The 222106-nt window shown below is 59.3% G+C and carries 210 protein-coding genes and 13 pseudogenes (1 of these 223 only partly in view); 118 read left to right on the top strand and 105 right to left on the bottom strand.

Annotated elements, in window-relative coordinates; translation table 11 throughout:
* Positions 1-354: 354 nt before the first annotated feature.
* Both FHT71_RS02105 and FHT71_RS02100 read right to left on the bottom strand, forming a co-directional pair.
* On the bottom strand, positions 355-1665 hold the full coding sequence (locus FHT71_RS02105) for a hemolysin family protein (RefSeq protein WP_132587953.1): 1311 nt from the start codon (positions 1663-1665) through the stop codon (positions 355-357).
* A gap of 293 nt (positions 1666-1958) precedes the next feature.
* Positions 1959-2537, bottom strand: coding sequence for a VTT domain-containing protein (locus tag FHT71_RS02100; RefSeq protein ID WP_183718767.1), 579 nt, complete (start codon positions 2535-2537; stop codon positions 1959-1961).
* Positions 2538-2951: 414 nt separating this feature from the next.
* Here FHT71_RS02100 and FHT71_RS02095 point away from each other — a divergent pair.
* A pseudogene (locus FHT71_RS02095) lies at positions 2952-3730 on the top strand (pyrroline-5-carboxylate reductase).
* A gap of 2 nt (positions 3731-3732) precedes the next feature.
* Here the strand turns inward: FHT71_RS02095 and FHT71_RS02090 are convergent.
* Positions 3733-4281, bottom strand: coding sequence for a cupin domain-containing protein (locus FHT71_RS02090; protein WP_007795916.1), 549 nt, complete (start codon positions 4279-4281; stop codon positions 3733-3735).
* Positions 4282-4420: 139 nt separating this feature from the next.
* On the opposite strand from FHT71_RS02090, the gene FHT71_RS02085 reads away from it, so the two are divergent.
* The 3 genes from FHT71_RS02085 (at position 4421) to FHT71_RS02075 (ending at position 8549) form a co-directional block, all read left to right on the top strand.
* The gene (locus tag FHT71_RS02085; protein WP_132587956.1) at positions 4421-5755 is read left to right on the top strand and encodes an aspartate aminotransferase family protein; all 1335 of its coding nucleotides are present in this window, start codon (positions 4421-4423) and stop codon (positions 5753-5755) included.
* Positions 5756-5949: 194 nt separating this feature from the next.
* Positions 5950-6627: a dimethylsulfonioproprionate lyase family protein gene (locus FHT71_RS02080; protein ID WP_132587957.1), complete on the top strand. Its 678-nt coding sequence runs from the start codon at positions 5950-5952 to the stop codon at positions 6625-6627.
* Positions 6628-6746: 119 nt separating this feature from the next.
* On the top strand, positions 6747-8549 hold the full coding sequence (locus FHT71_RS02075; RefSeq protein ID WP_132587958.1) for a PAS domain S-box protein: 1803 nt from the start codon (positions 6747-6749) through the stop codon (positions 8547-8549).
* 28 nt (positions 8550-8577) lie between these two features.
* On the opposite strand, the gene FHT71_RS02070 is transcribed toward FHT71_RS02075, so the two are convergent.
* The gene (locus FHT71_RS02070) at positions 8578-9285 is read right to left on the bottom strand and encodes a L,D-transpeptidase (RefSeq protein ID WP_183718790.1); all 708 of its coding nucleotides are present in this window, start codon (positions 9283-9285) and stop codon (positions 8578-8580) included.
* Between the two features lie 245 nt (positions 9286-9530).
* Positions 9531-9815, bottom strand: a complete 285-nt coding sequence (locus tag FHT71_RS02065) for an acylphosphatase (protein WP_183718765.1) — start codon at positions 9813-9815, stop codon at positions 9531-9533.
* 577 nt (positions 9816-10392) lie between these two features.
* Here FHT71_RS02065 and FHT71_RS02060 point away from each other — a divergent pair.
* Positions 10393-11064: a hypothetical protein gene (locus FHT71_RS02060; protein WP_183718763.1), complete on the top strand. Its 672-nt coding sequence runs from the start codon at positions 10393-10395 to the stop codon at positions 11062-11064.
* A gap of 1 nt (position 11065) precedes the next feature.
* On the opposite strand, the gene FHT71_RS02055 is transcribed toward FHT71_RS02060, so the two are convergent.
* From FHT71_RS02055 to FHT71_RS02045, 3 genes are read right to left on the bottom strand one after another with little or no spacing between them, the layout of a single operon-like run.
* Positions 11066-11860 carry an aldolase/citrate lyase family protein gene (locus tag FHT71_RS02055; RefSeq protein ID WP_132587961.1) on the bottom strand — a complete coding sequence of 265 codons (795 nt, stop codon included), beginning with the start codon at positions 11858-11860 and terminating at the stop codon, positions 11066-11068.
* A 19-nt stretch (positions 11861-11879) separates the two neighbouring features.
* On the bottom strand, positions 11880-12743 hold the full coding sequence (locus FHT71_RS02050; protein ID WP_183718761.1) for a TIM barrel protein: 864 nt from the start codon (positions 12741-12743) through the stop codon (positions 11880-11882).
* 39 nt (positions 12744-12782) lie between these two features.
* A complete protein-coding gene (locus tag FHT71_RS02045; protein WP_132587963.1) occupies positions 12783-14144 on the bottom strand; it encodes an amidase in 1362 nt (453 codons plus the stop codon).
* 224 nt (positions 14145-14368) lie between these two features.
* Here FHT71_RS02045 and FHT71_RS02040 point away from each other — a divergent pair, with 224 nt between their 5' ends.
* Positions 14369-14677: a hypothetical protein gene (locus FHT71_RS02040; RefSeq protein WP_132587964.1), complete on the top strand. Its 309-nt coding sequence runs from the start codon at positions 14369-14371 to the stop codon at positions 14675-14677.
* A gap of 70 nt (positions 14678-14747) precedes the next feature.
* Positions 14748-15185 carry a DUF1810 domain-containing protein gene (locus FHT71_RS02035; protein ID WP_132587965.1) on the top strand — a complete coding sequence of 146 codons (438 nt, stop codon included), beginning with the start codon at positions 14748-14750 and terminating at the stop codon, positions 15183-15185.
* Here FHT71_RS02035 and FHT71_RS02030 read toward each other — a convergent pair.
* Entirely contained in the window at positions 15182-15370 is a 189-nt protein-coding gene (locus FHT71_RS02030; protein ID WP_132587966.1) for a hypothetical protein, read from the bottom strand. The genes FHT71_RS02035 and FHT71_RS02030 overlap by 4 nt on opposite strands.
* Before the next feature lie 68 nt (positions 15371-15438).
* Positions 15439-16062, bottom strand: coding sequence for a TetR/AcrR family transcriptional regulator (locus tag FHT71_RS02025; protein WP_132587967.1), 624 nt, complete (start codon positions 16060-16062; stop codon positions 15439-15441).
* Between the two features lie 127 nt (positions 16063-16189).
* On the opposite strand from FHT71_RS02025, the gene FHT71_RS02020 reads away from it, so the two are divergent.
* On the top strand, positions 16190-16399 hold the full coding sequence (locus tag FHT71_RS02020) for a hypothetical protein (RefSeq protein ID WP_132587968.1): 210 nt from the start codon (positions 16190-16192) through the stop codon (positions 16397-16399).
* Positions 16400-16493: 94 nt separating this feature from the next.
* Here the strand turns inward: FHT71_RS02020 and FHT71_RS02015 are convergent, their stop codons facing one another.
* Positions 16494-17372, bottom strand: a complete 879-nt coding sequence (locus FHT71_RS02015) for a sigma-70 family RNA polymerase sigma factor (RefSeq protein WP_132587969.1) — start codon at positions 17370-17372, stop codon at positions 16494-16496.
* Positions 17373-17483: 111 nt separating this feature from the next.
* On the opposite strand from FHT71_RS02015, the gene FHT71_RS02010 reads away from it, so the two are divergent.
* Entirely contained in the window at positions 17484-17942 is a 459-nt protein-coding gene (locus tag FHT71_RS02010; RefSeq protein ID WP_007795868.1) for a carboxymuconolactone decarboxylase family protein, read from the top strand.
* Positions 17943-18006: 64 nt separating this feature from the next.
* Here the strand turns inward: FHT71_RS02010 and rhaI are convergent, their stop codons facing one another.
* On the bottom strand, positions 18007-19299 hold the full coding sequence (gene rhaI / locus FHT71_RS02005; protein ID WP_132587970.1) for an L-rhamnose catabolism isomerase: 1293 nt from the start codon (positions 19297-19299) through the stop codon (positions 18007-18009).
* A gap of 63 nt (positions 19300-19362) precedes the next feature.
* Positions 19363-21459 (bottom strand): bifunctional rhamnulose-1-phosphate aldolase/short-chain dehydrogenase, encoded by a 2097-nt coding sequence (locus FHT71_RS02000; protein WP_132587971.1) that lies wholly within the window; start codon positions 21457-21459, stop codon positions 19363-19365.
* Positions 21460-21659: 200 nt separating this feature from the next.
* Between FHT71_RS02000 and FHT71_RS01995 the strand changes: the two genes are divergently transcribed.
* The 8 genes from FHT71_RS01995 to FHT71_RS01960 all read left to right on the top strand — a co-directional run bounded on the left by FHT71_RS01995 (position 21660) and on the right by FHT71_RS01960 (position 29687).
* Positions 21660-22469, top strand: coding sequence for a DeoR/GlpR family DNA-binding transcription regulator (locus tag FHT71_RS01995; RefSeq protein ID WP_132587972.1), 810 nt, complete (start codon positions 21660-21662; stop codon positions 22467-22469).
* A gap of 51 nt (positions 22470-22520) precedes the next feature.
* Entirely contained in the window at positions 22521-23516 is a 996-nt protein-coding gene (gene rhaS / locus FHT71_RS01990; RefSeq protein ID WP_007795856.1) for a rhamnose ABC transporter substrate-binding protein, read from the top strand.
* A 76-nt stretch (positions 23517-23592) separates the two neighbouring features.
* Positions 23593-25128, top strand: coding sequence for a sugar ABC transporter ATP-binding protein (locus FHT71_RS01985; RefSeq protein WP_132587973.1), 1536 nt, complete (start codon positions 23593-23595; stop codon positions 25126-25128).
* Positions 25129-25138: 10 nt separating this feature from the next.
* Entirely contained in the window at positions 25139-26140 is a 1002-nt protein-coding gene (locus tag FHT71_RS01980) for an ABC transporter permease (protein ID WP_132587974.1), read from the top strand.
* Complete coding sequence (locus tag FHT71_RS01975) at positions 26137-27150, top strand: ABC transporter permease (RefSeq protein WP_132587975.1); 1014 nt, start codon at positions 26137-26139, stop codon at positions 27148-27150. Before FHT71_RS01980 ends, FHT71_RS01975 begins: the two co-directional genes overlap by 4 nt.
* Positions 27147-27467, top strand: a complete 321-nt coding sequence (rhaM, locus tag FHT71_RS01970; RefSeq protein WP_007795842.1) for an L-rhamnose mutarotase — start codon at positions 27147-27149, stop codon at positions 27465-27467. Before FHT71_RS01975 ends, rhaM begins: the two co-directional genes overlap by 4 nt.
* Positions 27464-28840: an FGGY-family carbohydrate kinase gene (locus FHT71_RS01965; protein ID WP_132587976.1), complete on the top strand. Its 1377-nt coding sequence runs from the start codon at positions 27464-27466 to the stop codon at positions 28838-28840. The genes rhaM and FHT71_RS01965 overlap by 4 nt, the downstream gene beginning before the upstream one ends.
* Positions 28841-28919: 79 nt before the next feature.
* Complete coding sequence (locus FHT71_RS01960) at positions 28920-29687, top strand: fumarylacetoacetate hydrolase family protein (protein WP_132587977.1); 768 nt, start codon at positions 28920-28922, stop codon at positions 29685-29687.
* 260 nt (positions 29688-29947) lie between these two features.
* Here FHT71_RS01960 and FHT71_RS01955 read toward each other — a convergent pair.
* From FHT71_RS01955 to FHT71_RS01945, 3 genes and pseudogenes are all read right to left on the bottom strand, one after another.
* Positions 29948-30097: pseudogene (locus tag FHT71_RS01955) on the bottom strand (IS630 family transposase); the annotation flags it as partial.
* A 92-nt stretch (positions 30098-30189) separates the two neighbouring features.
* On the bottom strand, positions 30190-31053 hold the full coding sequence (locus tag FHT71_RS01950; RefSeq protein ID WP_183718759.1) for a class I SAM-dependent methyltransferase: 864 nt from the start codon (positions 31051-31053) through the stop codon (positions 30190-30192).
* Positions 31054-31087: 34 nt separating this feature from the next.
* Positions 31088-31735: a TetR/AcrR family transcriptional regulator gene (locus FHT71_RS01945; RefSeq protein ID WP_132587978.1), complete on the bottom strand. Its 648-nt coding sequence runs from the start codon at positions 31733-31735 to the stop codon at positions 31088-31090.
* Between the two features lie 208 nt (positions 31736-31943).
* Here FHT71_RS01945 and FHT71_RS01940 point away from each other — a divergent pair, with 208 nt between their 5' ends.
* The 3 genes and pseudogenes from FHT71_RS01940 to FHT71_RS01925 all read left to right on the top strand — a co-directional run.
* Complete coding sequence (locus tag FHT71_RS01940) at positions 31944-32837, top strand: NAD(P)/FAD-dependent oxidoreductase (RefSeq protein WP_132587979.1); 894 nt, start codon at positions 31944-31946, stop codon at positions 32835-32837.
* Positions 32838-32958: 121 nt separating this feature from the next.
* Entirely contained in the window at positions 32959-33354 is a 396-nt protein-coding gene (locus tag FHT71_RS31315; protein WP_245505387.1) for a hypothetical protein, read from the top strand.
* Positions 33300-34030, top strand: a pseudogene (locus FHT71_RS01925) (IS630 family transposase); the annotation flags it as partial. The gene FHT71_RS31315 and the pseudogene FHT71_RS01925, both read left to right, overlap by 55 nt.
* Positions 34031-34337: 307 nt before the next feature.
* On the opposite strand, the gene FHT71_RS01920 reads toward FHT71_RS01925, so the two are convergent.
* Complete coding sequence (locus FHT71_RS01920) at positions 34338-35165, bottom strand: SDR family NAD(P)-dependent oxidoreductase (protein WP_132587981.1); 828 nt, start codon at positions 35163-35165, stop codon at positions 34338-34340.
* Between the two features lie 98 nt (positions 35166-35263).
* On the opposite strand from FHT71_RS01920, the gene FHT71_RS01915 reads away from it, so the two are divergent.
* Entirely contained in the window at positions 35264-36229 is a 966-nt protein-coding gene (locus tag FHT71_RS01915) for a LysR family transcriptional regulator (RefSeq protein WP_132587982.1), read from the top strand.
* Positions 36216-36527, top strand: a complete 312-nt coding sequence (locus tag FHT71_RS01910) for a hypothetical protein (RefSeq protein WP_132587983.1) — start codon at positions 36216-36218, stop codon at positions 36525-36527. The genes FHT71_RS01915 and FHT71_RS01910 overlap by 14 nt, the downstream gene beginning before the upstream one ends.
* 142 nt (positions 36528-36669) lie before the next feature.
* On the opposite strand, the gene FHT71_RS01905 is transcribed toward FHT71_RS01910, so the two are convergent.
* Together FHT71_RS01905 and FHT71_RS01900 are read right to left on the bottom strand one after the other, a co-directional pair.
* Positions 36670-37911: an endonuclease/exonuclease/phosphatase family protein gene (locus tag FHT71_RS01905; protein WP_132587984.1), complete on the bottom strand. Its 1242-nt coding sequence runs from the start codon at positions 37909-37911 to the stop codon at positions 36670-36672.
* Between the two features lie 98 nt (positions 37912-38009).
* The gene (locus tag FHT71_RS01900; protein ID WP_132587985.1) at positions 38010-38567 is read right to left on the bottom strand and encodes a DUF308 domain-containing protein; all 558 of its coding nucleotides are present in this window, start codon (positions 38565-38567) and stop codon (positions 38010-38012) included.
* 118 nt (positions 38568-38685) lie between these two features.
* On the opposite strand from FHT71_RS01900, the gene FHT71_RS01895 reads away from it, so the two are divergent.
* From FHT71_RS01895 to FHT71_RS01870, 6 genes are all read left to right on the top strand, one after another.
* Positions 38686-39285 carry a TetR/AcrR family transcriptional regulator gene (locus FHT71_RS01895; protein WP_132587986.1) on the top strand — a complete coding sequence of 200 codons (600 nt, stop codon included), beginning with the start codon at positions 38686-38688 and terminating at the stop codon, positions 39283-39285.
* Positions 39286-39501: 216 nt separating this feature from the next.
* Positions 39502-40530 (top strand): Fic family protein, encoded by a 1029-nt coding sequence (locus tag FHT71_RS01890; RefSeq protein WP_132587987.1) that lies wholly within the window; start codon positions 39502-39504, stop codon positions 40528-40530.
* Positions 40531-41013: 483 nt separating this feature from the next.
* On the top strand, positions 41014-41520 hold the full coding sequence (locus tag FHT71_RS01885; RefSeq protein WP_132587988.1) for a hypothetical protein: 507 nt from the start codon (positions 41014-41016) through the stop codon (positions 41518-41520).
* 98 nt (positions 41521-41618) lie between these two features.
* Positions 41619-42533 (top strand): DnaJ C-terminal domain-containing protein, encoded by a 915-nt coding sequence (locus FHT71_RS01880; RefSeq protein ID WP_132587989.1) that lies wholly within the window; start codon positions 41619-41621, stop codon positions 42531-42533.
* A gap of 2 nt (positions 42534-42535) precedes the next feature.
* A complete protein-coding gene (locus FHT71_RS01875; protein ID WP_132587990.1) occupies positions 42536-42868 on the top strand; it encodes a chaperone modulator CbpM in 333 nt (110 codons plus the stop codon).
* Positions 42869-42944: 76 nt separating this feature from the next.
* Positions 42945-43421, top strand: a complete 477-nt coding sequence (locus tag FHT71_RS01870; RefSeq protein ID WP_132587991.1) for a cupin domain-containing protein — start codon at positions 42945-42947, stop codon at positions 43419-43421.
* Positions 43422-43426: 5 nt separating this feature from the next.
* Here FHT71_RS01870 and FHT71_RS01865 read toward each other — a convergent pair whose 3' ends face one another.
* Positions 43427-44632, bottom strand: coding sequence for an ROK family transcriptional regulator (locus FHT71_RS01865; protein WP_132587992.1), 1206 nt, complete (start codon positions 44630-44632; stop codon positions 43427-43429).
* A 221-nt stretch (positions 44633-44853) separates the two neighbouring features.
* Between FHT71_RS01865 and FHT71_RS01860 the strand changes: the two genes are divergently transcribed.
* The 8 genes from FHT71_RS01860 to FHT71_RS01825 all read left to right on the top strand — a co-directional run bounded on the left by FHT71_RS01860 (position 44854) and on the right by FHT71_RS01825 (position 52449).
* Positions 44854-46092 (top strand): extracellular solute-binding protein, encoded by a 1239-nt coding sequence (locus FHT71_RS01860; protein WP_007795761.1) that lies wholly within the window; start codon positions 44854-44856, stop codon positions 46090-46092.
* Between the two features lie 74 nt (positions 46093-46166).
* On the top strand, positions 46167-47051 hold the full coding sequence (locus tag FHT71_RS01855; RefSeq protein WP_132587993.1) for a sugar ABC transporter permease: 885 nt from the start codon (positions 46167-46169) through the stop codon (positions 47049-47051).
* The gene (locus FHT71_RS01850) at positions 47051-47896 is read left to right on the top strand and encodes a carbohydrate ABC transporter permease (RefSeq protein WP_007795753.1); all 846 of its coding nucleotides are present in this window, start codon (positions 47051-47053) and stop codon (positions 47894-47896) included. The genes FHT71_RS01855 and FHT71_RS01850 overlap by 1 nt, the downstream gene beginning before the upstream one ends.
* An 8-nt stretch (positions 47897-47904) precedes the next feature.
* On the top strand, positions 47905-48915 hold the full coding sequence (locus tag FHT71_RS01845; RefSeq protein WP_245505388.1) for an aminotransferase: 1011 nt from the start codon (positions 47905-47907) through the stop codon (positions 48913-48915).
* Positions 48915-49844 (top strand): PfkB family carbohydrate kinase, encoded by a 930-nt coding sequence (locus FHT71_RS01840; RefSeq protein WP_132588271.1) that lies wholly within the window; start codon positions 48915-48917, stop codon positions 49842-49844. Before FHT71_RS01845 ends, FHT71_RS01840 begins: the two co-directional genes overlap by 1 nt.
* Positions 49841-50908, top strand: coding sequence for a sn-glycerol-3-phosphate ABC transporter ATP-binding protein UgpC (ugpC, locus tag FHT71_RS01835; protein WP_132587995.1), 1068 nt, complete (start codon positions 49841-49843; stop codon positions 50906-50908). Before FHT71_RS01840 ends, ugpC (FHT71_RS01835) begins: the two co-directional genes overlap by 4 nt.
* Positions 50909-51878: 970 nt before the next feature.
* Entirely contained in the window at positions 51879-52154 is a 276-nt protein-coding gene (locus tag FHT71_RS01830; RefSeq protein WP_132587996.1) for a type II toxin-antitoxin system ParD family antitoxin, read from the top strand.
* Entirely contained in the window at positions 52144-52449 is a 306-nt protein-coding gene (locus FHT71_RS01825) for a type II toxin-antitoxin system RelE/ParE family toxin (protein ID WP_132587997.1), read from the top strand. The genes FHT71_RS01830 and FHT71_RS01825 overlap by 11 nt, the downstream gene beginning before the upstream one ends.
* 529 nt (positions 52450-52978) lie before the next feature.
* Here the strand turns inward: FHT71_RS01825 and FHT71_RS01820 are convergent.
* The 6 genes from FHT71_RS01820 to FHT71_RS01795 all read right to left on the bottom strand — a co-directional run bounded on the left by FHT71_RS01820 (position 52979) and on the right by FHT71_RS01795 (position 61412).
* Entirely contained in the window at positions 52979-55489 is a 2511-nt protein-coding gene (locus FHT71_RS01820) for a glycogen/starch/alpha-glucan phosphorylase (protein ID WP_132587998.1), read from the bottom strand.
* 119 nt (positions 55490-55608) lie between these two features.
* Positions 55609-56040 (bottom strand): hypothetical protein, encoded by a 432-nt coding sequence (locus FHT71_RS31310; RefSeq protein ID WP_245505389.1) that lies wholly within the window; start codon positions 56038-56040, stop codon positions 55609-55611.
* A 96-nt stretch (positions 56041-56136) separates the two neighbouring features.
* Entirely contained in the window at positions 56137-56433 is a 297-nt protein-coding gene (locus FHT71_RS01810) for an aldo/keto reductase (protein WP_165933024.1), read from the bottom strand.
* On the bottom strand, positions 56394-57047 hold the full coding sequence (locus FHT71_RS01805) for a TetR/AcrR family transcriptional regulator (protein ID WP_132588272.1): 654 nt from the start codon (positions 57045-57047) through the stop codon (positions 56394-56396). The genes FHT71_RS01810 and FHT71_RS01805 overlap by 40 nt, the downstream gene beginning before the upstream one ends.
* Positions 57048-57183: 136 nt before the next feature.
* A complete protein-coding gene (locus FHT71_RS01800; RefSeq protein ID WP_132587999.1) occupies positions 57184-60294 on the bottom strand; it encodes an efflux RND transporter permease subunit in 3111 nt (1036 codons plus the stop codon).
* Positions 60294-61412 (bottom strand): efflux RND transporter periplasmic adaptor subunit, encoded by a 1119-nt coding sequence (locus tag FHT71_RS01795; protein WP_132588000.1) that lies wholly within the window; start codon positions 61410-61412, stop codon positions 60294-60296. Before FHT71_RS01795 ends, FHT71_RS01800 begins: the two co-directional genes overlap by 1 nt.
* A 98-nt stretch (positions 61413-61510) precedes the next feature.
* Between FHT71_RS01795 and FHT71_RS01790 the strand changes: the two genes are divergently transcribed.
* Together FHT71_RS01790 and fabF are read left to right on the top strand one after the other, a co-directional pair.
* Entirely contained in the window at positions 61511-62098 is a 588-nt protein-coding gene (locus tag FHT71_RS01790; RefSeq protein ID WP_132588001.1) for a TetR/AcrR family transcriptional regulator, read from the top strand.
* Positions 62099-62222: 124 nt separating this feature from the next.
* Entirely contained in the window at positions 62223-63506 is a 1284-nt protein-coding gene (gene fabF, locus FHT71_RS01785; RefSeq protein WP_132588002.1) for a beta-ketoacyl-ACP synthase II, read from the top strand.
* A 343-nt stretch (positions 63507-63849) separates the two neighbouring features.
* Here the strand turns inward: fabF and FHT71_RS01780 are convergent, their stop codons facing one another.
* The 4 genes from FHT71_RS01780 to FHT71_RS01765 all read right to left on the bottom strand — a co-directional run bounded on the left by FHT71_RS01780 (position 63850) and on the right by FHT71_RS01765 (position 69279).
* Positions 63850-65697: an ABC transporter ATP-binding protein gene (locus FHT71_RS01780; RefSeq protein WP_132588003.1), complete on the bottom strand. Its 1848-nt coding sequence runs from the start codon at positions 65695-65697 to the stop codon at positions 63850-63852.
* Entirely contained in the window at positions 65694-66491 is a 798-nt protein-coding gene (locus FHT71_RS01775) for an ABC transporter permease (protein WP_132588004.1), read from the bottom strand. Before FHT71_RS01775 ends, FHT71_RS01780 begins: the two co-directional genes overlap by 4 nt.
* A 41-nt stretch (positions 66492-66532) precedes the next feature.
* Positions 66533-67498 (bottom strand): ABC transporter permease, encoded by a 966-nt coding sequence (locus FHT71_RS01770; protein WP_132588005.1) that lies wholly within the window; start codon positions 67496-67498, stop codon positions 66533-66535.
* Positions 67499-67680: 182 nt separating this feature from the next.
* Positions 67681-69279 carry an ABC transporter substrate-binding protein gene (locus FHT71_RS01765; protein ID WP_132588006.1) on the bottom strand — a complete coding sequence of 533 codons (1599 nt, stop codon included), beginning with the start codon at positions 69277-69279 and terminating at the stop codon, positions 67681-67683.
* Positions 69280-69694: 415 nt separating this feature from the next.
* Here FHT71_RS01765 and FHT71_RS01760 point away from each other — a divergent pair, with 415 nt between their 5' ends.
* Positions 69695-72826 (top strand): AAA family ATPase, encoded by a 3132-nt coding sequence (locus FHT71_RS01760; RefSeq protein ID WP_132588007.1) that lies wholly within the window; start codon positions 69695-69697, stop codon positions 72824-72826.
* A 153-nt stretch (positions 72827-72979) separates the two neighbouring features.
* Here FHT71_RS01760 and FHT71_RS01755 read toward each other — a convergent pair whose 3' ends face one another.
* Both FHT71_RS01755 and FHT71_RS01750 read right to left on the bottom strand, forming a co-directional pair.
* On the bottom strand, positions 72980-73162 hold the full coding sequence (locus FHT71_RS01755; protein ID WP_132588008.1) for a hypothetical protein: 183 nt from the start codon (positions 73160-73162) through the stop codon (positions 72980-72982).
* A 125-nt stretch (positions 73163-73287) separates the two neighbouring features.
* Entirely contained in the window at positions 73288-73617 is a 330-nt protein-coding gene (locus FHT71_RS01750) for a hypothetical protein (RefSeq protein WP_132588009.1), read from the bottom strand.
* A 666-nt stretch (positions 73618-74283) separates the two neighbouring features.
* On the opposite strand from FHT71_RS01750, the pseudogene FHT71_RS01745 reads away from it, so the two are divergent.
* Positions 74284-74543: pseudogene (locus FHT71_RS01745) on the top strand (Curdlan synthase); the annotation flags it as partial.
* 102 nt (positions 74544-74645) lie between these two features.
* Here FHT71_RS01745 and FHT71_RS01740 read toward each other — a convergent pair.
* The 7 genes from FHT71_RS01740 to FHT71_RS01710 form a co-directional block, all read right to left on the bottom strand.
* Positions 74646-74897, bottom strand: coding sequence for a hypothetical protein (locus FHT71_RS01740; RefSeq protein ID WP_165933022.1), 252 nt, complete (start codon positions 74895-74897; stop codon positions 74646-74648).
* 104 nt (positions 74898-75001) lie between these two features.
* Entirely contained in the window at positions 75002-76162 is a 1161-nt protein-coding gene (gene solA / locus FHT71_RS01735) for an N-methyl-L-tryptophan oxidase (RefSeq protein ID WP_132588010.1), read from the bottom strand.
* Between the two features lie 9 nt (positions 76163-76171).
* Positions 76172-77665: a histidine ammonia-lyase gene (hutH, locus tag FHT71_RS01730; protein WP_132588011.1), complete on the bottom strand. Its 1494-nt coding sequence runs from the start codon at positions 77663-77665 to the stop codon at positions 76172-76174.
* Entirely contained in the window at positions 77662-78438 is a 777-nt protein-coding gene (locus tag FHT71_RS01725) for an ATP-binding cassette domain-containing protein (RefSeq protein WP_007795667.1), read from the bottom strand. The genes hutH and FHT71_RS01725 overlap by 4 nt, the downstream gene beginning before the upstream one ends.
* A 29-nt stretch (positions 78439-78467) precedes the next feature.
* The gene (locus tag FHT71_RS01720) at positions 78468-79172 is read right to left on the bottom strand and encodes an ABC transporter permease subunit (RefSeq protein WP_007795665.1); all 705 of its coding nucleotides are present in this window, start codon (positions 79170-79172) and stop codon (positions 78468-78470) included.
* A 9-nt stretch (positions 79173-79181) separates the two neighbouring features.
* Positions 79182-79907 (bottom strand): ABC transporter permease subunit, encoded by a 726-nt coding sequence (locus FHT71_RS01715; protein ID WP_007795662.1) that lies wholly within the window; start codon positions 79905-79907, stop codon positions 79182-79184.
* Between the two features lie 100 nt (positions 79908-80007).
* Entirely contained in the window at positions 80008-80850 is an 843-nt protein-coding gene (locus FHT71_RS01710; RefSeq protein WP_007795659.1) for a transporter substrate-binding domain-containing protein, read from the bottom strand.
* A gap of 189 nt (positions 80851-81039) precedes the next feature.
* On the opposite strand from FHT71_RS01710, the gene hutC reads away from it, so the two are divergent.
* Positions 81040-81786: a histidine utilization repressor gene (gene hutC / locus FHT71_RS01705; RefSeq protein WP_132588012.1), complete on the top strand. Its 747-nt coding sequence runs from the start codon at positions 81040-81042 to the stop codon at positions 81784-81786.
* Positions 81787-81827: 41 nt separating this feature from the next.
* Here hutC and FHT71_RS01700 read toward each other — a convergent pair whose 3' ends face one another.
* From FHT71_RS01700 to FHT71_RS01680, 5 genes are all read right to left on the bottom strand, one after another.
* Positions 81828-82640 (bottom strand): PhnD/SsuA/transferrin family substrate-binding protein, encoded by an 813-nt coding sequence (locus FHT71_RS01700; protein ID WP_132588013.1) that lies wholly within the window; start codon positions 82638-82640, stop codon positions 81828-81830.
* A gap of 67 nt (positions 82641-82707) precedes the next feature.
* The gene (gene nadC / locus FHT71_RS01695; protein WP_183718755.1) at positions 82708-83559 is read right to left on the bottom strand and encodes a carboxylating nicotinate-nucleotide diphosphorylase; all 852 of its coding nucleotides are present in this window, start codon (positions 83557-83559) and stop codon (positions 82708-82710) included.
* A gap of 1 nt (position 83560) precedes the next feature.
* Complete coding sequence (locus tag FHT71_RS01690; protein ID WP_132588014.1) at positions 83561-85099, bottom strand: L-aspartate oxidase; 1539 nt, start codon at positions 85097-85099, stop codon at positions 83561-83563.
* Positions 85096-86067, bottom strand: a complete 972-nt coding sequence (gene nadA / locus FHT71_RS01685; protein ID WP_132588015.1) for a quinolinate synthase NadA — start codon at positions 86065-86067, stop codon at positions 85096-85098. The genes FHT71_RS01690 and nadA overlap by 4 nt, the downstream gene beginning before the upstream one ends.
* Before the next feature lie 605 nt (positions 86068-86672).
* Complete coding sequence (locus tag FHT71_RS01680) at positions 86673-88352, bottom strand: glycoside hydrolase family 3 N-terminal domain-containing protein (RefSeq protein ID WP_132588016.1); 1680 nt, start codon at positions 88350-88352, stop codon at positions 86673-86675.
* Positions 88353-88900: 548 nt separating this feature from the next.
* On the opposite strand from FHT71_RS01680, the gene FHT71_RS01675 reads away from it, so the two are divergent.
* Positions 88901-89257, top strand: a complete 357-nt coding sequence (locus FHT71_RS01675; RefSeq protein WP_132588017.1) for a hypothetical protein — start codon at positions 88901-88903, stop codon at positions 89255-89257.
* A gap of 159 nt (positions 89258-89416) precedes the next feature.
* Here the strand turns inward: FHT71_RS01675 and FHT71_RS01670 are convergent, their stop codons facing one another.
* The 4 genes and pseudogenes from FHT71_RS01670 to FHT71_RS01655 form a co-directional block, all read right to left on the bottom strand.
* The gene (locus FHT71_RS01670) at positions 89417-90292 is read right to left on the bottom strand and encodes a hypothetical protein (protein ID WP_132588018.1); all 876 of its coding nucleotides are present in this window, start codon (positions 90290-90292) and stop codon (positions 89417-89419) included.
* 107 nt (positions 90293-90399) lie between these two features.
* Positions 90400-91513 (bottom strand): annotated as a pseudogene (locus FHT71_RS01665) (ABC transporter permease).
* Between the two features lie 94 nt (positions 91514-91607).
* Entirely contained in the window at positions 91608-91955 is a 348-nt protein-coding gene (locus tag FHT71_RS01660; protein ID WP_132588019.1) for an ABC transporter permease, read from the bottom strand.
* 37 nt (positions 91956-91992) lie between these two features.
* Entirely contained in the window at positions 91993-92631 is a 639-nt protein-coding gene (locus FHT71_RS01655) for an ABC transporter permease (RefSeq protein WP_132588020.1), read from the bottom strand.
* 337 nt (positions 92632-92968) lie between these two features.
* Between FHT71_RS01655 and FHT71_RS01650 the strand changes: the two genes are divergently transcribed.
* The gene (locus tag FHT71_RS01650; RefSeq protein WP_007795623.1) at positions 92969-93361 is read left to right on the top strand and encodes a helix-turn-helix transcriptional regulator; all 393 of its coding nucleotides are present in this window, start codon (positions 92969-92971) and stop codon (positions 93359-93361) included.
* 30 nt (positions 93362-93391) lie between these two features.
* On the opposite strand, the gene FHT71_RS01645 is transcribed toward FHT71_RS01650, so the two are convergent.
* The 6 genes from FHT71_RS01645 to FHT71_RS01625 form a co-directional block, all read right to left on the bottom strand.
* A complete protein-coding gene (locus tag FHT71_RS01645; protein WP_007795619.1) occupies positions 93392-93661 on the bottom strand; it encodes a hypothetical protein in 270 nt (89 codons plus the stop codon).
* Positions 93662-93732: 71 nt separating this feature from the next.
* Positions 93733-94479, bottom strand: coding sequence for a TfuA-like protein (locus FHT71_RS01640; protein WP_132588021.1), 747 nt, complete (start codon positions 94477-94479; stop codon positions 93733-93735).
* A complete protein-coding gene (locus FHT71_RS01635; RefSeq protein ID WP_132588022.1) occupies positions 94476-95735 on the bottom strand; it encodes a YcaO-like family protein in 1260 nt (419 codons plus the stop codon). Before FHT71_RS01635 ends, FHT71_RS01640 begins: the two co-directional genes overlap by 4 nt.
* An 11-nt stretch (positions 95736-95746) precedes the next feature.
* On the bottom strand, positions 95747-95878 hold the full coding sequence (locus FHT71_RS32115; RefSeq protein WP_007795609.1) for a hypothetical protein: 132 nt from the start codon (positions 95876-95878) through the stop codon (positions 95747-95749).
* 125 nt (positions 95879-96003) lie between these two features.
* Positions 96004-97950, bottom strand: coding sequence for a tetratricopeptide repeat protein (locus FHT71_RS01630; RefSeq protein WP_132588023.1), 1947 nt, complete (start codon positions 97948-97950; stop codon positions 96004-96006).
* 239 nt (positions 97951-98189) lie between these two features.
* Positions 98190-99230 carry a glutamine synthetase beta-grasp domain-containing protein gene (locus FHT71_RS01625; RefSeq protein ID WP_007795602.1) on the bottom strand — a complete coding sequence of 347 codons (1041 nt, stop codon included), beginning with the start codon at positions 99228-99230 and terminating at the stop codon, positions 98190-98192.
* Between the two features lie 486 nt (positions 99231-99716).
* Here FHT71_RS01625 and FHT71_RS01620 point away from each other — a divergent pair, with 486 nt between their 5' ends.
* Positions 99717-99920: a DUF2735 domain-containing protein gene (locus FHT71_RS01620; protein ID WP_132588024.1), complete on the top strand. Its 204-nt coding sequence runs from the start codon at positions 99717-99719 to the stop codon at positions 99918-99920.
* Positions 99921-100203: 283 nt separating this feature from the next.
* Here FHT71_RS01620 and FHT71_RS01615 read toward each other — a convergent pair.
* Positions 100204-100353, bottom strand: a pseudogene (locus tag FHT71_RS01615) (IS630 family transposase); the annotation flags it as partial.
* Positions 100354-100552: 199 nt separating this feature from the next.
* On the opposite strand from FHT71_RS01615, the gene FHT71_RS01610 reads away from it, so the two are divergent.
* Positions 100553-101764, top strand: coding sequence for a TIGR03862 family flavoprotein (locus FHT71_RS01610; protein WP_132588025.1), 1212 nt, complete (start codon positions 100553-100555; stop codon positions 101762-101764).
* A gap of 36 nt (positions 101765-101800) precedes the next feature.
* Here the strand turns inward: FHT71_RS01610 and panB are convergent, their stop codons facing one another.
* Together panB and panC are read right to left on the bottom strand one after the other, a co-directional pair.
* Complete coding sequence (gene panB, locus FHT71_RS01605) at positions 101801-102622, bottom strand: 3-methyl-2-oxobutanoate hydroxymethyltransferase (protein WP_132588026.1); 822 nt, start codon at positions 102620-102622, stop codon at positions 101801-101803.
* Positions 102622-103497, bottom strand: a complete 876-nt coding sequence (gene panC / locus FHT71_RS01600) for a pantoate--beta-alanine ligase (protein ID WP_132588027.1) — start codon at positions 103495-103497, stop codon at positions 102622-102624. The genes panB and panC overlap by 1 nt, the downstream gene beginning before the upstream one ends.
* A 446-nt stretch (positions 103498-103943) precedes the next feature.
* On the opposite strand from panC, the gene FHT71_RS01595 reads away from it, so the two are divergent.
* The gene (locus FHT71_RS01595) at positions 103944-104609 is read left to right on the top strand and encodes a J domain-containing protein (RefSeq protein WP_132588274.1); all 666 of its coding nucleotides are present in this window, start codon (positions 103944-103946) and stop codon (positions 104607-104609) included.
* Between the two features lie 19 nt (positions 104610-104628).
* Here FHT71_RS01595 and FHT71_RS01590 read toward each other — a convergent pair whose 3' ends face one another.
* From FHT71_RS01590 to FHT71_RS01580, 3 genes are all read right to left on the bottom strand, one after another.
* Positions 104629-105624: a Tim44 domain-containing protein gene (locus FHT71_RS01590; RefSeq protein ID WP_132588028.1), complete on the bottom strand. Its 996-nt coding sequence runs from the start codon at positions 105622-105624 to the stop codon at positions 104629-104631.
* Between the two features lie 90 nt (positions 105625-105714).
* Positions 105715-106173, bottom strand: a complete 459-nt coding sequence (locus FHT71_RS01585) for a YbaK/EbsC family protein (protein ID WP_132588029.1) — start codon at positions 106171-106173, stop codon at positions 105715-105717.
* 52 nt (positions 106174-106225) lie between these two features.
* A complete protein-coding gene (locus FHT71_RS01580) occupies positions 106226-106999 on the bottom strand; it encodes a DeoR/GlpR family DNA-binding transcription regulator (protein ID WP_007801638.1) in 774 nt (257 codons plus the stop codon).
* A gap of 490 nt (positions 107000-107489) precedes the next feature.
* Here FHT71_RS01580 and FHT71_RS01575 point away from each other — a divergent pair, with 490 nt between their 5' ends.
* From FHT71_RS01575 to FHT71_RS01550, 6 genes are all read left to right on the top strand, one after another.
* Positions 107490-108269, top strand: a complete 780-nt coding sequence (locus FHT71_RS01575; protein WP_165933026.1) for a glycosyltransferase family 25 protein — start codon at positions 107490-107492, stop codon at positions 108267-108269.
* 185 nt (positions 108270-108454) lie between these two features.
* Positions 108455-109636, top strand: a complete 1182-nt coding sequence (locus tag FHT71_RS01570; RefSeq protein WP_245505392.1) for an O-antigen ligase family protein — start codon at positions 108455-108457, stop codon at positions 109634-109636.
* 6 nt (positions 109637-109642) lie between these two features.
* Positions 109643-111568 (top strand): nucleoside-diphosphate sugar epimerase/dehydratase, encoded by a 1926-nt coding sequence (locus FHT71_RS01565; protein WP_132588031.1) that lies wholly within the window; start codon positions 109643-109645, stop codon positions 111566-111568.
* A 52-nt stretch (positions 111569-111620) separates the two neighbouring features.
* The gene (locus FHT71_RS01560; protein WP_132588032.1) at positions 111621-112532 is read left to right on the top strand and encodes an NAD-dependent epimerase/dehydratase family protein; all 912 of its coding nucleotides are present in this window, start codon (positions 111621-111623) and stop codon (positions 112530-112532) included.
* A gap of 43 nt (positions 112533-112575) precedes the next feature.
* Complete coding sequence (locus FHT71_RS01555; RefSeq protein ID WP_132588033.1) at positions 112576-113154, top strand: sugar transferase; 579 nt, start codon at positions 112576-112578, stop codon at positions 113152-113154.
* A gap of 127 nt (positions 113155-113281) precedes the next feature.
* Positions 113282-113719 carry a GFA family protein gene (locus FHT71_RS01550; RefSeq protein WP_132588034.1) on the top strand — a complete coding sequence of 146 codons (438 nt, stop codon included), beginning with the start codon at positions 113282-113284 and terminating at the stop codon, positions 113717-113719.
* A gap of 12 nt (positions 113720-113731) precedes the next feature.
* Here FHT71_RS01550 and FHT71_RS01545 read toward each other — a convergent pair whose 3' ends face one another.
* Positions 113732-114790, bottom strand: coding sequence for an adenylate/guanylate cyclase domain-containing protein (locus FHT71_RS01545; RefSeq protein WP_132588035.1), 1059 nt, complete (start codon positions 114788-114790; stop codon positions 113732-113734).
* A 76-nt stretch (positions 114791-114866) separates the two neighbouring features.
* A complete protein-coding gene (locus FHT71_RS01540; protein WP_007801623.1) occupies positions 114867-115313 on the bottom strand; it encodes an SRPBCC family protein in 447 nt (148 codons plus the stop codon).
* A gap of 296 nt (positions 115314-115609) precedes the next feature.
* On the opposite strand from FHT71_RS01540, the gene FHT71_RS01535 reads away from it, so the two are divergent.
* The 5 genes from FHT71_RS01535 to FHT71_RS01515 are packed head-to-tail and all read left to right on the top strand — an operon-like array spanning position 115610 to position 120649.
* Positions 115610-116437, top strand: coding sequence for a metallophosphoesterase (locus FHT71_RS01535; RefSeq protein WP_132588036.1), 828 nt, complete (start codon positions 115610-115612; stop codon positions 116435-116437).
* Complete coding sequence (locus tag FHT71_RS01530) at positions 116434-117603, top strand: ABC transporter ATP-binding protein (RefSeq protein ID WP_132588037.1); 1170 nt, start codon at positions 116434-116436, stop codon at positions 117601-117603. Before FHT71_RS01535 ends, FHT71_RS01530 begins: the two co-directional genes overlap by 4 nt.
* Positions 117596-118525 (top strand): sugar ABC transporter permease, encoded by a 930-nt coding sequence (locus FHT71_RS01525; RefSeq protein WP_132588038.1) that lies wholly within the window; start codon positions 117596-117598, stop codon positions 118523-118525. The genes FHT71_RS01530 and FHT71_RS01525 overlap by 8 nt, the downstream gene beginning before the upstream one ends.
* Positions 118522-119358: a carbohydrate ABC transporter permease gene (locus tag FHT71_RS01520; RefSeq protein WP_132588039.1), complete on the top strand. Its 837-nt coding sequence runs from the start codon at positions 118522-118524 to the stop codon at positions 119356-119358. Before FHT71_RS01525 ends, FHT71_RS01520 begins: the two co-directional genes overlap by 4 nt.
* Positions 119359-119383: 25 nt before the next feature.
* Positions 119384-120649, top strand: a complete 1266-nt coding sequence (locus FHT71_RS01515) for an ABC transporter substrate-binding protein (RefSeq protein ID WP_132588040.1) — start codon at positions 119384-119386, stop codon at positions 120647-120649.
* A gap of 55 nt (positions 120650-120704) precedes the next feature.
* Here the strand turns inward: FHT71_RS01515 and FHT71_RS01510 are convergent, their stop codons facing one another.
* The gene (locus FHT71_RS01510) at positions 120705-121682 is read right to left on the bottom strand and encodes a substrate-binding domain-containing protein (protein WP_132588041.1); all 978 of its coding nucleotides are present in this window, start codon (positions 121680-121682) and stop codon (positions 120705-120707) included.
* Between the two features lie 114 nt (positions 121683-121796).
* Between FHT71_RS01510 and FHT71_RS01505 the strand changes: the two genes are divergently transcribed.
* A complete protein-coding gene (locus FHT71_RS01505) occupies positions 121797-121967 on the top strand; it encodes a hypothetical protein (protein WP_165933027.1) in 171 nt (56 codons plus the stop codon).
* Positions 121933-123063, top strand: a complete 1131-nt coding sequence (locus FHT71_RS01500; protein ID WP_132588042.1) for a calcium:proton antiporter — start codon at positions 121933-121935, stop codon at positions 123061-123063. Before FHT71_RS01505 ends, FHT71_RS01500 begins: the two co-directional genes overlap by 35 nt.
* Before the next feature lie 162 nt (positions 123064-123225).
* Here FHT71_RS01500 and FHT71_RS01495 read toward each other — a convergent pair whose 3' ends face one another.
* From FHT71_RS01495 to FHT71_RS01480, 4 genes are all read right to left on the bottom strand, one after another.
* The gene (locus FHT71_RS01495; protein WP_132588043.1) at positions 123226-123585 is read right to left on the bottom strand and encodes an SPW repeat protein; all 360 of its coding nucleotides are present in this window, start codon (positions 123583-123585) and stop codon (positions 123226-123228) included.
* Positions 123586-123883: 298 nt separating this feature from the next.
* Positions 123884-125677 (bottom strand): alpha/beta fold hydrolase, encoded by a 1794-nt coding sequence (locus FHT71_RS01490; protein WP_132588044.1) that lies wholly within the window; start codon positions 125675-125677, stop codon positions 123884-123886.
* A gap of 147 nt (positions 125678-125824) precedes the next feature.
* Positions 125825-127243 carry an oligosaccharide flippase family protein gene (locus tag FHT71_RS01485; protein ID WP_132588045.1) on the bottom strand — a complete coding sequence of 473 codons (1419 nt, stop codon included), beginning with the start codon at positions 127241-127243 and terminating at the stop codon, positions 125825-125827.
* Positions 127240-128322, bottom strand: a complete 1083-nt coding sequence (locus FHT71_RS01480; RefSeq protein ID WP_132588046.1) for an endo-1,4-beta-xylanase — start codon at positions 128320-128322, stop codon at positions 127240-127242. Before FHT71_RS01480 ends, FHT71_RS01485 begins: the two co-directional genes overlap by 4 nt.
* Before the next feature lie 202 nt (positions 128323-128524).
* Here FHT71_RS01480 and FHT71_RS01475 point away from each other — a divergent pair, with 202 nt between their 5' ends.
* The 4 genes from FHT71_RS01475 (at position 128525) to FHT71_RS01460 (ending at position 133263) form a co-directional block, all read left to right on the top strand.
* Entirely contained in the window at positions 128525-130009 is a 1485-nt protein-coding gene (locus tag FHT71_RS01475; protein ID WP_132588047.1) for a GumC family protein, read from the top strand.
* Complete coding sequence (locus tag FHT71_RS01470) at positions 130002-131327, top strand: O-antigen ligase (protein WP_132588048.1); 1326 nt, start codon at positions 130002-130004, stop codon at positions 131325-131327. Before FHT71_RS01475 ends, FHT71_RS01470 begins: the two co-directional genes overlap by 8 nt.
* A 171-nt stretch (positions 131328-131498) precedes the next feature.
* A complete protein-coding gene (locus FHT71_RS01465; RefSeq protein WP_132588049.1) occupies positions 131499-131891 on the top strand; it encodes a type II toxin-antitoxin system VapC family toxin in 393 nt (130 codons plus the stop codon).
* 439 nt (positions 131892-132330) lie between these two features.
* A complete protein-coding gene (locus FHT71_RS01460; protein WP_132588050.1) occupies positions 132331-133263 on the top strand; it encodes a glycosyltransferase family 2 protein in 933 nt (310 codons plus the stop codon).
* Between the two features lie 6 nt (positions 133264-133269).
* Here the strand turns inward: FHT71_RS01460 and FHT71_RS01455 are convergent, their stop codons facing one another.
* Together FHT71_RS01455 and FHT71_RS01450 are read right to left on the bottom strand one after the other, a co-directional pair.
* Complete coding sequence (locus FHT71_RS01455; RefSeq protein WP_132588051.1) at positions 133270-134130, bottom strand: DUF6492 family protein; 861 nt, start codon at positions 134128-134130, stop codon at positions 133270-133272.
* Between the two features lie 17 nt (positions 134131-134147).
* Entirely contained in the window at positions 134148-134927 is a 780-nt protein-coding gene (locus FHT71_RS01450) for a WecB/TagA/CpsF family glycosyltransferase (RefSeq protein ID WP_007801588.1), read from the bottom strand.
* A gap of 266 nt (positions 134928-135193) precedes the next feature.
* Here FHT71_RS01450 and FHT71_RS01445 point away from each other — a divergent pair, with 266 nt between their 5' ends.
* Both FHT71_RS01445 and FHT71_RS01440 read left to right on the top strand, forming a co-directional pair.
* Positions 135194-136276 (top strand): glycosyltransferase, encoded by a 1083-nt coding sequence (locus tag FHT71_RS01445; protein WP_132588052.1) that lies wholly within the window; start codon positions 135194-135196, stop codon positions 136274-136276.
* A 109-nt stretch (positions 136277-136385) separates the two neighbouring features.
* Entirely contained in the window at positions 136386-136598 is a 213-nt protein-coding gene (locus FHT71_RS01440) for a hypothetical protein (protein WP_037084232.1), read from the top strand.
* 189 nt (positions 136599-136787) lie between these two features.
* Here FHT71_RS01440 and FHT71_RS01435 read toward each other — a convergent pair whose 3' ends face one another.
* The 3 genes from FHT71_RS01435 to FHT71_RS01425 form a co-directional block, all read right to left on the bottom strand.
* On the bottom strand, positions 136788-138572 hold the full coding sequence (locus FHT71_RS01435) for an ABC transporter ATP-binding protein (protein ID WP_132588053.1): 1785 nt from the start codon (positions 138570-138572) through the stop codon (positions 136788-136790).
* 64 nt (positions 138573-138636) lie between these two features.
* Positions 138637-139740 (bottom strand): glycosyltransferase, encoded by a 1104-nt coding sequence (locus tag FHT71_RS01430; protein WP_132588054.1) that lies wholly within the window; start codon positions 139738-139740, stop codon positions 138637-138639.
* Between the two features lie 3 nt (positions 139741-139743).
* Entirely contained in the window at positions 139744-140910 is a 1167-nt protein-coding gene (locus FHT71_RS01425; RefSeq protein ID WP_183718751.1) for an acyltransferase, read from the bottom strand.
* A 598-nt stretch (positions 140911-141508) separates the two neighbouring features.
* Between FHT71_RS01425 and FHT71_RS01420 the strand changes: the two genes are divergently transcribed.
* Both FHT71_RS01420 and FHT71_RS01415 read left to right on the top strand, forming a co-directional pair.
* Positions 141509-142738 (top strand): HlyD family efflux transporter periplasmic adaptor subunit, encoded by a 1230-nt coding sequence (locus tag FHT71_RS01420; RefSeq protein WP_132588055.1) that lies wholly within the window; start codon positions 141509-141511, stop codon positions 142736-142738.
* On the top strand, positions 142720-144714 hold the full coding sequence (locus FHT71_RS01415) for a glycosyltransferase (RefSeq protein WP_183718749.1): 1995 nt from the start codon (positions 142720-142722) through the stop codon (positions 144712-144714). The genes FHT71_RS01420 and FHT71_RS01415 overlap by 19 nt, the downstream gene beginning before the upstream one ends.
* Before the next feature lie 51 nt (positions 144715-144765).
* Here FHT71_RS01415 and FHT71_RS31305 read toward each other — a convergent pair.
* Positions 144766-145085, bottom strand: a pseudogene (locus tag FHT71_RS31305) (RES domain-containing protein); the annotation flags it as partial.
* Between the two features lie 246 nt (positions 145086-145331).
* Here FHT71_RS31305 and FHT71_RS01410 point away from each other — a divergent pair.
* Positions 145332-146486 (top strand): MFS transporter, encoded by a 1155-nt coding sequence (locus FHT71_RS01410; RefSeq protein ID WP_183718747.1) that lies wholly within the window; start codon positions 145332-145334, stop codon positions 146484-146486.
* A gap of 454 nt (positions 146487-146940) precedes the next feature.
* Here the strand turns inward: FHT71_RS01410 and FHT71_RS01405 are convergent, their stop codons facing one another.
* The 5 genes from FHT71_RS01405 to FHT71_RS01385 all read right to left on the bottom strand — a co-directional run bounded on the left by FHT71_RS01405 (position 146941) and on the right by FHT71_RS01385 (position 150415).
* Complete coding sequence (locus FHT71_RS01405; RefSeq protein ID WP_007801566.1) at positions 146941-147087, bottom strand: DUF1127 domain-containing protein; 147 nt, start codon at positions 147085-147087, stop codon at positions 146941-146943.
* 313 nt (positions 147088-147400) lie between these two features.
* Complete coding sequence (locus FHT71_RS01400) at positions 147401-148192, bottom strand: amino acid ABC transporter ATP-binding protein (RefSeq protein ID WP_007801564.1); 792 nt, start codon at positions 148190-148192, stop codon at positions 147401-147403.
* Positions 148189-148857 carry an amino acid ABC transporter permease gene (locus FHT71_RS01395; protein ID WP_007801562.1) on the bottom strand — a complete coding sequence of 223 codons (669 nt, stop codon included), beginning with the start codon at positions 148855-148857 and terminating at the stop codon, positions 148189-148191. Before FHT71_RS01395 ends, FHT71_RS01400 begins: the two co-directional genes overlap by 4 nt.
* Complete coding sequence (locus FHT71_RS01390) at positions 148854-149495, bottom strand: amino acid ABC transporter permease (RefSeq protein ID WP_132588060.1); 642 nt, start codon at positions 149493-149495, stop codon at positions 148854-148856. Before FHT71_RS01390 ends, FHT71_RS01395 begins: the two co-directional genes overlap by 4 nt.
* A gap of 92 nt (positions 149496-149587) precedes the next feature.
* Positions 149588-150415, bottom strand: coding sequence for a transporter substrate-binding domain-containing protein (locus FHT71_RS01385; protein WP_132588061.1), 828 nt, complete (start codon positions 150413-150415; stop codon positions 149588-149590).
* 226 nt (positions 150416-150641) lie between these two features.
* Between FHT71_RS01385 and FHT71_RS01380 the strand changes: the two genes are divergently transcribed.
* From FHT71_RS01380 to FHT71_RS01365, 4 genes are all read left to right on the top strand, one after another.
* Positions 150642-151370: a UTRA domain-containing protein gene (locus FHT71_RS01380; RefSeq protein ID WP_183718745.1), complete on the top strand. Its 729-nt coding sequence runs from the start codon at positions 150642-150644 to the stop codon at positions 151368-151370.
* An 11-nt stretch (positions 151371-151381) separates the two neighbouring features.
* The gene (locus FHT71_RS01375) at positions 151382-152320 is read left to right on the top strand and encodes a LysR family transcriptional regulator (protein ID WP_183718743.1); all 939 of its coding nucleotides are present in this window, start codon (positions 151382-151384) and stop codon (positions 152318-152320) included.
* A 96-nt stretch (positions 152321-152416) separates the two neighbouring features.
* Entirely contained in the window at positions 152417-153769 is a 1353-nt protein-coding gene (locus FHT71_RS01370) for an LLM class flavin-dependent oxidoreductase (RefSeq protein ID WP_183718741.1), read from the top strand.
* Between the two features lie 15 nt (positions 153770-153784).
* Positions 153785-154312, top strand: a complete 528-nt coding sequence (locus FHT71_RS01365) for a flavin reductase family protein (protein ID WP_183718739.1) — start codon at positions 153785-153787, stop codon at positions 154310-154312.
* Here the strand turns inward: FHT71_RS01365 and speB (FHT71_RS01360) are convergent.
* Positions 154273-155277: an agmatinase gene (speB, locus tag FHT71_RS01360; protein ID WP_132588066.1), complete on the bottom strand. Its 1005-nt coding sequence runs from the start codon at positions 155275-155277 to the stop codon at positions 154273-154275. The two genes, FHT71_RS01365 and speB (FHT71_RS01360), sit on opposite strands and share 40 nt — an antisense overlap.
* 737 nt (positions 155278-156014) lie before the next feature.
* Between speB (FHT71_RS01360) and FHT71_RS32110 the strand changes: the two genes are divergently transcribed.
* The 6 genes and pseudogenes from FHT71_RS32110 to FHT71_RS01330 all read left to right on the top strand — a co-directional run bounded on the left by FHT71_RS32110 (position 156015) and on the right by FHT71_RS01330 (position 157980).
* Complete coding sequence (locus FHT71_RS32110; RefSeq protein ID WP_281412114.1) at positions 156015-156380, top strand: DUF982 domain-containing protein; 366 nt, start codon at positions 156015-156017, stop codon at positions 156378-156380.
* 28 nt (positions 156381-156408) lie between these two features.
* Positions 156409-156639, top strand: a complete 231-nt coding sequence (locus tag FHT71_RS01350) for a hypothetical protein (RefSeq protein ID WP_132588069.1) — start codon at positions 156409-156411, stop codon at positions 156637-156639.
* Positions 156636-156891 (top strand): annotated as a pseudogene (locus FHT71_RS01345) (isocitrate lyase/phosphoenolpyruvate mutase family protein); the annotation flags it as partial. The gene FHT71_RS01350 and the pseudogene FHT71_RS01345, both read left to right, overlap by 4 nt.
* A gap of 103 nt (positions 156892-156994) precedes the next feature.
* Positions 156995-157102 (top strand): annotated as a pseudogene (locus tag FHT71_RS31295) (hypothetical protein); the annotation flags it as partial.
* A 192-nt stretch (positions 157103-157294) separates the two neighbouring features.
* Positions 157295-157561 carry a type II toxin-antitoxin system Phd/YefM family antitoxin gene (locus tag FHT71_RS01335; protein ID WP_183718787.1) on the top strand — a complete coding sequence of 89 codons (267 nt, stop codon included), beginning with the start codon at positions 157295-157297 and terminating at the stop codon, positions 157559-157561.
* Entirely contained in the window at positions 157558-157980 is a 423-nt protein-coding gene (locus FHT71_RS01330; protein ID WP_132588070.1) for a type II toxin-antitoxin system VapC family toxin, read from the top strand. The genes FHT71_RS01335 and FHT71_RS01330 overlap by 4 nt, the downstream gene beginning before the upstream one ends.
* A 300-nt stretch (positions 157981-158280) precedes the next feature.
* On the opposite strand, the pseudogene FHT71_RS01325 reads toward FHT71_RS01330, so the two are convergent.
* The 7 genes and pseudogenes from FHT71_RS01325 to FHT71_RS01295 all read right to left on the bottom strand — a co-directional run.
* Positions 158281-158685 (bottom strand): annotated as a pseudogene (locus FHT71_RS01325) (ABC transporter permease); the annotation flags it as partial.
* 3 nt (positions 158686-158688) lie between these two features.
* A complete protein-coding gene (locus FHT71_RS01320; protein WP_183718738.1) occupies positions 158689-160122 on the bottom strand; it encodes an aldehyde dehydrogenase family protein in 1434 nt (477 codons plus the stop codon).
* Between the two features lie 13 nt (positions 160123-160135).
* Entirely contained in the window at positions 160136-160870 is a 735-nt protein-coding gene (locus tag FHT71_RS01315) for an MBL fold metallo-hydrolase (protein ID WP_183718736.1), read from the bottom strand.
* 9 nt (positions 160871-160879) lie between these two features.
* A complete protein-coding gene (locus tag FHT71_RS32230; RefSeq protein WP_183718734.1) occupies positions 160880-161974 on the bottom strand; it encodes an ABC transporter ATP-binding protein in 1095 nt (364 codons plus the stop codon).
* Positions 161971-162762 carry an ABC transporter permease gene (locus FHT71_RS01305; RefSeq protein WP_007801520.1) on the bottom strand — a complete coding sequence of 264 codons (792 nt, stop codon included), beginning with the start codon at positions 162760-162762 and terminating at the stop codon, positions 161971-161973. Before FHT71_RS01305 ends, FHT71_RS32230 begins: the two co-directional genes overlap by 4 nt.
* Positions 162762-163625, bottom strand: a complete 864-nt coding sequence (locus FHT71_RS01300; protein WP_183718732.1) for an ABC transporter permease — start codon at positions 163623-163625, stop codon at positions 162762-162764. Before FHT71_RS01300 ends, FHT71_RS01305 begins: the two co-directional genes overlap by 1 nt.
* Before the next feature lie 77 nt (positions 163626-163702).
* Positions 163703-164797 (bottom strand): spermidine/putrescine ABC transporter substrate-binding protein, encoded by a 1095-nt coding sequence (locus tag FHT71_RS01295; RefSeq protein ID WP_183718730.1) that lies wholly within the window; start codon positions 164795-164797, stop codon positions 163703-163705.
* A 117-nt stretch (positions 164798-164914) separates the two neighbouring features.
* Here FHT71_RS01295 and FHT71_RS01290 point away from each other — a divergent pair, with 117 nt between their 5' ends.
* The 5 genes from FHT71_RS01290 (at position 164915) to FHT71_RS01270 (ending at position 167655) form a co-directional block, all read left to right on the top strand.
* On the top strand, positions 164915-165541 hold the full coding sequence (locus tag FHT71_RS01290; protein WP_007801513.1) for a TetR/AcrR family transcriptional regulator: 627 nt from the start codon (positions 164915-164917) through the stop codon (positions 165539-165541).
* Positions 165542-165556: 15 nt separating this feature from the next.
* Positions 165557-165949: a nuclear transport factor 2 family protein gene (locus FHT71_RS01285; RefSeq protein WP_132588076.1), complete on the top strand. Its 393-nt coding sequence runs from the start codon at positions 165557-165559 to the stop codon at positions 165947-165949.
* Positions 165950-166036: 87 nt separating this feature from the next.
* Positions 166037-167086: an agmatinase gene (speB, locus tag FHT71_RS01280; protein WP_132588077.1), complete on the top strand. Its 1050-nt coding sequence runs from the start codon at positions 166037-166039 to the stop codon at positions 167084-167086.
* A gap of 9 nt (positions 167087-167095) precedes the next feature.
* Positions 167096-167269, top strand: coding sequence for a hypothetical protein (locus FHT71_RS01275; protein WP_183718728.1), 174 nt, complete (start codon positions 167096-167098; stop codon positions 167267-167269).
* Between the two features lie 128 nt (positions 167270-167397).
* Complete coding sequence (locus tag FHT71_RS01270; protein WP_007801507.1) at positions 167398-167655, top strand: glycine zipper domain-containing protein; 258 nt, start codon at positions 167398-167400, stop codon at positions 167653-167655.
* 184 nt (positions 167656-167839) lie between these two features.
* On the opposite strand, the gene FHT71_RS01265 is transcribed toward FHT71_RS01270, so the two are convergent.
* Positions 167840-168589, bottom strand: a complete 750-nt coding sequence (locus FHT71_RS01265) for an alpha/beta hydrolase (RefSeq protein WP_348649284.1) — start codon at positions 168587-168589, stop codon at positions 167840-167842.
* A gap of 424 nt (positions 168590-169013) precedes the next feature.
* Here FHT71_RS01265 and FHT71_RS01260 point away from each other — a divergent pair, with 424 nt between their 5' ends.
* The 4 genes from FHT71_RS01260 to FHT71_RS01245 all read left to right on the top strand — a co-directional run bounded on the left by FHT71_RS01260 (position 169014) and on the right by FHT71_RS01245 (position 172420).
* Positions 169014-169511, top strand: coding sequence for a DUF1269 domain-containing protein (locus tag FHT71_RS01260; RefSeq protein ID WP_007801503.1), 498 nt, complete (start codon positions 169014-169016; stop codon positions 169509-169511).
* Positions 169512-169700: 189 nt separating this feature from the next.
* On the top strand, positions 169701-170720 hold the full coding sequence (locus FHT71_RS01255; RefSeq protein ID WP_245505395.1) for an AI-2E family transporter: 1020 nt from the start codon (positions 169701-169703) through the stop codon (positions 170718-170720).
* A 297-nt stretch (positions 170721-171017) separates the two neighbouring features.
* Positions 171018-171281 carry a hypothetical protein gene (locus FHT71_RS01250; protein WP_183718726.1) on the top strand — a complete coding sequence of 88 codons (264 nt, stop codon included), beginning with the start codon at positions 171018-171020 and terminating at the stop codon, positions 171279-171281.
* A gap of 122 nt (positions 171282-171403) precedes the next feature.
* Positions 171404-172420 carry a helix-turn-helix domain-containing protein gene (locus tag FHT71_RS01245; protein WP_246717933.1) on the top strand — a complete coding sequence of 339 codons (1017 nt, stop codon included), beginning with the start codon at positions 171404-171406 and terminating at the stop codon, positions 172418-172420.
* A 57-nt stretch (positions 172421-172477) separates the two neighbouring features.
* Here FHT71_RS01245 and gltS read toward each other — a convergent pair whose 3' ends face one another.
* Complete coding sequence (gene gltS / locus FHT71_RS01240) at positions 172478-173683, bottom strand: sodium/glutamate symporter (RefSeq protein ID WP_183718722.1); 1206 nt, start codon at positions 173681-173683, stop codon at positions 172478-172480.
* 544 nt (positions 173684-174227) lie between these two features.
* Here gltS and FHT71_RS01235 point away from each other — a divergent pair.
* On the top strand, positions 174228-174527 hold the full coding sequence (locus FHT71_RS01235; protein WP_132588080.1) for a hypothetical protein: 300 nt from the start codon (positions 174228-174230) through the stop codon (positions 174525-174527).
* Positions 174528-174651: 124 nt separating this feature from the next.
* Here the strand turns inward: FHT71_RS01235 and FHT71_RS32105 are convergent, their stop codons facing one another.
* The gene (locus FHT71_RS32105) at positions 174652-174777 is read right to left on the bottom strand and encodes a hypothetical protein (RefSeq protein ID WP_281412112.1); all 126 of its coding nucleotides are present in this window, start codon (positions 174775-174777) and stop codon (positions 174652-174654) included.
* Here FHT71_RS32105 and FHT71_RS01230 point away from each other — a divergent pair.
* On the top strand, positions 174776-175537 hold the full coding sequence (locus FHT71_RS01230; RefSeq protein WP_183718720.1) for a DUF4239 domain-containing protein: 762 nt from the start codon (positions 174776-174778) through the stop codon (positions 175535-175537). The genes FHT71_RS32105 and FHT71_RS01230 overlap by 2 nt on opposite strands.
* Positions 175538-175579: 42 nt before the next feature.
* Here the strand turns inward: FHT71_RS01230 and FHT71_RS01225 are convergent, their stop codons facing one another.
* The gene (locus FHT71_RS01225; protein WP_132588082.1) at positions 175580-175777 is read right to left on the bottom strand and encodes a hypothetical protein; all 198 of its coding nucleotides are present in this window, start codon (positions 175775-175777) and stop codon (positions 175580-175582) included.
* 485 nt (positions 175778-176262) lie between these two features.
* On the opposite strand from FHT71_RS01225, the gene FHT71_RS01220 reads away from it, so the two are divergent.
* The 6 genes from FHT71_RS01220 (at position 176263) to FHT71_RS01195 (ending at position 181025) form a co-directional block, all read left to right on the top strand.
* The gene (locus FHT71_RS01220; RefSeq protein WP_183718718.1) at positions 176263-176703 is read left to right on the top strand and encodes a helix-turn-helix transcriptional regulator; all 441 of its coding nucleotides are present in this window, start codon (positions 176263-176265) and stop codon (positions 176701-176703) included.
* 3 nt (positions 176704-176706) lie between these two features.
* The gene (locus FHT71_RS01215; RefSeq protein WP_183718716.1) at positions 176707-178542 is read left to right on the top strand and encodes a peptide antibiotic resistance protein; all 1836 of its coding nucleotides are present in this window, start codon (positions 176707-176709) and stop codon (positions 178540-178542) included.
* A gap of 20 nt (positions 178543-178562) precedes the next feature.
* A complete protein-coding gene (locus FHT71_RS01210; protein ID WP_132588085.1) occupies positions 178563-178781 on the top strand; it encodes a hypothetical protein in 219 nt (72 codons plus the stop codon).
* A 35-nt stretch (positions 178782-178816) separates the two neighbouring features.
* A complete protein-coding gene (locus FHT71_RS01205) occupies positions 178817-179968 on the top strand; it encodes a YcaO-like family protein (protein WP_183718785.1) in 1152 nt (383 codons plus the stop codon).
* The gene (locus tag FHT71_RS01200; protein ID WP_132588087.1) at positions 179965-180666 is read left to right on the top strand and encodes a TfuA-like protein; all 702 of its coding nucleotides are present in this window, start codon (positions 179965-179967) and stop codon (positions 180664-180666) included. The genes FHT71_RS01205 and FHT71_RS01200 overlap by 4 nt, the downstream gene beginning before the upstream one ends.
* A 107-nt stretch (positions 180667-180773) precedes the next feature.
* The gene (locus tag FHT71_RS01195; RefSeq protein ID WP_007801476.1) at positions 180774-181025 is read left to right on the top strand and encodes a hypothetical protein; all 252 of its coding nucleotides are present in this window, start codon (positions 180774-180776) and stop codon (positions 181023-181025) included.
* Positions 181026-181069: 44 nt separating this feature from the next.
* On the opposite strand, the gene FHT71_RS01190 is transcribed toward FHT71_RS01195, so the two are convergent.
* The gene (locus FHT71_RS01190) at positions 181070-181516 is read right to left on the bottom strand and encodes a GNAT family N-acetyltransferase (protein ID WP_183718714.1); all 447 of its coding nucleotides are present in this window, start codon (positions 181514-181516) and stop codon (positions 181070-181072) included.
* Between the two features lie 336 nt (positions 181517-181852).
* Between FHT71_RS01190 and FHT71_RS01185 the strand changes: the two genes are divergently transcribed.
* The 5 genes from FHT71_RS01185 to FHT71_RS01165 all read left to right on the top strand — a co-directional run bounded on the left by FHT71_RS01185 (position 181853) and on the right by FHT71_RS01165 (position 189397).
* On the top strand, positions 181853-183154 hold the full coding sequence (locus FHT71_RS01185) for an extracellular solute-binding protein (protein ID WP_348649283.1): 1302 nt from the start codon (positions 181853-181855) through the stop codon (positions 183152-183154).
* Positions 183155-183245: 91 nt separating this feature from the next.
* Positions 183246-184175, top strand: a complete 930-nt coding sequence (locus tag FHT71_RS01180; RefSeq protein ID WP_183718781.1) for a sugar ABC transporter permease — start codon at positions 183246-183248, stop codon at positions 184173-184175.
* Positions 184172-185014 carry a carbohydrate ABC transporter permease gene (locus tag FHT71_RS01175; RefSeq protein WP_183718712.1) on the top strand — a complete coding sequence of 281 codons (843 nt, stop codon included), beginning with the start codon at positions 184172-184174 and terminating at the stop codon, positions 185012-185014. The genes FHT71_RS01180 and FHT71_RS01175 overlap by 4 nt, the downstream gene beginning before the upstream one ends.
* Before the next feature lie 28 nt (positions 185015-185042).
* Complete coding sequence (locus FHT71_RS01170) at positions 185043-188066, top strand: glycoside hydrolase family 38 C-terminal domain-containing protein (RefSeq protein ID WP_183718710.1); 3024 nt, start codon at positions 185043-185045, stop codon at positions 188064-188066.
* A 158-nt stretch (positions 188067-188224) separates the two neighbouring features.
* The gene (locus FHT71_RS01165; RefSeq protein WP_245505403.1) at positions 188225-189397 is read left to right on the top strand and encodes an ROK family transcriptional regulator; all 1173 of its coding nucleotides are present in this window, start codon (positions 188225-188227) and stop codon (positions 189395-189397) included.
* A 23-nt stretch (positions 189398-189420) separates the two neighbouring features.
* On the opposite strand, the gene FHT71_RS01160 is transcribed toward FHT71_RS01165, so the two are convergent.
* Complete coding sequence (locus FHT71_RS01160; protein WP_183718708.1) at positions 189421-190494, bottom strand: ROK family transcriptional regulator; 1074 nt, start codon at positions 190492-190494, stop codon at positions 189421-189423.
* Between the two features lie 288 nt (positions 190495-190782).
* Here FHT71_RS01160 and FHT71_RS01155 point away from each other — a divergent pair, with 288 nt between their 5' ends.
* The 6 genes from FHT71_RS01155 (at position 190783) to FHT71_RS01130 (ending at position 195669) form a co-directional block, all read left to right on the top strand.
* Positions 190783-191742: a helix-turn-helix domain-containing protein gene (locus FHT71_RS01155; protein ID WP_183718706.1), complete on the top strand. Its 960-nt coding sequence runs from the start codon at positions 190783-190785 to the stop codon at positions 191740-191742.
* Between the two features lie 142 nt (positions 191743-191884).
* Positions 191885-193393, top strand: coding sequence for an aldehyde dehydrogenase (gene adh / locus FHT71_RS01150; RefSeq protein ID WP_132588093.1), 1509 nt, complete (start codon positions 191885-191887; stop codon positions 193391-193393).
* A 70-nt stretch (positions 193394-193463) separates the two neighbouring features.
* Positions 193464-193844, top strand: coding sequence for a DUF779 domain-containing protein (locus tag FHT71_RS01145; protein WP_183718704.1), 381 nt, complete (start codon positions 193464-193466; stop codon positions 193842-193844).
* 285 nt (positions 193845-194129) lie between these two features.
* Positions 194130-194267 carry a hypothetical protein gene (locus tag FHT71_RS01140; protein WP_183718702.1) on the top strand — a complete coding sequence of 46 codons (138 nt, stop codon included), beginning with the start codon at positions 194130-194132 and terminating at the stop codon, positions 194265-194267.
* Between the two features lie 204 nt (positions 194268-194471).
* Positions 194472-194939 carry an Lrp/AsnC family transcriptional regulator gene (locus FHT71_RS01135; RefSeq protein ID WP_007800464.1) on the top strand — a complete coding sequence of 156 codons (468 nt, stop codon included), beginning with the start codon at positions 194472-194474 and terminating at the stop codon, positions 194937-194939.
* Positions 194940-195144: 205 nt separating this feature from the next.
* Complete coding sequence (locus tag FHT71_RS01130) at positions 195145-195669, top strand: hypothetical protein (RefSeq protein ID WP_183718779.1); 525 nt, start codon at positions 195145-195147, stop codon at positions 195667-195669.
* Here the strand turns inward: FHT71_RS01130 and FHT71_RS01125 are convergent.
* Both FHT71_RS01125 and FHT71_RS01120 read right to left on the bottom strand, forming a co-directional pair.
* On the bottom strand, positions 195663-196316 hold the full coding sequence (locus tag FHT71_RS01125; RefSeq protein WP_183718700.1) for a response regulator transcription factor: 654 nt from the start codon (positions 196314-196316) through the stop codon (positions 195663-195665). The two genes, FHT71_RS01130 and FHT71_RS01125, sit on opposite strands and share 7 nt — an antisense overlap.
* Positions 196313-197713: a sensor histidine kinase gene (locus tag FHT71_RS01120; protein WP_183718698.1), complete on the bottom strand. Its 1401-nt coding sequence runs from the start codon at positions 197711-197713 to the stop codon at positions 196313-196315. Before FHT71_RS01120 ends, FHT71_RS01125 begins: the two co-directional genes overlap by 4 nt.
* A gap of 335 nt (positions 197714-198048) precedes the next feature.
* Between FHT71_RS01120 and FHT71_RS01115 the strand changes: the two genes are divergently transcribed.
* The 4 genes from FHT71_RS01115 (at position 198049) to repC (ending at position 202863) form a co-directional block, all read left to right on the top strand.
* The gene (locus FHT71_RS01115; RefSeq protein WP_183718696.1) at positions 198049-198783 is read left to right on the top strand and encodes a hypothetical protein; all 735 of its coding nucleotides are present in this window, start codon (positions 198049-198051) and stop codon (positions 198781-198783) included.
* Between the two features lie 465 nt (positions 198784-199248).
* The gene (gene repA / locus FHT71_RS01110; RefSeq protein WP_183718694.1) at positions 199249-200427 is read left to right on the top strand and encodes a plasmid partitioning protein RepA; all 1179 of its coding nucleotides are present in this window, start codon (positions 199249-199251) and stop codon (positions 200425-200427) included.
* Positions 200424-201422 carry a plasmid partitioning protein RepB gene (repB, locus tag FHT71_RS01105; protein WP_183718692.1) on the top strand — a complete coding sequence of 333 codons (999 nt, stop codon included), beginning with the start codon at positions 200424-200426 and terminating at the stop codon, positions 201420-201422. The genes repA and repB overlap by 4 nt, the downstream gene beginning before the upstream one ends.
* 151 nt (positions 201423-201573) lie before the next feature.
* Entirely contained in the window at positions 201574-202863 is a 1290-nt protein-coding gene (gene repC / locus FHT71_RS01100; protein WP_183718690.1) for a plasmid replication protein RepC, read from the top strand.
* Between the two features lie 197 nt (positions 202864-203060).
* Here the strand turns inward: repC and FHT71_RS01095 are convergent.
* The 3 pseudogenes from FHT71_RS01095 to FHT71_RS01085 form a co-directional block, all read right to left on the bottom strand.
* A pseudogene (locus FHT71_RS01095) lies at positions 203061-203313 on the bottom strand (Tn3 family transposase); the annotation flags it as partial.
* A gap of 72 nt (positions 203314-203385) precedes the next feature.
* Positions 203386-203892: pseudogene (locus FHT71_RS01090) on the bottom strand (transposase); the annotation flags it as partial.
* Between the two features lie 114 nt (positions 203893-204006).
* Positions 204007-204115, bottom strand: a pseudogene (locus tag FHT71_RS01085) (IS630 family transposase); the annotation flags it as partial.
* 86 nt (positions 204116-204201) lie between these two features.
* Between FHT71_RS01085 and FHT71_RS01080 the strand changes: the two are divergent.
* The 3 genes from FHT71_RS01080 (at position 204202) to FHT71_RS01070 (ending at position 207829) form a co-directional block, all read left to right on the top strand.
* On the top strand, positions 204202-206526 hold the full coding sequence (locus tag FHT71_RS01080; RefSeq protein WP_183718688.1) for a multicopper oxidase domain-containing protein: 2325 nt from the start codon (positions 204202-204204) through the stop codon (positions 206524-206526).
* A gap of 360 nt (positions 206527-206886) precedes the next feature.
* On the top strand, positions 206887-207099 hold the full coding sequence (locus FHT71_RS31280; RefSeq protein ID WP_246717931.1) for a hypothetical protein: 213 nt from the start codon (positions 206887-206889) through the stop codon (positions 207097-207099).
* A 262-nt stretch (positions 207100-207361) separates the two neighbouring features.
* Positions 207362-207829, top strand: coding sequence for an Rrf2 family transcriptional regulator (locus FHT71_RS01070; RefSeq protein ID WP_132588103.1), 468 nt, complete (start codon positions 207362-207364; stop codon positions 207827-207829).
* A 20-nt stretch (positions 207830-207849) separates the two neighbouring features.
* Here FHT71_RS01070 and FHT71_RS01065 read toward each other — a convergent pair whose 3' ends face one another.
* The 5 genes from FHT71_RS01065 to FHT71_RS01045 all read right to left on the bottom strand — a co-directional run bounded on the left by FHT71_RS01065 (position 207850) and on the right by FHT71_RS01045 (position 212882).
* Positions 207850-208587, bottom strand: coding sequence for a ThuA domain-containing protein (locus tag FHT71_RS01065; RefSeq protein WP_132588104.1), 738 nt, complete (start codon positions 208585-208587; stop codon positions 207850-207852).
* Positions 208588-208600: 13 nt separating this feature from the next.
* Entirely contained in the window at positions 208601-209686 is a 1086-nt protein-coding gene (gene ugpC, locus FHT71_RS01060) for a sn-glycerol-3-phosphate ABC transporter ATP-binding protein UgpC (RefSeq protein WP_132588105.1), read from the bottom strand.
* Positions 209687-209705: 19 nt separating this feature from the next.
* Positions 209706-210617 carry a carbohydrate ABC transporter permease gene (locus FHT71_RS01055; RefSeq protein WP_007800492.1) on the bottom strand — a complete coding sequence of 304 codons (912 nt, stop codon included), beginning with the start codon at positions 210615-210617 and terminating at the stop codon, positions 209706-209708.
* A 1-nt stretch (position 210618) separates the two neighbouring features.
* Complete coding sequence (locus FHT71_RS01050; protein ID WP_007800494.1) at positions 210619-211506, bottom strand: sugar ABC transporter permease; 888 nt, start codon at positions 211504-211506, stop codon at positions 210619-210621.
* Between the two features lie 83 nt (positions 211507-211589).
* Positions 211590-212882, bottom strand: coding sequence for an extracellular solute-binding protein (locus FHT71_RS01045; protein WP_132588106.1), 1293 nt, complete (start codon positions 212880-212882; stop codon positions 211590-211592).
* Positions 212883-213082: 200 nt separating this feature from the next.
* Between FHT71_RS01045 and FHT71_RS01040 the strand changes: the two genes are divergently transcribed.
* Entirely contained in the window at positions 213083-214090 is a 1008-nt protein-coding gene (locus tag FHT71_RS01040; RefSeq protein ID WP_183718686.1) for a Gfo/Idh/MocA family oxidoreductase, read from the top strand.
* A gap of 19 nt (positions 214091-214109) precedes the next feature.
* Complete coding sequence (locus FHT71_RS01035; protein WP_132588108.1) at positions 214110-215099, top strand: LacI family DNA-binding transcriptional regulator; 990 nt, start codon at positions 214110-214112, stop codon at positions 215097-215099.
* 21 nt (positions 215100-215120) lie between these two features.
* Here the strand turns inward: FHT71_RS01035 and recX are convergent, their stop codons facing one another.
* Positions 215121-215672 (bottom strand): recombination regulator RecX, encoded by a 552-nt coding sequence (gene recX / locus FHT71_RS01030; protein ID WP_132588109.1) that lies wholly within the window; start codon positions 215670-215672, stop codon positions 215121-215123.
* Positions 215669-216583: a LysR family transcriptional regulator gene (locus FHT71_RS01025; RefSeq protein ID WP_183718684.1), complete on the bottom strand. Its 915-nt coding sequence runs from the start codon at positions 216581-216583 to the stop codon at positions 215669-215671. The genes recX and FHT71_RS01025 overlap by 4 nt, the downstream gene beginning before the upstream one ends.
* 105 nt (positions 216584-216688) lie before the next feature.
* On the opposite strand from FHT71_RS01025, the gene FHT71_RS01020 reads away from it, so the two are divergent.
* Genes FHT71_RS01020 through FHT71_RS01010 form a run of 3 tightly spaced genes read left to right on the top strand, consistent with a single transcriptional unit; the run spans position 216689 to position 220910 of the window.
* Positions 216689-218089 (top strand): VOC family protein, encoded by a 1401-nt coding sequence (locus FHT71_RS01020; RefSeq protein ID WP_183718682.1) that lies wholly within the window; start codon positions 216689-216691, stop codon positions 218087-218089.
* Positions 218090-218136: 47 nt separating this feature from the next.
* A complete protein-coding gene (locus FHT71_RS01015) occupies positions 218137-219669 on the top strand; it encodes an aldehyde dehydrogenase family protein (RefSeq protein ID WP_132588112.1) in 1533 nt (510 codons plus the stop codon).
* 8 nt (positions 219670-219677) lie between these two features.
* Positions 219678-220910 carry a pyridoxal phosphate-dependent aminotransferase gene (locus tag FHT71_RS01010; RefSeq protein ID WP_183718679.1) on the top strand — a complete coding sequence of 411 codons (1233 nt, stop codon included), beginning with the start codon at positions 219678-219680 and terminating at the stop codon, positions 220908-220910.
* Between the two features lie 123 nt (positions 220911-221033).
* Here FHT71_RS01010 and FHT71_RS01005 read toward each other — a convergent pair whose 3' ends face one another.
* On the bottom strand, positions 221034-222106 hold the 3' portion of the coding sequence (locus tag FHT71_RS01005) for a saccharopine dehydrogenase family protein (RefSeq protein ID WP_132588114.1). 31 nt of this gene lie beyond the right edge of the window; only the last 1073 of its 1104 coding nucleotides appear in the window; its start codon lies off the right edge, out of view — the gene reads right to left on this strand; it ends in the stop codon at positions 221034-221036.

Genomic DNA, 222106 nt, shown 5'->3' with positions numbered 1-222106 from the left:
GCCGAAAGGCTGGAAGTGTGACTGTCCCTCGATCATCACCTGCATCTCAGTGATCCGTTCTCGCAGCGGACGCGACATCTTTCATGCCACCTCCTTCAGAGAATTTGCAGAACCTTCAGCACACTACCGCGATCCGACAATGATATCAGTCGTAGGCAACGGACGGTACTTCCTGTCCGGTTATGTAGGTTCTTACCTCGCCAGGCACGGTCACAACAGTCTGGGCATAGCGGTGCCGGTAAACGCAAGTGCTGCTGCAGCAGCTATTGTACGAGCTTTCATATCTGCCTCCATAGATGAAAAGGGGAACTCCCTTTCCACATCAAGGTCCCGCACGAACGAGGTCCAATCGACTTACTGAAGTGTGCGGCTTGCGCCATCGTCGGACGGCACTTCAGCGGTCAAGAGAAGCTTGTCGATTCTACGTCCATCAAGGTCGACCACCTCGAACCGCCAGCCGTTCATCACGAAACTCTCGCCGACGTCAGGCAGATGCTTCATCTCTTCCAGTACGAGCCCTGCAACCGTCTGATAATCCCTGTCACTGTCAATCTGGAAGCCCATGAAATCGGCAAACTCATCGATCGGCGTCCAGCCGGATACGAGATAGCTGCCATCGTGGCGGCGTACGATCGCCTTCTCGCCAATCGAGTCCTCCTGGACCGCGCCCAGGATTGCTTCCAGAATGTCGCCGGAGGTGATGACGCCTTCAAAGTGGCCATATTCGTCATAGACCAGCACCATGTGGCAGCGTGAACGACGAATGGCCTGAATGACGTCGAGAGCGCCGGACAGATCAGATACGATCGGCACTTCCTGCACAATAGCGGTGATGTCGACATGGCCGGACGACGCAAGCGCGTCGTAAAAATCCTTGGTCAAAAGCACGCCGATGATTTCGTCGGAGCTATTCTTGCGCACTGGCAGTCGCGCCTGCGCGGTCCGGCGGAGTTGATCCCGAATCTCGTTGAAACCGTCCTCGACATCGATCACCTCCACCTCCCGGCGCGGTGTCATCAAGGCCCTGGCATTTCGGTCGGCCAAACGCATGACACCAGAGATCATCGCAGATTCTTCCATCTCGATGACGCCAGCGCTGTGCGCCTCTGCCAGGACGGTCTTGATTTCTTCATCGGTCACCACGTCACCAGACTTGCCTGATTGACCCAGAAGACGAAGGATGGTGCGGCCGGAGAAATCCAACAGCCAGACGAGCGGGGCGGCCAGGCGAGACAGAAGCATCATCGCCGGAGCGACTTTGCTTGCAACCGTCTCGGGGGCGCGAAGCGCGATCTGCTTTGGTACCAATTCGCCAACGATCAGCGACAGGTATGTGATGGCGACAACGACCGAGCCGACCCCGAGTGCATCGGCTGCGGCCTGTGACAAGCCGTGCGCGCCCAGCCAACCGGCCAGTCGCGCGCCAAGCGTTGCACCCGAGAATGCACCGGACAGTACGCCAACGAGCGTAATGCCGATCTGTACGGTCGACAGAAACCGCCCGGGCTGCTCAGCGAGCCGGATTGCCATGGCGGCCCCGCGGCTTCCCTGATCGGCCATGACCTTGAGACGAGCCGGCCGTGAGGAAACGACAGCAAGCTCGGACATGGCGAGGACGCCATTCAAGATGGTGAGAATAACAACGATTGAAATTTCGAGAAGCAAAAATAGGAACCCTGTAATTTCGAAACTACGCGAAACATAGGCATTCTCCCACAGAACACCAGCGCCAAGCCGGTCGCAACGACTGTTTCTTTCGCTTCTTTCAAGATCGCAGCGTTGCAGGGGATCGGATCACCGCAACACAGCTAGGAACCATAGCCAGGCACGCTTCGCTTCATCGCCGCCGCGATCTTTGAGCCATCCTTGGCAAGCATCTTTGGGGCCTGCCAAGCCTCCTTCGGCTCAATTGACGCCAACCAGTTGGCCGTGAGCGCATGTTGATCGCCCGCTTCTCCTCAAGCGCCCAGGCGAGCCGAACGTTTCGCCACTGCTCGCCGGAAAACAAAGGCACTGACCGGAACAAGGATTGCAACACAGGCCATCGCGATCAACAAATGCAAGTGGAGTTGCAGCCGTCCGAGCAAGGCCTCAACTGCCTGCCCGGCGAGGAACCCAATCGCAGTTATCAGGACGCCCCAAATTAGCGCAGCGATCGCGTTGAGTATGACAAACCTCCGCGTCGAAACCTTCGAGACGCCGATGGCAACGGGGCTGATCGTTCGTATGCCGTAGATGAAGCGAAAGGCGAGGATGAAGCCCGTGGGGTGCGCTTCGAGGAGCCGCGTCACTCTCGCAATCGGTTCCGATCCAAGCAGCTTCTGGACGTAGGACCACTTCGTGGCGTAGCGACCGGATAGAAAGAAGAACTGGTCTGCAACAAACGATCCGAGGCATGCGGCCAGCGCGACCTGCCAGTACGGGATGAGTTGCCGATGCGCGAAAACTCCGCCCAGGAACGCGGCCGTTTCACCTTCGGCTGCGGCTCCGAGAAAAACGGCGAGGACGCCGTACTCACCAATCAGTCTCTCCAGCAATGCCTAACCTCCGGCGGTCCAACGATGCGCAATCTGCCCTGAATTGCGTCCTGCGGCAACGTCGGCAGGACCTCCCAGGGCGGTGGGCAGATGGACAAGCGGCAGCGCGTGGTCGCGCTCGATGTCCGCTCCGACGACCTCAAAACGATCGTGCTTGATGGAAAATCTGCCAGGAAATCGATCGCCGCAGGCTTATGGCCAATCGATGTCATTGGCTCCCATGCGCGCCCGGGAGTAAGCAGAACGCACCACATGGCAAGCGAGTTTGATCTGCCACGCCTTTGACGAACACATTCGGCCGCTGGGCAAGCCCGCGCCGTCCTGCCTTGCAAACGGCCGTGCGAGACGATAATCCCGCTGTCCACGACATGTGCGACCAAAATCGCGCGTTTCGACGGTGCGGGGGGCAATCGGATGGACGTACAGAAGATCGGCTTCATAGGAACAGGGGCCATTGCCGACGCCATGGTCAGAGGCCTGCTGACCAAGCCTGCCGTCGTCTCGCAGGTGACGATTTCGCCGCGCAACGCCGAGATCGCGCAACGCCTGGCGGCCGACTTTGCCGAAATCACCGTCGCCGCCGACAACCAGGCGGTCATCGACGCGAGCGACATGGTTGTCTTGGCGGTGCGGCCGCAGATTGCACAGGCGTCCTGAGCGCACTGACGTTCCGAAAGGGACAATCCGTCCTCAGCGTTATCGCGGCGACCGACCGCAAGACGCTTTTCGACTGGATCGGTGCAGATGTTCACCTCGTACAGGCCATTCCGTTGCCTTTCGTCGCCGATCGCGATGGGGTGACTGCCGTCTTCCCGCCGGACCCTCCCGTTGCGGCGCTCTTTTCCGTGCTTGGCACTGCGGTCGAATGCGAGACCAAGGAGGAGTACGACCTTTTGGCCGCCGCCAGCTCGCTGATGTCCACTGTCCTTGGGATCATGGATGTCTCGGCGGCCTGGCTGGAACAGCGCGGCCTAGCCAAAGGCAAGGGGCGCGCCTTTATCGCGCCGCTGTTTGCGAGCCTTTCGCAAACGGCGCTGCGCTCAGACACCGTTCCGCTCGAAGAGCTCAGCGGCGAATTCGCGACAAAGGGCGGCCTGAACGAACAGGTTCTGTCCGACTTTCACAATAACGGCGGGCGCGATGCCCTGGTCCTGGCGCTTGACCGTGTTCTGGCGAGGATACAAGGCGCCTAAATTTAGAAGGTCGGAGGCGTACAGGCGCTGATGACCTCGCACGCGACCGGTCCGACGCATCGGAACCGATGCGGCCGGCGGCTTTCGAAATAATAGGCATCGCCCGGCCCAAGGATCCGGCGCTCGTCGTCGACCGTCACTTCAAGTCGGCCGGAGAGGATGATCCCGCCCTCTTCTCCCTCGTGAACGAGGGGAACCTTGCCAGTGTCTGAGCCTGGCTGATAGCACTCCTTCAGGATCTGCAGGCTGCGGCCAAACAGACTTTCTCCGACCTGCCGATAAGAGATTGCCCCCTTGCCGATCTCGACCAGTTCTTCGGCTGCATAGAATGCCTTTCGCGGCCGCTCCGGTTCGAACGCAAAGAACTCCGCCAGGCCGATGGGAATGCCATCAAGGATGCGCTTCAGCGCGCCGACGGAGGGGTTGGAGGAATTCGATTCGATCAAAGATATGGTCGAATTCGTGACACCGGCGCGCTTGGCGAGCTCGCGTTGGGAGAGATTGTGCATCATCCTCAGATGACGGAGACGATTGCCGATATCAATGGACATGGCGTGTTTTACCTGTTGCAAATATCAAACATATTCGTCTCACACACATAAATTTCAAGTGCTTATGCGCGCACAGAAAAGGACTTGTCCATAGCTGTAAATCACTCAACATTCTTCAAACTCAACGGAGAATAGAGTGATGGACCAGGTAAGCATGTCGAACCGACTTTCTCTCGAGAATTTCTGGATGCCGTTTACGGCAAACCGCCAGTTCAAGGCCGCCCCCCGGCTGCTCGCCTCGGCTGAAGGCATGTATTACACCGATGTCGACGGCAACAAGGTGCTGGACGGCACGGCCGGCCTCTGGTGCGTGAATGCCGGCCACGGTCGAAAGCGCATTGCGGACGCCGTTGCCCGCCAGTTGCAGACGATGGACTTCGCTCCGACGTTTCAGATGGGCCATCCCGTCGCCTTCGACTTTGCCGAAAAGCTCGCAAGGGTCGCGCCGGGCGGGCCGGCCGCAAAACTCGATCGTGTGTTCTTCACCGGCTCCGGCTCGGAGTCTGTTGATACCGCGTTGAAAATCGCAATCGCTTATCAGCGCGCGATCGGCCAGGGCACGCGCACCCGCATCATTGGTCGCGAGAAGGGCTATCACGGCGTTGGCTTCGGCGGCATCTCTGTCGGCGGGCTCGTCAACAATCGTCGGGTCTTTCCGCAGATTCCCGCAGACCATATGCGCCATACCCTCGACATCGAGCGCAATGGTTTCTCGAAGGGGCTCCCGCGGCATGGCGTCGAGCTTGCCGACGACCTGGAACGCCTGGTCGCGCTACATGGCGCGGAGACGATCGCCGCGGTCATCGTCGAGCCGATGTCCGGATCGGCAGGCGTCATCCTGCCGCCGGCCGGATATCTGGAGCGCCTGCGCGCCATTGCCGACAAGCATGGCATTCTCCTGATCTTCGACGAGGTCATCACCGGTTTCGGCCGGCTGGGCACGCCATTCGCGACCGATTATTTCGGCGTCGTCCCCGATCTCGTCACCACCGCCAAAGGCCTGACGAACGGCGCCATCCCGATGGGAGCGGTCTTTGCCAGCCGAAAAGTCTACGACGCATTGATGGTCGGGCCGGAAAACCAGATCGAGCTCTTCCACGGCTACACCTACTCCGGTCACCCGGTTGCCTGTGCCGCCGGCATCGCGACTTTGGAAATCTACAAGGAGGAGGGCCTGCTCACCCGAGCCGCCTCTTTGGCAGACACATGGCAGGAGGCTCTTCACTCCCTGAAGGGGCTGCCCCACGTTGCCGACATCCGCAACCTCGGCCTTGTCGGCGCCGTCGAACTTGCGTCACGCGACGGCGCGCCAGGAACACGCGCCTATGACGTCTTCGTGGACTGCTTCAGGAAGGGACTGCTCATTCGCGTCACCGGCGACATTATCGCGCTGTCGCCGCCACTGATCATTGAGACGGGCGAAATTGAAAGGATCGTCGCCATTCTGGCAGATGCCTTGACGCGCGCGCTATAGCAATCACCTGCGAAGCGTTTCTGTTTGGCGACCAACGGCCAAACAGAAACACAACGCGTTCGCTCGACGAAGAATTCTGCCATCGGCCTGCAGGCATCGCGCCAACTATCCTCGGAAAAGGCGCTTCGAACGGTTTGCTTTTTGATCCCGCCGGGATAAGGATCCCCGGTGTGACCAAGGAGTTTTCCACATCGATGTCGAAACCCCGGTTGAGACGGGAGGCAGATCTCCTTCTGCATCGTGGGACCAGAGCTGCCAGCGGCGACTATCCTGTGAGCCGCGCGCGCAGGCCTGCCGCCGTGCAACGTCTGATCGGTGCATTGGGCAACATCATGCTGTCCGACGCCGCTCCATTCATGGAAAAATTCGTTGCTGGGAAGGTGTTCCACCTGCTGCAGGAGCCGGGCGCAATCGCAACGAAGCCAGCCACGCCTGTGCCCTTGGGGCCTCAGTTGCAGTTTGCACTGCGCAATCTGGCCTCGAAGGGTGAGCCCTTCGCCGAGGTCGCGGCTGCCATCAACGATGTTGCCAAGAGCCTCGAATGGGTTGCGAGCAAGACCGGTCCGTTTGCCAGCATCAACATCGAGCATACACATGCGCATGCGGTGGTGGCGGGCATATCGGGCGTGGAGGAACGAGGCGACGTGGCTCTCGGCCTAACGATAATGGCGCCCTACAGCCGCTTCCCAGATCATATACAGTATCGCTCCCGCGTTTTTCTGGCACTATCCGACTGCGAGTTCTCTTGTGACGACAGGGGCTGGCAGCGCGCTTCCATCGGCTCGATTTTCTTCAACGAAGCGGGCCACAACGTCGCGATGCGGTGCACCGCGCGACCTCTTCTGGCGGCTTGGTGTCACGTCGAGAGATAGCTTGAGCGCCTCCCTGATTTGCCTCTTGCGGTTTGCGCGCCAACTTTTGAATTGTAAAGGCCACTCTAGAGAGGACGAAGCTCCTGCGCAGCAGCAACACATATCCCGAGCCAGGCGAGATGGCCGATCGCATTTATGGCGGTGACTGGGAAGCAAGCGCTCTAGGCCCGCCCTCCTCGTGGCCACTCTGCTTGAAGTCGGCCGTCGACATCATGCTGCCCGCCAAAGCTCAGATTGTCATCTTCTGGGGCCAGGATTTCGTCGCCCTTTACAACGATGCCTATGCGCCCACCATCGGGAGCAAGCATCCTCAGGCCCTCGGCCGCCCGGCCCGCGAGAACTGGAGCGAATTGTGGGGCGATCTGGAACCGCTCCTGCGGCGTGTGCTTGACCACGGCGAAACGGTGGCCGCCAAGGACCGTGCATTCTCTATCGAGCGTCACGGCTATCGCGAGACTGTTCACTTCGACATTTCCTACTCACCGATCCGGGACGAGGAGGGCAAGGTCGGCGGCGTCTTCTGCATTGTCAGTGAGACCACCGAACGCGTTAAGTTTGAAACCGAATTGCGAGAGAGCGAGGACCGGTTTCGTGCAATATTCTCGCAGACGGCAGCGGGTATCGGCCAGTCGGATCTCGCCGGGCGTCTCCTCCTGGTCAACAGCCGCTTCTGCGAAATCGTCGGCTACAGGCAAGCCGAGCTTCAGAAGTTGCGTGTGCAGGACATCACATTTCCCAGGGATCTGGACGACTACGTCCGATCATTCAGGACAATGTTGGAAACCGGCCAGAGCTTTGACATTGAGAAGCGCTATGTGCGCAAGGACGGCAGCCTCGTTTGGGTGGCGAATTCCATCTCACCGCTTCGCGACACGAAGGGAGCGATACGGCAAGCTGTCGCCGTTGTCGTCGATATCACCGAACGCAAGCGCGCTCAGGAAGTGGAGCGTCGCCTTGCCGCGATCATTGCCTCGTCCGACGACGCCATTCTCGGGACCGACCTGAACATGAGAATCACGAGCTGGAACTTCGGAGCCGAGAAGCTCTATGGCTATTCGGCCGAGGAAGCGATCGGCCGCTCAGTCATGCTTCTGGTTCCTGATGACAGAATTGAAGAGGAGCCGGCAATCATCCGGCAGGTCAACGCCGGTCTAAGGGTCGCTCCTTATGAGACCAAGCGGCGACGCAAGGACGGCCGGCTGGTCGACGTCCTGCTCAGCGTTTCACCGATCTTCGACGCGTATGGCAGGATCGTCGGGGCTTCGAAAATAGCACACGACATCAGCGCACGAAAGGAGGCCGAACGGCTCCAGAGCGTTCTCGTCGGCGAACTCAATCATCGCGTGAAGAACGTGCTCGCAACGGTGATGGCCATCGCGCGGCAGACGCTCGGGCGCGAGAAAGCAAACCGAGCGGGCGTGGACGCGTTCGAGGCTCGGCTTGCCTTGATGTCGAGGGCGCACGACCTCCTGACGCACGGCAACTGGGAGCAAGCAGAACTAGAGACGGTCGTCAGACAATCACTTTCTCCCTATCAACAGGACAGGTTTTCGATCTCCGGCCCGAGCATTCAACTTGCGCCGCGCGCCGTCGTGTCGATTTCCCTGGCACTGCACGAACTGGCAACAAATGCCCTCAAGTATGGAGCCCTGTCCACACCGGAAGGCCGCGTTTCGATTGAATGGTCGTTCGAGAGGAATGAACATGCCAGGCTGCGACTGCAATGGCGGGAAACGGGAGGACCGACCGTCACTGCGCCCTCGCGCAAAGGCTTCGGCTCACGCCTGATAGAAAGCCTGCTGGCGGCCGAATTGAAAGGGGAAGTAACGATCGCCTACGACCCAGCGGGCGTGGTGTGTGTGGTCGATGCCCCTGTGGGCGGTGGCTGGGATCACGAGCACCCGGTCGGTTCTGCGCAGTGACATCTGCTCGGCGGCTCGTCCTTCCTGCTCACTTTACAAGTAGCGGGGCCTTGCCTTTCACGCGTTCGTAAAGGTCGATGACGTCCTGATTGAACATCCTCACACAGCCAGACGACGCGTTCTTGCCGATTGACTGCCACTCTGGTGAGCCGTGGATGCGATAAAGCGTATCTTCGCCGTCCTGAAAGATATAGAGTGCGCGCGCACCCAGGGGGTTATTGACACCGGGCTGCATGCCCTGCTTCCACTGTTCGAGTTTTGGATTGCGCTTGATCATCGAAGGCGTGGGGGTCCATGTCGGGAACTTTCGCTTCCACTGAATGATCGCGCGTCCCTTCCATGCGCGACCCTGTGCGCCTAGGCTCACGCCGTAGCGAATGGCTCGTCCATCCTTCAGAACAAGGTAGAGGAACTTTTTCTCGGTCTCGACGACGATGGAGCCTGGCGGCTCGTCGGTTGCGTAATCGACTTCCTGGCGCAGATAGTCGGGATCGACGGCCGTATAATTTATAGCCGGCCAACGAAATTCGCCGTCATCCACTTCGGCATAGGCGAGCGCATAATCCGGCTTTTCGGAAGCAGGGATCACTGGCTGGGTTTGGGGCTGTCGCTCTTGTTGGGGCGCGACCACCTCGACGGAGGGGGACTGGGCGGCTTCGACAATTCGTTCCGCCGAAAGCTGCGTGCAGGCTGCAAGAAGTGAGATGCCGGTCGCTGCCATCAGCGGCCGGATCATGAATGTGGTAAGCAATTTCAAAGATTCCGATTCGTGGTCTGATCAGGTGAGATATGCCCTACTCGCTCATACCATGGCTGAAATATGGTTGAGACTGCCGGAAGTTTCGAGCAACGTCTCGCGCAGTCACGACTGTTGGAAGAGTGCAACAATGCCTCTGGCTCAGGCGCGGCTTCCCCCGTTCATTTTCACAGGGCCACCTCGCCCCATGCACTGAACCACCTCTTCGCCATCAGTCGGCGTAGCTACGCTGTGATCTGGAACCCGGAGGGTATAGCCGCAGGAGATGCCACTTCCACTTCGACAGCAACGACCGACGCGCCGGGCGGTCCTTTCCAGAATTCCTTCAACATCGCTGAGACGGCCGTCTGCGGGCCGGCGATGAGCGCTTTCACGGTTCCATCATCTTCGTTGCGGACCCAGCCCACCAGACCGAGCTGTTCAGCCCGGGCGCGTGTCCAGACGCGAAAACTGACGCCCTGGACCCGACCGGATATCCGCACCAATACTGCCTTCCGATCCTTCCCCATGCTCGTCTCCATTCGCGTGCCTTGTAGGCAATCTGGAACACCGGGACAGAATTCAAGCACGGTCTGTCCCGAAGCATGCGGCAATCGCCAAGCGTCACCCAGACATCGCGCGATTTCAACGCCATATCCTCTCTCGACGCTGGCACAAACCAAACGGCGCGCTATACTCATAATTGCATCAACATGAAGGGATCTCGATCATGCGCAGGCTTATCGCAGTGACGTCAGTCCTAGTCCTCAGTTTCGCCGGTTCAGCCTTTGCGCAAGCGAATATGGGCATGGATAGCAGCGGCCGCTTCGACGGTTCACCGCCGCTCGGGACTTCCCGCGAAGACGAGGCACCGAGCGGTGGATTCGCAATACCGTTCGACACGTTCCAAACCGGCAGTACGACAGGGTCCGGCAATATACAATGGACGCGATGCCCACCACAGCGCCGTGGGGTCCAAGGCAACAACCAAGCTTGCCTTGAGAGGAACTGAAAGCAAACCTTGCAGCCAACCGCGAGCCTGTTTCCAGGTTCGCGGATCTGCCATTTCTGTGCTAGGGGAACCGCGCAACGCGAGGCACGAATAACATGCTCCCCTGGATCCAGCTTGATTGCGCCCCCATTCCTGAAGAAGGCGGTGAATTGCGTCTCAAACGGCGAGGCAGCGAGTTCTCGATCATGCTGGGCTCGAACGAGCTGATGAACAGCCGCCTGAGTGGCTCCGAGGAGGCGCTCGCAACGCTTTCTCATGAAAGGATCAAAGGGCGTGCGCGTCCGCATGTGCTGATCGGTGGTCTCGGGATGGGTTTCACGTTGCGTGCTGCCCTTTCCGTTTTGCCACAAGATGCATCGATTATCGTTGCCGAACTCGTGCCGGCGGTGGTGAAATGGGCACGCGGGCCAATGTCAGACGTATTTCAGGGTTGCCTTAACGATCCACGCGTCGCCATCCATGAGGGCGACGTTGGCGAACTCGTACGGCGAAGCAAGGCGCACTTCGACGCAATCCTGCTTGACGTCGACAATGGGCCTGATGGTCTGACGCGCCGCTCCAACGATCGCCTCTACGATTTTGCGGGTTTACGCGCTGCACGCGATGCCCTGCGAACGGGCGGCGTTCTTGCCGTCTGGTCATCAGGTCCCGACGCCGGTTTCACCCGGCGGCTTGGCGACTGCGGCTTTACCGTCGATGCCGTCAACACACGCGCCAACGGCAAGCGCGGTGGCGCGCGTCACGTCATATGGCTCGCCGTCAAATAGATCAGCTTGCCTGGACCCGCCTGGCGGCTGCAATCGCGCTTGCTGCACCCGAACGCAATTGCTGCGTGTCGGCCCCGGCGATAACGAAATCGAAACCCATTTTCAACAGTTCGCCCGCCCGCTCGCCATTGCTGCCGAACACGCAGGCAAATTTGCCGTGAGCCCGGCAACGGGCGATCAAGTGCTTGAGAACGGCGTCGACCTGCGCCGTATCGGGTGCCACCTTCGCTCCATCTGACAGTGCGATCGACAAGTCGGATGGCCCGACGAAGATGCCGTCGATGCCGTCGACACGCATGATTTCATCTGCAGCATCAAGGGCCGCGCGCGTCTCGATCATGGCAATTGCCACGGTGTGCTCGTTGGCGGTCGCGAGATATTCGGTTGCCGAAAGCCCCGTATGGTTCATCGCCAGGGTCGGCCCCCAGCTACGCTCGCCAAGGGGTGGGTATTTGGTGGCCGTCGCCAGGGCCCTGGCGTCCGATGCCGAGTTGATCATGGGCGCAATGATGCCGGAGGCTCCCGCATCGAGAAGACGCGAGGCCGATGCGAAATCGCCGACCGGAATGCGAGCGAGCACCGGTTTGCCGGCAAGCCTCCCTTGGCCAATACCAACAGCGGCCGATCCGATATCCCAAACGCCATGCTGCATATCCAACACAACGGCATCAAAGGCCTCTTGCGCCAGATGATTGACGAAAAGCGGATCGGGAATGCCGATCCACGCGGATATCAATCCGCCCTCACCGCTTCGGATCCGCTTTGCGAAGCCGTCGATTGTCGTTGCGCCACTCATGCCATGCTCCTTTCGCGGTTCAGCCAACCGCGCGCTGCTTTTCTTGATGGAAGTCCTCGACGAATGCCTTTTCATGCAGAATGCCGTCCCACTCATCGGCAAAAAACGATGAATCGTAAATCAAGGTATATGGTCCGCTGTAACCTGCCGTCCGGCACGCCTCCAGGCATTTGCGGTAGTCCGCACTGTCTAGCCCCGATCCGTTGAAATCGGCCTTGGCGTGACAGAGTTCCGCACGACGCATGATGTCGGAAAGCCCCGCGTACTTTGCCGGTGCAACCCAATTGCCAAGATCGCCATTCAGACCGACCTTGCCTTGCAGAGTATCTAGCAGCCAATTCGTCTCCTTCGCAGAAGCCAGCAGATCGAACCAGTTCTCGGTGACAATGCGAACGCTGCTGTTTTCCGCCTGTTTCGCAAGCCAACCAAGATGGCCCGCTGCCCGCTTGAGGTTTTCTGCCGTCGGCGGCTGCTTACCTGCGATCACCCGCATGTTCTTGGCGCCAAGCGCTTGCGCGATCTCAATCCAGCCGGCGATCCACTGGATATCCCGCTCGGCGGTTTCGCGATGGCTTGGATCCCCATCTTCAACGAGCAGCGTCTGGAGCAGGATCCCAGCGTCGTGAAGCGCGGCGCGCATCTCCGCGAGATAGGAGGGTTCAAGGCTTGGCAGGTGGAACGAGCATATCTCAAGCCGTCCGATGCCACGGTCGGCAAGTTGCCCCGGGATATCGGTCAACGCGGACCGCCCTGGCCCATAGGGCTCCTTGCGCGTGGCACGCTTGTCCGGATCGGGGCTGTAGGGATAGACGGCCCCTAACAGCCGATGCAGCGACCATGTCGAAACTGCAAAACGTCCATTCTCCAAATTGCCTTCAGTCATGTTCTCCTCCCAGCAGCAATAGCGACCGTCTTAAATGAGTTATCCGCGGATAACCTCCTCCACCGAGAGCGCTGCGCTGAGAAGTGCCTCGTCCCGTTTGCCCAAGGCAGAAAGCAGCAAGCCTACCGGCATGTCAGCATCTCCCGTCCCGCACGGTATCGATACGCCGCACCAATCGAGGAAGTTGCCAAGCAGCGTGTTGCGCAACGTCTTCCCGTTGGTTGCGAAAAACAAATCGTCGTCGGCTTGAAGCGGCGCGATTGGCGGCGCCACATGGACGACAGATGGAAAAGCGACGAAGCTGTCGCCGACGAGGCGCTCGACATCGCCTATCAACCTTTCGCGCTTATCGAGGATCGCAAGATAGTTCGCCAGCGTTGTCTTCTCGCCAAGCCTTATGCGCATCACGACGCGGTGATCCATGTCGGCGGCTTGCGGCCCCGCCAACCGTTCGCGGTGAAGGGCAAAGGCTTCGGCCGTGACAAGGGCGCCGTACTGGGCCATGAGCGCCAACAATTCATCAAAAGCCGGGATCTTGATCCGGCTGATCGATGCGCCCTCCGCCGCGAGCCAATCGACTGCCGTCTCGAAAGACGCAACAACCCCGGCTTCCGCACCATCGAACACGACGTTGTCAGGGATCACGATATCGAGCCCCTTGAGCGGCTGGGCAACAATTGCCGGCGCCGCCGCACCGCGCATTCCAGCGTCGATCCAAACCGCATCCTGAACGGTCCTGCAGAGCGGACCCAGCGAATCCAGACTTTTCGCCAGCGGATAGACGCCCGCCATGGGGTAGCGGCCGCGGGTCGCCTTATATCCGACAATGCCGTTGAAGGCGGCAGGGATGCGCACGGAGCCGCCCGTATCCGTCCCCATCGCCACCGGTACGAGGCCGGCTGCCACCGCAACGCCAGCGCCGGAAGACGAACCGCCCGGAACGCGTGGAACATCGCTGCTGCGCGGATTGTGGGGCGTATCGTAGTGCGGATTGAGGCCGAGCCCGGAGAACGCGAACTCGCTCATATTGGTACAGCCGATCGAGACCATGCCCGCCTGCTTCAGCGTTGCCACGACTGGCGCGTCTGCCTGCGCAGCCGGACCGCTTGCCAGAACCGTCGATCCGGCGGTCGTTGTGCGACCCTTGATATCAAAGAGGTCCTTCCAGGCGATTGGAATGCCGTCCAGCATGCCACGCGAGCGGCCCTCTTTCATTCGCTTCGATGAGGCTTTCGCCTCTTCCGTCGCGCGATCCTTCAGGATTGTCGTGAAGACCGCCCGATCGGCATGTGCTTCGATGCCATCGATGACGGCTTCCGTCACTTCGATGGGATCGACAGCTGTCGTTTGGATGAGACTGGAAAGCTGCGCGACGGACATGGCGCCAAATGTTTTCGTCATAGGGGTATCCACAATCTGACTGACCTGCCGAACTAAGCCGAATTTGTTCGGCGAGCCAAGCCCTTAAAGTCAAATCAAACCGATTGGTTCGATTTTATGAACACTGCGTTTGTGTATCCGGTCTTCCATTGGGGACCAAGAAAACACACATGGTTTTTGCGTACTGTTTGCCGGCGAAAGGACGATCATATGCCGGTGTACGCATCCGTGTAGGAGTTAACAAAATGACAAACGGCGAGAGTTGGAACACGGCGCGCGGCGACGTGGTGCACCACCACGCAACAGATGACGAGTTGGACGGCATGGGCGAACGCGAATACGTTGAGCATGTGAATGCGCACAAACCTTCAATATCAGAACGCTTCATCGTTCTTGCAGCCTTTGCGCTTCTGGGCATTGCAGGGCTGACGGTCCATTTGACGGCACCCATGGCATCGGGCCTCGACACGGCAACGGTGGGATCGATCTCCGAATCGTTGCCCGCGGTCGATTACTGCCGTGAACACAGCCCGTACCCAGACAGATCCTGCTGAGGATCTGTCGCGCTGCGGGCATGGACAACCCTTCCCTGCGATATAGTTATGCGCAAGAGGAGGATCGTCGATGCCCGATGAGATTGACTATAATCTGGGCCGCTTTGTTGACGCGCAGAATGGGGACTATGAGCGGGCGCTTTCGGAGTTGAGAGCCGGACATAAGCGCTCCCACTGGATGTGGTTCATCTTTCCTCAGATCGCCGGCCTCGGCTCATCATTCATGGCAGAGAAATACGCCATCCGATCAGCGGAAGAGGCCGCTGCCTATCTTGCAGATCCCGTTCTCGGCGGCAGGCTACTGCGCTGCGTCGAAGCCGTCCTTGCTATCGAGGGCAAATCCGCGCACGAAATCTTTGGCTCTCCTGATGATTTCAAGCTGCGCTCTTCCATGACGCTGTTTGCGGCGATCAGCGAACATGGATCGCCTTTTCACAAGGTGATTGACCGGCTCTATCGGGGAGAGTTCGACGATCGCACCATCCAGTTATTGGACGCGAGCAACTAAAATGCGCTCGAATGCTCCAGCGCGTCGATCTCAGCAGATAATTCATTGATCCGCTCTCGCAGCTCTTGATCGGTGCCGTCATCGATCTCTTCGTCGCCGAAGCAACCGCGCGCCTCATAGAGCTCGAGCTTTGCCTCGAGTTCGGCTCGTTTTGCATACAGACGGTGAAGGTAGATGTAATCCATGCCTTTACTTCCCACATCGTCCGAAACGAGTGTAAAGGCGTATGGTTCCCGCCGATCGGCGGGCGCCATCACGCAAAAGCGGTGATGGCAGCGTTGCAGGCCTTGGAGAAATGATTGCAACATGTGTCGTTGCCCATGGCTTGGCGCGTCACGCGAGCGCCCTCAAGAAGGAGCGTCAGCGTGTCGGCCAGCAGTTTCGGTTCGCGCGCACCGGCTGAAAGACAGAGCGCTTCCAGCCTGTCGCGTTGCTCTGCCTTGTGGCGTTCGATCACGCCATAGGCCGGATGCCCCTCTCCTTTGAGCTCGATGGCTGCATTGGCGAGATCACAGCCAACATGTTCACCGCAAAGGCTCTGCGTTCGCGCTTCGACCCACGCCCTGAGCTGCCCTTTCGGATCGCCCGGATGGGCCGTCTCGAGATCGCGCCAGATCGCCTCGGCTTTTTCCGAAGCGCGCCGCAGCGTCTCGCAGACCAGCTCGTCTTTAGAGCCAAAATGGCGGTAGAGCGTCATCTTGTTGGTCAATGCGGCGTCTGCGATCGCATCCACGCCAATGCCGCGGATGCCGTGCTCACGAAACAGCTCGGCTGCGGTCGAGACGATGCGCTCCCGTGGCGGGATTTTCTCGTCAGTATTTGCAGGAGACAGCAGGCTCAATGATTCTGATTTTTTTGCGGACAAGGTCCTTGACATCCATGTGACCGATCGGTAACAAATGCATTGTTACTTACCGGTAACACCACTTCTCGCTGAAGTCAACGTGGTTGAATGATGCGGCCGGGGTGGAACACGGGCTACCGCCCACGAAAGGAGGCAAACCATGAGCAAGACCAGAGAAGACCTGACCATTACCGAAGCCCTTCGCGACCCCCTGATCGCCATGGTGCTCCGCGCCGACGGCGTGAAACTCGACGATTTCAAGCATCTGCTTGAGACGGCCGCCAAGAAGCGCGAACAACGGACCTCTCCAGTGGGCAAATTTCTGAGCGTGATCTCCAACAACCCAGCGGCCATGTGCAGCTATTGCTGAAGTTTCGGGTGCTTCCCTGCCCCTGTGAGAGTCGTCGCTGATCAAGCGGCGGCTCTTTCCGTTTGGGGATCGGGCCGTTTGGGGATCGGCGCCACTATTCTCCCAGCAACTCGTATTTTAGATGACCGAGATACTCGGGGGCGGCAACCGCATCGATCGCAGTGATCTTCTCCTCTTCGAAAGTCAGAAGCAGGACGACGCGCAGTTGTCCACCCACAACAACCACCAGCCCGAATTCTCCATCGATCAGCGCGGGCTGGGCGGCCTGGGCCCGCCCCTTGAAGGTTTGTGCGACGGCATTTGCGCCATGAAGCTCGCGAACGGAGGGGTTATACCGCATCGCTGTAGCGTCGGGGGTGAAGACCACCTGCGGATCGAGGATCGAGAGCAGTGCCTTGATGTCGCCAAGACGCGAGGCCGCGAGGAACGCGTTGACGATCTGCTTCTTGCGCGCCGCGTTCGCCTCCGGGACATCGGTCCTGCCCTGGACCCGACGGCGGGCGCGACTTGCGAGCTGGCGCGTTGCCGCCGAAGAGCGGTGAATGATCGGCGCAATGTCGTCGAAGGGCAGATCGAACATATCGTGCAGTACAAAGGCGACGCGCTCGGCCGGCGCCAATGTCTCCAGAATGACGAGCAGCGCCAGGCCAACGGAATCGGCAAGGGCCAATTCCCGTTCCGGATCGGTCGCCTTGGACGTATCTGCGACGCGCTCATGAACGGGTAGATCAAACGGCTCTTCTCGCCTCGTCTTTCTTGATCGCAGCACGTCCAGGCAGATGCGTGCCACGACGGTCGTCAGCCAGCCGCCGACATTGTCGATCGTGTCCGCATCAGAACGGCCGAGCCGCAGCCAGGCCTCTTGAACGGCGTCGTCGGCCTCCGCGCGGGAGCCGAGCATACGATAGGCGACGGCGCTGAGATGCGCCCTGTTTGCTTCGAATTCTCCAGCCAGCCAGTTTTTCTTATCCATTGTCACATTCCTCCAGCCTGTTTCGTCAGCTCCATGACGAACGAAACCCGGCCGATGTGACAAAGCACAGCCGGCGGCGTCATTTTGGAAAACACCTCAAGGAGACATATGATGCAAGCAAGAATGGGAAATCCAGCCGTCGTCGTCCCTGAAGCGATGCAGGCTCTGCATGCCCTCGGGACAATACCGGCCAAATCAGGTCTTTCGCCAATCCTGTTGGAACTCGTCAATCTGCGCGCCAGCCAGATCAATGGCTGCAGCGTTTGCATCGACGGGCATCCGCGCATTGCCAAGAAGGCGGGCGAGACGGATGAGCGCCTGTTTGCTGTTAGCGCCTGGCGCGACACGCCGTACTTCACGCCGGCCGAACGGGCAGCCCTTGCCTTGACGGAGGCGGTCACTCGCGTCAGCGATCGCGCCGACCCGGTGCCCGATCACATCTGGGACGAAGCCACGCGGCATTTCGACGGCAAGAGCCTGGCGGCCCTCGTCATCGCCATCGCCAACATCAACGTCTGGAACCGACTGAACATCGCCACCCGGCAGATCGCCGGCGAATGGAAGCCGTAAAACGGGATCGGGCCGCCGTCCCATAGACAGCGGCCCGACAAAACAGCCTTGGGAGGCTTAGGGATCAGATGATGCCACCACCGCCGGCAACCGAAGCCGGACGCTCGGCCGCGACCTTCCTGCGGTAGCCGCTTGCGCGGTAGGTTGCGACCGGATCGATCGCACCGCCAGTACGGCGGCGCGCTTCCGCCAGGATCGGCTCAACGTCAGAACGATAAGCGCGCTTCAGGGCTTCGCTCGCCATCATCGCGTCGTTTTCGTCCTGATAGCCGGCCAACGCCTTGCGGTCGACAAGCAGAGCCTGCGCGTAAGCGCGGCGGATTTCGTTGGCGCTGTTGATCAGGCTTTCGATCGGATCGGTCACATTGTGCGATTGGTCGATCATGTGAGCCGGATTGAAGTCGTTGACGCCACGCTGCTCGGCATCAACCAACTCGTTGAACACCAGGAACAGACGGTATGGTTCGATCACACCGGCATCGAGGTCGTCGTCGCCATACTTCGAATCGTTGAAGTGGAATCCGCCGAGCTTGCCGAACTGGATCAGGCGGGCAACGATCATTTCGATGTTGGTGTTCGGCGCGTGATGGCCCAGGTCGACCAGGCATTGCGCCTTAGGGCCGAGCGTCTGGGCGATCAGGTAGTTGGTGCCCCAGTCCTGCACGACCGTCGAGTAGAAGGCCGGCTCGTACATTTTGTGCTCGGAAAACAGCTTCCAGCCGTCCGGCAGTGCCTCGTAGATGTCGGCCATCGACGCAAGGTAACGCTCGAAGGCCTTGGTGAAGTTGCTCTGGCCGGGGAAATTGGAGCCGTCCCCAATCCAGACGGTCAGCGCCCTGGAACCGATCGCCTTGCCAATCTCGATACATTCGAGATTGTGCTCGACGGCTTGTGCACGCGTTGCGGCATCAGTGTGGCTGAGCGAACCATACTTGTAGGAATGCTTCTGGCCGGGCGCGTCGGAGAAGGTGTTCGAATTCATCGCGTCGAAACCGAGGCCGAGCGCATCGCCCTTTGCCTTCAATTCCTTGGCATCGGTCTTGTCCCACGGAATGTGGAGGGAGACGTTCGGCGTGGCGCGCGTCAGCTCGTTGATGACGGAGCAGTCGTCCAGCTTGTCAAAGATGCCGCGAGGTTCACCAGTGCCGGGAAAGCGCGCAAAGCGCGTGCCGCCAGTGCCCACGCCCCAGGACGGAACGGCGACAAAGAACTCGGATACGCGGCGTGTGATGTTTTCAATGTCGATGCCACGGCGCGAAAGATTGGCGCCAAGTGCTTCGTAGTCGGATTTCAGCGCGGATGCGCGCTTGTCGTTTTCTTGCGCAATCAGATCCTGCGCGATCTTGAACTCGGCCATGGTTTCCTCCCGACATATGTGGATAAGAAGCGGCGGGCATGGCGCCCGCCGTAGCAGTTGGACTTAGCGCGGGAAGCTCTGCGCGTTGCCGGCATCGACGTTGATGATGTTGCCGGTCGATTTCGCCGAGAGATCAGACGCCAGGAAGTAGATTGCTTCGGCGATGTCCTCAGGGAAGACATTGAGCTTCAGCATGGAACGCTTGCGGTAATGCTCCTCGAGCTCGTTGATCTCGATCTTTGACGATGCTGCACGCTGTTCGCGCCACTCGCCGCTCCAGATCTTCGATCCGCGAAGAACTGCATCCGGATTGACGGTGTTGACGCGAATGCCAGCTTCTGCGCCTTCGAGCGCCAGGCAACGGGCAAGATGGATCTCGGCCGCCTTGGCCGTGCAATAGGCCGCAGCGTTCGGCGAGGATGCCAGACCGTTCTTGGAAGCGACGAATACGACGTTTCCGCCGAGGCTCTGCTTGCGGAAAAGACGGAAGGCTTCGCGCGACACCAGGAAGTAGCCGGTCGCCAGAATGTCGATGTTCTTGTTCCACATCGAAAGCTCGGTGCTTTCGATCGGAGCAGACGAAGCGATACCTGCGTTCGAAACGAGGATATCGACACCACCGAATTCGACGCAGGCTTCCGCAAACGACGACATCACCGCGTCTTCCTTGGTCACATCAAGCTTGACGCCGCAAACGGCATCCGCGCCGAACTGCTTGGCGAAATCGGCCTTTGTGCTGTCGAGTGCATCCTGGTCGATGTCGGCAAGCACCACGCAAGCACCCTCGCCGATCAGGCGGGCAGCCGTTGCACGACCAATGCCGCCGGCACCGCCAGTGACGAAGGCAACCTTGCCAGCAAGGCTCTTCGGCTTCGGCATGCGCTGGAGCTTGGCTTCTTCGAGAAGCCAGTACTCGATGTCGAATGCTTCCTGCTCGGGCAGACCCTGGTATTCGGAAACGGTCGAAGCACCGCGCATGACATTGATGGCGTTGACGTAGAACTCGCTGGCGATGCGGGCAGTCGCCTTGTCGCGGGCGAACGACAGCATGCCGACGCCGGGAACGAGGAAGATAACCGGGTTCGCGTCGCGCATGGCGGGCGAATTGGCATGCTTGCAGTCGCTGTAGTAGCGGGCATAGTCGGCGCGGTAGTCTTCAAGCGCCTTGTCGAGACCGGCAACGATCGCATCCACGTCAGGCTTTGCCGGGTCGAAATTGACGATCAGCGGGCGGATCTTGGTGCGCAGGAAGTGGTCCGGGCAGCTGGTACCGAGCGCGCCTAGCGGCTGCAGGTTCTTGGAGTTGACGAATTCGAGCACGGCGTCCTGGTCGTCGAAGTGACCGAGCTTGCGCTCCGCCTTACCGATGCGGCCGCGGATTTCGGGCATCAGGCGGGCTGCAATGGCGCGGCGCTCTTCAACCGGCAGGCTCTGCGTAGCGGCGCCACCGAAGATCGTCTTGCCTTCAGTCTTTTCGGCAAACCAGACGATCGCCTTGTTGATGATCTCGAGCGTCAGCTCGTAGCAGGCCTTGGCATCGTTTGCCCAGGTAAAGAGACCGTGGCTTTCAAGCACGACGCCCTTCGAATTCGGGTTCGCCTTGACGAAAGCTTCGAGGTCCAGGCCGAGCTGGAAGCCCGGACGGCGCCATGGCAGCCAGCCGATTTCGTCGCCAAAAATCTGTTTCGTCAGGTCCTTGGAGTTCTTCGAGGCAGCGATGGCGATGATTGCATCCGGATGCATGTGGTCGACATGCGTAAAGGGCACGAAACCGTGTAGCGGCGTGTCGATCGAAGCAGCGCGGCTGTTGAGGTTGTAAGTGCAATGCGGCAGGAAGCCGACCATGCGGTCCTCATCCTCGACGCCCTTGTAGATCGCCTTCAGCGACTCGAGCTTGTCCTGATAAAGCGTCGCAAATCCGTCGAGCTTGATGGTGCCGACGTCGCCACCGGAACCCTTGACCCAGAGAACCTTTACCTTTTCGCCAGTCAGCGGATCGGTTTCCATCACCTTGGCAGAGGTGTTGCCGCCGCCATAGTTGGTGATGCGCTTGTCGGCGCCAAGCAGATTCGAGCGATACAAAAGCTTACCGGGCTCATCGAGGCCTGCCGCGTGTGAATCGTCCCAACGGTTATCAAGAAGCCGGACGGTTGCCGCCATGTCATCCTCCCATGTAAAATTTCTTGGAAGCGCGAACGACCTCAGCGCTCCTTTGCGGTGACGGTATCGCTCATCGAAATGGACATTGTCAATCGAAAACGATCAACTTCGATTATGTTGCAGCGCACTATGAAATTTTATGATCGTTTTTGATTGACACATTCTCACAACTGCGAAATAAGCAAGCCAGGAGGAACCCCATGCACGAACGCGAACGCCATCGCATCATATTGAGCGCCGTTCAGGAAAAGTCGGTCGTCACGATTCAGGATATTTCCGAACTGACCGAGGCTTCCGAGGCGACGATCCGGCGTGACATCGCGGCCCTTCACGTGCAGGGAAAGATCCGGCGTGTGCGCGGTGGCGCCGAAGCCGTGCACCCGCCGCAGCTCGGAAATCTCGCTGGACGCCCCTTTCGGGTTTCGGAATCAGTCAACATCGATAAAAAGCGCTCAATCGCGCGGGCAGCCGTTGATCTGTGCGACCCAGGCGATGCCATCATCATCAATGGCGGGACGACCACGTTCCAGATGGTGCACTTCATGGCGGCCCATCGCATGCAGGTGATGACCAACTCGTTTGCGATCGCCGAGCACCTGGTCAAGCACTCGAAGAATACGGTGACGGTGCCAGGTGGCGTCATCTACCGCGAGCAGAGCCTGATCCTGTCGCCGTTCGACAACGATGCGATCCGCAATTTTTACGCCCGCCGCTTCTTTATCGGTGCGCAGGGCGTCGGCCCGCTCGGCATCATGGAATCCGACGCGCAAATCATTCAGAGCGAGCAGAAGCTGATGCATCAGGCCGACGAGTTGGTCGTCATGGTCGATTCCAGCAAGTTTCACCGCCGATCGAGCCTCATTCTGTGCCGGCTCGACCGCGTTTCGACAATTATCACTGACGACGGTGTTCCCGAGGACTCCGTCCGGATGATCGAAGATGCGGGCATCAAGCTCGTCATAGCGAGCACTGTCTCGCAAGCGAAGGAGGATTCCTCGTCGGTCGCGTGAGTGGCGCCGTCAGGATGTAGTCAAGTCTTATCAACGTGGGAGGATGAAAGCATGAAACTTGCAAAGACACTCGCAATCGGCGTGGCGTTTGCCGTCGCCATGATGGCCGGCGCGGCTAGCGCCAAGGACGTCAAGATTGGTCTTGTGGTGAAATCGCTCGGCAACGGCTTCTTTGAGGCTGCCAACAAGGGCGCCCAGGAAGCAGCCAAGGAACTCGGCGGCGTGGAAGTGATCTACACCGGCCCGACTTCGACGACGGCCGAAGGCCAGATCGAAGTCATCAACTCGCTGATCGCTCAGGGTGTTGATGCCATCGCCATCTCCGCCAATGACCCGGATGCAGTTGTTCCGGCCCTGAAGAAGGCCAAGCAGCGCGGCATCAAGGTCATCTCGTGGGATTCCGGCGTCAACAAGGACGGCCGCATCCTGCAACTGAACCCGTCGTCGAACGAACTGATCGGCAAAATGTGCCTAACGCTCGCCAAGGACCACCTCGAAGGCGGCAAGGGTGACTTCGCGATCCTGTCGGCCACGACGACCTCGACGAACCAGAACATCTGGATCGACCAGATGAAGAAGCAGCTCAAGGACTTCCCGGGCCTCAACCTCGTCACCACCGTTTACGGCGACGATCTGTCGGACAAGTCCTATCGCGAAGCCGAAGGCCTGCTGAAGTCGAACCCGAACGTCAAGGTCATCGTCGCTCCGACGACGGTCGGCGTTCTGGCCGCTTCCAAGGTCGTCGAAGACAAAGGCCTTGTCGGCAAGGTCTATGTGACTGGCCTCGGTCTGCCGTCGGAAATGGCTGGCGCGATCAAGTCGGGTGCAACCAAGGAATTCGCCATCTGGAATCCGATCGACCTCGGCTACTCCGCAACGCAAATCGCCTACCATCTCGTAAAGGGAGACGCGACTGGCAAGCCGGGCACCGAAGTCGAAGCCGGCCGCATGGGCAAGATCAAGATCGGCGAGAACGGAGAAGCTGCTATGGCCGACCCGTTCGTCTACAATGCGTCGAACATCGACCAGTTCTCGAAGGTCTTCTGAGCCTGAATTCGCTCAAGAAATAGAACCCGGCGGCTAAAGCCGCCGGGACCTTGCAATTCGACACCGGTAACCGCTGATGAACACCGCCCTTCAACAACCCGTCGCAGGCCTCAAGACCGAGGACGCGCCCGCCATTCTGGAAATGCGTGGCATTTCGCAGATTTTCCCCGGCGTGAAGGCGCTCGACAACGTCAGCATCGCGCTCTATCCGGGCAAGGTCACTGCCCTGATCGGCGAAAACGGCGCCGGCAAGTCAACACTCGTCAAGATCCTGACCGGCATCTATCGGCCAAACGAAGGCGAGATCATCGTTAACGGCAAGCCCACGACCTTCGCCAATGCGCAGGCCGCCATCGACGTCGGCGTCACCGCCATCCACCAGGAAACCGTGCTCTTCGATGAGCTGACGGTTGCAGAAAACATCTTCCTCGGCCATGCGCCGCGCACAAGGTTCCGCACGATCGACTGGAAACTGATGAACAGTCGCTCTAAGGAATTGCTGCATTCGCTTGAAAGCAACATCGATCCGACGATCCGCCTTAAGGATCTCTCGATTGCTCAGCGCCATCTCGTCGCCATCGCGCGAGCGCTTTCGATCGAAGCACGCATCGTCATCATGGACGAGCCGACCGCAGCACTATCGCGCAAGGAAATCGATGATCTCTTCCGCATTGTCGAGGGGCTGAAGGCGCAGGGCAAAGCCATCCTCTTCATCAGCCACAAGTTCGACGAACTTTACGAGATTGCCGATAACTTCGTCGTTTTCCGCGATGGTCGTGCTGTTGGCCACGGCCAACTCAAGCAGACGCCGCAAGATGATATCGTCCGGCTCATGGTCGGCCGTGATGTCGAGAATGCGTTTCCCAAGGTCGACGTGGCCATCGGCGGCCCGGTGCTCGAAGTCGAGAAATACTGTCACCAGACAGAGTTTCGCAATATCTCGTTCACCCTTCGCAAGGGTGAGATCCTCGGTGTCTACGGGTTGATCGGTGCGGGTCGTTCCGAGCTCTGCCAGTCCCTCTTCGGTATCACCAAGCCTGCATCCGGCACGCTGAAGCTTGAGGGGCAGTCGCTTTCAGTCCATTCCCCGCTTGATGCTATCCGAGCCGGCATCGTTTATGTGCCGGAGGAGCGTGGCCGCCACGGCTTGGCCCTGCCAATGCCGATCTACCAGAACATGACCCTGCCATCACTCACGCGTACATCGCGCAAGGGCTTTCTGAAGGCGGCCAATGAATTTGCGCTCGCCCGCAAATATGCCGAACGCCTGGATCTGCGCGCTGCAGCACTCTCCGTTCCTGTCGGAACGCTATCTGGCGGTAATCAGCAGAAGGTCGTGATCGGTAAATGGCTGGCGACATTGCCCAAGGTGATCATCCTCGATGAACCGACCAAGGGCATCGACATCGGTTCGAAGGCTGCTGTGCACGGTTTTATCAGCGAGCTTGCCGCCGAGGGCCTATCGATCATTATGATCTCGTCGGAACTGCCGGAGATCATCGGAATGTCCGACCGCGTCCTCGTGATGAAGGAAGGCCTGATGGCCGGTCTCTTCGAACGCAAGGATCTGACGCCGGAAACGCTGGTTCGCGCCGCGACCGGTAATGCTTGAGGTAATCGGAATGTCCAGACTCCTAAAAAAGCGCGAAACGCTGCTCTTCGTCATTATCGCGGTCATGGTCGCGATCTTCTCGACAAGAGCCCAGGATTTCGCAACGCCCGGCAACCTCGCCGCAATCTTCAATGACACGTCCATCCTTATCATCCTTGCGCTCGCGCAGATGACAGTCATTCTCACCAAGTCGATCGACTTGTCGGTTGCTGCAAACCTTGCCTTCACGGGCATGGCGATCGCGATGATGAATGCCGCCTATCCCGACCTGCCCCTCATCGTGCTCATCCTCGCGGCGATCCTGATCGGCGCCTTTCTCGGTGCGATCAATGGCTTCCTCGTCTGGGCACTGGAAATTCCGCCGATCGTCGTCACGCTCGGTACGCTCACCATCTATCGCGGCATGGCTTTCGTGCTGTCTGGCGGCGAATGGGTCAACGCGCACCAGATGACGCCGACGTTCCTCAACGTTCCGCGCACTGTCGTCCTTGGCATGCCGGTTCTCAGCTGGGCTGCGATCGTCATTGTCGCCCTGATCTACATGCTGTTGAAATACAGCCAGTTCGGCCGTTCCACCTATGCTGCGGGGGGCAATCCGACGGCCGCGGTCTACGCCGGCATTGATGTCGGCTGGACGAAGTTCCTCGCCTTCGTTCTATCAGGCGCGCTTGCCGGCCTTGCAAGCTATCTCTGGGTGTCGCGCTACGCCGTCGCCTATGTCGATATCGCCAGCGGCTTCGAACTCGACAGCGTTGCGGCCTGCGTCATCGGCGGCATCTCGATTGCCGGCGGCGTCGGCTCGGTCATCGGCACTGTGCTTGGAGCTCTGTTTCTCGGCGTCATCAAGAACGCACTTCCCGTCATCGGCATCTCACCGTTCACGCAGATGGCGATTTCGGGCACCGTCATCATTCTCGCCGTCGTCTTCAACGCAAGGCGCGAGCGCAATCGCGGTCGCATCATTCTGCGCGACAAGGCCGCAGCAGAGATCCCCGCAGAGGTGGCAGCATGAGCACCGTCGTTCCCACCCCGAGCGAAAAGCGCGTCATCCCCGATCGCCTCGGCACGCCGTTCAAGCGCATCATGTCGAGCTGGGAGGTTCTGCTCTTCGGGGTCGCCGTCTTCATCTTCATCTTTAACTCTCTGGCATCCCCCTACTTCCTGGACGCCTGGAACCTGTCGGACGCGACCTTCAACTTCACGGAAAAGGCGATGATCGCCTTTGCCATGGCGCTGCTCGTCATTGCCGGCGAGATCGACCTTTCGGTTGCCGCCATTATTGCGCTAGCCTCGACAGCCATGGGAGCGGCAGCGCAAGTTGGCGTCGGAGCACCCGGCTTGGTCCTCATCGGCATTGGCGTCGGCCTGCTGTGCGGCATGTTCAACGGCTTTCTCGTCTCCGTCATGAAGCTGCCGTCGATCGTCGTCACGATCGGCACGATGAGCCTGTTCCGCGGTATTTCCTATATCGTCCTCGGCGACCAGGCCTATGGCGGTTATCCGGAGGATTTCGCCTTCTTCGGCCAGGGTTACGTCTTCTGGGTCTTCTCCTTCGAATTCGTGCTCTTCATTGTGCTGGCAATCGCCTTTGCGATCCTGCTGCATGCCACGAATTTCGGCCGCCAGGTCTATACGATCGGCAATAACGACTTCGCCGCCCGCTTCTCGGGCATTCCGGTCGAGCGCGTGAAATTCATTCTCTTCATCCTGACCGGCGTCATGAGCGGCGTTGCCGCCGTCTGCCTGACCTCGCGGCTTGGTTCTACCCGTCCCTCGATTGCCCAGGGATGGGAACTCGAAGTCGTCACCATGGTCGTACTCGGGGGTGTCTCGATCCTCGGCGGCTCGGGCAAGATCGGTGGCGTCGTCATCGCCGCCTTCGTCATGGGCCTCGTCACCTTCGGGCTCGGCCTGTTGAATGTCCCTGGCATCGTCATGTCGATCTTCATCGGCCTGCTTTTGATCATCACCATCGCGATCCCGATCGTCGCACGCCGCCTCAAGGCCATGAGCTCCAAATGACGCTGGAAAAACACGCCTTCAAGATGACGCTCAACCCCGGCATGGAAGCCGAGTACCGGAAGCGGCACGACGAAATCTGGCCGGAACTGATCGATCTGCTGCACCAGTCCGGCGCCAGCGATTACTCGATCCATCTCGACCGCGAAACGAACACGCTGTTCGGCGTTCTGACACGTCGCGCCGATCATACGATGGCAAGTCTGCCCGAGCATCCCGTCATGAAGAAGTGGTGGGCGCATATGGCTGATATCATGGCGACGAACCCGGACAATTCTCCCGTCCAGAGCGACCTCGTCACTGTCTTCCATATGCCATGACACCGAACTATAGCCGCATCGCCGTTCTCGATATCGGCAAGACCAATGCCAAAGTGGTGGTCCTGGACAGCGCGACGGGCGCCGAGGTCGCAGAGGCGAGGACCCCGAACACGGTCCTCAGGGACGGTCTCTATCCGCACTACGATATCGACAGGCTCTGGTCCTTCACGTTGGATGCCCTTTGCTCCTTCGCCAAGGAGCCTGGTTTCGACGCCATCTCGATCACTACCCATGGAGCGTCGGCTGCGCTTCTCGACAAGGCCGGCAATTTGGCCATGCCGGTGCTCGATTACGAGCACGAATATCCCGCCGATATTCGCGATGCCTATGCGCGGCTGCGCCCCCCCTTCGAGGAAACCTTTTCGCCGCACCAAACCATGGGCCTGAATATCGGCGCACAGCTGCATTACCAGAAGACCGCCTTGCCCGATGACTTTGCCAAGGTGGTAACGATCCTCACCTATCCGCAATACTGGACAGCGCGACTGACCGGCATTGTGTCTAACGAGGTAACCTCACTCGGCTGCCACACCGATCTCTGGAACCCGCGTGAGGGCCGCTATTCCTCGCTGGTCGACGCGCTTGGCGTCCGCGATCTCATGGCGCCGATCCGCTCTGCCTTCGATCCGCTCGGGCCGGTTCTGCCTGATATTGCCGAAGCGATCGGCCTCACCCGTGAGATCCCTGTCTATTGTGGCATTCACGATTCCAACGCGTCACTTCTGCCGCATCTGATTGATCGAGCAGCACCGTTCGCAGTTGTCTCGACAGGCACATGGGTGATCAGTTTCGGTGTCGGCGGAGATCTCGATCACCTCGATCCCAAGCGCGACACACTTGCCAATGTCGATGCCTATGGCCGAGCTGTTCCCTCCTCCCGGTTCATGGGCGGACGCGAATTTGAAACGATCTCAGGCGAGATCGGACATGTTGACAAGGAAGAGGTTGCCTCGGCAATCGGGCAGGTCATCGTGAAAGGTCTGATGCTGCTTCCGAACGTTGTACCCGGCTCCGGACCGTTCCCGGGCAAAAACGCACGCTGGCTCAACGCGCAGAGCGCGACCCGCGAAGAGCGGTATGCCGCGCTGTGCCTCTATCTCGCATTGATGAACCAGGCCTGCCTCGACCTGATTGGCGTGCAGGGCCCGGTTATCGTCGAAGGACCTTTTGCACTCAATGATTTCTATCTGATGCTGCTTGCCGCACTCACCAATCGCGATGTCATCGCCATCCCCGGATCGACCGGTACGAGCCAGGGTGCCGCCCTTTTGACCGGCATCAAGCCGCCTGCCGGCGGCGAGCGGCATATTGCGCCGAGCGCCATACCCGGGCTCGGCGCCTACCGCCAGGCTTGGCACGCAGCGGTGGCATAACAGTCTTTCCATCGCGACACCTCGCTCCATCTTAGCGTTAGCTATAGGCTCGCGACTCAAAGAAAATGGAGGAGACCTTATGGCAGCTTCAGCCGCCGCACCCTTTGATCCGCGTGCGCTTGCAGCAAAACTACACGGCCTGCGCCGTTCACAAAGCCAGGCGCCGACGGCGGAATTTGCGCTGCCTGCCGATCTCAGGCACGCAATGGACGCGCAGAATTTTCTTGTCGCCGATGAGGCTATCGAAAGCAATGCCTGGAAAGTGACCGTCTCGCCCGATGGGCAGGCCGTGACCGCGCCACTGCATCCCTATGTGCAAGCCGACTCTGGAGCGCGGATTCCCTGGCAGAGAGGCACAAAGTTCGAGGCAGAGATCGCTGTGCGCCTCGGTCGCGACCTGCCGATCCGCCGCGAGGGCAGCTACAGCCGCGCCGACATCGTCGATACGATCGACGCCGTTCATCTCGGCGCGGAACTTCTGGCGAGCGCGGTCGAGGAGAGCGGCAAGACCTCCTTCCTGCTATTCCTGGCCGATCGGCTTGGAAACAGCGGCTATGTGCTCGGTCCTCGGGTGGAAAAGTCGGCCATCGATGGGGCAAGCGGCACGCCGCTCAAGATAACGTTCAACGGCCAGCCAATCTTTGACGCGCCAGCTCAGCATCCGAAGGGCGATGTGCTGACATGGCTTTTGGCCTACGCCAACGATGGCCTGCGGCCGAACACGTCGCTCAAGGCCGGGGCGCTCGTCACAACGGGCACGCTGTGCGGCGCGATCGAACTCGTCACGCCTGGGGATATTGAAATTGCTTTTGGCGATACTGCCTTTTTCCGTTTCGCCCTCGTCTGAGCCGAGCCGATTGCAGGAAACCAGAAAAAATGTCCCAGCGCCAGACGGGCGATCGCGTCCCCTTCGGCGAACCGGTCTTTCCATTGCGTGAGCGGCACCTTGTTCAGCAGCTCCGCAACCTTGATGTGAAAGGCGTCCCACTTGTCGCCGCTGATGCCCTGCGTATCGTTCAACAAGCCTTCCGGGATATCTTTCAGGTTGAGTTCTTTTATGACCTTTTGGGTGACGTGAACCTACACGATCTGAAGGGTGACATTGCCAAGACGCGCTGCATCCGAGCGCGAGCCTCCGCCATAGATCAAGGCAAGCGCCAAAAGACGACGCGCCTGCGCCGCATGCTTGCTCTTGCGGGCCAGACGCCGAAGACCTTCCGCGTCAAAATCCGCCCGTAATGAGATCGCTGCTCCCATCGCAAACCTCCCCTTTTGCAACAGAGATTCTGATTCATCGTCAATTGGGAAGCTCAAGTGTCTCACTCAGCAAGAGGGCGTATTAATCCCTGTCAGCTTGCCGGATTGCGCGCGGTGACGATCCACGCCGCGCCATCGATCATCACCGACCGCTCACCGGGGCAGCCCGCGAAGGCGGCACGAACCGCAGCCGAAGCGCGAGCGCGGATATCGTCGGGCTGATTGACGAGCGCGCGCGACAGCGGGCCGACTTCGAGTGTCATTTTCACCGCGTCGTCGAGCGCCGCATCCCGCGTCTCCCCCTTGCCGAACGGGATGGAGGCATCGAACGGCGCGATAGCGACATCGGTGAAACCAGCCACCGTTAGAACGCGCGCCACCCGCCCCTGATCGCCAAACGAGAACGGGCCGGGCGCTTCGGGATCGGGCGGCGTCATCGGCGGGAGGATGCCCTTGATCGCGCCCATCGGCAAGCGCACCCAATCGTTCTCGGCCATGGAGCGCCAGCAGACGAAAGCGACCCGCGCGCCCGGCTTGAGCGCACGGCGCATATGAGCGAACGCCCCTGTCGGATCGTCAAAGAACATCACTCCGAAGCGCGAGAACAGGATGTCGAACGCGCCCTCGGGCAACTCGGTGCTGCTGGCGTCGGCCACCTGGAACAGGGCCGGCGTATCCTGCGGCGCTCGCGCGCGCGCTCTGCCGATCAGCGGTGCGGATATGTCCACGCCTAGCACATGGCCCCCCGCGCCGACGCGGGCGGCCAGATCCAGACTGGACGCTCCCGCGCCGCAGCCGACGTCCAGCACGCGTTCGCCGGTGGCGGGCGCGGCCGCTTCGATTGCTGCCTGGCCGAACACCGCCATCATGGCATCGAGCCAGGCCTGGTAAGCGACCCAGCGCTCCCCGCTTTGGCCTTTCCAGTCGGCTACCTGATAAACATATTCCTCTGTCATACCATATCCTTGCTCTGATCCGTTCTTGACCAGGCTATCCGCCCGCGTGGTCGTTGCCACCATGGGCGGCGATGAACATGGCGACGGCCGACCGGCAATAGGATTCAATTTCGTTATCGTCCTCTCCTCTCGCCTGATCGAAGCGTGCGATAATCAGGAGATCGCATCCTTTGAAAAGCGCAGCAAACAAGCGGGCGGACCGGAGGGGATCTGGCACGTTCAGAACCGCCTTCGCGTGCAACTGACGCAACAGGGCCTCGATTTGGGCGATGATATGGGCGGGGCCGGCTTCGTAATGGAGCTTGCTTAACGACCTTTGATTGGTCTTGTCGGCCATGACCATGGCTTCGACACCGCTGACGTCCGGGCGCAACAGCGTGCGAAGCAGGGATGATCCCACCGCCATGAGCTGATCTTCGACCGAACCGTCGACGCCTTCAAAAAGGGACTGTGGTACAAACTGATAGCAGCGGGCCGTAAAGGCCGCCCCGAACAGCGCCTCCTTGTTCTCGAAGTGCTTGTAGATGCTGAGCTTGGATATCTTCGCTCGCTGGGCGACCTTGTCCAATGTCGTCGCGTGAAAACCCAATTCCGCAAAGAGTTCGCTCGCGGCGTCGACTATCGTTTGGCCAAGCGCCTCGTTGGTGGGCCGGCCGCGCCGGCCCTGGCTTTTTTCGGTCACGGCAATTGCGATCCTTGACAGTATCGTTATTGTTGAATTACGATAACATGCAGTATCCGAAATGTGCAAGCCAAAGAATGGATTTTTACCCTGTCCTCCAAATCACTTTTCCCTGGGCCGCTTGGCGATATCGAATGCGTATCGCTGGACGAAATTTTGCGCCAGACCCAGCCCAACCCCCTCCATCAACAACACGGAGCTTATCACCATGGATGACGTCATCATCATCGGCGGCAGCTTTGCCGGTCTCGCCGCCGCCCTGCAGCTCGGCCGTACCCGCCGCAAGGTCACCGTTCTCGATACCGGCCTGCCGCGCAATCGCTTCGCTGGCCACTCGCATGGCCTGCTTGGCCACGATCACAAGCCACCGCTGGAGATCCTGGCTGAGGCGCGGCAGCAACTGGCGCGTTATCCCACGGTCAAGCTGGTCAATGCGCGGGCCGACAGCATCTCCGGCACCATCGACAATTTCTCCGTCCTCACTGGCGATGGCGAAAGCCTTGGGGCGCGCCGCCTGATCCTAAGCTATGGCGTTGCCGACCAGATGCCTGATGTTCCGGGCTTTGCCGAAAGCTGGGGCACATCCATCGTGCCCTGCCCCTATTGCGATGGCTTTGAAGTCGCCGACCAGCATTGGGGCCTCGTCTGGTCCGGCCCGCAGTCGCACACTTATGTGAGACTGTACCACGATTGGACCGACACGCTGACGGTCTTCGCCGATGGTCACGACATTGCACCCGATATCCAGGCCGATCTGGCGCGCCGCAACATACCTGTCGTTGATGGCCGGATCGCCGAAATCGCCCATCACCGGGGCCATATCACCACCGTTAATCTTGAAAGTGGCCGCAATGCCGCGGTCGATATCCTGTTCGCGCATCCGCGCAACAAGCCGTCCGCAAGCCTGCATGAATCACTGGGCCTCGCCACGGTCAATACGCCCCTCGGCATCGCCCTCAAGGTAGACGAGCGCCGCGAAACCAGCACGCCCGGCATCTATGCTGCCGGCGATCTTGCAAACCCAGCCATGGCCTCGGTCACCACGGCAATATCGCACGGCGCGACGGCGGGTATCTCCGCCCAGCAGTCGATGCTGGTTTGAAAGCACAGATTCCCTTCTCCGGTTGCCGCGGCTCTCGGATTCTGAAGGTTGCGGGCCGGTGTCATCGAAAACCGACTGGCCGGCTGACCCCGCAGTTTACCCGGCGCCTGAGGAGACGCACATGTCCAAAGCCAGAGACACCAAAGCCAGCATCAGCATCTCTGGTCCGACCACCCTTGGAAAAAGGCTGACAGACATGGAGTTCGAACACGTCACCTTCGACCTGCCACACGGCACTTTTCACGCGCTGCAGGGTGGTGATCCCGATGGTCAACCGACGCTCGTCTTGCACGGCTTCCCGGACCATCCGCCGACCGCGACGCCCTTCCTTGCCGAGCTCGGCCGCCGCGGACGTCACGTCGTCACACCCTGGCTTCGCGGTTACGCGCCGTCCCCGACCGCGGGGCCGTTCGACTTCGCAGCCCTCACCAGCGACGTGCTCGCGCTGATCGACCGCCTCTCTGGCGTCTGTGTGATCTGGCCCAGTGGCTCTGGGAGGCGCTTCGTGTGTCGGTGAGCGAACAGACGCAGAGCCGGGAGGTGCGTGCCATGGGCTACCGCAAGCTGGCAGCGCGACCGAAACATCATGCGCAGGACCCTCAAGCGAGTGAGGCGTTTCAAAAAACGTCCCCGCCGCAGTGGTAGAGATCGCAAACGGGGCCGCTCAAGGCAAGCGAATAGAAATCTGGTTTCAGGACGAGGCCCGGATCGGTCAAAAGAACAAGATCACCCGCCGCTGGGCAAAGCGGGGCCCAAGGCTGTCCGCGCCGCATGATCAGCGCACACGCTCAGCCTATATCTTCGGTGCCATCTGCCCCAAGCTCGGCAAGGCTGCCGCTCTCGTGATGCCCTGGTATGATACTTACGCCATGAACCAACATCTTGCAGAAATATCCCATCATGTTGCCGATGACGCGCATGCCATCGTCGTCATGGACCAAGCGGGATGGCACATGTCCAACAATCTCGTCGTGCCGGACAACATCACGATCCTGCCCCTCCCGCCTAAGTCGCCGGAGCCTAACCCCGTCGAAAATCTCTGGCTCTTCGTGCGCGAGAACTGGCTGTCGAACCGCATCTTCAAATCCTACGACAATATCGTCGACAATTGCTGCGATGCCTGGCGCAAACTCGAAACCCGGCCTTGGCGCATCATGTCCATCGGGCGCAGAGACTGGGCAAATGGGTTCTGATCAATGAGGATGCGTATACGCCAGAAGCCACCGATACCCACTGCACCTCGGCCAACAAATTGGAGCCCGTCAACTCTGCAAATGCGTCCTTCGCAAACGCTGATTGGGCGGGAAGCGAACATGGTGAAGACGTCTTCCTCGGCGGAAGTCGCTCGCCCATTTTTGCGGTCGCTTTGCCGAGCCGACTCCAGAGCAGGGCGACGAGATTATCGCCCTTATTATCGAGGCCAACATGCAGTTGCGTGTTGCCGAGGCGAGCGAGCGAGCGACTTTGACTACACCGACGCTCGGAAACAACCCGCCTGCCCTATGCGTCCACGAAATCAGTGCTGCGTGTGATGGCCTCCCATGCGTCGATCTCCTCGGCGACGTGATCGATTTTGCTTCGCGCGCGCCGGAGAGCATCGCTTCCCAGTAGGAGATGGAGCGGAGCCTTATCGCAGTCCACGAGAGCCAGGATTGCCTGCGCGGCGAGAACCGGATCGCCGGCCTGTCGGCCATGGGCAGCGTCAAAGGCTGCTGAACTCTTCCCGACCGATTCCGCGTACGCTTCACCGGCGGCATCGCTCTTTCGGATGGAGTGGCCCGATAGGAAATCCGTGCGGAATGCACCCGGGGCGACCGCTGTGACTTTGATACCGAACGGCGCGACCTCCAGCGCAAGGGCCGCCGACATCCCTTCTAGGGCAGCTTTGGCGGCAGAATACATGGCGGTTCCGACGCCAGGGGCGCGGCCTGCGACAGAGGTGACATTGACGATATGACCACGTCCCTGCGCTCGCAAGTGCGGTAGGGCTGCCTTGATGATGCGGAATGGGCCGAAGACGTCGACGGCAAAAAGCCTTGCGACATCCTCGTTGGCTGCCATCTCGAGCGCGCCGAGTAGGCCATAGCCCGCGTTGTTGACGATAACGTCAATCTGTCCCGCGATCTCAAAGGCCCGACGTGTGACAGCCTCCGCGGCCTCGCCGTCGCTAAGGTCGGCCGAAAGAATGTGCAACCGACCCGGACCGTGTTCTATGGGCAGGTCGGTCCCGCGGACCGTGCCAATGACAGTATCGCCCCTTGCTAGCCCTGCCTCGGCCAGTGCTTTCCCAAGGCCGCGTGAAATGCCGGTGATGAACCAAGTGGTCATGAAATGCTCCTTCGCTTTCGACAAGAAGGAACTTGCCACATCGCCTGGCGCTGTATAATCCGCAGGAAAGTGAATGTCCTTGTTAGGCAAACTTAACAATGCAAGACATGTTGGTGGACAAGCTTCCGGCGGGCAACGACTACAATCAAATGCGCGCCTTCATCGCCGTTGCCGAATACCTGAGCTTCAGCCGCGCCGCAGAGGTGCTCGGTGTGTCGCCATCGGCACTTAGCCAGATGATCCGCAGCTTTGAGGAACGGGTGGGAATGAGGCTCCTCCATCGAACGACCAGGAACGTATCACTGACGGAGGTTGGCGAGAACCTGTTCCGACGCGTTCGACCCGCGGCGTTCGAGTTGGGTGAAGCCCTGGCACAGACAAGAATTGCTGGCGAGCGACCGGCGGGCACTGTCCGCGTCCACACGTTCCGCTCGGCGGCGCAGAAGCATATCGAACCAATCCTCACGAGCTTTGCCGAACGCTATCCCGACATCGTGCTCGACATCACGATCGATGATGAGGCGGTTGACATCGTCGCTCGAGGCTATGATGTCGGGCTAAGGATCGGCGAGGTCATTGAACGAGATATGGTCGCTGTCCGTCTGGGACCTGAGTTACGCCAACTGGCTATCGCGACACCTGACTACTTCCGCCGGCATGGTCGTCCCGAGCATCCGCGTGATCTTGTCCACCACCGATGCGTACGGTGGCGCTGGCCTGGACATCGGGCGCCTTATGCGTGGGAATTCTTCGAGAACGACGCATGGTTCAGCGTCGCCGTCAACGGTCCCCTCATCGTGAGCGACAAGGAAACGGCGGTGAATGCTGTTCTTCAAGGGCTGGGAATAGGATTTGCGGTCGAGGACACGGTAGCCGATTATCTTGCGCAGGGACGCTTGATCAGTTGCCTCGAAGCTTGGTCCGCGCCGTTCCCGGGTTGGTTTGTCTGCTACCCGCAGCAGCGGCAGATGGCTCCTGCCCTGCGAGCGTTCATTGATGCCGTCAGGTCTGGGCTGTCCGTTCCCATTGCTGAGCTTTCAGGAGGAGCAAATGTTGTCGGCTGAACAGAAGGACGAGTTTGTCCGCCTCTTCGACGCGCAACTCCCATCAAGTGAAGGCGATGCAGACGCATATCTGGAAGTCGATAGCTTCCGAATGTTCGCCGCTACGGAACAAGGCGACCTGCTCGCCCGCCTTGCCCTCTCTAGCAGCGAGACGATGGATCTGGCGATCAATCCTCTCTGTGCTGTGCGCCTTGCGGCGACGATCCTCGATCTCGTTGGCAGGTCGGGTGACTTCGTGGTCGATCTCACCCTTTATGATGCCCAGACCGGCGAGCAGATGGTACGGCTACGCCCTTGAGTGGAGGCGTAAGTTCACGCATCCAATATACTGTTGCCCTGCCACGATCCGCTCGATGTCAACCCGCCCGCTGTGCTCATTGCAAGGCAGCCGGACGACGTCTGAGGCTGACCGTGCCCCCGCAGAGACGACAGCCGTCGGCTCAGTAAGATATCTGCGCCACGATGGGGCAATGATCGGAAATGGCGAGCTTTTGATCGCTACCATCAGGTTTGGTTCCCGCTATGCTGCTACCGAGATCGCCGATGCTTAAATGCTTGGCACCTTGTGAATTTTTGACCCCGCGCCCGACAAGGATGTGATCAAGGCCAACCGGGTTGCCGCAACCAAGATATCCTGGCGCGCTTAGCAAAGCGCGCTCTTCGCGGTCCAACGGACGGCTTTCGCTAACATCGCAGAGCAGCGAGCCGACCTCATTCGTCTCGCAGTGTTCGTCGAGTAGGCGCATCACGCTAGTGGCTGGCGCACCGTCAATTAGATCCTCGATCAAGGAATTGGTGAGCGAAGCCGGTATGTGTGGTGATGCTGGCGAACCACCGTCCGTCCTGACGGGCGAGAGATCACGCAGTTCATGCCAAAAGTTTCTGTTAAAGTCGCCCATTAGGACCACTTTGGCATCGTCAGATGTCTCGCGCTCGATCCACGCTTCGAGCGGCTCGACTTGCTGCTGCAGTATAGGGCAATGATCTCCGGGCGACGCTAGCCTGCCGTTCTCGAAGGGCGAGACGCATCTGGATTTCAAATGGACGGACAGTATCCGGACGGTCGTCCCGTCGATATCGAGGGAGAGGGCCAGGCCGGGCCGAGGCCGCTCACTTTCGGGATTGCCGGGAAGGCTTACAGGGTCCTCGACGGCACAAGAGATCTTAGTTCCCACTGATTTCTTCCACGCAATCACGATACGCTGAACCTTGTATCCAACGACCGTGCAGAAATCGTACTGATTGCCGTGATCCGGAAGGATTTCCCGAATGGAATCCTCTCCGTTGACTTCTTGGAAGGCAATAATGTCTGCGGGCACCGAGGATGCGACGTATCTTGCAAGGCTTTTATGCCGTTCTTGGTATCCGGCAGGTTTTACGAAGACAATCTTGTTGTCCCGATCTCGGTAAACGCCGCAAACGGGAAACCTCGTCGTATCCCAGCCGTCGATTTTGAAAGCGTCGACGAACCAGCCGGGTTTGGAATCCGGACCGCTTCCCTCGCGCCAGACATCAGCCGTGGCATCTTTGACATATCGCTTGCTGCAGAGGTCAATCCACTGGTTGGCCGTCGCCAAATCCATGTGCCAGCCAAGGTTCCAGCTTGCGATCGTAACGTCTTTTGCTTGGGCGCTAAAGCCGCAAGCAAGCATCCATGACAATGCAACTGCGAACCTCAACATGAACGCCCCTTGCTCAGAAGTTGGTTCGCAGAGATAGATACAATTTTAGCTTTGGCGCAAGTACAACGATAGCGATCGGCTATGGCCGGGCTTGCCCGTCAAGCTTCGGCGTTCCGGCGAGCTGACACCGTCAACCAGATCGCGGAAATCAGAAAGTAGAAGGCACCGAAGGCGGCATATGGGGCGACGTCGAGAATGGAAGGCGGCGTGGTACCGAGCGATTGGGTGATCATAAACCCGCCAGCCAGGCAGGACTGGCCTCCGCTCAGGATCATCGCCCACTGCGCACCATAGCCGCGCCACCGGCGGACACCGGTCATCAGCTGGAGTGCACCGGACAGAATGGCCCAAACACCAAACACGGCCAAAATGGCATAGGTGCTTTTCGTCGCGGCCAAGATCACGGTAAGCGTCGTAACGGTGCTGACGAAGATGTTGAGGGTTTGCGAGCTGTTCGCTTTGAAGCCGCCATTTGTGCGGGCGTCGACAAGGTTCGCAACGGCATCCCATGCAGGGTAGATTACGAGTAATCCCGATGCCAAGATCGGGTTGCCGGCGTAGAGAATGGCGGCCGCCACCCAGATGATCGAGAAGGCTGCACGCACGTAGTAATAGGATCGCAACCAGTTGGACTGCGAGGATTGTTGGCTGATCATAGCTGACTCCGTTTATGTTTTGTCTACCTTCTAGTAGGTAGCATTGAAAATTCTGTCAAGTAGTTATAGATTTCCTATAGAACGTTGACAGGCTTCCTACCAATAGGTAGGAACAGCCATGGAGACAATGCCTTCGACCTCGGACAAGATATTGGACATCGCGCAGTCACTCATCGTGAGAGGTGGCTACAATGGCTTCAGCTATGCCGATATCTCGGGTGCCATTGGAATCCGGAAGGCAAGCATCCATCATCATTTCCCGACCAAGAGCGAGCTGGTCGTGGTTCTCGTTGATCGATATCGTCGGCAAGCATCCGAGGGCCTCAAGGCCCTGGACGAGAGCTTTCCCAACCCGCTCGAGCGACTGAAAGCTTATCTCGGCTATTGGCAGCAATGTATCAAGGACGCATCGGCACCGATCTGCGTCTGCGCCATGCTCGCCGGCGAGATGGCAATGTTGCCAGAGGAGGTAGCCGCGAGAGTGCGTGCGCATTTCCAGCGGTTGGCTCAATGGTTGAATGACGTTTTGAAGGCTGGGGCGGACCAAGGCGCATTCCAGCTCACCAAAAAGCCCGCTGACGAAGCTCAGTTATTCATGGCAACAGTGCACGGCGCGATGTTGTCAGCGCGGGCCCTGGACGATCCCAAGCTGTTCAACGTCATCACAAAACCTCTACTCGACAGATTGAAGGCAGCTGGCGTCGGTTGGAATTCGTGAAGGTCACGCAAGGTAATCACTACATCCGTGTTCGCGTCCCAGGCGCTTGCTGACGGGCGCGGGAGTACCCTTTGTGAAACCGCTGCGACAAACCGTTCAGTGAAGCGCGCCCAGCTATGTCGCCGTCCCAAATCGTGCCGGTTGTGAGCGATAGAATCGGTTTCTATCGCTCACAAATTGTAGGAGCATGAGTTATAGAAAGGACGTCTATACCTCATGAAGTGGAATTGGACGCAGCAAGCTTGGCCTCAATTCATTTATGACGAGGCTCACCTCAAGACACTGGAAGATCGTTTTCTTCTATCTTCTGGGGAAGTGATCGGGGCTGTCCGTCACATCCGTGATGAGGAGCGCAATCTGCTGTCTGTCGAGCTTTTAAGCGACGAGGCCGTAAAAACCTCGGAGATAGAAGGCGAAATGCTCGATCGACTGAGTGTCCAATCCTTGTTGCGCCGGCAATTCGGTCTCGATGCTGACAACTGTCCCGTAAAGCCGCAAGAGCGTGGGATCGCCGAAATGATGGTCGATGTGTACGAGACCTGTTCGGGCCCACTCAATCACGAAACGCTGTTTCGCTGGCATGGGATGCTGATGACAGGAAACCGTCATCTTGAAACGATCGGCAGATATCGGACCCATGACGACGCCATGCAGATCGTGTCCGGCCGTCTCGACCAGCCAACCGTTCACTATGAAGCTCCACCGTCAAGGCAAGTGCCGGCAGAAATGGAAGCTTTCATGGACTGGTTCAACAGATCAGCGCCGAGCGGTGAAAGTCCCCTGCCCGCTCTGACACGAGCGGGATTGGGTCATCTGTATTTCGAAAGCATCCATCCATTTGAAGATGGCAATGGCAGAATTGGCCGGGCGCTTGCGGAAAAATCACTGGCGCAGAATATCGGCCAACCGAGCCTGATCTGGCTGGTCTATTTTGCCGAAACCGTTCTCGAGGCACAGCAGACAACCCTGGAGCGTGTGGCCTTCTTCATCGCCAAGGCGCATTCCTATGACCGCTTTCGCGATCTGCTCAACGAGCGGCAGGAGAAGGTCATTGCTCGCATGTTTCGTGAAGGCCCAATGGGTTTCAAGGGTGGATTAAGCGCTGAGAACTATATCTCGATCACCCGAAGTTCCCGAGCGACCGCCACGCGCGACCTTCATGATTTAGTCGAAAAAGGTGCACTCAAGCGTGCGGGTGAGCGACGGTACACGCGCTATGCCCTAAATCTGCCTGCAATTAAATAGCGGCCGACAAGGGCACTTACCGAAGCTTCCAGCACAACGGCGCTTGTAGCTCGGTGACTGCCGGCGTCCTCAGAAAACACCTCTTTCTGTCGTCAAACGCTTGTCATTCTGGTGTTCCGCTTCGATAGCTTTGAGACTTTCGATCAGAAGATCGGACAGTGCAGCGTATCCATCCGAGGAAGGCCGCGGGATTTTGGACGCCGCGCGTGGTAACGTCGGTCCATGGAGATCGATGAGGACAGGATCGACGATGCAGTTTTGGCGCTGTTATGGCTGACGCTGCGTAACGAGCGATAGCTTAGCAGGGCTGACGAGCAAATTTCCTCGTCGCATGACGTCCCTGCGATGCCGACGGTTCGACGCGCTCCAGGCAAGAGAAATCCCTTGCACTTGCGTATCTGGTTGGGACATCTTGGTTGGCTACTCACCGAGGGGACTTTGAGCATTCTGAAGCATTCTTGATCATCTTCAGGGGAGGACGTCATGAAGTGCTGCCGCCATGCTGCTGTCACCGTGCTCTTCTTAGTGGTGACAGGCGCTGCATATGCCGATGAGGCGCCTTTCCTCCAATCGCTGGCCGGTGATTGGACCGGAGGAGGCATGATGAAGCGCACGACATCCTCGTCCCCGATCAACCTCAACTGCAATTTCAAGACGCAGGCCAGTGGCGAGGCGCTTTCGATGCAGGGAATTTGCCGTGGGATGATCGTCGTCACACGAGCGGTTTCCGCCAACATCAAAGTCAACGGCGCGCACTATGCCGGCAGTTACATCGGCCCGGCAGGGGGCGTTTCGGGCCTGCGTGGAACGCGCAGCGGCGATGCTATCAACTTCGCCGTGCGCTGGTCGAAGGTAATCAATGGCGATCGCAGCGCCAGCATGACGATCCAACGTGTGGACGACAATGCGATCCGGATCCGAACGGTCGACGTGGATCCGGCGTCCGGCCAGCAGGTCGTGACAAGCGATCTCAATCTGCGTCGCAACTGAGATCCTCTGCAGGGATAGGACCCCTCGTCTGAGCAAGTCGGGAAACCTATATAGCCGCAAAACGCCGGCGATTTTTGCCGACTGAACCGGAGATATGTATGAGCCGCGACCCGTACGAGCTTCTCGGCGTGAAAAAGGACGCCACGCAAAAAGACATTCAAAGCGCATTTCGCAAGCTCGCCAAGAAACTTCACCCCGACCTTAACCCCGGCGACAAGAAGGCGGAGAGCCGTTTCAAGGAGATTTCTGCTGCTTACGAACTGCTGAGCGACGAAGAAAAGCGCGGGCGCTTCGACCGCGGCGAGATCGACATGACCGGCGCCGAGCAGCCGCAGCGCCACTACTATCGCGACTATGCCTCGGCCGCCAACGCCGGCAATCCTTACCACAACAGTGCGGGTTTTGCCGATTTCGGCGACAGTGACGATGTATTCTCGAGCTTCTTTTCGCGACGCGCACGTGGAGGAGAATTTCGCGCACAAGGCCAGGACCGCCACTACTCGATGGAGGTGGATTTCCTCGATGCCGTCAACGGCACGAAGACACAGATCCGTTTGCCGGATGGGCCAGCGCTCGATCTGCAGATACCGCCTGGAACGCGTGATGGCCAGACGCTCAGGCTGCGAGGCAAAGGCGAGCCCGGTATCGGCGGCGGCCCATCTGGAGATGCGCTCGTGGAAATTCGCGTGCGTCCGCATCGCTTCTATGTTCGTGATGGCGACGACATTCGCTTCGATCTGCCGATTACGCTGCGCGAGGCCGTGCTCGGCGGCAAGGTGCGTGCGCCGACGCCGTCCGGTCCTGTCAACCTCACATTGCCGCCGCATTCGAACACCGGGAAGGTTTTGCGCCTGAAGGGCAAGGGCGTTCCGAAGAAAGGCGGCAGCGCTGGAGACATCTACATCTCGCTGAAGATCGTGCTGCCGGACGCTCCCGATCAACAGTTGACCGAGTTCATGACCGGCTGGACGGCAGGCGATGCGCAGGATCCGAGAAAGGGCATGGGAGCATAGCCATGGATGATCTTGAATTCCGGCGTTTTCTGAAGATCGATGTGAGGGTGCTTGAGGTCTGGGTTGAGCAGGGATGGCTGCTGCCGCAGACACGTAACGGCGCTCGCGATTTTCGCGACAGTGATGTTGCGCGGGCGCAGCTCATCCTCGACCTGACGCGGCATATGGGTGTCAACGACGCCGGCGTCGACCTCATTATGGATCTCATCGATCAGATTCATGGATTGCGCGGAACGCTTCGCGAATTGCTTACCGCCATGGAGGAGCAGGACGAGGAGGTCAAGCGCAGGCTGCGTGGTAAGCTAGACGACATCGCCGGCATCCGGGGCCTTTGACCAATCGCCTGTTGACTCCTGCTCGCAGGGCCTGGCGATATCATCTGAAAGGGTGACCACCCTCAAGGAGGCATGAATGACCCAGGATAATCATCACGAGCAGATCGACTGGCGCGAGCATGGCGTAAAGGTCATTCCAGGCAACTCACTTGATCCCAATACGGCGCAGACACCCGGAATGAACCGGGCAACGGCGATCAATCATGCGCGCGCCGGGGCCGAAAAGATATGGGCCGGCACCGTCACCATCCACGCGAATGCGAAGACCGGCGCCCATCACCACGGCGATCTCGAAAGCATCATCTATGTGGTCAAGGGAAAGGCGCGCATGCGCTGGGGCGAGCATCTCGAATTCACGGCAGAGGCCGGCCCCGGCGATTTCATCTATGTGCCACCTTACGTGCCCCACCAGGAGATCAATGCCAGCCGTGACGAGACCCTAGAATGCGTCGTCATCCGCTCCGGCCAGGAGCCGGTGGTCGTCAATCTCGATATCGAACCAGTCGAAAAGCCGGAAGACGTGCCATGGATCGATCCGATCCATAGGCAGTAACGCCCTTACAGTGAATCCTTGAGAATAGCCGCAAAGCTCGGATCAAAGGCGCGGCTGATCGGGTCGGCGGCTGCGCCAAGGGCGACGGCCCAGGGGTCGGTCATTCCAAGCTGGAAGCGAGGAATGAGCCGGTCTCGGCGATCGGCGATCGACGGTGGGAGTGGGTGCATTGCCTCGACCAGACGTCGCGCCAGGGCTTCCGGCGCGCCGCCGCAGAGGATCACGGTCTGCGGATCGAAGATCGATTCGATCAGGTGCACGCTCCAGCGCAGATCCATCACGGCTTCTTCAATCCAGCTCTGAATTCTCGCGTCATCGTTCATCGCCAGTTCGTTCACCATCGCGTAGACGCCTGGATCGGCGGGATCGATCGCCAGATGCTGGTAGAGCGAGGCGAGTGAAGCGCGATGTTCGAGTGGGGTCGGGCTGCCACTTGCCGAAAGCAGGGCCATGCCGATTTCGCCGGCATTGCCATGCGCACCGCTATAAAGTTCCCCGCCGAGGATCAGGCCGGCACCGATACCGTAACCGAGATAGAGGCAGACGGCGTGATCGAGCCCGTGGGCGGCGCCAACCATGCGCTCTGCCGTGGCGCATGCAGCCGCGTCGTTTTGCAGACGAACGCCAAGCCCTGTGCCCGTCGCAAGCGTTTCCAGCAGCGGAAATTTCTGCCAGGCTGCCATCATCCAGGGATCGTCACCGGTCGCCTCGATACCGAACGGGCCGGGCATTGCCGCACCCAGACCAACGAGCCGCCGCTCCGATTGCGCGACAAGCCCAGCAAGATCGCGACGGACCTTGTCGATGAGTTGGAGAATAACCGCTGCACCGCGTGACGGGCCATCGGGCGGCAGGTTCGCCTCGGCTCGCGTCAGCACGTTGCCGACAAGATCGACGGCGATGGCACGGGTTACGTGACGATCAATCTGTAGCCCGATCGCAAACGCCCCTTCCGGCACCAGCCGATAGGGTGTCGATGGTTGGCCCCTGCCTTTGCGTACGGCTTCCTGCGCGGTGACCAGCCCTTCCTGTTCGAGTTCGTCGATAATGTTCGACACGGTCTGCTTGGTGAGCTTCGTGGCGCGCGCCAGATCAGCGCGCGAGAGCGCCCCGTTCATCCTCAGGGCATCCATCATCACACGCCGGTTATGGGCGCTGGTGCCTTCATGATTGGTGCCACTCTTTGCCCGTATCAGGCGCGTGTCGTTCATCCTGAATTCCCTCTTGACAGCAGTAGAATATTGAAGAAGTAATAAGTCAAGACAATTGACTTAATAAGGAACCAAAGAGTTCCAGGGAACGCAACGAGCCAGAAGGCGGCTCTGACGACGCTCTGAATCTGGCAGCTGGCTCACCGGCGCCTTTTCGACAGCTGATGGCGACGACCGCCGCCCTCAGGAATTGGGTGAATGTCAAAAAACTGGAGGCTGGAATGTTGAAATCCTTAAACAAGACGCTGCTTGGAGCGGCACTGATTGGTGCATCTTTTGCGCCACACGCCTTTGCCGAAACGACGATCAATGCGTTGTTCATGGCGCAGGCCGCCTATAGCGAAGCCGATGTCCGTGCCATGACGGATGGCTTCTCAAAGGCAAACCCGGACGTCAAGGTCAATCTCGAATTCGTTCCCTACGAGGGCCTGCACGACAAGACGGTGCTCGCCCAAGGTTCTGGCGGCGGTTATGACGTCGTCCTCTTCGACGTCATCTGGCCGGCCGAATACGCGACCAACAAGGTGCTGGTCGACGTCTCCTCGCGCATCACCGACGACATGAAGAAGGGCGTTCTGCCTGGCGCATGGACGACGGTTCAGTACGACGGCAAGTATTACGGCATGCCGTGGATCCTAGACACCAAGTATCTGTTCTATAACAAGGAAATCCTCGAAAAGGCAGGCATCAAGGCCCCGCCGAAGACATGGGACGAGCTGACCGAACAGGCAAAGACGATCAAGGACAAGGGCCTTCTCGCAACGCCGATCGCCTGGAGCTGGTCGCAGGCCGAAGCCGCGATCTGCGACTACACCACGCTCGTCAGCGCCTACAAGGGCGACTTCCTGAAGGACGGCAAACCGGACTTCCAAAATGGCGGCGGTCTCGACGCGCTGAACTACATGGTGTCCAGCTACAAATCTGGCCTGACCAACCCGAACTCCAAGGAATTCCTGGAAGAGGATGTGCGTAAGGTCTTCCAGAACGGCGATGCCGCTTTTGCGCTGAACTGGACCTACATGTACAACATGGCGAACGATCCGAAGGACAGTAAGGTCGCGGGCAAGGTCGGCGTCGTCCCGGCTCCGGGCGTGGCAGGCAAGAGCGAGGCGTCGGCTGTTAACGGCTCGATGGGTCTTGGCGTCACGACCGCCAGCAAGCATCCCGATGAGGCTTGGAAGTACATCGCCTTCATGACCTCGCAGGCGACGCAGAACCAGTACGCCAAGCTTAGCCTGCCGATTTGGGCCTCCTCCTACGAGGACCAGACCGTGACCAAGGGCCAGGAGGAACTGATTGCTGCAGCCAAGATCGGTCTCGCCGCCATGTATCCGCGCCCGACGACCCCGAAGTATCAGGAACTTTCGACGGCCCTGCAGCAGGCGATCCAGGAAGCCCTGCTTGGCCAGTCCTCGCCGGAAGACGCTCTGAAGTCGGCTGCAGAAAACAGCGGTCTCTAAGCGATATAGCCGTCCAGGCGGCCTGGTGCCGCCTGGCTCCACTTTGACAATCCGATGAACTGAGAGGGCGCCTCATGTCCGGCACCTGGATGACAACGCGCGCGTGGCTTTTGATGTTGCCGCTGCTTGTCGTGATGATCGCCGTCATCGGATGGCCGCTCGTCGACACCGTAGGGCTGTCTTTCACCGACGCAAAGCTCGTCGGCACCGCCGGCAACTTCGTCGGCATCGATAACTACGTGAAATTGGTCTCCGGCTCGAATTTTCAGAAGAGCCTGATCACGACCACTTGGTTCGCGGTCATTTCGGTCGCCGCCGAAATGGTGATCGGCGTTCTTGCAGCCCTTCTCCTCAATCAGGATTTCCGCGGCCGCGCGCTGTTGCGCGCGCTGATGATCCTTCCCTGGGCGCTGCCAACGGTGGTGAACGCGACGCTCTGGCGGCTGATCTACAATCCGGAATACGGCGCGCTCAACGCAGCGCTGACGCAAATCGGCCTGATAGACGCCTATCGCTCGTGGCTCGGCGAACCGGGCACGGCGCTTGCCGCCCTGATCGTTGCCGATTGCTGGAAGAACTTCCCGTTGGTAGCGCTCATTGCGCTTGCTGCCTTGCAGGCAGTGCCGCGCGACGTCACCGCTGCCTCGCTGGTCGACGGCGCCGGCCCCTTCGCCCGCTTTCGCTTCGTGATCCTGCCTTATCTCGCCGGCCCGTTGATGGTGGCACTGGTCCTGCGCACCATCGAGGCCTTCAAGGTCTTCGACATCATCTGGGTGATGACCCGTGGCGGTCCCGCCAACAGCACGAGGACGCTATCGATCCTGGTCTATCAGGAAGCGTTCTCCTTCCAGCGCGCTGGCTCCGGTGCCTCGCTGGCACTGATCGTTACGCTGCTGGTGACGCTGCTTGCCGTCGCCTATGCCGCGCTGGTGCGCAAGACCGCAGGGAGTGCTGGCTGATGGAACGCAAGAGCCCGATCTTTTCAGTCTTCATTTATGCTTGCGCGTTGCTGCTTGCCGCCGTCATTCTCGCACCAATCCTGTGGCTGTTCATCATGAGCATCTCTCCGGCTGCCGACCTTGCTGCCAAGCCGCTGCGCTGGTGGCCGCAGTCGGCTGATTTTTCGCGTTACGGCGTCCTGTTGTCGACCATCGAAAACAGCGCTGGCGCGGCCTTCACCTCGTCGCTCAGAAACAGCATCGAGGTTGCAGGCATGGCGACGATTGCAGCCATCGCGCTGGCCATTCCGGCCGGCTGGGCCGTGTCGCGGACGCCTTCCGTCGGCTGGTCGCTTTCAATGGTCATTGCCACGTATATGCTGCCGCCGGTGGCCCTTGCCGTGCCGCTCTACATGGGCTTGGCCCATCTCGGCATGCTGAACAACGTTTTCGGCCTTGCTCTCGTCTATCTGACGATCCTTGCCCCTTTCACGACATGGCTCATGAAGTCCGGCTTTGACTCCATCCCGAAGGAAATCGAAGCAGCAGCCATGATCGACGGCGCGGGTCTGCTCCAGACTTGGAAAATCATCACCCTGCCGCTCGCCATGCCGGTCGTCGCAACCTCGGCGCTGTTTGCCTTCCTGCTCGGCTGGGATGAGTTCTTCTATGCGCTGCTCTTCACCTCCGACCAGCGCGCCAAGACACTCACGGTTGCCATTGCCGACCTCGCCGGTGGCCGTGTCTCCGATTACGGACTGATCGCAACCGCCGGCGTGCTTGCCGCCCTGCCCCCGGTGCTGGTTGGTCTTGTCATGCAACGAGCCCTGATTTCCGGGCTGACCAGCGGCGGCGTCAAGGGATGACAAGCACCATGGGAACGAGACGACCAGCCGGCCTGATCGCAATCGATCACGAAATGTCGCGCCAGCATGCCGACGCCCTGGCGTCCTACGCTGGCGCGACGCAGACTGCTCAAACCATCGCGGCATCGCTGAAGAAGAAAGGCAGCCTCCTCCTTCTTGGCATGGGCGGATCCCATGCTGTCGGTCGTGCCGTCGAACCGCTTTATCGCGCCCTCGGCATCGATGCGATCGCCCTGCCTCTTTCCGAGCAATTGGGGCAGCCGCTTTCGCTCGAGAGGCGAACCGTGCTCATTACGTCGCAATCCGGCGAAAGCGCCGAAGTGGTGCGCTGGTTCAATGAGACCGGTGGCGGCTCCGACACGTTCGGACTGACGCTGGAGGCAGGATCATTTCTGGCGCGTACAGCACCCTGCCTCATCGGTGTTGGCGGCACGGAACTGGCGTTTGCGGCCACCCGCAGCCTGACTGTCTGCTTTGCGCTGCATCTTGCAGTGCTGGCGGCCCTTGGCGAGGATCCTGCAACCGCGCTTGCCGCTCTCACCTTTCCCGAAACGCCAGACATCGATGCCGCTGTTGCGGCGCTGGATGGCGTTTCTGCCGTCGTCACCTCCGGCAGGCGCCTCCAGGGCCTGGCGGAAGCGCTGGCGCTTGGCCTGACGGAGCTCTCCCGCCGCCCCTGCTTTTCGCTGGAGGGCGGGCAGTTGCGACACGGGCCGATGGAAATGCTTGGCTCGACAATCGGTGTCGTTCTTTTTCGAGGAGAAGACAGCACGGCCGGCTTGGTCACGGCCATGGCTGTATCAGCAGTCGAAACCGGCGCTCCGGTGATCATCTTCGATGCGTCGGGCAAAGAGCCGGTCGCAGGTGCCGTTACCGTCGGCTTCAAGGCGGCCACGGGTCTGGCGGCGATCTTCGCAATGCTGCCGGTGGCACAGCGCTTCATGATTGCGTTTGCTGGTGCGCGGGTCGAGAACGCCGGTACACCGGTGCGCTCCACCAAGATCACCCGGAGCGAATGATGCGTCCGCTTGCTGTTATCGGAAATGTCAATGTTGACCTCATCCTCGGCCCGGCGGCGCCCTGGCCGAAGGCCGGTACCGAGATCATCGTCGATCATGACGAACTACGCGTCGGCGGAGCAGCCGGCAACAGCGCCCTTGCCTGGAACGGCCTCGGCGTCGAGTTTGAGATTGCGGCCAATGTCGGCAACGATCAGTTCGGCCGGTGGCTGAGCGAGGCTTTTGGCGAGCGTGCCGCGAAGTGGCCCGTGCGCCCCGAGCAGACGACACTGTCCGTCGGCATCACCCATCCTGATGGGGAGCGCACGTTCTTCACGACCCGTGGCCACCTGCCGCGCTTCAGCCTGGCCGATGTGCTTGCAGTTCTCGATGGCGCGCAGCTGTCGGGCGGCTATGTGTTGCTCTGCGGCTCGTTCCTGACGGACGATCTCACGCGCGACTACGATGCGTTCTTCGACTGGGCGGACCAGCACGACATTGCGGTCGCGCTCGACACCGGCTGGCCGCTCGACGGCTGGACGGAAAGAAACTGCGATGCCACGCGACGTTGGCTGTCGCGCTGCGCAATCGCTCTTCTCAACGAGGTGGAATCCACCACGCTCGCCGGCCTCGACGACCCGGCCGAAGCAGCAGCAGACATCCGATCGCACATGCCGGATGGTGCGATCGTCGTTGTCAAACGAGGCCCGGATGGAGCTCTCGCGATCGGCGGTGACGGGAAAACCGTCTCGGCCCCGGCCCCCGCCGTCACGGTCGTCGACACGATCGGCGCCGGCGACGTTTTCAACGCCGGCTTTCTGGCGGCCCTGGCACAGGAAAGGTCTATCGCTGACTGCCTTGCGGCTGGAACTGCAGTCGCCTCACGGGCCATTTCCACCCTTCCCCGCAATTACGGCGGACCGTCCGCCTCCGAGGAAACCGCTCAATGAGTGCGCTTGAAATTGTCAACATCCGCAAAACATACGGCGATGTCGAAACCTTGAAGGGCATCGACATTGCGCTCGAAAGCGGCGAGTTTCTCGTGCTGCTCGGTTCCTCCGGCTGTGGCAAGTCGACCCTGCTCAATATCATCGCAGGCTTGGCCGAAGCCAGCAGCGGCGACGTGCGCATCGGCGGGCGCTCCGTCCTTGGCGTGCATCCAAAGGACCGTGACATCGCCATGGTCTTCCAGTCCTATGCGCTCTATCCAAACCTGACCGTTCACCGCAACATCGGTTTTGGCCTGGAGATGCGCAAGGTTGCGGCTGCCCAGCGCGACCGGGCAGTGCGCGATACGGCCAAACTGCTGCAGATCGAAAACCTGCTCGAGCGCAAACCGAGCCAGCTGTCGGGCGGCCAGCGCCAGCGCGTTGCGATCGGTCGCGCCCTGGTGCGAAAGCCGGAGGTCTTCCTCTTCGACGAACCGCTTTCCAACCTCGATGCAAAATTGCGCATGGAGATGCGCACAGAACTCAAGCGCCTGCATCAGATGCTAAAGACCACGGTCGTCTATGTCACCCATGACCAGATCGAAGCCATGACGCTCGCCACCCGCATCGCCGTCATGCGAGACGGGCGGATCGAACAGCTTGGCGCTCCATCTGAGATTTACGACCGGCCGGCAACCCTCTATGTCGCCACCTTTGTCGGTGCGCCGCCAATGAACCTCTTGAACGTTACGGCGCGCGGCAGTGAACTTCAGATCGACGGGAGCGATACCGTGCTGCCGCTGCCGGAGGGACTTGAACCCCGACCCAAGAACGGACAAAAGCTGATCATCGGTATACGGCCGGAAGCATTTCGACTTGGCTCGACCGGCCTCACGGTTCCGGTGACGTGCGAGGTTGCCGAATTGACCGGCCCCGAGCTCGTCGTCACCGCTTTTGCCGGCACGCAACGGATCATGGCCTGCCTGCCGCCGCGCACGGCTTTGGAGAATGGCCAGCCGCTGACGCTTTCTTTCGACCGGGAGGCAATTCACCTCTTCGACGCAGAGAGCGGATCGCGCTTATAGGATCGGTTCCGGTACGGGACGAAATGACACCCGAAGCATATGCAATCGGGCGGTCCGGTGAGGGGCAAGCTGCCACGACAATTGAGGCGTGGCCGGGATGGCTCGGTTGGAAGAAGCCGCTTTGGATGAAGCTCGCCTTTCCGTTCGACGTTTTCAGACGGCGTGGATACAAAGTAGCCAAACCTCGCTTCCGGGCCATAGCTCCTGCTTCACGAGGAGAAATACCATCGAACAGGCCTCGGCCAAGATCGTTTCGATGCTCGACACCCACACAACCAAGCGTCTTAGCCAAGTCAAGGAACGCTTCATAAGAAAGGTATGGGCTGCTTTCTGATTAAGCGCTCATTTGATCATTTTGCATCGCGCTCGATGATCCACTCGACTTCAGCGACACGCTTCTTACGCACGAAGTCCCTGAAAACGCGTATGAGATCGTACGGAATTTGATTGCGCAGGAACCTGAGACCAAGGGCATTTTCGTCAATGGCGGCGGCATATCAGGCGTGCTGCGAGCCATGCGTGAGCTCCCGCCAGAACGGCAGGGCAAGATTCGAATTGTCTGCAGCGACGTCGGACCTGAAACCCGCAAAGGGCTAAGCGAAGGCCTGATCACAGCGTCGTTGTGCCATCCTCTCGACAAAATGCCGGGGGAGCTTATCGACGTCATGCTCAGACTGATCGAGCGCCGGGACACGTCCTCCATCGACAGCGCATCGTGCCGTTCGATATTCTCACGCCGGAGAGTATATGGACGTAGTCAACGAATGCCATTCTCGAGCGCGAACAGCTCGCACCGGCACGACGTTAAACTCAAATCTTGCGAAGCAGGTTGCTTGCTGAGAAGCGTTCTCGCGGTTATCGGCTTCCAACGCATCTCTCCACGTAAATTTCCGACTAAGACTAACGCGCCAGAAATCGTTATGACACTGTCATACGATGTGGTACGACAGATCGAAAGGATGAACCGATCATGCGCACTAGCAAGCCCATCACTGTCAGCCTCGGAAAACAGCAGAAAGTTCTTGATACGCTTCTTGCATCCGGCGACTACGACACTGCAAGCGAGGCCTTGCGGGCTGGATTGCGCGCTCTGGAGCGCGAACGTGAGATGATTGATGAGGTCATGCGCGCCAAGATCCAAGAGGCGATTGACGATCCTCGGCCCAGCATTCCGGCCAATGATGTCTTCCGCGACCTGCGCGTTTTGCATGCGGAGCAGCCAAAGACCCGCAAGCGTGGCGTATAGCGTCGTCTTTCGCCCTGCGGCTGCGGCAGATCTGCGCAGTCTCTATCTCTACATTTTGGAACAAGCCGGTCACGACAAGGCGGGCGAGTACCTGGGACGGATCGAAACGGCCTGTCGTTCATTGGAAACTCACCCTAAACGCGGCACCGTACGGGATCATATATTGCCCGGATTGCGGATCATCGGGCTTGAACGAAGTGCCTCGATTGCATTTCGTGTTGAAGGCGACACGGTGGAGATCCTGCGTATTCTGCGACGCGGTCTGGAGATTCCGGTCGATTGGGCAGATGCCTGAAAAGGCCATAGAGCGCCAATAGCGTCGCTCTTCGGATCGGATGAGACTTGGGTCACTTCTAAGATTGAAATGTGCTCTACGGGGATCTGGCGTTTCGGGCTGCAATTGCCTCTGCGCCTAAAGAAATAGTTCAAACGGAAGATGAAATAGACTGTGTCGCAGTGCACTCCCTGACGGATAGCGTCCAAAGCACGTCCGTCGACCGTGTACGCTTTCAGAAACGGGATGTCGTGCTCGACCGCCTCGCCGATCTCACTGGTTTCGGCGCCGACGACGGCAAAGCCGTTGCGGGGCAGCGCGGGCCCGGCAGCACCTCAAAGCCGGGGCAGGACGCGAGGCGCGGAGGCGCGGGCATCACCGGGGTGTTCAACGGCAGGCCGGCGAACCAAACATCGGCTGACGGGCGGCGGAACAGTGAGGGTTAGCCGCAAACGACCGCCCTCACCGCCCTGCCCTCGCCAACGACCGGGCGATATCGACGATGTCGTCGCGCGAAGCAGTTGGGTTGGTCTGTCTTAACGTCACGACACTAATTCGATGGCACCGGACATGGACTTACCCCCCAGATGTCGCCGGCATATTCGGCGATGGTGCGATCGCTTGAGAACTTTCCTGAAGCAGCGATGTTCAGGATCGTTTTTCGGCTCCACGCTTCCGTTTCTCGATAGAGTGATTGAAGGCGGGAATCTGCTTCCATGTACGAGGTGAAATCAGCCAAATGCATGTACGTATCGCCGCCAACCAGAAGTATGTTGCGCAGCGCGTCGGTGATCATCGGCTCATTCCGCGAAAATTCACCCGAGAAGACGAGATCAAGGACAGCGCGTATCTCGGGCTCGTTCTCATAGTGCCAGCCGGGGCTATACCAGCCGCGGCTCTTTGCGACTTGGTCTGCCGTCAGCCCGAACAGGAAGAAATTTTCTTCGCCTGCGGCTTCGGCCATTTCGATAGTTGCACCGTCACGCGTGCCGATCGTGAGAGCACCGTTCATCATGAACTTCATGTTGCTCGTGCCGCTAGCCTCGTATCCCGCTGTTGAGATCTGGTTAGAAACGTCGCTGGCAGGAATAAGCTGCTCGGCGAGCGACACGCAGTAGTCAGGGAGGAATAACAGCCGAAGGCGACCGCGTACCAACGGATCGCCGTCGATCGTGGCGGCGAGGTTGTTCAAAAATTTTATAGTCAGCTTGGCCACGTGGTAGGCCGGAGCCGCCTTTCCAGCGAAGAAAAACGTGCGCGGCGGCATATCGAGATCAGGGTTCTGCCGCAGCCGACGGTACAGAGCGACGACCCGTAGCCCATTCAAGAGCTGTCGCTTGTATTCATGGATGCGCTTCACCTGGCTATCGAAAATCGTGTCAGGATCAACCAGAACGCCCGCTTGCGACTTGAGCCAATCAGCAAATCGGACTTTGGCCTTGCGCTTTGCCGTTCGGACGGCGGCAATGAACCCGCTGTCATCGGCAAGTAACCTCAGACGTTCGAGGTCCGCCGCGTTCGTTATCCAGCGGTCGCCGATAGCCTCAGAAATACATCCGGCAAGACCCGGATTTGACAGCAATAGCCAACGGCGCGGAGTGACGCCGTTTGTCTTATTGTTGAAACGACCAGGATAGAGCTCCGCGAGATCCCCCACGGTGACGCTTCGGAGCAGCTTCGAATGTATTTCTGCGACACCGTTGGTGCTATGGGAGCCTGCTATTGCGAGGTGAGCCATGCGCACCAACTGATTGCCCTGCTCGACAACAGCTATGCGCTCGATGCGGCCATTGTCCCCCGGCCAGCGGGTTTGCACCTCTTCCCGTAAGCGGCGATCGATTTCCAGGATGATTTCCAGATGCCGCGGAAGCATCAACTCAAACCAGCGTAGCGGCCACTTCTCCAACGCTTCCGGAAGGAGGGTGTGGTTTGTGTATGCAAGCGTCCTTTTCGTGATGTCCCATGAATGCTCCCAGCCAAGTTTTGCCGTATCCAGGAGGATCCGCATAAGCTCCGCGACGGCGAGACTAGGATGGGTATCATTGAGTTGGATAGCCACCTTTCCCGGCAGATCGTCCCAACTGCTGTTGCTGCTTTGAAAGCGTCGAACCAAGTCGGCCAGCGAGCACGCGACAAGAAAATATTCCTGCACGAAGCGAAGGCCTTGTCCCATGCTTGTCGAATCGTCCGGATAAAGAACGCGTGTTACAGTTTCCGCTGTCAGCCGTTCGGCCAGCGCGCCAACGAATTCCCCGGCGCTAAACTCCTGGAAGTCAAATACGTCGGGGGTTGCGGAGGCCCAGAGCCGCAATGTGTTTATGGTTTTTCCGCCATATCCTACTACGGGTCGGTCATAAGGGATTCCGAGCAAGCGCGAGGGCACGCCGGGGATGGCTTTCAGGCTTCCCCCGCGCACTTCGAACGAACATCCAAGCTCGACCGGCACTGCCAAGTGAGGTCGGGCAACCTCCCAGGGATCGGGCCTGCGCAACCAGTTGTCCGGTTGCTCGCGTTGCCAGCCATCTACAATCGACTGTTTGAAAATTCCGTACTCATAGCGCAAGCCATAGCCCATTCCCGGCAATTGCATCGTCGCCATGGACTCGAGGAAGCATGCTGCCAAGCGTCCAAGCCCGCCATTGCCGAGCCCGGCGTCGGGCTCTTCGATAAGCAAGGCCAACTCGTCCAATTGATGTCTATGAAAAAATCGAGCGGCAGGACCACCAAGCCCCAGGTTGACAATGTTGTTGCTGAGGGAGCGGCCAATCAAGAACTCCATGGAGAGATAGTAGATGCGTTTCGGGTTCTGACGACTATAGATCTCTTCCGTCTTTTCCCAGCGCTGGGAAAGGATGTCCCGAACAGAGCGCGCAACTGCTTCATACCGCTCACGGTTTCCTATCTCGCTTGATGCAAGCACGTTGTCGAATAGCAGGTGACGTTCGTAGAGCGCCTCGCCGCTGCCGCTCAACTTCAGGCGACCGCAGTCGTATTGCGGCGGTATGGAATCCACCGCATCCAATTCAGGGACTTGGGCAGATTTTTCCTGGTCGTCGGCCATTCCATATCTCCGAGCTTGTCGGTTGCGATCTTTGGATTGGTTTACGAGCCATCGAAGCGCCGCACACAAAACTGTGTTCTGACGATTGGGTTTGCGATGGCCTTCGACTTAATTCAGTTTCATAACAACACCACCATCGATCCTGCCGGCTTTCCTGCGGTCGAAGATCGAGTTGACGTTTTCAAGCCTGCCCCATCCAGGCGGGGACGCGTGCGAGAACGATGGTGCCCGAAACCAACGCAGGAGGGAAGCATGTTGCCATAAACGACGCGCATCACGAAATAGCCCGTGAGTTTGTAGTCCGTCCAGATGCCGAGTACCAAGAGGGTGCCGGCTGGCAGCGGCTTTCCGGATTTCGAGAGCTCGATCGTTTCGGGAAGACCAAAAGCTTCTTCCTTCGAGGAACCACGGTCGTAGGTCGCGTAGAGGACGAATTTGTCGAAGTCCGCGGGAACCGTAGCGCGATTGGTGTCCGCCCTCGCTCCCAGCCCAAGCAGAAGACGGATTGCGACCGTGACTGCGATGAGGGAAATTATGCGCGTAGAGAGCATGAGGAGCCGTTCTCGTTGCATTGGTTTTCGGTCAAGTCCCGCTAGGGGCCAGCAAGGCTTGGCTGGGCACCGCGTGGGTGCCCAGCATGACAAGCGTCATGCGGCTAGGCAGAGACGACGACCAGTTCCATCTGCATCTCGTTCATGGCCGCCATGTACCGTGATCTTGGAAAGGACCGCGTCGATCTCGATGAAGCCTGCAGGCGTCAGTTCCACGCGCAGCGCGCTGAGGTTCTCGTTGAGGTGATCGACGTTGCGTGTGCCGGGGATCAAAACGATGAACGGCTTCCGGGCAAGCAGCCATGCAAGTGCGATCTGCGCAGGCGTCGCGCCCTTTGTCCCGGCGTAATTCTTCAGGAAATCGACGATCGGCCTCGAGTTTCGACGGCGCACGACTGGAAATTGCCAAGGGCCCGCATGATAAAGCGGATTTGGGCGCGCACGGCCACAGCCGTGTCTTCTCCCTCCTGCACACGCTGCTCAACCAAGACCGGATGGAAGAACGGTAAGAACGCTGTGATCGCTCCTTGTGCGGCTTCCTCGGCGTCTTCGACCTTGAACTCACCTGCTTGCAGACCCTCGCGGATAAGTGCTCTTAGGATCGCCAGGATCTGCTCGTTATGGGCGTCAATGATTGTCCAACGTTCATTCATAGCAGCGGCGAGCAGCTCGTGGATGGGTCTCTCCTCCACCAATCTTCTCATGCTGTGCCGGTGAAGGGTATATAAGAGTTCGACAAGCCTTTTGCCTGCTGGCGCGTCCATGCGTGCGATCGCATGAGCAACTTCGGCAACCTCTTTGACGATAAGTCCGCAAACCGAACTGTTGATCGACGTCCTGGAAGGAAAGAAGCGATAAATATTCGCGCGGCTCATGCCGAGTTCCGAGGCGATGTCGGCAACCGACGTCTTATGATAGCCGATCCGCCGAAAATACAGCTCCGCCACCTCGAGAATCCGCGTCCGCGACTGCTCGGGATCAATTTCCATCGAGTCCGCCAGATTCATCATCGCCTCCCAGTTTGACGAAATGAATCCGGCGTGCCTGTCCGGACGATCACCCTACTTTGCCGAAAACCGCCTGATGTGGTGCATCGAGCAGAGCCACGGGAAAATCGCGTAGATCGCTTTCGGCAAAAGAACATTACTCAGCAGCCATAGCCGTTTGTAGCTCCACATCCTTCGGCGAATGTTCATGCATTTCAAGTTTCGTCGGCTTGATGCGGAACCAGGTGGCATAAAGAGCGGGAAGGAAGAGCAAGATCATCACGGTCCCGACCGCCGTTCCACCGATCAGCGTGTAAGCCATCGAGCCCCAGAACACCGAGTGGGTGAGAGGAATGAAGGCAAGGACGGCCGCGAGCGCTGTCAGGATGACGGGACGCGTTCGCTGCACCGTCGCCTCGATGACGGCATGGTAATCGTCGAGACCGGCCGCCTTATTCTCCTTGATCTGTTCGGTCAGAATCAGCGTGTTGCGCATCAGGATTCCAGCCAGTCCTATCAGTCCGAGAATGGCATTGAAGCCGAAAGGCTGATGGAAGAGGAGCAGCACCGGTACCACGCCGGCAAGACCGAGCGGCCCCGTCAGCATGACCATGGTCATCGTCGACAGGCTCCGGACCTGGAGGATGATGACGATCAGCATGGCCGCAATCATCGCCGGGAAGATCTGGACGAGAGCGACATTGGCCTTGAGCGATTCCTCGATGTTTCCGCCCATCTCGATACGATATCCGACTGGAAGCGAGGCGATCAGCGGCTGAAGCGCCTTCATAACCTGCTGCGAGACTTCCGGGGGCTGCGTTGCCTCGTTGATATCAGAACGGATCGTGATAAGAGGTGTTCGATCGCGACGCTTCAGGATCGGTTCTTCAAACCGGATCTCGGAGTGACCGATCTGATCGAGCGGGACCTGTCGGCCATCACGACTCATCAGCGAGAAATCTGCCAATCTTGAGGGATCGAGCCGGTTTTCGCCGGCACTGCGCGCAATGACAGGCACGTTGCGGATGTTCTCGCGAACCTGCGTGATCGGAATTCCGCTCAGCAGCAATTGCATCTCCTGGGCCGCCTCCACCGGCGAAAGGCCGATCAGGTTGAGCCGATCCTGGTCAGGGATAAAGCGCAGCCCGGGCGTGCGGTTGCCCCAATCGCGGTTTGCCTGGCGCACATCCGGCACGCTCTTCATGATGTCGAGAGCTTTCTCGGAGATCCGGTACAATTGCTGCGGATCGGGACCAGTTATTCGGAACTCCACCGGAAACGGCGTGTAGGGACCGAATACGAGCTGCGTGACGCGAACGTAAGCCTCAGGGGCAAGCCCGCTTGAGACGGCTGTCCGAAGACGTTGCTTCAACGCCTCGCGGGCCTCGGCGTCGGGAGTCAGCACGACGATCTTGGCGAACGATGGGTCCGGTAGTTCCGGCGCCATGGCAAAGAAGAAGCGAGGAGCGCCCTGACCCACATAGCTCGTGACGATCTTTGCCTCCGGCTGCTTCTGCAGCCACCCTTCAAGCTTTTCAACCGTCGCCGTCGTCGTCTCGATACTGGTGCCTTCGGGCATACGGACTTCGACAAGGACCTCGGGACGGTCTGACGTCGGGAAGAACTGCTGTTTCACCGCTCCCATTCCAACGACAGAGACCCCCATGGCGATGCCGACCACCGCACAGGTGACGAACTTGTGGCGCACGGTGAACTCGATCAGCCCCCGCAGGCGCCGGTAATTCGGCGTGTCATAGATGGCGTGATGGCCACCCTTGACCGGCTGGATAGCGGGGAGCATCTTGACGCCCAGGTAAGGCGTGAAGATCACCGCGACGATCCAGGATACGATCAGCGCAAAGCCCACGACCCAGAAGATGTTGCCGGCGTATTCGCCTGCGGTCGATCTGGCAAAGCCGACCGGCATCAATCCGATGATCGTCACGAGCGTGCCGGACAGCATGGGCGCTGCCGTATGGCTCCAGGCATAGGCGGCCGCCTTGATGCGACCCATCCCTTCTTCCATCTTCACCACCATCACCTCGATGGCGATGATGGCATCGTCGACCAGAAGGCCGAGCGCCAGGATCAGCGCACCGAGCGTGATACGATCGAAGAACCGCCCGGTCTCCAGCATGATGAGGAAGACGACGGCAAGCGTCAGCGGAACGGCCAGAGCCACGACGATGCCCACACGCCAACCGAGGCTGATGAGGCTGACGAACAGCACCACGCCGAGCGCCATGGCGAATTTCAGCATGAATTCGCCGACCGCTTCCTGGATGTTGACGGCCTGGTCGCTGACCTTGGCGAGCGTCATGCCGAGCGGAAGGCTTTGAGCGATCGTCGCAGACCTTTCTTCCAGCGCCTTGCCGAGTTCCAGTCCGTTCCAGCCTTGTTGCATCACCACGCCAAGCATGATCGCGGGCTCGCCATCGTGGCGAATGAGGTAGGTGGCCGGATCTTCATAACCGCGCCGCACTTCGGCAAAATCCGAGAGCTTCAGCGTACGTCCGGCTGCGACGATCGGCGTATCGGCAATCGCCTTGATGCCATCATAGGCGCCATCGAACCGAATGAAGACCTGCGGGCCGCGTGTATCGATCGACCCCGCCGGCGTCACGGTGTTTTGCCGCTGCAAAGCGGCCGCAATATCTTGCGCCGAAATCCCTAGCGTGGCGAGCTTGGCAAAGGAGAATTCGACAAAGATCTGTTCGGGCCGCTCGCCAAGGATGTTGATCTTCTTGACGCCCGGCACGTGCAGAAGATCCTGGCGGATTACCTCGGCCTGCCGCACAAGCTCGCGCATCGGCATACCCTTGGCCTTCAACGCATAAAGGGCGAAGCTGACATCGGAGTACTCGTCGTTGACAAAAGGACCAAGGACGCCCTGCGGCAAGTTCCGGGCCTCGTCTCCAAGCTTCTTTCGGGCCTGATAGAATTCCTCCTCGACTGCCGTGGGCGGCGTACTGTCCTTCAACGTGACGGTCGAAAAGGCGTATCCCGGCCGGGTCGTCGTTTCGACGCGGTCGTACCAGCTGAGCTCCTGGAGTCGTTTCTCAAGCGGCTCAGCGACAAGGTCCTGCATTTCGCGCGCTGTCGCGCCTGGCCACACGGACGTCACGGTCAGAGTCTTGATGGTGAACGATGGGTCCTCCGCGCGTCCGAGCTTGACGAAGGCATAGACGCCGGCCGCGGCCAAAAGGACGATGAAGAACAGGGTAACGGCTCTCTCGCGAACCGCGAGCGCGGATAGATTGAAGTTCATCAGTTTGCCGCCTCTGCCTGTTCTGCCTTCGTTCGAACGCTCGCGCCGTCCTGCAGCAGATGGGCTCCGAGAGCGACGACCGGCTCGCCTGCATTCAAGCTGGAAACCACAGCGGTCTCCTCACCCATTTGTTCTATTTTGACCTCCCTGAAATGGACGGTCGAAGATTTCCCGTCGAAGACCCAGACCCCGGTTCGGCTGCCGTCGTCCAAAACGGCGCCAACAGGCACTGCGGCATGCGATTGACCATTGCTGTTAGAGATCCTGATCGTCACTGTCGCGCCCAGCGGGGCTGACGCTGCCGCGCCATCCAGAACCCAGCGTGCTTCGTAGGTGCGGGTTTGAGGATCGGCGGCGTCAGAGATCTGCCGGAGCCGCGCCTTGTCCTGCCGGCTCTCGTTGCCGTAGATGCTGGCGTTGGCCATGTCGCCGATCTGCGGCCGCAGGGATTCCGGAAGCCAGACCAGCGCTTCACGCGGGCCGGCCTGTGCGAGGCGGACCACGGTTTGACCCGCTGTCACGACCTGGCCCGGCTCCCCCAAGGTTTCGACGATAGTCCCGTCGGCGTCAGCAACCAGCAGCGAATAGGTTGCCGCGTTTTCTGCGACCCTTGCATCCGCCTGTGCCGCGGCAAACTGCGCGGTTGCGGTGTCAAGCGCAGCCTTTGCCTGCTCGTAACGCTGCGGAGAGGCCGCCGCCAATCCGTTTTTCACCAACGCAGCGTATCGCTTCTCGTCGGCTTGCGCCTGGATCAGCACAGCCTCAGCCGAGGCGACCGCATTGCGTTTGGCCGCAAGTGCGAGTCGCAAATCAGTCTCATCGATGCGCATCAGCGGCTGTCCGGCCTTGACCTGCTCACCAACGTCCACATAACGCTGCACGATCTTACCGGGCACACGGAAACCCAGATTGCTTTGCACCCGTGCGGCGATGGTACCCGTAAAGGTACGTTCGGATGTGTCCGGCCTCTTTGCTTCCACCAACCTCACGAGGGGTGGCGCGATGCGAGGGTCGGCGGCTTGCGCCTTTCCTTCCGAGGACTCCGCGAGCACAACGAACGCTGCGGCGCCGGCAGTTGCCAGCAGACCGAAGGAGGCGAGAAGAATTTTGCGGCTCATGTCATTAACCCTTCTTGACGGGCGCAGCAACTAATTTAGATTGCGATCTAACTCTATGTGAGTTATAGATGTCAAGTGCAATCTAATTGGAGACCGATATGAGAGTCAGTCGCGCTCAGGCAGAAGCAAATCGTGAAGCGGTGATCAACGCCGCAAGCCGGCTCTTCCGGGAGCGTGGCTTCGACGGCGTCGGCCTAAAGGATTTGATGAAAGGAGCCGGCCTCACTCAAGGCGGGTTCTACAAGCAGTTCGAATCGAAGGATGATCTTGCGGCGCTGGCGTCGCGGCGAGCAATGGAGAGCGCGACGCGCAGGTGGTCGACGGTTGCTGCCGGAAGTCCAGACCCCCTTGAGGCGGTTGTCGGCCTCTACCTTTCGACTGGTCACCGGGGAGAAACCGGCGATGGCTGCCCGCTTGCGGCGCTTGGCTCCGATGCGGCGCGCCAGAGGGAAGAAGTACGAGCCCCGTTCCAGGACGGCATTGAAGCTCATCTTCAGATACTCGACGAATTGATCCCGGTCTCGGACGGCTCGAAACCTTATGACAAGGCCATGGCTGTCCTCTCCCTCATGGTGGGCGCCGTAACGATCTCCCGCATCCTGACTGATGAAGGCATGTCGCAACGTGTCCTCGAAGCCGCCGCTGATGCCGTCAAGCGCATCACGAGCTTCGCGGAAAAAGAATGAGATGTCAGCTCTGGGAGTTTCGTGTCTTTTGCATACCTCGCAGGACGCTGCCTTACAGAGCCGCCACTAACCTCACCTCGGCCGGTCTCACGGGCCCCATGAAAGATTGATCGCTGGAGAACGCATGCGTCGTATCGTTATCACAGGCATGGGTGCCGTCAGCCCGCTCGGAGCCGATGTATCGACATCCTGGGCTCGGCTCCTGGCCGGACGTTCGGGCATTCGACGCCTCGCAGACGAGGTCGTAGGAAATCTGCCCGCAAAGATTGGCGGCACGGTTCAGACTCTGGAGGAAGACCCCGAGGGCGGCTTCGACCCGAATACCGTGTTTGCTCCGAAGGATCAGCGCAAAGTCGACCGCTTTATACTTTTTGCACTGGCGGCAGCGGAAGAGGCCCTCACGCAAGCTGGCTGGAGACCGGTGTCGGAGGTGGACCGTCTTCGCACCGCAACAATCATCGCCTCCGGCATAGGAGGTTTTCCGGCCATAACCGAAGCGGTGCGGACAGTCGATCAGCGCGGTCCACGCCGCCTCTCGCCATTCACGATCCCGTCCTTCCTGGTGAATCTGGCGGCGGGCCAGGTTTCGATCCGTCATGGTTTCAAAGGTCCGCTCGGCGCACCGGTTACCGCTTGCGCGGCAGGTATTCAGGCGATCGGTGATGCGGCGCGCCTCATCCGCGCGAATGAAGCCGATATCGCCGTGTGCGGTGGAACGGAAGCATGCATGAACATCGTCAGTCTCGGTGGTTTCGCGGCGGCACGGTCTCTGTCGACCGGCTTCAACGACAAGCCTGACAAGGCCTCGCGTCCCTTCGACATGTTGCGTGACGGCTTCGTCATGGGAGAAGGTGCCGGCATCCTTGTCATCGAATCGCTGAGCCATGCGCTTGCCCGCGGCGCGAAGCCGCTCGCCGAACTTGTCGGTTACGGAACGACAGCGGACGCTCATCACGTCACCTCCGGTCCCGAAGACGGAGGCGGCGCACGCCGAGCCATGGAGATCGCGATTGCCCAAGCCGACATTTCGCCTGGTGAAATCCGCCATCTCAATGCGCATGCGACATCCACGCCGGTCGGCGACCTCGGCGAGATCAATGCCATCAAGAGCGTCTTCGGCGCCAATTCCTCGATAGCAGTAAGCGGCACGAAGTCGGCGACCGGCCACCTGCTTGGCGCCGCCGGCGGTCTCGAAGCCATCTTCACGATCCTGGCGCTCAGGGATCAGGTGGCGCCGCCAACCTTGAACCTGAACGCCCCAGATCCAGCGGCTGACGGAATAGACTTCGTAGCAAACGAGGCCCGACCATTGGAGATCGACTTTGCGATCTCCAATGGCTTCGGCTTCGGAGGCGTCAATGCCAGTGCGATATTCCGGCGCTGGACGGACAAACTGGCTGGCGCTTGAGCCGACCCGCTCCCGGCTCGGCGGGAACAATCCGCATTAACTGAGTGCCGCTGGTGACAACTTGGCCAATCGTCGTCACCGATGGATCCTGAACGGCGCCGTCGACAGGGCCTGAAAGTATCGTGTGGGTAGATGCGGCGTTAGCCTGCCCGAACTTTTGCTCGAGGTCGTCAACCTGTCTCGATGTCAGCGATTTTCTGGAGGTTGTCCGCGACGAAGCTATCTCGCACCTTGAAGAACGCTCGTCGCTGCCAATGTCGTGCTGGCATCGGCATGCCTCCCGTGCTGCATCAGGCAATCGAAATATACGGCGACCCCATCGAATGCTTGCTGGTGAGTTATGTCAGGGTTCATTTCGGATGGTCGAACGCGGGATCGATCCAACAAGGCGGCGTGTATACGGGTGCTGTGGGTTACTGATAATACGCTCGGTCGGTCCCTCCTCGACGATCTCGCCAAGATATAGGACATAAATGCGCTCGGTGATCTGGCGGACGACAGCGAGGTCGTGCGTGATGAAGAGATATGAGAGGCCTCGCTCAGCTTGCAGGCGCTTGAATAAGTTAAGCACCTGCGCCTGCACCGAGACGTCGAGGGCAGCTACTGGTTCGTCGCACACTAGGATTGCCGGTTTGACAGCCAGCGCGCGAGCGATGGCGACTCGCTGGCGCTCGCCGCCGGAAAGCGACACCGGGCGGCGGGTGGAGTATGCGGCAGACAAACCGACCTCGGCCAGCAGCCCCGCGATCCGTTCCGGCGTCGCTTTGCTATTGGCGTCCGCCGACGCCCCCAGGGCCTCGCCCAGGGCCTGCCCAACGCTATGCTTGGGATTTAGTGTCGAATATGTATCCTGGAAGATCATCTGGATTGTCTGCCGAACGCGCGCGCGGTCCGCCTTCGCCATGGCATCGAAATCCGCTGCCGCGATTCCGTTGATGCGGATGTCGCCTGCAGTCGGGCTTTCGAGACCGACAAGGCAACGCCCGATCGTGGTCTTTCCTGAGCCAGATTCGCCAACAAGGCCCACGCTTTCCCCGGGCATAACGTGTAACGACACACTTTTTACCGCGCAGATCGGACGGCCCTGTCTGCCCACGAATGTCTTGACGAGTGCGTCGATGCGAACGAGCGCCTCTGTGGCTACTGCTGGGCGCGGCGTTATCTCCGTCGCCGAGAGGGGCGCCATGCGCAGAAAGTCAAGTTCGCTCTGAATCTCGTCCTGACGGATGCATGCTGTCAACCGGGTCGTATCGCGAGCCACCAGCGGTGGTTTGCCGGTGCGGCAAATCTCCTTCGCCCAGTCGCAGCGGTTCGCGAAACCACAGCTGTCGACAACATCGGCCGCGCGCGGCACGAAGCCCGGGATCGCGACCAGGCGATGGACGCGAACATCGACGGGAGGTTCCGAGAGTAGAAGTCCCAAGGTGTAAGGATGCAATGGTTGTCGCTCCACGGCCGCGGCATCGCCGACTTCGAGGATCGAGCCGGCGTAGAGTACATAGATGCGCTGACAGGTCGCGAACGCGAGTCGTAGGTTGTGGGTCATGAGAATGAGGCTCATGTGACGCTCGCGCTGGACACGACGCAAGAGCTTGATGATCTCCGCCTGAGTCGTTACGTCGAGCGCCGTCGACGGTTCATCGGCAATAAGCAATTCCGGGTCGCGAGCGAGAGCGGCGGCAAGCGCGATGCGCTGGCACATCCCCCCCGACAGCTGGAATGGCATGCGGCAGGCGACGTCCTCCTCGACTATGCCCACTTCTGCGAGGCGTCTTTTCACCTCCTTCGCCCTTGCAGCGCGCGAGGCAAATGCGGGCCGATCACGCAGCATCTCGTCAATGTGGTCGCCGCACTGCATGAGCGGATTCAGCATTGTGAACGGGTCCTGCATGAGCATCGACACACGAAACCCGCGTATTTGCCGGAGTTCGCGCTCGGAAAGCCGCATCAGGGGGATGCCATCGAGCATGATGGTGCCAGTGGCATTGATGCCTGGCGGCAATATACCGGCGATGGCCCGTGCCGTGAGCGATTTACCGGACCCAGATTCGCCGACGATAGCAACGGTCTCGCCCCGCTTCACAATGATGTCCAAGGACGTTGTAATGGGCACGACACCGTGTGAGATCGCTAACTTCTCGACCTCGAGGAGCAGACTATCTTCACCTGCGCGCGCTACGGTTCTGTTCATTTTGCGAACCGCTCGAACAGCCAGTCGCCAATGAGGTTCATGCTGACGGCCGTAAGGATAATCATTCCTGCTGGCAGGAGCAATGCAACCGGATTGGAGAAGAGGATATTACGGTTTTCGAAGAGCATCCGACCCCAGTCGGGGGTCCCCGGCTCAACGCCAAGGCCGAGAAAAGATAGCCCGGCGAGATTGACCAACGCGAATGCAAAGTCGAGGACTACATACGCGAGAATGATCGGGCCGACATTCGGGAGGATGTGCAGGAACAGAATACGAGTTTTCGAGATCCCAAGAGTGCGCGCGGCCTCGATATAGGGAAGCGGTCGCTGCTCAAGGACCGCGCTCCGCACAATGCGCGTATCCGGGGCGGTGAAAAGGACGCCCAGGACGAGGACGGCAGTCCAGTATCCGCCTCCCACCACGCCGACGACGACGATCGCCACGAGCGGTCCCGGCAGCGCGAGCATGAAATCCACGCAACGCATGATCGCAGAATCGACGAAACCGCCAAGATAGCCAGAAAGAAGGCCAAGTAGGGTCGCTATTGCAAAGGCTCCGACGGCGACGACGATGGGGCCCACCAGGGCCGTTTTCGCACCGTAGATCACGCGCGACAGCACATCGCGGCCGAGTAGATCCGTGCCGGCAATGTGAACAGGGGAAGGCGGAGTATCGCCGACTTCAAGACGCTGGCGGAACGGTGAATCGGGGGCGATCCCCTCCCCGAGAACGGCGCAGGTTACCACGGCCGTGACAATCAGCGCGGCAAGGAGAATAACGATCGGAATGCGCAATCGCTGCTTCCTCCTCCCTGTCTCGCCGATCTCTGGGACCCTCATGACCCAACTCTGCCAAAGCGGATGCGCGGGTCGATCATCGTATAGATCACGTCGACCGCGAGATTGACCAGTACGACGAAGGCCGAGAAAAGAAGAGTGGTTCCTTGGATAGTCGGAATGTCGCGCTTCTGGATCGCATCGACCGCCAAAGCGCCGAGACCTGGCAAAGAAAAGGTGACCTCGACGTAGACCGCGCCGGCCACAATGCCGACGACAATGAGCCCTGCGGCAGTGACCAGGGGAATAAGAGAATTCCTGAGCACGTAGGCAAACAAGATGCGACGCCAACTCAGGCCACGAGCCCGCGCAAACGTAACATAGTCTCGGGCCAGCTCCTCGATCATCGCCGCGCGGGTGATTTTGACGACGATCGCCATGACCGAGATCGCAAGCGCAAGCGCCGGAAGCGCTAGGTGCCAGGCACGGTCGAAGAACCCTCTTCCTGGACCGTAGGTCGGAAACCAGTTCAGCAGAACACCGAAGACATAGAGAAGGAATATACCGGTGACGAAAGCCGGCGAACTAGCGCCGAAAACGCCGAGCGCGACGACTAGCCGGTCGAGCCTCGTGCCACAGTGGAAGGCGGCGACCGCACCGAGCAGGATCCCGGGGCCGAGAACAAGAACAGTGCTCATCAAGGTAAGGAAGATCGTGACGCCGAGCCGATCCGCAATGGTGCCCGTCACCGCCCGGTTACCCTGGATGGAGACGCCGAGGTCGCCTCGCATCACCTGCGAAAGCCACTTTCCATATTGGAGGAGGAGCGGATCGTCCAAGTGGTAACGCGCGCGGATGGCTGCGAGCGTTGACGGGTCTGGCGCGCGCGTGCCAAGCAACGAATGCACTGGGTCGCCGGGCGCGATGTGGATCAGTGCGAAGACGCCGAAGGAGATCATAAGCAACAGTGGAATCGCCAGGGCGAGCCGCCGCATGATGAAGAGGACGAGGCTCGAGCCCGTCATTGGGGAGACCCGAGATTGCGCTCGAACCAGCCGATCGTGCGGCAGCGAAGCTTGCGAAGTCGTCCGAATTTCGCTTCCAAAAGGTCCATTCTGCAGACACCTTCAATCCTGGAGGAGCGCACGGGCGTCGATCCGTGGCGAAAACCATGAAAATGGCCGTGCCCAAGCAGTGCAGTGATCCTTTACGCTAGGCCGAAACCCCGTATCGCCCACGGAACACTGTACCAGAAGGCGGTGTAGCCGGTGAGCTTGTACTTTTTGTTGATCGCCATCGCCGAGTAAGGCCAGAAGATAGGCACGACTGCGACTTCCCTGTGAGCGATCTCGAACACGACCCTCAGCGCATCCGCGCGTACCTTCGGGTCAGCGTTTTCGGTGGCGAACTTCAGTTTAGCTTCGACTTGGTCGTCAATGAAGTTCGACCCGTTCATTCCACCCTTTTTCGCATTTCGCTTCGCGAAGAAGAGGTCGGGATAGCTCGCAACGTCGGCGTAATCCGGGTAGTACGCCATGATCTGCATGCCTAATTTGTCGTGGTTGATGTAGCCAGCAAACCAGGTGGCGTTGTCAACGGGCTGGATGTGGGCGCGGATACCTATCTGCCTCAGGTTCTCCACCACCGACTCCATGATGTTGACCATATAAGGATCGTCGGTCGATGCGGGGACGGTAACGTCAAAGCCGTCCGGATGGCTGGATTGTGCCAGTTCGGCCTTCGCCTTGTCCAAGTCAAAACCATAGTGCGGCAGCAACGTTGCGTAGAAGGCGCGAACGTCATCGGCCAGCACCCCGGACCACATTTCGGGTGGGTTCAATTCCGTCGCGGGCTCGCCTTTGCCCTTGAGGAGCGCTTTGACCAGGCCTTCCCGATCCACAGCATGGGCCACGGCACGACGCACGTGAATATCGTCGAACGGCGGCGCGGAATGGTCGAGAGTAAGGGCAAACACACCAAGGGACGGCCTGGCGATAATTTTGACGTTTTCCAGCGCATTCCACTGGTCGACGTCCGAGAGGGCGAGATCGAAGGCGCCGTCGATTTCGCCTTGCCGCATGGCAAGAAGGCGGGTCTGCCGATCTGGAATCGCTCGGAGAGTAATCCGATTGACCACTGGCCTCGCTCCCCAATAGTCGTCGCGCGCCTCGAGAATGACATGATCCGACGGAACGAATTCAACAAGCCTGTACGGGCCGGTCCCCAGCGGCAGAAGCTCTGGCGAGCCGATCTTCTTGTCTGCGAGCTGCTCCTTCTTGAAGACGAACCCCGCCATATGAGCAGCGGTAAAGGCGAACTGCGCGTTCGGCGCCTTCAATTTGACGATCACCTCATTGGGCGCCAGCGCCTCAACCTCCGCGACTGAATCGTAGAAAGAGGCGAGTGGCGAGTGGGAGTCCGGGCTCATGTGATACTTGAAAGTGGCGACGACATCGCCGCCCGTGAGCGGACTTCCGTCACCGAACGTGACGCCGCTGCGCAGATGATACTTGATCGTCAGTGGATCAACCTGCTCCCATTTATCAGCCGATGCAGGCTGGAGATTGAGATCGTCGCCGAAGGTTAGCGGTCCTTCCTGGACAAGCGACATGATCGCGCCAGTAGAGGTCAGCCAGGCATCCGGAATGAAAAGCGTATTCGGGATATTGGATAAAGCCCATGTAATGGCATCAATCTGCTCCCCCGCCTGTGCCAAAGACACCCTCGCGAAAGTTCCCGCCATGGAGACGGCGGCATGCGTCACTCCCGCAACTAAAACGTGACGTCGTGTCAACCCGATTGCCATTAGCTTCTCCCCATGAAAGCCGGTCCTATGTGCAAGCCGGGCGCACAGGATAAGTGATTGTCGCGCAATCAATGTCGCTTGTGAAGAAGGCGGCCGTTCGTTACGGCAAACTGCGAGAGTTTCGCGTCCCGCAACCCAACATCAAGGTTGAGCAGGACGCTTCTCAAAAGTCCATCCGACCAAGTCATTGGCCGCGTCCCCTGCTGAAAATCGGGAGCAGGCTTCAGGTGCACTAGACCAGGCGGGCGCTTGTCTTAGCCATGCACACTGCTGGAGCGCCGGGGGAACAGGTGCTAGCATACCCCCTGGAACTGATGGAAGGCTCTCATGGAATTTGACATCCGGAACCCAAGCTCAAAATCCAGCCGAGGCGGTGCCAGTGGAGGCATGACAATGACCCAAGGGGGGTATTGTGATGGCCGGGCCTGACCCCGGCCGAAAGCCGGCACAAGACGTTCGGAAGACGATAACAATTCTTATCGCCGACATTGTAGATTCCTCACGCCTTAGCCTCGCCCTCGATCCGGAGGCACTCCGGAACCTACTCGCCCGCTACTTTGATCAGATGATCGCCACTATCCAGCGGCATGGCGGAGTCGTAGAGCGATATCTCGGTGACGAGATCATGGCCGTGTTTGGTGTGCCGGTACTACACGAGGATGACGCAATACGGGCAGTATCCGCCGCTGTCGAAATGCGCGATACGCTTGCGACGCTCAACCACGAGCTTGAGACCGTTTGGGGCGTCCAACTCGCTCACCGAATTGGCCTCAACACCGGGGAGGTTTTTACTGGCATCGACAGGCAGGGACATCGATTTCTCACTGGCGAGGCAGTGCGTGTTACAAAGCGTCTCCAGGAGGCCGCAGCGCCCAACGAAATCCTGATTGGGGAAGCAACATACAAGCTGGTTCGCCACGCGGTCGTTGTAGAATCCAGTAGCGCGCGTGCGGTCAAGCACGGCGAGAAGTTCCCTGCGATCATCGTAGTGGGCCTCATCTCCCGCGCCACCGGCTTTCAACGCCGGTTCGAGGCGCCGTTCGTCGGACGCGAGCACCAGCGGACGGCGATCAGCACTATCTTTGGTGAGTTGATCAATAGTAGAACCTCTCACCTATTGACCGTGTTGGGTGAGGCCGGGGTAGGGAAATCGCGGCTTGTTTCGGAGGCCGCCGGAAGCCTTCCAAGCGAGGTAATTGTCGCACACGGCAGATGCCTGCCCTATGGCGATGGCATTGCTTATTGGCCGCTTGCGGACATCATCCGGGAGATCACACGAGCTCGAGGCGGAGACCCTAGCAAGCAGTCCGTGGCGGACCTTGCGGAAATCCTAGCTGGAGTTGATAAGGCCAAACTCATCGCCGAGCGCATAGCTGAGATTCTCGGGTTCGGCCAGGGAGACACAAGCGCCCGTGAGGAGACTTTCTGGGCCGTTCGGCGGCTTTTCGAGGTCTTTGCACGAGAACGGCCGCTGGTGGTTGTGGTCGAGGACCTCCATTGGGCCGACCCAACGTTTCTGGACCTGATCGAACATCTTGTAGATTTCTCGCGCGGTTTCCCCATCGCGATAGTTGGGTCGGCACGACCAGAATTGCTCGATACACGGCCGGATTGGGGACGTGCGAAGACAAATGCGACGACGGTCGCGCTTGAACCGCTGAGCGAGGCGGAATCCCGTGAAATGATGTCGAATCTGCTCGACCGCCTCCCGCTATCGCCCGCGGTCGAGTCAAGGATCACACGCGCCGTTGGGGGTAACCCGCTGTTTGCGGAAGAGCTTATAGCAATGCTCGTTGAAGAAGAGCTGCTCAGGCGCAATGAGGACTGTTGGGTCGCTCGCTCGGATCTCTCGGAGCTACCAGTCCCGTCGACAATTAACGCCCTTCTAGCTGCTCGACTCGAGAGTCTCCCGTCCCTTGAGCGCACCATCTTGACGGCCGCAGCAGTCGAGGGCGCAGTATTCCATCGGAGTGCCGTCAACGAGCTCGCCGACGTCGTGCTAGACGTACTGGAGGACGGTCTGCTCGCACTTGTACGCCGGGATCTGATCCGCCCGGAGGCGCCGTCGTTCGTCGGCGAGAAGGCCTATCGCTTCCGTCACGTCTTGATCCGCGACGCGGCATATCACTCCCTGCCGAAGAACGCCCGCGCCGACCTACACGAGCGCTTCGCTGCCTGGCTCGAGCCAACGGCCAAAGACCGGCTGCGCGAGTTCGAGGAGATTATCGGCTATCACCTCGAGCAGGCCTTTCAGTACCGGGTCGCGCTCGGTCCGCGCGACGAGCGCGCGGCTGCGCTTGCGCTTCGGGCGTGCGAACGGCTTAAGTCAGCCGGGCGGCGGGCGCTTGTCCGCAGCGACCTTCCTGCGGCGATCAGCCTACTCGAGCGGGTTTCCCGTCTGCTTCCCACCGATGATCCGCAGCGAATTGCGCTGCTCGCCGAGTTGAGCGGCGCTCTGATCGAAAGCGGCCGGTTGGACGATGCCGGGCGCGTATTGGAGGAGGCGGAGCGGCTTGCAACCGCCAGCAACGACCAGCGATTGGCAGCGCATGTGTTGGTCCAGCGGCAGTTCCTGCAACTCCTCCAGGGCGAGGAAGGCGCGCTGGAGAAGGCGGAACGCGCAGCGGCAGTCGTGCTCCCGGTCTTCGAGCGCCTGGGGGACGACCTCGGTCTGTGCCGTGCATGGCGGCTCGAAGCGTGGCTATTTTTCAACGCGGCACGCGGCGAGGCGGCCGCTGGGGCGTGGGAGCGCGCGGCTGCCCACGCACGACGAGCAAAGAACCTGCACGAGTACCACGAGATTCTTACGTGGATTGCGTCCTCACTTTGGTTCGGGCCGACCCCGGCCGCCGAGGGAATCCGCCGCTGTGAGGCGATGCGCGCGGACGTGGGCGAAAGCCTCGAATCAGAGGCCGCAATTCTCCGGCAGCTCGCATGCCTCAATGCAATTGCTGGCCGCTTCGAGATTGCTCGCGAGCTCATCGCGACAAGCAACGCTACCTACGCTGACCTCGGGCTCACGCTGTACGTGGCGTCCTCCGAACACGAGGCCGTCGTCGAGTTGCTCGCCGGGAACGCCGTTGCGGCCGAGAAAAGTGCCCGCGAAGCATACCGCGCGCTCGAGGAGATGGGCGAGCGAGCGTTCCGCTCGACGATGGCCGCGTCCCTCGCCGTCGTGATCCTCCAACAGGGACGCGATGAGGAGGCGGAGGGCTTTGCCAAGCTCAGTGCCGAGCTGGCTGCAAGCGGCGACCTGGTGACGCAAGTCCGTTGGCGTCGCGTGCGCGCCCGCGTGCTCGCACGTCGTGGAGAGATCCGTCAAGCGGAGGCGTTCGCACGAGAGGCATTGGCGATCGCTGAAAAGACCGACTTCGTCAACGACCGGGCCGATGCTCTAGTCGACCTTTCTCACGTGCTTGAGAGTTCGCGACAGCGGAACGCCGCGGTCGGTGCAGCGTCTGCAGCATTGCATCTATACCAACTCAAGGGAAACATAGTGGCCGCGGAAGCGACCCAACGCTACCTGCGCAAACTCGCGAGTATCTGACCCCTAACGGAGGGAAGCACTCGTCTCTACCAAGTGAGACGGCCTCTCAAAATCATCGACCGTGTCGTGCCTTAGAGGAATGGCACTCGGTTCCGAAGGCTTCGAGGAGTATCAACCCATCGTCTTCGACATATACACAACGATTTCCGCGATCTATTCGAGGGTTTCGAAAATCTCGTCCAGCTTCTTTTTGACGCTGGCCTTGTCGCCGTAAGGAAAGGACGAGTCATTGCCTTTCGACCCTCCGACATTTTCGTCAGTGCCAGTGTCATCGTTGACGATGACACGATAGTCGCCCTTTTCCGATTTCACGATGGTGATCGTTACGTCCTTCATTTTGCGTTCTCCTCTTTCTTGTCGGACACGAGGCAAAACACGCGGACGGGAAATGTGTTGATCGGGCAAGGAGCCGCGTATCCTATTGCCTTCGGGAGATTCTCCGACACCGATACTTCGGCATGCTAATACACAAGTTCAATTGGATCTTCAGACCACCAGATATAGCCATTCTGATTACCGTCTTTCCAATAGACGAGCGCTATACCTACCGCTGGTCCTGGCTGGAATGTTCCCCGATTATAGAGCCGAGTGTTTGCAATCCACTTGCCTGCTACCGCGAAGGCACCACTGGATTCCGATCCGTAGTAGGTCTGGGCACTCCCGGTGCTCGACTGGACTATCCAGGCGTCGACCCACTTCGGCTTCTGGTTGGCAGTCAAATCGAGCGGACCCTTTGCAAGTTCGACACGACCATTGGTTATTTTCTGCACGGCGTCCCAATTGGCTGGCATGACTGATCTCCAATCGCAGTAGGGGCAACGCGCCCGAAATCATAAACAAGAGATTAAGCACGCCGTCCAATATGTCCGATTTTTCTGAAATGAGCTATATAAAAACTAACGTCGAATAACATGTAATTTGCATAACTTGATACCATCGCACTAGATTAACGTTTATTACAACAATAGTATGGCCAATAGTGAAATCTCGTCTTCGTTTTATACTCGTTTGCACATCGACATTATTTCATTCTATATATCATTTATGTAGCTCTTGGCTGCATGGAATAGAGAACCCTTGTATCGCACCCGGTCCGTAAGAAACCGTTCAGAACCAGCTTGGCTTTGAGACTGCCACTGAGCAAGGCGTAACGACGCAAACCTGACTCCGACCTTCTGGTTAACTTCATACCTGCTTTTCATCTATTTACTACACGCAGATCCGCAATAGCTCAGCTCACCGGCACGTGAAAGTCAGGCCCCGCAGCACCGGTGAATGCTGTAGTCGTGATTGCGTGCGTTCTGGAACGGGTGGTGTGTCGATTTTCAGCAGCCAACGGCGCTGGTATGGCCGCACCCGCGTCGGAGGTGCGGGATCGGGCGATCTCATAGGGCTCGGCTGTCGTACGCCCATTGAAGCAGCGCCAGTCGCGGGGCTCGCAGTGGCAACAGAGCTGCGAGAACATTTGGCTAGACGAGCAGCGTTTGTTTTTCGATGAGATTGCGCCAAGCCGCGACGTCTGGGACGTAAGCTTCTGCTGCGGTTCCTGTCAGATCGCCCGTCGCAAAGCGATTGACGCCATAGACTTGTTAACGACGCTGTCGATGCTCAACACGGGTTACAAGACGCGCTACCTGAATGAGCGCCTGTTGATGGGCTGGCTGCCGAAAACCTGACCGGCTATTTTGTCCAGCGTGAGCAATGGTGCGAGGGCGGATCGCGGCGAGCTCACGACGGCACTGGACGACTTCCTGCCGCCTTTTCCCGGCTTCTTTCAATATTTCCCGAACCGGCGGAACATGGCGCCCAAACTGCGCGCTTATTGACCATGTTCGAGGGCACAGGCGAGCCGTTCCAGGCACAACGCAAGGCGCCCGGTGGCCCATTCGTGAGTGAGGATGACCCGCAAACAACAGTGACAGCCCGACAGGTTCAGGGTCAAACTGGCGAAGTAGCGGGTTTGTAAGCTGAATATGTCGATAAAAGCCAATTTCATCGACATGTTCTCGCAACAGGTCGTCGCCATCGACACATCAGCATGACGTGTCGACAAATCTGCGGACGCCGACATGTCATTCGATCCCAAACGGCCTCACAACGACCTGCCTTCCCTCCCCCGGGGCAATCGCTTAGGGCGTCGTTCCGCCCTCACCGGAACGACCCCTTATAGCGAGATCAGACGGGCTTTCGAGCCGCGACGAAGCGGTTCATGGCATCGAAAGAGAAGGCCGCAATCGGCAGGCCGGTCCCACCCTCCAGTGCCAGGTCGGCGAGAATTTCGCCAACGACGCTAGTGAACTTGAAGCCATGCCCGGAACAGGGTGAGGCGACGACCACATTCGGATTGCCAGGCACGAGGTCAAGCAGGAAATCCTCGCTCGGCAGCATCGTATAGCGGCATGTCACCGCCTTGACGCGTAGCCCGGCGGCGGCAGGCACGCGCTTGGTGATAAAGCCATCGAGCAGTGCCGTGTCGGCATCATTGACCGGCGGATTGGGCTGGTTCGGGTCGATCGGCTCACGAAAATGCGCATGCCGGCCGACCTTCACGCCATCGACGCCGATTGCCGGGAAGCCAAAATACGAACCCTCCATCCCCTCGTCCCTCAGGAAACAGGGCATGCGCTGCGGTTCGGTCGCGAACCCGTCGCGCGGCTGATACCAGGCAACGACCTGGCGGATCGGGACAGCATGCTCTCTCAGTTGCGGAACGAGCTCGCCAATCCAGGAGCCGGTGGCGACCACGACTTTCCTGGCGCGATACTGGCCGACCGCAGAACGGATCGTCACACCACCATCCCCCGGCTCGATAGCGGTTGCCCGCTCGCCAAAGTGAAGGACCGCACCGTCCTCGGCCGCCAGTTTGAGATAACCCATCACGGCAGCCTCGGGTCTGAGATAGCCGCCCTGGGGATCAAGGACGGCGATTTCCTCATCGCCCAGCTGAAAGGCAGGAAACCGACGCGCCATATCCGCCTTGTCGAGAACCTCGTGCGGTAACCCATGCATCCTGCAGGACGCGCGCGTTCCCGCAACGATCTTGCTATCCGCAGTGCCAATTTGAAGGACGCCCGTGATCGTCAATATGTCTGCGCGAAGCTTGGCCTCCAAAGCGCGCCAGTTTCGATAGGCACGCTGCAGCAGCGGTACATAGGAAGGATCCTCGAAATAGCCGAGCCGAATGAGGCGGCTATCTCCATGTGAGGAACTGAGCGCATGGGCCGGAAAATAGGCATCGATCCCGATCGTCCTGGCGCCCCGCGCTGCAAGCAAGGAAAGGGCCGCACTCCCCATGGCGCCAAGCCCGATCACGGCGACGTCGAATTCAGCTGTCATGGCTCATACTCACATCAGTTCGGGCGGCACTTCGTGACGGATAAGGGTCCGAAGCGCCTCTATGTCGCCGGCAAGAGGACGATCGTCGCCGTAGTGGGCAACGACATGGCGTACCGCACTATGGATTGCGTCCGTCCCTTTGGCGCGCGCAGCCGTTGGCGCCAGGAAGTCGTGCGCCTGGGCGGCGGCCATCAACTCGATCGCGAGAATGTATTCTGCGTTGTCCGTCACCGAGAGAAGCTTGTTCGCCGCAGCCGTCGGGTGCGCAAGAAAGTCCTCCTGCAGGCCGGAGGTCAGGCCACCATCGGTGGAGGCCGGTGCGGCCATCCTACGGTTCTCGTTGCTCAGCGCAGCCGCAGTGTATTGCGCGATCATGAAGCCGGAGTTGCTGCCGGCATCGCTCGCCAAAAATGGCGGCAGACCGCTGACCAGTGGATTGACGAGCCGGTCCATACGACGCTCGCTCATGGCCGATATCTGCGCAAGCGCGATCGCCAGGCTGTCGGCGGCTTGTGAAAGCGCAGGCGCGACAGCGTGCGCCTCTGAGGAGACAACCGGATTTTCGGGCGTGCCTGAAACCGCCGGGTTGTCGGTCACTGAGGCAAGCTCGCGATCGACAACGTCGGACGCGTTATCAAAGACGTCGCGTGCAGCGCCGTGCGCATGCGGGACCGAGCGCAGGCTCAGTGCATCCTGTGTCCGCTTTCCGAGCGCTGCTGCGATCAGGTCGCTACCATCCAGAAGTCGTCGCAGCGAAGCGCCGACTTTCGCGATTCCGCGCGATGGGCGCAGCGCCAAGACGGCTTCGTCAAAAGCCGCCATCTGGCACCCTGCCGCCTCCAGCGTCAGGGCCGCGACCGCATCGGCCCAGTCGAGCAGATGGCTGGCGCGTGCCAGGGCGACACTGGCTAGGCCTGTTGCACAGGCCGTACCATTGACAAGGCTCAATCCTTCCTTCGCACCGAGCACGAGCGGCTGAAGGCCGATCGCATTCAGGGCCTCGCGGCCATTCATTCGCTTGCCCGCGACCGATGCACGCCCCTCGCCGATCAGGACGAGTGCCGTGTGGGCATTGTGCGTCAGGTAACCGGCCGAGCCCTTAGATGGGATATCCGGCACGCAGTCCCGTTCCAGAAATGCCGCCAGATGACGGATGATATCCGCACGCACGCCGGAATGCCCGTGCGAAAAATTGGCGATTTGCGCAGCGATGATCGCTCGAACCTCGCGCGGCGCCAACAGCTCGCCGACCCCGCAGGCATGGCTCAGGATAATGTTGCGCGACAGCCGGCTCTGGGAGGCGCGATCGACCACCGTATCGGAGAGAGCGCCGACACCTGTATTGATGCCGTAGGCACGCACGCCGGTTTCGACGATCCGTTCGACGATGCGGCTGGCATTGTCCACGCGAGCCCAGGCAGCAGGCGAAAGCGCAAGCGTCTCGCCTGCTGCGACGCGTGCCACGTCGCGCCAGCCGATCCGTGTGTCGATGGTGATGGTCATTGTCCGCTTCCGAAATGGCCGATGAACTGGCGAAAGGCGGGCGAGGCGCCGCCACCGAACATCTCGTCCGGCGCGCCACTGCTTTCGACCAGGCCTTCCTTCATGAAGACAACCCGGTTGGAGACGTTGCGGGCAAAGCTCATCTCGTGGGTGACCACCAACATGGTCATCCCCTCCTCGGCAAGCGCGCGCATGACACGCAACACCTCGCCGACGAGTTCGGGATCGAGGGCGGAGGTCGGCTCATCGAAAAGCATGACCTTCGGCTTCATCGCGAGCGCGCGGGCAATTGCGGCACGCTGCTGCTGGCCGCCGGAGAGATGTGCTGGATAGGCATGTCGCTTGTCGGCTATGCCGACCTTTTCCAAGAGCACCTCTGCTTCGGCGATGCATTCGGCGCGCGGACGCTTAAGGACATGAACCGGTCCCTCGATCACATTCTGCAGGATCGTCATGTGCGACCAGAGATTGAAGGACTGGAAAACCATGCCGAGTTCCGAGCGGATGTGGTCGACCTGTTTCTGGCTTGCGGGGCGGCTCGCGCCGCCCTTGTGGATCATGCGGATCTGCTCGCCATCCACCCAGATCTCGCCGTCGGTTGCTATCTCCAGCAGGTTGATGCAACGCAGGAAGGTCGATTTTCCGGAGCCGGAGGCCCCGAGCAGGGAGATGACGTCGCCATCCTGAGCATCGAGCGAGATGCCACGCAGGACCTCATGCGTGCCGAAGCTCTTGCGGATGTTGCGGACGGAAAGTCGGGTAACGCCTGGCATTGAAAGCTCCAATCGTGTCCGTTCCGCTCTTAGGCTTTCAACGCCGGCGGGATCGCACGGCGGTGTCGCGAGAGCGAATACTCGAGCAGGGACATCGCCTGCAGAATGATGAAGTTGAGAACGAGGTAGATGATGGCCGCACAGAGGAATACTTCCATCGTCCGGTAGGTCTGCGAGATCAGGCGCTGCGCCACGCCGGTCACTTCCCATACCGTGACCAGGCTTGCGAGCGCGGTCGATTTCATCATCAGGACGATCTCGGTGGAATAGGCCGGCAGCGCGTGACGGAAGGCGATCGGCGCTAGAATGCGGCGCACGAGCAGCGCGCCGGACATGCCGATCGAGCGAGCGGCCTCGATCTCACGTGGCGAGACGGCGCGAATGCCACCGCGGAAAATTTCAGCGGAGTAGCCTGCGGTGCACAGCGCCAGAGAAAGCACTGCGCAAACGAACGGTTCGCGCAAGAACGGCCAGAGGAAGGAATAGCGGATGAAACCGAACTGGCCAAGGCCGTAGAAGACGAGGAACATCTGGATCAGCAGCGGCGAGCCGCGAAAGACGAAGATGTATCCCTTGGCAATCGCCGACAGCACCGGATTGCCGCCGACGCGCATCCAGACGATCAGGAGCGCTAGAAGGCCACCAAAGAAGACCGATAGGGAAAACAGAGCCAAGGTCATCGGGACGGCCTTGAGCAGGGTAGTCATCGTTTGAGCAAGAAAAGCGAAATCCATGGTGCTACCTCACGCCTTTCCCATGGCCGCCGTCGGCATGCTGCGATTGGCGCGTCGCTCGGCGCCATTGAAGACCCGGTCAGACAGGCTCGTCAGGATCAGATAGAGGATCCCGCCGACGATGAAGAACAGGAAATATTGTCGCGTGGAACCGGCAGCGACCTGACTGGTGCGCATCAGTTCCGCCAGGCCAGTCACCGAGATCAATGCCGAATCCTTAAGGCTGAGCTGCCAGACGTTGCCGAGACCAGGGATCGCCAAACGCAGCACCTGTGGGATAATGATCCGACGAAACCGCACGCCACGATGCATACCAATGGCAGATGCCGCCTCCAACTCGCCCTTGGAAATGGCAAGGTAGGCTCCGCGGAAAACTTCCGCCTGATAGGCACCGGAGATGATGCCCACAGCTAGTGCACCCGCGAGGAAGGAGGGCAGCCCGAGGAAGCCCTCGTAGCCCATCGCCTTGCCGATCGAGGTGACCGCGGAGGAACCTCCAAAATAGATGAGATAGATGATGAGCAGTTCCGGCACGCCGCGAAAGACGGTCGTGTAGACGTTACCGAGCGCGACGAGCGACGCCTTGCCGGATAGCTTGGCCGCAGAGATTGTCGCACCGAGCACGGCTCCGATCGCAAGCGCGCTTGCAGTCACGGCGAGTGTAATCAACGTGGCGAGCAGAAGCAGCGCGCCCCATCCGGTCGAACCGAATCCAATCAGTTCCAGTGTTGCCATATCACGTTCCCCGCGCCCGCCGCTGTCTCGGCGGTGTCAGAATAGCATGCGGCCCCCGGCATTGAAGCCGGAGACCGGGACGTCCGGCCTCCGCCGGAAATCAGTTCTGCGGGCTGACGTCGACCTTGAACCACTTCATCGACAGGTTCTTCACGGTGCCGTCGGCCAGCGCCGACTTGATCGCTTCGTTGAACTTGTCGCGAAGGTCGGTATCTGCCTGACGGATACCGAGGCCTTCACCTTCGCCCCAGATCGAGCCAACGATTTCAGGGCCGGTAAAGGCCAGCGTATCGTTTGCGGACTGGAAAGCATTGGCGAAGTAGACGGCATCGTCGAAGCCGAGATCGATACGGCCGTTCTGCAGATCGAGATCGCGGTCGGCACCGGTCTTGTATTCGCGGATTTCTGCGATGTCGCCGAAATTGTCGTAAACGAACTTGGCATAGACGGTGGCGGCCTGAATGCCGATCGTCTTGCCCTTGAAGGCTTCCTTCAGCGCATCCACTTCCTTAACGCCGGTCTGGCCGGGCGTCATCTTGATCGTTGCTCCGGTGCCGGCTGCGTTGGCAAGCGGGCTATCCTTGGCCGTCGCAAAGGCTGCCGGCGTCGCAGCGTAGGGGATCGTGAAACCAATGACCTTCTTGCGGTCTTCGGTGATCGACAGTGCATCCATGATGACGTCGAACTTGCCGGCATTGAGCGCAGGAATCATGCCGTCCCAGTCGGAAGCGACGAGCTTGCATTCGATCTTGGCGCGTTCGCACAGAACTTTGGCAAGCTCTGGTTCGAAGCCGCCGAGCGTGCCGTCGGCATTGGTCATGTTCCAAGGCGCATAGGCGCCCTCAAGTGTAATGGTGGCAGTCTTCCAGTCCTTGGCGGCGACAGGAGCGGCGAAGGCCGAAAGCGCAAAGGCGCTGGAAAGAAGAAGCGCGCTGAATTTCATTGGTTCTATCTCCTCTGAAGTGACGATTGACCTTGGGTCCGACACCGGTCTTCGCCGGCTTGCCCGATGCCGACCTTTGCTGGTCGAGCTTTCGAGAGGTTGTATAGGGTACCATATGAGATATTTTGTGTTATGCAAGAGGAAAGTCGATTTATCGAGCGGATTCCGCCGTTGCAAAAGGAATAGGCAATGAAGCGTCCAAGCGAGATGAAGAGGGATAACGATACCGCACCGCTCTACGCCGGTGTCAAGCAGATGATACTCGACCGCATCCACAGCGGCGAGTGGCCTCCGAAGCATCGCGTGCCTTCCGAAAACGAATTGGTCACGGAGCTTGGCGTAAGCAAGATGACCGCCAACCGGGCGCTGCGTGAACTCGCAAGCGAGGGCGAGCTGGTTCGTATTCAGGGCGTTGGCTCCTTTGTCGCGGAGCGCAAGGGCTACTCGGCCTTGTTCGAGGTGCGCAACATCGCCGAAGAGATTGCTGAGCGCGGCCACGTGCATGAGGCCGCGGTGGTGATTTTAGCCCAGGAAGCAGCCTCTCCAGAGACGGCGGACGCGCTGGAGCTCGATATCGGCGCACCCGTCTTTCACTCCTTGATCGTGCACAGCGAAAACGGCGTGCCGGTGCAGATCGAAGACCGTTTCGTCAATCCGGCAGCGGCCCCTGACTACCTGGCGCAGGATTTTGCCTCGCTGACACCCAACGCCTATCTGACGGCGGCCGCCCCGCTCAGCGGATCCGAACACATTGTCGAGGCAGCGATGCCGCAGTCCTGGGAGTGCAAGCTCTTGACCATCCTCAAGAACGAACCATGCCTGGCGATCCGCCGCCGGACCTGGTCAGGGCGCCACGTCGTCTCTACGGCCCGTCTCATCTATCCCGGCAACCGCTACCGGCTGGAGGCCCGCACCGGAAAGGTGTTTGAGGAATAGCCTCAGTTGTATATGGAACATGTGTGCGTTTCCGCACTTGACTAGCCAATCCGCGGATAGCCAAGTGCGACGGCCTTGCGTTCCAAATCCACAAGAGGCTCATAGTCTGCTTCGGAAAGGGTGACAAAATCCGAAAGCGAAAGCGTTTCGCGGACGCGCGCCAAGGAGGGCTCGGTGATCGCCGATTGAAGCGCATCGCGCAGTTGCTCGACCTCGCGATCCGAGGCGCCGCTGGAGGTAATGAAGGGCAGTCCAGGAGCGCTGGCCGTCTCGGCAAGAATGCGCAGACTGGCAAGCCTCTCCGGCGCAAAGCGCCCTATGTTGGCGTAGGTCACACAATCGATTGCGGCAACGTCGGCCCTGCCGGCCGCGACTGCAGCGATGCTCGCCCCATGGCCGCCGGTCTCGATCACCTCGGAAAAGAAGTGTCCACCTTCAGCGAGTGGGGCTATCTCGGCACGGAAGAGATTGCTGCCCGAGTTGCTCTCATGGCTGTTGACTGCGGCACGCAAACCGCGGAGCTCTACAAGCGATCGAGCTGCCGCATTCTTATGAACGACAATGAAACTGCGCATTAAGGGGCCCTCGCAGCCGGGCAGATCGTAGATTGGCGTTGCGACCAGACGAACGGAGCTGCGCAGTCGCTTCGCATAGGGATAACCGCAGGTCTGCGCGAGGATGAGATCTGGATAGAGCCAGGCTTCGTCGTAGGACAACGAACGATCGAGTTCCGTTGGCACGTCGGACAACCCGGCCTCTTCTCGAAGGTAGCCGCTGATGTAGCGCCAGAGCGCAGCAGTCGCCTCCATCAACGGCGGTGGATCGACATACATCGACAGGCTGGCGAGGCGCATTTTCCAAGTCTCTTCGTTGACGCGCCGCGAACATAGTCACGCGCCGACGAATTGCCAATGATATCAGTCAGCGTTGCACATCGAGCCCGATATCCAGCGTTGGGGCGCTGTGCGTACACCAGCCAACCGACACGAGATCAACACCGGAGGCGGCGATTGCAGCGACTGTTGCGGGCGTTACCCGACCCGAGGCCTCGGTGATCGCACGGCCGTTGACGATTGCGACCGCTTCGCGCAGTTGCGTCGGCGTCATATTATCGAGCAGGACTGCATCGACGCCCTCTTCCATAGCCTCCCGCAGCTGCAAAAGCGTGTCCACCTCGACCTCGATCTTGACCATGTGCCCGACGCCAGCGCGGGCGCGGGCGATCGCCGCGGCAACGCCGCCAGCAATGGCTACGTGATTGTCCTTGATCAGGACGGCATCATGAAGTGCAAACCGATGGTTCATGCCGCCACCTGCGCGAACTGCATATTTTTCCAGAGCCCGCAGCCCGGGCGTCGTCTTGCGGGTGCAGGCAATCGATGCCTTCGTGCCGCTGACAGCTTCGACCAAGCTTGCCGTCACCGTCGCAATGCCAGACAGGTGTCCAAGAAAATTGAGCGCGGTGCGCTCCCCCGTCAGCAAGCCGCGCGAAGGCCCGGTGATCGTGGCAATGGTGTCGCCGGGTTCGACGCGCGACCCGTCCTCCATGTGGCGGGTCATCGTGATTGCGGCCTCGACGAGCTGGAAGGCGAGCTCGGCGGCGTCGAGACCGGCAATGACACCAGGCTGCCGCGCGACCATGACCAAAGACGAGCGATGATCCGCCGGGATAACGGCGGCCGAAGTGATATCGCCGGCTAGGCCCAGATCTTCGACAAGGGCCGCGCGCACCAGCGGTTCGATGACAAGGCGCGGCAAAGGGGCAAGAGACATGTCAGGCACTCCGGGCAAAAGAATGGGTCTCGGCACGCGCGACGTCGAGCACATCGGCGAGCGTCATGAAACGGCGTTCGGCAAGCGGCAGCTGCAGTGGAAAATCGGTGCGCGCGTGTGCGCCGCGGCTCTCCTTGCGCAGCATTGCAAAGACAGCAATCGTCAACGCAACAATCGCCGGATCGGCGGCAGGGCCGCAGGCTTCGGCGAGCGGCAACAGGGCCGCGATTGCTCCCTGGAGAGCCCCGGCGTTACGCAGCACGCCAAGGTGGCGCGACACGATCGTGCGCACGCACGAGGCATCTGGCGCTGACACAGGCGGCACTTCCGGCACCGCCCAAACCCGACCCGTCGACGTCCCGCCAAGATCACGGGCAGCCCGCATGCCGAGCGCGGCCGCCTCAAGCAACGAGTTGCTGGCCAGACGATTGGCGCCATGCAGCCCGGTCGAGGCCGCCTCGCCGACCACCCACAGGCCTGGAACCGAGCTGCGTCCCGCCAAATCGGTCGCAACTCCGCCCATGTGGTAGTGAACTGCAGGGCGCACCGGTATGAGATCGATTGCCGGATCGATGCCGGCCTCACGGCATAGCGCCTGGATTGTCGGAAATCGGAGTGCAAAGCGATCGCCGAGCGCGCAACGGGCATCCAAGAAGACATGCCGCCCCAGTGAAATTTCTGCGCTGATGGCGCGCGCAACAACGTCGCGCGGCGCCAGTTCTCCTCCATCGATGCCCGACATAAAGCGTTCGCCCCTGTCGTTGACGAGGACGGCGCCCTCGCCGCGCACCGCCTCGCTGACGAGCGCCAGCGGCCGGCGCGCAGAATCAAGACCCGTCGGGTGAAATTGCACGAATTCCATGTCGGCAAGGCGCGCCCCTGCCCTGGCCGCCAGCGCAAGTCCCTGGCCGAAATTGCACATGGGATTGGTCGTCGCGTCATAGAGCCCGCCGATGCCACCCGTCGCCAGCACCACCCTGTTGGTCATGATGGCGGCAATCTGCGCGCGTCTGGAAACAATCAGACCGTTGACTGAGCCGTCATGGACCATAAGCGAGCGCAACTCGGTTGCTTGAAGTACCGTGATCGAAGGCGTGTTGGCGACCGCTCGTACGAAAGCGGCAACAATCGCAGCACCAGACCCGTCGCCTGACGCATGCACGATGCGTCGACGCGAATGCGCGGCCTCCAGACCAAGTACCAGCCTCCCCAGGCCGTCCCTGTCGAAAGCGACGCCGGCACGCTCCAGGGCTGCAATGGCGGCTGGGCCCTCAGCGATAATCTCGGATGCAGCATGCGGATCACACAGCCCGTCGCCGGCAGCAAGCGTATCGGAAAGGTGTAACTTAGCGCTGTCATCCTCACCAAGACTGGCCGCGATTCCGCCTTGCGCCCAGGCGCTTGATGTCTGCGTCCCAATGGCACCGCGGGTGATGAGAACGACGGGCTGCGGCGCGAGCGTCAATGCCGTCATCAGGCCGGCGAGCCCGCTTCCAACGACGACAACCTGTCCGCTCAACGCGTCGAGAAGCTCGGTCATATCGCAAGCATCCGCTCGACGGCGCGCCGGGCGGCGACGGCAATGTCAGGGTCGACCGTTACCTCGTGGCGATTTTCCTCCAGTGCGGTACGGATGTTGGCGAGCGTGATCCGCTTCATGTGCGGACAAAGATTGCAGGGACGGATGAACTCGACATCGGGATGATGCACCGCGACGTTGTCGCTCATCGAGCACTCGGTCAAGAGAACCACGCGGGCCGGACGCTGCTGCCCGACGAAATCGGACATCACTGCGGTCGATCCGGCGAAGTCCGCCTCGGCGACGACATCTGGCGGACATTCAGGATGCGCCAACACGGTTACACCAGGATAATTCTCGCGCAACTGCCTGACGTCATCGGCCGTAAACAGTTCGTGGACTTCACAATGTCCATGCCAAGCAAGTACCTCGACCATCGTTTCGCGTGCAACGTTACGGGCGAGATACTCGTCCGGGATCATTAGCACCCGCGGTACACCGAGAGACTCGACGACCTGCTTGGCGTTCCCGGATGTGCAGCAGATATCGGATGCTGCCTTCACGGCCGCGGAGGTATTCACATAGGTGATAATAGGCACTCCGGGGTGCGCTTCGCGCAGAAGCGCCACGTCCTGCGGCGTGATCGAATCCGCTAGCGAGCAGCCCGCCCCCATATCCGGGATGAGCACTGTCTTGTTAGGATTGAGGAGCTTGGCCGTTTCGGCCATGAAATGCACCCCGGCAAGCACGATGACGTCAGCCTCGACGTCGATCGCCTTGCGCGCCAGCGCCAAGCTGTCACCGACGATATCGGCGACGCCGTGGAAAATCTCCGGCGTCTGGTAATTGTGTGCGAGAATGACGGCGTTGCGCTGCCGCTTCAGCTTAAGGATCGCCTCGACGTCATCTTCGAACGACATCCACTCCGCCTTGGGAATGACGCGGCGAACGCGCTCATAAAGGGAGGACGCGGAAACGCTGTGGTTCATGGCCGACTCCTGCTTATGCTCTATCTGAGTATATCATGGGCCCATGGATATTCTCATACTGAGCATATGTCAATTGCGGGAGAGCGGCAGTTTTGATCCCGCAAGGGCGCGTTCTTCCAGGAAGACGTGGCTGAGATTGCTCCTGATTAGTGGCAGTCCGGACGTAAATCCGAGGCCACATGGTGCGACAGGTTCAGGAACGACCAAGAAGGACGTCTTCAAGATTCGATGCCTTGTGGATTGGCAGCCAAATATCTCGCGCTCCGGCCGAAACAAAAGGCGGAAGATGGTGAGCGCCATGAAGACGAACGACACAAACCCGACGCGTCCCAAAGGCGGCCAAAGGACCTGACGCCGATGGCCAAGAAGCCTGAAGCGCCGACAGGAAGTCGCTGGCACCGCCGACAGTGCAGCCGCCTGGAGCGAAGAGGGAACGCGAGCGTCCGATTGTTAATCCGATTTCGGGCGTCGCACAGTTGACAAGCCGGTTCCGCACCAGTGCGGCACCGTGCGAGCCTTGTGTCGCTGGCAGGTTTAAATTCGCTTCACCGTGCAAGAGAGCCATGCGGCCCGACCGTGAGCGTGACCGGGCCGGGCCTTACGCTTCAATAGCGCGCATCCTCAAGGCCGCAAAATGGATCGACCGGGTTTGTGCCAAGGAAAGGCTTGCGCCCAAGCATGCACTCCACAACGGCCTCCTGCACGGTATCCATGGTCGAGTACGCGTTTATATAGGCTGGTACGCGCGGCGCATCGTAGAGATGATATGGATGACCGAAGGAGATCATCACGGAGGGAATATTCGTCCAGGGTCGATACATGGCCTTGAACAGGCCCCCGCCGCCCATCCGATGCCAGTCGACGAATATCCGGCCCCGTACGAGCAGCGACTCGTCGCCCAGGGCGTAAATTACCAGATCGAAGTCGTCAGGGCTTGGCACGATGTCCGGCCGGTCGATCGTGACTTCAAATCCCTCTTTGGCCAAGAGCTCCGGCAGCAGGAATTTCAGTGGCTGCTGCATGAGCGGATGGATGATGCCTCCATCGACCAACAGGACGCGTTTTGTCTTCGCAGGATCAAGCGGAAAGATGCTGTGGACATCTTTCACAAGCGTGGGTGAGCGAGCGATGTACTCTTTGGAAGCAGCAACGCTGTCGGGATGCGCAAGCAGGTTGCGCGCTTCCGCAGCGTCGGGCAGGACATCCGACGGCTGAAAGAGTTTGAGGTGCGCTTTGAGAGCCAGCACGCGAAGAACCGCTTCCTCGAGTCGCTCAGGCGTTATTCGCCCATCTTCGACAGCGGACTTGACCGCTGCCATATCCTCCTCCGGTGCGTCGCTGAAGAGGATCATGTCGCAGCCATTGGCGATAATGTCAGGCATGGTCTTCGTGTGGTGACCCCAGGCCGACAAGCCACCCATCGGCGTAGCGTCAGAGACAATGATGCCATTGAAGCCGAGCTGATCACGGAGAAGATCGATGTTCAGTAACCGCGAAACAGAGGCCGGCCGGAAAGCTTCAAGCCCGGCATCGGGAATCTTAGACCGGACATAGGCCGGTAAGGAAATATGCGCACTCATCACGGCCAGCACGCCCTCGCCGATCAGCCTTCTATAAAGTCGTCCGAACGTTTCTTCCCACTGTTCAATCGAGAGTGGATTGACGGTCGTAACGAGGTGCTGATCGCGGTCGTCGTATCCCTCGCCCGGCCAGTGCTTCGCGGTGGCGGCAATTCCATTCTGCTGGAGGCCGCGAACATGGGCGACGGCGTGGCGCTCAATTCTGTCGACATCCGAACCGTAGGAGCGCGTGCCGACGATCGGTGATCGGAAGGCAGCATTGATGTCCATGACCGGAGTAAAGGACCACCGTACCCCCATTGCTCTACCCTCGCGGGCCAAGATTTCGGAACTTTTTTCGGTCGCCTGGACATCGTCGACGGCGGCGAGACCAAGTTGCCCTAGCACCGGTGTGCCGAAAGCGAAGGAATGGCGGCTTCCTTCCAGATCTGCACTGATGACCGGTGGCACTTTGCTTCTGGCGACGAGGTCTGAGATGACACGCCGCTCAAAGTCGAGGTCCGGCGTGAAAAATCGGGTCACCCCACCCGGCCTCAATGCACCAATGCGCGCGAACTCCTCTTCATCCGTCCCAATCATGATCAAGGTGAAGAGCTGGCCGACTTTGTCGTCGAGATCGAGCGACGCATAAACCTCGCGGACCCAGGCGATCGCGGCGTCATCAAGGTTGAACGGCGGTTTGCGAAGTTCATCGTATATCGTCACAAGTCCCTCCGTGATCAACGCTTTGTGGCGATAGTTGCGTATGCACGCCATGATGGGAAAGCTCTAAGGCGAGCGACTATCCACTCTCTTAGAGCAGAAGGCAATAAGGTCACAAAGCGCTAAAGCGCGCTCGCCTGTTCTCACCGGAGGTATGGGTAACTCCTCCGACGGTTCCCATCATTCAGGTCGGGAGTTCGCATTGGCAGGATGAGGAAAACCGCCAGAATTTTATGTCAAGACTGGGGACTCTCCAACCTCTAACTCATTATAAAGTCAACGTAAATCAGGACAAGACAACAAGGATGCCTAACGACCTTTCGAGCCGCGTTGGGCCTCGCGCGATCACCACATGCTTTCCAGCCGAAATCATCCGTGCAAGCGACCGCGCATAGCTAGACATAGGTCGAGTGGAGCCTCGCCTGTCGTCTGGTACCAAAGCATCTCGCAGCGACGTACACTTCCATGGTCTTCGCCCAGTGGAGTAAAAAAAGATTGATCCTCGCCTTAGGCGAAGCGAATGCCTGAACCCCCCCCGAAAGGTTAAGAACATGAATCGCATTCTCAGCCTCGCTGCAGTCGCAGTCATCTCTTCGATTACCTTCGCGAATGTTACACTTGCCGACAGTCTCGACATGAATACGGCGCACGCGCTCGAAACGACCCTTCGTTCCTACAACGCCACCTTCGACGTCCGCCAGGTCAATAACTGGGACCTTTCTCCGGAGCACCTCACTCGGGGCGGTACCGCGTCAGACCGCTCGACCGGTGCCATCGAAGGGATCCGGTCAGCGATTGAGCAGAACAAACCACTTGCCGGAAAGCTTCACCAGGCCGGCGTAAAGGTATCCAACATCGTCGATGTCGAGCAAGCTGCCGACGGTAGCATCACGTTCTATTCCCGCTGAAACAAACGCGACGTTGGTGGTCCGCGCTAGAGGGGACCACCAACCGATGCCGGTCTCTCGGCCGATAGCTTTTGTGCGTCCAGTTCCCGGATATTATTCAGAGCTGAGGAGCATGAAATGACGCAAGAGGGTAAAATCTCGGCCGTCACCGGGGGCCGTTTAGATTTGTGACTCGTATTCGCGGCTTTCACAGCGGTAGCGAAACAGCTTCGCGGGGCGACCACCCGTTTCGCTCGTCGTATCGCCAGTTTCCTCGACCAGTTCCTGCTGCTCGATCAACCGTCGGAAATTCTGCTTGTGGAGCGTTAGCCCAGCCAGAGCTTCAACGCTGCGCTGCAGTTGCAGCAAGGTGAAGCTCTCCGGCATCAACTCGAAGACAACGGGCCGGTACTTGATCTTTGCCCGCAATCGCGCAATGCCGGTTGCAAGAATGCGCCGATGGTCGGCAAACATCGGCCGACCCGGATTTACGTCCGACAGGCAGCCAGCCTCCTTCACAAGACCCGCCTCGTAAAGGATCTCATAGCGCTGCAGCACCAGGTCTTCGTTCCACGCGACCTCGCCCAATCCAAAAGCGACATTCGTCCGACGCATCCGCTCCTCCTGACGGATGGGGTCGCGCTTTGCCCACGCAACGAGATGCGCGACGATATCGTCAAGGACCGCAGGGCGTCCGGCGCGCCAGTCCTCCCAGGGAAAATAGCTGTACCAGCCATGCCAGGCGGGCCCACCAGCGCCTGTTGCGGCCTGCTCCCGGACCAGACCGAGATAGCTGATCGAGATCGTCCTGCCGCCGAGGATCTCATTGTTTCGGTCGCGATCAGCGAAGGTATAGAGCTGCTCCAGATAGCCGACCGGATGGCCTGTCTGCTCCTGAACCCATTCACGCAAACCACTCTGCAGGGTACGATGCCCCATTTCGAACGGCCCAGAAGGTAGAGCCTCTCCGGACCGGATCGTCATCACACGCGGCTCGCCGCCTGTCACCGCAACGAGCACGGCTATCAATTCGGCATGTGCAAACCCGATCGTCAAGAAAAGTACGCCTCCTGTTGTCAGACCAGCAATCTCTGGCACAACGAACAAACTTGAGGAAGCATATCCGGGCGTTAATATACTTGAATCTGCCGGTCGATCGCCGCTTAGCGCAGGAACTGCCTGAAGCGGCGCAGCGCGAGATCGAAAAAGATGGCGCCAATCGCCACGAGCGCGGCAAGCTGCGGCCACACCACGGCAAGGCCGGCCCCGCGAAAGAGAACGGCCTGCGATAAGATCACGAAGTGCGTATTTGGCGCTGCGAGCATGCTGTTCTGGATAATCTCAGGCATGCTTTCGCGCGGGGTCGTACCGCCGGAGAGCAACTGAAGGGGGATCAGCACCAACATCAGGAGCAAGCCGAACTGCGGCATCGAGCCTTGCGACGGTCGCAAGGAAAATGCCCAGGCAGGTGGTGGCGAATACGACAAGTGCAGTACCAATCACAAAGAGTGCAAAGGAGCCTTCAATTGGCACCTTGAGCAGCCCCTGGACGATAAAGATCAGGGAGAATGTGGAGGCGGCAACGACAATCAGACCCATCGACCATATCTTGCTCAGCATAATCTCCAGCGGCGTGATGGGCATGACGAGCAGATGCTCGATCGTGCCGTGTTCGCGCTCGCGGATCAGTGCCGCACCGGTCAGGATGATCGAAAGCATCGTAATTGAAGAAATGACATTATTGATCGAGCCGAACCAACTCTTATCCAACTCCGGATTGAACCGGGATCGCAGCGTCAGCGCGACGGATACCTGCTCGCCACCGCGATATCGATTGACGAACTCGTTAACCTCGCCCGAGACGATCGACTGAACATAGCCGCTGCCAGTGAACGCCTGTGATATACGCGTCGCATCGACATTCAGCTGGATGCTCGGCGATCGACCAGCAAGCACGTCCCTCTGAAAATTCGGTGGAATGACGAGTGCAAACGTGTCCAGCCCGGCATCCATGCGGCGATCGACCTCCTGGAGCGCAATGACGCGCGGAACAACGAAATAGGGTGAATAGAATGCCGTTATGATCCGCGCGGAGAGCGGCGACTGGTCCTCATCGACAATAGCGATCGCAGCCCGATTTAGCGTTTCGGGCAGAGAGTTCGACGCCGTGTATATCGACACCGTGAAGGAATAAATAATCTGTACGAGTAGCATCGGATCGCGTGCGACACCCCAGAGCTCCTTGATCCCCAGCCGATAAACACTGGCCACACGCATGGTCAGTTCGCCTGTTTCTTCAAAAGCGCTGCCCCCTAAGCACATCAGAATCGGGGCGGCAATCAGCAATGGCATGAAGGAATAGACCAAGTCGCTAAAGCCCCAGAGCCTTGGAGAAGGTCCCCCACGAGATCGTGACAAAGTGGGCGGCGGGATAAATCTTCCCGATGAAGGCGCCCACCCCTTGTAGTGATGATACGGGGTCGATCATACCCGAATACTGGACTGCCGGAATGAGGGTTATCAGGGCTGTGCCGAAAATCGCGGCGATCTGACTGCTCATGAAGGCTGAAATAAGCAGCCCCCCTGTTGTTATCGTGACGTAGATCAGCGCTGCGAGGGTGAACGTCAGGAAGCTGCCGGTGAAAGGGACACGAAAGATGAATACCGCGAACGCGCTCAACATGAAAAAGTTGAGCATCGCGAGAGCGATATAGGGCAATGCTTGCCAAACAGGAACTCGATGCGAGTAACCGGGGTCACGTAAAAATTGATGATGGAGCCGAGCTCCTTTTCGCGCACGACGCTGAGGCCGGCAGCATTGCGGGGATCATCATCAGCAGGAGCGGAATGACACCGGGGACCATAGCAACAAGGCTTTGGACGTCCGGATTGTAGCGGTAGCGAATGTCCAGCTGAAAATTTGCGGTGGCAGCCGTGGCTCCGGCCGCTCTTGCGCTTTGCGCGCGAGCCATTCTGCGTGCATTCCCTCCACGTAGCCCCGGACCGTTTCGGCTCGGCTCGGCATGGCTCGGCATGGCGCCATCGATCCAGGCCCCTATCTCGACGCTTCGTCCACGCGAGACATCCCCGCCGAAACCGGGCGGGATTTCGATCGCAAGGCTGAGCTCCCCTGATCTCATTCGACGGTCCATATCCGCATAGTCGATGATTGGCGGCCTTTCATCGAAGTACCGGGAGCCGGATATCTGCAAGACGTAGTCCTGGCTGATCGTTGTGTCATCACGGTCGAGTACAGCGAAGGAAAGGTTTTCGACATCCATGTTGATGCCATAGCCAATGACGAACATCAAAATGACACTGCCGACCACCGCAAGCGTCGCACGAATGGGATCGCGTCTGAGTTCAAGCGCTTCGCAGCGCGTGTAGGCAAACATCCTTCGAAAATCGAAAAGTCGCCCCAGCCCACCGGCCGCTGCTTGCCCCGCGGCATCGCCTGTCTGCACATTCGCAGCCAGTTCTTCTTTGCCGGCATGCCGACCTATCAAACTGAAGCGAATACCCGATCACGATCTGTGGTTGATCACAACAATAACAGTAATTTGACGTTTCAATAATCACGAATCTGCCGGATGGCCGCATCTTCAATGCGTTGTGCCACGCCCAGGACGCCAAATAAAAACGAATCAACACAATTGATCCGATCAATTATCTCCGTTAGGTTGATCGCTAGCATAATAGTCGCGCAACAACCGGCGTTGGAAGGAGAGAACCATGAAAGATGGACCCCATGCAGTTGATGTTCACGTCGGGAAGACGATCCGCATAAAGCGTCTGATGCGGAAGGTATCGCAGACCGAGCTTGGCGATCGGGTCGGCGTCACGTTTCAACAGATTCAAAAATACGAAAAGGGATCCAACCGTGTTTCCGCGAGCATGCTGGTTGAGATTGCCGGCGCGCTCGATGTCGACGTCCGATCTTTCTTCGAGGACGTTAACCCCGGCACCGCCAACGACAATCCCACGCCCAGCGAGGAATTCGTCGTCTCCCGTGACGGCGTATTGCTTAACGCCGCGTTTCTGTCGATCAAGAACGAACAGGTTCGCAAGAAGATCGTAAAGCTCGTGCAGGCAATTGCCGGCATGGAACTGGACGATGCTCAATAGCTTTCTGGTCGGAGTTGGACGGTCCGAACGTTAGTGACAGTCGAGAAGCACGAGGTTCTCGCTGGCATCTTTCATTGCGACCTGCGTCTTCTTGCCGATCAGCTTTTCGAGATTGACGTCGAGCTCGCGTTCGGGGTCAATGCCGTCCCAATCGATCACGACCTGAAGAAGAGCCATGTTGGTCAAGTGCATCAAATTATGCAGCTTGAGCTTCTGGGCTTCATCTTTCGCTGCCGAGAGTAACCGGAATATTCTGGCATACTCGCTACCCGTTCCCTCATCCCTCGTCAGAATGTTCATTGCCACCGCCTTCACCTTCTCTGCTGATGAGCCTTCCGGGCTTCAACGAGATCCATCATTCTGGTCAGGCGTTACTCGGGCGTTACAGGCGTGACGGCCCCCGTGATTTCCGCCCGCAAGTGCTCCCAGTGTGAGGTGGCGGCAAAACCCCAGTCACGCTCCTGAACGGCAAACTCCACGTCTTGCAGATACTGCAGGACGAGTTCGGCATCCTGACGCTTGCGCTCAATTTTGGCTGCTCGGATCATCCGCAGGATCGACTTGGCGCGGTCCCCACTGGCGAAAGTGCAGCCCTCGACGACCTTGGGATAGGTACGCTGCGAAAAATGAAGCGCGCGGCCGGCAAGCAACAGCATCTTGTGTTCGGCAAGCGATAGAGCGCCCTGCCGGTACAGCCCGTCGATCGTCGGCTGAAAATCGACCCACGGGATGGAGAGCGGCAGCCAGCCGAATTCTTCGGGCGCGTGCACGAGCGCCACAGCCTCGTCGTCAATCAGGCGACCTTCCGCGTAATCCTCGTAGATCGAACCCAGACCGACCATGCCGAACGCTGCGCATTCGGCCGCGCGCAGCGCCCCCATGCTGGCGCCGCCCGCAACGACGACATTGTGCTGCAATGCGTAGAGGATCTCCTTGTGCCATACCGAGGGCACTTCCCCGAAGTAGCCATCGACAATCCCAATTGCCCGTGCGCCGTCCTGCACGGCCTGCAATATGTCACCACGCGCGGCCGGCCCGCGAAAGTCGATCGAAGGGTTCTCGTCTCGAAGACTGCCAATATCGGCGCCAAAGCTCGGGCCTGCGAAGATGACCTTCATTGCATTGCTCCCTGCATAGCGTTGACGGCGCGCAACCCGAGTTGAATGAATTCGCCGCTGACATCCACCTCGAGGCCAGGAACGATCATGCGGATGACTGAAACCGGCAGGCATGGGTGGGGAAGCGGCACGGCCACCACCTGATCGATACCTTTCGCCTTCAGGCGATCGAGAATGTGGCTGATATTTTCCTGGATGCTGCGCGGCGCCGTTTCGAAAGAAAATTTGGGAGCGACGGGCGCTTCGTCGCAGAGATTGATGAGTTCCTCCATCGGGCCGCCGTTGTCGAGCCTCTGGTAAAGACGCGGAGAAAAGTCGTCGCGGCTACCGGCAATCGCGGTCAAACGGCTCTGTGCCGCCTCAGTGATTGCGCGGAGCGCTGCGCGAATAGGATCGGGGTGGCAGCCGCATCCTCCGCAGACATGGGTCCAGCGCGTATCCACACGCTCCCCAAGATTGCCGGGAATGATAACTGCCAGAAAACTGGGGACGCCAATGTCGGTCGTCATGTCGAGCAGCAGGAGACGCATTCCTGCGCGCCTGATGCGATCTACGACAATATCCAGGACAGGATCGCCGAAGGCCGCCGGATCGATCCGCGTGCCACACAGTTGCTCGTGCGGGCGCAACTGCGTCAGTGCCCAGGCGTCACGTTCAACCAGCTCGCAAAGCCCGTGAAGCACAGCTTCCGCCGGCCGATTTCCGGATGCCAGACCATCACTCGACTGCTCGAACCCGCAGGGACGGACGCCCCGATGATCGAGACCGACGAGCGGCCAGGGCACGAACACAGGGCGGCCGGACATGATGTCCAGACCTTCGCTCCAGGCGATCGGCTGCGAACCGATCTCGGAGGGAACGCAGCGCGCGACCGAATCAAGGTCGATCATCGGCGCATGTTCGGCCTTCATTCCGTGCAGCGTCGCCATCACCAGGTCGCTCGGCTGCATCTCAGCAATGCGCGTCTCGACAGCTTCCATCGCAGCCGAAGTCATAGCGGCCTCTTCGTCGATGCCTTTTCCCTGAAAAACTGAAAGCGTGTAGCTGTTTGGCCGCGTCGCGAAAGCAACGGGGATCTCGACGAGGTCGAGCGCAGTGAGCAAACCCACCCGCGTAATGCCAAGTTCCTTGAAGTGCGGTTTGATGGCCGCGAATGTCTGCCCAGGCGTCAGTGAGCGGTCGTGATAGCTATTGATGCCGGCCGATGAAAGACTGAGATCTTGCGCCAGGCGCTCGAGTGCGGTCTGAACAGACATTCGCATCGACCTCAACGGAACTTCAGCGCGTGAACAATGTTTGCCGTGGCGTTTGTGTCAAGCTGCACGGCTTCCTGTTTCAGGACGGCTTGAGCGGCGGCGGAAAGGCGTACTGCAACTGGCTTGATCTGGGTGGTCGTCATTGTGTCATCTCCTGCTAGAAGCAGCATCGTGCTGCGGACAGGAGGAACATGCGCCGGCTGGCGTTATTTCGGCGTGACCAGGATTCGCGCCAGGACGGCGCCCAAAGCACCGTAGGTGTAACGCTTCAAGACAATCCGGCCATCCGAAGGCCGTCAATCAGCTGACGGGTGTCATCCGGATTGCGGTCCGGCACGAATTGCCAGACATCATCGGTGCGGAAATCGGGAAAATTCTCGAGCACGATAGAGGCATAGCGCGACGCAGTTCGCAGGTCACCGTTCTTGGCGTGGGATGCAGCCAGAAGGCGCGAGGTCGCAGGGCGATCCTTGACGCGATCCAAGACCTCGATCGCCTTTGCATAGTTTTCCTGCACGAAATGGATACCGCCGAGATTCCAGTAGTAATAGTCCGGTGGCAACGGATTGAGCTTGAGCGCTGCCAGGCTCAACTCCAGCGCCCGGTCACTTTGACCATCATGCAGCAGGGCATCCGCATGATCGGCGAGAATGTCGGCGTCATTCGGGTTCAGCATCTGCGCTTCGGCGAAAAATTCGAGACTATCGTCGAAGCGGCGGCGATAAAGAGCGACGAAGCCCAATTCGCGCATCGCCCTGCCACTATTCGGGTCGCTGTCACGAGCAAGCCAGGCGGAGCGGTCCGCCTCCTCCAGCAATTGCGTATCTTTCATCCCGCGCACAAGCCACTCCATACCGAGCACGCGGGCCATTCCAGCGTGAGCCGATGAAAACCTGTCGTGGCGGGAGAGCGCTGATTTGAACCATTTGCGCGCCTGGCGCAGGTGCTGAAGATCGGTCTTCGAAACGAGCCGCTTTCCTTCAAGGTACAGGCGGTAGGCCGACGGATTGACGTCATGCGTCATATCCAGAAGCTCGCGGCGTTCGATGGTGTCGGCGAGCGTCATCACAATACGTCGGGCAAGCTGAGCGAAGGATTGGTTGACCTTCTGCATGGCAAGCGGCAGGTCGATCGCCCAGAGCACTTCGGCCGTCGAATTCTTCGTCAGTCGGCACGTGGAATAGATGTCATCCTCGCGACCGTGGATCGTAACATAGACGGTATAATCAAACCGCAGCTCGGGCGGCGTCGGCACAAACGGATCGCCAGCGAGACTGCGATTGACGATTTCCAGGCTCGTGTGCGCAGCAATCACCTTGAAGCCGCGCTGCTGGCTTAGTCCGATCGTGACCTCTTCCAAAAGCGCGCGCCCGACACGCTGCAGCACCGGGTCAGACAAGATCGTATCCGGCGGCAGAATGAGGACCCGCGGCTGACCCACTGGGTCAGAAGGGACGTTGCCGGGTATTTCTTTCAAGGGGCCTGCAAGCGAGGCTGGCGTGATGATGCCGAGCTCCTGCGCCAGAGCCAGGGTCCGGCCATCCGGCTCCGCACCGTATTCAGCCTTCAGCTCGTTGCGGCAGCGCAAATACACCTGACGTGCGGCTGCGAGATCACCGGCGTCCACGTGCCGTTGCATCAGCGCTCGGCAAGCGACTTCGTTCGCAGGATCCGCCTCAAGCAGCGAGCCTGCAAGCATCAGGATGTCGTCGGACGTGCGTTTCTCTGGCGTTTCGAGAAGCGCAATTATATGAGCCTCGCGGCGTTGCTCGATGCGCTGACGCTCGACGACAATTCTCTCTTCGGCCTCGATCGTCGGCGCCTTGAACCCCTCGAGAAGATCACCGCCAAGCAGCTCCCACGCCGATCGCGGCAAGGGCGCCGCCGTATCGCTGAGGACCAGTACGTCTGCGTCCCAATCATCACGGTTGAAGGAAACATGCGCATTCGTCGCCTTGAGCAAGCGCGGCAGGCTGTCGGGAATGCTGCGATCAATCCGCGCCAGAAGCTGGCGCAGGCTGCCGGCTCGCTGTTTGGATTGATCCGACTGCCACAGGATCGCCCGCAGGATTTCCCGCTCCATCGCGTATTGCGGTGCAGTTACCAGAAAAGCGAGCAACGCGTAAGCCTTCTCCGGCAAGACGATCTCGCTGCCCTGCGCGAAAAGCGCGGGCGTTCCCAGTAAACGGAGAAGACGGTTCTGTTTGCCTGTCACGAGCAACTCGCGATTGGAGAATCCGATGGCGAGTATAGGGACAAACAATGGCAACGCAAAAGGATTATGCTTGTCCGGGTGAATTTATCAACCGGTAGATGATTTTGGCACGCAACCTACTGGAAAAGTGCCGCGCCTGAAATGCTATTGCGCCGTGATTCGGTCCGCTGACGTCACCAACAAACAAATGGCGCCGACCCTTCGATCGACGCCATTTGCAGTGCATGCAACTCGCTAGCTTAGGCCGCGGCCGAAGCAAAACCAGCCGTCGGTACTTCCGAGATCGTCTTTAGAACCTGCGAAGCGATCTGGTAAGGGCAACCCTGAGAGTTCGGGCGACGATCTTCCAGGTAACCGCGATAATCATTTTTGACGAAGGAGTGCGGAACACGGATCGAGGCACCACGATCGGCAACACCGTAGGAGAACTTGTTCCACGGAGCCGTTTCATGCTTGCCGGTCAGGCGCTTGTCGTTGTCCGGGCCGTAAACGTTGATGTGGTCCATCAGGTTCTTGTCGAACTGCGCCATCAGGGCTTCGAAATAAGCCTTGCCGCCAACTTCGCGCATGAACTTGGTCGAGAAGTTGCAGTGCATGCCCGAGCCGTTCCAGTCGGTATCGCCGAGCGGCTTGCAGTGATACTCGATGTCGATGCCGTACTTTTCCGTGAGGCGCTGCAGGAGGTAGCGTGCCATCCAGATCTGGTCGGCGGCCTTCTTTGAGCCCTTGCCGAAGATCTGGAACTCCCACTGACCCTTGGCCACTTCGGCGTTGATGCCCTCGTGGTTGATGCCAGCGGCGAGGCACAGGTCAAGGTGCTCTTCAACGATCTCGCGGGCGATCGAGCCGACGTTCGAGTAGCCGACGCCCGTGTAGTAGGGGCCCTGCGGAGCCGGGTAGCCGGTTTCCGGGAAACCGAGCGGACGGCCGTTCTCGTAGAAGAAGTATTCCTGCTCGAAACCGAACCAGGCGTCCTCGTCGTCGAGGATGGTGGCGCGGCTGTTGGACGGATGCGGGGTAACACCATCCGGCATCATGACTTCGCACATGACGAGAACGCCGTTCGTGCGGGCCGGGTCCGGATAAATCGCGACGGGCTTCAGCACACAGTCAGAGCTGCGGCCTTCTGCCTGCATCGTCGACGAACCATCGAAGCCCCAGAGCGGGAGCTGCTCGAGTGTCGGAAAAGCGTCGAATTCCTTGATCTGCGTCTTGCCGCGGAGATTTGGTACCGGGGTGTACCCATCGAGCCAGATGTACTCGAGCTTATACTTGGTCATTTGCGAGTCTCTCAAACATAAATCGTGAGCAAATCCTCAAGCGAACCGACCGTTGAAGCGACCAGGCCGCGAAGGGATGCCAAATTACATGCACGTGGCGTGCCAGTTTGTGTGCGATGATGTCGCTAGCCAATCGAGAGCGCCCGACAAGCCGACTGACCGAGTTTGCTCCACGGAGATGACCGAGCGTGGAACTGGCTGCGGACTCAAGCAGTTAGCTGCCGAAGGCAGTTGCGGAGCGTGAGTTCGGCCGACGCGACCGGAGAAGGCTGCAACATTTTTTTCGCAGTTCAACTCAGGCGATTATTTTTTGTGCATATGATTATATTTTATACCAACTGAGATTCCGATATAAATGCCGGCAGATTCGAATGCCCATAATCCCAACATCTTGTGCATGTTTTTCAATCAGATCGCGCAATTACTGTGCAGTTCTGTTATGGTCGTGTTATCGTCCTCGGGCGTCGATGAGCAAGGAGGCACTTTATGGCCATTGGTGTGCATCACGAGACGGCAACAATTTACCCGTTTCCAGCGAAGCGTTTTGCTGCGGCGGAGCGTCGCCCGGCAGTTGATATTGAACGGGATATGATCCCTTCGGTCTATGAAAGCTGCTGGTATCACGACGAGGCCATCAAAGAAACAGCAGAGCCAGCACAGCCAAAGTTCACGCCCCGCATCGTGGATTGACCTTTTCTTGATCGTGACCCTGCGCCGGACGGCATAGCACTGCGACGTAGTTTAGCCGGGGTCCCGCGAAGTCGCCCGCTCCCAACGCGGCGCTCTAGTTGAGGCTTACAAGTACCTGCCCGTGACGTCCAAGGGCGAAGCGTCGATTGCCCGCCGATGCTGCTCCTCGGCTTTGCCGGGTTTGCCCCGGCCGGAAATCACTGGACTCGACCTTGGTGCCATAGGACCCTTTCGCCTCCATGCGCGTCCAGTCTGGAGCCAGCAGTCGGCCTTGTTTTGCCGCAGTCAGTTGACCCTGCCCTACGCGTGCGATCCAGGCAATCGCCGTAAAAATCCCGATCCCGAACCGCGACGCAACGGATCGCGCCGACATCCTGCCTGCCTGCGCCGCCAGAACACGACTGCGAAGGTCATCGCTCACTGCACGTGCCATCATTGCCGCCTGATTCAAGGGCGCAGGGAATCACGTCAAAGAGCGACTGTCATCCAAATGCCGATTCCGCGTTCAGGGGACTGTCCCAGGTGCCAAGCGACGCGCGCCGTCGGCGCGGTCCGTTTCCAGCAGATACTCTTGCGCATCGCGCTCGGGCAGGCCATGAGGGGTCCTCGATATCGATCCCGGGCGATTTTTGATGGTGAGGAAGCAAATCGCGATCTTCGGCGGCGGCCCGGCGGGCCTGACGGCCGCGGAAAGTTTGTCGTTGGAAGGGCACGCCGTCACGGTCTACGAGGCCATGCCGACAGTCGCGCGAAAATTTCTCCTTGCCGGCAAGTCCGGGCTCAACATCACCCATTCCGAGGATTACGAGCGCTTCGCGTCACGCTTCGGCGCATCAAATGCCCGCTTGCGCGACGCACTGGACAGCTTCAAGCCATCCGATGTCAGAGCCTGGGCGGCGAGACTTGGTACGGAAACATTCGTGGGATCCTCGGGGCGCGTGTTTCCGATAGCCATGAAAGCTTCACCGCTTCTTCGTGCCTGGCTGCTTAGACTTGAGACCCAAGGCGTCAAGATCCTGACCCGGCACCGGTGGATAGGATTCTCTGGCGGGGGCTACCTCATCGAAACGCCGAAGGGCGTAAACGTGATCCAGCCGGACGCGGCACTCCTCTCGCTCGGTGGGAAGAGCTGGCCCCGCCTCGGCTCCGACGGAAGCTGGCTGCCTTGGCTCAGGGAGAAAGGCATCGCAGTCGATGACTTTCAGCCCGCCAATTGCGGTTTCGATGTCGATTGGAGCGAGTATCTGCGAGATCGATTTTCGGGCGAGCCCGTCAAATCGGTCACGGCATCCTCGTCGGCGGGAACGATCCCCGGAGAATTCGTCATCACCCGGCATGGTATCGAGGGCAGCCTCGTCTATGCCCATACGGCCGTATTGAGGGAGAGCTTGACGGCTGGCGAAGCCGCAACACTTTACGTCGATCTAATTCCGGGACGCACGCGAGAGCGCATCGCCCGTGAACTTGGAAAACAGGATCCGAAGGCAAGTCTATCGAACCGACTCAGGAAGGCTGCCGGCATTGACGGCGTAAAGGCGGCGCTACTTCGCGAGCTTGCGGGCGCCACAAATCTCGGCGATCCCCATCAACTGGCCGGTCTGATCAAGGCCTTGCCCATCCCTCTTCGAAGAACCCGCCCGATCGCCGAGGCGATTTCCTCGGCAGGCGGCATCGAGTGGGACGAGCTTGATCGGAACTACATGCTGAAGGCGTTGCCCGGCCTCTTCGTCGCCGGTGAAATGATCGACTGGGAGGCGCCAACCGGCGGCTATCTCCTGACGGCATGCTTTGCCACCGGCCGGGCAGCGGCCCGCGGAATCGAAGCCTGGCTCGGCCGGCGCTAGGTCTGCTATTTCCCGCATCGGCACAGCTGCCCAACGCTACCGTTTCGGCTGGAACGTATGTTCCTTGGCCGGGAACTGGCCGGAGCGGACTTCTTCGGCGTAAGCCTGGGCGGCTTGCGACACCAGCGGGCTCAATTCGGCAAAGCGCTTGACGAAGCGCGGCTTAAAGTCGTTGAAAAGCCCCAACATGTCGTCCGACACGAGTACCTGCCCGTCACAGGCAGGCGACGCGCCGATACCGATGGTCGGCACGCTAAGCGAAGCAGTGATGTCGCGGGCGACAGGTTCGACGGTTCCCTCGACAACGACAGCGAAAGCGCCAGCTTCTGCGACCGCCAGTGCATCGCGGCGAATCTTTGCCGCCTCCTCGTCTGAATGTCCGAGCGACCGGAAACCGCCGACCGTATTGACCAACTGCGGCATCAGCCCGACGTGAGCAAAAACCGGCACACCTCGCGCGGTCAGGAAGGCGATCGTCTCCGCCATTTCCTCGCCGCCCTCCAGTTTGACGCCATCGCAGCCGGTCTCCTGCATCAGTCTGACAGCGTTGCGAAACGCCTGTTCTTTCGACTCCTGGTAGCTGCCGAAGGGAAGGTCGACGATGACGCAGGCATGCGACACACCGCGCATGACGGCGGCGCCATGAGCAGCCATCATGTCGAGTGTCACACCAACCGTCGTCTCCATTCCGTACAGCACCATGCCGAGGGAATCGCCAACCAGGAGAAGATCGCAGTGCTGATCGAGCAGGCGGGCGATTGGCGTCGTGTAGGCTGTCAGGCAGACGATGCGGTCGTTGCCCTTCATCGCCCGGATCGCTGCTGTCGTCAGCCGCTTCTGCTTGCCATGGATGCTCACTATGCCGCCCTCGAATTGTTGATTGATTTGATCCCGATCACCCTGTTGTCGAGGAGCCGCGTCGTGCCGATCCGCACGAAGAGCGCAACAAGGGCTGGCGCCGATTGCAGCGAAGACAAGCGCTCCAGCGTTTCAGGATGGCGTACGGCGACCACTTCGGGCGTAGCAAGCGGTTCCACCGCGATGAACCGTGTGAGCGCCGCCTCCATTTCCTCGGGGCTATCACAACCCAAGGCATAGAGCCGCTCGGCTTCTGCCAGCGCATTCGGCACGACCACGGCCGCGGCCCGTTCCCGCTCATTGAGGTAGACATTGCGCGATGAGCAAGCAAGCCCATCGGCCTCGCGCACCGTCGGGACGGCAACAACCCGAACCGGCTGGGCGAGATCCTCGACCATCCGTTTGATAAGCGCCACCTGCTGGTAGTCCTTCTCGCCAAAATAAGCGCGATCGGGCTGCACGAGATTGAAAAGCTTCGTGACGACGGTCGCCACACCTGCGAAATGCCCGGGTCGCACTTCCCCTTCCAGTTGATTTCCGAGTGCCGGGACATCAACGAGCGTCAGCATCGGCCGCGGGTACATTTCGCTCTCTTCAGGTGCAAACAGGATGTCGACGCCGGCAGCCTCGAGCATCGCGCTGTCGCGCGCCAGATCCCGCGGATACTTGCCGAGATCCTCATTGGCGCCAAACTGCAGCGGATTGACGAAGATCGAGACCACGCTCACCTCGTTCTGCGAGCGTGCGCGGGCGACCAACTCCATGTGACCGATATGCAGGAATCCCATGGTGGGTACAAAACCGATCGCTTTGCCGTCGCGCCGAGAGGCGCTAAGCCGATCGCGCAATTCAGCTATCGTGCGGACAACGCGCATAAAACCTCCTCCGAATTCGTCGGACCCGCCGAGCCGGCCGGACAAATGGTGGCGGATAGAACGCGATTTGACGAAAACCGTCAACGCGGGCTGCGCGATTATAACGATTAAGCAGTATGCTGGGCACGCGTTATTTGCGCGGCCGCGATGAAGCGATTGGGAATATTTGCCAGGCTCCATGTGCATCAGTGTCGAATCGAAGGCCACTGCAATGGGACCCCGAGTGACCGAATCGCACATCATGTGCACATGGGTCACAAATTTTCGCAGCGCCAATCCTCGCGACGATCGTCACGCGGCTGCGTTGCGCAATCTGGCGATCTCCTCGTGCGACTTTGTTTATTCTTTTTGTCCAAACTCTGCCCCAGTGATAGTAGAAGAAAGCCTCGATGGACGAATACCCTTCATGGGTGGCACGGCAATGTCCGAACAGCGACGGAGGGATGGTGACCAATCCTTATGAGATTCTCGGCGTCCGGCGAGATGCGACCGATGACCAGGTAAAGGCGGCGTATCGGCGCCGCGCGAAGGCGACGCATCCCGACTCCGGGGGCGATCCGGAGGCATTCAGCCGTGTGCAGAAGGCTTACGAGCTCTTGTTGGATCCAGTCCGCAGGAAGGTGTTCGATGATACGGGCTACGACGTTGAGCTCGCAGACGCCATCGACTTGCAAGCCCTTATGGTCATCGAAAAGTTGGTCAATCAGCTGACCTTGGACGAGCGCGAGCCCGGCACGTTTGATCCGCTCACCCGCATGCGATCTGACCTGTCGGAGGAAATGCGCAAGGCGCGTTTTAGCAAACGCGAACTCGAGCGCCATGCCTCACGCATCGAGCATCATCTGGAAAGGCTGGAAAAGCGACCGGCGACCGACATTCTTGGCTCCATGCTGCGTGCCCGTATCAAGGCAATTTCGACAGCGATCGGCGAAACCGAAGCCAAGATCAAGGCCAGCGAGCGAGCATGCGAAATGCTCTACGACTACACTTATGAAGTGGATGTTCAGGAAGGCGAGGAGGGCCTCGCCGTCGAGGATCAGTCAGCGCCGGCCTTGCGCAACAAGCGTGACGACCGGCCACTTTGGGTCGTCCCCGCTGCTCAAGAGGGTTGAAGGGCGTTCGCCGCGTGGGTTACGCGGCGCGCTGCTCTGTGCCCTGGATTGCGGCGAGCTTCCAATCGTCCCCTCCCCTGCGCACGAAAGTCCAGACTTCCGTCGTTTCTGTCGGTCGAGTGTTGTCCCCGCTGACGAGCTTGCCGTTCGCCCGCTCGACGAGCGCGTCGATAGAGGAATAGCGCATCGCAAGCGTCGCGTATTCCGTGCCATCCTCCCGCCAGGTTTCGGCAACGTCGCCCTGCAGCAGCTTGACATTCGACACTTCGTTGCGCACGCCGTTCGTCGCATTCTCCCCGAGTTCCTCGGCAAGGTAGGACATGGCTTCCGGCGTCGTTAGGCGGCGCAACGTGCCGTAGTCTTCGGCGCCATAGGCGGTCTGCACCTCTGTCAGCAGTTGCTCGAAGCGGTCAAGATCGCGCTGACCTAGGCCGAGCTCGTCATTCGGTTTCGCGTTTGACTGCCGCTGTTGATAACCTGCCCCCGATCCAATCGACGGGATCTGGAATGACGCGTTACCGCCGGAAGCCATGTTGCTGGCGGTTGGGCGACTGGGACCGCCGTAGGCCGGCTGGCGGCGATTGGCGAAGAAACGCATGGCAAAGGAAATCGCAATGGCGATCAGGGCGATCTGCAACAGCATGCCGAGGAAGCCGAAGCCGCCGCCGAAACCGTGGCCGAGCAACATGCCAAGCAGGCCACCAGCGATAAGGCCACCGATCATCGATCGTCCAAAACCATTGAAAATGCCAGGCCTCTGCGTGCCGAGTGGCTGCTGACCGGCGTATGGCGCGTTGGTTTGCTGGCGGGGCGTCATCGAGCGCTCAATCGGGGCAGCCGGCGAAGGCGCCGTGCTCGTGGCAGGCGGCGCCTGGAACGTTCGCGTGCCGCGGCTGCCGAATCCGGAGCTGCCGGCGCGGCGCGCATCGGCCTCGCCGATCGAGGCAAATACGGTAGCGCCTGTCACAACGGCAATCGCCGCAATCTTGGCAAAACGCGAAACGGCACGAGGCATCCAATCTCTCTCCTGTCATGACAAACAACGCATGTCAGGGGCTTATATAGGGATTGCTTCGCGGGTTTGAAGCTTTAGGCGCGCCGATCTTTATTGGCAGACGTCGACCCAGGTCGCCCCTGTCAGTTGCGCCAAGCGCTCGGTCGATATGCGCACGGCCGAATTGGTGGACCCGGCAGCTGGCACAACTTCATCAAATCGCCGCAGCGAAACATCGCAGTAGATCGGCAAAATCCTTGGCAAGCCGAAGGGGCAGACACCACCAACGGGATGGCTGGTAGCCTCCACAACCTCCTGCGGCCCAAGCATCCGGCCCTTGCCTCCGAAGGTGTCCTTGAACTTCCTGTTGTCGAGCCGCGCCAGGCCGCCGGCAACGACCAGCATCGTTTCCTCACCGACCCGCAGGCAGATCGTCTTGGCGATCTGAGCAGGATCGACCCCATGCGCCTCCGCGGCCAGCGCCACGGTCGAAGAGCTTTCGGCGGTTTCGATGATCTCGAGATCGGGAGCATGTGCGCTGAGGAATGCGCGGACGGTTTCTAGACTCATGCGCGAAAGCTAGCGCAGGACAAGGACCGAATGAACCCTAAATTGCCAGTGTCTACCCATGCGCTGATCCAGTCTCGATCAACTTCACGCTGTTTTCCTGACACAGGCGACGGATCGAAGGCGTAATGCACCGATCGGTGATGAAGGTATGTACTTGTGGAAGCTGGGCGATGCGAACGGGCGCAGTGCGTTCGAACTTCGTCGAATCGGCCACCAGAATGACGTGCCGCGCATTCGCGATGATTGCTTGCGCGACCTTCACCTCGCGAAAGTCATAGTCAAGCAGTGCTCCGTCCTCGTCGATCGCCGATGCGCCGATAACGGCATAGTCCACCTTGAATTGCCGAATGAAATCGACAGCCGCCTCCCCCACGATACCGCCGTCAGAGCCGCGCACGACCCCGCCGGCTATGACAACCTCGATTGTAGGAAGCAGCCTCAGTCGATTGGCAACGTTGATGTTGTTGGTAATGACCATCAGCTCATGATGGTTCATCAGCGCCTCGCCGACGGCCTCCGTCGTGGTGCCGATATTGATGAAAAGCGAAGCGTTATTTGGGATAAGCCCAGCGGCGGCCACACCGATCGCTTGCTTTTCGGTCGCTGCGATCTGGCGTCTCGCCTCATATTTCACATTCTCGGTGCCGCTTGGAAATGTGGCGCCACCATGAACGCGCGTCAAAATCTGGGCGTCGCAGAGGTCGTTCAGATCCTTGCGGATCGTTTGCGGCGTAACAGAGAAATGCGCGGCCAGCTCCTCGACGAAAACGCGGCCGTTCGACTTGGCCATCCCGACTATTTCCGTCTGGCGATCGCTCAGGAACATGAGTTCGGTCTCTTTCGCTTGCGTTTCGTTTCGCAGAGTTAGAATGCTTAACAGAGGCTCAGGCGGGCGCAAAGAGTGATCATCAGGCTCAAGAGAAAGATAGCACCTTCGGTTTAAGTGCCCCCACTGTCAGCTTCACCACCGAGTACCCGACGGTAAAGCCGATAAGGAACCTTCAAAACTATTGGGAATTTGAGCACCCGCTGCACATCGGGCTTGCAAGAAGCGCCAATACGAATGTAGGAGACACCCGCGTTGATTTTGCAACTGCCATGGGATGCGTCCCGGCCTTTCGAGTTTGCTGTGGCCGAAGCATGGTCTTTGCCCACAAATGTGGATACACACGCAGAAGCTGTTGTAGATAAGAATGGGCGGAAATATGATCCATTCAAGCCATCGAAAGCGGTCTGTGCCGTTGCAGTCTCCCTTAGGCCTCGAAAGCAAAGGGCAAGGCAAGGGTCGAAAGAGTACTACAAGTGACGCGGATCAAATGCTCGAATTGAACACGGCAACAGGGATGAAGCGTTTGCAACGTTTGATCGGTGCCTACGTGATCAACATGGACAGCTCTTCCAAGCGATGGGCGGAGGTTTCGTCGCAAGCAACTCTGGCCGGAATGCAGATCGACAGAGTTCCAGGTGTGGATGGACGTTCAATCCCTGCGGCACAAAGATCCGGGTTTAACGAGAAAGAATTTCTGCGTCGGAACGGCCGACAGATGTTGCCCGGGGAATACGGTTGCTATCGTGCTCATATGAGGGCATTGGAGGCCTTTCTCTCAAGCAGCTACGAAAACGCCATCATTATGGAAGATGACGTGGAATTGCGTCAGGATTTCACGCCGAGGGCAGCTGCGATCTTAAGAGCAGTCCCGTCCGCCGAGGTCGTAAAGTTGCTCAATCACAGGTCAAAGTGGTGTCGGACAGTCGCCATCTCGGAGTATGGAGATGCTGTTGGGCGCTGTTTGCACGGTCCGCAGGGTTCAGCGGCGTGCTATTTGGTCACGCGCGAAGGCGCCCGAAAGCTGCTTGAAAGCGCGGGCGATATCGAATTCCCCTTCGATATGACCCTTGAGCGCGGATGGAAGACTGGCGTTAATATCTATACCGTTCGGCAGAATATCGTCGAACTATCCGAACGCTCAGCTGTGAGCCAGATTGCCAACAGGGCTCAGTACCGTGCCGTGAAATTGCGAGGCGCCCGCAAGATCGGAACGCATTTTCTTCGCTTGATCGAGTATGCGCGCCGGATAAGGTATGCACTCTCATGACAGTATCTGTACCTCGCAGCCAGACGAAGCCGGCAACCCTCGACTTCGTCATCGCCATACTATGGCTAGGGATGATGTCAGTCACGTTGATAGAGAGCGACGTCTATCGATATGCTGCCATCCTGCTCATGGCCTTGACCCTTATGCTTCGTAAGGTCCCTCTGCGCGCATCGCTGACCGACTGGTTGGCGATCGTCTGCGTGGCTTGGGGTTTCTTAGCTTTGTTCAGGTTTCTCTTCGGGTTGATCGTAGACGGTGAAAGAGGCGCGTCGGAGTGGCTCTACGCTTTTGCGATCTTTTTTCCTGCGATGGGCGTGGCGCTGCATACGAGCTGGAACCTCATCAAGCCAATTTTGCTGGCTTTCTTCTGCGGCGCGCTTGTCCTCCTGATCATCTCGACGCCGCTATCGACGATCTTGGCGGGAGAGCGGATCTCCCCTGCTTTCCATCATAATTCTATTCACGGCGCGGTCGGATGTGGCTTTATCTTCATCGGGGCGTTTTACTGGGCCCTGCATCAATGGGAGATTGGCAGCTCAGCGCGCACCAAGGCAGTTGTCTCAGCGATTGCCGTGATGGTGATCGGCCTGGCGATTCTCAACATTTACGGCGCCAAGTCCAAGGGCGTATGGCTGGCACTACTGCCAGCTCTTGGCCTGATGGTGGCAGCGACCCTTTTCTACCTCCGGCGAAAGACAGTGCTCGCCGCCGCCATGAGCGGCCTTTTGCTCCTGTCGTGGGGGATTTACGAGGTTCGCGACAACGTGGCGCACTTCGGAGCTGCAACGTTTAGTTCCGTTGTGGGGATCGTTGATCGATTGGATAGTGGTGTTTCCGTGCAACGCGTCCTGCAGGACGCGATCGCCTCCTCGGAGACGCCGATCTCCTTGGATGAGCGGCTGCAGCTGTGGGCCAATGCAATCGACGTCATCTCCGTCGCACCGGCGTTTGGCAACGGCAACACGTGGCTCACCATCTGGCAAACGACCCCTTATCGCGGTGTAACCTACACGCTGATGCACAACGGCTACCTCGAGATCCTCGTCCGCTATGGCTTCACCGGTCTGGCGATATTGGCGCTGATCGTTGTGTCGGCCATCTATCGTGTTTACCGGGCCTCCTCGGCAGGCATCATCAGCAAGAGCACCTTTGCTTGCTACCTGACGTTTGCGGTCTACTTCGCCTTCACTATCCTCAGCAATTCGAACAACCGGCTTGCCCTGGGCGAATCCTACGCCCTGCTGTTTGCGGCCACATGTTTTGCCTGTTCGATAAGACTGCGTTCAGGCTCCGTTGCCCACAGCAGTGACGTTCCTTTGCACACTGCCGATTTGCCTAACGCAGTTCCCGTCCGCGTGCAGGGATAGGGGCAGATGCGGGCGGTTTCCGACAGGTACGTTCGAAGCATTCTCGATTTGCCACGGCCTGCGAAGCGTGTTTTGGCCCTGCTTGTCGATTCATGCCTTTGCATCTTGACCATCTGGCTCGCCTTTTGCTTTCGCTTGAATGATTGGGTGACGCTCACCGGGATGCAGCTTGCAACAATCCCTGTGTCACTCGTGATTGCCCTGCCGATCTTCATCACAATGGGTCTTTACCGGGCAATCTTCCGTTTCCTCGGTTGGTCGGCGTTCATCACGGTAATCAAGGCCATAACAATTTATGGCCTTGCATTCATGGCCATTTTTACCGCCATCAGCTTCCCGGGAATACCACGCACGATCGGCATCATGCAGCCGTTGTTGCTGCTGCTGGCGATCGGCCTGTCCCGCTTCATGGCGAGATATTTCCTGAGTGAGGCCTACAAGCGGATCCTGCGACAGAACACGCAGACGAACATGCTCATCTATGGTGCTGGATCCGGAGGCAGGCAGGTCGCTGGCGCGCTCAGCGGCAGTGCTGATTTCAAGGTTGTCGGCTATCTCGACGATGACAAGAGCTTGCATGGAAGCCTCATCGGCGGCGTTGTGGTTTACGATCCAGAGAAAATCGTGGAATTGAGCGCGCGGCTGAACGTGCGCACGATCCTCCTGGCGCTTCCGAAGATCGATCGGTCCCGCCGCAATGAAATCCTGGAGCAGCTTCGTGGAGCACGCGTTGCCGTTCGTACTGTCCCCGACCTGAACGCCCTCGCCGGCGGCCAGGCAGAATTCACCGACCTGCAGGAACTGGATATTGAGGATCTGCTGGGCCGCACGCCGGTTCGGCCAGATCAAGCACTGCTGGAACGCAACATTCGCGGTCGGGTCGTGCTCGTGACAGGCGCTGCCGGATCGATCGGCAGCGAACTGTGCCGCGGACTGGCGCGGCTGAAGCCGGCGGCATTGCTGATCCTCGACCAGAACGAATATGGGCTTTACGCCTTAGAGAACGAACTGCTGGGTAGCAACACGGATACCGGGCTGCAGATCGTGCCCCTGCTTGCAAGCGTTTGCGACGAGCTTCGTATCGAGAAAATCATGGAGACCTGGCGGCCAAACACCGTCTATCACGCTGCAGCGTACAAACATGTGCCGCTGGTGGAAAAGAACCCCGTAGAAGGGGTCAAAACGAATGTCTTTGGCACTGCTGCGGTTGCGCGAGCGGCGATCAATACCGGCGCGGAAAGATTCATACTGATCAGCACAGACAAGGCGGTCAGGCCGACCAACGTCATGGGCGCTACCAAGCGACTGGCGGAAATGGCACTTCAGGGATTGGCGGCAGAGGGCGCCACAACCGTCCTGACCATGGTGCGGTTTGGCAACGTATTGGGATCATCTGGCTCGGTTGTCCCCTTGTTCCGCCAGCAAATTCGCCAAGGCGGCCCCATTACCCTGACGCATCCCGACATCATTCGCTTCTTCATGACGGTGCCGGAGGCAACGGAGCTCGTTATACAGGCAGGCTCCATGGCCAAGGGAGGCGACGTCTTCGTCCTCGACATGGGTGAACCCGTCAAAATCATCGACCTTGCCCGGCGTATGGTAGAGCTATCCGGCCTGACCCTCAAAGATGAGCGAAATCCGTCAGGCGACATCAGCATTGTCACGACTGGCCTGCGGCCAGGAGAGAAACTTTACGAAGAATTGCTGATCGGCGACAATCCCGAGCCGACCGAACATCCCAAGATCATGCGCGCGCGGGAGCGCTTTATCACCTGGGAGGCCCTGTCACCGAAACTTCAGCAACTGGGCTCCGCGGCCGACGGGGGCGATGTCGAGGAATTGCGCCGCATCCTGAGCGAGCTTGTACAGGACTATCGCCCATTTGACGGGGTGGTTGATCTCGTCTCCCTTCGCCAAGGCGTCGCCCAATGACAGCCTGCGTCAAAGGTTTGCCTTGCATCCTGCCGTCGGCTCGGAGCTGAGAATGCTACTGGTTACCGGCGCAACCGGCTTTGTCGGTCAAAATCTCCAGCAGGCATTACGCACTCGCGATGTCGCCTATAGGGCCGCTGGCCGTTCTGCGCAGGCAGGAAGTGTCCCTGTCGGGGACATTGATGGCGCAACGGATTGGAAGGCCGCCTTGCCCGGCGTCGATGGCATCATCCATCTCGCGGCGACAAACCAGAACGTCATCGATGGATCAAGCTCAGGAACTGACGTTTTCCGAAGGGTGAACACCGATGGGACCATCAACCTTGCACAGCAGGCGGCCGCATCGGGGGTCAAAAGGTTCGTCTTTATCAGCACCATCAAGGTGAACGGAGAACGATCGACCAAGGGGCGTCCGTTCACGCCTCACGATTCACCGGATCCGACGACCGAATACGCGGCCTCGAAGCTTGAAGCCGAGCAAGCGCTGATTGCACTTTCCAAGACGTCTGGCATGGAGATCGTCATCATTCGCCCGCCGCTGGTCTATGGGCGAGGAGCAGTCGGAAGCTTCCGAGCTCTCACGAAGCTCCTTCGAAGCGGAATTCCATTGCCCGTGGCGTCGATCGACAATCGAAGATCCATGGTACACGTGGAAAATCTCACCGATCTCATCATAACCGCAGCATTTCATCGGGCCGCAGCCGGTGAAATATTGCTGGCAAGCGATGACGAGGCAATCTCGACCCCCGAGTTGTTGAGGCGGCTCGCGGCTGCGATGGATTGTTCGGCACGACTGGTTCCGCTTCCTCCGGCCATCCTGCATCTCCTCGGCCGGGCAACCGGCAAAGGAGATCTCGTAAGTCGCCTTACCGATTGGTTGGAGGTGGACATATCGCATACGCGCGCGCTATTGGACTGGACGCCGCCCCTTGATATGCGAACCGCCTTGAAGCGCTCATTTTGAGAGCTTTGGCGTTAATTTTTGACATAGGAACTTGAATCTCCCGATGCTCAACGGCTTTAACAGATCTATGAAGCGACTATTTGATATCTGCGCCGCGGGCCTCGGACTGATCGTTCTTTCTCCGGCCTTCATTGTCCTCGTGCTCCTTGTGCGCAAATCGTCGCCTGGCGGCGCGCTTTTTCTTCAGGAGCGCGTGGGCAGGAGCGAGGTACCATTTGTCTGCATCAAATTCCGGACGATGGCGGCGGGCTCCCCCAACGTCGGCTCTCATGACGCTGCGTCCTCCTGGATCACGCCGCTTGGCCGGAAACTGCGGGCCTACAAGCTCGATGAATTACCGCAACTTATCAACGTCTTACGCGGAGACATGAGCTTCGTGGGTCCTCGCCCGTGTCTCCCATCGCAACATGACGTCATCGCCGCGCGACGCAAACGCCAGGTATTCTCCGTGCGACCCGGCATAACGGGACTGGCCCAGCTTCAGGGAATCGACATGTCGACGCCTGAGGCGCTCGCCGAAGCTGATGCCCGCTATATTCAAAAGGCCGGCTTTTGGCAGGACATCGTACTCGTGCTCAACACTCTGGCCGGGCGGGGGACAGGAGACGCTGCCGCAAAATAGCTGCCAGCCAAAGTCGTGCTTGGCGGCCAACCTAAAAACGTCCACGCACCGGACTTCGATGATCGCAGCTTTCGAACCTGAGCCATCTGCGGTAGAAGAATAAGGAGTAGTGGAGGGGAGAATTGCCATGGCTACGGGCAAAATGCAGCGACCCATCCCCAAGATAACCCGCGGCTCCTGTCATTGCGGAGCAGTACACTGGGAGTTTCGAGGCGCCATCCCGGATGCCACGATCTGTAACTGCACTGTTTGCCGGCGTTACGGCGTTTTGTGGGCCTATGAGTATGACGGCCAAGGAATTCACGTCGAAGACAAGACCAATGCACTGACGGCGTATATTCGTGGTTCGCGGACCCTTTCCTTCAACTTCTGTCGTCGCTGCGGCAATCTCGTTAGCTGGCGCGCCTTGAAGCCAAGCAGCAACGGTCAGACAAGAGTTGCAGTCAACCTGCGCCTCGCGGAACCTGCAGACGTGTCCGATATTCGCCTGCAACGCTTTGACGGTCTTCATCGTTTCGAGGATCTGCAGCCAGACGCGCGTAAGGTGGCCGATGTTTGGTTCTAGGCCAGGGGTCTGTCAGTCGCCAGGCAAGGTAAAGACCGCGCAGGGCTCCGCAATGCCCCTCAAGGCATGCTTCCCCAGAGGAACCAAGGTCGCATCGACCTCCGCCGCGAGCGCGCCAGACAGCAATACGGTATGTCCGAGAGGCTTGCACAACCCCTCGAGCCGGCTGACGAGATTGACTGCCGGCCCGATCGCGGTAAAGTCCAGCCGGTCTGCAGCGCCAATATTGCCCCAAAGAATCTCCCCGAAGTGAAGTGCTACACCAAAGGGCAGTGACGGCAATCCTTGGCCTCTGCGGATGGTCTCGAGATGGGTCATACCCGCCCGAGCAGAACCAACCGCACGCAATGCCGCCTCGCATGCGCTCCCGGCAGTTCCCGTAACGGGGAAAATTGCCAGCACTCCATCCCCCATGAACTTCAGCACCTCACCGCCGAAGGCGTGGACTGCACCTGCAATTCGATCAAACCAGGCATCAAGCGTCATGATCATCACCGCCGGTTCCGTCGCTTCCGAGAGCGCCGTAAAGTCTCGCAAATCTGCACACAGCAGAGCGGCACTTATCATTTCGCCCGAGCCGCGAGATAAAGCGCCGGCCTGCACCCGCAAAGCGCTCCGTCGGCCGAGATAGGCTTCGAGAAGCGCGGCCAACCCTGCCCTTGCCGCGAGCGCCGCCAAGGAAGGAGCGGCAAAGCGTGCCGCCAGGTGCAACTCCTCTATCTCGTCCGGGGTAAACGCTCGTGTCCCCGCCCATCCGAGCACCGGACCATCCGGCGCCGGGCCTACGATGTTCTCATGAACTGCTCCAAGCCCGGCCAGCCATTCATGTCCTGCCTGGTTGGGCAAGGTATCGACGAAGCTCAGCGCCTCAATGACGGCACCGGTTTCGGCCCGCCACAGCCATGTACGGCGGGCGATGATTGGGTGCGGCGCCACAAGTGTCAGGGCGCCGCCCGCCAGCGGCAACCCATCCACCAGCAGCCTGCGTCCCATTTCGGCCAGAAACCTCTCGGGATCAGGCGACGTGCCGGCTTCATCGACCAGCCATGCTAGGGAGGTGGGCAGATCCATGCCTGGATCATGCCATTCCGATTGAAAACTGTCACCGGCGCTTCTATCGCGTCAACGCGGAGCCGGAGAATGGCCACTAGGTCCGACCGGCCCAGCGATCCGGACCCGGATCGCGCCCGGCCGCGCATTCCGCCAGTCTGCCGATATAATGCTCCCAGCCTTCCGCATGTCCGGCACACTGCTCGGCATTCGGCAGTCCGGTGTGGGTCAACCGCAACAGGGTTCCGTCCGGTTTCTCGATCAGGTCTATCTCCACCAGGCTCGACCCGGGCGGTACAATCTCGCTCCCGTCCCAGCCAAAGCTGTAGGCGAGCCGGTGGACAGGCACGACCTCCCGAAAGGAGCCGCGCGCGAAGCGAGCGCCGGTAACGTTGACGAGATAAAGACCACCTGGCTGCGGCTCGACTTGTGCCTCAGTTCCCATCCAGCGCAGGATCTTTTCGGGATCGGTGAGCAAGGCAAAGACCGCGGAAGGCGGTGCGGAAATGTGGGTCTCGCGGTGGACGACAAGGGGCTCCGGCATCAACTTCTCCAATGGTTGCCGCGACCTGGTCCGTTGGCGGCCAATCGGCAGCTTTCGCGAGCTCTCACAGAAGGGAGATAGGCGCAGGGGCTCAGCCAGCAAGTGCATCGGGCCAGCGGGGAACGCTCCGGTCAGGTTAACCCGGGACCGAACACAGTTTCGCATGACAGTTGTGCGACGAAAATGGAACGGCAGTGGAAAGCGCTGTTACCGCACTGACACGGGCCACCATTAAAGAGGCTGCACCAAGCGTGCCCAACAATCCGGCACGCTTCCGAACCGGAGAGCGGCCCCCCGTGAAAATCATCCAGATCACCGACACCCATTTCAGCCCCGAGAAGCCGCATTTCAATGGCAACTGGGCGCCGCTTCTAAATTGGATCGAGGCAACCGGCGCTGACCTCATCGTCCATACCGGCGATCTCACGGTCGACGGCGCGGACAAGGAAAGCGACATCACCTTCTGCATGGATCTGATGCGTCAGACGTCGATCCCGATGCTTATCGTGCCGGGCAATCATGATGTCGGCCACATGCCTGGCTCGGATCAGCCAGTGAATGCCGAGCGCCTGCAGCGCTGGCGCGCACTTGCCGGCGACGACCGCTGGATTGAGGACACGAATGACTGGCGCCTCGTCGGCCTCAACTCGCTGCTTCTCGGCCACGGGGACGATGAAGAGGAAGCTCAGTTCGAATGGCTGCAGAACGCTTTCGAAAAGCGCAATGGTCGCCGGTTGGCGCTGTTTGCCCATAAGCCGCTCTTCGTTGACGAACCCCATGAAGGCGACACCGGCTACTGGTCCGTCCGCCCGAGCCAGCGCCGACGGCTCTACGATCTCATCGCCGCCCACGACGTGCCGCTCTTTGCCAGCGGTCACCTCCACCGGGCCTGGCAGGGACGCTTCGAAGGCACCTCGCTTGTCTGGGGTCCGTCGGCTGCCTTCGTCATCGACAAACTGGAGCGTGCGATGCCGGGCGAGCGTCTCGTTGGCGCTGTCATCCATACGCTTGGGGACAACGTCATGAGTGAGATCGTCGCCGTGCCGGGCATGACCGCGCACGTGCTCGATGAAGTGGTGCACGAGGTCTATCCAAAGGCCGTCACGAAGGAGGCGGCTGAGTGAGCGCCCTATCCCTTCGCGGCATTCATAAATCTTTTGGCGAAAACCCGATCCTGAAGGGCGTCAGTCTGGACGCGGAGCCGGGCGAGTTCATCGCGCTTGTCGGCCCGTCCGGCTGCGGCAAGAGCACGCTGCTGCGCATCCTGGCCGGCCTCGAGACTGCCGATGGCGGCGAGATCGTGGTCGCAAACCAGGATATCACCCGCCTCAAGGCGGCCGAGCGCAACATGGCGATGGTCTTCCAATCCTACGCGCTTTATCCGCATCTGACGGCCGCGCAGAATATCGCCGTGCCGCTCGTCATGCGCAGGCTGACGCGCGCTCGGCGCTTGCCTCTCATTGGGCCGTTGATGCCCGGCCAGCGCAAGGCGATCGCCGACATCAAGCGCGACGTGCGCAGCATGGCGGCTTCGCTGCAGATAGAGCACGTGCTCGAGCGCAAGCCAGGCCAGATGTCCGGCGGCCAGCGCCAGCGCGTCGCGCTTGGTCGTGCCATGGTGCGCCAACCGGCGATCTTCCTGATGGACGAGCCGCTTTCGAACCTTGACGCGAACCTGCGCGTGCATGCCCGTGGCGAGATCGTCGAACTGCACCGGCGCGCTGGCGTGCCGACCCTTTACGTCACCCACGATCAGGCCGAGGCGCTTTCGATGGCGGATCGGGTCGCCGTGATGATCGGTGGCGCGCTCCTCCAGCTGTCGCCACCCCAGCTCATCTATGACGATCCGCAGCATATCGAGGTCGCAAAGTTTATCGGACAGCCCCGGATCAATCTTCTTCCCTCGCAGATCGAGGCGGGTTCGACAGTGGTTCTCGGTGACGTTCGCTGTGTGCTTTCCAACCGGACGCTTCCGGCTGGCAGGGCTGTAACGCTTGGCGTACGCCCGGAGTTCGTCGGCATCACGCGCGGCGGTGAAAGCGGCCTGCCGGCCAGGATCGAGCGTGTGGAATTCCTCGGTTCCGAGATCATCATCTATAGCCGTCTGGAGGCGATCGGCGAAACCATGATCGCCAAGATCCCACCCGTCGAAGGTGCCGGTCTTGCCGCCGGCATGCCGGTCCGCCTGCACGTTGCCGGCGAGCATGTTCTTGTGTTCGGCGCCGATGGCGCGCGCCTGCAAGCTGCACCTTTGACGACCAGCGTTGCGCGGGAGGCTGCGCATGGCTGACATTGCCGCCGCCTCAGGCGTCATCGGACGTGCGCCGTCCAGGACCACCGAGCGTAACGAAGCCAGGACGGCTTGGCTCTTGTGCCTGCCGGCCATCGTGCTCGTCTTCCTGTTCATCCTCCTGCCGGTTGCGGCAGTGATCTGGCTTGGCTTCACCGATTTCGAACTCGGCTATGCCGGCTTCAAGTTCGTCGGTTTTAAGAATTATGCCGAGCTCTTGACCGATCGCACGTTCAAGCGCTCGCTCTGGAACACGTCGGTCTATACGGCGATCGTCACACCGATCTCGATCTTCATGGCGCTTGGCCTTGCCATGCTGATCGAGGCCGAGGGTATCGGCCGCTCCTTCTTCAGGACTGCCTATTTCCTGCCCGTCGCCTCGCTCCTCGTCGCCATGGCGACCGTCTGGCAATACCTCTTTCACCCGACCATCGGGCCGATCAACGCGATGCTATCGCAAATCGGCATTGCGGGGCCGAATTGGCTCGGCGCCTCGAGCACCGTGCTCTACGGGCTGTCGATCATCGGCATCTGGCAATCGGTGGGCTTTAACCTGGTGCTCTTCCTGGCTGGCCTTACCGCCATCCCCCGCGAACTCTATGCTGCGGCCGAAGTCGACGGGGCCCGTTCCGGGTGGGATCGCTTCCGCCTCGTCACATGGCCAATGCTCGGACCGACGACACTCTTCGTGACGACGATCAGCATCATCAACTCCGTGAAAGTCTTCGAAACGGTCAAGACGCTGACCGAGGGCGGACCGAACAAAGCCTCTGAAGTGCTCCTTTTCACGATCTACCAGGAAGGCTTCGTCTATCTGCGGGTCGGCTATGCCTCGGCCATGACTGTCGTCTTCCTCGCCATTCTGGTCGTCCTGATGTTCCTGCAATACCGAATCCAGGACCGACAGGTGCACTACTCATGAACGCAACCACCTTCCCCGTCGCTCGCATCATCCGTTTGTCTATCCTGAGCCTCGGCGCTCTCGTTTTCCTCGCCCCGTACATCTTCATGATTTCGACGGCCGGCAAGGCACAGAGCGACATCTTCACATCATCGCTGTCCCTCGTCCCGCAGCAATGGTTCTACGTCCAGAACTTCACCAAGGCCTTGTTGCGCGTCTCGATGGGCAACCTGCTTTTCAACGGCGTCGTGGTCTGCGTACTGATCCTTGTCATCCAGGTGGCGATCGCAATCCCCTGTGCCTATGCGATGGCGAAGCTCAAATTCCAGGCGGCCCGTGCCATGATGATGCTCGTCATGCTCGGCCTGCTGGTCCCGATCCACGCGACCGCGCTGCCGCTCTATGTCGCCTTCGACAAGGTCGCGGGCCTGAACAGCTACTTCGCGCTGGTCGCGCCCTTCACGATCTCGGTCTTCGGCATTTTCCTCTTCCTGCAGTTCTTCCGCTCCATGCCGGACGACCTGATCCACGCAGCACGTCTCGACGGCATGACGGAGGCAGGCATCATCGTGCGCGTTGTCGTGCCGAACGCCTGGCCGGCGATCACTGCCTTCGCGATCTTCTCTGTCGTCGCGCATTGGAACGACCTCTACTGGCCGTTGATCGTCATCTCGAACCAGGCCTATGCGACGCCACCCCTCGGCCTTCTCTACTTCCGCGCCGCGGAGGCCGGAGACGACTACGGTGCGCTGATGGCCGCCACTCTCATCATCACCTTCCCCCTCGTCGCCGCCTTCCTGCTGGCACAGAAACGCTTCGTCGAGGGCATCACCATGACCGGTCTCAAGGGCTGACCGGTCTTAAACCAGGAGCCATGCGATGAAGCATTTCACACAGATTCTAGCCGCCGTGGCGGTCGCCATGACGGTGTCGCTTCCGGCCCGTGCCGAGACGACATTGACCGTGCATTATCCCATGCCGGGTTTCTTCAAGGACGTGATGGACACGATCTCGAAGAAGTTCATGGAGGAAAATCCTGACATCAAGATCCAGTTCGCAAACCCGTCCGCGACCTACGAGGAAGGCATCCAGACGATCATGCGTCAGGCCGGCACGGCCGAGATGCCGGACCTGACCTTCATCGGTCTGAACCGCCTGCGCATGGCCAACGAGCGCGACCTCCCGGTCGACCTGGGCCCGCTGATCGCCAAGGACAAGAGCATGGCGGAACAGGGCTTCTCGGATAACATCCTGAAGCTCGCGCAGGTGAACGGCAAGCAAGTCGGCCTCGCTTTCGCGACGTCGAACCCGATCATGTATTACAATGCCGACCTGGTGAAGGCTGCCGGCGGCAACCCCGACAATCCGCCGAAGACCTGGGACGAAGTCATCGAACTCGGCGCCAAGATCAAGGCGCTGGGCAACGGCTTCGATTCCATCGACTTCCGCTGGCAGGGCGACGACTGGATGTTCTCCGCGCTGCTGTTCGGTGCCGGCGGCAAGATGCTAAGCGAAGACGAAAGCAGCGTGGCCTTCAACGGCCCGGAAGGCCAGAAGGCGATGACCATCGTCGAGCGCATGGTCAAGGAAGCTGGCATGCCGGTCTTCACCAAGGCCGCTGGCGAACAGGCTTTCGTTGCCGGCAAGGTCGGCTTTGCCTTCCAGACAACCGGCGCGCTGCGCAACACGATCAAGAATGTCGGCGGCAAGTTCGACCTGCGCACCGCCGAAATCCCGCTGCTCGATCCGGTCAACGGTAAGCTGCCGACCGGCGGCAACGCGGTTGTCATCCTGACGCGTGAGGCCACCAAACAGGATGCAGCCTGGAAGTTTGCCAAGTTTGCCGCCGGGCCGTATGGCGCCTCGGTCGTCGTACCCGGCACCGGCTACGTGCCGAACAACGAGCTGGCCGCGAAGTCTCCGCAATATCTCGGCGACTTCTATAAGCAGAACCCGCTCTTCCAGGCCGGCCTGAAGCAGATGCCGCGCATGATCCCTTGGTACGCCTTCCCGGGTGCAAATGGCGTTCGCGTCACGCAGACGATCGTCGACAACACCTCGCGTGTCGTCGACCAGTCCGCAACCGCGCACGAAGCGCTGGACGACGCTGCTGATGAAGTAAAGCGTCTGCTGCCACGCAGTTGATCGCCAAGCTGATGAAGATGGCCACCGCTTCAAAGGAGGCGGTGGTTTGCTTCTTTCAGATCGCGCGAACCGTACCACCCCGCCGCAGGCAATAGGCGATATAAAAATGCCGCGCGGGTGCAGCGTTCTCGGCCATATCCAGGAGCAACGATGCCGCAGTTCTCCCCATGCTGGCGTCTGGCATTTCCATCGTCGTCAGCGGTGGATCCATCATCTGACCGATGGCAATGCCGTCGAAGCCAACCACCGACATGTCGCGCGGCACGCAAAGTCCCTCGCGGCGCAAAGCTCCGATGACCGCAAAAGCCAGGAGATCGTTGGAGGCAATGATCGCAGTGGGCGAAAACCGGGTCAGCGCGCCGCTCAAATCAAGCTGGTCGTAACCACCAACAAAGGGAATCTGTACCGGATCCAACGCTTCGATACCGTCCTCCAGCATGGCCTGCTGGTAACCCTCATGGCGCAGGCGCGCGCGATCGGATGCGGAGAAGGTCCCAGAAACAAACAGGATTGCTTTATGGCCGAGTGCGGTCAGCATTTTTGCTGCTTCGTATCCCGCCCTGAAGTTGTCGACGGTGACGGCTGCGGGAAATATCTCGGTTGGACGGTTGCCAAGCAGCACGGTCGGCGGCATCGACGAGGGCAAGTTCTGGGTGTTCGAAGGATCACATAAGGTCAGGATCAGGCCGGTGGGTCGATCATTCAACAATGCCTGTATCGCAGCAGCCTCCCGTGCCGGTTCATAATGTGATTGTGCAATCAGCACTCCGTGACCGGCCACCAGCATCCTGTCCTCGATACCGGATAGGGAGGAAGAGAAGACCGGGTTGGTGATGCTCGGGATGAGAACCCCAATAACAGGGCGTCTGCCGCCCTTGCCAATGGCAGGTGTTGATCGATAGCCAAGCTCGGCCGCGGCACGCCGAACGCGCCGGCTCATCGTGTCGCTCACGGAACCCTTGAGGCCAAGGGCTCGGCTTGCCGTCGCAAGCGAGCAACCCGCTCTTGCCGCCACTTGCTGCAACGTCGTCATGCTCGTTTTCCCCATCACAAAGCCGGCCTCAATGCTCGGGCTATTTTGGCTTTTGCGATGAAGGTTTTATGTCGGTCGAAACGATCACATAGTCGAACGAGAGAAATTCAGCCAATGACCGCGGTAAAGGACGCTTGCACGCACGCAGTCGAAGACCGCGTGCTCGACGAGGTCTTCGGTTGCGCGATGGGAGTGGACGGATGGGTCGGCTTGTGGCGTATTCTTCGAAGGGACTGTGAGGAGCTCGAGGATGAACTCAGACGTGGCCTTGTCGCAACGCCCTAGGTTGGAACGCGCCCGCCGGGAATGGCTGCTTGCAGCCAGCATCGCGACGAGCGTTGTGTTCTTCCTTTTCAGCGACGTCATCTTTGGATTGCTTCCGAATCCCCTATGGCTGGCGGTCATCTTCACTTGGCTTTTTTCAGTTGTGCTTGGTTCCGTATTGTCAGTCGTGCGTCATGCCGATCGCCTCGCGGAGCGACTGGGAGAACCTTATGGGACGCTTATTCTGACGCTTGCAATCACGTCGATCGAGGTGATGGCGATTACGGCGGTCATGCTACATGGCGAGAACAATCCAACGCTGGTGCGCGACACTCTTTTTGCCGTCGTGATGATCATCCTCAATGGCATGGTCGGCCTGTCCCTGCTGATCGGTGGCTGGCGACGGCATGAGCAGCACCACAATCTGCAGGGCGCCAACGCCTATCTGGGCGTCATCGTGCCTCTGGCAACCCTCAGCATGATCATGCCGAATTTTACGCATCCGACAAACGGACCGCCCTATTCCACCGTCCAGCAAACGGTTCTCGCCTTGATATCCGTTGGGCTCTACGGCGTGTTCCTGACCTTGCAGACTGGTCGCCACAGAGGATTCTTCATCGATGACACCAGTGAGGTGGCGCAAGGGCACGTCAGAACCACAGAAGAACCTCTATGGCTTCCCGTTATTCTGCTGGTTGCCTACATGGCTCTCGTCGTTTTCCTGGTCGAGCAGTTGGCAGCGCCAGTCGACTACTTCATCGAGACACTTCATGCTCCGTTGGCGCTCGGCGGCGTCATCATGGCTGTCCTCGTCGCGACACCGGAGGCGATCAGCGCCGTGCGGGCTTCGGTCGCCAATCATCTGCAGCGGTCAGTCAACATCTTCCTAGGATCGGTTCTATCCACGATCGGATTGACAGTACCTGCGATGCTGGTCATCAGCCACCTCACGGGGCATCCCGTCGTGCTCGGCCTGGAGCGCACTGACACCGTGATGCTCGTTCTGACACTGGCTCTCAGCATCATTACCTTTGCAAGCGGTCGCACGCACCTGATGCAAGGCGCCGTCCACCTCGTTCTCTTCGTGGCTTATTTCCTGCTGATATTCGAAGTTTAGGGAGCCGATCGCTGGTCACGAATTGGCGAGGCCCGCGGCACATCGACATTGCCGCACCTTCGCGATCAATGCTGATCGCGCATCAAGGCTGAACCATCATTTGGGCGGTGAGTACGGTCAGGTCAAAAAACCCACCGCCGCGGCGACCGGATTACGTCTGGTCTAAGCATGGGCGTGCGGATGATGAACGTCCCAGACCGCCCACAGCGACACGGCAGCAACAAGCACACCGAGTACGACAACCGTCCACATCGCACTAGCAGTGGCCGCAAAACCGAGCAGCCAGGGCGACGCGATCAGCCAGAGGCCGAGCACGAGATTTGCCCATTCCTCCCATTCGGAGAATACCGACAGTGCTGCTGTGGCCAGCGCACCAAGCATAACGGCAACAATCCAGGCGTTCCAGCTCGGCATTGCTTCAGCCGCGAACCCCATGATCCACGGCGAGACGAACAAGCAAACCGCCAGAACTAGGTTAGCCCAATCCTGCCTTTTCCTTCCTTCCATCAGAGTGAGTGCCATGATGACCTCCCAACATGAAGCTACTAGGCGTCGCGTGAACTTCACGCTTAAGTATATGAATTGGTGAGCTGTAAGACTTAAATCAAGACGCGATCCAATAATACTTAAGGCCCCGCGCCTGCAATCACTGCCACGCAAAGTATTGTATCAAGTTGGCAGCACCTCCATTCCGCACTGGTGGCAATTTTTCACCAAATCACAATCACAGGGCGTTTGTCCGCTGGCAAAAAAACAGCGTAACGGTGCATATTGAGCAGCCTGACATATCAGAACACGGCCGAGCTGGAATGCAAACCGATCAGCCGTTTGCTGCGCGCTTAGCGTCGCGGGCGTCGCCAAGCGAAAGAGCCTGCCGCTTTGCCAGCTCAATCAACTTTTCGCGTGCCGGCAGCGGCGTCAAATTGTGGTCTGCGGCAGAAAGCAGATGCAGTTGCACGTTCGGATAGGCGGACAATTTCTCGCCCGCGTCGCCAAAGTTGACCCGGAACATCTCTTGCCCTTCGTCACCTTCCGTATAGATGATCGAAAGCGGCGCGCCACGGCTGGCCAGCGCATGAAAATCGCGATGCACCTGCCTTGTGAGCTGAGTGAGCGGCTTGGCGGGCGCAAAGACGGGAGACAGGCTGCCAGCCATCCGGTCGACGAGACGCATGGAGATATTCTTTGTCACCGCCCCAAGGTCCACGTCGCCGGCCCACAGGCGGCGAACAGTTTCAAGATCCAGGGCATTCCTGAGATAGGCTTTCAGGGTCTTTGGCAAGCCTTTGAAACGCCAGCGGAAAGCTACCGGGTTGACGATCAAGCAGGCGTCCCAGCGCGGATCGTCAACTGTGCTTCTGAAGGCAACATACGCGCCACTGCAGCGTCCGATAAGAATAGTGCGCTGGCTCCTGCCGAGACCATCAATATAGTCTCGAGCGATTCCGACATCAGCAATTTGGGCCTCGTCATAGAGGACCTGCTTGCGACGCGCCACCGCCGGAGGGCTATCCCCGACGCCAGCGCTATCGAAGCGCAAGGACGCCACGCCAACCTTGGCGAGCGCGCGTGCAAGCTCGACAGAGGAGCGAGCCCAACCGGCGGTATGATCGTAGGCAGTCGTCAGGATGACCGCGGTCACGCCGGAGGAATTATCAGTCGGCTCGCACAAGATGCCATACAGACGATCGGCCGGACCGAAACGAACGGAGGTTTCTCGGATCGCATCCACCCGGACCGATGCAGTCGCCCCGGGTTTCTTCGCCGGCAACGCGCTGCGGCCCCGATGTTGCGGTAGCGCCTGCAGCCAGTCGATCAGCTCATCGATGAGTGCGTCGGGAATGTCCTGGTTCAGGGGGTTGGACACGAGCGCATCATATCCCGCAAATGGTATCACGCGCAGCTGGCAGCCAGCGGCCTCCAGCCTGTCGCGAAACGTCGTGTCGCCTTCTAAGCCCGGGCGCTCGGCGATGAAAACAGGTGGCTGGTTGGCGATTTGGAGACCGTTGAGGTCGATTGCCTTGACATCCTCTGCTACAGCGCGTGGCATGCGCAATCCAGCGATTGATCCAGGTGCGCTATCACGCAGCTCCGGCTTTATGCCGAGACCATCGTCGATGAGCCTCGAAAACAACGAAAGCTCCCGCAGATAGACACGCCCTTTCAGCACCGGCGCAAGAAGAGCGATCGCTGCAAGCGAGGGCTCGCAATGAGCACGCATGAGGGCAAGACTTGCCCCAATACCCTGGCCGACAAAAATCACGTTCCGGGCGCCCGAAAGCATCTTAAGCTCGCTAGCGGCCTTCCCGATCACCTCGGACCATGCCGACAAACCACGTTCGGCCGAGGTGTCGTCGAGTGAGTTCACTGTTCCTGGATAATCGAAGCGTAGGCTTGCAACGCCGATTTTGGCGAACCGTTCGGCCAGGATGCGATAGAAACGGCGCGTGCACATTTCCTCGATCCCCCAGGGGTTGAGGAGAAGCACCGCAACATCGCTCTTCGGTACGTCACTATCGGCTGGTGCGAACAAACCAATATGCAACCCGAAGGCTGTTGGTTGCGAGGCGGAATGCTCCTTCCCGTCTTCCGAGCTCATAGCAGTCTGTTTCACCGTCAACTTCCCTTGCAAACGTTCTGATAAAGTGCCCGTCGAACGTATTCCTTACCGATATACTTGAGGCGTTAAGAATTGGCAGAAGCCATAGTGGTGTTGTCTTGGCTCTTGGTCGGTGCTTGATCACAAGAACGTGTCTCCCGATCAGGCTGGCCGCAGCCGCCGGGTTAGCGCCAGGCGAACGCCGGCCAGATTGAGCGCAAAAGCAGCCGCTGCGTAGGTGATGACACCCGTAACGATCGGCATAGTCAGGTCGAAGACAGCATTACCGGTCGGATGCCGACCCACGATGAAGGTCGGAACCGCCATTATGGCGGTTGCAAGGCTGACCTTGACGATCGGGCGAAGTTCGAGCGGCAAGCGATGGGCACGGTAAGACAGGAAGTAGCCCGCGATCACACCACCAATTTCGGCAATCAGCAACGCCCAGGCCGCTCCGACCAGCTGGAACCGTGGCACGAGCACAAACATGCCGATGATGTTGATCACCAGAATGATCATACCCTGCGCGCCCATCAGGCTCGGTTTCTTCGCCAGCTGAAAGCTCACATGCACGAACTGATAGGAAATGGAGCGAAACAGCCAGGCAAAGACCAGGATCGGGATCAGGGTTGCAGCGGCGTCGCGAAACTCGGCGCCAAGGATCAGGCTTGCAAAACCTGGCGCTACCAATGCCAGACCGACGACCATCGGCATGAGAACGCTCAAGAGCACCTCAGCCGCTTCCATCAGATGCCGGTTGGTGGCCTTCTGGCCATCCTGCGTCAGCAGACGGATCGCCACTGGAATTGTTGCGGATCCGATCGCAACACCCGGAAACAGGATAATCTGCCGGACGAGATCTGCAGCCGCACCATAGACACCCGCAGAGGTCTCCCCGATATAGGTTACGATAATCATGCGGTCGAGAACCGTGTGCAGCACGAAGATGAAGGACGAGGCCGTCATCGGCAGACCAAAGCGCAGCATTTCCTTCAGCAATCCGGTATCGAACGGATGGCGCGGCCGGCGCCACACATCAGGCGCATAGATCAACAAGGTCACGAGATAGGAGCAGGCGACGCTCACGAGCAGGCCCTGCCCGCCCATGCCGAACCCCATCACGAGGCCGGCCGAGAAGATGAGCGTCAGCACGGCACGCAGGATGACCGACCACATGTAGGTGCCGGTCTGCTGACGTGAGCGGAATACCTCCTGCACGAACTCGAACAGCCCGACCATGAAGGCAACGAACACGGCAGGCACGACATAGGTCGAGGAGTCTGCGGCGATCAGCCACGTCGCGAAAATAACGAGCGGGCTGAGCAGCATCAGTCCCGCATAGGCGCACAGCGCGGTGGTGCGGACATCCTTCGATCCACCTTCGGAATCGAAACGCAGCACCGAGAATTTTATCCATCCGAACAGTAGGGTCGATATGACGCCGGCGACACCTGTGCCGACGACATAGATGCCGTATTCGTGCGGGCTCAGTATGCGGGTGAAGAGCACGACCGAGACGAACCCGAACAGGGCCGATACGGCGTTGGCAATCATGTATGTCGAGATCTGGCGAAACATCATTCGGCAGCACGCGTGAATTCGTCGATCACCTTCATCAGCGCCTTTGGTCGGCACCCGGCATCGAGCGGCAGCGGACGGTTGGGCTTGCCGTCGTCGCGCTTGAACCACATTGGCACCCAGGTATAACGATCAGTGATGCCCCAGGTCAGAATTGCACCCGGCCGCGCCACGTCAGAGATCGCTTTGAGGAAATCACGCGCTCGCGCCGCGACGATCTGGTCCCGGTCATATTCCCGGGCGGGCAGCTTGTTGTCGATCACGTCGAGTTCTGTCACCAGCACCTCGAGCTGCATTCCCTTCACTTCCTCGACGAATTTCGACAGCCCCTCCTTGTCGATTTCGATGTCGCCCGGAAGATGTCCCTGAATGCCAACAGCATGGAGCGGCACGTCGCGATCCTTCAGATCGCGCAGGAGGTCGAGCAAAGCCTGGCGCCGGTCGCGGCATTGGCGTGTCGGATTCTCAATATTGTAGTCATTGATGACGAGCTGCGCGGAGGGGTCGACGTCAGCGGCAGTGCGCAGGGCAAGCTCGATGTAGCGCTTGCCGAGCAGCTTCTGCCAGATCGAGTCACGGATCGTCGCACCGCTCTTTGGACGTTCGGCGATTGCCTCGTTGACGACATCCCAGCTTGGAATCCGCCCCCGGTAGCGTCCGACGACGGTGGTGATATGACGGACGAGTTCGCGCTCACCTTCCGCCGTGCTCGCGATGGTCTGTGTCCATTCCGGCATGGCGCCGTACCAGGCAAGTGTGTGACCACGCATCTGCATACCGTTCTGATCGGCGAAGTCGATCAGACGGTCAGGCTGATCGAAGACGAACTGGTCCTGACTCGGACGCAAGTCGAACCATTTCAATCCACCCTCGCCAACGACAAGCTGGCAATGGTCGACGATTGCCGCCTTGTAGTCGAATTCTGTGTCAAGGAGATCGGTGCGCACCGCCGCGCCGTAAGGAATGCCCCTTTTTTCATAGGCTGCCTTGGCAGTTGGGTTGCTTCCGACAAAGGGGTCGAGTGCGCCGGAGGATGCCAGTCCGGCACCCAATGCGCCGAGAACGAAGTCCCGCCTGCGCATAAATGGATATCCCTAGATTGCGTATAAATGAACCAGAATTCGACCGCGCACGCGGACAAGACCTTCATTCTCTCCTATTTAGTCGAGACTTGCTTCGCGCGCACGCGACAATTGAAATCGCTATTAATGGATACTTAAGGAAAATCAGGTCTCTTAACCATAAGTCTGCGCTTTCGCGCCGTGTCAATCAGAACCCGCCGCCATGTATGAAGCTGCCTCCCGACATCAGACTCCGGTCATCAGTACGCGTGGCTGGACGAGGAGCCGGGAGCAGCAGGATGATGTTGCCACGCAGCCGCGGCCGGTACTCGGCATTGCCGAACCCCCTCTTCGGAAAGCCAGCTCTTCCGTCTTCGAGGAGCTCTTCGAGTTCGACCTGACGCGCATCTTCGATTGGTTACGCTCGGGCCTTGTCTGGATCGTTGCCCTTACCATCCTCGGCATGGTCGCCGGCTATGGCGTGGTGTTTGTGGTCAAGCCGCGCTTTACCGCCGGAATCGACCTCCTCGTCGATCCGTCAAACCTGCGGGTGGTCGCTGACGACATCTTCTCCGAAAGCATGCAGAGAGATACGCAGCTGCTCGATGTCGAGAGCAAATTGCGGGTCCTGACGTCGGGTAACGTGCTAAGCCGCGTGATCGACGACCTGAAGCTCACCGCCGATGCCGAGTTTGTTTCGCCGACCTCGAAGGATCCCGCCGGCGACGCGCTTCGCACACTAGCAAAGCGCGTCACCGCCCGCCGAGACGAGCGCTCGTTCATCGTCAACGTCGCCGTGTGGACGCAGAGCCCGACCAAATCCGTCACCATCGCCAATGCCATCGCGACCGGCTTCCAGGAAGAACTCGCCAAGGCGGAATCGGAAGGAGCCGGGCGGGCGGCGAGCTCGCTGTTTGCGCGCCTCGGGGATCTGAAGGCAGAGGTTGCCAAGGCCGAGGCCGCCGTTGAGGCATTCAAGCGCGAACAGGGGCTGCAGTCGAGTTCGGGGGAGCTCGTCAGCACGCTCATGTCAAACCAGACGAACACGCAGCTGATCGACGCCAAGGCGCGCGTCATACAGGCGCAGTCACGTTATAACGAGCTCGTTTCGACCAATCCGAAGAACCGCCTGAATGCTTCCGCGCTGCAATCGGAAACGATGACCATGCTGCGCACGCAATATTCGACGCTGCGACAACGCGTAACGTCTCAATCCGCCGTCCTCGGACCACGGCATCCAATGATCCTGTCGCTGCAGCCCCAACTCAAAGCGCTGGAAGGCCAGATCGACGCCGAGACGGCACGCATTGTGCAAGCGGCCAAAGCCGAGTTCGATCAAGCAAGGTCGGCGCTTGATGCCTTGAACTCTGAAGCCAACCAGATGAAATCCTCGGTCTTCCAGGATACCACCGCGCAGATCCACCTTCGCGAACTGGAACGCGAGGCACGCGCCAAGGCCACGGTGTACGAAGCCTTCATGGCAAGGGCGGGAGAAGCCGCCGAACGCCAGCAGATCGACACCACCAATGTGCGGATCGTTTCGCAGGCAGTCGTCCCGACGGCCCGCAGCTTCCCCCCACGTGGCTATATGCTCGCCGGTGCCGGCGCCGTTGTCGGCCTCGGGCTCGGCCTTGCGATCGCAGTCCTGTCCGGGCTTTGGCGCGACTATCGTCGGCTGAGCGCAGCACAGGGCAAAGCGGATGGCTGACATCGCCAAGACTGCCAAAGTAGAGAAAAGCGCTACCTTGGCAGCCTTTCTCTTCCTGGCTATCTTCAGTTACTTCTGGGTCGGATTGAATGCGTTTCCAGATCCGAACGCCGCCAGCCTTTCCACACCCTATGGCGGTTCCTCAAACGTCCTCAATCAGTTGATCGTCATCGCCATGTCGGCCGTGGTGCTTGTGACGGTGCTGCAGAACCCGGCGCGTCACTTGCTGCTCCGCCCCTATGGCCTGCTGATCTGCCTGCTCGTTTGGCTGCTCTTGACCGGGCTCTTTGCCGGTGATCCGAGCGCCGCCTTTCGGCGCATCGTTTTTGCGATTCTCGTCTGCCTGTGCGCGAATGCGGTGCTGCTCATTCCCAGAGATGGTGAGCAGTTTGCAAAGCTCATGTGCATCGGCCTGACTTTCACGGTCGGCCTCTCCTATTTTGGCGTCATTGCGATGCCGCACCTTGCCATCCATCAAGCGACAGATGCGCTGGAGCAGTCACTTGCGGGCGACTGGCGCGGTCATTTTGGTCACAAGAACGTTGCCGCCGCCGCAATGGTCTATGCCGTTTTCTTCGGTTTTTACATCGCAACAGCGGGACACGCCCGGCTCGGTCTCATGATTGCGTTGTCCGCCGGCTTCTTTGTTCTTCATGCAGGTGGGAAGACCTCGGCTGCGATGCTTCCGGCAATCCTGCTGCTGGCCTGGATTTTTGAGCGCTGGATCAGGCTCGGAATACTGATGCTGGCCGGCGGCCTCGCGGGTTTGAACGCGATATTGCTGACCGCGGCAATCTCCCCGAGTTTCAGCAGCCTGCTTGCCTCAGCCGGGATCGATCCGACCTTCACCGACCGCGGCTCCATCTGGCGCCTTGCACTCTCGGCGATCGCCGAGCGACCGATCATCGGCTATGGCTTCCAGTCGTTCTGGCAGACCGATGCCTTGTTCAACAGCGGCCAGGCCATGACCACATGGGCAGTGACCGCCGCCAATTCCCATAACGGCTATGTCGAGCAGTTGATCAATGGTGGCATCCCGGCGCTGGCAATGGTCGTCATCTGGCTGGTGATCCTGCCCATCGGCTATGCCCGCCGAGCACTCGCCGGCCACAACGACATCGCGTTGACGCGCCTGTTTCTGCGGATCTGGCTCTTTTCGCTGTTTCTCGCCTGCCTCGAAAGCCCGTTCTTCGGCAACAGTGGACCGATCTGGTTCACGATGCTGATCGCCGTCTTTGGCCTGAGATTGCAAGCCAATGCGGGCCTCGTAGTTCACGCGCCGGCCTCCCTGGGGTCGGTTCCGGTAAGGGGCAAATGACACCTTAGAGCGCGTCCGTTGAACGCGGAGCCGGAATTTGGATGACAGGTGCTGTTTGCCGTGTGTGGGTTTTGCGTTGTCATTTCAAACGGAAAAATGTCACACGCGTTAGGTTTAGTCGACAGATGAAGGGCGATTTTCCGCTAAGGATTTCAGCGAACCTTCCTTGATTTGGTTGACACCAACATTGTCCTCGCAGGCACCCCGCAAGCGCTGTCCTGGCTGCGCTCGGTCGACCCGCTCAGCATCCATCTGAGTGCGCTGACCCTCGGCGAAATCATGCTTGGCATTGCGCTGAAACAGAAGTCGGATCCCAACGCCGCCGCTCATCTCACCGAATGGCTGCGCAAGCTGCGCCACGACCATGGCGACCGCATCCTGCCGGTGACCGACCAGATCGCCGTCGAATGGGGCCGCATCGCCACGATCCCGCCGCGTGGTGACGTCGACGGGTTGATCGCCGCGACCGTGATCGTCCACGACCTGATCCTGATCACACGCAACGTCAAGGATTTCGAAGACACCGACGCATCTGTGATCAATCCGTGGGAGACACCGGCGTGAGCAGTTCAGTCTCGGGCTCCGACTGGATGACGCATTCTTCTGGGGTGGATGCGGGCATAAGGCATTCAGCGCCATCTATCGCAATCTGCTAAAGGATGTGCAGCTTTCAAGAGAACGCTTTGTGCTCTATCCGCATTGGCACAAGTCTCTCTGCGAAGAACAAATGATCGCCCAAGGCGGCGAGGCATATCTGCCGCAACAAGCGACAACCGTTCACCTGCAACAGAGTCCCGAAACCGAGCCCTCCCTGGCACTGAAGGCGAGCATCGGTCCCACGCGCATGATCGACGCAACGGTCCTTGGAAAGGCACGTTAACCTCATGCTCAGCCGTCAATTGTAGAATGCTCGCCAGCCGTTTACAGCTTCACTGCCGATCGTCGGCGAAGTTGCCCTTAACGGTAACGGCAACAACCTTCTGTGCCGATTGAGGTTTGGACGATGCAAGAAAGCAAAGGATCTATTGAGGTCGTCGTCTGCATCCCGACATTCCGTCGGCCAGCATGGCTTGCACGCACGCTGACATCCTTGGCCGATCAGGTCACCGATTTCCCCTTTGCTATCGTCGTTGTCGATAACGACGCAGCCAACCCGACCGGCGCATGCTATGCCCGCGAATTTCTCGCCAAGGCAGATCGGCCATTCCTGGTTCTGACGGAAGAGCGACAGGGCAATTGCTACGCCATCAACCGTGCATTCGCCGAGGCAATGGCGGCGTTTCCGGAGGCCGAGTTTCTCCTCATGATTGATGACGACGAAATGGCCCTGCCCGGCTGGCTTGCCGCGATCGTCGGTACGGCCAAACGCGAGGGCGCCGACATCGTCGGAGGACCTGTGGTCCGAGAGTTCGAAGTACCGGTGTCCGACGCTGTCACCCAGCATCTACTCTTCGGCTCGATAGAGGGCTCGACACGGGCAATCGATCAGATCCACGGCTCCGGCAACTGCCTGATCCGCCGGCGGGTATTTGCCGGTCTTGCATCGCCGCTCTTCGATGTCCGCTTCAATTTTCTCGGCGGCGGCGACATGGAATTCTTCACCAGATGCCGCAAGGCCGGCTTCAAGACCTGGTGGTGCGCAGAGGCAGTAATCCGCGAATTCGTACCGGAGGAGCGCGTATCAGCCCGCTTCCTGATGACGCGCTCGCTACGTACCGGGAGCATCAACTATGTCATCGATCGGATCCACAGCACATCGGCGACACGTGTTCTCGCAAAGAACGCTCTCAGTCTGGGCGCCGGCTGCCTGCGATCGATAGCGTTGTTCCTGCGAACCCGGCGGCTGCTGCCGGCAAGCCATCCGCTGCTGGTGTCGCTCGGCCGTACATTGGCGAGCCTCGGGTTCCTGCCGACCCCTTATCGGGCCAACAACTAGGTTGCGTTAGCCAAGAGCAACCTCGCGGATCACCTCGATTGGCGTGCGCGTATGCGACTGAATGGCAATCGTCGTCTGACCGGGCTTCAACCCATTCATGAATGCCTCCAACCCGGCCGCATCGAGAGCCGGCCCCTCCCAGTAGGTCAGGCACGGGCTTTGCGAGACACGTTCGTGCCGCTCGGCAAGTTCAGAGTCATTGGTCACCGCGACGCCATAAATCAGGTATTCTGAAAAATGCCTCATGCGGGCAAGCGCGTGCCACCAGGCAAGGCCGCTTGCCCCTTCGATGCGCTTGACGACGGTCGCTACCGTCCGCCGCTCCCACAGCACCATCTGGCTGATGAAATCATCGCCCGGCAGCGCCGGCGCGTTCAGGCCAAGGAGCCGATGGGCATTTTGCCACCAGCGAACGTGGCTTGGCCGGGACGGATTGATATCTCCCGGCGCAACATAGTGCGCGAGCTTCGGTGTTGATGCGATCACACTCAGGTCGAGCGGACGGCAGAAGCAATTGTCGGAATCGATGCACATCACCCGCTCGCTCGGTTGCGCCAGCGTCATGGCGATCTTGCGCATCTGCTGCAGGTGCCAACCATAGATGGGCAGGCGAAGGTATGGTCCCCACCAGTAGCGCCGTCCACGCCACTTTGGCAGTGACCAGAGTGATGGAAGTAGAGTGGACGAAACGATGACGTGGCGCCTTTCTCCTTCGAAGGAGGCGAAGGCTTCGGCGTCCTCATCGCCGATCACGATGTAGTGCATATCGTAGCCGCTAACGTATCGATCGATCGAGTCGCAGAGAAGACGGCAGCTCTCCAGGTCGCCACGATAGCTCGGTGTGATGAGCGAAATTGAAGAGCCCATGGGATCGTCGTTCCCGATCAACGACCTGCAGAAAGAGCCCGCAGCGAATGCCGGAGCATCGCATAGATCGCAACCGGATTGGTTGTCAGATAGCGCTTTGCCAGTCGACGCGGTTCGAGGATCATGCGATACAGCCACTCAAGGCCCATTCGCTGCATCCATTGGGGTGCGCGGCTCTTGTTTCCGGCCAGGAAGTCGAACAGGCCGCCAGAGGTCTTGATCAAACCGACATTGTGCAGCCTGTTGATGTTACGAACGACGAATTGCTGCTCCAGCGGCACGCCGAATCCGATCCAGAGGATATCCGGAGCGGCCGCATTGATTGCCTCGACGACCGCATCTTCCTCGGCACGGTCGAAGTAGCCGTTACGCCGCCCGGCAAAACGAAGCCCAGGGTAGGCCTTGGCCATATTCTCGACCGCTCGGGCATTCACCTCTTCGCTGGCGCCAAGGAAATAGAAGCTGACGCCGACCTGCGCCGCGCGCTCGGCGACGGCATGCACGAGATCGGTAGTGGCAACGCGCTCCGGCAAGGGTTTGCTGGAAGAAAGCCTGGAAAAGAGCACGACTGACATGCCGTCGGCATGGATCTGGTCCGCCTGACGTGTCATCGAGCGAAAGTTGGCATCGTGCTCGCAGAGCGCGATCACCTGACCGTTCGCCGAGGTGGAGTAGAAAGGACGCCCACCGGCGCCCCTACGCTCGAGCGCCAACCGAATGAAGGCGTCCGCAGAGTCCTCCATGCCGGCCCGCACGATCGGCAGGCTTCCAAGCCGGCTCGTCGGCCATTCATTCATCGAATAACTCAGACGCGCTGACGCACTACTAGGCCTTGCCATTCACGCACCTTCGAAACAGGCATCGGTTCAAGCCCGATCAATAGCTGTTTCGACGGACGGTCGCTGTAAAACCTCACGCTATAGTTAATCCCCGCTGCACACGTGATGGTCGCAGGCGTTCCTGCTGAAGACACGCCAAACATTGAAACTGAAATTGTAAGCCGACCTTTACGAAAAGGCGGTATCAACGCGGTGTGGCCGCCCGCCCGTTCAGAAGGTTCGATATGCCGAAACGTCGCTATCTCGCACTCGTCTCCGACGCCGCCCAAACCTGCGGTGTCGAGGAATTTGCGCGGCAGAGCGCAGTGCGCCTCGGTGAGCGGGCTCATCAGCATGTGTTGGACGGCGATATTCGCCGACTGACGTCAGCACTTGCTGATGTGGAGGCCGCCATCCTCAACTTTCCCGTTGTGGCCTGGAAGCGGAAGCTGGCGCAACCCGTTGTCGCAGCGCTCACGACCCGGCTGCATCGCAAGCAGCTTGTCGTGGTCCTTCACGAATGGGGCGCACTCGATTGGAAGCGCCGCCTGGTATTGGCTCCGGTGGTGATGCTCGCAACCCGGATCTTGTTTTCAGCGCCTGAAGTCGCTGCCGAATTTTCCAGAAGTCCACTGTCAGCTCTGTCAACCGGCCAGCGCGGGGTCATTCCCATCCCGCCGAATCTTGTTTTGCCGACTGCACTGCATGACGGCTCTGTCGCCCGGACACTTGCACAACAGCGCAAGGCCGGGCGCATCATCCTTGGACAATTCGGCTCAATCTATCCCAAGAAGCAATCGACGGCCGTTCTGGAGATTGCCGCGCGCCTATTGGCACTTGGTCACGATGTCGGCGTCGTGTTCATCGGATCATTCATCCGCGGCACCGACAATGTGGAGCGCGACTTTTATGCGCTCTCAGACAAGCTTGGCATCTCGGGTCGGGTCGTCGTGACAGGCTACGTTGCCGGAGCCGAGGATCTCTTCGGTATTTTCAAGCAGGTCGACGTCTTCTGCTATCTCTTCTCGGAGGGACTGACAGCGCGTCGAGCAAGCGTGCTGGCGGCAAGCTTTTCTGGAAAGCCCGTCGTCGTCAACGGGCCGCAGCGGCGCGACGCCCTCTCCCACCATAGCCTCTTCCGCAAGCTGGTCGACGGCGGTACGATACGTCTGGTCGACACCCATGCCGACGCAAACACGATGGCCGAGGCCGTGTTGGAAGCGAGCCAAAGTGATGTCGCATCGATCGACGCAAACGCGGAGGTCGACACCTTGTGGAGCACCGTCATCGCGGCACTTGATGACGAGCTGGCGGCCACGCGTTCCTAAGGCTCTGCGACGCTATTGCCGCCGGGACCGGGAACAATGGGTCGCGATGATCGTTGTTTGAGAAAGCGGCAGATGTGTCGCGAGGCCAGATGAAAGGACGTGGTTCGAGATGGAAATGACGGAGGGCCGCCGGATTGCGGAGGAGTATCTCCGGCTCGGCGGGAAGAGACGCGTCAAGATCGACGACAACCAGCAGACTGTTCGGGTATGGGAGGCGGATCCGCCTGCCGCAGAGCAGTTCTGGCATGATCGTGTAGAGGGTTTGGAAGCACGCCGCCGCAGAGAGGTCGAGTTCTTCCTACCGTCGATCAACTCCCCGTAACCCAAGTGGGGAGGCAGAAGGCGACTTCATGGTGGCCTGGACAATCGAGCCCGGCCGGCATAGTAAGGTATTCGCGCAGCTCGTAACGTCGCCGCGGCGGCGAAGCTGACATTCTTGCCTGCTGCGCGCAGCTTACAGGTCAGTTCCGAGACGGATTGCCGGCACGCAATCGGCTAGGCTTCTGAGGGCTTAAGAAGAAAGCCTATCAAGCTCATAGAGCTGGTCCATGCTCAATGTCGCGATCTTGGCAAAAGATGTCTGGTTCTTGACGCGGCCACCATGAAGTATGACGACTTCGTCGCAAAACGAGATGGTGCTGCGGTGATGGCTGATAACGATTGTCGTGCGGCGACCGGCTCTTGATTTCAAGGTTTCGACAATCGCTGCCTCCGACAGTCCGTCCATGGCATTCGTGGCCTCGTCCAAAATGAGGATTTCCGGATCGCGCACCAGCGCCCTTGCAAGCGCAATGCGCTGTCGTTGACCTGCCGAAACGGTGGCTCCCCTGTAGCCAACGACGGTCTCGTATCCATCAGGTAGCTTGTCGATGAACTCGTGCGCCTCGGCAAGTTTGGCTGCGTTCATGGCCTCGGCAAGCGAAGCACTGTGGCCATAGGTAATGTTTTCCAAAATAGTACCATCAATCAGCTCAAGGTCCTGGCTGGCGAGCGCAATTTGTCTTCGCCACTGAACAGGATCGACATGATTAAGTGGGATGTCGTCGACCAGAATGTTCCCCTCATCGGGCTCAACAAATCGACACAGAAGATTGACGATTGTCGTTTTTCCGGCTCCCGATCGCCCAATTATTGCCGTCGAACGGCCTTTGTGAATGTCGAAGGTCGCGGCGCGCAGCACGACGGGTCGCGAGCCAGAGCCCGGATACTTGAAAGTCACGCCCTCGAATTTGATGTGCTGGCGAAGTCCCTGTACTGGACCATCGCCCTCCGGCGCCTTTGGCTTGTCAGAGGAATCCAGGAGCCATCTGACCTCTTCCAAAGAACCGCTCCAGCCTTGCACCGCGCTCCAAGCCATTTGAAGTGCACGCACATGGGGTTGCAGCCGATAAAGCAAGACTACGAAAGCCACGACAATCGGAAAACTTACGCCCCAAAGCCAGGCGCTGATGACAACAGTCAAAAAGAGAGCTGAATGCAACACCTCTGTCAGTGGTGGCAATACTGCCTGGCGGGACTGCAGAACGAAGCCCGCCTTTCTAACTGCATCTGAAGAGGAATCGAAGATTGCCTGCTCGCGCTGTTCTTGCCCGAAGGCGCGGATGAGGCGCCCGGCGTGCACCAGATGGAGCATCTTGGCAGCGAGTTCGCTGTTGAACGACGTGACGTTGCGGCTCGGGCCTTTGAGGCTGGCGGAGAGCAGCGCGTGAAGAGCCTGGATCAGCACGAGCCCGAGAGCAACGCCAAGTGTCATCTGCCATGAAAGAAGCAAGAGAAAAGCGAGCAGAATGACGACGGCCGATGCGTTTACGATCGTCGCAAGGGTGGTCTGTATTGCGTCTGAAGCCCGCCAGGATTCGTTGGAGATGATATTGAGCAGCCGCCCAGGGCTTTCCTGAAGGAAGAATGGGAATCCGATCGTTAGAAGCTGGCTGGCAAGAGAACTTCGCATGGCATGGCCGGCTCTGCCGTAGATCATATTGGTGAGCACGGCGTTTGCGAACGCCAGCACATTCTTTAAGGTGATCAATCCGAGGATCGCGGCGGCAATCGCAATCAACCTTGCGCTGTCGTCCAACCCGGCGCCCACTTGTTGGAAGACCGCTGAGAGCCCGGCCATTCCCGACGGCTCCCGCTCGCCCGCGATGATGCCGAGCATCGGGATAATGAGACCAATGCCGGTGCCCTCGAGGACAGCCGTGCTTAGTCCCAAAACGACGACAACCGCAAGCAGGCCGATCTGCCGGCCGAGCGCCTGACGCAATAACCGAAAACTCAACGTCACGAATTCTAGCATGGTGGCTGTGACCTCACCGAGTGATGGGCGCGTACGCGCGCGAATTCGCGATATTCTCCAGCCATCATGCGAGCCCCTGAAGCGGCTCTACGGTTCTGGCTGGCACCGACTGATAGTACCGCGCCATGAGATCCATGCGCCGGGTCGCGCCGTCTGAAAAACGGCACAGCCACGGTGCATAAGTGGCGGAACGAAGGCCGTATCGCTCCCGACGCCGGATGAGCTGCCACTTTCCCGTTAGCGTGAGAAATGCATGTGTGAGCTCCGGTCGTTGCTCGTCAATGATGAGTTGATACAGGAAATAGAAAAAACACAAGGTCCCGTGCGCATAGCTCAAGGATGCCCGGCCTGCTTGCTCGGCGATTTTTCTTTCGATCGTGAGAATGCAAGTGGCAGCACGGCGCACCGTCTCAGGGGTCACTGCCACCCCAATGTCATGAAGGGCGCCGGAATCGTCGCAAAGAGACTGCCGTTGGAGGTTCTCGGCGACGATCTTCAGGTGGGTTTGGCGCATTTGCCGCTTGTGCCTGCTTGAAACGCTGTCGCTGTGGATACGATAGGCGACCAGGCTCTCATCGATCATTGCGGCTGGAAATTGTCGCGCAATGCGTCCGAAGAGATCGAAATCCTCGGCATGCACATAGCCTGCGTCATACACCAGCATGTCTTCGGGAATGACGTTGCGGTTATACATCACCGTCGAGTGCAGGAAGATGGTGAAGAACATCGACAATATGTGCCAATCGCCAGTCTGATAGATCGGATTTGGCCGACCGCGGACCACCCGATTGCCAAGAAGCTGGTCGATGCCGGTGCCACTGATCGCGAGTTGAGGCTGCTGGGCGAAGAGGCCGACCTGGCGGGAGAAACGGGATGGGTAGGAAATATCGTCCGCGTCCATTCTGGCGATAAGATCGCCTTTCGCCAAGGCGATGCCCTCGTTCAAAGTCGCAATCAGTCCACGATTTTCCCGCGAGACGATACGGATGCGATCATCGGCATTTCGATACCGTTGGAGGATCTCCAGCGAGCCATCGGTCGACCCGTCGTCAAGCGCGATGATTTCAAAGCGCCTGTAATCCTGGCGTAGAATGCTTTCGAGTGCGGCGGCAACGTGGGGTTCGCCGTTATAGACCGGCAGCACGACGGAGATCAGCGGAATAGACATCCTTCAGCTCCCACGTTCATCGCGGTTGGCATAGCTTGGGCGGTAGGCTGAAGCATCACGCTCCCGCTCGTCGGCCTGGCTTCGCCGCATCGACGGTGACACGCGGGTCCTTGCGGAGCTGACATAAGGGAAGTAGCGTTTGAGCTGGTTGAGCGGTTTCTCGAATGCCAGCCAGGAAATTGAAGCCAGCATCAATGTAGCTGTGGTTGCAATCACAAAGCGGCCGGGGCCCTGCTCTGAGACGTTGACCGGGATCCAGGGCTGAGCCTTGACGACCAGCGACAGCACAACGGGATGAAAAAGGTAAACGCCGTAACTCATACGTCCGACGGCAGTCATCGACGGGCGCTCCAAGAAGCGGCCAAATGCTCCGCGCACGCCAGAGGAACAGCATCCGACCAGCACGACGAGTGGTATGACGGGGAAAACCTCCGCACCGATCCACGTCAACCATTCCACGACGGGTGCCATGGGGACTGACTTCAACCACAGGACGATCGTGGCGGCGGCCGTCAAAGGGACAATGCTCAGCCCGATCCATGCCGGCCAACACTCAGTTCTTCTTCGATGGACGGCCAGAAGGGCGCCGGCCACGAGCGCATCCACCGACGCCGGAGGAAGAAGATCACGCGCAAGAGACGGTGTACCTGTAAATGGCCAATAGAAGCGGTAAGTCAGCGAGAAAGCTATGACAGCGACGCAAATCGGTGCCATCAACCGGCGCGGAGCCAGCAGGATGACCAACGGCCAGGCGATATAGAACTGTTCCTCGATGCTCAAGCTCCAGGTGTGACACAAGACCCAGGGCGTCCACTCGTTGCGAAGGGCATACCAGACGTTCGATAGATACAGCGCATGCCACTTGATGCTGCCCCGAGCCCCTTCAAGGTTGACAAACCAGATGAAGCCCAACATCGCGAAGTAAGGCGGAAATATGCGTAGCGCGCGGCGCAGGTAGAATGCTTTCAGCGCAGCGCCGGACTGATAGCCGACGGAAAAACGCGCATCTAACAGGAGCCGCGTGATCAGGAAGCCGCTAAGGACAAAGAACAACCGTACGCCGAGATGACCCAGAACCGATCCATCGACCGCGAAAAAATGGTGGTAGAGGACCATTGAGACGGCGACAGCCCTTAGTCCGTCCAGTTGCCGGTCGCGTGCAAGAGACATGGATCCCCTCAGCCTACTGGGACACACTCCTTGCAGAGCACTTCCCGATGGCATCCTTGCAGCCGGTTCTGCTGCTGATTGTTCCGTCCCGGACGGGACGGCCTGAAATATCGACGCAGGCACGAAAAATTCTGGCGGAATCGGGCCAAACTGTGACCTTGGCGCGCGATCAGACTTTAGTCCGATGCCGCGCCAAGAGCGGGCAAACATTTTTGAGCGCTCTATGGCGGGCAGGATGACATTCTTCTGGTCATGGGCTCCCTCTCATGCAGGCGGTGCAAGACGTGATCTAAAATGCAATGAGAGTGTGCCTGACAATGGCAGGCGAGTTCCCGATATCGCACCAGAAAGCAGGCTGGCGACTGACTATCACTCCCATGCACAACATCAGGCTCCGTTTCAGGACAACCGCAGTTGTGGAATACCGCCAGACCAAAAACATGAGCTTCCTGAACTGTTTATACCATCGTGAAGCCGGTAGCAGAGACCAAGTTTACTACCATCCCTTGTCGGAAACTTCACTCGTCCTAACTTAGGAGCGGTACTGTTGAGGCAAAATTGGTTGGTCCCTTCGTCGCTGCCGAGGTCGGATATCAAAATGTTATGGAACCATCGTGTAGTCCGAATCACAGTCGGTCTCGTTCTGTTGGTGCTTGCCGCGATTGTTTTTTTACCTGGCCTAACGGGGGTCACCAGTCTTGATGGGACGGTCAACGCGCGTTTTGCCACAGTAAATGCGCCAATCGACGGTGCGATTGCGGAAGCGCCAGCGAGAGTGGGCGTCCCAGTGGTTGAAGGACAGCCCCTTCTCAGGATTGTTAACGCCCGAGTGAATCGAGCAACTCTCGCCTCGCTCCGGGCCGAGCACAATGCGGCTCTTGACCGCGCTGCGGCGCTCAGACGGGAGCGCGACGAGCTGATTGCACTTCGCCAGCAACTGTCTACACGATTAGAAGTCTATAAGAGGACCGCGGTCGCCAATCTTGAACGCGAAGTTGAAATCTTACGCAAGCGGGTTGCGGTTTCCCAAGCACAGGATCTTGTTGCGCAAGTCGATCTCGACCGACGACTGACGCTCGAGTCGAAGGGTATTTTGACGAAAAAGCTCGTCGAATCGGCCCGGGCGGCCGGAGCAGCCACAGGTGGGGAAGTCGAAATCAGCAACCTGACTGTTGAGCAGCTGGAACAGAAGCTCGATGCCGTCCGGCAGGGCATCTTTATCGGCGACGGACAAAACGATGTCCCTTATTCCCGGCAGCGTGAGGACGAAGTGCTCGTTCGGATTAATGATCTCAATACGCGCGTAACGGAAAACGAAACACGCGCAATCGAAGTCGAAAAGCAGATCGCCGAAGAAAGCAACCGGGTTGACAGCCTGGCGTCGGCAACCGTCTTTGCTCCATTCGATGGGGTCGTATGGAGTAGCAACATCGTGAATGGCTCGAACGTCCTTTTGAATAATGAGCTAATGCGCGTCCTCGATTGCCGCGAGTTATTCGTGGATATTCTCGTACCCGAGGTCGACTATGACGAAATTTATGCTGGTCGGGCTGCCGAGGTGCGACTTTTCGGGCGCGGCGACGTCTTCAAGGCCGTGGTCCTGTCAGTCAGAGGCAGTTCTGCGATTATCGAGAAAGACGCCTTTGCGGCCAATCAGCCTGTGACGACGGCGCGTAGCGCTCGTATCCGGCTTAGTCTTGCTGCCTCCACCCTCAATACCGATTTTGCGAATTTCTGTCAGGTTGGACGCTCGGTGCAGGTGCGCCTGTCTAAGCACAATGTCGGTTTCAAAAAATGGATCGAAAGCCTGTGGTTCAGCATCTCGTAGCGCTGGCGCCGACCTTTCTCGTCCTTGCCTTCTTTTTTCTTGGACCCTTCAATTGGTCGCGTTCCCACACCTGGGCTCGGACAATTACGTGTGCTTTCGTGGCCGCGGTCGCACTGCGCTACATGGTGTGGCGATTGGTCGAAACCGTCCTTCCCTTTCCGAATGATGATCCAGGTTTTTACTGGGTCTGGTTCCTGTTCGTCGTCGAAATTCTGGCCGTTTTTGAGGTCGTGCTGTTTCTGATATTGATGAGCCGAAGCGTCGATCGCAGCGCCGAAGTCGACAGGCTCGCGCAGGCTTTCTTCGACCGGGACGAAGATGAGCTCCCAACGGTCGATATATTTATCCCCACCTACAACGAACCCCTCGATGTGCTGGAAAGGACCATTATCGGAGCACTATCGCTCGACTATCCGGCCCACAAGGTAAAGGTTTTTGTCCTCGATGATCAGCGTCGGGACTGGCTCAAGGCCTATTGCGAAGCAAGGGGAGCAATCCACGTCACGAGACCCGACAACACCCATGCCAAAGCGGGCAATATGAACAACGGTCTGAAGGTGAGCTCGGGCGACTTTATTGCAATCTTTGATGCGGACTTCGTGCCCTACCGGCATTTCCTGCGCCGGACGCTACCTTTCTTTTCCGATGAAAGCATTGGGATCGTCCAAACACCGCAGCATTTCTTCAATACCGATCCAGTCCAGTCAAACCTCGGCCTGGAAAACATCTGGCCGGATGAGCAGCGACTGTTCTTCGACGAAATCGCGCCAAGCAGAGATGTCTGGGACGTAAGCTTCTGTTGCGGATCGTGTTCGATCGCGCGACGCAAGGCAATCGACGTGATCGGCGGCTTTCCCACCGAGTCCATCACTGAAGACCTGTTGACCACGCTTGCCATGCTCAACAGGGGTTACAAGACACGCTACTTGAACGAGCGGTTGTCGATGGGGTTGGCGGCGGAGAATCTGACCGGCTATTTCGTGCAGCGTGAGCGGTGGTGCCGGGGCGGCATTCAGACGCTCTATCTGCACAACGGGCCCTTGCGCGGACCAGGTTTGTCGCTCTTTCAGCGGGTCATGTTCCTGCCCATTTCGTGGCTGGTACAATATTTGGTCCGATTCACCATATTGGTCGTTCCGATAGTCTATCTATGGTTCGGCGTGCTGCCGCTCTACTTCACCAGTGCGGCTGACTATGTGTCCCACCAGGTGCCGCTGCTGGCCGCCTATTTTCTCTTGATGCTCTGGATAACACCGACGCGATATTTGCCGCTGATCTCAAGCGCGGTCGGTGCCTTCGCCACGTTTCGTATGCTGCCAACTGTTATTTCGAGCGTGGTGCGTCCGTTCGGCAAGCCGTTCAGGGTCACCCCGAAGGGTAGCGGCAACGAAGTTGGTGGATTCGACGGATACAGTTTGGCCTGGATCGCCAGTTTGATCGCGATCACGGCACTTGGCTTGCTCATCAACGTCGTGCCGGAGACCTCGTACGTCACGGGGCAGTTCTCGCCGGTCGCTGCTTGCTGGTCGGGGATCAACATTCTCGTGCTCGCCATTGCATCCCTGATCTGCTTCGAAAAGCCTCGACGACTATTCCACGCCTTTAAACTTGACGAGCCTGCAAATGTGGACGGCATTTCCGGTCGCGTCGTCAGTCTTGCGTTGGACAAGGCTGTCGTCACCGTACCGGCAGGAACCCGTTTGCAGTCAAAAACAGTGACACTGTCTCTTGATGGCTTTGAGCCCTTTGACGCCGAACTAACGCAGGTCACTCAGCGGCGCAGAAGCATAAGCCGTACCGGCGACAAGCAGTCCTATTACCTGCATCTCCATTTCGAGCTGGACGGGCAAGCGCGTGACGAACTGATCGTAAAACTCTATACCGGTCGTTATTCACAGGATGTGCCCGACATCGATAAGGTCGCTGTGTCGGTCAATCTTTTTTTGCGTACGTTCGGGCGAACACGCGGTTTATAGCTGAATTTCATTATGCGGAACTCCACCCTTCGGCCATTGGGTGCGCCGGCATCACGCTGCCGGCGGCGGATGGAGCCTGGTGGCGAGAGCGAAGGTTTCCTGAAACGCGAGTGAATAGAAGCCTGCCGCTTTGCTCCCTATGAACACAAGGTTCCAGCTACGGTTGGAAACGGCACTCGGGATTGCCACGAAACGATACCCTTGAAGGAGGTCATCACCGAAAGCCTGCTGGCCGGCGCTTGGAATGCCCGGGCCCGGCCAATTGGGATTGGGTACGGTCGCGGGATCGACGACATGCACTTCAGCCTATCGATGATGACGGCTGCCGTGAGTACGTGGGAAACCGTGTCGAGCGCACGAAAGCCGTTATGAAAATCTCCCTCTGCGGTCTAAGGCCCGTGAAGAGGTGGCTGAGATTGCTGACGCGTTCGGGAACCATCCGACATAGGTGAGCGTTAAGTCGACGTACTCTTCCTATAACAATCCCTAGCCCCGCTTCGGTGGGGCTTCCTTTAGCCCTGCAAGCGGCGGACCTCTCGCGAGAAGCGCATTGCCGATATTTGTCGCGCTCAGATAAACATGGCTCGCCCACCCTTTACTATTCTCAGGAGCCACGTATGAAGATTGAGCCGCAGCAGCGCATCTATGTCTGCTTTTTCCTTTTTGCGGTATCGATGGGAGCAATGCTCTCGCGTCTACCCGATCTTCAAGACGCTTTGCAGATCGACAAATCCGAGCTTGGATTGACGCTGATTGGAGCTGCGATTGGCGCTCTCATATCACTGACCTTTTCATCTGCTGTTGTGGCACGCCTTGGCGCGCGCACGACGGCATTCCTCACCGTTCTTGGAACCTCTGGGCTGCTTGCTCTCGTGCCGTGGATGAGTGCAGCACCTTTCGTCTTTGGGCTTCTCCTCTTGGAAGGGCTTCTGGCGGGAGCGCTGGAAATCAATCTTAACGTCGAGATCGATCGCATCGAGGCGCAGCTTGGCCGTGGCGTCATGAATAGGGCTCATGGATTTTGGAGTCTTGGTTTTTTCGTGACCGCCCTGGTTTCCGCTATCGTCCGCCAGGCGGGGCTTTCGGTGCAGCTTCATCTCGCTCTGACATTCACGTTCGTTCTCCTGACTGGAACGATGGTCATCGCGGGCATGCGTAACGCCCCGGCCCGTCCAACGCTCGAACACGCTGATGCAGGGCACATTGCGCTTCCGACGCTTGGGCTGCTTCCGCTGTGCATCATCGGCATCGCAGCGTTTCTTGTCGAAGGTGCAGGGATTGATTGGTCGGCGATCTATATGCGCGACGTCTTTAGCGCGGAACCGTTTGTCGGAGGGTTGGGTCTTACGCTCTTCACGTTTTTCATGGCTCTAACACGGTTGTTCGCCGACCCGTTTGTCGATCGCTTCGGCTCGCGCACGGTAGCCCTTACTCTGCTTCTCATATCCGCGGCCGGGCTTTGCGCCGTTTGGCTCGCTCCGCACCAATATGCTGCCCTTGCGGGGTTCGCACTCATGGGTGGGGGGTGTAGTGCGGTCTATCCGCTCGCTGTCTCGGCGGCGGCACAACGCGCGGATCGAGCCGCTTATCTCAACGTCGCAGCACTCGGCCAAATGTCGTTCGTCGTGTTTTTCCTTGCTCCTCCACTCCTTGGCTTTGTGGCAGAGCACGCCGGCATCCGCACCTCCTATCTTGTGTGCCTGCCGGTGATCTTTTCTGCCGTGGGATGCATCCGATCCCTGCCTTTTTCCCGAAAGATGGTTGCCGCATAGAATGGTGGCGCTCATCCGAACGCCGACAGCCGGTGCTGCTTGCTCGAAATTTCAACCGGAGCAACGACCAATCACAGCGTGAGCGATCCCGGGGCCTGGCGATCGGAGCACAAACGAAAAAGCCTGCCGCGGGAGGAGGTGCGGCAGGCTTTTTCTGAAATAACCGAACAGCAGCTGGGAGGAGGAGTGCTGCTGTTCCGCAAGCGACCTTGGGAGGAGGATAAGGACGCTTGCCATACAAAGCGCTGCGGGAGGAGGTGCATCGCTTCGATGAATAGACTTTTACACCTTTTCCGCCCAAATGACAGGCAGGTTTCTGCATGACTGCCATGCGCTATGCGTCTAGCGGTCGGCTCGACAGGCATTCCGAACCGGCCTCATGCCAAAGAAAAAGCGCCCGCCAGAAGACCGGCGGACGCTCGAACAATCGAAAAATTTTGGCGCTATGTTCGCCTTAACGGCCAATCGCTGCCCGGGCAACGCTGCGGATATCCGCGCGATCGATGCCGAGATCGAAAAGCTCTCTGGAGCTCATGCGGCCGAGTTCGGAGACCGTCTGACGGTACTTGCGCCAATTGTTGAAAGAGCGTGCTACATTCATGATAAATCCCCTTTCCTGGGCTTTCGAAGCACAGCTGCCAGTCCTTGGCGCTTCGTTTGCTTCGATGGCATCGATATAGGCTCATCGCTGACCGGAGAACAGCATCAAGAGCTCACGCCACCCATGCAACAGGCGCATAGCAATCTGGTAGCCTCGCGTCCCGCACGTGCGGCGGCTGGGTGACCTCCACGATGCAATCGCTAGGTCCGGTCGGACCAGCCTTGTCCCAGATAGCACCCAGCCGAGTACTCGATTTTGCGATAGCGTGGACCCTGTTTGTGGAACTCGGTGACCCGCACTCCGTCGTTGCTCTTTAGAGCAACATCGATGCTCCGCGATCAAGGTATGTGTCGAGGAATTGCTCGAGACGTGCGTTTCTCGGCCTCCTGAATACCTCTTGCGGAGGGCCGGTGAAGACGATCTTGCCATGGTCGAGAAATGCGATCTGCTGCCCGACGGTGGCCGCAAAGCCGATTTCGTGCGAGACGACGACCATCGTCATCCCTTCGGCGGCGAGATCGCGCATGACATTGAGCACTTCGCCGGTCAGTTCCGGGTCGAGGGAGGACGTCGGCTCGTCGAAAAGCATGATCTTCGGCTTGAGGGCAAGAGCACGGGCAATGGCGACGCGCTGTTGTTGCCCACCGGAAAGCTGCGATGGGTAGTGCCCTGCGCGGCTTTCGAGGCCAACTTTCACAAGTTGAGCCATGGCCCGCTCTTCGGCATCCTTGCGATTCATCTTGTGAACGGTCTTCAGCGCCTCGCTGACATTTCCAAGCGCTGTCATGTGCGGCCAGAGGTTGAACTGCTGAAACACCATGCCGATCTGCGCACGGATCGCACGGTTTGCGGCTGGCGCAATACGCTCCCGCATGCCCTGTGCATTTTCGGTGAAGCCGAGGACCTCGCCGTTGATCGTGATCGTTCCAGAGGTCGCTTCCTCGAGAAAGGCCATGCAACGAAGAAGCGTGCTCTTGCCCGAGCCTGATGGTCCGATCAGGCAGGAGACCTGTCCCTGCGGGATCTCGAGATCGATGTTCTGGAGAACGGTGGTATCTCCAAACTTCTTGACGAGGTTTTTAACTGCGATTGCAGGGAGGCTCATGCGTTGAAAAACCTGAATCTGTTGAGTTTCGTTTCTACGAGCCGGCCAAGCCGACCGGTGATCTCTACAAGTACCCAGTAGAAGAGTGCGAGCACTGAGAGGGCTTCGACGAAGGCATATTGCTGGGCGCCGATGGCGCTCAGCGTCGCGGTCAGCTCGGGAACGGTGATAATCGAAAGGACAGCCGTCTCCTTCATCAGGAGAACCGCCATATTGAGCGACGGAGGCAGCACGAGCATCGTCATTTCAGGCAGCAGGATGCGTCGGATGATTTGCCCCTGCGTCAGGCCCACGCACTCGCCCGCCTCGATGTGGCCCTTGGGCACGGCCATGAAGCCGGATCGGAAAATTTCACTGTAATAGGCCGCACCATAGATCGAGATGCCGATCAAACCGGCTGGCAACGGATCGAGCGAAAGGCCGACGAATGGACCACCGTAGTAGACGAGAAAGATCTGGATGAGGAATGGCGTACCGCGCAGCACTGCGACGATAAGGCCAAGCGCCTTGTCGAGCAGCACGCCACCGAAGCGGCGGCCGACAGCGACGAAAAACCCCAGAATGGCGGCGGCGATCGTCCCGACGACCCAGATCAAGACCGTGACGCCGGCGCCACTTATGATCGCCGGCAGCTGGTCAAGGATGACGTTGATGTCAAAGGTCATCGCGGCACTCCCGGAAGAGAACGCTCGATCAGGTCGCCGGCAAGCGCCACGATCCAGTTGATGACGAGATAGATGAGACCCGCAGCCGCAAATATCTGTAGCGGCAGGAAGGTGCTGCCTGCGAGGTCCTGTGCCATCCGCGTCAATTCGATGACGCCGACGACGGAAACCAGCGACGATGCCTTGAGGATGAGGATCGCCTCGTTGACCAGCGCCGGGAAGGTCAGCCTCAGTGCGATTGGCGCCTTGATACGCCGGAAGATCTGACCCGGCGTCAATCCCACCATTTCGGCGGACTCCACGAGACCGATCGGGACGCTTGCAAATCCGCCGCGCATATTCTCCGCCTGATAAGCCGCCGTGCAAAGCGAAAGGCCGATGATCGCAGCAACGATGCTCGGCACGTTCAGGCCGATCGCGGGCAACATGTTGTAGATCAGGAGCAACTGCACGAGCAGAGGCACGCCGCGGAAGAAACTGATAAAAATTTGTGCGGGAATGACGAAGGGCGCCTTCTTCGACAACAGCATGCCGGACAGAAGGATTGCGATCGCAAAGCCGATCAGAATGGAAACGACGCTTAACAGCACCGTATAGATCGACGCGTAAAGAAGCAATTCAAAGAGCTTGATGGACATGTCCGGCTTTTGCCCGCCTGGCTGTCATGGAGGCACAATGGCGTCTTTGATTGCGCCCCTAGGCCGGGGCGCATTCAACGATCGGCCCGCTATTAGAACGCAGGGTCCTTGACGGCGTCGGGCGTGTCGAAGGTCGCGCCGAACCACTTCTTCTGCAGCTCGGCCATGCGGCCGTCAGCCTTGATCTTCAGCAGGGCTGCATCGATGGCGTCCATCAGCGCAGCATGATCGGCATCCTTCAGGCCGATGAAACCGAAGTAGGACTTCTTGCCGAACGGCGGCAGGACGACTTCAAACGTTCCCTCGCGCTGCTTGGCAACGAAGGCGATATTTGGCAGTGAGTTGGCAACACCGGCAATACGGCCGGCCGCGAGATCCGCATAGGATTCGGTGAAGGCCGGGTATTCGCGGATATCTACCTTGGAAGGCAGCGTTGCCGAGAATTCCTTCAGCTGATCGAGTTGCGAAGTGGCTTTGCCGACACCGATCGTCTTGCCGGCAATGTCGTCGGGCTTGCTGATGGTCGCGTCGCCCGCCTTCTTCAGGATCGCGATGGTGGCTTCGGCAATCGGCGGCGTGAAGCGATAGCGCTCCAAACGCTTCTTGGTGATGGTCGCGGGTCCGGCAACCACGTCGAACTTGCCAGCTTCAAGTGCCGGGAACACGCCGTCCCAAGGAAGCGCCACCCATTCGATCTTCACGCCGAGTTCCTTGCCGATTTCCGCAAAAAGATCAACGTTCAAACCAGCATGCTCGCCGGCATCGATAAAATCAAAGGGAGCAAAGGCGGTTTCCGTGCCGACCTTGAGCGTGCCGGCTGCCTTGACGGCCGCAAGCGTATCGGCAGCATGCGCCGACAGGGTCGCTCCCACAAGAAATGCGGCGCCGACGAGGCCCTTAAGCAGTGAACGTGCGATCATGATTGTCATTTCTCCAGTTTCCGCACCCACCAGGATGCGTTCGAGTTCCCGAGTTCAGTCCCGTGTGCGGACTTCTGCGATCCGCTTTTGACTATACAAATAGATATACGCTAGCCTAAGGTGTCAACGTCAAAGTCGACAAACGCAATTTTTGTGCCGAACGGCCGCTTGGAGGCGCGAGTTTCGCGTTTGCATCGTTTTGCTGCGAGAGTGATGAGGTCGCGTCTTGGAGCCAATTTATCTCAGGATATTCACGGATATCGAGGCAAAGATCCTCAGCGGAGAATGGCGCCCGGGTGATCGCGTTCCAAGAGAACATGACCTCGTCAATGACTACGGCTGTTCGCGTATGACCGTGAGCAAGGCCCTGACGGCGCTTGTCGACCGTGGTCTTGTCGTACGGAAGCGGAAAACCGGGTCATTCGTCGCCTCGCCGCAGATCGACCGCACCGTCATGGACATCCAGGATATCGGCACCGAGGCGACCTTGGCGGGCTATGAGCATCGCCATCAGATTTTGACGCGAAGGATCGAGACCCTAGACCCTGTCGAGGCTGCCCGGTTGGACAGCACCTCGGGAGCCGAAATCCTTCGGATCCAGTGTCTGCATATCGTCGATGGTAGGCCCACGGCAATAGAGCGACGCATCATTTTGCTGGATACGGTGCCGCTTGCCAGAAACGAGAGCTTTGCGGGCGCGCCTCCTGCGAAATGGCTCCTGTCGCAAGTGCCGTGGTCGAAGGCCAAGCATGTGATACGGGCAGTCTCGGCCGATGCCGCGACGGCCCGCATTCTTGAGATTGACCGTGGCGAGCCCTGCCTCACCCTCACTCGTCAGACCTGGCAGAATGATCGCATGGTAACCTATGTCGAGATCACGCATCCTGGCGATCGCTTCCAGTTTGCAGGCATTTTTCATCCGGCCGAAAAGCGTGCGTCACGTCGACAGCCATAGTGAGGAACGCTTTGAGCGAAGAACAGATATTCCGGGGAATACCCCTCAAAGGGCTGCAAGCATTCGAAGCTGTCGGCCGCTGCGGCAGCGTGATGGCCGCTGCAGCGGAGCTGGACGTATCTCCCGGTGCCATCAGCCAGCAGTTACGCAAGGTCGAGAGTTTTCTGGGCATCACGCTTGTGGAACGGAGCGGCCGGACTGTCGAGCTGACGCAATGGGGTCGGCTTTACCACCGCGAGATATCGAAGGGCTTTGAGCAATTTGCGCTCGCCCAGCAGGTGCTGGAGCGTGCACGCAACGAAAATGCGCTCGTTCTCAGCGCACTGTCGTCCGTTGTCAACAAATGGATCGGCAGGCGCATTTTCGACTGGCAAGCGCTCCATCCCGATGCGCATGTGCGGGTGACAGGTCGCGACAAGGAGCCCCGAATGGGGTTTGATGAAGTCGATTTCCGCGTCAGTTACGGATCCGACGTCTTGCAGCATGACCACTACGCCGAACTGTTTCGCGATTGGGTCGTTCCGGCCTGCTCGCCGGCCCTAATTGAAGGCAGGAGACCGGCCGCCGCCGATCTGCTGTCCTATCCGCTGCTGCATGTCGAATGGGAGCGACATTTCACGCCCTACCCGAGTTGGGCGGAATTTGCCGCGAAAATCGGGGCGGACGTCAAAGGCCCACCCTCGGGTTTGTCGTTTACCCTATCGAGTAGCGCTATCGACGCGGCCGTCAACAAGCGAGGCATCGTGCTTGCGCAGATGTCGATGATCGCAGACGAACTGGAAGCGCAGACATTGGTCATTCCCGTCGATATCAGAATGCCGCTGCGCGAGAGCTATTTCCTTGCCTGGGATCGCTCCGCGCTGCAAAAACCCTACGGCTCGGAGTTTCGCGACTGGCTCATTGCCATCTCTCGACGACAGGCGCAGATCTCGGCGCCTCTCACTCTTTAGAAAAACTAAATCGGAAGTCAGTGCTGCGATATTGATGAAAAAAGTCGCGTGACGCTACCTTAGGCGCTCACAGATCAAAGCCTGCGGGAGAATGTCATGGCGCGTACCGACAAGATGAAACTGGGCACCTTCGTCTATACGTTCGGCTTTCATCCGGCCTCCTGGCTGCATCCGGCAAGCAATGTCCACGGCGCCAACGATTTCAGTCATCTCCTCGACGTTGCCAAACGGTCGGAGGCGGCAAAGTTCGATTTCATGTTCATGGCCGACTCTCCGGCTGCCGCCGTCGGCGACCCCGACGCTCTTGCCCGCATTCCGACCAAGATGAACCGCTTTGAACCGCTGTCGTTGCTATCAGCCCTGTCAGTGACAACGAAAGATCTCGGGCTCGTGGCCACTGTTTCAACCAGCTACTACGAGCCCTACAATGTCGCGCGCCTCTTTGCTTCTATCGACCATTTGAGCGGCGGCCGCGCCTGCTGGAATGTCGTGACCTCGGACCACGACGAGACGGGCTACAATTTCAATCGCGAGGGGCTGGACCCGCACGCGCTGCGCTACGAGCGCGGCAACGAGTTCGTGGACGTCGTTTTTGGTCTGTGGGACAGCTTCGAAGAGGGTGCGTTGCTCCTCGACCGCGAAAGCGGTGTCTACTACGACAAAACCAAGCACCACACGCTCAACCATAAGGGTAAACACTTCCAGGTGCGCGGGCCGCTCAACATCGCGCGATCACCGCAAGGCCGGCCCGTCATCGCGCAGGCCGGCGGCTCCGAACCCGGTATGGATATGGCAGCGCGCACGGCCGAGATCGTTTTCAGCCTCGCCTCGAACATCGATCGAAATCGCGCATTCTATGAAAACGTCAAAGGACGCATGCCCGCCTACGGTCGCAATCCCTGCGACCTCAAGATCATGCCGGGTGTTGTGCTGAACGTCGGCGAAACGGAAGCCGAGGCGCAGGCCAAGGTCAATTACCTCATCGACAAGATGCATCCGGACGTCGGTCGCCTGATGCTTTCCGAGTTTCTGGAAGCCGATTTGCGCGGCGTCCCATTGGACAAACCGTTTCCGATGGACCTTCTGCCGACGCAACCCAAGGGGTCGCGCGCGCTGTTCGAAGAGCTTACCGATTTCGTCAAGAGCGGGCGCCCCGTCGGCGAGTTGGTGCGGCACTATGCGGAGAAGCATACGGGCAACGGCATCACCGGCACGCCGGCACAGATTGCCGACTTCATGGAAGAGTGGTTCGAGACCCGCGCGGCGGATGGTTTCATTCTGATGTTCCCGACACTGCCCTCGAGCCTTGATGATTTTGTGAAGCTCGTCCTGCCTGAATTGCGCCGTCGTGGGCTCTTCCGCCAGGAATATGAAGGCAAGACGCTGCGGGAAAACCTCGGCCTTTCAATGCCGGCCAACCGTTTTGCGAAGGCACAGGTCACGAGCTAACAAGGGAGAGAGCAGATGGAAAAGGTGGCAACCAAGCCTATCGTCGATCAATCTGCGTTCAAGCTGTCGATGCGCCACCTGGCCGGTGCCGTGAGCGTGGTCACCGTTGGTGAATGCGAAGAACGGACAGGCTTTACCGCGACCTCGGTTTCTTCCCTTTCCGCAGATCAGCCGTCGGTGATCGTCAGCCTCAATCGCGGATCGTCCTCCTGGCCCGTGGTTGAACGGTATCGCCGCTTCTGCGTCAATGTACTTACCGCCGACCAACAGCATATCGCGCAATCCTTTGCGGGGTTCTGCGGCCGGCGCGGCGTCGAACGCTATCAAGACGCGCAATGGTATAGCCTTTTGACTGGAACACCAGCCTTGAAAGATGCGCTGACGGTTCTCGACTGCGAGCTCGAAACGGTGCTCAATCACCATTCGCACGCGATCCTTATCGGCCGCGTTTGCGCGATCGAAACGCGCGAGGATGTCGAACCCCTGCTCTACTGGCGCGGCGGCTACCGACGGCTGTCCGAAGAGGCGGTCATCCACCCCTGACCGCCGGCAGTGCGCCTATCCGCGACCTGTTTGGCGATGACGCATAGAAGTTCGAACATCATGGTGGCGCCAGCAAGCGCCGTCATGCCGGCCAGATCAAATGGTGGGGAGACTTCAACGACGTCGGCACCCACGATCTGTATTCCGGCAAGCAGCCTGATCATCTGCTGGGCCTCGCGGGTCGTGAAGCCGCCCGCCTCTGGCGTTCCCGTTCCCGGCGCCATGGATGGATCGATACTATCGATATCAAAGGTAACGTAGGCTGGCAGTTCACCAGCGATTTCTCGCGCCTCGCGCATCACGTCGTCAGCCCCACGGCTGACGAATTCTTCCATGTAGATGATCCGGATGCCCTGCTGCTTCGCCCAGTCATGTTCGCCCGGATCGTAGATCGAACCGCGAATTCCGATCTGAACCATCCGCTTCGGGTCCAGCAGTCCCTCCTCGATCGCTCGACGAAACGGCGTCCCGTGCGTGTACGGGTTGTTTCCGAAATAGCGATCATTGGTATCGGAGTGCGCGTCGAAATGGATCAGTCCAACCGGCCGGTTTTTCGCCACCGCGCGCAGCACGGGGAGCGTGGTCAGATGGTCACCGCCCACCGACAGGGGAATGGCGCCGACGGCGACAATCTCATTCATCCCCTCTTCGATCCGTTTGAGGCCGTCCATAAGGTCGATGGGGTTGACGGAGAGATCGCCGACATCGGCGACATTCGCGATACTGAACGGTTCGGTCCCTGAGACATGGTGTACGCGCCGCATGAGGCTCGACTGATTGCGAACCTCCCGTGGCCCGTGCCGGGCGCCCGCCCTGTTCGTTGTGCCGCCGTCCCAGGGAATACCGACAAGGGCAATATCAAGCCCGGCAGCCGTCTGCACGGCGGGTAGGCGCATGAAGGTAGAATGCCCGGCGAAGCGTGGAACTTCAGCAGCATCAACCGGTTGAAAGAAAGGTCCACTCATCGTTCTGTCCTGTGTCCGCAATGGCTGTCGCGCAATCTGCGATGCTCATGTCGCGCGCGCAAGCCCATGCCTGAAGAGAAGGGGGGATGTTCGCGTTCTTTGAAACATTGCCTATGGCATCAGACCAATCGCGGGAATGCCCACCAATTTCATACCCATCGCCCGCCGCTTGCGGGCCAGCGGTCAGCGGCGAGTGCCGAGCACCCCGCACGAAACCGAAATTGGGATGGTGAGCCGGCGTAGTCGGGGCGTGCAGACAGCATATTCAACGAGGGCTCGCTCAAGTGGCTCTTTATCATTGTGACCAAGTATCGACTGCCGCCGGCGTAGTCAGGACTGTCCTCGAATATGAGGGTCCACGCGATCTGCTTGACGTCGCAAGGCAAGCTCGAGCTGTCGATCGTTCTTTGGAAATCGACAATCTGACGGCGCCCCAATGCGTAGAGGCGCTGATCACATCGACGCGGCAGGATACTGTTCACCAGTAGCCTTGCCAATCCGGAAGGCTATAACGTCGCGGCGAAACTGCTTATCGAACGTTTCCGGCACGGGATGACCTCTGCCGACGACCTATCCAGGGAACTGGAAAGGCATTTTGGCAAGGTGATTTCGGCAGTATCTCCGCCAAGTTTCGAGCGGACGCGCGCCTCTATTCAGGGCCGCCCCCTCCGGTAGAAACTTCGGGGAATTACGGGACTACTTCGCCTTTTGATACGGCAGGCTAATAGCGTGGAACAATGTGTCACGGCTGGGGTTTACAGAGTGGATCGCCAGGTGAGAATTTTCTCCTCAAATGTCGAGCGCTGGCCAAAGTGCGATCCACCATTTGCCCGTCGCTCGTAAGCCGAATCGGAGATCTTGTGTCGACCCCGGACTGGCTCGTCTTAGTCGTCGAGCGCCATCAAGCCTTCCACGTCATTGGATCTGCAGAGGAAGCCCTTGACATGCTTTTTGCCAATTGGCCGACCGCGAGTGGCGCCGCCTTCGTCCTTGCGATGGAGGCCTGTGCTGGGACAGCCACCGGCACAGTGACCCAGGACGAAGCCGAACTATCTTTCCTGGCGGCGGCCCTTGATGCAAACGTCGCATTCAGGTTTGCCTAAGTACTTCGGCGGCCCGTGACGGGCGCCGTTGCCTGATCTCAAACAGCCGCGCGAAAGTTCATCACAGCTCGATAACGCGACAACTCCCTGCCGATTGTTACATGCCAAAGACGTGATCCTGAACGTGGAGAAGCAATATACCTCCCAGATAGCGGTCATCCAGGCACGCGAAGCGACTTTGCGATTTGGTTCTTTATTTGTTCTGGTGCCTATGGCAGCCTACGGCAAGCTTGGCTGTGGAGGGATACAGGCATCATGAAAGACAAACGAACTGAATTTCGATTGCTGCATGAAGAACCGGGCGCCTTCATCATTCCCAATCCGTGGGACGTTGGAGCAGCCAAACTACTTGCAGCCTTGGGCTTTCGAGCTTTGGCAACAACGAGCGCCGGCATGGCGTTTTTGCGTTGCTGAAGGACAAGCGTCTCGGGAGGAGACCTTGAACCATTGCCGTTCTCTGGTGTCGGCGACACCCCTTCCGGTTTCCGCCGACCTCGAAAAGGGATTTGGCTCGGGCTTCATGCAGGGATGTGGTGGGCCTCGCTGGACCTCAGGCTTCCGGCCCACGTCGAGAACCTGCTTTGCGCGGCATTTCACCACAGCGGCTTTCGACGATGATGCTGACGCGCTCATCGAAATCGTTGCTATTGCCGCTTCGTCGCGACAGTTCGACCTGGCTGCAGTTCTGCTCCCCATGTCTTGCCGAGAAAGCGCAGCCGTACTTTCGGCGGCGATGGCGGTTGGCAACCCAGGTTGCATGCGCGACGCATCGTTGCGGATTGCGGGATCGGTGCCCATCCTGCCACAGCCGCATTGAGGCTTTCGACCAGACCGAACTCGTTCCACAGCACGATTGCGTCCGCCCGCTAGCGGACTATATAGTCACGATAGTCACAATAGTCAGGAGATGTACAATGCAGCTATCACCGCACGACGAGAGAAGCTGGACCGTTGCCAACGCGAAGGCGAAACTCTCAGAAGTCATTGACCGCGCGCAAACCACGCCGCAGACGATCACCCGAAACGGCAAGCCTAGCGTCGTTGTCGTCTCTGCTGAAGAATGGCAGCGGAAGACCGCACGCAAGGGCACGCTCGCTGAGTTTCTGATGGAGTCGCCACTACGCGGTGCCGATCTCGACCTCGACCGTCAACGCGACCAACCACGTGATCTGCCGCTGTGAGACTGCTGCTCGACACCAATGTCCTGTCAGAAGTGACAAAGCCGCGTCCCGAGGGCCGCGTTCTCGAATGGTTGGATGGCCTTGACGAGGACCGCACCTTTATCAACGTCGTGTCGATTGCGGAAATTCGTCGCGGTGTTGCCCTCATGGACAACGGACGAAAGCGCGATGCACTGGTCGAGTGGCTCGCCCGGGATCTGCCACAACGTTTCGAACGCCGTGTCATTCCAGTGGACGAACGTGTGGCTCTGGCCTGGGGTGATTTGATGGGCGACGCAAAGCGGAGCGGCCGAGGCATGTCATCGATGGATGGCTTGATCGCGGCCACCGCGATTGCCCACGACCTCGCTCTCGCGACACGCAACACCAAGGATTTCGAGGGCTTCGGTATCGAACTCATCGATCCATGGGTCGAGTGAGGTGCCGGGTCGTCCGAGCACTTGCTATAGCGTGCTCGTGCGTATTGCCTTCCGTCTTGCGAACAACGTCGGCCCCCGGAACCAAGACTATTTCGCGGCTCAACGGCTGGCCTATGCACTCCCCTGCCGACGCCCTCACTGACGCCAACGCACGGCTCGGGGCCGGTGTGGGTCGCTAATCCTTCACCGAAATGGCCTTGCCCTCGCAAAAGTCGGTCGCAAATCTCTGACTTTCGCCAGAGACTTTTGCGACAGAAACTCCTCGTTGTTTTTCAGCGCCGCCGACCAAACGACATCATCCTGTAAAGCGGCTGTCAAAGGCAAGCGAGTGGCGTAAAAGGCAGGCAGAGCGGCGCCAACGATGCCGACTGACAAACCGAGAAGCCCCGGTGTCAGGAGTACGCCCTCGTTTATAGTGAGTTCGAAGGATATGCTGGCGTTGTTTGCACCGATGGTGCTGGCCTGCCATCCGTTGAATACGAACCACGACACCACGAGGCCGAAGATCACTCCGACCGCCGCCAGCGCCACCGCCTCTGCCCACATGGCAATGAAGGCTGACAGGCGGCTGAAACCCAGGGCGCGCACCGTAGCGATCTCGACCGCCCGGTCAGAAACCGAACTCATCATCGTATTGAGCGCGCCTGCAGTCGCGCCGAGTGCCATCAGCAACGCCACCGGCCATCCAAACATACGAATGAGATTTGATCAGGCAGCATCGGGACGGTGGAGTGTCTTCAATTCCATAAAATCCTCCAGTCCGAACATTCCGCCTTCTCGCCCGTTGCCCGATTGCTTGTAGCCGCCAAACGGGCTTCCATAGCGATGCGGGGCCCCGTTGATGTGGACCATTCCGGCGCGCAGTCTTGTCGCTACGCGCTCGGCGCGAGCAGGGTCACCGCTCTGAACATAGGCAGCCAGTCCATAGTTGGTATCGTTGGCGATCGTGATTGCCTCGTCTTCCGTGTCGAATTGCATGATGGCCAGCACTGGCCCGAATACCTCCTCACGAGCGACCCGCATGTCATTGTTGACATCGGCGAAGATGGTTGGCTTGACGAAGTAGCCTGTCTCAAAGCCTTCGGGCTTGCCGGCTCCGCCGACGAGAACGCGTGCACCCTCGGCAATGCCCGCCTTGATCAGTGCCTGCACGCGACCGAATTGGACATCGCTGACAAGCGGGCCGATGTGGCCACCTTCTACTTCGGGATTGCCGACCTTGGCTTCGCGGCCGACACGCTCGGCAATCTCGACGACCTTGTCGTAGACCGATCTCTGAACGAGGAGGCGGGTCGGCGCATCGCAGGATTGGCCGGAATTGTTGAAGCATTCAAGGACGCTTCCCGTGATGCGGTCCTCGAGATCGGCGTCCTCGAAGACAATGTTGGGAGACTTGCCGCCAAGCTCCAAGGTTACGCGTTTGACTGTGTCTGCCGCGTCCTTGCTGACGGCAATGCCGGCGCGTGTCGAGCCGGTGAAGGACATCATATCGACGTCCCTGTGCCTCGAAAGCGCGGCGCCGACATTGACGCCGTCACCGTTCACGAGGTTGAAGGTGCCAGCCGGGAAACCGGCCTCATGGATCATTTCTGCGTAGAGCATGGCATTGAGCGGTGTAAACTCCGAAGGCTTCAGCACACAGGTCGAGCCTGTCGCAAGTGCCGGAACCACCTTCAGTGCAATCTGGTTGATTGGCCAGTTCCAGGGGGTGATCAGCCCACAGACGCCGATCGGCTCGCGCAGCAGCACGTCGCCGTTCGGCAGCGTGTCGCGAATCTTCAGGCGCTTCAGGGCATCGATGAAACCCTGCAGGTGACCGACGCCGACGTCGGCTTGCTGTTCGCGGCTCATGGTGATCGGCGCACCGAGCTCGAGTGTGATCGTCTGCGCCATCTCCTCGTAGCGGCACTTGTAGATCTCAAGCAGCCTTTCGAGCAGCGCCAGGCGTTCCTCGACGCTTGTGCGGCTGTAGGTCGCAAACGCCTTCTTCGCAGCCGCTACCGCACGGTCGATATCGGCGGCCGTACCCATCGAAATCGCCGCAACCGGCTTTTCGGTAGCCGGATTGATGACTTCGAGATCATTCGCCACCAACGGCGCTACCCACTCACCATTGATGTAGAATTTGCGCTTGTCGAGCATATCGTCACTCCCGTCAGATCTTCTTCCGTTTTTCGTTCAGCCAATCCGTGATCAACTGGCGGTATCGCTCGCCGCTGAAGCTTGGAAAATGTCCGCCATGCACGACGCGGGCCGGCACGGTCAAAAGCCGCTCCATCGAGGCGAGATAACCGGCAGCGTTGGAATGGTAGCTGTCCTCGATCAGCGGCCCGTCATAAAGTATATCGCCGGATAGAAGCGTTTCCGTCTGCGCTTCCCAAAGAGCGATACCGCCCGGCGAGTGGCCGGGCGTATGGATGACCTCGAAGGACCGGTCGCCGAGATCGATTATGTCCCCGTCCTCCAGGATGCGCGTCGCCGGCGCTTTCTTCACGCTGTAGCATTTCGAGCAGTAGGGTTCCGGCGGCAGCGCGTCGAAGATGCTGTCGGTGACGTAGGGGTCGGCAAGGGTGTTTGCCCGCGTCGGATCGGCGAGCAGGTCGGCCTCCGCTGAGTGGACCGCCCGGCACTCGAACTCGTGATGGCAGCCGATATGGTCGAAATGGGTGTGGCTAGCGACCGCGATCAGATCGCGCTCGGTGACGAGAGGCACCCATTCGCGCAGCGACACGACGCCCATACCGCTGTCAACAAGCATATCGCGATCGCGCCCGCGCACGTGCCAGATGTTGCATCGGTAGAATTCCTGGATGAAGGGCTCCGAAATAAGGGTGACGTCGTCCGCCAGCCGTTTCACTTCGTACCATTTGTCCGGGGCGACACGTTCCATGGTCTCAGCCTATGCCTGTTTCGACGGCAAGGCTACGATATCGCTGACATTGACAGCGAGCGTGACGGGCTGACCTGCTATCACCGCCGCCGATTGCGGCATGTGCGCGACGATGCTCGTTTCGGGAGCGCCGGCGGGCGTCAGATGGCAGCGATAATGCGTTCCGAAGAAGGCGCTGCCGGCAACGGTGGCCTGGCCCAGCGCGGTGACAGGGCCACCCCCCTCGCCGGCCCGGCGGAAATGTTCTGGCCTGATGCAAAGTGTCGTCGCCTGCCCGACGGACGGCAAGCCTGCCGTGAAGCAGGCTTTCGGCAATGCGACCTTCCCCAGCGTCGTCTCGACGATTGCTTGGGTGCTGTCAACATCTGCGAGCGTGCCGGGAACGAAGTTCACCTCACCCATGAAGCCGGCTGCAAACAGTGAGCGGGGATGCATGTAGATTTCGGACGGTGGGCCAAAGTCTTCGATTTTCCCTTGATTCATCACCACGATCCGGTCGGCGATTGCCATTGCCTCTTCCTGATCGTGGGTGACGTGAACGAAGGTTGTGCCGACGCGTTTCTGGATTGCTTTCAACTCGTCCTGCATCTGTCGGCGAAGCTTGAGATCCAGCGCGCCGAGCGGTTCGTCGAGCAGCAGCACGTCGGGATCGACAGCCAGGGCCCGGGCGAGCGCCACGCGCTGGCGCTGACCACCCGATAGCTCGTGCGGCTTCTTGTCGGCGGAGGACCTGAGGCCCACAAGGTCAAGGAATCCCTTCGCGCGCTCCTCGCGCTCCGCCTTGCCGACACCGCGCATTCTGAGGCCGAATCCGACATTGTCTTTGAGCTTCATATGCGGGAAAAGCGCGTAGTCTTGAAACATCGTCGTCGTCGGACGCTTTGCCGGCGGCACGTTGGTCATCTCCTTGCCGCCGATCGCAATCCGCCCTTTGGTCGGCGACAGGAAGCCTCCGAGGATGGACAGGAGCGTGGTCTTGCCGCAGCCGGAGGGCCCGAGCAGGACGATGAATTCACCCGCATTGATGTCGAGGGAAACGTCGTCCAGCGCGGTAAAGCTGCCGAAGGTCTTCGTCGCGTTCTCGATTGAAACTGGCGCGGTCATGATTTCTTTGTCCTTCCAAACAGGAACAGTTCCAACACAATCAGCAAAGTGACTGAAACGAGAAACACCAGTGATCCGATGGCATTGGTCTTGGGATTGAGACCGGAGCGAAGCAGGCTCCAGATCTCGACAGGCAGCGTCACGTCGAAGCGCGACAGCAAGAAAGCGATGATGAACTCATCCCAGCTGAACGTCATCGACAGGAAGAAAGAGGCGAGCAGCGACGGCAGCAGCATTGGCGCGGTCACGAGAACCATGACCTTGATGTCGCTGGCGCCGAGATCGCGTGCTGCGCGCTCGATGTTGATATGGTGGTCGCCCATCGACGAATAGATGATCGCAAAGCAGAGCGGCAGATTGATCACCACGTGACCGATGCCCACGGTCCAGAGCGAAAGACCGATGCCCAGCACGTTGAGGACGGTCAGTAACCCAAGCGCGATGATAAGGTAGCTGACCGTCATCGGCGCGATGAGCAGTCCGCGTTGCCAAGCCGAGCCTGGCAGCTTGAAGCGCGCGAGCGCATAGGCCGCCAGAAATCCGAGAAGGCAGGCAACGAGAGACGATAACGTTGCCACCAGGAAGGAGTGCAGCAGCGCGGACATCAGCTTGCGATCGGCGAAGACGGCTTCATACCATTGCAGGGAAAACCCATTGAACGGCGGCACTGGCAGGCGTCCATCCTGGAAGGAAAACAGCACCAGCACAATAACCGGCAGGAAGATGAAGCCGAAGATCACGACGGCGTAGACGCTGGTGGCGATGTTTGTGAGCCTATCGCGCGTCATTACGTCCTCTCGATTTTCAGCCAACGCGCGCAGGCGACGTAGGCGGCGGTAACCGCGAGCATGAGGATGATCGAAAGCGCTGCGGCCATCGGGAAATCCGCGCGTCGGCCGAGCTGCAGCATGATGATCTGCGGCAGGACAAGCTCATTGTTGCCTCCGAGAATCTGCGGCGTGACATAGTCACCGATGCAGAGCACGAAGGTGAGGAACGCACCTGTCATGATCCCCGGCATGGTCAGCGGCAGAATGACATGCCAGAAGGTCTGAAAAGCGTTCGCTCCGAGGTCGGCTGCCGCGCGGCGATAGTTCGGCGAGAGCTGCACAAGATTGGCATAAATCGTCAGGGTGAGAAGCATGACGAAGAAATGGACGAAGCCGATCACCGTTGCCGTGCGGTTGCTGGCGAGCTCAAGCGGCTCGCTGATGACGCCCAAATTCATCAGGGTCTGACTGATTACGCCATTGCGCGACAGCACAAGCAGCCAGGAATAGGATCGAACGACGTAGGAGGTCCAGAACGGCAGGATCGCAAGAATCAACACCGTTCGTTGATATTTTTGCGGCACCTGCTCGGCGATGATCCAGGCCAGAGGATAGGCAAGCAGGATCGAGAGAACCGTCACGATGGCGGTAATTTCCAACGAATTCGTCAGCCCGCGGAACAGCGCGTCCTTCTCGAAGAAGGCGATGTAGTTGCCAAAGTTCCAGACGCGGACGATCGATCCGCCCTGCTGCGCCCACAGGCTCATGGCCGCCATGAAGAGAAAAGGGGCGACGAAGAAGACGATCGTCCAGACAAGGGCTGGAGCCACAAAACCCCAGCCTTTGCGGCGTTCGGCATCTTCAAGAGGAAAAGCAGCCACGGACAAGCCTCCGAATGCCCTCTCCCGACAATAAGGGAGAGGGATGTGATGATGGCATGACGGATGACACGAAGCCGTCAGTTCTGCAGCATCTCGGTCCAGGCGTCCTGCATCTTCGCATCCAGTTCCGCGCTTGGGATCGGATAAAGTTGCGTGCGCTTGAGATAGTCAGCCTGCTCGTTCCAGCGCAAAGCGGTCTTCTGTTCGCCGGTCAGATGCTCGCCGGCCTTGGCGTTCGCCGGCATCGCCCAGTAGCACGAAGACGTCGCAAGCCGCGCCTGCCCTTCGGGGCTGACGATGTATTGCACGAACTTCAAAGCAAGATCCTTTTTCGTGGAATCCTTCATGACGCCGATCGATTGCGCCCAGCGCAGCGCGCCCTGTTCCGGAATGGTCCAGTCGAGGTTCGGCTTGTCCTTCACCAGTCCAGCCGTCAGCCATTCCCCGCCGCCGAAGACAATATCGACCTCACCTGTCGCAAGCGCCGTCTGCGACGAGACAACGTCGCTGACCTGCTTCGCGTTGGCCTTGAGAGCGAACAGTTTGTCCTTGATCGCCGGCAGATCGGCATCCGTCAGGCTTGCCGTCGCTTTGCCGAGATCAATCCCGGTCAAACCGATCATCGGCAGATAGTAGTCATAAACGGCGATCCGGCCCTTGTATTTCTCCGACCAGAGCTTCGACATGTCCTTCATGTCGGCCGGATCGACCTTCGTCTTGTCGTAGGAAACGGTATTGTACCCGAACTTCTCGGTGACGGCGTAGGTCTTGCCGTCGCGTGTATTGTTGGGCTCCATGCGCACTTCCGGGAAGATATCCGCGTTCGGGAGCGCATCGGCCGGCATCTCCGCAAGGATGTCCTTGTCGACAGCGCGCTGCACGTCGACGCCATCGATAACGAGCACGTCCCAATCTCCCGGACGCGACTGATCGATGATGGAAAGCCCGGCACCGGTGCCCTCGTATTCCTTCAAGTTGACCTTGACGTTGTTCGCCTTCTCGAAAGGTTCAATCAATGCCGGATCGGTGTGGTCGCACCAGACAAGCGCGTTCAACTCTTCCTGCGCCAGGACTGGCGCAGAGGTAAGTGCAGCAGTCGCGGCGGCAAGCGCCAATGTCGCGGCGGAGGTCCAAAATCTGCGCGCAGATATGCCTTCAATAAAGTCAGTCATGATGTTGCCCTCTGGTCGGTGACGCTCGTTCCGGCGTCTTCATGAAAAAAGATTGAATGAGTTCATTTTTTAAGTCAATATGATTTTTGAGGGCATTCATTATTTGAGAGAGTGGACATGACGGGACTGCGCGCCAAGCAGAAAGCCGATCGCAATCGTCGCATATTGGAGGCGGCGGCGAGCCTGTTTCGCGAGGTTGGCTATGACAGTGCTCGGATCGAGGACATAGCGGAGCGCGCGGAGGTATCGGTCGGCACGTTCTACAACTACTATGAAAACAAGGGAGACATTCTCGTCGCCACGGTGTCCATGGAAGTTGAAGAGGTCCTGGAATCGGGCAAGGCAATCGTCGAAAATCCACCGCCAACGACATTGGAAGCACTACAGGTGCTTATCGATCAATATTTCGATCACTCGCTGGTCTATCTGAGCAAGGAGATGTGGCGCACCGCCATGGCGACGTCCATCCAACAGCCAGAAAGCCCGTTCAGTCGCCGATACACCGAACTCGACGGGCGTCTCTGCGATCAGGTTTCGATGCTGGTCCAGAAACTGCAGCTTCGCGGTGCCGTCATGCCGGGGATCGACGCGGTGGCAGTGGGCCAGATGGTCTTTAACAATCTCAACATGATGTTCCTTGAGTTCGTCAAAGATGAAGCGATGACACTTGAGACACTCAAGGAGCGTGTGGCGCGGCAGAACAGGCCGCTTGCCGTTTTGATCAGCAGCCCAAAAATTCAATAGCAGGAAACATAAGGGATGGACCATCAGCAATATGCCGTGCTTGCGGCGGCAGACCGCCTCGTCGAGGCCTTTGGCAGGCACGATCGCGACAGCTATTTCTCGGCATTCGCGCCCAATGCCACCTTCATATTTCACAATCTTGACCGCCGGCTCGCCACGCGCGCCGAGTACGAGGCCGAATGGGCCCTCTGGGAGACGCGCGACGGCTTTCGCGTCAGCGCTTGCCGTTCGAGCGACAGAGATATTCAGATCGCCGGCCCCATCGCCATATTCACCCACTCCGTCGAGACCGACCTAAGCTTCAACGGCGAACCCTCGACGAGCATCGAGCGCGAGACCATCGTTTTCGAGAAGCAGCCAACCGGTGAGTGGCTGGCCATTCACGAGCACCTCTCGCCACGGTCTTGAGAGCAGCCGATCGGGTGCCGCCCCTTCACGAGAGGGGCTGCACCTGTCAGTGATATTGTCGAGCAATTTGGGATGAAGGACAGGACGATGGCCGAGTTGAAGAAGCATCTAGAGGATCTGCGGAAGAAGTTTGGAGACGGCGCGGAGTTCTTCGACCCGCGCTTCCGGCGCGTGGCCGAAAAGATCTTCAAGGGCGGCACCCGTGCCGCGCCCTATTCCGGCATTTCGACCTTCGCAGGCTTGCCCTACAAGGAGGTCAATTTCGCCACTCCCGATTTCGGCGACCTGCAAGTTGCGGCAGTCGGCATCCCGATGGATCTCGGCGTCAGCAATCGGCCGGGCTCGCGATTTGGACCGAGGGCCGTGCGCAGCATCGAGCGGATCGGCCCCTACAATCACGCCCTTGACTGTGCTCCTGCTTACGATCTCAGGGCAGCCGATATCGGTGATATTCCGTTTGGCAGTCGCTACCGGCTGGAGCAATGCCATGACAATATCGAGGCGGCGATCCGAAAGATCGCAGAGGCCGGTGTCATTCCGCTCTCCGTCGGCGGCGACCACTCTATAACCCATCCAATCCTCAAGTCGGTCGGCGCCAAGGAACCCGTCGGTCTGATCCATATCGACGCCCATTGTGATACCGGTGGTCCCTTCGACCAGACCAAATTCCATCACGGCGGTCCGATGCGCAACGCTGTGCTCGACGGCGTTCTCGATCCGACCCGTACGATCCAGATCGGAATTAGAGGTCCTTCCGAATATCTCTGGGAGTTCTCCTACGAATCCGGGATGACGGTCATCCATGCCGAGGAAATCAACGGGATGGGCATCCCCGCGATCATCGAGAAAGCGCGGCAGATCGTCGGCGATGGCCCCACCTACCTGTCCTTCGATATTGACAGTCTCGATCCGGCCTTTGCGCCCGGCACCGGTACGCCCGAGATCGGTGGCCTGACCACCCGTGAGGCGCTGGAACTCTTGCGCGGTCTGAAGGGTCTCAACTTCGTCGGCGGCGATGTCGTCGAGGTCGCCCCGCAGTATGACAGCACCACCAACACCGCGCAGGCGGGCGCTCAGGTGCTGTTCGAGATCCTGAGCCTTCTGGTCTACAGCCCGGCAGTGACGGGCCATAAGTAGGCGCTATCGTTGAGCCATTGGCAGCTTTGTCCGAGCGTTGACTATTTTCACGCCTCTGAGCCGGCGCGCATCACGCCGCTTCTTGCGGTGACGCTGATCCGGGAAAGCCTGAGCTTCGCTCGTAAAAGCAGGTTCATGCTGGCGGCAGACTGGTTTAGCGCTGTGATTGTCCAAGAGATTTGAACCCAAAGCTTGGTTTTGGGATTCTGTGCCGATCACAGACGCTCTTGCGCGACACTATAGTCCGAATGACGCATTTAGGCTGATGCCGCGATCTTCGGTGCTAGATGAACCTCACAAAGGGGCGAGTGATGAAGAGATTGCTGATGTGTTCGCTGGCGGGTCTGGCGCTTGCAAGTTGCACGCCGACACAGCAGGGTGCCGGTATAGGTGCCGCAACAGGTGCGGTGGTTGGTGGCGCCGTGACGAATAACGTGCGTGGCGCCGCCGTTGGCGCTGCGATCGGGGGAGCCTCCGGTGCTGTGATCGGTAACGTGGCCGGTCGTCCGGGACAATGCGAGTTCCAGGATCGCAACGGTCGGCGCTACATCGCCGCCTGCCCGCGCTGACGGGTGACGAACATGCAACCGCCGTCGGGCCAATTCGCGCCAGCGGGCTACCACATTGCCAGGCGGGCTTGGTGTGTTGTTTCTAAAGCAGCAACGGGCAAACTTCTTGCGCTCTAGCCCCGATACGGCTTCTGTCAGCCTGATCGCCAGCAAATGCGCGCCGTCGATAAGGCGAAATCCAGTCTTAGTCGCTGGCCCTCCCGTATCTCCGCGATTGTTCTGCGGAGGCCTGCGCGAGCCCACTCAGTACACGGCTTGGGAGAAAGATCCCCAGGGATGTGGCACCCTCTACCACCGATGCGCTGTTAGCGAGCATTGTCTGGCCGACCGGCCCCTGGTCCTCTCTAACAACGCTGCGCATCAGGGCATCGTTGTTGACGATCTCCATCAGTGTCGGTGAGCTCGCAAAGACGTTGTGGCGACCGCCATCGATATTGGAGACATCGATGACCGCGATCTCTCTTCTGAAGGATAGCGACCTCGGAGCCGTTGCCGACACGTGGGTGGCCGCCCGCCAGTCGCCGGAAAACCTAAGCGCGCGGTCGCGCTGCGAAACAATGATTGTGAACGGTCGCGGGATATCGCCAATGTCGTCAAGCTGGCTCAGGAAGACGTCGACGTCGATATCAGGTGCGGCAAGAACGACGCCACCCAAACGCTTCAGACTGCTGGTGTGTCCCCTCAGGGCCAGATCGCGTAAGGCTTCGGTGACGACGAAGGCGCCCATCGAATGGCCGACCACGATTATTCTCTTTGCGTTGGTCTGCGCCCGGGCGCGGTAGTTGAATTCCGGGTGTCCTTGCTCAAAACAGAGTTGCGTGTCGTTCAGGTGACAAACCGACGGCGTTTCAATCGCGCACAAATCGGGTTCCCTTCCACGAGAGACTGCCAAATCTGGACTGCGGGCATGGTTGCGGGATTTTATGCTGATCACTTCGCTTCTTGAACCGCTCTATAGTTCGCAGCGGAGTACCGCGTCCTCGGGTTCTGGAGGACTGCGCAAGCTGAGCAGGGCATTTAGGGGAGCATCATCACTTGAGTTCTTACTCAGGACTTCTACCTTTCGCGTTGACCACCGAGACAAATGGATCGACGAATGAAAGGGGCATTTTTTCGCGGCCACGACATCTTGGCGATACCGTTTCAGCCGGGTTGCATTTTTTGTCATCGATAAGCTTGGCTGCATCAAGCACGCGAAGTGCCGCGTGCGATCGTAAAGATGCGTTTATCCCATTGACTCCATGTCACGTTTTTCAACTTCCCGCGCATGGCGGGAAGTGGTCGTGTCGGTGAAGCATTGGGGGAATGACCGGCGTTTCCGATTTGGTGCAAGCACATCCAGTAAAGGAGAATTGATCATGTCTACTTTGATTGCAATTGTTTATCCGAGTGAAGCCAAAGCCGAGGAAGTGCGTCAGCGCTTGTTCGAGATGCAGAAGGAATACCTGATCAAAGTCGGAGATGCCGTCATCGCGACGAAGAACGACAGCGGCAAGATCAAACTCAATCAGCTGGTCAACACCACGGTTGCCGGCGCAGCATCGGGCAGCTTTTGGGGTTTGCTGATCGGTGTTCTATTTCTCAATCCGCTTCTGGGTGTGGCGGTGGGCACGGCATCCGGCGCCATCGGCGGCGCTCTGACCGACGTTGGTATCAACGATGCTTTCATGAAGGAGCTCGCCGCCAATCTTGATCCAGGCAAGGCCGCCTTGTTCGTGCTGATCCAGGAGATGACAGCGGACAAGGTCTTGAAGGAGATATCAGCCTTTGGCGGCGTCGTGCTCAAGACCTCCCTCGATGAAACAAAAGAGCAGGTCTTGCGCGACGCATTGCAAAAGGCGGCCGCTGCCAGCTAGTTTGTTTACAATGATCAAGCATGTCGGGCAGTGCGCGCATTTGGCCAGAAGGCAGGCTGGTGCGCGCCAAAACGATGGGCCCCGGCCTGGGGAATTCTCACGCGATGCCACTCCCCGTCAGTTCTGACGGAGGCTGGAAGATAGGACAACATTCCAGGGGCAAGTATGCAGGAAGCGGGCGGCAATCGCATGATCGGTTCAGTTGCAACCGGTATCCTTGTGCTTGCTTTGCTTTATGTCGCGCAATCGATCTTCGCACCGCTCATCTTTTCCTTGTTTGTCATCGCGCTCGTCTGGCCGTGTCAGGCCGCGTTGCAGCGCTTTCTTCCAAAGCTTCTTGCGCTCCTGATCACGCTGAGCGTCACCATGGTCGCCATTGTCGTCATCGGATCATCGGTTGCCTGGGGGTTTGGTAAGCTCGCGCAATGGCTCTTCGTCAATGCCGACCGTTTCCAGGCTGTCTATCTTGACTGGACAAACTGGCTGGAAGAGCACGGCCTGGCTGTCGCGGGTCCCTTGGCCGACCGCTTCGATGTTGCCTGGCTGGTCGGTTTTGTCCAGGGGATGGCTGGGCGGTTAAACAGCTTTGCCGGTTTCGCGGCTCTGGTCTTCATCTTCATCATGCTGGGCCTGCTCGAAGTGGAAGACTTCAATGCGCGTCTCGTCGCCCCCGCAGCACAACCTTACGGAATGCGCATCTTGGCGGCCAATCGAGTGCTTGGCGCAAAATTGCGCCGCTTCATGATCGTTCGCACCTTCGCGAGTATCCTCACTGGGTTGGTGGTCTGGCTGTTTGCGCTGGGTGCGGGGCTAGAACTTGCGCCAGCCTGGGGAGCGATCGCATTCGCGCTCAACTACATCCCTTTTCTCGGGCCCTTTGTCGCGACCGCGCTTCCGACGCTGTTTGCCATCGCCCAATTCGAAGCATGGCAGACGGCGGTCGTCATTTTCGCCAGCCTCAACTTTATCCAGTTCATCATCGGCAGCTATCTGGAGCCACGATTGACCGGGGCGTCGCTGGCAATATCCCCATTTTCCGTAATTTTTTCGGTGTTTTTCTGGAGCTTCATGTGGGGCATTTCGGGTGCCTTCATCGGTGTGCCCATCCTTATCGCGTTCATTGTGTATTGCGCCGGTACGCCGTCTGGAATGTGGATTGCAACGCTGCTCTCGGGCAGTTCCAAGGCTGACGCCGATCGCGGGTCGTGAAGCAGGCTCAGCAGCCAAGGACGATGTAGGGTACAGAACGACCACATAAGACCACCGTATAGCGACCTCGTTCACGGATCGTGCATCTGACGGTTGAGGAAAGAGGTCGAAAGGGCTAAATTGCGACGGGGAGGAACAACGAGTGCCCCAGGCAGCTTGCCGAAATATACCGGAACAAGCGCTGGAGATTCCGCATCGGCCGTGCGAACGGTTGTCCCCCTGAACCGCAGAAATCAGTTCGCTTGCATCATTCAGACGTCACGCTGCCTCGCTCCTGGGCCCAAGAGGAAAGTACGAATGAACTGCACATTTTTTTCTGTCGACTCAAGCAGCCTTTCCATCGCGGCATACCCGGCGCACGGCATCACGCTCCAAAGGATCCTTTCCATTTCGAGCGGTGGCATTGCCCACAGTTCCGCGACATCCGACGGCACTGCCTGCCGGGAACGCTTTCGCACTATGTTGGGCATGATCGGCGGCAATCACGGCCGCACGATGTCTGCTGGGCGAGCCACACATTACTGCACCGCCTTGCCTGCGGCCAAAAAACAGATGATGTGAAGATGATCGAAGGCGTCACGAACCATGCCAGGTTACCCGAGCGCGTGCCGGACCGCGAGGGCTTCGCGGGCCTGGATTGCGGGGCCGTTGAGGCAATCTCAGTAGACGGGAGGGCATCGTCCTTGCCTTCCTTTGAATTTTCGACCGCGGGCCTGCCGCGAGCGGATCAGTTTGCGACATGGCACAACAGTTTCGCGCCCATGCTCGAACTTTCTGATATCGACCCCATGACCGCAAATTTCAGCGGTCGGCAAAAGCTTTGGGATCTTGGCAGTCTTGTCCTTGCCGAAATCAGTACGGACCGCCTCGCATTTTCGAGCCTGCCGGGACATGTTCGGCGCGATCCGGTCGATCACTGGACGATGACGATCCTGTTGTCCGGACGGACCCGCACGGATGCCGTAAAAACCGCGTTTACCGCGGGCCCGGGTGAGGTTCAGATCCACTCACTCGGCCGCTCCTTCGACGGCGTCGTAGATAGGAGCGAGATGCTCATGCTGTTCGTGCCGCGTGATCTTTCCCTCGAGACATCGGCCACACTCGGCTCGGCGGAGTTTTCGACGCTCGGGACAGGCATGGGGCGGCTGTTTTCGGATTATCTGGTTGACGTCGCCAATCGCCTGCCGATGCTCGTTCAAGCCGATCTGCCCGGGCTAGCGGCAGCCACACGCGCTATGATCCTTGCCTGCGTGCAGCCATCTGCGGACCATATCGAGGCGGCCGAAGGACCGATTGCCAACGTGCTCCTCGAAAGGGCACGCCAACTGGTGCACAGCCGGTTGCTCGACCCCAAACTCGGGAGTGAGTTGGTGCGGCGGGAGCTCGGCATCTCGCGCACGCGGCTCTACAACCTGTTCGAGCCCTTCGGTGGGGTAATGCACTACATTCAGCACCGTCGACTGCTCAGTGCCTACGCCGCGTTGACAGACCCCAATGATCGGCGCCTCATATTCCAGATCGCCGAAGAGCGGGGGTTCAGCGACGGCGCAGAATTTGGCCGTGCGTTCAAGCGAGCATTCGGCTACAGCCCGAGCGAGGTGAGGAACCGAGGAGGCGGTGGCATCCCAGCTCGCTCGGACCTTGAGGATTGCCCATCGGAAGAGCGACTTGGCGTGCTTCTCAGAAGACTGCAAGGGTAAGCTAAAGGCCCAGGAAGCGATCCATCAGGCCAATTTGCGACCAACAAGAGCGCAATCTCACCGAACAAGAAAGCCAAGAACCGCTGCGTTCGCCAGATCGATAAAGAACGCCGAAACGAGCGGCAGGATGATGAATGCGATCGTTGCCGCACCATGGATTTTGGTTACGGCGGTCATATTGGCGATCGCTGTGGGCGTAGCGCCGAGCGAGACGCCGCAAAAACCGGCAGAAATCACGGCGGCTTCATAGCTGCGCCCCATTGCCGGGAACACGACGAACAGGATGTAGGCTACGGCGACGATCGTCTGGATCGCGAGCACTATGACGAGCGCGAGACCAAGCCCACTCAGGCCCCACAACTGCATGCTCATCAACGACATGGCTAGAAACACGTTCAACGAGAGATCGGATATGAGCGAGAGCGCGCGCGTGCGCGTCGGCCAAGGCAGGTTCGCCGCCACGAACGGGACCGTATTCGTCATCACGATTGCGACCAGCAGGCAGACGACGAACAGCGGAAGATTGATGCCGGCGTCTACGATGATCTCATGCAAGGCATAGCCGATGAGGATAGCAAGATTGGTTACAAGCAGGGTTCGCAACAGACTGACGTAACTGACGTCATCGTGATGGCTGCTTGTTGCTGCGCGTGACACACCTATCGTCAGCTCCTCGTTTGCGCGAGCGCTCAAGCGATGGCGTTTAATCAGAAACTGTGCGATCGGCCCCCCGATCAGGCTGGCGATGACGAGGCCAAGTGTTGCGCTTGCAATGCCAACCTCGAGCGCGTTCGTAAGACCGAAACGGTTGGTTATGATCGGAGCCCAGGCAATGGTCGTACCATGTCCGCCGATCAGCGACGTCGATCCGAGCAATATTGCAGTGCCTGGCGCAAGACCAAGGATGTTGCTGGTGCCAATGGCCACAAGATTCTGGATGACGAGGAAGACCAGCGTTATGCCGAGAAGGATGAGGAAGGGCTTTCCGCCTGCCGCCAGATCGGACAGTCTGGCATTCAGCCCGACACCCGTGAAGAAGTAGAGAAGCAGCATGTCCCGCGCGGCCAGGGTGAAACTGATCTCGACGCCAAAGAACTCATAGGCGATGAGCGTCGAAAGTGCCGCCAGAAGGCCCCCAGTGACCGCTTCCGGAATGCTCCAGTGGATAAGGATTGGGATTAATCGGTTGAGGTTGGCGCCAGCGAAGAATACGAGAATTGCGATGGTAAAGGATAGTAGTCCCGGGACCTGTATCACCGACATATGTCACCCCTACTGACGCCGCGACCCTTGCCACGTTTGCGGTTGTAGTCGTCACTTTGACACACGACATGCGGTTGAGCCAGTGCAAACGGCTTGCGCTTGTCACATGTGACCTTCCACCAGCCCGTCATGCGGCTGCGGTTTAAACCCCCAGGCGGATTTTGACCGGCGGGCCCGGCCAGTCTTTTGACGCATCGATCACAGGGAGTATGCAATTGGCAGGTGTCGATGACGCAGCCAACGTCGGCCCTGGTCCAGAAGGGGGTTTTCCGCGGATGACGGGTTGCTTGCGGGCTTTCGATCGCTCCAGTCGGATGAGGTAGCGCGAACGCACAGCTCAACGCGCTGGTGCACTCTGCCCGCAGATCCTGAAGAATGTCTGAAAGAAAGTCGCATGAGCACAGAAACTACCCCGGTCAAGAGCCGCAGTGATTTTGCGTGGTGGGCGGTGCTGAGCGGTCGACCTCTCAGGGGCACCTGCCCGCACGTCGGGAACAAATTTGGACGCAATTCATTTTGCTTGCTGCACAGAGAGGAGAACGACATGACGTACGACCCCAATGATCCCGTCCGCAACCCCAGTACCGATCCCGACCTGCGCACAGCGCCCCCACGCGGCCGCTCGAGCACCTGGATCGGATGGGTTGCTGCGATCGCAGTGATACTCGTTGCGGCGTTTGCGATCACGGAATGGTTCGGCCGGTCTGACACAGACCCGAATCCGACCGCTTCGACGACTGAATCTCAGCCGATGAAGCCGCCGGTGGCGCCGGCTGCACCGTCCAGCGAGCCGGCAACGCCAGCCCCGGCCAATCCTTCAACGGGCGGCACCACGCAGCAATAAGCATATTGTAGAGCGGGAGCCTCCTCTCTGGAGAGGCTCCCGCATTTTGTCGAACGCTGGCTTGCCCCCTCAAAGCCCTCGGCCCGCACGATTTATGAAGGATGCACCGCTGCCAGCAGCAGTGTCAGGACGCGTAGACAAAGCGAGTTTGTGCAGCAATCGCCGCCGGGTGAGGCAAATAGCGAAGAGCGCGCTTGACGAAATCCGATCCTTTCAGTTCGATGGCGCCGAAACAGGCGACCTCGATCATGACAGCCCTTGAAACCGGATGCATTATCGCACTGCTGTTGGCATGCGCGGCCTTAGTTGGCACGCGTGTTAGCCGTCGTCTGCCTGGCCATCACCTGTCCACAGACTCCAAGGAAGCGATCAAGCTCGCTACCGCCGTTGTCGGCACCCTTTCAGCACTTGCGCTCGGCTTTCTGGTTGCATCCGCCAAGACCGCCTTCGACGATGCGGAAACAGAATTGAAGACATCGGCCGCTCGCCTCGTTCTCCTTGACCGCGTATTGGCGCAGTATGGCGCTGAAACGGCAGAGGCGCGCGGGAGGCTTGCCAATCTCGTCGGGGCTCGCATTGAGCAGAGCTGGGGAGGTATTGCTGGCGTGCCCATTTCGGTGGGAACACCGGATGATCTCGGCGTCGAACCTATCCAGACGATATTGAGGGCGTTGACACCCGAAGACGACATACACCGCCTGCTCAAGACACGCGCGCTCGACGTCAGCGGCGCCATTGCCGAGGCGCATTGGCTCGTTCTGGAAACGGGGAGCGAAGGGCTGCCGGCAGCCTTCCTGGTCGTGCTGACATTCTGGCTGATCGTGATTTTTCTCACGTTCGGCCTTCTGTCGCCTTACAATGGCACGGTCATAACGATCGTTCTCGTCTGTGCGATATCCGTCGGAGGTGCGATCTTCATCGTCATCGACATGGCTCACCCTTACGGCGGTCTGATCTACGTGTCAGATGAGCCTCTGCGTATCGCTCTGTCCCGTATGGGGCGCGGTTAATCGCAGCAGCCCTTGAGGAGCTGGCCGCGGCGTACGCATCGATCAGTGCGTCGCCGTGCGCTTCCTCGAGGCAGCAAGAATATAGTCGTCCGCAATATCCGCGATCGCCATGGCGATTTCGGTCGACGAAAAGCCGACGAGTTTTTCCCCCTGGATGATCAGGTATACGGCTTCTTCAATCTTTTCCCGGCAGGCAGAAAGACTGTCGGCGTGATTGATGATGATGGGACGTAATTCCATGGCCCTTGTCTCCGGTCGATGCGGCACACGCTCTTGATGTGCGTTGAATGCTGATGTTGGTTAAGCAGCGCACCTATTCGTGACAACCGAGATGCTGTCGAATGACACCCCAACCATCGATCAGTTCAGCGAAAAGGCATTGCGGCCCATAGTCTCCTGCGCGGGAGCTAAGGTCTAACGCTTCAACTTAACCGTGCCTCGAAGATAGTCACAGAAATTGGGAATGGCTTGTGAAATTGACGTGACACTACCATTAATAGAACAGATAAAATATATACCTCCCAAAGTCGGTAATATGATAAAGGCGATATTTGCAGCTTCAACCTCTCAGTCTTGGCTTACATTTTCGCGCAGAGGCAAATTCGCCATGCGGCAGCAAAAATGTTGTGGACCTGCGATTAGTTTCTTGAAAAAATTTACTCTTGGTTGTATTTTGTCCAAACATCATCATAATGCCAGTCTGACACGAGGAAACGGGGGGTGCCATGAAGGCCAAGACTCCAAACGCTATTGATGCCTATGTGGGTGAGCGTGTCAGGTTAAGGCGAAAGCTACTTGGCATGAGCCAGGTTAGCCTGTCGGAATCGCTGGGCATTACGTTCCAACAACTCCAAAAGTACGAAAAAGGTGTCAACCGCATAGGAGCCAGCCGCCTGCAGCGGCTTGCGGAGGTCCTTGGCGTGCCCGTTGGGTTCTTTTTCGACGAGGAGAAGTCGCAGGCCGCCGGCCTGCGTTTGAGCGCGGATACCGATGAAGTCGCGCATTTCATCGCTTCAAAAGAGGGACTGGCGCTGACACGGGCCTTCGTTGCGATCGAAGATCCGAATATTCGTCGAAAGCTGCTTGCACTTGCACGGAGCCTCGGCTCCACGCAGTCGGTCGCGGATGAGTATGGCTGGGAGCATGCGGACGAAACACGAGGATAACGGGTGCTGCATCTCCAAACATTTGGCGAACTGCGTCTGACGGACGAGGCCGGCAATGCCGTGGGATATCCCGCCAAAGCGCTGTTGACGATGGCGTATCTCTTCACATGCAAGGGCCGCGCGCTCACTCGCCAGGAGGTAGCGGCGTTTCTCTGGTCGGATGCCGAGCCTGATCAGGCCGGCCTCAATCTGCGAAAGCTGATTTCCCGCATTCGCCAGATCGATGACAGCGACACCGCGCCGCTGCAAATCACCGCGACGTCGGTGGCGCTGCGCGCGCACCGCCTCACCGTCGATATGCAGATACTGGATAAGCCGGGGCCGGCGATGAAGGGGCTGAAAGCGTGCAGCGATCTGCTTCAGCGCGATTTCGCAGGCAATGTCCGATCAGCAAGCAAGGCGATCGACAACTGGATCGCACGGGAGCAGCGAAGCCATAGGGTCAAGTTGCGCCAGATACTCATCGAGGCTGCGAAATCTGCACTGTGTGCAGATGACTACCGAACCGTGTCCGGCGCAGCCCTGCTGCTTCTCGAGCAGGATCCGACTGATGAGCCGGTTCGGGCGATGCTCCGCGGGCTGCCGGGCGTTGCCGGCCCGGGCGTACTGCTTGTCAGCGAAGGCGAGACAGCCAACCATGTGGTCCCGGCGCGGGCACGGAGCGCAAACCGCCGCGAGCCGGAAGAGCGGCCTGCTTCGACCCTGCCGCGACTGGTCTTGCTTCCTCCAACCTCACAGAGCGGTGTTGTGGGGCTGTCGCTTGCCGCCGCGCTGATAGAGGATGTCACGATCGAGCTATGTGCTCTTAGGAACGTTTCCATCGTTGCGCCGCACACCGCAGAGCAAATCCGGCGGGACTCTGACAAAGCGGCCGCTATTGCCCGCCACTCGATCTCCTATCTTCTCGACACGAGACTTTCAGGCGAAGGCCTATACGCACAGCTCGTCTACTTCCCGACCGACGAAATCATCTGGGCGACGCGCTTTCCCATGACCGCGGCAACACTGCCGACCCAGCGGCGGCTCATTGCTCTAAACCTCTCATCCTCTGTCGTGGATGAGCTTGCCAGGAGGGAGAAAGCCCGGCTCAGCCTGGAGGCCAACCCGCAAGCTTATCATTCCTATCTTGTGGGTGCGAGCCTGATGGGCAAGCTGACCCTGCCGCACATTCGCAGGGCGAGAGCGGCCTTCAAGGAGGCGTTGAAATACAATCACGATTTTTCGCCCGCGTTTACCGGCCTGGCACGGACCTATACCAGCGAATGGCTGGTGACCGCTCAAGGCAATGCGGAATTGTTGGGTCTTGCTGAGCAGAACGCATTGAAGGCAATAGAGCGGGACGAGGTTTTCGCCGGCGGCCACCGCGAACTCGGCGTGACAAAACTCTATCTCGGCGACGTCGATCAGAGCGTGGCGGCGCTCAGTCACGCGGAGGAATTGAGCCCGCATTTCGCCGACGTGATCTACAGCCACGCCGACACACTGGTGCATGCCTCACGTCCCAGGGACGCGCTGGCAAAGATCCAGAAGGCGATGTCACTCAATCCTATCTCGCCGGACAGCTATCTTTGGTGTGCCGCAGGCGCAAGCTACTTCCTCGAGCAGTACAACGACGCCATTGCCTATGTTGAAGCCATGAAGGACAAGGCGCCGGCTTACCGCATTGCGGCTGCGAGTTGTGCAATGATCGGCGACCGCAGGCGGGCACAGTTCTATCGGCAGCGTGCGGAAACGCTGAACCCGGTCTTCGATGTGGAAAAATGGCTCTCCCTCGTTCCCATGAAGGAGCAGTGGCAGAAGGATCTCTACAGAGAGGGGCTTTTGAAAGCTGGATTTTGACACCAACGAAAGGAAGCATCATGTCAAGGGCAGTTGTATTTGGCATTGCAGGGGATGCGAAACTTTGGATTGCCGACCTCGATGCGGGGACCGTCAAGGAACTCGCGCCAACCGGTGAACTGGCGAAGATCGTGGACCTGCGCAAGGCGGGTGCCGCCGTCGTCAAAAAGGTGGACTTCGCGGTTGCGGTCTCTACAGCGAAGGCGGCGTTCTCCGGTCACTTCGAGCCCGCACCCTGACCGTCATTGAGCTGGCTGCCTATTGCGATCGAACGATCCCACCCTCTGAAACCCTTGCCCGCACCGGGCCCTTGCTGGCGGATTTCGGTATAACGCGGGTGGCCCGGCATACGGGCCTGGACAACATCGGCATACCGGTGTGGTGTGCTTACGTGCCAAATGGGCGGTCGATCGCGATCGCTCAGGGCAAGGGTTTGACCGATGACGATGCCAAGGCTTCGGCCGTCATGGAAGCGTTGGAGCGCGTCGTTGCCAACAGGCCGGCCGTTCCAACGTTGCGTACGTCGGCTCAGGATCTTCACGCGGCGGGCTTGTCTTTCGATACGCTCTCCTGCCTGATCGGCCACCAGGAGGAGGACATCCGGCCGGACGAGCAGATCGACTGGGCGCGCGGCAGGGAGCTGCTGACGGATCGGGAGATTTATGTCCCATTCGAGGCGGCGCTTTTGGACAGGACGCGACGCAACCGCTTCTGGATGTCTTCTGATGGTCTTGCCTCCGGCAACACGCAAGAGGAGGCAATCCTGCATGGGGTGCTTGAGCGTATTGAACGCGATGCCTATTGTCTTTGGCAGATCGGCAGCGAAGAGGATCGGCTTGAGCGCTGTATCGATCCGCTGGGCTTCAGCGATCCGGTGGTGGACGAACTTGTTCGAAAGATCGAGGCGGCAGGGCTCGCTGTGCGCCTGTTCGACATGACAAGTGATATCGCTGTTGCCTGCTTTACCGCCATCCTCGGGCCTGCAAAGCGAGGCAAGGAAAACATCCGCTTTGTCGAAGTGACTGGTGGCAGCGGCGCGCATCTTTCACCTTTGCGGGCGGCCATACGGGCAATGACCGAGGCCGTTCAATCCAGGGTCACCTATATCAGCGGCGCACGCGACGACTTATCGCCAAAGGCGTTTGAGTGGCCTGTGCCTGCAGAGACCTTGCGCGCCCTCGATGCCATGCCGGTCGCTCGTACCAGGAACGTACCCTCGCAGCAGCATGGCGTCAGATCGCACCTCGCGGAGGTCCTCGATGCGTTACGTGACCGACAGATCACATCCGTCATCGCGCTGCCACTCAGCGATCCGCGCCTTCCCTTTCACGTTGTCAAAATATTTGCTCCGAATCTTGAAAATCCCGAGGGCGCGCGGGCGCGTCGTTTTGGCACTCGCGCGGTTGCCAAGGCGGTGTTCTCATGAAGGTCGTCTTTGTCGGGCCAAGCCTGCCGGATGCCGCCCTCTTTGTCGGGAACGAGGTCACCATATGCCCGCCTGCCGTTCAAGGCGACGTCTTGGCCGCTGTAGGCAGGGGCGCCCGCGTAATTGGCCTCGTCGATGGCGGTTTCGAATACATCGCGCCGGTATGGCACAAGGAAATCCTTTATGCGCTTTCGCGGCAGGTTCGAGTGTTCGGCGCCGCAAGCATGGGCGCATTGCGGGCGGTTGAATGCGGGGTTTTCGGTATGGTCGGCATTGGTCGCATCTACAGCGAGTATGCGACAGCTGCGACAGTAGACGACTCGGATGTTGCGTTGCTGCATGGACCGGAAGAACTTGGATACAAGGCGCTGACAGTACCGCTGGTCAACGTCAGGGCGACTCTCGATGAGCTTGAGCGTCATCAGGTCTTGACGCGAGGGCTTCGCATGGCGCTTGAGGCCGCTGCGGCCAATCTGTTCTTCAAGATTCGGACATGGCGAGCAATCGTGGCAAATGTCGATGTTCCCGCGGCAGACAGGCAGCAATTGCTGTCGCTGCTTCGATCGAGCGAGGTCGATCAGAAGCGAGCAGACGCTCTCGCCCTGATCGAGGCCGTTCGGGCTGCGGATGATCACCCTGTGCCTGCTGAAGTTACATGGCAGTTCAACGAGACCTTTATTTTGTCGGAAAAGCTGTAATTTGTCGGCCAGCACATGAAATGCAACAATAAAGTGTGTCACGTGTTTTTCACGGGCCTTTTGCGCGTATCCTGAATATTCTCTCCCCCGTTCGAGGGAGAACAAAAATGAGTGCAGCATCGGCGAACAGACCGATCGACCTGGGTAGCAGTGAGCGATCTTCCGACGATTTGGAAGAACTCGTCGCACTGGCGCGCATGATCGCTTACGCAAAATACGCGGCCGAAGACGTCGACCTGGTGGGGGCGATGCACTGTCTTGGGATGGCGCTGAATGAAGTTCTGCGTGAAATTGGCGACGGTCCGCATGAGGGTTTGGCGGACGTGCTGGCGTCTAAAGGGGCGATCTGCCTGAACTGACATTATTGAGGGGACTGCGGGATAGGCCGGCGCCATGCGCCGGCCTATGTCAGTTTCTTGGAGTAGACACAGAGCTTTTCAGACTGCTGATAATCATTGCTCTTATAGTAGTCCGCAACGCCGCCGGTACAGCGAGAGACAAGCCACACGTGCACGTAGCCCATGATGCGCGCCTCCTCCTCCAATCGTTTCAATAGGCACGAACCGATTCCTGAGCGCTGGTGCTGTGGCCGTATTGCGATTTCCGCGACGTGAATCCCGCGACCCATCACAGACGTGTGCGGCAAGCCAAAGGCAAAGCCGACGGGCCTTTGTGCGTCAAACGCTGCCACGGCTAGGCACATGGGCGTCGTTGTCAGTTCGTCGATGCGGGAAATGGCGTTCTGAATGGACCATTCTTCGTGCCAAGGCGGCTTGGCGTAGGCTTGAACGATGATGTCAGCGCTTTGCAGCGCCTCATCCCGGGTCATGCGTCTATAAATGATCGGCATTCACATCACTGTCACCATAACTGCGCGTGAACACGCGTCATGGTGCCTTCCTGTTCATTCCACCCCGTGACGTTAAAGCACAGGCGCGGCGGGCCGTGTTGTGACTTCATCGTGACACGCGCATTGCGGGCAGGCAAAGATTGAAATTACGAGCACTTTTCGATTGGTATAGTGACATATGCACGCCAGCGTTTAAACCCTTGCGCTATAGCGCGCTGGACGACGCCCACGACCTTGACACCAAAAGAAAGTGACTTAATCTAATCTTCGGATCCGAGATGCTCGATGTGTGGAGGCAACGAGCTCGGCCTGGATCCTGTTCAGGGAGGAAATAGGGTGAGGAAGAAGGCAATTACGCTTGCGCTTGCTGCCAGCACGATTTTCACACTGCCGCAGCTCAGCATCGCTCAAGACACCATCACCGGTGATATCGTCGGCAAGCCCGATGCGCCAAACAAGATGGTTTTCCGCATGACAACGGACGGCCCGCGCAACAACGAGCCGGCTTATGCTCAAGGCTATAGCAAACTGTTCAACGACTTCATTGCCAAGCGCCCCGATTGGCAAATCGAACTGCAGATGATGTCGGGTGACATCGGGCAGGAGCAGGCGCGCATGCTCGAGCAGGCGAAGTCCGGTTCGGCTCCCGATTGCGCCGCGGTCGATTCCTTCGTGTTGCCACTCTTCAAGAAGGCCGGTGTACTGCAGTCCTTCTCGCCCTACTTCAGCAAGGATGAGATTGCGCAACTCTTTCCATTTATCCGCGATGGCATAACCGGCACCGATGGCAACATCTATGCATGGTGGTGGTCGACGGATCTGCGCGTCCTTTATCGCAACAAGGAAATCGTTCCGGATGCTCCCCAGACTTGGGATGACCTGAAGAAGGCAGCATTGTCGTCTGTCGAACAAGGCATGGAAGGTGTTCTGTTCAATGGCAGCCGCTATGAAGGAACGACCTTCGACTGGCTTGCGAATTTTTGGGCGCAGGGCGGCAAACTGGTTGACGACGAAGGCAAGCCGATATTCGGTGAGGGCGAAAATCGCGAGAAATTCATCAAGGCCGTCAATTATTACCGCGACCTCGTCGAGTCCGGGGCAGCGCCGAAGCGCGTAGCAACAATCGGCAATTACGACGACTTCAATGCGGCCGCGGCAGCCGGCACGACCGCGCTTTTCGTCGGCGGCAACTGGCAGTATGCCCAATTGAAGACGGCGCTTGATCCGGACGAATTTGCGAAGTGGAGCTTCTCGCCGCTTCCAGGACCAACGGCAGATCAGCGCTCGACCGGTACTGGTGGCTGGACCGTCGCCGCGTTCAGCAAGGATCCCGCCAAGGTCAAGGTCTGCGCCGATCTCGTGCGCGAGGTCTACATGGGGCCGGCCAACGCACTGCAGGAGCAGCTTCCCACACGTGCTGACCTCTACGACAAGTACGAGGTGTTTTCGAGCGAGGCGAACAAGACATTCGCTGCAGCCTTGAAGGTCGGCCAAGCAAGGCCTGGAGCGCCTGTCTATCCGGAGATCTCGAACCAGATCCAGATCATGATGGGCAAAGTCCTGACTGGTACCCAGGCGACCGAGGCTGCCGTTGACGAGGCCTTCAGTGCTTCTCTCAGCGCCTTCAAGCGGAGCTGAGGGATCGATCGGCGGCGCAGAGTCCCTCCTTTGCGCCGCCGGCTCCAACTGGACGGCATCCTTTAAGGACAATGGACCGGATTGATCGATGATGAATGCTAGCATTGCGGCCGAACGCCCCCAAAGGCTTGGCGCAGGTACCTTGCGCCGGCGCAATCCTTCGCCCCTGCCCTGGCTTGTTCCGCTCATTTTCGTGCTGGGCGTCTTCTACCTCTATCCGCTGCTCGACGTGTTCCGCTTTGCGTTCACGAACATTTCGCTCGTCGGTACCGATGAGCAATATACGCTGCAGACGATCATCCATACCCTATCGAAACCCGAACTTGTCCAGATACTGTGGGTCACCTTCGTGTTCACGGCGTCCAGTGTCGTTGCGCAACAGGTGCTCGGGTTCTTCATCGCTCAGGTCGTCGTGCGCAGCGAGAAGCGGGGCCTGTTTGGATCGACCATCGTGCGAACCACGGCGCTCGTCGCATGGGTCGTGCCCGGCATTGCCGGTGGCATTATCTGGAAGATGCTGTTCAACGAGGCGCCCTTCGGCGGCCTGAACAGCCTGCTACGGATGGTGGGGGCTGCGCCGGTACAGTGGCTCTCCGATCCCGCCATGGTCATGTGGTCCGTCGTGATCTCCAATGTCTGGCGCGGGACGGCCTTCTCGATGGTCGTCATGTATGCGGCCATCAAAGCGATCGATCCCGAGCTCTACGAGGCTGCCGAGATGGACGGTGCCAATGCACGGCAACGCATGTTCTACATCACCCTGCCGCAACTGCGCACCGCGATCCTGGTCAACATGATCCTCATCACGATCCAGACGCTGAACACCTTCGACGCCATCATCTCGCTGACGGGCGGCGGGCCGGGACGAGCAACCGAAGTGCTTTCGCTCTACACGTTCAATGTCGTGTTTCGAAACTACGACCTTGCGGCCGGCGCTGTGTTATCGATCCTGATGCTCGTCATCAGTCTCAGCCTGGCGCTTGTTTACGCGCGCTTCCTTCCACGAGGAGAGCCGGTATGAAAACTTCGAGAGAAGATAGGCTCGGCGATCTATTCAGCTACATTTTTCTGGCTGCTACGTTCCTGTTCTTTGCCTGGCCATTGCTGTGGCTTCTTTCATTGGCGCTCAGGACGCGCAAGGAAGTGTTTCTCGGCGTCAGTCGGTTCATTCCGAAAGCCCCTACCCTCGATAACTTCGCGACCATTCTGTCCTCCGACAAGTTTGCCGGATACCTCTGGAATGCCTTGATCCTGTCGACATCAAGCGCCATCGGCTGCCTGGTGGTGGCACTGCCGGCCGCTTACGCCTTCTCGCGCTTTCCGTTCCGCGGGAAGGGCCCATGGATGATGGTCCTGCTCGCCTTCCAGATGATCTCGCCGCTCGTCATCATGGTGCCGCTTTATCGCTACATGGCAGCCATCGGTCTGACAGACAGCCATTTCGGCGCGGCAATGGTCTATATCGCGCTTGCGGTGCCGATGGTAACCTGGATCCTGAAGGGCTTCGTCGACGGCATTCCTCGCAGCCTCGACGAGGCCGCGTTCATCGATGGGTGCAGCCATTTCGCGGTTTTCTGGCGGATCATATTGCCGCTATCGAGTCCCGGCATTGCATCTGCCTTCATCATTACCGTGATTGCCGGCTGGTCGCAGTTCCTCGTACCCTTTCTGCTTATCAGCAAGGAATCTCTGATGCCGATCGGTGTTGGGATTTTCCAATATGCCGGAACGCAGAATGATTCTTCCATTCAACTCCTGGCCGCGGCCTGCCTGGTATCGGTCGTACCGGCGATCGTCGCCTTCCTTTCCCTTCAACGGCTCATCCTCGGTGCGATGACGGCAGGTGCCGTCAAGGGCTGATCTTTGTTTCAAATCGCAGGATATCATTATGACGCTTACGTTGCTCCAACGCCTTGAACGCATCCGCGCCCGTTCCGCGGAACTCGAATACTGGCGCTCGCGTGAAACCGTCCAGATCGACGGCTGGACATTCGGTGGAGAGCCGATTGCCATCGGCGCACCATGGCCGCGCAGCGACGGTACCGTTCATTTTGCGGCGACTGCCAAACTGCCCGGCCATTGGCCGCTGGAAGATGCTCGTCTTTGGCTCGATCTCGGCGGGGAAAGCCTGATCACGATCACCGATGAGGCAGGGAACGAAAAGAGGCTTGGCCTCGATCCATATCACCGGGAATTCCTCCTCCCTTCGCGGAATGTCCAGATCGCATCGGAGACGGTGGCACGCTTGCCGTTCGGGGAGCCCGTGCGCGGTCCGAAGCTGGAGCGCGCAGCGCTGATCTGGCTGGATACGGCAGTCGACAAGCTTTGGCTGCTTCTGCGCCAGATCTGCGAGGCAGTGGATATTCTCGAACAGCATGAAGTGGTTCCGCACTTGCTCGATATCGCCGAGGATACGATGCGTGGATTGGAATGGCCGTCGGCAACCACAGCCTACGTGGCGCGCACCGCCCCTTCCCCGATGCAGCAAAAGATCTGGCAATTGCCGCCGCTGGAAGTGTCACCGGAGGGGCTCAATCAGGCCGAGCGCGCCAGCGTGGTTTTTGCCTACGAGACGCTGCTTGCGCGGCTGAAGAGACTGCGTGAACGGTTCCCGCCACAGGGCGAGATCGCGCTGACGGGACACGCGCACATCGATCTGGCCTGGCTCTGGCCCTATGGCGAAACGAGGCGGAAGATGCGCCGCACCTTCCATACCGCGCTTTCTCTGATGGAACAGTCTTCCGATTTTCGCTTCAATCAGTCGACTGCTCACTACTACGCGCAAATCGCGCAGGACGATCCAACACTCTTGGGGCGGATTATCGAGCGTGCCCGAGAGGGACAGTGGGAGACAGTGGGGGGCATGTGGGTCGAGCCTGATACGAACATGCCGACCGGTGAAAGCCTTAGCCGGCAGATTCTCTATGGGCAGCGCTATTTCGAAAAGACATTCGGCGTTCGCCACAGTGTTTGCTGGCTACCGGATTGCTTCGGCTTCTCCGGCGCCCTGCCCCAGCTGTTACGCCAGGGCGGAATGAACAGCTTTTTCACCATCAAGGTCAATTGGTCGGAGACCAATAAATTCCCATCCGATCTCTTCTGGTGGGAGGGCCTGGATGGCAGCCGGGTTCTTACCCATACGTTCGATAACCCAATGCATGGCTATAATGGCTTCGTGCGGCCGGATTGCTTTGTGCCAACCTGGCGGAACTTCAAGGACAAGGACAAGCACGACACGACCCTGCTTGCGGTGGGGTATGGGGATGGCGGCGGCGGCGTCACGCCTGAGATGATCGTGCGCGAAGAACAACTGCGGGCATTTCCCACTTTACCGAAGGCGCGCTGGACGAAGGTGCACGACTTCTTCAAAGGCGCGCATGAGCGCGCAACGGAGAAGGATCTGGCAACCTGGCGCGGCGAAATCTACCTCGAACTGCACCGCGCGACCCTGACCAGCCAGAGCGTCGTAAAGCGACTGCATCGCAAAGCTGAACGCAGCCTCATTACGGCCGAGACGCTGTTTGGACTTGCGCATCTGATGGGAGCCGACCGACCCAGATCGATGGAGCCGGAGTGGCGGGTCGTCCTGAAGAATGAATTCCATGATATCCTGCCTGGCTCGTCCATCGCGGAAGTCTACGTCGATGCCGCCAACGAACTCGAGTCCGTCATCGCCGCGGGGAACACGGCACAGACCAAGGCGATGGAAGCAATCGCCGGGCAATTGCCGGCCGGCACCGGCGACAACGTACTCGTTGTCAATCCGTCCCTGTCCGCACGCCCGCTGCGGCTGACGCTTCCCGACGGGAAAGCGGTCTCCTGCGAGGCGATGATCGCGCCGCTCGGCATTGCTGTCGTCGCCCCCCAGGCGCTGCAGCCCGCGCCCGGCCTTTCCGTCAGCAGTGAGCATTTGGAAAATGCCGTTCTGAAGGTCACCTTGGCCAAAAATGGTTCGATCGCCAGCCTTGTTCACAAGGCGACTGGTCGCGAAGCGCTGGAGGGTGGTGGCAATCGCCTCTTCGTCTACCCGGTAGACAAACCGCGCAACTGGGATGCCTGGGACGTCGAGGAAGACTACGCCCAGCGCGCAGAAGAGATCACCGCACTCGATAGCCTCGAGGTGATCGAGAACGGGCCACACCGGGTGGCGATCAGGATCGTCAGAACGTGGCGGCATTCACGCATCACGCAAGTGTTGTCGCTTGGCGCCAATGCGCGGCGTCTCGATATCGAGACCGAACTCGATTGGCACGATCGCCGCGCGTTTTTGCGCACCGAAACGAGCGTGGCCGTTCGCAATGGTCGGGCAACATGCGAATGCGCCTATGGCGTGGTCGAACGGCCGACGCACTCCAATACGTCTTGGGATGCCGCCATGTTCGAGGCGCCCGCCCACCGATTTGCAGACCTGTCGGAACCGGGATTTGGCGTCGCCATTCTGAACGACGCGAAATATGGGCATAGCGTTCGGGGAAATGTCCTTGGTCTGTCGCTTCTTCGCTCACCGATCTATCCTGATCCGCTTGCCGACGAAGGAGTGCAGACCTTCACCTATGCGCTGATGCCGCACGAAGGGACGTGGTATGACGGCGGGATCCGGGAGGAAGCCGAAGACCTGAACCAACCGCTCTTGGCGGCGCCTGTGGCAGGACGTGCGATCGGCAACTGGCAGCCGCTCGGGGCAACCGGGATCGATGCGGCACTCTCGGCCGTGAAGGCTGCGGAAGAAGGCGACGGGCTGATCGTGCGCGTCTACGAACCGGCGGGGCGCCGCGGCGCATTTGAGCTGAAGCTCCCGTCCAACTGGCGCAACCAGGGAGCGGTCAGCATCCTGGAAGAGCCGATGTCTGAAACGCCCGCCACCGGGTTGAAACCCTTTGAGGTCAAAAGCTGGCGAATTTCAAAGGCTTGAATCAAGGGATGATGAGAAAGGGGCCGGCAATGGCCCCTTTTCCTGTTGGAGCCGATCACATAGTGTCGCTTGAGACTGGCTTGGGCCATGCAGAAGGGAGATTGAAGGTGTTGGTGTCGGGCTCGAACACGGAGCAGGCTGCAGCCGCGAACCGGGCCATGATCCTTTCCGCGATCCATCGTGGTGGTCCGATCTCACGCACGGAACTGGCCGAGCAGTCCAGGTTGACCAAACAGGCCGTGACGCGAATTGTCGAGCGGCTGCTTGATGAAGGCCTGATTATGGAGGCGCGGCGGCGACACGGTTTAAGGGGGCAGCCGGCCATTGAGTTGGAGATCGATCCGGACGGCGTCTTCTCGATCGGCGCGAACATCGATCGCGACCATCTGACGATCGTTGCTGTGGACGCCGTCGGCACTGTACGTGGGCGCATCCACCACGAGCGTCGCTTTCTGTTGCCAGACGACTTCGTCGCGCTCGTGGGCGACGCGCTCTCGTCCTTTCGTCGTCGCAAGATCATTCAGGAAAGCCGGCTCGCAGGCATTGGTCTTGCCATCCCCGACTGGCTTGGCGAGGTGCCGGTGATCGGATTTCCCGCGCAATATCGGCGTTGGAATGGCTATGACGTACGCGGCGCTTTGGAGGCACTCTCCGACCATCCCGTCTTCATCGACAATGATGCCAATGCTGCTGCGCTCGGCGAGATCGAATATGGCCTTGGCACTGAAATCGACAGTTTCTTCTACATTTTGGCGAATGCCTGCCTTGGCGGCAGCCTGGTGATCGACGGTGTTCGCCACAAGGGGGCCAGTGGTATCGGGGGAGAAATCGGCTGGCTGCCTGTTGTCTTTGATGAGGGACCCTATGCCGGCAGCACCCAACCGCTCGGCGAGATGTTTTCGCTCTTCATCCTGCTTGACTATCTACAGCGAAATGGGATCAAGGCGAGGACGCCCTCCGATCTCCTGGAGCTTGATGAGGCCGGCCGCAATCTCATAAGCGCATGGTTGCGCAAGGTGAGCGTCAAGATTGCGCAAGCGGTGGTCAACATAGGAATGATCGTCGACCCTGAGGGGGTCCTTATAGGAGGCCGTTTTCCGGTTCGCCTGATCGACGAACTCCTCCTTTATGTGCACGAAGAAATTGCCCGCATCGGTGCGCAGGCGCCGTCGCTACACCGGGCGGCAGGATCAGAAGATGCGGCCGCACTTGGCGCCGCCGCAATTCCGCTCGCGCACCGGCTCGGACTTCCCTCGGCCGAACCGGCACAACGGGTTCGCAACCCGCTCGGCGGACATCCGGCCCAGACGTCGAACTTGGCACCGGCGTAAGACGGCATGACTGTCGTTGAGGCTTAAGCTCGTGTGTCCGGTAGCGCCATTGCGTCCAGGGGGCGCAAGGCTGCACCGAGCGCAACACCCGCCCAGGGAAACGTCGCGCGTCTGATCTGTTGGATCCATGGCGCAATGACCAGGTCGCGGATCTTGTCGTCGCGTTCCTGCGACATGCGCTCGACCACCGCATCCAAGACGTTATTGGGCAAGGCGCCGCCAAGGAGGATGGCACCCGGCGCTATAAAGCCTGAAACAGCGAGCACTGCCTCGTGCAGATGGCGGGCGGCGGTCGCGAGCCAGCTGTCCTCGTCGGCTGAGCCAGCTTCCAGCGACGGCAACGTTGCAACATCGTTCAGACTGGCTCCGTCGATCCCGGAGCGCATTTCGCCGATTTGTCCGGCGCGTCCATGGATGCCCCGGAACACCCTGCCCCCTATCAGGAGACCTGCACGAACCGTGTAATCGGTAAGGATCATGACCATCCCGCCCTCGGGGTCTCCGATACCCAGCGCGCGTTCGGCTTCGATTGCTGCCTCGGTGTCATCGAGGAAGAAAAGCGCCTCGCTCTCTCCGGCCAGAACGGTTTCTATCTCTTGGCGAGCCAAGAAAGTGTCGGGCGACGTTGCGATACCGCAGCCGACAAGCTTGGAAGGACCCGCGGTTCGGCGAAGATCGGCGACCGCGGCGACAAGATCGTCGCGCGTCGCGAAAGCTTCCTGGCCAACGACCTCGCCCGCGAAATCCACCAAGGCGACATCACCATTGAGCTTGCCGATACGGACGCCGAGTGAGTAGCGAGCTTCGGCACGCAATCCGAATTCGGCGGCAGTGTAGTGTGCGGTCGTGGAGCGCTTGCGTTCGGTGACGAGTCCCGCCAGCCCAAGGCGGCGGACAATTCCAGTGATGGCCGGTTCTGTTAGGCCAAGCTCCCTGGAAAGCTCCTGACGTGTCAGCGCACCACGGCGCCGTAGCAACCTCAGGGTCGTTCGTGAATTGTGCTCGGCAATATCGACTGGACTGATGCCGGGACGATCATCGTGTCGGGACCGCTGCCTGGCTACGCCGGAGATCGAATGGCGTCGAAGTGTTTTCAAGCAAGCGATATCCCATAAGCTGCAGCTACGCTGGCGATAGATCACGCGCAACCGACAAACCTATCGCGCAATTTTCCAACTGCATCAAGAACCTGGCGCCTGGTAGACCGGAATTTGGCGCCAGCGGCACTCAGGCGGTCGCACCAGGGGCGCGATGGGCTGTCTGTCGCAATACTGCGACAGTTGGCGCCCTGCAATCTTTTCTATCACCTCCTGCGTCCCCGGGCCTGGAATTGCCAAAGCGACGCCTTTGCGCCAAATTGGTCTCACAATTGGTTGGAGGAGCCAATGGGTGAACTCGCTGCGCATGCGGAGCACGTCTACACGTGTACCCAGAGGGATTCGGCGGCAGCCAACTCATCCATCGTCGCGTCCTGGCGGCGGTGCATTGCCATGCACAGGCTCGCCCCGGAGCAAATGCGCGCGCCGCTTCGACTTTCCGAACAGGAGCTGAAAAAGGCTCGGGAAGCCTCCGGGAAACTCATTGCCGACGCGTCTGCCGAACTCGATCGTTTGTTTGCGACGGTGGGCAAGAGCGGTTGTTGCCTCATATTGACCGATCACAACGGCGTGGCGCTCGAACGCCGCGGTGTGGCTGGCGATGATAAGCATTTTCATGAATTGGGCCTGTGGACCGGCTCCGTTTGGACCGAAGCGAGCATTGGCACCAATGGCATCGGGACCGCGATTGCCGACGAGCGTTCAGTGACGATCTTGCGAGATCAGCACTTCTTTAGTTCGAATATCAATCTGAGTTGCACGACGGCGCCGATCAGGGATCATCGTGGCCAACTGGCCGCCGCGCTCGACATATCGACGTGTCGCGACGAGGTGAACGAGGGCACGTTGGGAATCCTCGGTCAGATGGTTCGTGACGCGGCCCTGCGCATTGAAATCAATCTCTTCAGAAGCGCCTTTGCCGGAGCCCGCTTCGTCATGGTACCTGCCGCCAGCAACCCAACGGCAGCGCTGCTCGCTGTCAACCGACATGATCTCGTCCTCGGCGCTACCCGCGCCGCACGGCTGGCCCTGCAGCTTGATGATCGGCGTATTTCGGTGGGGCTGCCCGCCGCCGATGCCCTTCAGGAGCAGAGCATTGCCGCAGACGAGGATCTTGTTGAGGCAGAACGGGCAGCCTTGGTGCGCGCCCTTTCGCGCTCAAGCGGAAATGTGTCTCAGGCTGCCGTTGCACTCGGCATGAGCCGGGCAACGCTGCACAGGAAGATGAAGCGGCTCAATCTGCATTGACAGCCTTGGCGCTGGCTTGTCGCACGGGTGCGACACTGTGCACTGCGGTATTCTCCAGGGTAACTTTCTCCCGTTGTAAAACGCGCGCAGTTTCCTCTCACCGGTTCGCTCCGAACCTGGCCCTTTCAAGGAGGAGGATCAAATGCTGCATCAGAAGATCGTCGAGTCGCCGTTCAAGACGAGATATGGCAACTTCATCGGCGGAGAATGGCGCGAGCCGATCGAGGGGCGCTACTTCGACAACATCACGCCCGTTACCGGAGGAAAGCTTTGCGAGGTGGCCCGCTCCAGTGAACTGGATGTCAATGCCGCACTTGATGCTGCACACGCCGCCAGGGAGAAATGGGGCAGGACGTCGGTCGCCGAGCGGTCCAATATTCTGATGAAGATCGCCCAACGCATGGAGGATAAGCTAGAGCTCCTCGCGCAAGCCGAAACATGGGACAACGGCAAGCCGATCCGCGAGACGATGGCTGCTGACATCCCTCTGGCGATCGACCATTTCCGCTACTTCGCCTCCTGCATTCGCGCGCAGGAAGGTTCTATCGGCGAGATTGACCACGATACCGTAGCTTATCACTTCCACGAGCCGCTCGGTGTTGTCGGCCAGATCATCCCCTGGAACTTCCCGATCTTGATGGCGGCATGGAAGCTTGCTCCCGCACTGGCCGCCGGCAATTGCGTCGTGATCAAGCCGGCGGAGCAGACCCCGGCGTCATTGCTGGTCTGGGCCGAACTCGTCGGTGATCTGTTGCCGCCGGGTGTCCTCAATATCGTCAACGGTTTCGGTCTTGAAGCCGGCAAACCCCTGGCGTCCAGCCCGCGGATCGCCAAGATTGCCTTTACTGGCGAAACGACGACCGGTCGTTTGATCATGCAGTATGCCAGCCAGAACCTCATCCCGGTGACGCTTGAACTCGGCGGCAAGTCACCGAACATCTTCTTTGCTGACGTCATGACCGAGGATGACGACTTCCTGGACAAGGCGCTGGAGGGCTTCGCCATGTTTGCGCTGAACCAGGGCGAGGTCTGCACATGCCCCAGCCGTGCACTTATCCAGGAATCGATCTACGACCGGTTCATGGAAAGGGCGGTCAAGCGTGTCGAAGCCATCAAGCAAGGCAATCCTCTCGACGCGGCAACGATGATTGGCGCTCAGGCATCGAACGAGCAGCTGGAGAAGATCCTCGCCTATCTCGACATCGGCAAGCAGGAGGGCGCTGAAGTGCTGGCGGGCGGCACGCGCAATGATCTCGGCGGCGAGCTCGCCAACGGCTACTACGTCAAGCCAACGATCTTCAAGGGCCACAACAAGATGCGGATCTTCCAGGAAGAGATCTTCGGGCCGGTCGTGTCCGTAGTCACCTTCAAGGATGAAAAGGAAGCACTCGAGATCGCCAACGACACGCTCTACGGTCTCGGCGCCGGCGTCTGGAGCCGCGACGCCAACCGCTGCTACCACTTCGGTCGCGACATCCAGGCCGGTCGTGTATGGACGAATTGCTACCATGCCTATCCGGCGCATGCAGCCTTTGGCGGCTACAAGCAGTCGGGCATCGGTCGTGAAACCCACAAGATGATGCTCGACCATTATCAGCAGACGAAAAACATGCTCGTGAGCTACAGCCCAAAGGCCCTCGGCTTCTTCTGAGAGCAGTCGTTTGCGCGCGATCAACGGTTCGCTCCCATAACGGGAGCGGGCCGCTTCAGGAGAGATGGTGATGGAAACAACGAATAATGCCCAGCCACGCGTGACCGCAACAGACAGTGCGATCGCACTCATCGCGGAGATCAGGAAAGATCATCCGGACATACTCTTTCATCAATCTGGCGGCTGTTGCGACGGCTCATCGCCGATGTGCTATCCGGCTGATGATTTCATTGTTGGCGACAAGGACGTCAAGCTCGGCGAGATCGCAGGCGTCCCTGTCTATATCAGCGCCAGTCAATTCGAGGCCTGGAAGCACACACAACTGATCATCGACGTGGTGCCGGGGCGCGGCGGCATGTTCTCGCTCGAAAACGGCCGAGAAAAGCGCTTCCTTACCCGTTCCCGCATGCTTGCGCCGGGCCGTGACCAAGAGGGTTGGCGCGACAAGTAGGGCGAGGCAAAAAGGCAGCAGACAACGCAAGCCTGCCTGTGCAACGCGGGCCGAGCGACGGATGTTGTAAAAAGTTTGGGTTCCGACTTGATATTTGGCGGCAACGATGCCATTTAGCGCTCACCACCCGTATCGATAGCCTGCAGACATGTCCTCTGGATGTGTCGCGTTCGCTGTCCGGGACAGAAAAGGCGCTCCCCGAAAGGGTTGAGCGCCTTTTTCTCTTTGACATCTGCTGTTGCTCGCCCGAAACAGCGTACGATGCGGCACGAGGAGAAACTGTAGATGAACGATAACGTCATTCAATTCCAACGTCGCAAGCCGCCGCGGCCAGGCCTTCGCAAGCTCGCGATTGCAGTGGCGATTCTTGCGTTGTTCCTAGCGGCATGGGCTTATTTTACTTTTTTCAGCGCCCCGGTCTGACGTCTGTTCCTCCGGCGCAAAGGCGTGCGGCTGACCGCGGCAGGTCCAGCGCGTTCTGATAAAGCTCTCCCATTCAGACTTTCATCTCCGACGAACCGCGCTACTCTGTGAACGGAACGGCATGCAAAACCCGTTCTGAATGCAGAGTTTCGCCGGAAGTGTCGTAGCATGAGAAACGTACGTGTCGCGAAATGAGAGATTCCGATGAAAATGCCCGAAATCGACAATGTCGACCGAAAGATTCTCAGACTGCTTCAAAGTGAGGGCAGTCTCAGCCACGCCGCGTTGGCCGAGCGGGTCGGGGCATCGAGCGCCTCATGCTGGCGGCGCATCAAGGCGCTGGAGGCAGCTGGCATGCTTGGGCCGACTGTGCGGCTAGTCAGCCCCGAGGCCGTTGGTCGTGGTCTGACCGTGTTTTGCCAAGTGCGGATGAAGGCACATGATCCGGTCGCGAGAAGTGAGTTCGAGCGCTTCGTGGAAAGTCACGAGGAGGTGCTCGAATGCTATTCGATGTCGGGCGATTGGGACTATCTGCTGCGGGTCGCCGTCGCCGATGTTCAGGACTATGAACGGCTGCTTATGCAAGGGATTCTGACACACCACGCAGTATCGACATCCTCGTCGCATTTCGCCTTGAAGCGGGTCAAGTACTCGACGTCGGTGCCGGTGTGAGCGGCGTATCTTACAAGGTGTCGATGTCTTGCGTTACCTCAGTCGTGTTTCCTCAACTGAAATCCCCGGACCTTGGTCCTAGGCTAGCCGGACAAACGTCCTGCCGCCATCGAGGAAAGGTCTGAAAATGGCGATTGCGAATTGACGATCCGGTCGAGCCATGGGCAAATTCCAGGCAGGAATCTTGGAATGCATAGGAATGACGATACTCGCACGTCGAAAATTTGTTGCGGCCCTGTGCTGCACATCAATCGCGCTATCGCTGGTGGCGATGCCGTACAAGATCGTGGTCTCAGGCGCCTCGCTTAGGCTTGATCTCCAGACTGCCGAGGCCGCCAAAGGCGGCAACGGCAATGGTGGCGGCAACGGCAATGGAAACGGCGGAGGCAATAGTGGCGGCGGCAACGGCAATGGAAGCGGCGGAGGCAATAGTGGCGGCGGCAATGGCAATGGCAATGGCAACGGTGGAGGAAGCAGCAACAGTGGAGGAAATGCCCACGGCAACGGGAATAGCGGCGGCAGATCGAGCAGCGGCACCACAACCGGCAGTGGCTCGACGACTGATCCCGACGATGAAGACAGCTCAGCGATGGAAGTTCGTCACCGGGATGGCATGAGCGAAGTTATAAGGAATGGCCGTTACATCATGAAAGACGCCAGGGGGCGCACGATTGTCAACCGGCGCGCGACCTCAGCGGATGAAACGCGCCTCGAATCCTTTTCTCATTGATCCTCGCGCCCGTCGATGGCATCTCGCAGTGCCATCGCCGCTTCCGTTCGGTTGGCGACACCAAGCTTGGCCATGATCTGGGTCATGTGATGTTTTATGGTCTTTTCGTGAAGATCGAGCTTGCGTGCGACATGCTTGTTGCTCAAACCGGACGCGACGAGTTGCAGGACCTGTTGTTCACGCGGGGTCAGTGCCACAATAGCCGAGGATCGCCTGGGAGCGGGCGAAGAGCGACTGGAAAGCAGCCGTGCTGATAGCGCCGGGGCGACATAGCTTTCGCCGGCCGCCACGCTACGGATGATTTCGGCAAGTGCCCTGGAGCCGACGCCCTTTAACACATACCCTTTTGCACCGCTGTTTAATGCAGCCGTAACGTCGTCGCTGGATTCGGAAACCGTGAGCATGACAATCTTCTGTAAGGGTACTGTTTCCAGAATTGGAGCGATCGCGTTCAAACCGCCGCCAGGCATGGAAATGTCCATAAGCAGGACATCCGGCTGCAGATTCTCAGCCACGTTGATCGCATCGTCCTTCGTGCTTCCTTCCGCGACGATTTGAAATCCGTCGATCTCCGAAAGGCTGCGAGTTACCCCCTCCCTGAATAACGGGTGGTCATCGATCACCGCGACGCGAATTGCTGTTGTCATGCCTGGGTAATCTCCTCGTTGCTGAGCGACATGCTGACAATGGTGCCTTGTGCGGACGATTGGAGATGGAAGGTCCCCCCAAGGCTCTCGATCCGCTCTCTGAGACCCGCAAGGCCGAGGCTGGCGGGCCCGACGTCATCGGGATTAAAACCGGAACCGCCGTCAGAAACCTCAATGCTGATGCGGTCACCTTCCATGCGATGCACCACGCGTTGTTCTATGCCGCCGCCGTGGCGGTAGCCGTTGTTCAACCCTTCCTGCACGAAGCGGTAGATACAGATCTTTGCGGAGGGCGAGAGATGCTCGGGCGCTTCTGCTATCGATAAATCAACGCGTGATCCGGTTCGCTGTTCATGCGCACGGACGCCGCGCTCCAATATCTCTGGCAGGCTCGCTGCCTCGATCTGCGGCAACACGAGGCCGTTGCAGATCGTCCTGATCTCATGCATGGCCTCGTCGAGGCTTGCCTTGATGGCTGCAATTTCGCGTTCGCGTAATGTCGCGGGCGTCGCAGGATCGACCAGCATATTGCTGTCCAGGCGCAGCGAAGCAAACGCGACCAGTTGCGCCGGTCCATCATGAAGGTCGGCGCCAATGCGCCGCAGGTGGCTCTCGTTGAGCGCCGCGGCGCGCTGAGACGCGCGTTGGACGCGCGCCCGCAGCGCCTGATTTTGCGACAATAGTGCGGAAAGATCATCAATGCGGCGTCTCAGAGCGCGCCGCTGCTCTTCGATGGTCCTGCTGCCTCTCAAGACGATGGCCGACAGAACGATGAAAAAGGCGAGCGTGAACGCCGCAACGGCCATCCAGCTATGCAAGCGCGCCCGATTGAGGCTGCGCTGGAAATCGTTGGCTACTTCATAGAATTCGGAGACGGCGACGACCTGCCCCGACCATGGCTGCAGAACAGGATTGTAGATTTCAAGCAGAGGCTTGTCGCTGGCCCGCTCGGCCTGATCCTCCGGGTCTTCCAGGCGATCGAATTGGGCGACCATCTTGCCGGAAAAAGCCGTCCTGAGATCGTCGCTTAGTTCGAAGCGCTTTCCTTGCATGCTTTTGTCGTTCGAGTAAAGAACGGTGCCGTCCGCGCGCCAAAGCCTAAACGACATCAGGCGGTTTCCAAGTGCGCCCTGCCCGAGGGTCTCGTCGAGTGCGCGGGAGACAGTATCGTCGAGCTCCTGGCCCGCGAGCATGTCAGGCAGGAGGGGCGCGATCACGCTGTCGACATAGAGGGCCGTCGACGCCGCGGAATTACGGGTGACCGCGTCCTCGATTAGACTGCTCACGAACGCGCCGACGAAAGCCATCGCCACCAGCGATACGACACCTCCGGTGAGCAGAAACTGCTTGGTAAGCGATTGCGAATTCCATCGTCTTATGAGTTCACGGGGCCGCACGAGATATCTCGGATCGACCGCCCAGCGGCGGCTCTTCAGTTCATTGAAATTGCAGAATTACCGCCTTCCTCGGAGGGGTCAAACAATATCGCGTCACAGCGAGTGGTTTTCAGACCTTTGGTCTGTGACGGATCAGACCTAGGTCCTAGATGGCTGAGCAATGGTCTGAGCGCCGTGGAACTGATGCCGAACGCAAGCTAACGTCGTTGTTGATTTGGAACGCGGGGTGACCGCGCCAGGCCGGAAAGCTGGCTTCGAGCCCGCCCCGCTCTCCGTCATGCTTTCCGGCCGAAGGAACAACGCATTGCGAAGTGGCATTGAGCCAGGAGGTTAATATGAGCATTTCCACTATTCTTGGACGCAGCCTTATTGCGCTAACAATTGCAGTTGCGCCGTTGGCAGGCGCCGCAATGGGCTTGCCCAATATCGCCTATGCGAAGGGCGGTAACGGCAACGGCAATTCCGGGGGTGGCAGTGGAAACGGGAATGGAGGCGGCAACGGCAGTGGCGGAAGCCATGCCGGCGGCAACTCCAACCACGGAAAATCGAGCGCTGCTGGTACCCATGGAAAGAGCAAGGATCGCGACAGCAGCCAGCGCCCCACGTTGAGGTCGTTGTTCACGCATGAGAAGAAGTCTGGAGCAGCAACAAAGACCAAGGTCACGTCGACCAGTGCGAAAGCTCCGAAGTCCGATTTTGCCGGAATGAGTTCGCTCAACAGAAACTACCACGCCTACATGCATTCCAACGATCCGCGAATGGCGGCGGTTTCGGCCTACGTGATGGCCTATGCCGAGTTCGAGGCCGAGAACGGGCCCGACGCCATTCCTACAGACCCGGCTCTTGGCGACGAAGCGCTGCGCGACGCGCTTTCGGGCTTCACCAAGGATGGCGTTGTGACGGACGCAGCTCTTGCACGCGCGAAGGACATCTTGGGTGTCGGCCCAGCCGTCGGCAAGATTGATCAAATTAGAGATACTCTTCCCGTCAAAGTACCTGTGTCCGATCCCGATGCCAGCGAGCCGGTTGAAAACGAGGCGCCAGCGGCCGTGATCGTCGTGCAGCCCTGAGGCTTACGAAATGCAAGGTCATCGCGGGATGCACTCACATGAGGAGCCCCGCGGTGGCCTGCTACCTACGCCTGCTATGAACCATCTTGCTGCCTAAGACATTTGTGGGCCGATTGCGCCTCCGGTTCATAAGCCAACTGACGTCGTTTTACGTCGTTACCACCCCGTGTCGTCGCAATCCGAGGACAACTAGGTCACGGTAGCTGCCACCTGCTAGGCTCTTCCAAACTCCCACAATTGCACTAGGCTCCTCGTCAAGGCGCTGAGGAGCGCTCTGCTGCGCGCCTGCCACCATGCAGGCGACACCAGGCATCCGCGAAGGGTTTGCCGAATCTCCCGAATCGAGTTAGTTCTGTAACTACGCAAAAAGGGCGAATTATCGTCCCAGGGCGAAACAACAACCGCATCAACCTTTCACGAACGATATCGGCGCTTAGGCTATTGAAACGAACTGAGGAAAGAATCGTGAACCGGCACTTAAGCAGCCTCGACTTCATGCAGAGCTTTTCCACCAAATTGGAACTCGCGCTGCAAAATCTCTCGATGGCGCAATATCCACCCGATGCGCGCCGCGAGATGCGGAAATTCTCCTCATCGGAAGTCGCAGCGCTCCTGGATGTCTCGGAAGCCTATATCAGGCAGATCGTTCTGAAGGACAAAGGTCTGTCGCCCGAGACGACGTCAAATGGCCGTCGCATGTATACGCTCGAGCAGATCCTCGAGCTTCGCCTGATGCTGGCTGAAAAGGGGCGCAAGAAATGGATGAACCCGCGCCGTGTCGAGGACGAGGAATGCCAGATCATTGCGGTCACCAACTTCAAGGGCGGCTCCAGCAAGACATCCACGACCATCCATCTCGGTCACTACCTGGCACTCAAGGGCTACCGGGTGTTGGCGGTCGATCTTGATCCGCAGGCATCACTTACCAGTTTGCACGGTACCCTTCCTGATTTCGATCCTCGGGAAGACGAAACGCTCTATGCTGCCATCCGCTTCTTAGATCCCAAGCCGACGAAGTCGCTCGTCCACAACACGCATATTGCCGGCTTTGACGTGATCTGCGCGGGTCTCGATCTGACGGAGTTTGAAACAGCGGTCGCTCTCGAGATGCGTAAGAACGGCGGCACGAGCTTCCTCCTGCGGGTCTCGCAGGCGCTCGAACAGGTCGCCGACAACTACGATGTCATTCTTATGGATTCGGCGCCTTCGCTGAACTTCCTGACGCTTTCGTCGCTGACCGCCGCCACCGGCGTCGTCATACCGGTTCCCGCCCACATGCTCGATGTCGATTCAACTGGGAAATTCCTCGAACTTGCCTCGTCATACATGCAGATATTGAGCGAGATGGGAACCTCGGCGCAGTGGGATTTCGCGAAGTTCCTGGTGACGAAGTTCGAGGCCAACGATCACCCGCAGGCCAATATGACCGCCTTGATGCGACAGGTTTTCGGTGAAGACCTGTTGCTGAACATGGTGGCGAAATCAACTGCGGTTGCCGACGCCCTGACATGGAAGCAGAGTCTCTACGAGGTGCAGCGCTCCCGGTTCTCGGCACCGAAAACCTACGACCGTGCGATGGAGTCGATCAACGCGGCCAATGCTGAGATCGAGAAGTTGCTCTGGGCAGCATGGGGGCGCGAATGAGCCGCAAAGATTCCCGTGGCATGTTTGCCAATGTTCTTGGCCAGCTTGAACAACCGACCGCTGCGCCGGTCGCCAAGCCGACGACGTCTCCGCACCTTCTCAAGGTCGCTGCAGGCGTCAGGCAGATACAAGAAAAGGGCGAGGTGCTCGACAGGCTTCTCAAGGACGGCGACCACATCGTTGAGGTAGACCCCGATGACGTTGCGCCGTCCACCATCCCGGACCGCTTCGACGGCGCCTATGACGAGGCGGCGATCGAAGAGATTGCGACATCCATCAGGGAGCGCGGGCAGATTGTCCCCGGCTTGATCAGGCCGCACAAAGGCGATGGGCTGCCCTACCAGATCGTGTTCGGTCGGCGGCGATTGGCGGCAGTCAAGGCGCTTGGACTGAAGTTCCGTGCCATTGTGCGGGAACTTAGTGACGAAGAGGCAATCGTCTTCCAGGGCGAAGAGAACGCAAATCGCAATGATCTGTCGTTCATCGAGAAGTGTGCATTCGCATTGTCGCAAGAACAGGCCGGATATCGGCGTGACGTGATCTGCGCATCGCTGGCAACAGGAAAGTCGCACGTGTCGGAGATGCTGAGGATCGCAACCGCGATCCCACGAGATGTACTGCTTGCGATTGGCTCCTCGCCGGAGATCGGCCGCCGCCGCTGGATCGACTTCGCCGATGCCTTTGCCACGCGCCAAGACGGTGCGACACGCATCAGGCAATCACTGGGTGAGGACAAGGCCGGAACCGGAAAGGATCGCTTTGCGATCGCTCTTGGCGCGCTCAAGGCTGAAGCGGCGCCGACGGTTGCGCAGTCTGCCGTGACGGAAATACGAGCAAATGGCTTTCTTCTGGCGACTGTCAGCTACGCGAAGACGGGCGCCAAGATCAGCTTTACCAAGGCTGTTCCGGCGAGTTTCGTCGATTTCTTGAATGATCGTATGGAAGCGCTTCACAGCGAATTCGTGCAGTCGACACAACGCAGCAGCAAAGGATAACACCGCAAAAGAAAAAAGCTCCCGAACGTTGCCGTCACGGAAGCCCTTCTCATAGGTTAGCAGCTAGAGAATCGCATTTCCGGGAATCGCTGTCAAGAGTTGGCACCAGTCTGGTGGGCCTATTTCTTTTGCCTTCGACAAGGTGAAGGTGATGGAATCAGGAAATGTGACGACGCCCTTTGGGCGGCGTTCAATGACGCTTGGCATGCTCGCCAGCCAGAAGGCGGCGAGCGAGCTTCAGGCCGATCAATCGGTCGACAAGTGGAAAGTCTACAGGTCATTGTGTGCAGCCAAGCCTATGCTTGGCGTGACGGATCGCGCTCTTGCAGTCCTGAATGCGCTGCTCAGTTTCTATCCGAAGAATGTCCTATCGGAAGAAAATGGTCTTGTTGTCTTTCCATCGAACGAGCAGCTTTCGCTGCGTTCGCACGGCATGGCCGAACAGACGATCCGTCGCCACCTGGCGGTGCTGGTAGACGCCGGACTGATCATCCGCAAAGACAGTCCAAACGGCAAACGCTATGCCCGTAGGGCCAGGCAAGGCGAGATCGGAGAGGCGTTTGGCTTTTCATTGGCGCCGTTGATCGTACGCTGCGAGGAAATCGAACGCTTGGCAGCGGAGGTGGCGGCGGAACGGCTTCACCTGCAGCGTTTGCGCGAGCAGTTCAGCCTTTGTCGCCGGGATGTTGCGAAGCTGATTGAGACCGCGATGGAAGAAGACCTGGCGGGCGATTGGGAAACTGCGTTCAGCTACTTCAGGGAACTGGTCGATACCATACCGCGCACGCCGACGGCCGATCAGATTGCAACGGCGCTTGAAGAAATGACGACGCTGCGCGACGACATCACTAACAGATTGGAAACACTGCTAAAAACAAGAAATACGAGCGGCAATCCCGCTCAAAATGAGCGTCACATACATAATTCAAACCCCGACTCTATTTTTGACCTTGAACCAGCTTTAGAAACAAAGCAGGGGGAAAACTCGGCATTCAAGATTGAGCCTCACACCGTTGCGCTGGGGCAAAAGCAAGAGCGTGATGATCGAGGTGCGGCCCGGCCGCAAAACAGTGCAAGAGACGACGGCTCGGGCCTGAAGTCCTTCCCGCTCGGTCTCGTGCTGCAGGCTTGCCCCGACATGGTGAGCTACGGGCCTGGTGGCAAGATTGCCAATTGGCGGGACATGATGGCCGCGGCGGTCGTTGTCCGCGGGATGCTGGCTGTCAGCGCGTCGGCCTATGAGGAGGCAGCCACGACGATGGGACCGGAGAATGCAGCAACAGTGATGGCATGCATCCTTGAGCGCGGCGGCCACATCAACTCGGCGGGCGGTTATCTCAGAGATCTGACACGTCGCGCGGAAAAAGGCGAATTCTCGGTCGGGCCGATGTTGATGTCGCTTGTGCGCGCGCGAGGTGGCGGAACGAGAAGGGCTGGGTAGCGGCACATGCGGATGGGCAACAACGGAAACGGGCCGAGGGTCGTGTGTCATCGATCCGGGCCGGAACCGCGGCATTGCAGATATCGCAGAAGGTTCGTGGTTTGGTGATCGGTCGCCTAATCAGGTAACGCGAAACGGTAGCGGCAGCGGAGCTGGCACATCCAGCGAGGTTTCAATTGGGAACATCATGCCTGCTAGGCGTCGTTGGCCCAGATGACCTGGGCTCGCGCCACACCCTGGTCGGCATTGGCTATGGGTGACAGCCCGAGATTCGTTGCGTCCGCCAGGATCGCTGCCAAAAGAGGACTTTCGTTCCGGCACGTGCCGCCGGTCCGCAGATTGGTGAATGTGCCGAGGAAACCAGTGTGCTCGACAACCTCGTTGAGCAATTCGGTAATGCGAATTCTCGGTATCATTGCGTCTGCTTGATTGGGCCAGGACTTCACCTTCGCCGGAGATGACGGCCTTCACGGGTGTAATGCTCAGACGGATGAGATTGGCAAGCCAGCGCGCATGCACCTTGGTCCAGGGTCTCAAGCCGGGATATATACGACCATGGCGAAGGAGAAACGCCTGAAGATGCTGTCGCTTCTCACGCAAATCCTGCATGGCAGCTTCGCGCGCCCGAACAAGATCGCGAACAGCTTCATGGCCAGAGTCAGGGACCCAGATTGCCGTAAGTTCTCCGGCACGATGGAGCCGGGCCAGTGTCAAAGCATCACGACGGTTGGTCTTGACGCGTTCACCTGCCTTCTTGGGAATGAGGGACGGCGCGATAACGGCGCACTCATGTCCAAGGTCCGTGATCTGGCGATGTAGCCCATATCCTGTCGGGCCAGCCTCATAACAAAACGAAAGCTTGGCATATTTCCGGCTCAACTTTTCTATCAAACGCCGCACCGAATCGGGGCTGCTGTCGATATCACCCATAAATCGCACGTCACCAAGGCGCCCATCCTCAGCCAAGGCGACCGAGATTTTTAGCTTCGACGTATCAAGACCAACAAATACACAAGTGTTTGCTTGCATGCCTTTGCTCCTATCCGCGCTTGAGAGAGGCCGTGCGGTCGCAAGCCTCAACCACTTAAACTTTCACGCGAAGGTCAATCGATGCAATGAACATACGGTCTGCCAGACGTCCTGATCGAGAATGAGCACCGCATGCGCGCCGTCATCGGCTCCGGCTGATCTCGGCGAGGATGAGGCCCGCGCCCTTTCCCTTCCGCGGGCAGACGGCCCCAAAGATGTGGGCCCGCATTTGCTCTTCTACGTTTTGAGAGTAGAATTCGCGTTAGGGCAGAATGGAGCGCCAAAGCCCACTTTTGGGGGGGTAGATCGATGTATATTTCCCACGACGCGTCGCATGTGCGCCAGCGAGAGGCGAGCCTCGCCCGGGAAAACCGAGCCGAGATCGTCAGAGCGCTAAATCAGCAACAAGTTACCCGTCGCGAATTGCTGCGCTGGGGTATTTTCACAGCGAGCGGATATCTCGCCTGCAAAAACGGCCTCAGTCCTTTTGCCAAGAGCGCTTACGCCGCCGTTCCGACCGGCGCGCCGCGGACACCGCTGTTCGGCATCAGGAAATTCTCCCAGCGGCTGAGCCGGCTACATCTGCCCAAGCCGCTGCCAATGGTCCGGACGCCCGACGGCCATGCCGCCTTTCCCGCCCGCCTGGGCGAGCGGCCGGCAAAGCGCCTGTCCTACCACACCGACTTTTCGGCCGATCCGACGAACCCGGCATTTGTTAATCCGCTGACACACCGTGGGCCGATTGAAGGCCGCCCGCCCGGCGAGATCTTCGCACATCAGCGCTGGGACGAGTTTTTTCCAAAGGTCGGCTACATACTCAGGCTCGGCCAGATTACCCAAAGCGGAACCGGCGGATTCCTCCACGACGATTTTCCGCACCAGCAGCCAAACAGCGTCTGGACCTATGGCGATGGCAGGGCTGCCGAGTGCACGCTGCCCCCGTTCCTGATCAAGGGCCGGTACGGCGAACCCATCATCACCCGCGTCTACAACGACCTGCCCGTCGACCGGGCCCAAAACAACGGCTTCGGGCGCAACGAAACCCAGCTTCATTTCCACAACGCGCACAATGGCGCTGAGAGTGATGGTGCCGCGAATGTGCATCATTTCCCCGGCACGTTCTACGATTACCGCTGGAGCACGACGCTTGCCCGGCGCGACAAGATCAACACGCAGGCAACCGATCGACGGGCATCAGGACCGGACGACAACACCAGCCTTGTCAACGTCTCTGGAGATTTCCGCGAACTGCAGGGCAGCATGTTCGCGCATGATCACCGTTTCTTCTTCACGGCGGAGAACGTCTATAAAGGTAACCTTGGCGCTATCAACTACTATAGCGGCCCCGACCGTGGCAACGAGGCGTTGTCGGACGGCGTCAATCTACGGCTGCCGAGCGGCAAATTGCTGGGTTGGGGAAACGTCGATTTTGACGTCAATCTGATATTTTCCGATGCCGTATGCGACGCTGCGGGCCAGCTTTTCTTCGACATTTTCGACACTGACGGAATGCTCGGGGACGTGCCATTGGTCAATTTCGGCTATGCGCCATTCTTCGAAGTGCTGCCGCGAAAGTACCGTTTCCGCACCCTGAACGCGTGCGTGTCGCGATTCCTGAAACTCGCACTCGCGGATGCCAGGGGAAATGCCGTCCCCATCAAATTTATTGCCAATGATGGAAATCTTGTTGTCAACACCCTGACATTAAAGTCGCTTCCTTTGCAGGGGATCGCCGAACGCTACGACTTCGTCGCTGATTTTTCCGGTTTCCGCATTGGTGACAGAATACAGGTGGTCAATCTGATTCGTCACGAAGACGGTCGTGGTCCCAAGGAGGAGCTCAGCCTGGCCAACGCGCTGCGGGGCGTTTCCTCCGATCCGGTCGTCGGACCAATGCTTGAGTTTCGCGTGGTTGGCGCAGTCGAAAGCGTGGATGTCCCCGGTGTCATCCACCGCGCCACGGACCCGGACAGCAGTCAGGTTCCGCCCAAGTTGACTGAGCAGATTCCGATCGTCGCTCCGGTGCGCACAAGACTCGTCGAATTCGGCAGGTCGGGGAAGGGAGATGCCCGCGGGGTCAACGGATGCGTGCCCGATTGCGGCGAATTCGTCAGCTTTCCGTGGACCATTCGCGTCAACGGCGAGGCTTCCCACTCGATGAACGCCAACAGGATTTCCCTGCTCATCCCGAAGCCTGGCGAGGTTGAACATTGGACCTACAAGAACGGCGGCGGCGGGTGGGATCATCCCATTCACCTTCATTTCGAGGAGGGGATAACCATTTCGCGCAACGGAATGAAACTCGATGCGACCGAGAACCTGCAGAGGAAGGACGTCTGGAGGTTGGGCGAAGGCGGCAGCGTCACCTTCCAGGTTCAGTTTGGCGAATTCGGCGGCGCCTACGTCAACCATTGCCACAACACGGTGCATGAGGATTTCTCGATGCTGGCGCGGATTCAGCTGCTGACCGGTGTCGCTGGCACGCCTCAAGCTGCGGTGACCCCAACTCCCAATCCAACCCAGGACGGAGTGTTTTTCACCACACCGGAAATTCTGCCCGAAGGCGTGCCGAAAGGCTGGATCAACACGCAGTTGCAGGCGGCCGTCCAGGTCGGAAGCGTTGTGAACCCTTGATAGGGCGGTTATTCGAAGTGTTATTATACCGACGAGCGCCGTTTCCGGACTCTCATGGTTTCCCAAAATGGCGCGAATCTGAATCTGGAGGGGTCGATTCCGGCAGGGGCGAAATGACAGTGCGCCGGGAGACCGGCAAGGCGTAGATGGTGGAAGTCCGTCACGATGAAGGAGTAGCAAACCACATCGGCCCTGAGCCATGCGCAGCGGTCGGTCTGCCTGACGCACCGGAGTTGATTACGCGCGCGCTCGGGGCACCGGCATGGCGTTCCTCGAACTTAATTGCGAACGTCGCAATGCTGGCATCACCGCACCAGTGCGCGAAAATGCTTTTCTGATCGCGCTTCACTGATGGTCAGCATGCTGGAGACGATCGCAAACAGCGGCCATGACTTTCCGGTTCATTACGTCCATGGTGCCGAGAACGGGCGGGTCCATGCGACGATATCGCACGTACGCGACATCGCCAAAGATTGGAAGTCTTTTAGAACGGCAATCTTTTATGGCAATCCGCATGTTCGAGACGAGAGAGGCATTTACTTCGACCACGATGGCTACATCACTGTCGATTGACTGGCCGAGAATACACCGATCGCGGAAGCAGACTTTTACCTTTGCGGCCCAAGACCTTTCCTGGCCGCTTTTGTGAGCGGTCTCGCAAAGGCTGGGGTCCCGCAGGACAGGATCCACTACGAATCCTTCGGCCCGGCCGACGAACTCGAAGCCGCATAGGCATTCGAAACGGCGAAGCGGTCAGGAATGGCCGCTTCGCTAATTGATGCATCGTTTGAATATCTTTATGCCAGTGCCTACGATTTTCGTGAAGGATCTGCGAATGCGTCTGACCGTCTATTCCGACTACGCGTTGCGGCTCATGATTTATCTGGCGCTTAAAGGGGAGCGGCTGTCGACGATCGCAGAAGTCGCCGAAGCCTATGATATCTCCAAAGCGCATCTGATGAAGATCACCCATGAGCTCGGGCAGAAAGGTCTGATCGATACGGTGCGCGGTCGTCAGGGCGGCATGCGGCTAGCGCGTGGTGTCGAGCAGATCGGTGTCGGCGAGATCGTTCGGGCCTGCGAGCCTGATTTTGCGATCGTGCCTTGTATGGAAAACACCAGCGAGATTGTCTGTGTCGTGCAGCCTGCCTGCGTGTTGAAACGAGCGTTGGCCGCCGCCGCGGCTGCATTTCTCGATGTGCTCGATGGCTATACGCTGGCAGACCTTACCCGACCGTCGATGGCGTTGCGTCGTCTGCTTGCACTGCCGGAGCCGGACGCCCGCGCGGGACGGCCGGCATAACCGAAGGTGGTAGGCGATCGTTACGCCGGGCGGGCGTGAATGGGTTCCGCGCGGTGCCAGTTTTCCAGGATCCGACCATCGGTGTGGCTTTGCTTGGCCCAGCGGATGCCGTTCGCGATAACCTTGTGCACGGTCTTGTCGTGGTAGATCGGATAGGTCTCATGTCCAGGGCTGAAGAAGAAGATGCGGCCACGACCGCGCTGGAACGTGCAGCCGCTGCGGAAGACCTCGCCGCCGGAGTACCAGGAGATGAAGACGAGCTCGTCGGGCTGCGGGATGTCGAAAGGTTCGCCATACATTTCCGAGGCGTTGACCTCGAAATAGGGCGGCAGCCCCTGTGAAATCGGGTGCGCCGGATTGATCACCCAGACCCGCTCGAGATCGCCTTGCGGTGTTTCGCGCCAGGAGAGATTGGCGTTGGTGCCCATCAGCCGGCGAAACAGTTTCGAGTGATGGCCGGAATGCAGGACAAGAAGGCCCATCCCCCTGAGAACACGCTGCTGGATGCGGTCGATCAGGCCATCGCTCACTTCCTCATGCGCCATGTGCCCCCACCACAGCAGCACATCTGTGTCGTTGAGCAGGGAATCCGGCAGCCCTTGGTGCGGATCGTCGAGCGTGCCGCGGCGGATCTCGAATTCCGGGTGAGCAATGCCGGCTGCGATCGCACCGTCGATCCGATCAGGGTAGATTTCCTGAACCTCTTTGTGCAGCTGTTCGTGGCGGCCTTCGTTCCAGATGGTGACCTTGATTGACATGGGATCCTCGATGTTATGAAGCTTGGGCCGGACGGATGACGCGGCCGGCGGAATCAAACAGATGGCAGGCGGATGTATCGGCTGTGAGCGACACGCGGTCGCCCGGCCGCAGCGCGATGTCGCCTTCGGCGCGGACGACGATCGGCTGCTCTTGCGAGCCGACGGTCATGTAGGTTTCAACGCCGAGACGTTCGACAATGATAACCTCTGCCGAAAAGTCGCCCTGCCCGTCCGCTGCAATCTTCAGATGCTCCGGACGGATGCCAAGTGTCGCCTGGCCCTGCGGCACAATTCCGCCGGGATCGGGCAGGTCGAGCGACAGACCGAGCGCGCTTCGGGCATGAACCTTGCCGGCGATCGGTTTCGTGACCGTCACCGGAATGGTGTTCATCTTCGGAGAGCCGATGAAGGTCGCGACGAAGTCGTTGTCGGGCTGGTGGTAGAGGGTCATTGGCGCGCCCTGCTGGGCAACGACGCCTTTGTTGAGAACCACGATGCGGTCGGCCATCGTCATGGCCTCGACCTGATCATGCGTCACGTAGACGACAGTCGCCTTCAGCTCGCGATGCAGGCGCTGCAGCTCGGCACGCATCTGCACCCGCAATGCCGAATCGAGATTGGACAAAGGCTCATCGAAAAGGATCAGCGATGGCTTCTTGATGATGGCGCGACCAATGGCGACGCGCTGTCTCTGGCCGCCCGACAAGGCAGCGGGGCGGCGATCGAGATAGTCGGTGAGCTGCAGAATTTCGGCGACGGCTTCGACCTGGCGGCGGATTTCCGCCTCCGGAACCTTCTTCAGGCTGAGGGAGAAGCCGATATTCTCCGCAACCGTCATATGCGGATAAAGCGCGTAGGATTGGAACACCATGGCAATGCCGCGCTTGTCAGGGGGAACATCGTTGATGCGCTTGTCATTGAGGATGAGGTCGCCAGCATCGATGCCCTCAAGACCCGCGATCATGCGCAGCAAGGTGGACTTGCCGCAGCCCGAGGGGCCGACGAACACCGCGAACTCGCCGTCTTCCACAGTGATATCGACGCCCTTGATGACCTCCAATGCGCCGTAGAACTTGCGAACGTTCCTGAGATTGATCATCGTAAAACTCTTTCTGGTGTCAGCCTTTGACGCCGCCGGCAAATGTCTGCACGAGGAAGCGACGTGCAAAGCCGAAGGCGACGACGGCCGGCAGGAGGTAGATGAAGGCGAGCGCGGCAAGTAGACCATAGTCGATCTCGTTGATGCGCAGGAATGCGCGGAACAGGCCGAGCGGCAGCGTCTGCAGTTCCGGCGAGGAGAGGAAGATCAGCGGTAGCAGGAAATCACCCCAAGCCGACATGAAGGCAAATAGTCCGGCGGCCGCCAGTCCCGGCAGCGCCAGAGGGATGAGCACACGGCGAATGCGTTGCAGGAGTGTCGCGCCGTCCATCAGCGCCGCCTCTTCATAGTCGCGCGGCAGGCCGTCGAAGAAGGTCTTCATGATCCACAGCGCCAATGGCAACTGCATTGTCGCAAGCACGAGGATCAGTCCGAGATAGCCATCGATGAAACCGGTCCAGCGCATGATCGGCCTGGTGTATTCGCCAAAGATTGGTCGCAGGACGGCGCCTTCGGCATTGTTTAGCGTTAGAAGGAACTTATAAAGCGGAACGACGAGCGCCGTCGGCGGCAGGACGCGGATCAAGAGGATGGCGTAAAGGAACGGCAGCTTCCACCAGGCCCTGGTGCGCGACAGTGCGTAGCCGCCGAGGCCGGCCAGCACCATGACCAGCACGGTTGCGCTGCCGACCACGAAGAGCGAGTTGAACAGCCACTTGGCGCCGTCTTCCTTGGTGAAGACACGCAGGTAGTTGGCGAAGCTCCATTGCTCGGGCCAACGAAGGAACAGTTGAGCGTTGCCATCGAAGGACGCAAGAAGCACCCAGAAGAAGGGAACCGCGCAAAAGATCGAGATCAGTGACAGCGTTGCATAAGCAAGCAGGTCAGACCGGGTCTTGTTGGCATTGTCGCTCGGGGAAATCACAGCCATCTCAGACTTCCACCTTCATGGCTCTGACATAGCCAATACCGAGGACAAGCGAGATCAACAGGGCCACTACCGCCACAGCGGCGCCGTAGCCAAGTTGGAATGCCGTAAAGGACTGGTTGTAGATATAGATGCTGACCAATTCCGTCGCCCCGCCCGGGCCGCCGCGGGTCAGCGCGTAGACGAGACCAAAGACGGCGATGGTCGAGACGGCGGAGATCAGCATGTAGAGCAGGATCGTCGGCATCATCAACGGCAGGGTGATACGGCGAAACATCTGCGAGGGTGTTGCACCATCCATGCGGGCAGCCTCATAAATCTCGTTGGGGATCGTGCTGAGGCCGGCGGTCAAGAGGATCATCGCCGTGGCGATCCCACGCCAGGTGTTGACGATGATGATCATCGAAAGCGGAAAGACCTGTAGCCAGTCGGCCGGCGTTACGCCAAAGAAGCTGACGATGCGGCTGAGCGTCGCTTGCTCGCCTCCCGCCAGCATGGAGATCCACATGAAGCCGGCAACAACCTCCGGCGCGGCGTTCGGCAGAAGAATGATCGAGGAGAAGAGCCGCCGGAAGTGGATGCGACGACGAAGCGCCATCGCACAGACCAGGCCGAGCACGAACTGGCCGATCACCGCCGAGCCAACGACAAACAGGAAGGTGACGAGCAAGGCATTCCAGAATTTCGCGTCGTTCAGCAACCGTGCGTAGTTGCGAATGCCGACAAAGCGGGGACGAAGCGCGGCAGCGCCGGTCAGCGCTTCATTGGTGAAGCTCAGATAGACGGAGTAAAGCGCGGGATAGATCACGAAGGCCAGAAGCAGGGCAAGTGATGGCAACAGGATCAGAAGAAGCTGCCGTTCTGCGCGCCTTTCGTGGACGTTTCGGGCCATGGAAAGCTCTATAACTCGTTCGAACGGAAATCTGGAGACGTGGGCTTACCCACGTCTCCCTCGCGTTAGGGGTAAGCCACAGCTTACTTTACGACGTCGTCGCCCAGTGTTTCCTTGACGTAGTCGACAAGAATCTTCTGTGCGCCGGCGGCATCGGTTTCCTTGCGCAGCAGCGCTTCTGTAGCGCGCGCAACACCTTCCGAAACGGTACCGAAGCCGGAGGCCTGCTTGAGGAAGGTGCCGTTTCCTGCTGCGGCATGGATCGGAACGAGTTCCGTCAGCTTCTGGAAGTCGGCGTTTTTAGCCGCATCCTTGCTGGATGGAATGTTGCCGATACGGGCTGCATATGAGACTTGTGTCTCCACCGAGCCAATCTCTATCAGCGCCTTTTTGGCGAGTTCCACGTTGGCAGACTTCGAGTTGACGGCCCATGGCGCTGCCAGGTTGGCAAGGACATACTGACCACCGGTTTGGCCCGGAACGGTCCAAGTGCCGACGACCTTGGTCACCTCAGGAATCGGGTTCTTGCTTTCACGGCCCCAGTCGAAGATGTAGCACCAGGAACCGCAGGTGGTTGCGGCCAGCTTGCCGGCTGGGAACATCTGATACTTCGGCACGACCCAAGGCTCCGGTCCGAGCAACGGCTGCGTTGGCATCAGGTCATTGTCGATGAGCTGCTTGTAGACATCAAAGACATCCTTGATGCCCTCGCCGCGAAGATCGAGCTTGCCGTCGGCATCGACGAGCTGCGGCGTCTTGGAGCCAACGACCAAATGCTGGAAGCCCTCGTCGAAGGCCCCGCTTCCCCAGGAAACACCGGCCGGGAAGAGCAGACCATAGGCGCCGGTCTTCTTCTTGATTTCAGCGGCTCGATCGAGAAGGTCCTTCCAGCTCTTCGGCTGCTCGGTCGAGATACCAGCTTTGTCGAGAACGTCCTTGCGATAGTAGATTTCTTGGATGCCGAGCATGAACGGCATGACATAGGTTTCGCCGTCCGGGCTGACCGCCAGCTGCTTGGCGACATCATAGAAATTGGCATAGCCGTCCCATGCCTTGATTTCCTTGGTCACCGGCGCGAGGTAGCCAGCCTCGACCATGTCGGCGACGGCGGCCGTTGTCGGGATGGAAAAGAGGTCAGGCGCGTTGCCGGCGCCGAGCTCGGTCAACAGCTTCGTCAGATAGTCCTTGTCAGGCGCGGGGTATTCGACGACCTCGACGGTCACGCCGTATTTCTTCTCGATCTTCTCGACCGTCGACTTCATGGCGTCGATGCCGGCCTGACCATGATTGGCAATTCGGATTGTCTCAGCATGCGCCAGCGTCGAAACGGCGCTGAGCAAAATGGCGCACAGGCTACCAATGACCGTCTTCTTCAACGGAAGTCCTCCCTTTTTGGTTCGCGGCGCCCTCCAGCACCACAGCTGAAAATGTACACGCATTCCAATTGCTGGCAAGTTGGTTTTTGATCGGACTTTGTATGCATTGATAACTAATTGAATTTACGTCATTTAATAGACCTTGTCTTCATGGTGCCATTTGTGTAACCGTATACAAACTGCATACGGGAGGATTTTTCATGTCACGAAAATTGCGGCTTGGTGTCATTGGCGCAGGCCTGAAAGCGGCTGAGTATGCGGCAAGCTGGGCCCGCATGCCCGAGATCGAATTTGTCGCGCTTGCCGATACGACCCCTTCATCTCGCCAGCGTCTGATCGACGTATGCATTGCCGCTGGTGCGCCAGCGCCCCGAAGCTTCGATGATTGCCGAGAAATGCTGGCGTCTTGCCGGGGCGAGCTTGATATCGTCTATGTCTCCACGCCACATGCGTTTCACGGCGAGCAGGCAACGGCTGTCGCAGAAGCCGGGCTCGATCTCTTCCTCGAAAAGCCGATGGTGACGACGGTAGCGGAAGCCGAACGGCTGATCGCGGCACAGAAGAAGAGCGGTGTGACCATTGTGACCGCTTTCCAGGGCGGTCTCTCTCCCCTGGTGATCGATACGCGTATGCGGGCGCTTGCCAACGAGTTCGGCGATCTGATCGCCATATCGGGAATGATCTGGGAAAGCTGGTCCAGCAACTATGACGGTCACTGGAAGCAGCAGCCGGAGATATCGGGTGGCGGCTTCATGTTCGACACCGGCGCGCATATGATGAACACCGTGTGCCTGCTTGCCAATTCGGATTTCGAGAGTGTGTCGGCCTATATGAATAATCATGGCAAGAAGGTTGACATCGCCACGGCCGTTTCCGCCCGCCTCAAGAACGGCGCGCTGGCGACGCTGACGGCGGCCGGCGAAGGTCCTCCCGGCTGCGCCTCCTACATCACCTTCTTCTATTCAAGAGCGATCGTTCGCATCGACGCCTGGGGCGGCTGGCGGGAGATCAGCGTCGGCCGTACGTCGAAGCCGCGCGAAGAGGCGGAAATTCTCGACAATCCGATGAAAAACTTCCTCGCCATTCGCGCTGGGACGATGGAAAACACCGGCTCCGTTGAAATGGGCCTGCGATTCGCTAGGCTCTGGGATGCAATCAAGGAATCGGCTGCGGCGGACGGGATGCCCGTCAGGATTGCCGCACCATAGCGATGGCTGGAATGCTTGGATGAACAAGAGACGGATCACCTCGAAGGAACTGGCAAAGCTCGCCGGGGTGTCATCCGCCACGATATCACGGGCGTTCGCCCCCGATTCCAGAATCGGCAGCGCGACCCGCGACCGCATCCTGGCGGTCGCTCGCGAGTATGGGTATCAGCCGAACGCGATCGCCCGCTCCCTCAACAATCAGCGATCGCGGCTGGTGGCGCTGGTCGTCAATGCAATCGGAAATCCGTGCGAGGCAGAAGAGCAGCAGCTTCTCGTGCATCGGCTGCAAGCCCGGCAGCTTCTTCCAATCATTCTGTGCTGCGCCGACCATGATGACCGGCTGCAGCTCATGCGGCTTGCCTCCACCTATCAAGTGGATCACGTCGTCGTCTTTTCCGACATGGTATCGATGCAGGATGCAGTCGATATTTTCCACACGACGAAGCCGATCATCGTTTCCTTCGAACCGCTCGACAATGAGAAGGTCTCAAGCATCCGGATAGACGGGTCGGCGGCCGCTGACGAGATTATCGACAAGATTGTCGGCGACGGAAAGAAGCGGTTCGCCTACCTCTCGGGAACGAAGTCGAGCTGGATCGACAAGCTGCGGCGCAAGTGGTTTGTCGATGCGCTGGCCAAACGTGGCCTGACCCTGCAGGCGGAGGCCTTTGGTGACTACAGCTACGATTCCGGCTTTAAGGAGGCCGTTTTGCTTCTCCACCGCACCAAGGTGGATGCCATCATCTGCGGCAATGACGTGATGGCGATTGGCGCTCGTGATGCGGCCCGGCGCGTGCTCGGCAAGAGCACGCCTGATGATATTGCCATTGTCGGTCAGGATGGGATTGCGATGGCGGCGTGGGACTGCAACGACTTGACGACGCTCAGTCTCGACCATGTCGCCTTCATCGATGCGGTCGTGGAACTCATCGAGCGCCACGATGCCGAACTGGAAGGCCCCCATAGCATTACGCTAACCTGCACGGCGCGATGGGGATCGACGGCGTGAAGCGTCCAACGGCCTCTGGACCTACCGAGATCGCGCGCTCACAACGTTTTCGGCCTCTTCGCGGCTCATGCCAAGCACGATCCTTCCTATGTCGAAGCTGAAGCCGTTGCGCGCGAATGCGGCCATTTCTTTGGTTGCGCGCTCCCGATCGGTGTCGGGACGGCGGAACGGCCCGAAGGCGCGCTTGCGTGCAAAGACGACGGCAGCCAGCAAGTCATCCGCTTCATCAAGCGCAGTCGCAATGACCTCTCGATCGACGCCCTTCTGTGACAGCTTTTGAGCGATGCGCCGTTTTGATCTGCCGTTGCGAACGCCAGAGCGCGCGCTGACTTCGGCATAGGTAGCGTCGTTCAGACCACCGTGGTCACGGGCGAAGGTCACGGCCGAGTTCGCAACCGCCTTGAGTTGCATCTCGCTGATATCCTCGAATTTCTGTTTCGCTTTCCTGACAATGGCATCGAACAGTTGCCTTTCGGTCAGCATCCGCCGCTCAAGCCGATAGATGGTCGAGTTTCTGGCCCAGCTCAGCATCCGTGCCGTCGGGAGGTCGGACGGCGTTTGATCGTCACTCACGGTTCGGTCGGGTCCTTGATGCTTACCTGCGAGAGCAGCCAGGCGGTAAATGCCAGGCCAAGCGCATGTTCACGCTTACCGTCGGGTGTCACGACGTAATAGCTGTTTTCTGTCGACATCGGCTGATCGAAGACGATCTGCAGCTTTCCGGAGCTCAATTCTTGCTCGATCAGATAGAGTGGCAGAAGCGCAAACCCCATGGACATTGCAGCGGCTTCGATGATCATCGAGAACTGGTCGAACCGATTGCCACGATATGAGGGATCAACGTCGATGTCGCAGTGTTCGAACCACTGTCGCCAAAGTCGCGGGCGAGTGGCCAGATGCAGCAAGGGCTTGTGTGCGAGTTCCACCGGACGGGCAACCGGATCCGATTGCAGCAAGGTCGGGCTGGCGACGGGAACGATTTTCTCGTCGCAGAGAAACGTGCAGGTTGCCCGTGCCCAGATCGGTTGGCCGTAGTGAATGGCGAGGTCGAAGCTCTCCTGATCGAAATCGAACGGCTCCGAGCGCGATGCTATGTCAACGAGCGAGCCGGGATGGGCGGCCAGGAAATCCGGCAGCCTGGGCGTCAGCCAACGACTGCCGAAAGTCGGCAGGGTGGCGACCGAAAGCGTTGCTGTCGCGTCCGCGCCGGATGCCGCGCGGATCATCATCTCTTCCGTCTGATGCAGCAGTCGCCGTGCCTCCGGCAGCAGCCGCTTGCCGGCTTCCGACAGGATCGCCCGCTGCCGAACGCGCTCGAAGAGCAGGACGCCGAGCTGGGTCTCCAAATCCTTGATCTGTCGGCTGATCGCGCTTTGGGTCAGATTAAGTTCGAGAGCTGCCCGCGTGAAGTTGCCGTGGCGAGCGGCAGACTCGAATGACTGCAGCGTGGTCAGGTCGGGCATCAGCTTTCGAGGCAACGTCATTCCAAAACCGCATCATCTCAGCTTCATTTATCGTTATTCATCTACTCCACGCACGATATGATCGCAATCCAGAATGAACTCTCCATTGGTACTGTGAGATAAAATATGTCGACCAGAAGTTTCGTCTCTTCCTGTGACATCCGCTCTGCATTCTCCGCGGCGATGTCGGCCATGTACCGTACCGAAGTTCCCGCCTACGGTACGCTGATGAACATTGTTGCCAGGGTGAACGCGGCGACGCTTGCCGCTGATCCGGCTCTCAAGCAGAGGCTGGAGGAAACCGACTCGCTCGAGCGCGTCTCCGAAGAGCGCCACGGCGCCATCCGCCTCGGGACCGCTGCCGAACTCGCGATGATGAGACGCGTCTTTGCGGTGATGGGGATGTACCCCGTGGGCTACTATGATCTCAGCGAAGCTGGGGTCCCTGTTCACTCCACTGCGTTCCGTCCGGTCGGCGACGAGGCGCTCAAGCGAAATCCGTTCCGTGTCTTCACGTCCCTGCTGCGCCTCGACCTGATTGCCGAGGAGAAACTGCGCGCCGAGGCCGAGGCGATCCTGCGCAAGCGTCAGATCTTTACCGCTGGTGCCATCGAACTGACGGAAAAGGCCGAGCGCCAGGGCGGTCTCGATGATGACGATGCCAAGCGCTTTGTCGCGGACGTGCTGGAGACCTTCCGCTGGCATCATCACGCCAATGTCGACCTCGCCATGTATAAGCGTTTGCATGATGCGCACCGGTTGGTTGCCGACGTCGTTTCCTTCAAGGGGCCGCATATCAACCACCTGACGCCACGTACGCTCGACATCGACGAGGTGCAGCGATTAATGCCGGAGTATGGCATTGCGCCGAAGGCGGTCGTCGAAGGTCCGCCCAGCCGTCGCTGTGCGATCCTGCTGCGGCAGACGTCGTTCAAGGCGCTTGAGGAAGCCGTCTCTTTCAAGGATGCAAGTGGCAGCTGGCAGGAGGGCACGCATACGGCCCGGTTCGGCGAGATCGAAAGCCGCGGCATTGCGCTGACGCCGAAGGGCCGCGCCCTTTACGACAAACTCCTGACGGGTTCGCGCAAGGTCGTGCGCCCGGCCGCGGACGGCTCGAATGCAGCCGCCTATGAGAAGGCGCTTGCCGATGCCTTCGTTCCCTTCCCCGATAGCTGGGCCGAGATCCGCCAACAGGGCCTTGGCTATTTCCGCTACTCGCTGACGGAGAAGGGCGAGAGCGCAATTGCCTCAGCCGATGCCGGCATCGATCAGCTGGTGGCGGACGGTCTCGTCTGCTTCGATCCGATCGTCTACGAGGATTTCCTGCCGGTCAGCGCAGCCGGCATCTTCCAGTCCAACCTCGGCGACGAGGCGGCGCAGGCGTTTACCGCAAGCCCCAATCAGCAGCGCTTCGAGCGCGACCTCGGCATCCCGGTTCTCAACGAATTCGATCATTACGCCGGTATCGAGGCTCAATCGATCGCCGAATGCCAAGCACGCCTGACCGCTGCCCAAGCGGCCGAGTGAAACGGCGCCACCGACAAGATTCAAACACTTAAACAGAGGGTCGTTACATGACCGTAGCAGCAAGAACAGTGAACGTGACACAGGAAGCCGTTGCCCTTCTCGATAAGATCGGTGTCGACAAGGCGCTTTACACCGGCGGAGACATGGCCTCTTACAGCCCGGTCACCGGTGAGCAACTGGCAGCCCTGAAAACCGACAGCCGCGACGCAGCCACGGCGAAGATCGAGAAGGCCGCTTCAGCGTTCCAGTCCTGGCGCCTTGTTCCTGCGCCCAAGCGCGGCGAGCTCGTCCGCCTGCTGGGCGAGGAGCTGCGTAGCGTCAAGATGGAGCTTGGCCGCCTGGTCTCGATCGAAGCCGGCAAGATCCCGTCCGAAGGTCTCGGAGAGGTCCAGGAAATGATCGACATCTGCGATTTCGCGGTGGGTCTGTCCCGACAGCTCTACGGCCTGACCATCGCAACCGAACGCCCGGGACATCGGATGATGGAAACCTGGCATCCGCTCGGTGTCGTCGGTATCATCTCTGCCTTCAATTTCCCGGTCGCTGTCTGGGCCTGGAATGCTGCCCTTGCGCTGGTCTGTGGCAACGCGGTGGTGTGGAAGCCTTCCGAGAAGACGCCGCTGACCGCACTTGCCTCGCAGGCCATCCTGCAGCGAGCCATTGCGCGTTTCGGCGATGCGCCGGAAGGCTTGAGCGAAGTGCTGATTGGCGATCGCGCCATCGGCGAGGTGCTTGTCGACCATCCGAAGGTGCCAGTTGTTTCGGCAACGGGATCGACGCGCATGGGCCGGGAAGTCGGTCCGCGTCTCGCCCGCCGCTTTGCTCGTTCGATCCTGGAGCTTGGCGGCAACAACGCTGGTATCGTCTGCCCGTCTGCCGATCTCGACATGGCGCTGCGCGCCATCGCCTTCGGCGCCATGGGTACGGCCGGCCAGCGTTGCACGACGCTGCGCCGTCTCTTCGTGCATGAGAGCGTCTACGACGAGCTCGTGCCGCGCCTGAAGAAGGCCTATGCCAATGTCTCTGTCGGCAATCCGCTCGAAAGCACGGCGTTGGTCGGCCCGCTGATCGACAAGCTCGCCTTCGATAACATGCACAAGGCGCTTGGTGAGGCGAAGGCCCATGGCGGTCAAATCAACGGCGGCGAGCGCGTCGCGCTGCCCCACGACAAGGCCTACTATGTGAAGCCGGCCCTCGTGGAAATGCCCTCGCAGCTCGGACCGGTGCTCGAGGAAACCTTCGCGCCGATCCTCTACGTGATGAAATACACCGATTTCGACAAGGTCATCGAAGCGCACAATGCCGTCGGTGCGGGTCTGTCGTCGTCGATCTTTACGCTGGACCTGCGGGAAGCCGAACGCTTCCTGTCGGCCGACGGATCCGATTGCGGCATCGCCAACGTCAATATCGGAACGTCTGGCGCCGAGATCGGTGGTGCGTTCGGTGGCGAGAAGGAAACGGGCGGCGGCCGCGAATCCGGTTCCGACGCGTGGAAGGCTTACATGCGCCGCGCCACCAACACGATCAACTACTCCAAGGCGCTGCCGCTCGCGCAGGGCGTCTCCTTCGAGATCGAGTAGGTGCAACCATGACGATCGACGTGAAAATTGAGGAGGCGGGCCTAAAGCCCGCCTCAAGGATATCCGCTATCGGTGTCTCCGAAATCCTGCAGATTGGCGCGCGCGCGGCAGCCATGAAGCGGGAAGGCAAGCCAGTCATCATCCTGGGCGCCGGCGAACCCGATTTCGAAACACCGGACCATGTCAAGCAGGCTGCCTGGGATGCCATGCAGCGTGGTGATACGAAGTATACGGCGCTCGACGGAACACCGACGCTCAAGGAAGCCATCCGCACCAAGTTTCAGCGCGAGAACAATCTCTCTTTCGAAGTCAGTGAGATAACCGTCGCCACCGGCGCCAAGCAGATCCTGTTCAATGCGATGATGGCGACCGTCGATCCCGGTGATGAGGTCATTATCCCGACGCCGTACTGGACGTCATACTCCGACATTGTTCAGATCTGCGAAGGCAAGCCCGTTCTCGTTGCCTGCGATGCAGACAGCGGCTTTCGGCTAACCGCGGAGAAACTCGAAGCGGCGATCACGCCGCGGACGCGCTGGTTGTTGCTGAATTCACCGTCCAATCCTTCGGGTGCGGCCTATAGCGCCGATGATTATCGACCATTGCTGGACGTGTTACTCAGACACCCACATGTCTGGCTCATGGTGGACGATATGTACGAGCACATCGTCTATGACGATTTCCGCTTCGTCACGCCGTTGCAGTTGGAACCGCGCCTGCGTGAGCGTACGCTGACGATCAACGGCGTGTCCAAGGCCTACGCCATGACCGGGTGGCGTATCGGCTATGCCGGTGGCCCGAAAGTGCTCATCAAGGCGATGGCCGTGGTACAGAGCCAGGCAACGTCCTGCCCGTCCTCGATCAGCCAGGCCGCGGCTGTTGCGGCGCTGAACGGGCCGCAGGATTTTCTCGCGGAGCGGACGGAGAGCTTCAGGCGGCGGCGCGATCTGGTCGTTTCGGGCCTCAACGCGATCGATGGTCTTGATTGCCGCACTCCCGAAGGCGCCTTCTACACCTTCTCCGGATGTGGCGGAATTCTCGGCCGGACGACGCCGGACGGCCGCAAGATCACGACGGACAGCGAGTTTTGCGCCTACCTTCTTGAAGAGGCCAATGTCGCGGTGGTACCAGGCTCGGCTTTCGGCCTTTCGCCCTTTTTCAGGATCTCCTACGCCTCGGCGGAATCGGATCTCAAGGAAGCACTGGAGCGGATCGCGACGGCGTGCCGTCAGCTTGGTTAAACTGGCAAGGAGGCAGGGAGTTCCGTTGCCTCCATCTTTCGTTTCAAGTGATTTACAGCTTCGACACAAAAACGCCCGGAGATTATCCGGGCGTTTCTTATTGGCTACGCTATACCGACACGCTTAGCCGGCGATCTTTTCGCCATAAGCCTTTTGCGCATAGTAGTGGCCGAAGCGGCTGTCCAGGAACGCATCGAGACCGATGTCTTCCTGCCGTACGAAGCCCTTCGTCGGCAGCTCTTCCTTGGCCAGCATGTCAAGTACGGCGCAGATGCTCGATGCGGTGGTGATCTGGATGGCGCTCATCATGCGACCTGCAACGACAGCGCTGTAGACCTTGTTGGCGTAGGTCTCCTGCACAAGTCGACCATTCTTCCAGCCGGAAACCGTCACGAAGATGATCACGACATCCTGCATCGTCGAGGGTAGCGCGTGCTCCAGAATATCCTTCAGTACTTCGCGGCGGTGGCGCAGGCCAAGATCGCTAAGCAGCGCCTTCATGATGGCCGCATGACCGGGATAGCGGATGGTGCGGTAGTTCAGGGTCCGCACCTTGCCCTTCAGCGTTTCGCACAGGGTGCCGAGGCCGCCGGATGTGTTGAAGGCCTCGTAGGTCACGCCATCAAGGGAGAACTCTTCCCGCTCTTCCAGAGCCGGAACTTCGATCAGTTGTCCGTCGACAATGGCCTCGCAGGGCTCGATGTACTCGTTGATAACGCCATCGGTGCTCCAGGTCAGATTGTAGTTCAAGGCATTCGAGGGATACTGCGGGAGGGCACCAACGCGCATGCGGACGCTGTCGAGCGTGTCGAAGCGGCTGGCGAGATCGTTTGCAACGATCGAGATGAAGCCCGGAGCCAGGCCGCACTGCGGAATGAAGGCGGTTGACGCGCTGGCCGCAATCGCCTTGACCCGGCGCGTGGATTCGACGTCCTCCGTCAGATCGAGGTAGTGCACGCCCGCCTCGGCGGCGGCCTCGGCAATTGCGATCGTCAGATGGAACGGGGCGGCACTCAGGACGGCAAACTTGCCGGAGAGAAGTTTGACCAGCGAAGCGTGGTCGGCAATGTCGACTTCCGCAAGGCTGAGGGCGGAATTCGCCTCCATGTGATCCAGCTGCTGTTTGCTGCGGTCGGCCAGCGTGACGTGGTAGTCGCCGGAATGGATGAGAAGACGGGCGATCGTCGAGCCGATCT

The organism is Rhizobium sp. BK060 (assembly GCF_014193145.1).
GTDB lineage: Bacteria > Pseudomonadota > Alphaproteobacteria > Rhizobiales > Rhizobiaceae > Rhizobium.
Note: the sequence above shows the minus strand (reverse complement) of the source record. Positions and strands in the feature narration are given on the sequence as shown.

What these genes read in the sequence shown, in the direction of transcription:
- FHT71_RS02090 (WP_007795916.1), bottom strand. Translation starts at nt 4,281, where the DNA reads ATGTCCATTGATATCGGCAATCGTCTCCGTCATCTGAGGATGATGCAC.
- FHT71_RS02085 (WP_132587956.1), top strand. Translation starts at nt 4,421, where the DNA reads ATGGACCAGGTAAGCATGTCGAACCGACTTTCTCTCGAGAATTTCTGG.
- FHT71_RS02080 (WP_132587957.1), top strand. Translation starts at nt 5,950, where the DNA reads ATGTCGAAACCCCGGTTGAGACGGGAGGCAGATCTCCTTCTGCATCGT.
- FHT71_RS02075 (WP_132587958.1), top strand. Translation starts at nt 6,747, where the DNA reads ATGGCCGATCGCATTTATGGCGGTGACTGGGAAGCAAGCGCTCTAGGC.
- FHT71_RS02070 (WP_183718790.1), bottom strand. Translation starts at nt 9,285, where the DNA reads ATGATCCGGCCGCTGATGGCAGCGACCGGCATCTCACTTCTTGCAGCC.
- FHT71_RS02065 (WP_183718765.1), bottom strand. Translation starts at nt 9,815, where the DNA reads ATGGGGAAGGATCGGAAGGCAGTATTGGTGCGGATATCCGGTCGGGTC.
- FHT71_RS02060 (WP_183718763.1), top strand. Translation starts at nt 10,393, where the DNA reads ATGCTCCCCTGGATCCAGCTTGATTGCGCCCCCATTCCTGAAGAAGGC.
- FHT71_RS02055 (WP_132587961.1), bottom strand. Translation starts at nt 11,860, where the DNA reads ATGAGTGGCGCAACGACAATCGACGGCTTCGCAAAGCGGATCCGAAGC.
- FHT71_RS02050 (WP_183718761.1), bottom strand. Translation starts at nt 12,743, where the DNA reads ATGACTGAAGGCAATTTGGAGAATGGACGTTTTGCAGTTTCGACATGG.
- FHT71_RS02045 (WP_132587963.1), bottom strand. Translation starts at nt 14,144, where the DNA reads ATGACGAAAACATTTGGCGCCATGTCCGTCGCGCAGCTTTCCAGTCTC.
- FHT71_RS02040 (WP_132587964.1), top strand. Translation starts at nt 14,369, where the DNA reads ATGACAAACGGCGAGAGTTGGAACACGGCGCGCGGCGACGTGGTGCAC.
- FHT71_RS02035 (WP_132587965.1), top strand. Translation starts at nt 14,748, where the DNA reads ATGCCCGATGAGATTGACTATAATCTGGGCCGCTTTGTTGACGCGCAG.
- FHT71_RS02030 (WP_132587966.1), bottom strand. Translation starts at nt 15,370, where the DNA reads ATGGATTACATCTACCTTCACCGTCTGTATGCAAAACGAGCCGAACTC.
- FHT71_RS02025 (WP_132587967.1), bottom strand. Translation starts at nt 16,062, where the DNA reads ATGTCAAGGACCTTGTCCGCAAAAAAATCAGAATCATTGAGCCTGCTG.
- FHT71_RS02020 (WP_132587968.1), top strand. Translation starts at nt 16,190, where the DNA reads ATGAGCAAGACCAGAGAAGACCTGACCATTACCGAAGCCCTTCGCGAC.
- FHT71_RS02015 (WP_132587969.1), bottom strand. Translation starts at nt 17,372, where the DNA reads ATGGATAAGAAAAACTGGCTGGCTGGAGAATTCGAAGCAAACAGGGCG.
- FHT71_RS02010 (WP_007795868.1), top strand. Translation starts at nt 17,484, where the DNA reads ATGCAAGCAAGAATGGGAAATCCAGCCGTCGTCGTCCCTGAAGCGATG.
- rhaI (WP_132587970.1), bottom strand. Translation starts at nt 19,299, where the DNA reads ATGGCCGAGTTCAAGATCGCGCAGGATCTGATTGCGCAAGAAAACGAC.
- FHT71_RS02000 (WP_132587971.1), bottom strand. Translation starts at nt 21,459, where the DNA reads ATGGCGGCAACCGTCCGGCTTCTTGATAACCGTTGGGACGATTCACAC.
- FHT71_RS01995 (WP_132587972.1), top strand. Translation starts at nt 21,660, where the DNA reads ATGCACGAACGCGAACGCCATCGCATCATATTGAGCGCCGTTCAGGAA.
- rhaS (WP_007795856.1), top strand. Translation starts at nt 22,521, where the DNA reads ATGAAACTTGCAAAGACACTCGCAATCGGCGTGGCGTTTGCCGTCGCC.
- FHT71_RS01985 (WP_132587973.1), top strand. Translation starts at nt 23,593, where the DNA reads ATGAACACCGCCCTTCAACAACCCGTCGCAGGCCTCAAGACCGAGGAC.
- FHT71_RS01980 (WP_132587974.1), top strand. Translation starts at nt 25,139, where the DNA reads ATGTCCAGACTCCTAAAAAAGCGCGAAACGCTGCTCTTCGTCATTATC.
- FHT71_RS01975 (WP_132587975.1), top strand. Translation starts at nt 26,137, where the DNA reads ATGAGCACCGTCGTTCCCACCCCGAGCGAAAAGCGCGTCATCCCCGAT.
- rhaM (WP_007795842.1), top strand. Translation starts at nt 27,147, where the DNA reads ATGACGCTGGAAAAACACGCCTTCAAGATGACGCTCAACCCCGGCATG.
- FHT71_RS01965 (WP_132587976.1), top strand. Translation starts at nt 27,464, where the DNA reads ATGACACCGAACTATAGCCGCATCGCCGTTCTCGATATCGGCAAGACC.
- FHT71_RS01960 (WP_132587977.1), top strand. Translation starts at nt 28,920, where the DNA reads ATGGCAGCTTCAGCCGCCGCACCCTTTGATCCGCGTGCGCTTGCAGCA.
- FHT71_RS01950 (WP_183718759.1), bottom strand. Translation starts at nt 31,053, where the DNA reads ATGACAGAGGAATATGTTTATCAGGTAGCCGACTGGAAAGGCCAAAGC.
- FHT71_RS01940 (WP_132587979.1), top strand. Translation starts at nt 31,944, where the DNA reads ATGGATGACGTCATCATCATCGGCGGCAGCTTTGCCGGTCTCGCCGCC.
- FHT71_RS31315 (WP_245505387.1), top strand. Translation starts at nt 32,959, where the DNA reads ATGTCCAAAGCCAGAGACACCAAAGCCAGCATCAGCATCTCTGGTCCG.
- FHT71_RS01920 (WP_132587981.1), bottom strand. Translation starts at nt 35,165, where the DNA reads ATGACCACTTGGTTCATCACCGGCATTTCACGCGGCCTTGGGAAAGCA.
- FHT71_RS01915 (WP_132587982.1), top strand. Translation starts at nt 35,264, where the DNA reads ATGCAAGACATGTTGGTGGACAAGCTTCCGGCGGGCAACGACTACAAT.
- FHT71_RS01910 (WP_132587983.1), top strand. Translation starts at nt 36,216, where the DNA reads ATGTTGTCGGCTGAACAGAAGGACGAGTTTGTCCGCCTCTTCGACGCG.
- FHT71_RS01905 (WP_132587984.1), bottom strand. Translation starts at nt 37,911, where the DNA reads ATGTTGAGGTTCGCAGTTGCATTGTCATGGATGCTTGCTTGCGGCTTT.
- FHT71_RS01900 (WP_132587985.1), bottom strand. Translation starts at nt 38,567, where the DNA reads ATGATCAGCCAACAATCCTCGCAGTCCAACTGGTTGCGATCCTATTAC.
- FHT71_RS01895 (WP_132587986.1), top strand. Translation starts at nt 38,686, where the DNA reads ATGGAGACAATGCCTTCGACCTCGGACAAGATATTGGACATCGCGCAG.
- FHT71_RS01890 (WP_132587987.1), top strand. Translation starts at nt 39,502, where the DNA reads ATGAAGTGGAATTGGACGCAGCAAGCTTGGCCTCAATTCATTTATGAC.
- FHT71_RS01885 (WP_132587988.1), top strand. Translation starts at nt 41,014, where the DNA reads ATGAAGTGCTGCCGCCATGCTGCTGTCACCGTGCTCTTCTTAGTGGTG.
- FHT71_RS01880 (WP_132587989.1), top strand. Translation starts at nt 41,619, where the DNA reads ATGAGCCGCGACCCGTACGAGCTTCTCGGCGTGAAAAAGGACGCCACG.
- FHT71_RS01875 (WP_132587990.1), top strand. Translation starts at nt 42,536, where the DNA reads ATGGATGATCTTGAATTCCGGCGTTTTCTGAAGATCGATGTGAGGGTG.
- FHT71_RS01870 (WP_132587991.1), top strand. Translation starts at nt 42,945, where the DNA reads ATGACCCAGGATAATCATCACGAGCAGATCGACTGGCGCGAGCATGGC.
- FHT71_RS01865 (WP_132587992.1), bottom strand. Translation starts at nt 44,632, where the DNA reads ATGAACGACACGCGCCTGATACGGGCAAAGAGTGGCACCAATCATGAA.
- FHT71_RS01860 (WP_007795761.1), top strand. Translation starts at nt 44,854, where the DNA reads ATGTTGAAATCCTTAAACAAGACGCTGCTTGGAGCGGCACTGATTGGT.
- FHT71_RS01855 (WP_132587993.1), top strand. Translation starts at nt 46,167, where the DNA reads ATGTCCGGCACCTGGATGACAACGCGCGCGTGGCTTTTGATGTTGCCG.
- FHT71_RS01850 (WP_007795753.1), top strand. Translation starts at nt 47,051, where the DNA reads ATGGAACGCAAGAGCCCGATCTTTTCAGTCTTCATTTATGCTTGCGCG.
- FHT71_RS01845 (WP_245505388.1), top strand. Translation starts at nt 47,905, where the DNA reads ATGGGAACGAGACGACCAGCCGGCCTGATCGCAATCGATCACGAAATG.
- FHT71_RS01840 (WP_132588271.1), top strand. Translation starts at nt 48,915, where the DNA reads ATGCGTCCGCTTGCTGTTATCGGAAATGTCAATGTTGACCTCATCCTC.
- ugpC (WP_132587995.1), top strand. Translation starts at nt 49,841, where the DNA reads ATGAGTGCGCTTGAAATTGTCAACATCCGCAAAACATACGGCGATGTC.
- FHT71_RS01830 (WP_132587996.1), top strand. Translation starts at nt 51,879, where the DNA reads ATGCGCACTAGCAAGCCCATCACTGTCAGCCTCGGAAAACAGCAGAAA.
- FHT71_RS01820 (WP_132587998.1), bottom strand. Translation starts at nt 55,489, where the DNA reads ATGGCCGACGACCAGGAAAAATCTGCCCAAGTCCCTGAATTGGATGCG.
- FHT71_RS31310 (WP_245505389.1), bottom strand. Translation starts at nt 56,040, where the DNA reads ATGCTCTCTACGCGCATAATTTCCCTCATCGCAGTCACGGTCGCAATC.
- FHT71_RS01805 (WP_132588272.1), bottom strand. Translation starts at nt 57,047, where the DNA reads ATGAATCTGGCGGACTCGATGGAAATTGATCCCGAGCAGTCGCGGACG.
- FHT71_RS01800 (WP_132587999.1), bottom strand. Translation starts at nt 60,294, where the DNA reads ATGAACTTCAATCTATCCGCGCTCGCGGTTCGCGAGAGAGCCGTTACC.
- FHT71_RS01795 (WP_132588000.1), bottom strand. Translation starts at nt 61,412, where the DNA reads ATGAGCCGCAAAATTCTTCTCGCCTCCTTCGGTCTGCTGGCAACTGCC.
- FHT71_RS01790 (WP_132588001.1), top strand. Translation starts at nt 61,511, where the DNA reads ATGAGAGTCAGTCGCGCTCAGGCAGAAGCAAATCGTGAAGCGGTGATC.
- fabF (WP_132588002.1), top strand. Translation starts at nt 62,223, where the DNA reads ATGCGTCGTATCGTTATCACAGGCATGGGTGCCGTCAGCCCGCTCGGA.
- FHT71_RS01780 (WP_132588003.1), bottom strand. Translation starts at nt 65,697, where the DNA reads ATGAACAGAACCGTAGCGCGCGCAGGTGAAGATAGTCTGCTCCTCGAG.
- FHT71_RS01770 (WP_132588005.1), bottom strand. Translation starts at nt 67,498, where the DNA reads ATGACGGGCTCGAGCCTCGTCCTCTTCATCATGCGGCGGCTCGCCCTG.
- FHT71_RS01765 (WP_132588006.1), bottom strand. Translation starts at nt 69,279, where the DNA reads ATGGCAATCGGGTTGACACGACGTCACGTTTTAGTTGCGGGAGTGACG.
- FHT71_RS01760 (WP_132588007.1), top strand. Translation starts at nt 69,695, where the DNA reads ATGGCCGGGCCTGACCCCGGCCGAAAGCCGGCACAAGACGTTCGGAAG.
- FHT71_RS01755 (WP_132588008.1), bottom strand. Translation starts at nt 73,162, where the DNA reads ATGAAGGACGTAACGATCACCATCGTGAAATCGGAAAAGGGCGACTAT.
- FHT71_RS01750 (WP_132588009.1), bottom strand. Translation starts at nt 73,617, where the DNA reads ATGCCAGCCAATTGGGACGCCGTGCAGAAAATAACCAATGGTCGTGTC.
- FHT71_RS01740 (WP_165933022.1), bottom strand. Translation starts at nt 74,897, where the DNA reads ATGTCGGCGTCCGCAGATTTGTCGACACGTCATGCTGATGTGTCGATG.
- solA (WP_132588010.1), bottom strand. Translation starts at nt 76,162, where the DNA reads ATGACAGCTGAATTCGACGTCGCCGTGATCGGGCTTGGCGCCATGGGG.
- hutH (WP_132588011.1), bottom strand. Translation starts at nt 77,665, where the DNA reads ATGACCATCACCATCGACACACGGATCGGCTGGCGCGACGTGGCACGC.
- FHT71_RS01725 (WP_007795667.1), bottom strand. Translation starts at nt 78,438, where the DNA reads ATGCCAGGCGTTACCCGACTTTCCGTCCGCAACATCCGCAAGAGCTTC.
- FHT71_RS01720 (WP_007795665.1), bottom strand. Translation starts at nt 79,172, where the DNA reads ATGGATTTCGCTTTTCTTGCTCAAACGATGACTACCCTGCTCAAGGCC.
- FHT71_RS01715 (WP_007795662.1), bottom strand. Translation starts at nt 79,907, where the DNA reads ATGGCAACACTGGAACTGATTGGATTCGGTTCGACCGGATGGGGCGCG.
- FHT71_RS01710 (WP_007795659.1), bottom strand. Translation starts at nt 80,850, where the DNA reads ATGAAATTCAGCGCGCTTCTTCTTTCCAGCGCCTTTGCGCTTTCGGCC.
- hutC (WP_132588012.1), top strand. Translation starts at nt 81,040, where the DNA reads ATGAAGCGTCCAAGCGAGATGAAGAGGGATAACGATACCGCACCGCTC.
- FHT71_RS01700 (WP_132588013.1), bottom strand. Translation starts at nt 82,640, where the DNA reads ATGCGCCTCGCCAGCCTGTCGATGTATGTCGATCCACCGCCGTTGATG.
- nadC (WP_183718755.1), bottom strand. Translation starts at nt 83,559, where the DNA reads ATGTCTCTTGCCCCTTTGCCGCGCCTTGTCATCGAACCGCTGGTGCGC.
- FHT71_RS01690 (WP_132588014.1), bottom strand. Translation starts at nt 85,099, where the DNA reads ATGACCGAGCTTCTCGACGCGTTGAGCGGACAGGTTGTCGTCGTTGGA.
- nadA (WP_132588015.1), bottom strand. Translation starts at nt 86,067, where the DNA reads ATGAACCACAGCGTTTCCGCGTCCTCCCTTTATGAGCGCGTTCGCCGC.
- FHT71_RS01675 (WP_132588017.1), top strand. Translation starts at nt 88,901, where the DNA reads ATGAATCGCATTCTCAGCCTCGCTGCAGTCGCAGTCATCTCTTCGATT.
- FHT71_RS01655 (WP_132588020.1), bottom strand. Translation starts at nt 92,631, where the DNA reads ATGTTTGCCTACACGCGCTGCGAAGCGCTTGAACTCAGACGCGATCCC.
- FHT71_RS01650 (WP_007795623.1), top strand. Translation starts at nt 92,969, where the DNA reads ATGAAAGATGGACCCCATGCAGTTGATGTTCACGTCGGGAAGACGATC.
- FHT71_RS01645 (WP_007795619.1), bottom strand. Translation starts at nt 93,661, where the DNA reads ATGAACATTCTGACGAGGGATGAGGGAACGGGTAGCGAGTATGCCAGA.
- FHT71_RS01640 (WP_132588021.1), bottom strand. Translation starts at nt 94,479, where the DNA reads ATGAAGGTCATCTTCGCAGGCCCGAGCTTTGGCGCCGATATTGGCAGT.
- FHT71_RS01635 (WP_132588022.1), bottom strand. Translation starts at nt 95,735, where the DNA reads ATGTCTGTTCAGACCGCACTCGAGCGCCTGGCGCAAGATCTCAGTCTT.
- FHT71_RS32115 (WP_007795609.1), bottom strand. Translation starts at nt 95,878, where the DNA reads ATGACGACCACCCAGATCAAGCCAGTTGCAGTACGCCTTTCCGCCGCC.
- FHT71_RS01625 (WP_007795602.1), bottom strand. Translation starts at nt 99,230, where the DNA reads ATGACCAAGTATAAGCTCGAGTACATCTGGCTCGATGGGTACACCCCG.
- FHT71_RS01620 (WP_132588024.1), top strand. Translation starts at nt 99,717, where the DNA reads ATGGCCATTGGTGTGCATCACGAGACGGCAACAATTTACCCGTTTCCA.
- FHT71_RS01610 (WP_132588025.1), top strand. Translation starts at nt 100,553, where the DNA reads ATGGTGAGGAAGCAAATCGCGATCTTCGGCGGCGGCCCGGCGGGCCTG.
- panC (WP_132588027.1), bottom strand. Translation starts at nt 103,497, where the DNA reads ATGCGCGTTGTCCGCACGATAGCTGAATTGCGCGATCGGCTTAGCGCC.
- FHT71_RS01590 (WP_132588028.1), bottom strand. Translation starts at nt 105,624, where the DNA reads ATGCCTCGTGCCGTTTCGCGTTTTGCCAAGATTGCGGCGATTGCCGTT.
- FHT71_RS01585 (WP_132588029.1), bottom strand. Translation starts at nt 106,173, where the DNA reads ATGAGTCTAGAAACCGTCCGCGCATTCCTCAGCGCACATGCTCCCGAT.
- FHT71_RS01580 (WP_007801638.1), bottom strand. Translation starts at nt 106,999, where the DNA reads ATGTTCCTGAGCGATCGCCAGACGGAAATAGTCGGGATGGCCAAGTCG.
- FHT71_RS01575 (WP_165933026.1), top strand. Translation starts at nt 107,490, where the DNA reads ATGCTCGAATTGAACACGGCAACAGGGATGAAGCGTTTGCAACGTTTG.
- FHT71_RS01565 (WP_132588031.1), top strand. Translation starts at nt 109,643, where the DNA reads ATGCGGGCGGTTTCCGACAGGTACGTTCGAAGCATTCTCGATTTGCCA.
- FHT71_RS01560 (WP_132588032.1), top strand. Translation starts at nt 111,621, where the DNA reads ATGCTACTGGTTACCGGCGCAACCGGCTTTGTCGGTCAAAATCTCCAG.
- FHT71_RS01555 (WP_132588033.1), top strand. Translation starts at nt 112,576, where the DNA reads ATGCTCAACGGCTTTAACAGATCTATGAAGCGACTATTTGATATCTGC.
- FHT71_RS01550 (WP_132588034.1), top strand. Translation starts at nt 113,282, where the DNA reads ATGGCTACGGGCAAAATGCAGCGACCCATCCCCAAGATAACCCGCGGC.
- FHT71_RS01545 (WP_132588035.1), bottom strand. Translation starts at nt 114,790, where the DNA reads ATGGATCTGCCCACCTCCCTAGCATGGCTGGTCGATGAAGCCGGCACG.
- FHT71_RS01540 (WP_007801623.1), bottom strand. Translation starts at nt 115,313, where the DNA reads ATGCCGGAGCCCCTTGTCGTCCACCGCGAGACCCACATTTCCGCACCG.
- FHT71_RS01525 (WP_132588038.1), top strand. Translation starts at nt 117,596, where the DNA reads ATGGCTGACATTGCCGCCGCCTCAGGCGTCATCGGACGTGCGCCGTCC.
- FHT71_RS01520 (WP_132588039.1), top strand. Translation starts at nt 118,522, where the DNA reads ATGAACGCAACCACCTTCCCCGTCGCTCGCATCATCCGTTTGTCTATC.
- FHT71_RS01515 (WP_132588040.1), top strand. Translation starts at nt 119,384, where the DNA reads ATGAAGCATTTCACACAGATTCTAGCCGCCGTGGCGGTCGCCATGACG.
- FHT71_RS01510 (WP_132588041.1), bottom strand. Translation starts at nt 121,682, where the DNA reads ATGACGACGTTGCAGCAAGTGGCGGCAAGAGCGGGTTGCTCGCTTGCG.
- FHT71_RS01505 (WP_165933027.1), top strand. Translation starts at nt 121,797, where the DNA reads ATGACCGCGGTAAAGGACGCTTGCACGCACGCAGTCGAAGACCGCGTG.
- FHT71_RS01500 (WP_132588042.1), top strand. Translation starts at nt 121,933, where the DNA reads ATGAACTCAGACGTGGCCTTGTCGCAACGCCCTAGGTTGGAACGCGCC.
- FHT71_RS01495 (WP_132588043.1), bottom strand. Translation starts at nt 123,585, where the DNA reads ATGGCACTCACTCTGATGGAAGGAAGGAAAAGGCAGGATTGGGCTAAC.
- FHT71_RS01485 (WP_132588045.1), bottom strand. Translation starts at nt 127,243, where the DNA reads ATGATGTTTCGCCAGATCTCGACATACATGATTGCCAACGCCGTATCG.
- FHT71_RS01480 (WP_132588046.1), bottom strand. Translation starts at nt 128,322, where the DNA reads ATGCGCAGGCGGGACTTCGTTCTCGGCGCATTGGGTGCCGGACTGGCA.
- FHT71_RS01475 (WP_132588047.1), top strand. Translation starts at nt 128,525, where the DNA reads ATGTATGAAGCTGCCTCCCGACATCAGACTCCGGTCATCAGTACGCGT.
- FHT71_RS01470 (WP_132588048.1), top strand. Translation starts at nt 130,002, where the DNA reads ATGGCTGACATCGCCAAGACTGCCAAAGTAGAGAAAAGCGCTACCTTG.
- FHT71_RS01460 (WP_132588050.1), top strand. Translation starts at nt 132,331, where the DNA reads ATGCAAGAAAGCAAAGGATCTATTGAGGTCGTCGTCTGCATCCCGACA.
- FHT71_RS01455 (WP_132588051.1), bottom strand. Translation starts at nt 134,130, where the DNA reads ATGGGCTCTTCAATTTCGCTCATCACACCGAGCTATCGTGGCGACCTG.
- FHT71_RS01450 (WP_007801588.1), bottom strand. Translation starts at nt 134,927, where the DNA reads ATGAATGAATGGCCGACGAGCCGGCTTGGAAGCCTGCCGATCGTGCGG.
- FHT71_RS01445 (WP_132588052.1), top strand. Translation starts at nt 135,194, where the DNA reads ATGCCGAAACGTCGCTATCTCGCACTCGTCTCCGACGCCGCCCAAACC.
- FHT71_RS01440 (WP_037084232.1), top strand. Translation starts at nt 136,386, where the DNA reads ATGGAAATGACGGAGGGCCGCCGGATTGCGGAGGAGTATCTCCGGCTC.
- FHT71_RS01435 (WP_132588053.1), bottom strand. Translation starts at nt 138,572, where the DNA reads ATGCTAGAATTCGTGACGTTGAGTTTTCGGTTATTGCGTCAGGCGCTC.
- FHT71_RS01430 (WP_132588054.1), bottom strand. Translation starts at nt 139,740, where the DNA reads ATGTCTATTCCGCTGATCTCCGTCGTGCTGCCGGTCTATAACGGCGAA.
- FHT71_RS01425 (WP_183718751.1), bottom strand. Translation starts at nt 140,910, where the DNA reads ATGTCTCTTGCACGCGACCGGCAACTGGACGGACTAAGGGCTGTCGCC.
- FHT71_RS01420 (WP_132588055.1), top strand. Translation starts at nt 141,509, where the DNA reads ATGTTATGGAACCATCGTGTAGTCCGAATCACAGTCGGTCTCGTTCTG.
- FHT71_RS01410 (WP_183718747.1), top strand. Translation starts at nt 145,332, where the DNA reads ATGAAGATTGAGCCGCAGCAGCGCATCTATGTCTGCTTTTTCCTTTTT.
- FHT71_RS01405 (WP_007801566.1), bottom strand. Translation starts at nt 147,087, where the DNA reads ATGAATGTAGCACGCTCTTTCAACAATTGGCGCAAGTACCGTCAGACG.
- FHT71_RS01400 (WP_007801564.1), bottom strand. Translation starts at nt 148,192, where the DNA reads ATGAGCCTCCCTGCAATCGCAGTTAAAAACCTCGTCAAGAAGTTTGGA.
- FHT71_RS01395 (WP_007801562.1), bottom strand. Translation starts at nt 148,857, where the DNA reads ATGACCTTTGACATCAACGTCATCCTTGACCAGCTGCCGGCGATCATA.
- FHT71_RS01390 (WP_132588060.1), bottom strand. Translation starts at nt 149,495, where the DNA reads ATGTCCATCAAGCTCTTTGAATTGCTTCTTTACGCGTCGATCTATACG.
- FHT71_RS01385 (WP_132588061.1), bottom strand. Translation starts at nt 150,415, where the DNA reads ATGATCGCACGTTCACTGCTTAAGGGCCTCGTCGGCGCCGCATTTCTT.
- FHT71_RS01370 (WP_183718741.1), top strand. Translation starts at nt 152,417, where the DNA reads ATGGCGCGTACCGACAAGATGAAACTGGGCACCTTCGTCTATACGTTC.
- FHT71_RS01365 (WP_183718739.1), top strand. Translation starts at nt 153,785, where the DNA reads ATGGAAAAGGTGGCAACCAAGCCTATCGTCGATCAATCTGCGTTCAAG.
- speB (WP_132588066.1), bottom strand. Translation starts at nt 155,277, where the DNA reads ATGAGTGGACCTTTCTTTCAACCGGTTGATGCTGCTGAAGTTCCACGC.
- FHT71_RS32110 (WP_281412114.1), top strand. Translation starts at nt 156,015, where the DNA reads ATGTGTCACGGCTGGGGTTTACAGAGTGGATCGCCAGGTGAGAATTTT.
- FHT71_RS01335 (WP_183718787.1), top strand. Translation starts at nt 157,295, where the DNA reads ATGCAGCTATCACCGCACGACGAGAGAAGCTGGACCGTTGCCAACGCG.
- FHT71_RS01320 (WP_183718738.1), bottom strand. Translation starts at nt 160,122, where the DNA reads ATGCTCGACAAGCGCAAATTCTACATCAATGGTGAGTGGGTAGCGCCG.
- FHT71_RS01315 (WP_183718736.1), bottom strand. Translation starts at nt 160,870, where the DNA reads ATGGAACGTGTCGCCCCGGACAAATGGTACGAAGTGAAACGGCTGGCG.
- FHT71_RS32230 (WP_183718734.1), bottom strand. Translation starts at nt 161,974, where the DNA reads ATGACCGCGCCAGTTTCAATCGAGAACGCGACGAAGACCTTCGGCAGC.
- FHT71_RS01305 (WP_007801520.1), bottom strand. Translation starts at nt 162,762, where the DNA reads ATGACGCGCGATAGGCTCACAAACATCGCCACCAGCGTCTACGCCGTC.
- FHT71_RS01295 (WP_183718730.1), bottom strand. Translation starts at nt 164,797, where the DNA reads ATGACTGACTTTATTGAAGGCATATCTGCGCGCAGATTTTGGACCTCC.
- FHT71_RS01290 (WP_007801513.1), top strand. Translation starts at nt 164,915, where the DNA reads ATGACGGGACTGCGCGCCAAGCAGAAAGCCGATCGCAATCGTCGCATA.
- FHT71_RS01285 (WP_132588076.1), top strand. Translation starts at nt 165,557, where the DNA reads ATGGACCATCAGCAATATGCCGTGCTTGCGGCGGCAGACCGCCTCGTC.
- speB (WP_132588077.1), top strand. Translation starts at nt 166,037, where the DNA reads ATGGCCGAGTTGAAGAAGCATCTAGAGGATCTGCGGAAGAAGTTTGGA.
- FHT71_RS01270 (WP_007801507.1), top strand. Translation starts at nt 167,398, where the DNA reads ATGAAGAGATTGCTGATGTGTTCGCTGGCGGGTCTGGCGCTTGCAAGT.
- FHT71_RS01260 (WP_007801503.1), top strand. Translation starts at nt 169,014, where the DNA reads ATGTCTACTTTGATTGCAATTGTTTATCCGAGTGAAGCCAAAGCCGAG.
- FHT71_RS01255 (WP_245505395.1), top strand. Translation starts at nt 169,701, where the DNA reads ATGATCGGTTCAGTTGCAACCGGTATCCTTGTGCTTGCTTTGCTTTAT.
- FHT71_RS01250 (WP_183718726.1), top strand. Translation starts at nt 171,018, where the DNA reads ATGAACTGCACATTTTTTTCTGTCGACTCAAGCAGCCTTTCCATCGCG.
- gltS (WP_183718722.1), bottom strand. Translation starts at nt 173,683, where the DNA reads ATGTCGGTGATACAGGTCCCGGGACTACTATCCTTTACCATCGCAATT.
- FHT71_RS01235 (WP_132588080.1), top strand. Translation starts at nt 174,228, where the DNA reads ATGACGTACGACCCCAATGATCCCGTCCGCAACCCCAGTACCGATCCC.
- FHT71_RS01230 (WP_183718720.1), top strand. Translation starts at nt 174,776, where the DNA reads ATGACAGCCCTTGAAACCGGATGCATTATCGCACTGCTGTTGGCATGC.
- FHT71_RS32105 (WP_281412112.1), bottom strand. Translation starts at nt 174,777, where the DNA reads ATGATCGAGGTCGCCTGTTTCGGCGCCATCGAACTGAAAGGATCGGAT.
- FHT71_RS01225 (WP_132588082.1), bottom strand. Translation starts at nt 175,777, where the DNA reads ATGGAATTACGTCCCATCATCATCAATCACGCCGACAGTCTTTCTGCC.
- FHT71_RS01220 (WP_183718718.1), top strand. Translation starts at nt 176,263, where the DNA reads ATGAAGGCCAAGACTCCAAACGCTATTGATGCCTATGTGGGTGAGCGT.
- FHT71_RS01210 (WP_132588085.1), top strand. Translation starts at nt 178,563, where the DNA reads ATGTCAAGGGCAGTTGTATTTGGCATTGCAGGGGATGCGAAACTTTGG.
- FHT71_RS01200 (WP_132588087.1), top strand. Translation starts at nt 179,965, where the DNA reads ATGAAGGTCGTCTTTGTCGGGCCAAGCCTGCCGGATGCCGCCCTCTTT.
- FHT71_RS01195 (WP_007801476.1), top strand. Translation starts at nt 180,774, where the DNA reads ATGAGTGCAGCATCGGCGAACAGACCGATCGACCTGGGTAGCAGTGAG.
- FHT71_RS01190 (WP_183718714.1), bottom strand. Translation starts at nt 181,516, where the DNA reads ATGCCGATCATTTATAGACGCATGACCCGGGATGAGGCGCTGCAAAGC.
- FHT71_RS01180 (WP_183718781.1), top strand. Translation starts at nt 183,246, where the DNA reads ATGAATGCTAGCATTGCGGCCGAACGCCCCCAAAGGCTTGGCGCAGGT.
- FHT71_RS01175 (WP_183718712.1), top strand. Translation starts at nt 184,172, where the DNA reads ATGAAAACTTCGAGAGAAGATAGGCTCGGCGATCTATTCAGCTACATT.
- FHT71_RS01170 (WP_183718710.1), top strand. Translation starts at nt 185,043, where the DNA reads ATGACGCTTACGTTGCTCCAACGCCTTGAACGCATCCGCGCCCGTTCC.
- FHT71_RS01165 (WP_245505403.1), top strand. Translation starts at nt 188,225, where the DNA reads ATGATCCTTTCCGCGATCCATCGTGGTGGTCCGATCTCACGCACGGAA.
- FHT71_RS01155 (WP_183718706.1), top strand. Translation starts at nt 190,783, where the DNA reads ATGGGTGAACTCGCTGCGCATGCGGAGCACGTCTACACGTGTACCCAG.
- adh (WP_132588093.1), top strand. Translation starts at nt 191,885, where the DNA reads ATGCTGCATCAGAAGATCGTCGAGTCGCCGTTCAAGACGAGATATGGC.
- FHT71_RS01145 (WP_183718704.1), top strand. Translation starts at nt 193,464, where the DNA reads ATGGAAACAACGAATAATGCCCAGCCACGCGTGACCGCAACAGACAGT.
- FHT71_RS01140 (WP_183718702.1), top strand. Translation starts at nt 194,130, where the DNA reads ATGAACGATAACGTCATTCAATTCCAACGTCGCAAGCCGCCGCGGCCA.
- FHT71_RS01135 (WP_007800464.1), top strand. Translation starts at nt 194,472, where the DNA reads ATGAAAATGCCCGAAATCGACAATGTCGACCGAAAGATTCTCAGACTG.
- FHT71_RS01125 (WP_183718700.1), bottom strand. Translation starts at nt 196,316, where the DNA reads ATGACAACAGCAATTCGCGTCGCGGTGATCGATGACCACCCGTTATTC.
- FHT71_RS01115 (WP_183718696.1), top strand. Translation starts at nt 198,049, where the DNA reads ATGAGCATTTCCACTATTCTTGGACGCAGCCTTATTGCGCTAACAATT.
- repB (WP_183718692.1), top strand. Translation starts at nt 200,424, where the DNA reads ATGAGCCGCAAAGATTCCCGTGGCATGTTTGCCAATGTTCTTGGCCAG.
- repC (WP_183718690.1), top strand. Translation starts at nt 201,574, where the DNA reads ATGGAATCAGGAAATGTGACGACGCCCTTTGGGCGGCGTTCAATGACG.
- FHT71_RS01080 (WP_183718688.1), top strand. Translation starts at nt 204,202, where the DNA reads ATGTATATTTCCCACGACGCGTCGCATGTGCGCCAGCGAGAGGCGAGC.
- FHT71_RS31280 (WP_246717931.1), top strand. Translation starts at nt 206,887, where the DNA reads ATGCTGGAGACGATCGCAAACAGCGGCCATGACTTTCCGGTTCATTAC.
- FHT71_RS01070 (WP_132588103.1), top strand. Translation starts at nt 207,362, where the DNA reads ATGCGTCTGACCGTCTATTCCGACTACGCGTTGCGGCTCATGATTTAT.
- FHT71_RS01065 (WP_132588104.1), bottom strand. Translation starts at nt 208,587, where the DNA reads ATGTCAATCAAGGTCACCATCTGGAACGAAGGCCGCCACGAACAGCTG.
- ugpC (WP_132588105.1), bottom strand. Translation starts at nt 209,686, where the DNA reads ATGATCAATCTCAGGAACGTTCGCAAGTTCTACGGCGCATTGGAGGTC.
- FHT71_RS01055 (WP_007800492.1), bottom strand. Translation starts at nt 210,617, where the DNA reads ATGGCTGTGATTTCCCCGAGCGACAATGCCAACAAGACCCGGTCTGAC.
- FHT71_RS01050 (WP_007800494.1), bottom strand. Translation starts at nt 211,506, where the DNA reads ATGGCCCGAAACGTCCACGAAAGGCGCGCAGAACGGCAGCTTCTTCTG.
- FHT71_RS01040 (WP_183718686.1), top strand. Translation starts at nt 213,083, where the DNA reads ATGTCACGAAAATTGCGGCTTGGTGTCATTGGCGCAGGCCTGAAAGCG.
- FHT71_RS01035 (WP_132588108.1), top strand. Translation starts at nt 214,110, where the DNA reads ATGAACAAGAGACGGATCACCTCGAAGGAACTGGCAAAGCTCGCCGGG.
- FHT71_RS01025 (WP_183718684.1), bottom strand. Translation starts at nt 216,583, where the DNA reads ATGACGTTGCCTCGAAAGCTGATGCCCGACCTGACCACGCTGCAGTCA.
- FHT71_RS01020 (WP_183718682.1), top strand. Translation starts at nt 216,689, where the DNA reads ATGTCGACCAGAAGTTTCGTCTCTTCCTGTGACATCCGCTCTGCATTC.
- FHT71_RS01015 (WP_132588112.1), top strand. Translation starts at nt 218,137, where the DNA reads ATGACCGTAGCAGCAAGAACAGTGAACGTGACACAGGAAGCCGTTGCC.
- FHT71_RS01010 (WP_183718679.1), top strand. Translation starts at nt 219,678, where the DNA reads ATGACGATCGACGTGAAAATTGAGGAGGCGGGCCTAAAGCCCGCCTCA.